Origin of the sequence: Aneurinibacillus sp. REN35, assembly GCF_041379945.2 — a bacterium.
GTDB lineage: Bacteria > Bacillota > Bacilli > Aneurinibacillales > Aneurinibacillaceae > Aneurinibacillus.
Genome location: NZ_JBFTXJ020000001.1, coordinates 57,184 through 287,869 on the forward strand (window position 1 = coordinate 57,184; position 230,686 = coordinate 287,869).

Annotated in this window: 218 protein-coding genes and 1 pseudogene (2 of these 219 running past the window's edge); 151 read left to right on the forward strand and 68 right to left on the reverse strand. The window is 45.8% G+C overall.

The features are described 5' to 3' along the window. From AB3351_RS00310 to AB3351_RS00320, 3 genes are all read right to left on the reverse strand, one after another. Positions 1 to 595 carry the 5' portion of an alpha/beta hydrolase gene (locus tag AB3351_RS00310; RefSeq protein ID WP_371145115.1) on the reverse strand. It extends 167 nt beyond the left edge of the window, so 595 of the gene's 762 nt are visible here — the first part of the coding sequence; its start codon is at positions 593 to 595; the stop codon falls past the left edge of the window. A gap of 107 nt (positions 596 to 702) precedes the next feature. After that, on the reverse strand, positions 703 to 1,269 hold the full coding sequence (locus AB3351_RS00315) for a YkoP family protein (protein WP_371145116.1): 567 nt from the start codon (positions 1,267 to 1,269) through the stop codon (positions 703 to 705). A gap of 183 nt (positions 1,270 to 1,452) precedes the next feature. Then, positions 1,453 to 2,292, reverse strand: coding sequence for a metallophosphoesterase (locus tag AB3351_RS00320; RefSeq protein WP_371145117.1), 840 nt, complete (start codon positions 2,290 to 2,292; stop codon positions 1,453 to 1,455). Positions 2,293 to 2,442: 150 nt separating this feature from the next. On the opposite strand from AB3351_RS00320, the gene AB3351_RS00325 reads away from it, so the two are divergent. After that, entirely contained in the window at positions 2,443 to 3,507 is a 1,065-nt protein-coding gene (locus AB3351_RS00325; RefSeq protein WP_371145118.1) for a DNA polymerase Y family protein, read from the forward strand. A 56-nt stretch (positions 3,508 to 3,563) separates the two neighbouring features. Here AB3351_RS00325 and AB3351_RS00330 read toward each other — a convergent pair whose 3' ends face one another. Next, positions 3,564 to 3,740, reverse strand: coding sequence for a YjfB family protein (locus tag AB3351_RS00330; RefSeq protein WP_371145119.1), 177 nt, complete (start codon positions 3,738 to 3,740; stop codon positions 3,564 to 3,566). A 491-nt stretch (positions 3,741 to 4,231) separates the two neighbouring features. On the opposite strand from AB3351_RS00330, the gene AB3351_RS00335 reads away from it, so the two are divergent. Beyond that, entirely contained in the window at positions 4,232 to 4,663 is a 432-nt protein-coding gene (locus tag AB3351_RS00335) for a hypothetical protein (RefSeq protein ID WP_371145120.1), read from the forward strand. A 36-nt stretch (positions 4,664 to 4,699) separates the two neighbouring features. Here the strand turns inward: AB3351_RS00335 and AB3351_RS00340 are convergent, their stop codons facing one another. Beyond that, positions 4,700 to 5,722, reverse strand: a complete 1,023-nt coding sequence (locus AB3351_RS00340) for an acyltransferase family protein (protein WP_371145121.1) — start codon at positions 5,720 to 5,722, stop codon at positions 4,700 to 4,702. Positions 5,723 to 5,874: 152 nt separating this feature from the next. Between AB3351_RS00340 and AB3351_RS00345 the strand changes: the two genes are divergently transcribed. The 4 genes from AB3351_RS00345 to phaZ all read left to right on the forward strand — a co-directional run bounded on the left by AB3351_RS00345 (position 5,875) and on the right by phaZ (position 10,998). Then, on the forward strand, positions 5,875 to 6,051 hold the full coding sequence (locus AB3351_RS00345; protein ID WP_371145122.1) for a hypothetical protein: 177 nt from the start codon (positions 5,875 to 5,877) through the stop codon (positions 6,049 to 6,051). 439 nt (positions 6,052 to 6,490) lie between these two features. Beyond that, positions 6,491 to 7,318, forward strand: coding sequence for an alpha/beta fold hydrolase (locus tag AB3351_RS00350; protein ID WP_371145123.1), 828 nt, complete (start codon positions 6,491 to 6,493; stop codon positions 7,316 to 7,318). Between the two features lie 83 nt (positions 7,319 to 7,401). Next, positions 7,402 to 9,237 (forward strand): glutamine--fructose-6-phosphate transaminase (isomerizing), encoded by a 1,836-nt coding sequence (gene glmS, locus AB3351_RS00355; RefSeq protein ID WP_371145124.1) that lies wholly within the window; start codon positions 7,402 to 7,404, stop codon positions 9,235 to 9,237. Between the two features lie 903 nt (positions 9,238 to 10,140). Continuing rightward, positions 10,141 to 10,998, forward strand: coding sequence for an intracellular short-chain-length polyhydroxyalkanoate depolymerase (gene phaZ, locus AB3351_RS00360; RefSeq protein WP_371145125.1), 858 nt, complete (start codon positions 10,141 to 10,143; stop codon positions 10,996 to 10,998). Between the two features lie 243 nt (positions 10,999 to 11,241). On the opposite strand, the gene AB3351_RS00365 is transcribed toward phaZ, so the two are convergent. Then, positions 11,242 to 11,634, reverse strand: a complete 393-nt coding sequence (locus tag AB3351_RS00365; RefSeq protein WP_371145126.1) for a RidA family protein — start codon at positions 11,632 to 11,634, stop codon at positions 11,242 to 11,244. Between the two features lie 392 nt (positions 11,635 to 12,026). Here AB3351_RS00365 and AB3351_RS00370 point away from each other — a divergent pair, with 392 nt between their 5' ends. Further along, positions 12,027 to 12,614, forward strand: a complete 588-nt coding sequence (locus tag AB3351_RS00370) for a PepSY domain-containing protein (protein ID WP_371145127.1) — start codon at positions 12,027 to 12,029, stop codon at positions 12,612 to 12,614. Between the two features lie 63 nt (positions 12,615 to 12,677). Here AB3351_RS00370 and AB3351_RS00375 read toward each other — a convergent pair whose 3' ends face one another. Next, the gene (locus AB3351_RS00375; protein WP_371145128.1) at positions 12,678 to 12,878 is read right to left on the reverse strand and encodes a hypothetical protein; all 201 of its coding nucleotides are present in this window, start codon (positions 12,876 to 12,878) and stop codon (positions 12,678 to 12,680) included. A gap of 237 nt (positions 12,879 to 13,115) precedes the next feature. Between AB3351_RS00375 and AB3351_RS00380 the strand changes: the two genes are divergently transcribed. Continuing rightward, positions 13,116 to 13,535, forward strand: a complete 420-nt coding sequence (locus AB3351_RS00380; RefSeq protein ID WP_371145129.1) for a MarR family winged helix-turn-helix transcriptional regulator — start codon at positions 13,116 to 13,118, stop codon at positions 13,533 to 13,535. 159 nt (positions 13,536 to 13,694) lie between these two features. After that, complete coding sequence (locus AB3351_RS00385; RefSeq protein ID WP_371145663.1) at positions 13,695 to 14,474, forward strand: DUF4097 family beta strand repeat-containing protein; 780 nt, start codon at positions 13,695 to 13,697, stop codon at positions 14,472 to 14,474. A 37-nt stretch (positions 14,475 to 14,511) separates the two neighbouring features. On the opposite strand, the gene AB3351_RS00390 is transcribed toward AB3351_RS00385, so the two are convergent. Beyond that, entirely contained in the window at positions 14,512 to 15,393 is an 882-nt protein-coding gene (locus tag AB3351_RS00390) for a LysR family transcriptional regulator (protein ID WP_371145130.1), read from the reverse strand. Positions 15,394 to 15,550: 157 nt separating this feature from the next. On the opposite strand from AB3351_RS00390, the gene AB3351_RS00395 reads away from it, so the two are divergent. Together AB3351_RS00395 and AB3351_RS00400 are read left to right on the forward strand one after the other, a co-directional pair. Continuing rightward, positions 15,551 to 16,465 carry an NADP-dependent oxidoreductase gene (locus AB3351_RS00395; RefSeq protein WP_371145131.1) on the forward strand — a complete coding sequence of 305 codons (915 nt, stop codon included), beginning with the start codon at positions 15,551 to 15,553 and terminating at the stop codon, positions 16,463 to 16,465. 323 nt (positions 16,466 to 16,788) lie between these two features. Beyond that, the gene (locus tag AB3351_RS00400; RefSeq protein ID WP_371145132.1) at positions 16,789 to 17,622 is read left to right on the forward strand and encodes a CbrC family protein; all 834 of its coding nucleotides are present in this window, start codon (positions 16,789 to 16,791) and stop codon (positions 17,620 to 17,622) included. A gap of 58 nt (positions 17,623 to 17,680) precedes the next feature. Here AB3351_RS00400 and AB3351_RS00405 read toward each other — a convergent pair whose 3' ends face one another. Next, on the reverse strand, positions 17,681 to 18,217 hold the full coding sequence (locus tag AB3351_RS00405) for a hypothetical protein (protein ID WP_371145133.1): 537 nt from the start codon (positions 18,215 to 18,217) through the stop codon (positions 17,681 to 17,683). A gap of 99 nt (positions 18,218 to 18,316) precedes the next feature. Here AB3351_RS00405 and AB3351_RS00410 point away from each other — a divergent pair, with 99 nt between their 5' ends. Genes AB3351_RS00410 through AB3351_RS00420 form a run of 3 tightly spaced genes read left to right on the forward strand, consistent with a single transcriptional unit; the run spans position 18,317 to position 20,537 of the window. Further along, positions 18,317 to 18,718 (forward strand): hypothetical protein, encoded by a 402-nt coding sequence (locus tag AB3351_RS00410; protein ID WP_371145134.1) that lies wholly within the window; start codon positions 18,317 to 18,319, stop codon positions 18,716 to 18,718. Between the two features lie 37 nt (positions 18,719 to 18,755). After that, positions 18,756 to 19,196 carry a hypothetical protein gene (locus AB3351_RS00415; protein ID WP_371145135.1) on the forward strand — a complete coding sequence of 147 codons (441 nt, stop codon included), beginning with the start codon at positions 18,756 to 18,758 and terminating at the stop codon, positions 19,194 to 19,196. Between the two features lie 9 nt (positions 19,197 to 19,205). Continuing rightward, entirely contained in the window at positions 19,206 to 20,537 is a 1,332-nt protein-coding gene (locus AB3351_RS00420; RefSeq protein WP_371145136.1) for an SMI1/KNR4 family protein, read from the forward strand. 92 nt (positions 20,538 to 20,629) lie between these two features. Here AB3351_RS00420 and AB3351_RS00425 read toward each other — a convergent pair whose 3' ends face one another. Genes AB3351_RS00425 through AB3351_RS00435 form a run of 3 tightly spaced genes read right to left on the reverse strand, consistent with a single transcriptional unit; the run spans position 20,630 to position 22,464 of the window. Beyond that, complete coding sequence (locus AB3351_RS00425; RefSeq protein WP_371145137.1) at positions 20,630 to 20,995, reverse strand: hypothetical protein; 366 nt, start codon at positions 20,993 to 20,995, stop codon at positions 20,630 to 20,632. 44 nt (positions 20,996 to 21,039) lie between these two features. Further along, positions 21,040 to 21,942, reverse strand: coding sequence for a pyridoxamine 5'-phosphate oxidase family protein (locus AB3351_RS00430; protein WP_371145138.1), 903 nt, complete (start codon positions 21,940 to 21,942; stop codon positions 21,040 to 21,042). A gap of 33 nt (positions 21,943 to 21,975) precedes the next feature. Further along, entirely contained in the window at positions 21,976 to 22,464 is a 489-nt protein-coding gene (locus AB3351_RS00435; RefSeq protein ID WP_371145664.1) for an HPP family protein, read from the reverse strand. A gap of 217 nt (positions 22,465 to 22,681) precedes the next feature. On the opposite strand from AB3351_RS00435, the gene AB3351_RS00440 reads away from it, so the two are divergent. The 5 genes from AB3351_RS00440 (at position 22,682) to AB3351_RS00460 (ending at position 34,156) form a co-directional block, all read left to right on the forward strand. After that, positions 22,682 to 23,653: a GntR family transcriptional regulator gene (locus AB3351_RS00440; RefSeq protein WP_371145139.1), complete on the forward strand. Its 972-nt coding sequence runs from the start codon at positions 22,682 to 22,684 to the stop codon at positions 23,651 to 23,653. Positions 23,654 to 23,941: 288 nt separating this feature from the next. Next, complete coding sequence (locus AB3351_RS00445; protein WP_371145140.1) at positions 23,942 to 25,090, forward strand: HNH endonuclease; 1,149 nt, start codon at positions 23,942 to 23,944, stop codon at positions 25,088 to 25,090. A 23-nt stretch (positions 25,091 to 25,113) separates the two neighbouring features. Further along, complete coding sequence (locus AB3351_RS00450) at positions 25,114 to 26,133, forward strand: HNH endonuclease (protein ID WP_371145141.1); 1,020 nt, start codon at positions 25,114 to 25,116, stop codon at positions 26,131 to 26,133. Between the two features lie 13 nt (positions 26,134 to 26,146). Continuing rightward, positions 26,147 to 32,983, forward strand: coding sequence for a hypothetical protein (locus AB3351_RS00455; protein ID WP_371145142.1), 6,837 nt, complete (start codon positions 26,147 to 26,149; stop codon positions 32,981 to 32,983). 27 nt (positions 32,984 to 33,010) lie between these two features. Then, positions 33,011 to 34,156 carry a Kelch repeat-containing protein gene (locus tag AB3351_RS00460; protein WP_371145143.1) on the forward strand — a complete coding sequence of 382 codons (1,146 nt, stop codon included), beginning with the start codon at positions 33,011 to 33,013 and terminating at the stop codon, positions 34,154 to 34,156. A gap of 157 nt (positions 34,157 to 34,313) precedes the next feature. Here the strand turns inward: AB3351_RS00460 and AB3351_RS00465 are convergent, their stop codons facing one another. Further along, positions 34,314 to 35,564 (reverse strand): MFS transporter, encoded by a 1,251-nt coding sequence (locus AB3351_RS00465; protein WP_371145144.1) that lies wholly within the window; start codon positions 35,562 to 35,564, stop codon positions 34,314 to 34,316. A gap of 382 nt (positions 35,565 to 35,946) precedes the next feature. Here AB3351_RS00465 and pdaA point away from each other — a divergent pair, with 382 nt between their 5' ends. After that, entirely contained in the window at positions 35,947 to 36,717 is a 771-nt protein-coding gene (pdaA, locus tag AB3351_RS00470) for a delta-lactam-biosynthetic de-N-acetylase (RefSeq protein WP_371145145.1), read from the forward strand. 302 nt (positions 36,718 to 37,019) lie between these two features. Beyond that, positions 37,020 to 37,358, forward strand: coding sequence for a hypothetical protein (locus AB3351_RS00475; protein WP_371145146.1), 339 nt, complete (start codon positions 37,020 to 37,022; stop codon positions 37,356 to 37,358). Between the two features lie 54 nt (positions 37,359 to 37,412). Here the strand turns inward: AB3351_RS00475 and AB3351_RS00480 are convergent, their stop codons facing one another. The 4 genes from AB3351_RS00480 to AB3351_RS00495 all read right to left on the reverse strand — a co-directional run bounded on the left by AB3351_RS00480 (position 37,413) and on the right by AB3351_RS00495 (position 40,969). Continuing rightward, positions 37,413 to 38,657: an NAD(P)/FAD-dependent oxidoreductase gene (locus tag AB3351_RS00480; RefSeq protein WP_371145147.1), complete on the reverse strand. Its 1,245-nt coding sequence runs from the start codon at positions 38,655 to 38,657 to the stop codon at positions 37,413 to 37,415. Further along, complete coding sequence (locus AB3351_RS00485; protein WP_371145148.1) at positions 38,654 to 38,986, reverse strand: (2Fe-2S)-binding protein; 333 nt, start codon at positions 38,984 to 38,986, stop codon at positions 38,654 to 38,656. Before AB3351_RS00485 ends, AB3351_RS00480 begins: the two co-directional genes overlap by 4 nt. Then, complete coding sequence (locus tag AB3351_RS00490) at positions 38,983 to 39,255, reverse strand: (2Fe-2S)-binding protein (protein ID WP_371145149.1); 273 nt, start codon at positions 39,253 to 39,255, stop codon at positions 38,983 to 38,985. The genes AB3351_RS00485 and AB3351_RS00490 overlap by 4 nt, the downstream gene beginning before the upstream one ends. 73 nt (positions 39,256 to 39,328) lie before the next feature. Then, positions 39,329 to 40,969 (reverse strand): sigma-54 interaction domain-containing protein, encoded by a 1,641-nt coding sequence (locus tag AB3351_RS00495; RefSeq protein ID WP_371145150.1) that lies wholly within the window; start codon positions 40,967 to 40,969, stop codon positions 39,329 to 39,331. A gap of 173 nt (positions 40,970 to 41,142) precedes the next feature. Here AB3351_RS00495 and AB3351_RS00500 point away from each other — a divergent pair, with 173 nt between their 5' ends. The 6 genes from AB3351_RS00500 to AB3351_RS00525 all read left to right on the forward strand — a co-directional run bounded on the left by AB3351_RS00500 (position 41,143) and on the right by AB3351_RS00525 (position 48,368). After that, a complete protein-coding gene (locus tag AB3351_RS00500) occupies positions 41,143 to 42,318 on the forward strand; it encodes an NAD(P)/FAD-dependent oxidoreductase (protein ID WP_371145151.1) in 1,176 nt (391 codons plus the stop codon). Next, positions 42,315 to 43,352, forward strand: a complete 1,038-nt coding sequence (locus tag AB3351_RS00505) for a proline racemase family protein (protein ID WP_371145152.1) — start codon at positions 42,315 to 42,317, stop codon at positions 43,350 to 43,352. Before AB3351_RS00500 ends, AB3351_RS00505 begins: the two co-directional genes overlap by 4 nt. Beyond that, entirely contained in the window at positions 43,349 to 44,302 is a 954-nt protein-coding gene (locus tag AB3351_RS00510; protein WP_371145153.1) for a proline racemase family protein, read from the forward strand. The genes AB3351_RS00505 and AB3351_RS00510 overlap by 4 nt, the downstream gene beginning before the upstream one ends. Before the next feature lie 30 nt (positions 44,303 to 44,332). After that, entirely contained in the window at positions 44,333 to 45,229 is an 897-nt protein-coding gene (dapA, locus tag AB3351_RS00515) for a 4-hydroxy-tetrahydrodipicolinate synthase (protein ID WP_371145154.1), read from the forward strand. A gap of 43 nt (positions 45,230 to 45,272) precedes the next feature. Next, a complete protein-coding gene (locus tag AB3351_RS00520) occupies positions 45,273 to 46,766 on the forward strand; it encodes an aldehyde dehydrogenase family protein (RefSeq protein ID WP_371145155.1) in 1,494 nt (497 codons plus the stop codon). Positions 46,767 to 46,880: 114 nt separating this feature from the next. Next, positions 46,881 to 48,368 carry an alanine/glycine:cation symporter family protein gene (locus AB3351_RS00525; protein WP_371145156.1) on the forward strand — a complete coding sequence of 496 codons (1,488 nt, stop codon included), beginning with the start codon at positions 46,881 to 46,883 and terminating at the stop codon, positions 48,366 to 48,368. Positions 48,369 to 48,575: 207 nt separating this feature from the next. Here the strand turns inward: AB3351_RS00525 and AB3351_RS00530 are convergent, their stop codons facing one another. Then, positions 48,576 to 49,643, reverse strand: coding sequence for an S-layer homology domain-containing protein (locus AB3351_RS00530; protein WP_371145157.1), 1,068 nt, complete (start codon positions 49,641 to 49,643; stop codon positions 48,576 to 48,578). Positions 49,644 to 50,253: 610 nt separating this feature from the next. Here AB3351_RS00530 and AB3351_RS00535 point away from each other — a divergent pair. The 11 genes from AB3351_RS00535 to AB3351_RS00585 all read left to right on the forward strand — a co-directional run bounded on the left by AB3351_RS00535 (position 50,254) and on the right by AB3351_RS00585 (position 61,294). Then, the gene (locus AB3351_RS00535) at positions 50,254 to 50,451 is read left to right on the forward strand and encodes a cold shock domain-containing protein (protein WP_371145158.1); all 198 of its coding nucleotides are present in this window, start codon (positions 50,254 to 50,256) and stop codon (positions 50,449 to 50,451) included. A gap of 193 nt (positions 50,452 to 50,644) precedes the next feature. Continuing rightward, the gene (locus AB3351_RS00540) at positions 50,645 to 52,024 is read left to right on the forward strand and encodes a DEAD/DEAH box helicase (protein ID WP_371145159.1); all 1,380 of its coding nucleotides are present in this window, start codon (positions 50,645 to 50,647) and stop codon (positions 52,022 to 52,024) included. Between the two features lie 216 nt (positions 52,025 to 52,240). Next, positions 52,241 to 53,509 (forward strand): ribulose-bisphosphate carboxylase large subunit family protein, encoded by a 1,269-nt coding sequence (locus AB3351_RS00545; protein WP_371145160.1) that lies wholly within the window; start codon positions 52,241 to 52,243, stop codon positions 53,507 to 53,509. Positions 53,510 to 53,528: 19 nt separating this feature from the next. Continuing rightward, positions 53,529 to 54,893 carry a four-carbon acid sugar kinase family protein gene (locus AB3351_RS00550; RefSeq protein ID WP_371145161.1) on the forward strand — a complete coding sequence of 455 codons (1,365 nt, stop codon included), beginning with the start codon at positions 53,529 to 53,531 and terminating at the stop codon, positions 54,891 to 54,893. Between the two features lie 44 nt (positions 54,894 to 54,937). Continuing rightward, positions 54,938 to 55,591: a GntR family transcriptional regulator gene (locus AB3351_RS00555; RefSeq protein ID WP_371145162.1), complete on the forward strand. Its 654-nt coding sequence runs from the start codon at positions 54,938 to 54,940 to the stop codon at positions 55,589 to 55,591. Between the two features lie 54 nt (positions 55,592 to 55,645). Beyond that, a complete protein-coding gene (locus AB3351_RS00560; RefSeq protein ID WP_371145163.1) occupies positions 55,646 to 56,668 on the forward strand; it encodes a zinc-dependent alcohol dehydrogenase in 1,023 nt (340 codons plus the stop codon). Positions 56,669 to 56,711: 43 nt separating this feature from the next. Next, a complete protein-coding gene (locus tag AB3351_RS00565; RefSeq protein WP_371145164.1) occupies positions 56,712 to 57,737 on the forward strand; it encodes a TRAP transporter substrate-binding protein in 1,026 nt (341 codons plus the stop codon). 91 nt (positions 57,738 to 57,828) lie between these two features. Then, positions 57,829 to 58,317, forward strand: coding sequence for a TRAP transporter small permease (locus tag AB3351_RS00570; RefSeq protein WP_371145165.1), 489 nt, complete (start codon positions 57,829 to 57,831; stop codon positions 58,315 to 58,317). Then, complete coding sequence (locus AB3351_RS00575) at positions 58,317 to 59,591, forward strand: TRAP transporter large permease (protein WP_371145166.1); 1,275 nt, start codon at positions 58,317 to 58,319, stop codon at positions 59,589 to 59,591. The genes AB3351_RS00570 and AB3351_RS00575 overlap by 1 nt, the downstream gene beginning before the upstream one ends. Positions 59,592 to 59,622: 31 nt before the next feature. Next, complete coding sequence (locus AB3351_RS00580; protein WP_371145167.1) at positions 59,623 to 60,294, forward strand: class II aldolase/adducin family protein; 672 nt, start codon at positions 59,623 to 59,625, stop codon at positions 60,292 to 60,294. A 238-nt stretch (positions 60,295 to 60,532) separates the two neighbouring features. Further along, positions 60,533 to 61,294, forward strand: a complete 762-nt coding sequence (locus AB3351_RS00585; RefSeq protein WP_371145168.1) for an SDR family oxidoreductase — start codon at positions 60,533 to 60,535, stop codon at positions 61,292 to 61,294. A gap of 56 nt (positions 61,295 to 61,350) precedes the next feature. On the opposite strand, the gene AB3351_RS00590 is transcribed toward AB3351_RS00585, so the two are convergent. From AB3351_RS00590 to ahlS, 3 genes are read right to left on the reverse strand one after another with little or no spacing between them, the layout of a single operon-like run. Then, a complete protein-coding gene (locus AB3351_RS00590) occupies positions 61,351 to 62,793 on the reverse strand; it encodes an aldehyde dehydrogenase family protein (RefSeq protein WP_371145169.1) in 1,443 nt (480 codons plus the stop codon). 31 nt (positions 62,794 to 62,824) lie between these two features. Continuing rightward, positions 62,825 to 63,910 (reverse strand): zinc-binding dehydrogenase, encoded by a 1,086-nt coding sequence (locus tag AB3351_RS00595; RefSeq protein ID WP_371145170.1) that lies wholly within the window; start codon positions 63,908 to 63,910, stop codon positions 62,825 to 62,827. Between the two features lie 31 nt (positions 63,911 to 63,941). Continuing rightward, on the reverse strand, positions 63,942 to 64,775 hold the full coding sequence (gene ahlS / locus AB3351_RS00600; protein ID WP_371145171.1) for an AhlS family quorum-quenching N-acyl homoserine lactonase: 834 nt from the start codon (positions 64,773 to 64,775) through the stop codon (positions 63,942 to 63,944). A 254-nt stretch (positions 64,776 to 65,029) separates the two neighbouring features. On the opposite strand from ahlS, the gene AB3351_RS00605 reads away from it, so the two are divergent. The 6 genes from AB3351_RS00605 to AB3351_RS00630 all read left to right on the forward strand — a co-directional run bounded on the left by AB3351_RS00605 (position 65,030) and on the right by AB3351_RS00630 (position 70,747). Then, positions 65,030 to 66,424: a sigma-54 interaction domain-containing protein gene (locus AB3351_RS00605; protein WP_371145172.1), complete on the forward strand. Its 1,395-nt coding sequence runs from the start codon at positions 65,030 to 65,032 to the stop codon at positions 66,422 to 66,424. 134 nt (positions 66,425 to 66,558) lie between these two features. Further along, entirely contained in the window at positions 66,559 to 68,091 is a 1,533-nt protein-coding gene (locus AB3351_RS00610; protein WP_371145173.1) for a multicopper oxidase domain-containing protein, read from the forward strand. Between the two features lie 409 nt (positions 68,092 to 68,500). After that, complete coding sequence (locus AB3351_RS00615; RefSeq protein ID WP_371145174.1) at positions 68,501 to 69,220, forward strand: MBL fold metallo-hydrolase; 720 nt, start codon at positions 68,501 to 68,503, stop codon at positions 69,218 to 69,220. Between the two features lie 55 nt (positions 69,221 to 69,275). Then, positions 69,276 to 69,491 carry an RNA chaperone Hfq gene (gene hfq, locus AB3351_RS00620; RefSeq protein ID WP_206246505.1) on the forward strand — a complete coding sequence of 72 codons (216 nt, stop codon included), beginning with the start codon at positions 69,276 to 69,278 and terminating at the stop codon, positions 69,489 to 69,491. A 48-nt stretch (positions 69,492 to 69,539) separates the two neighbouring features. Further along, entirely contained in the window at positions 69,540 to 70,127 is a 588-nt protein-coding gene (locus AB3351_RS00625) for an HD domain-containing protein (protein WP_371145175.1), read from the forward strand. Beyond that, positions 70,124 to 70,747, forward strand: coding sequence for a VanZ family protein (locus tag AB3351_RS00630; RefSeq protein WP_371145176.1), 624 nt, complete (start codon positions 70,124 to 70,126; stop codon positions 70,745 to 70,747). The genes AB3351_RS00625 and AB3351_RS00630 overlap by 4 nt, the downstream gene beginning before the upstream one ends. A 40-nt stretch (positions 70,748 to 70,787) precedes the next feature. Here the strand turns inward: AB3351_RS00630 and AB3351_RS00635 are convergent, their stop codons facing one another. The 3 genes from AB3351_RS00635 to AB3351_RS00645 form a co-directional block, all read right to left on the reverse strand. Beyond that, positions 70,788 to 72,215 carry an amidase gene (locus AB3351_RS00635; protein ID WP_371145177.1) on the reverse strand — a complete coding sequence of 476 codons (1,428 nt, stop codon included), beginning with the start codon at positions 72,213 to 72,215 and terminating at the stop codon, positions 70,788 to 70,790. Beyond that, positions 72,205 to 72,393, reverse strand: coding sequence for a hypothetical protein (locus AB3351_RS00640; protein ID WP_371145178.1), 189 nt, complete (start codon positions 72,391 to 72,393; stop codon positions 72,205 to 72,207). The genes AB3351_RS00635 and AB3351_RS00640 overlap by 11 nt, the downstream gene beginning before the upstream one ends. A 168-nt stretch (positions 72,394 to 72,561) precedes the next feature. Further along, complete coding sequence (locus AB3351_RS00645) at positions 72,562 to 73,560, reverse strand: LLM class flavin-dependent oxidoreductase (protein ID WP_371145179.1); 999 nt, start codon at positions 73,558 to 73,560, stop codon at positions 72,562 to 72,564. A gap of 174 nt (positions 73,561 to 73,734) precedes the next feature. Here AB3351_RS00645 and AB3351_RS00650 point away from each other — a divergent pair, with 174 nt between their 5' ends. The 3 genes from AB3351_RS00650 (at position 73,735) to AB3351_RS00660 (ending at position 75,851) form a co-directional block, all read left to right on the forward strand. After that, positions 73,735 to 74,361 (forward strand): TetR/AcrR family transcriptional regulator, encoded by a 627-nt coding sequence (locus AB3351_RS00650; RefSeq protein ID WP_371145180.1) that lies wholly within the window; start codon positions 73,735 to 73,737, stop codon positions 74,359 to 74,361. Between the two features lie 17 nt (positions 74,362 to 74,378). Continuing rightward, complete coding sequence (gene map / locus AB3351_RS00655) at positions 74,379 to 75,134, forward strand: type I methionyl aminopeptidase (protein WP_371145181.1); 756 nt, start codon at positions 74,379 to 74,381, stop codon at positions 75,132 to 75,134. Between the two features lie 153 nt (positions 75,135 to 75,287). Next, positions 75,288 to 75,851 carry a YhcN/YlaJ family sporulation lipoprotein gene (locus AB3351_RS00660; RefSeq protein ID WP_371145182.1) on the forward strand — a complete coding sequence of 188 codons (564 nt, stop codon included), beginning with the start codon at positions 75,288 to 75,290 and terminating at the stop codon, positions 75,849 to 75,851. A gap of 79 nt (positions 75,852 to 75,930) precedes the next feature. Here the strand turns inward: AB3351_RS00660 and AB3351_RS00665 are convergent, their stop codons facing one another. Together AB3351_RS00665 and AB3351_RS00670 are read right to left on the reverse strand one after the other, a co-directional pair. Further along, complete coding sequence (locus AB3351_RS00665; protein ID WP_371145183.1) at positions 75,931 to 76,677, reverse strand: polysaccharide deacetylase family protein; 747 nt, start codon at positions 76,675 to 76,677, stop codon at positions 75,931 to 75,933. A gap of 1 nt (position 76,678) precedes the next feature. Beyond that, positions 76,679 to 77,389, reverse strand: a complete 711-nt coding sequence (locus AB3351_RS00670) for an N-acetylmuramoyl-L-alanine amidase family protein (RefSeq protein WP_371145184.1) — start codon at positions 77,387 to 77,389, stop codon at positions 76,679 to 76,681. A 180-nt stretch (positions 77,390 to 77,569) separates the two neighbouring features. Between AB3351_RS00670 and AB3351_RS00675 the strand changes: the two genes are divergently transcribed. The 4 genes from AB3351_RS00675 (at position 77,570) to AB3351_RS00690 (ending at position 79,659) form a co-directional block, all read left to right on the forward strand. Further along, positions 77,570 to 77,812: a YkuS family protein gene (locus AB3351_RS00675; RefSeq protein ID WP_371145185.1), complete on the forward strand. Its 243-nt coding sequence runs from the start codon at positions 77,570 to 77,572 to the stop codon at positions 77,810 to 77,812. Between the two features lie 208 nt (positions 77,813 to 78,020). Beyond that, complete coding sequence (locus tag AB3351_RS00680) at positions 78,021 to 78,152, forward strand: hypothetical protein (RefSeq protein WP_371145186.1); 132 nt, start codon at positions 78,021 to 78,023, stop codon at positions 78,150 to 78,152. Between the two features lie 123 nt (positions 78,153 to 78,275). Continuing rightward, a complete protein-coding gene (locus tag AB3351_RS00685) occupies positions 78,276 to 78,938 on the forward strand; it encodes a hypothetical protein (RefSeq protein WP_371145187.1) in 663 nt (220 codons plus the stop codon). 142 nt (positions 78,939 to 79,080) lie between these two features. After that, the gene (locus AB3351_RS00690; RefSeq protein ID WP_371145188.1) at positions 79,081 to 79,659 is read left to right on the forward strand and encodes an SEC-C metal-binding domain-containing protein; all 579 of its coding nucleotides are present in this window, start codon (positions 79,081 to 79,083) and stop codon (positions 79,657 to 79,659) included. Positions 79,660 to 79,730: 71 nt separating this feature from the next. Here AB3351_RS00690 and AB3351_RS00695 read toward each other — a convergent pair whose 3' ends face one another. The 3 genes from AB3351_RS00695 to AB3351_RS00705 form a co-directional block, all read right to left on the reverse strand. Continuing rightward, complete coding sequence (locus tag AB3351_RS00695) at positions 79,731 to 80,654, reverse strand: ketopantoate reductase family protein (RefSeq protein ID WP_371145189.1); 924 nt, start codon at positions 80,652 to 80,654, stop codon at positions 79,731 to 79,733. 143 nt (positions 80,655 to 80,797) lie between these two features. Continuing rightward, on the reverse strand, positions 80,798 to 80,968 hold the full coding sequence (locus AB3351_RS00700) for a hypothetical protein (RefSeq protein WP_371145190.1): 171 nt from the start codon (positions 80,966 to 80,968) through the stop codon (positions 80,798 to 80,800). Positions 80,969 to 81,090: 122 nt separating this feature from the next. Continuing rightward, positions 81,091 to 81,282 (reverse strand): hypothetical protein, encoded by a 192-nt coding sequence (locus tag AB3351_RS00705; RefSeq protein ID WP_371145191.1) that lies wholly within the window; start codon positions 81,280 to 81,282, stop codon positions 81,091 to 81,093. A gap of 220 nt (positions 81,283 to 81,502) precedes the next feature. On the opposite strand from AB3351_RS00705, the gene AB3351_RS00710 reads away from it, so the two are divergent. From AB3351_RS00710 to AB3351_RS00725, 4 genes are all read left to right on the forward strand, one after another. Next, positions 81,503 to 83,908 carry a 3-hydroxyacyl-CoA dehydrogenase/enoyl-CoA hydratase family protein gene (locus tag AB3351_RS00710; RefSeq protein WP_371145192.1) on the forward strand — a complete coding sequence of 802 codons (2,406 nt, stop codon included), beginning with the start codon at positions 81,503 to 81,505 and terminating at the stop codon, positions 83,906 to 83,908. Positions 83,909 to 83,923: 15 nt separating this feature from the next. Next, entirely contained in the window at positions 83,924 to 85,105 is a 1,182-nt protein-coding gene (locus AB3351_RS00715) for an acetyl-CoA C-acetyltransferase (protein WP_371145193.1), read from the forward strand. Between the two features lie 25 nt (positions 85,106 to 85,130). Further along, entirely contained in the window at positions 85,131 to 86,927 is a 1,797-nt protein-coding gene (locus AB3351_RS00720; RefSeq protein ID WP_371145194.1) for an acyl-CoA dehydrogenase family protein, read from the forward strand. Positions 86,928 to 87,027: 100 nt separating this feature from the next. After that, entirely contained in the window at positions 87,028 to 88,542 is a 1,515-nt protein-coding gene (locus AB3351_RS00725; RefSeq protein WP_371145195.1) for a fatty acid--CoA ligase family protein, read from the forward strand. Between the two features lie 58 nt (positions 88,543 to 88,600). Here the strand turns inward: AB3351_RS00725 and AB3351_RS00730 are convergent, their stop codons facing one another. Next, positions 88,601 to 88,822, reverse strand: a complete 222-nt coding sequence (locus AB3351_RS00730) for a CBM20 domain-containing protein (RefSeq protein WP_371145196.1) — start codon at positions 88,820 to 88,822, stop codon at positions 88,601 to 88,603. Positions 88,823 to 88,939: 117 nt separating this feature from the next. Here AB3351_RS00730 and nth point away from each other — a divergent pair, with 117 nt between their 5' ends. From nth to AB3351_RS00755, 5 genes are all read left to right on the forward strand, one after another. Continuing rightward, positions 88,940 to 89,587, forward strand: a complete 648-nt coding sequence (gene nth / locus AB3351_RS00735) for an endonuclease III (RefSeq protein WP_371145197.1) — start codon at positions 88,940 to 88,942, stop codon at positions 89,585 to 89,587. A gap of 255 nt (positions 89,588 to 89,842) precedes the next feature. Then, the gene (locus tag AB3351_RS00740) at positions 89,843 to 89,989 is read left to right on the forward strand and encodes a hypothetical protein (protein ID WP_371145198.1); all 147 of its coding nucleotides are present in this window, start codon (positions 89,843 to 89,845) and stop codon (positions 89,987 to 89,989) included. A 205-nt stretch (positions 89,990 to 90,194) separates the two neighbouring features. Beyond that, positions 90,195 to 92,009 carry an oligoendopeptidase F gene (pepF, locus tag AB3351_RS00745; protein WP_371145199.1) on the forward strand — a complete coding sequence of 605 codons (1,815 nt, stop codon included), beginning with the start codon at positions 90,195 to 90,197 and terminating at the stop codon, positions 92,007 to 92,009. 297 nt (positions 92,010 to 92,306) lie between these two features. Beyond that, positions 92,307 to 93,941, forward strand: a complete 1,635-nt coding sequence (locus AB3351_RS00750; protein ID WP_371145200.1) for an N-acetylmuramoyl-L-alanine amidase — start codon at positions 92,307 to 92,309, stop codon at positions 93,939 to 93,941. A gap of 126 nt (positions 93,942 to 94,067) precedes the next feature. Beyond that, a complete protein-coding gene (locus AB3351_RS00755; RefSeq protein WP_371145201.1) occupies positions 94,068 to 94,940 on the forward strand; it encodes a YitT family protein in 873 nt (290 codons plus the stop codon). Positions 94,941 to 94,999: 59 nt separating this feature from the next. On the opposite strand, the gene AB3351_RS00760 is transcribed toward AB3351_RS00755, so the two are convergent. Beyond that, on the reverse strand, positions 95,000 to 95,656 hold the full coding sequence (locus AB3351_RS00760; RefSeq protein WP_371145202.1) for a phosphatase PAP2 family protein: 657 nt from the start codon (positions 95,654 to 95,656) through the stop codon (positions 95,000 to 95,002). Between the two features lie 208 nt (positions 95,657 to 95,864). Here AB3351_RS00760 and AB3351_RS00765 point away from each other — a divergent pair, with 208 nt between their 5' ends. The 7 genes from AB3351_RS00765 to AB3351_RS00795 all read left to right on the forward strand — a co-directional run bounded on the left by AB3351_RS00765 (position 95,865) and on the right by AB3351_RS00795 (position 104,050). Next, positions 95,865 to 97,022: a phosphodiester glycosidase family protein gene (locus AB3351_RS00765; protein WP_371145203.1), complete on the forward strand. Its 1,158-nt coding sequence runs from the start codon at positions 95,865 to 95,867 to the stop codon at positions 97,020 to 97,022. Between the two features lie 178 nt (positions 97,023 to 97,200). Further along, positions 97,201 to 97,989, forward strand: coding sequence for an STAS domain-containing protein (locus AB3351_RS00770; protein WP_371145204.1), 789 nt, complete (start codon positions 97,201 to 97,203; stop codon positions 97,987 to 97,989). Positions 97,990 to 97,992: 3 nt separating this feature from the next. Further along, positions 97,993 to 98,910, forward strand: a complete 918-nt coding sequence (rarD, locus tag AB3351_RS00775; RefSeq protein ID WP_371145205.1) for an EamA family transporter RarD — start codon at positions 97,993 to 97,995, stop codon at positions 98,908 to 98,910. Positions 98,911 to 99,019: 109 nt separating this feature from the next. After that, positions 99,020 to 99,802, forward strand: coding sequence for an alpha/beta hydrolase family protein (locus AB3351_RS00780; protein ID WP_371145206.1), 783 nt, complete (start codon positions 99,020 to 99,022; stop codon positions 99,800 to 99,802). A 15-nt stretch (positions 99,803 to 99,817) separates the two neighbouring features. Then, a complete protein-coding gene (locus AB3351_RS00785) occupies positions 99,818 to 101,608 on the forward strand; it encodes an ABC transporter ATP-binding protein (RefSeq protein ID WP_371145207.1) in 1,791 nt (596 codons plus the stop codon). Beyond that, the gene (locus AB3351_RS00790; protein ID WP_371145208.1) at positions 101,605 to 103,683 is read left to right on the forward strand and encodes an ABC transporter ATP-binding protein; all 2,079 of its coding nucleotides are present in this window, start codon (positions 101,605 to 101,607) and stop codon (positions 103,681 to 103,683) included. The genes AB3351_RS00785 and AB3351_RS00790 overlap by 4 nt, the downstream gene beginning before the upstream one ends. A 109-nt stretch (positions 103,684 to 103,792) precedes the next feature. Further along, positions 103,793 to 104,050, forward strand: coding sequence for a GlsB/YeaQ/YmgE family stress response membrane protein (locus tag AB3351_RS00795; RefSeq protein WP_371145209.1), 258 nt, complete (start codon positions 103,793 to 103,795; stop codon positions 104,048 to 104,050). Between the two features lie 72 nt (positions 104,051 to 104,122). Here AB3351_RS00795 and AB3351_RS00800 read toward each other — a convergent pair whose 3' ends face one another. Further along, positions 104,123 to 105,082, reverse strand: a complete 960-nt coding sequence (locus AB3351_RS00800) for an MBL fold metallo-hydrolase (RefSeq protein ID WP_371145210.1) — start codon at positions 105,080 to 105,082, stop codon at positions 104,123 to 104,125. A gap of 69 nt (positions 105,083 to 105,151) precedes the next feature. Between AB3351_RS00800 and AB3351_RS00805 the strand changes: the two genes are divergently transcribed. The 3 genes from AB3351_RS00805 (at position 105,152) to AB3351_RS00815 (ending at position 108,678) form a co-directional block, all read left to right on the forward strand. Beyond that, complete coding sequence (locus tag AB3351_RS00805; RefSeq protein ID WP_371145211.1) at positions 105,152 to 106,291, forward strand: THUMP domain-containing class I SAM-dependent RNA methyltransferase; 1,140 nt, start codon at positions 105,152 to 105,154, stop codon at positions 106,289 to 106,291. Positions 106,292 to 106,331: 40 nt separating this feature from the next. Continuing rightward, a complete protein-coding gene (locus tag AB3351_RS00810) occupies positions 106,332 to 108,164 on the forward strand; it encodes a UbiD family decarboxylase (protein ID WP_371145665.1) in 1,833 nt (610 codons plus the stop codon). An 88-nt stretch (positions 108,165 to 108,252) separates the two neighbouring features. Next, positions 108,253 to 108,678, forward strand: coding sequence for a hypothetical protein (locus AB3351_RS00815; RefSeq protein ID WP_371145212.1), 426 nt, complete (start codon positions 108,253 to 108,255; stop codon positions 108,676 to 108,678). Positions 108,679 to 108,751: 73 nt separating this feature from the next. Here the strand turns inward: AB3351_RS00815 and AB3351_RS00820 are convergent, their stop codons facing one another. The 3 genes from AB3351_RS00820 to AB3351_RS00830 all read right to left on the reverse strand — a co-directional run bounded on the left by AB3351_RS00820 (position 108,752) and on the right by AB3351_RS00830 (position 111,267). Further along, on the reverse strand, positions 108,752 to 110,344 hold the full coding sequence (locus tag AB3351_RS00820) for a sigma-54 interaction domain-containing protein (protein WP_371145213.1): 1,593 nt from the start codon (positions 110,342 to 110,344) through the stop codon (positions 108,752 to 108,754). Between the two features lie 196 nt (positions 110,345 to 110,540). Beyond that, positions 110,541 to 110,711 (reverse strand): hypothetical protein, encoded by a 171-nt coding sequence (locus tag AB3351_RS00825; RefSeq protein WP_371145214.1) that lies wholly within the window; start codon positions 110,709 to 110,711, stop codon positions 110,541 to 110,543. A 163-nt stretch (positions 110,712 to 110,874) separates the two neighbouring features. Continuing rightward, positions 110,875 to 111,267 (reverse strand): CBS domain-containing protein, encoded by a 393-nt coding sequence (locus AB3351_RS00830; RefSeq protein WP_371145666.1) that lies wholly within the window; start codon positions 111,265 to 111,267, stop codon positions 110,875 to 110,877. Positions 111,268 to 111,406: 139 nt separating this feature from the next. Between AB3351_RS00830 and AB3351_RS00835 the strand changes: the two genes are divergently transcribed. Beyond that, the gene (locus AB3351_RS00835; protein ID WP_371145215.1) at positions 111,407 to 111,718 is read left to right on the forward strand and encodes a hypothetical protein; all 312 of its coding nucleotides are present in this window, start codon (positions 111,407 to 111,409) and stop codon (positions 111,716 to 111,718) included. Positions 111,719 to 111,832: 114 nt separating this feature from the next. Next, positions 111,833 to 112,318: a hypothetical protein gene (locus AB3351_RS00840; RefSeq protein WP_371145216.1), complete on the forward strand. Its 486-nt coding sequence runs from the start codon at positions 111,833 to 111,835 to the stop codon at positions 112,316 to 112,318. Between the two features lie 73 nt (positions 112,319 to 112,391). Here the strand turns inward: AB3351_RS00840 and AB3351_RS00845 are convergent, their stop codons facing one another. Next, on the reverse strand, positions 112,392 to 112,700 hold the full coding sequence (locus AB3351_RS00845) for a HesB/IscA family protein (RefSeq protein WP_371145217.1): 309 nt from the start codon (positions 112,698 to 112,700) through the stop codon (positions 112,392 to 112,394). Positions 112,701 to 112,994: 294 nt separating this feature from the next. On the opposite strand from AB3351_RS00845, the gene thiM reads away from it, so the two are divergent. Together thiM and thiE are read left to right on the forward strand one after the other, a co-directional pair. Then, positions 112,995 to 113,795 (forward strand): hydroxyethylthiazole kinase, encoded by an 801-nt coding sequence (gene thiM / locus AB3351_RS00850; RefSeq protein ID WP_371145218.1) that lies wholly within the window; start codon positions 112,995 to 112,997, stop codon positions 113,793 to 113,795. A 20-nt stretch (positions 113,796 to 113,815) separates the two neighbouring features. Next, positions 113,816 to 114,463: a thiamine phosphate synthase gene (thiE, locus tag AB3351_RS00855; RefSeq protein WP_371145219.1), complete on the forward strand. Its 648-nt coding sequence runs from the start codon at positions 113,816 to 113,818 to the stop codon at positions 114,461 to 114,463. A gap of 55 nt (positions 114,464 to 114,518) precedes the next feature. Here the strand turns inward: thiE and AB3351_RS00860 are convergent, their stop codons facing one another. Beyond that, positions 114,519 to 115,568: an STAS domain-containing protein gene (locus AB3351_RS00860; RefSeq protein WP_371145220.1), complete on the reverse strand. Its 1,050-nt coding sequence runs from the start codon at positions 115,566 to 115,568 to the stop codon at positions 114,519 to 114,521. Between the two features lie 124 nt (positions 115,569 to 115,692). Beyond that, positions 115,693 to 116,724, reverse strand: coding sequence for a copper amine oxidase N-terminal domain-containing protein (locus AB3351_RS00865; RefSeq protein ID WP_371145221.1), 1,032 nt, complete (start codon positions 116,722 to 116,724; stop codon positions 115,693 to 115,695). 222 nt (positions 116,725 to 116,946) lie between these two features. Between AB3351_RS00865 and AB3351_RS00870 the strand changes: the two genes are divergently transcribed. From AB3351_RS00870 to AB3351_RS00895, 6 genes are all read left to right on the forward strand, one after another. Continuing rightward, the gene (locus AB3351_RS00870) at positions 116,947 to 118,929 is read left to right on the forward strand and encodes a DNA gyrase/topoisomerase IV subunit B (RefSeq protein ID WP_371145222.1); all 1,983 of its coding nucleotides are present in this window, start codon (positions 116,947 to 116,949) and stop codon (positions 118,927 to 118,929) included. A gap of 7 nt (positions 118,930 to 118,936) precedes the next feature. Then, positions 118,937 to 121,432 (forward strand): DNA topoisomerase IV subunit A, encoded by a 2,496-nt coding sequence (gene parC, locus AB3351_RS00875; RefSeq protein WP_371145223.1) that lies wholly within the window; start codon positions 118,937 to 118,939, stop codon positions 121,430 to 121,432. Positions 121,433 to 121,584: 152 nt separating this feature from the next. After that, positions 121,585 to 121,998 carry a S1 RNA-binding domain-containing protein gene (locus AB3351_RS00880; RefSeq protein WP_371145224.1) on the forward strand — a complete coding sequence of 138 codons (414 nt, stop codon included), beginning with the start codon at positions 121,585 to 121,587 and terminating at the stop codon, positions 121,996 to 121,998. Between the two features lie 108 nt (positions 121,999 to 122,106). Then, a complete protein-coding gene (pyrB, locus tag AB3351_RS00885; RefSeq protein WP_371145225.1) occupies positions 122,107 to 123,024 on the forward strand; it encodes an aspartate carbamoyltransferase in 918 nt (305 codons plus the stop codon). A 109-nt stretch (positions 123,025 to 123,133) separates the two neighbouring features. Continuing rightward, the gene (pepF, locus tag AB3351_RS00890) at positions 123,134 to 125,047 is read left to right on the forward strand and encodes an oligoendopeptidase F (protein ID WP_371145226.1); all 1,914 of its coding nucleotides are present in this window, start codon (positions 123,134 to 123,136) and stop codon (positions 125,045 to 125,047) included. A 110-nt stretch (positions 125,048 to 125,157) separates the two neighbouring features. Continuing rightward, positions 125,158 to 125,508, forward strand: a complete 351-nt coding sequence (locus tag AB3351_RS00895) for a hypothetical protein (protein WP_371145227.1) — start codon at positions 125,158 to 125,160, stop codon at positions 125,506 to 125,508. A gap of 67 nt (positions 125,509 to 125,575) precedes the next feature. Here the strand turns inward: AB3351_RS00895 and leuD are convergent, their stop codons facing one another. Both leuD and leuC read right to left on the reverse strand, forming a co-directional pair. Continuing rightward, positions 125,576 to 126,184 (reverse strand): 3-isopropylmalate dehydratase small subunit, encoded by a 609-nt coding sequence (gene leuD / locus AB3351_RS00900; RefSeq protein WP_371145228.1) that lies wholly within the window; start codon positions 126,182 to 126,184, stop codon positions 125,576 to 125,578. Further along, positions 126,171 to 127,610: a 3-isopropylmalate dehydratase large subunit gene (gene leuC / locus AB3351_RS00905; protein ID WP_371145229.1), complete on the reverse strand. Its 1,440-nt coding sequence runs from the start codon at positions 127,608 to 127,610 to the stop codon at positions 126,171 to 126,173. The genes leuD and leuC overlap by 14 nt, the downstream gene beginning before the upstream one ends. A 145-nt stretch (positions 127,611 to 127,755) precedes the next feature. Between leuC and AB3351_RS00910 the strand changes: the two genes are divergently transcribed. Next, a complete protein-coding gene (locus tag AB3351_RS00910; protein ID WP_371145230.1) occupies positions 127,756 to 128,667 on the forward strand; it encodes a LysR family transcriptional regulator in 912 nt (303 codons plus the stop codon). On the opposite strand, the gene AB3351_RS00915 is transcribed toward AB3351_RS00910, so the two are convergent. Then, positions 128,639 to 129,703: a CapA family protein gene (locus tag AB3351_RS00915; protein WP_371145231.1), complete on the reverse strand. Its 1,065-nt coding sequence runs from the start codon at positions 129,701 to 129,703 to the stop codon at positions 128,639 to 128,641. The two genes, AB3351_RS00910 and AB3351_RS00915, sit on opposite strands and share 29 nt — an antisense overlap. Positions 129,704 to 129,875: 172 nt before the next feature. On the opposite strand from AB3351_RS00915, the gene AB3351_RS00920 reads away from it, so the two are divergent. Then, positions 129,876 to 130,673 carry an alpha/beta fold hydrolase gene (locus tag AB3351_RS00920; RefSeq protein ID WP_371145232.1) on the forward strand — a complete coding sequence of 266 codons (798 nt, stop codon included), beginning with the start codon at positions 129,876 to 129,878 and terminating at the stop codon, positions 130,671 to 130,673. A gap of 106 nt (positions 130,674 to 130,779) precedes the next feature. Beyond that, positions 130,780 to 131,187: a hypothetical protein gene (locus AB3351_RS00925; protein ID WP_371145667.1), complete on the forward strand. Its 408-nt coding sequence runs from the start codon at positions 130,780 to 130,782 to the stop codon at positions 131,185 to 131,187. Between the two features lie 72 nt (positions 131,188 to 131,259). On the opposite strand, the gene AB3351_RS00930 is transcribed toward AB3351_RS00925, so the two are convergent. Beyond that, the gene (locus AB3351_RS00930) at positions 131,260 to 131,478 is read right to left on the reverse strand and encodes a hypothetical protein (RefSeq protein WP_371145233.1); all 219 of its coding nucleotides are present in this window, start codon (positions 131,476 to 131,478) and stop codon (positions 131,260 to 131,262) included. A gap of 344 nt (positions 131,479 to 131,822) precedes the next feature. Between AB3351_RS00930 and AB3351_RS00935 the strand changes: the two genes are divergently transcribed. After that, the gene (locus AB3351_RS00935; RefSeq protein WP_371145234.1) at positions 131,823 to 132,074 is read left to right on the forward strand and encodes an AbrB/MazE/SpoVT family DNA-binding domain-containing protein; all 252 of its coding nucleotides are present in this window, start codon (positions 131,823 to 131,825) and stop codon (positions 132,072 to 132,074) included. Positions 132,075 to 132,129: 55 nt separating this feature from the next. Here the strand turns inward: AB3351_RS00935 and AB3351_RS00940 are convergent, their stop codons facing one another. Both AB3351_RS00940 and AB3351_RS00945 read right to left on the reverse strand, forming a co-directional pair. Further along, positions 132,130 to 132,840 (reverse strand): glycosyltransferase family 2 protein, encoded by a 711-nt coding sequence (locus tag AB3351_RS00940; protein ID WP_371145235.1) that lies wholly within the window; start codon positions 132,838 to 132,840, stop codon positions 132,130 to 132,132. A 5-nt stretch (positions 132,841 to 132,845) separates the two neighbouring features. Continuing rightward, on the reverse strand, positions 132,846 to 133,871 hold the full coding sequence (locus AB3351_RS00945) for a glycosyltransferase family 4 protein (RefSeq protein ID WP_371145236.1): 1,026 nt from the start codon (positions 133,869 to 133,871) through the stop codon (positions 132,846 to 132,848). 216 nt (positions 133,872 to 134,087) lie between these two features. Here AB3351_RS00945 and wecB point away from each other — a divergent pair, with 216 nt between their 5' ends. The 3 genes from wecB to AB3351_RS00960 are packed head-to-tail and all read left to right on the forward strand — an operon-like array spanning position 134,088 to position 136,982. Continuing rightward, the gene (gene wecB / locus AB3351_RS00950) at positions 134,088 to 135,179 is read left to right on the forward strand and encodes a non-hydrolyzing UDP-N-acetylglucosamine 2-epimerase (protein ID WP_371145237.1); all 1,092 of its coding nucleotides are present in this window, start codon (positions 134,088 to 134,090) and stop codon (positions 135,177 to 135,179) included. Then, positions 135,172 to 136,161, forward strand: coding sequence for a polysaccharide biosynthesis protein (locus AB3351_RS00955; protein WP_371145238.1), 990 nt, complete (start codon positions 135,172 to 135,174; stop codon positions 136,159 to 136,161). The genes wecB and AB3351_RS00955 overlap by 8 nt, the downstream gene beginning before the upstream one ends. Then, entirely contained in the window at positions 136,158 to 136,982 is an 825-nt protein-coding gene (locus tag AB3351_RS00960; RefSeq protein WP_371145239.1) for a dTDP-4-dehydrorhamnose reductase family protein, read from the forward strand. Before AB3351_RS00955 ends, AB3351_RS00960 begins: the two co-directional genes overlap by 4 nt. Positions 136,983 to 137,168: 186 nt before the next feature. On the opposite strand, the gene AB3351_RS00965 is transcribed toward AB3351_RS00960, so the two are convergent. From AB3351_RS00965 to AB3351_RS00975, 3 genes are all read right to left on the reverse strand, one after another. Next, the gene (locus AB3351_RS00965) at positions 137,169 to 137,609 is read right to left on the reverse strand and encodes an ASCH domain-containing protein (RefSeq protein WP_371145240.1); all 441 of its coding nucleotides are present in this window, start codon (positions 137,607 to 137,609) and stop codon (positions 137,169 to 137,171) included. 251 nt (positions 137,610 to 137,860) lie between these two features. Beyond that, positions 137,861 to 138,421 (reverse strand): hypothetical protein, encoded by a 561-nt coding sequence (locus AB3351_RS00970; RefSeq protein WP_371145241.1) that lies wholly within the window; start codon positions 138,419 to 138,421, stop codon positions 137,861 to 137,863. A gap of 69 nt (positions 138,422 to 138,490) precedes the next feature. Beyond that, a complete protein-coding gene (locus AB3351_RS00975) occupies positions 138,491 to 139,270 on the reverse strand; it encodes a BMQ_0737 family morphogenetic spore coat protein (protein WP_371145242.1) in 780 nt (259 codons plus the stop codon). A 200-nt stretch (positions 139,271 to 139,470) separates the two neighbouring features. On the opposite strand from AB3351_RS00975, the gene AB3351_RS00980 reads away from it, so the two are divergent. From AB3351_RS00980 to AB3351_RS01005, 6 genes are all read left to right on the forward strand, one after another. Continuing rightward, a complete protein-coding gene (locus tag AB3351_RS00980; protein WP_371145243.1) occupies positions 139,471 to 142,059 on the forward strand; it encodes a coiled-coil domain-containing protein in 2,589 nt (862 codons plus the stop codon). A gap of 23 nt (positions 142,060 to 142,082) precedes the next feature. Next, positions 142,083 to 142,466: a M67 family metallopeptidase gene (locus AB3351_RS00985; RefSeq protein ID WP_371145244.1), complete on the forward strand. Its 384-nt coding sequence runs from the start codon at positions 142,083 to 142,085 to the stop codon at positions 142,464 to 142,466. A gap of 141 nt (positions 142,467 to 142,607) precedes the next feature. After that, positions 142,608 to 142,793, forward strand: coding sequence for a hypothetical protein (locus AB3351_RS00990; protein ID WP_371145245.1), 186 nt, complete (start codon positions 142,608 to 142,610; stop codon positions 142,791 to 142,793). Positions 142,794 to 143,115: 322 nt separating this feature from the next. Beyond that, positions 143,116 to 143,682, forward strand: a complete 567-nt coding sequence (locus AB3351_RS00995) for a hypothetical protein (RefSeq protein ID WP_371145246.1) — start codon at positions 143,116 to 143,118, stop codon at positions 143,680 to 143,682. Positions 143,683 to 143,803: 121 nt separating this feature from the next. After that, positions 143,804 to 144,478, forward strand: a complete 675-nt coding sequence (locus tag AB3351_RS01000; RefSeq protein WP_371145247.1) for a glycosyltransferase family 2 protein — start codon at positions 143,804 to 143,806, stop codon at positions 144,476 to 144,478. Between the two features lie 11 nt (positions 144,479 to 144,489). Next, the gene (locus tag AB3351_RS01005) at positions 144,490 to 145,509 is read left to right on the forward strand and encodes a glycosyltransferase family protein (protein WP_371145248.1); all 1,020 of its coding nucleotides are present in this window, start codon (positions 144,490 to 144,492) and stop codon (positions 145,507 to 145,509) included. A gap of 39 nt (positions 145,510 to 145,548) precedes the next feature. Here AB3351_RS01005 and AB3351_RS01010 read toward each other — a convergent pair whose 3' ends face one another. The 4 genes from AB3351_RS01010 to AB3351_RS01025 form a co-directional block, all read right to left on the reverse strand. Then, complete coding sequence (locus AB3351_RS01010; protein WP_371145249.1) at positions 145,549 to 145,830, reverse strand: hypothetical protein; 282 nt, start codon at positions 145,828 to 145,830, stop codon at positions 145,549 to 145,551. Positions 145,831 to 145,935: 105 nt separating this feature from the next. Beyond that, complete coding sequence (locus AB3351_RS01015) at positions 145,936 to 146,274, reverse strand: DUF1360 domain-containing protein (protein ID WP_371145250.1); 339 nt, start codon at positions 146,272 to 146,274, stop codon at positions 145,936 to 145,938. Between the two features lie 80 nt (positions 146,275 to 146,354). Beyond that, positions 146,355 to 146,633, reverse strand: a complete 279-nt coding sequence (locus tag AB3351_RS01020; RefSeq protein WP_371145251.1) for a hypothetical protein — start codon at positions 146,631 to 146,633, stop codon at positions 146,355 to 146,357. 131 nt (positions 146,634 to 146,764) lie between these two features. Next, entirely contained in the window at positions 146,765 to 148,819 is a 2,055-nt protein-coding gene (locus AB3351_RS01025) for an ATP-dependent DNA helicase (protein ID WP_371145252.1), read from the reverse strand. Positions 148,820 to 149,017: 198 nt separating this feature from the next. On the opposite strand from AB3351_RS01025, the gene AB3351_RS01030 reads away from it, so the two are divergent. After that, positions 149,018 to 149,998 carry a GGDEF domain-containing protein gene (locus AB3351_RS01030; RefSeq protein ID WP_371145253.1) on the forward strand — a complete coding sequence of 327 codons (981 nt, stop codon included), beginning with the start codon at positions 149,018 to 149,020 and terminating at the stop codon, positions 149,996 to 149,998. A 12-nt stretch (positions 149,999 to 150,010) separates the two neighbouring features. Here AB3351_RS01030 and AB3351_RS01035 read toward each other — a convergent pair whose 3' ends face one another. Together AB3351_RS01035 and AB3351_RS01040 are read right to left on the reverse strand one after the other, a co-directional pair. Next, complete coding sequence (locus AB3351_RS01035; protein WP_371145254.1) at positions 150,011 to 151,075, reverse strand: EAL domain-containing protein; 1,065 nt, start codon at positions 151,073 to 151,075, stop codon at positions 150,011 to 150,013. Further along, entirely contained in the window at positions 151,072 to 151,524 is a 453-nt protein-coding gene (locus AB3351_RS01040) for a DUF4304 domain-containing protein (RefSeq protein WP_371145255.1), read from the reverse strand. The genes AB3351_RS01035 and AB3351_RS01040 overlap by 4 nt, the downstream gene beginning before the upstream one ends. A 259-nt stretch (positions 151,525 to 151,783) precedes the next feature. Here AB3351_RS01040 and nadE point away from each other — a divergent pair, with 259 nt between their 5' ends. From nadE to AB3351_RS01135, 19 genes and pseudogenes are all read left to right on the forward strand, one after another. Next, entirely contained in the window at positions 151,784 to 152,614 is an 831-nt protein-coding gene (nadE, locus tag AB3351_RS01045) for an ammonia-dependent NAD(+) synthetase (protein WP_371145256.1), read from the forward strand. 87 nt (positions 152,615 to 152,701) lie between these two features. Next, positions 152,702 to 153,775: a M42 family metallopeptidase gene (locus AB3351_RS01050; RefSeq protein WP_371145257.1), complete on the forward strand. Its 1,074-nt coding sequence runs from the start codon at positions 152,702 to 152,704 to the stop codon at positions 153,773 to 153,775. A gap of 12 nt (positions 153,776 to 153,787) precedes the next feature. Then, positions 153,788 to 154,693 carry a TIGR01777 family oxidoreductase gene (locus tag AB3351_RS01055; protein WP_371145258.1) on the forward strand — a complete coding sequence of 302 codons (906 nt, stop codon included), beginning with the start codon at positions 153,788 to 153,790 and terminating at the stop codon, positions 154,691 to 154,693. Between the two features lie 31 nt (positions 154,694 to 154,724). After that, positions 154,725 to 155,192: a DinB family protein gene (locus tag AB3351_RS01060; protein WP_371145259.1), complete on the forward strand. Its 468-nt coding sequence runs from the start codon at positions 154,725 to 154,727 to the stop codon at positions 155,190 to 155,192. Between the two features lie 75 nt (positions 155,193 to 155,267). Beyond that, a complete protein-coding gene (locus AB3351_RS01065) occupies positions 155,268 to 155,711 on the forward strand; it encodes a MaoC family dehydratase N-terminal domain-containing protein (protein ID WP_371145260.1) in 444 nt (147 codons plus the stop codon). A gap of 16 nt (positions 155,712 to 155,727) precedes the next feature. Further along, complete coding sequence (locus AB3351_RS01070) at positions 155,728 to 156,159, forward strand: MaoC/PaaZ C-terminal domain-containing protein (protein WP_371145261.1); 432 nt, start codon at positions 155,728 to 155,730, stop codon at positions 156,157 to 156,159. 174 nt (positions 156,160 to 156,333) lie between these two features. Next, a complete protein-coding gene (locus AB3351_RS01075; RefSeq protein ID WP_371145262.1) occupies positions 156,334 to 157,923 on the forward strand; it encodes an S-layer homology domain-containing protein in 1,590 nt (529 codons plus the stop codon). 207 nt (positions 157,924 to 158,130) lie between these two features. Beyond that, the gene (locus tag AB3351_RS01080) at positions 158,131 to 159,174 is read left to right on the forward strand and encodes an S-layer homology domain-containing protein (RefSeq protein WP_371145263.1); all 1,044 of its coding nucleotides are present in this window, start codon (positions 158,131 to 158,133) and stop codon (positions 159,172 to 159,174) included. Between the two features lie 275 nt (positions 159,175 to 159,449). After that, positions 159,450 to 160,589 (forward strand): serine hydrolase domain-containing protein, encoded by a 1,140-nt coding sequence (locus AB3351_RS01085; RefSeq protein WP_371145264.1) that lies wholly within the window; start codon positions 159,450 to 159,452, stop codon positions 160,587 to 160,589. Positions 160,590 to 160,753: 164 nt separating this feature from the next. Further along, positions 160,754 to 161,669, forward strand: a pseudogene (locus AB3351_RS01090) (ABC transporter ATP-binding protein). Between the two features lie 212 nt (positions 161,670 to 161,881). Further along, positions 161,882 to 162,715: a protein-glutamine gamma-glutamyltransferase gene (locus AB3351_RS01095; RefSeq protein WP_371145265.1), complete on the forward strand. Its 834-nt coding sequence runs from the start codon at positions 161,882 to 161,884 to the stop codon at positions 162,713 to 162,715. Between the two features lie 135 nt (positions 162,716 to 162,850). Further along, positions 162,851 to 164,053, forward strand: a complete 1,203-nt coding sequence (locus AB3351_RS01100) for a S1C family serine protease (RefSeq protein WP_371145266.1) — start codon at positions 162,851 to 162,853, stop codon at positions 164,051 to 164,053. Positions 164,054 to 164,170: 117 nt separating this feature from the next. Beyond that, positions 164,171 to 165,109: a sugar-binding transcriptional regulator gene (locus AB3351_RS01105; protein WP_371145267.1), complete on the forward strand. Its 939-nt coding sequence runs from the start codon at positions 164,171 to 164,173 to the stop codon at positions 165,107 to 165,109. Between the two features lie 173 nt (positions 165,110 to 165,282). Then, positions 165,283 to 166,467: a NupC/NupG family nucleoside CNT transporter gene (locus AB3351_RS01110; RefSeq protein ID WP_371145268.1), complete on the forward strand. Its 1,185-nt coding sequence runs from the start codon at positions 165,283 to 165,285 to the stop codon at positions 166,465 to 166,467. 48 nt (positions 166,468 to 166,515) lie between these two features. Continuing rightward, positions 166,516 to 167,193 (forward strand): deoxyribose-phosphate aldolase, encoded by a 678-nt coding sequence (gene deoC / locus AB3351_RS01115; RefSeq protein WP_371145269.1) that lies wholly within the window; start codon positions 166,516 to 166,518, stop codon positions 167,191 to 167,193. Between the two features lie 83 nt (positions 167,194 to 167,276). Next, entirely contained in the window at positions 167,277 to 167,990 is a 714-nt protein-coding gene (gene deoD, locus AB3351_RS01120; RefSeq protein WP_371145270.1) for a purine-nucleoside phosphorylase, read from the forward strand. 156 nt (positions 167,991 to 168,146) lie between these two features. Next, positions 168,147 to 170,060: a DUF2334 domain-containing protein gene (locus AB3351_RS01125; protein ID WP_371145271.1), complete on the forward strand. Its 1,914-nt coding sequence runs from the start codon at positions 168,147 to 168,149 to the stop codon at positions 170,058 to 170,060. Between the two features lie 27 nt (positions 170,061 to 170,087). Further along, entirely contained in the window at positions 170,088 to 171,326 is a 1,239-nt protein-coding gene (locus tag AB3351_RS01130) for a glycosyltransferase family 2 protein (RefSeq protein WP_371145272.1), read from the forward strand. A 91-nt stretch (positions 171,327 to 171,417) separates the two neighbouring features. Beyond that, positions 171,418 to 172,023 (forward strand): SET domain-containing protein, encoded by a 606-nt coding sequence (locus tag AB3351_RS01135; protein ID WP_371145273.1) that lies wholly within the window; start codon positions 171,418 to 171,420, stop codon positions 172,021 to 172,023. Between the two features lie 19 nt (positions 172,024 to 172,042). Here AB3351_RS01135 and AB3351_RS01140 read toward each other — a convergent pair whose 3' ends face one another. Continuing rightward, positions 172,043 to 173,770: a YcdB/YcdC domain-containing protein gene (locus tag AB3351_RS01140; protein ID WP_371145274.1), complete on the reverse strand. Its 1,728-nt coding sequence runs from the start codon at positions 173,768 to 173,770 to the stop codon at positions 172,043 to 172,045. 179 nt (positions 173,771 to 173,949) lie between these two features. Here AB3351_RS01140 and AB3351_RS01145 point away from each other — a divergent pair, with 179 nt between their 5' ends. Continuing rightward, positions 173,950 to 174,831, forward strand: coding sequence for a DUF4349 domain-containing protein (locus tag AB3351_RS01145; protein WP_371145275.1), 882 nt, complete (start codon positions 173,950 to 173,952; stop codon positions 174,829 to 174,831). Positions 174,832 to 174,851: 20 nt separating this feature from the next. On the opposite strand, the gene proC is transcribed toward AB3351_RS01145, so the two are convergent. Beyond that, on the reverse strand, positions 174,852 to 175,664 hold the full coding sequence (gene proC / locus AB3351_RS01150) for a pyrroline-5-carboxylate reductase (RefSeq protein ID WP_371145276.1): 813 nt from the start codon (positions 175,662 to 175,664) through the stop codon (positions 174,852 to 174,854). Positions 175,665 to 175,738: 74 nt separating this feature from the next. After that, positions 175,739 to 176,104, reverse strand: a complete 366-nt coding sequence (locus AB3351_RS01155) for a general stress protein (RefSeq protein WP_371145277.1) — start codon at positions 176,102 to 176,104, stop codon at positions 175,739 to 175,741. A gap of 190 nt (positions 176,105 to 176,294) precedes the next feature. On the opposite strand from AB3351_RS01155, the gene AB3351_RS01160 reads away from it, so the two are divergent. Together AB3351_RS01160 and AB3351_RS01165 are read left to right on the forward strand one after the other, a co-directional pair. Continuing rightward, on the forward strand, positions 176,295 to 176,585 hold the full coding sequence (locus AB3351_RS01160) for a hypothetical protein (RefSeq protein ID WP_371145278.1): 291 nt from the start codon (positions 176,295 to 176,297) through the stop codon (positions 176,583 to 176,585). A 138-nt stretch (positions 176,586 to 176,723) separates the two neighbouring features. Further along, positions 176,724 to 177,224, forward strand: coding sequence for a superoxide dismutase family protein (locus AB3351_RS01165; protein WP_371145279.1), 501 nt, complete (start codon positions 176,724 to 176,726; stop codon positions 177,222 to 177,224). Between the two features lie 137 nt (positions 177,225 to 177,361). Here the strand turns inward: AB3351_RS01165 and AB3351_RS01170 are convergent, their stop codons facing one another. Next, on the reverse strand, positions 177,362 to 180,379 hold the full coding sequence (locus tag AB3351_RS01170) for a hypothetical protein (RefSeq protein ID WP_371145280.1): 3,018 nt from the start codon (positions 180,377 to 180,379) through the stop codon (positions 177,362 to 177,364). 224 nt (positions 180,380 to 180,603) lie between these two features. Between AB3351_RS01170 and AB3351_RS01175 the strand changes: the two genes are divergently transcribed. Further along, positions 180,604 to 181,869, forward strand: coding sequence for an MFS transporter (locus AB3351_RS01175; protein WP_371145281.1), 1,266 nt, complete (start codon positions 180,604 to 180,606; stop codon positions 181,867 to 181,869). A 124-nt stretch (positions 181,870 to 181,993) separates the two neighbouring features. Beyond that, positions 181,994 to 182,629 (forward strand): lysozyme family protein, encoded by a 636-nt coding sequence (locus AB3351_RS01180; protein WP_371145282.1) that lies wholly within the window; start codon positions 181,994 to 181,996, stop codon positions 182,627 to 182,629. Between the two features lie 48 nt (positions 182,630 to 182,677). On the opposite strand, the gene AB3351_RS01185 is transcribed toward AB3351_RS01180, so the two are convergent. After that, positions 182,678 to 184,003, reverse strand: coding sequence for a short-chain fatty acid transporter (locus AB3351_RS01185; protein WP_371145283.1), 1,326 nt, complete (start codon positions 184,001 to 184,003; stop codon positions 182,678 to 182,680). A 144-nt stretch (positions 184,004 to 184,147) separates the two neighbouring features. On the opposite strand from AB3351_RS01185, the gene AB3351_RS01190 reads away from it, so the two are divergent. From AB3351_RS01190 to AB3351_RS01275, 18 genes are all read left to right on the forward strand, one after another. Further along, complete coding sequence (locus AB3351_RS01190) at positions 184,148 to 184,345, forward strand: hypothetical protein (RefSeq protein ID WP_371145284.1); 198 nt, start codon at positions 184,148 to 184,150, stop codon at positions 184,343 to 184,345. An 89-nt stretch (positions 184,346 to 184,434) separates the two neighbouring features. After that, the gene (locus AB3351_RS01195) at positions 184,435 to 185,193 is read left to right on the forward strand and encodes an IclR family transcriptional regulator (RefSeq protein WP_371145285.1); all 759 of its coding nucleotides are present in this window, start codon (positions 184,435 to 184,437) and stop codon (positions 185,191 to 185,193) included. 175 nt (positions 185,194 to 185,368) lie between these two features. Continuing rightward, positions 185,369 to 185,986: a flavin reductase family protein gene (locus tag AB3351_RS01200; RefSeq protein ID WP_371145286.1), complete on the forward strand. Its 618-nt coding sequence runs from the start codon at positions 185,369 to 185,371 to the stop codon at positions 185,984 to 185,986. Positions 185,987 to 186,000: 14 nt separating this feature from the next. Further along, positions 186,001 to 187,407 carry an FAD-dependent oxidoreductase gene (locus AB3351_RS01205; protein ID WP_371145287.1) on the forward strand — a complete coding sequence of 469 codons (1,407 nt, stop codon included), beginning with the start codon at positions 186,001 to 186,003 and terminating at the stop codon, positions 187,405 to 187,407. Continuing rightward, positions 187,404 to 188,117, forward strand: coding sequence for an isochorismatase family protein (locus AB3351_RS01210; protein WP_371145288.1), 714 nt, complete (start codon positions 187,404 to 187,406; stop codon positions 188,115 to 188,117). Before AB3351_RS01205 ends, AB3351_RS01210 begins: the two co-directional genes overlap by 4 nt. Then, positions 188,114 to 189,493, forward strand: a complete 1,380-nt coding sequence (locus tag AB3351_RS01215; RefSeq protein WP_371145289.1) for a dihydroorotase — start codon at positions 188,114 to 188,116, stop codon at positions 189,491 to 189,493. The genes AB3351_RS01210 and AB3351_RS01215 overlap by 4 nt, the downstream gene beginning before the upstream one ends. A 13-nt stretch (positions 189,494 to 189,506) precedes the next feature. Continuing rightward, complete coding sequence (locus AB3351_RS01220) at positions 189,507 to 190,739, forward strand: ABC transporter substrate-binding protein (protein WP_371145290.1); 1,233 nt, start codon at positions 189,507 to 189,509, stop codon at positions 190,737 to 190,739. A gap of 65 nt (positions 190,740 to 190,804) precedes the next feature. Further along, on the forward strand, positions 190,805 to 191,677 hold the full coding sequence (locus AB3351_RS01225) for a branched-chain amino acid ABC transporter permease (protein WP_371145291.1): 873 nt from the start codon (positions 190,805 to 190,807) through the stop codon (positions 191,675 to 191,677). After that, positions 191,674 to 192,675: a branched-chain amino acid ABC transporter permease gene (locus AB3351_RS01230; RefSeq protein WP_371145292.1), complete on the forward strand. Its 1,002-nt coding sequence runs from the start codon at positions 191,674 to 191,676 to the stop codon at positions 192,673 to 192,675. Before AB3351_RS01225 ends, AB3351_RS01230 begins: the two co-directional genes overlap by 4 nt. A 34-nt stretch (positions 192,676 to 192,709) precedes the next feature. Beyond that, positions 192,710 to 193,426, forward strand: coding sequence for an ABC transporter ATP-binding protein (locus AB3351_RS01235; protein ID WP_371145293.1), 717 nt, complete (start codon positions 192,710 to 192,712; stop codon positions 193,424 to 193,426). After that, complete coding sequence (locus tag AB3351_RS01240; RefSeq protein WP_371145668.1) at positions 193,426 to 194,130, forward strand: ABC transporter ATP-binding protein; 705 nt, start codon at positions 193,426 to 193,428, stop codon at positions 194,128 to 194,130. Before AB3351_RS01235 ends, AB3351_RS01240 begins: the two co-directional genes overlap by 1 nt. A gap of 16 nt (positions 194,131 to 194,146) precedes the next feature. Next, positions 194,147 to 194,941 carry an IclR family transcriptional regulator gene (locus AB3351_RS01245; protein WP_371145294.1) on the forward strand — a complete coding sequence of 265 codons (795 nt, stop codon included), beginning with the start codon at positions 194,147 to 194,149 and terminating at the stop codon, positions 194,939 to 194,941. Further along, complete coding sequence (locus tag AB3351_RS01250; RefSeq protein ID WP_371145295.1) at positions 194,938 to 196,290, forward strand: MmgE/PrpD family protein; 1,353 nt, start codon at positions 194,938 to 194,940, stop codon at positions 196,288 to 196,290. The genes AB3351_RS01245 and AB3351_RS01250 overlap by 4 nt, the downstream gene beginning before the upstream one ends. 18 nt (positions 196,291 to 196,308) lie before the next feature. Continuing rightward, positions 196,309 to 197,649, forward strand: coding sequence for an MmgE/PrpD family protein (locus tag AB3351_RS01255; protein WP_371145296.1), 1,341 nt, complete (start codon positions 196,309 to 196,311; stop codon positions 197,647 to 197,649). A gap of 82 nt (positions 197,650 to 197,731) precedes the next feature. Continuing rightward, entirely contained in the window at positions 197,732 to 199,036 is a 1,305-nt protein-coding gene (locus AB3351_RS01260; protein ID WP_371145297.1) for a 3-isopropylmalate dehydratase large subunit, read from the forward strand. Further along, a complete protein-coding gene (locus AB3351_RS01265; RefSeq protein WP_371145298.1) occupies positions 199,026 to 199,529 on the forward strand; it encodes a 3-isopropylmalate dehydratase small subunit in 504 nt (167 codons plus the stop codon). Before AB3351_RS01260 ends, AB3351_RS01265 begins: the two co-directional genes overlap by 11 nt. A 12-nt stretch (positions 199,530 to 199,541) precedes the next feature. Continuing rightward, complete coding sequence (locus AB3351_RS01270; protein ID WP_371145299.1) at positions 199,542 to 200,402, forward strand: isocitrate lyase/PEP mutase family protein; 861 nt, start codon at positions 199,542 to 199,544, stop codon at positions 200,400 to 200,402. Positions 200,403 to 200,598: 196 nt separating this feature from the next. Beyond that, positions 200,599 to 201,567, forward strand: a complete 969-nt coding sequence (locus AB3351_RS01275) for a carbon-nitrogen hydrolase family protein (RefSeq protein WP_371145300.1) — start codon at positions 200,599 to 200,601, stop codon at positions 201,565 to 201,567. A gap of 53 nt (positions 201,568 to 201,620) precedes the next feature. Here AB3351_RS01275 and AB3351_RS01280 read toward each other — a convergent pair whose 3' ends face one another. Together AB3351_RS01280 and AB3351_RS01285 are read right to left on the reverse strand one after the other, a co-directional pair. Next, a complete protein-coding gene (locus tag AB3351_RS01280; protein ID WP_371145301.1) occupies positions 201,621 to 202,049 on the reverse strand; it encodes a disulfide oxidoreductase in 429 nt (142 codons plus the stop codon). Continuing rightward, positions 202,046 to 202,792 (reverse strand): DsbA family protein, encoded by a 747-nt coding sequence (locus AB3351_RS01285; protein ID WP_371145302.1) that lies wholly within the window; start codon positions 202,790 to 202,792, stop codon positions 202,046 to 202,048. Before AB3351_RS01285 ends, AB3351_RS01280 begins: the two co-directional genes overlap by 4 nt. Positions 202,793 to 202,982: 190 nt before the next feature. On the opposite strand from AB3351_RS01285, the gene AB3351_RS01290 reads away from it, so the two are divergent. The 8 genes from AB3351_RS01290 to AB3351_RS01325 all read left to right on the forward strand — a co-directional run bounded on the left by AB3351_RS01290 (position 202,983) and on the right by AB3351_RS01325 (position 211,068). Beyond that, a complete protein-coding gene (locus AB3351_RS01290) occupies positions 202,983 to 203,630 on the forward strand; it encodes a nitroreductase family protein (protein ID WP_371145303.1) in 648 nt (215 codons plus the stop codon). A gap of 624 nt (positions 203,631 to 204,254) precedes the next feature. Continuing rightward, on the forward strand, positions 204,255 to 204,449 hold the full coding sequence (locus AB3351_RS01295; protein ID WP_371145304.1) for a hypothetical protein: 195 nt from the start codon (positions 204,255 to 204,257) through the stop codon (positions 204,447 to 204,449). Positions 204,450 to 204,807: 358 nt separating this feature from the next. Then, positions 204,808 to 205,092 carry a (2Fe-2S)-binding protein gene (locus AB3351_RS01300; protein WP_371145305.1) on the forward strand — a complete coding sequence of 95 codons (285 nt, stop codon included), beginning with the start codon at positions 204,808 to 204,810 and terminating at the stop codon, positions 205,090 to 205,092. Continuing rightward, entirely contained in the window at positions 205,089 to 205,397 is a 309-nt protein-coding gene (locus AB3351_RS01305) for a (2Fe-2S)-binding protein (protein ID WP_371145306.1), read from the forward strand. The genes AB3351_RS01300 and AB3351_RS01305 overlap by 4 nt, the downstream gene beginning before the upstream one ends. Further along, positions 205,387 to 206,607 carry an NAD(P)/FAD-dependent oxidoreductase gene (locus tag AB3351_RS01310; RefSeq protein ID WP_371145307.1) on the forward strand — a complete coding sequence of 407 codons (1,221 nt, stop codon included), beginning with the start codon at positions 205,387 to 205,389 and terminating at the stop codon, positions 206,605 to 206,607. The genes AB3351_RS01305 and AB3351_RS01310 overlap by 11 nt, the downstream gene beginning before the upstream one ends. A gap of 95 nt (positions 206,608 to 206,702) precedes the next feature. After that, complete coding sequence (locus tag AB3351_RS01315) at positions 206,703 to 208,475, forward strand: sigma-54 interaction domain-containing protein (protein WP_371145308.1); 1,773 nt, start codon at positions 206,703 to 206,705, stop codon at positions 208,473 to 208,475. Further along, positions 208,462 to 209,649: an NAD(P)/FAD-dependent oxidoreductase gene (locus tag AB3351_RS01320; protein ID WP_371145309.1), complete on the forward strand. Its 1,188-nt coding sequence runs from the start codon at positions 208,462 to 208,464 to the stop codon at positions 209,647 to 209,649. Before AB3351_RS01315 ends, AB3351_RS01320 begins: the two co-directional genes overlap by 14 nt. A 30-nt stretch (positions 209,650 to 209,679) precedes the next feature. Further along, on the forward strand, positions 209,680 to 211,068 hold the full coding sequence (locus tag AB3351_RS01325; RefSeq protein WP_371145310.1) for a TRAP transporter large permease subunit: 1,389 nt from the start codon (positions 209,680 to 209,682) through the stop codon (positions 211,066 to 211,068). Positions 211,069 to 211,115: 47 nt separating this feature from the next. On the opposite strand, the gene AB3351_RS01330 is transcribed toward AB3351_RS01325, so the two are convergent. From AB3351_RS01330 to AB3351_RS01340, 3 genes are all read right to left on the reverse strand, one after another. Beyond that, the gene (locus AB3351_RS01330) at positions 211,116 to 212,315 is read right to left on the reverse strand and encodes a cytochrome P450 family protein (RefSeq protein WP_371145311.1); all 1,200 of its coding nucleotides are present in this window, start codon (positions 212,313 to 212,315) and stop codon (positions 211,116 to 211,118) included. Between the two features lie 90 nt (positions 212,316 to 212,405). Then, positions 212,406 to 213,329: a DMT family transporter gene (locus AB3351_RS01335; protein ID WP_371145312.1), complete on the reverse strand. Its 924-nt coding sequence runs from the start codon at positions 213,327 to 213,329 to the stop codon at positions 212,406 to 212,408. Between the two features lie 187 nt (positions 213,330 to 213,516). Continuing rightward, a complete protein-coding gene (locus tag AB3351_RS01340) occupies positions 213,517 to 215,487 on the reverse strand; it encodes a putative bifunctional diguanylate cyclase/phosphodiesterase (RefSeq protein ID WP_371145313.1) in 1,971 nt (656 codons plus the stop codon). Positions 215,488 to 215,860: 373 nt separating this feature from the next. On the opposite strand from AB3351_RS01340, the gene AB3351_RS01345 reads away from it, so the two are divergent. From AB3351_RS01345 to AB3351_RS01360, 4 genes are all read left to right on the forward strand, one after another. Next, a complete protein-coding gene (locus tag AB3351_RS01345; protein ID WP_371145314.1) occupies positions 215,861 to 217,492 on the forward strand; it encodes an SLC13 family permease in 1,632 nt (543 codons plus the stop codon). A 129-nt stretch (positions 217,493 to 217,621) separates the two neighbouring features. Next, positions 217,622 to 217,948 carry a PadR family transcriptional regulator gene (locus AB3351_RS01350; protein WP_371145315.1) on the forward strand — a complete coding sequence of 109 codons (327 nt, stop codon included), beginning with the start codon at positions 217,622 to 217,624 and terminating at the stop codon, positions 217,946 to 217,948. Further along, a complete protein-coding gene (locus AB3351_RS01355; RefSeq protein WP_371145316.1) occupies positions 217,945 to 218,811 on the forward strand; it encodes a permease prefix domain 1-containing protein in 867 nt (288 codons plus the stop codon). Before AB3351_RS01350 ends, AB3351_RS01355 begins: the two co-directional genes overlap by 4 nt. Positions 218,812 to 218,844: 33 nt before the next feature. Beyond that, positions 218,845 to 219,891 carry a TolB family protein gene (locus tag AB3351_RS01360; protein WP_371145317.1) on the forward strand — a complete coding sequence of 349 codons (1,047 nt, stop codon included), beginning with the start codon at positions 218,845 to 218,847 and terminating at the stop codon, positions 219,889 to 219,891. A 41-nt stretch (positions 219,892 to 219,932) separates the two neighbouring features. On the opposite strand, the gene AB3351_RS01365 is transcribed toward AB3351_RS01360, so the two are convergent. The 4 genes from AB3351_RS01365 to AB3351_RS01380 form a co-directional block, all read right to left on the reverse strand. Continuing rightward, positions 219,933 to 221,048, reverse strand: a complete 1,116-nt coding sequence (locus tag AB3351_RS01365; RefSeq protein ID WP_371145318.1) for a replication initiation protein — start codon at positions 221,046 to 221,048, stop codon at positions 219,933 to 219,935. Between the two features lie 512 nt (positions 221,049 to 221,560). Beyond that, positions 221,561 to 223,624: a peptidoglycan D,D-transpeptidase FtsI family protein gene (locus AB3351_RS01370; protein ID WP_371145319.1), complete on the reverse strand. Its 2,064-nt coding sequence runs from the start codon at positions 223,622 to 223,624 to the stop codon at positions 221,561 to 221,563. A gap of 986 nt (positions 223,625 to 224,610) precedes the next feature. Next, positions 224,611 to 225,813 (reverse strand): MFS transporter, encoded by a 1,203-nt coding sequence (locus tag AB3351_RS01375; RefSeq protein WP_371145320.1) that lies wholly within the window; start codon positions 225,811 to 225,813, stop codon positions 224,611 to 224,613. Between the two features lie 93 nt (positions 225,814 to 225,906). Further along, positions 225,907 to 226,470, reverse strand: a complete 564-nt coding sequence (locus AB3351_RS01380; RefSeq protein WP_371145321.1) for a TetR/AcrR family transcriptional regulator — start codon at positions 226,468 to 226,470, stop codon at positions 225,907 to 225,909. Between the two features lie 244 nt (positions 226,471 to 226,714). On the opposite strand from AB3351_RS01380, the gene AB3351_RS01385 reads away from it, so the two are divergent. From AB3351_RS01385 to AB3351_RS01395, 3 genes are all read left to right on the forward strand, one after another. After that, positions 226,715 to 228,193 (forward strand): alanine/glycine:cation symporter family protein, encoded by a 1,479-nt coding sequence (locus AB3351_RS01385; protein WP_371145322.1) that lies wholly within the window; start codon positions 226,715 to 226,717, stop codon positions 228,191 to 228,193. A 171-nt stretch (positions 228,194 to 228,364) separates the two neighbouring features. Then, entirely contained in the window at positions 228,365 to 229,330 is a 966-nt protein-coding gene (locus tag AB3351_RS01390) for an aldolase catalytic domain-containing protein (RefSeq protein ID WP_371145323.1), read from the forward strand. Between the two features lie 408 nt (positions 229,331 to 229,738). Next, positions 229,739 to 230,653: a C40 family peptidase gene (locus AB3351_RS01395; RefSeq protein WP_371145324.1), complete on the forward strand. Its 915-nt coding sequence runs from the start codon at positions 229,739 to 229,741 to the stop codon at positions 230,651 to 230,653. Here the strand turns inward: AB3351_RS01395 and AB3351_RS01400 are convergent. Continuing rightward, on the reverse strand, positions 230,629 to 230,686 hold the end of the coding sequence (locus AB3351_RS01400) for a DUF4097 family beta strand repeat-containing protein (protein WP_371145325.1). Its footprint extends 227 nt past the window's final position; 58 of the gene's 285 nt are visible here — the last part of the coding sequence; its start codon lies beyond the right edge, outside the window — the gene reads right to left on this strand; it ends in the stop codon at positions 230,629 to 230,631. The genes AB3351_RS01395 and AB3351_RS01400 overlap by 25 nt on opposite strands.

Consider the following 230,686-nt stretch of genomic DNA (forward strand, 5'->3'; position numbering starts at 1 on the left):
GTGGGACGATATGGTCTTCCCGGGAGACGAGTACGAGTGTCGGACAGGTAACGGAAGCGAGACGCTCGGCGACCCGGTCTTTAAATGTGAGCAGTTCTTTAATGGAGGCGACCGGTGTCTTCGCATAGGCAAGCTCTTGTATATCCGGGGCTTTAATATCAGAGCCGATTGCATCGAGATAGCGGGCGGTTTCACCGGCAAGTGCTTGGAAGTTCTCAATGCGAATCGCTGCATTAATCAGCATGATGCCGCGAATATCCGGATGTTCTTCTGCCAGATGGAGCGCAATTGTTCCGCCCATGGAGAGACCGACTACATAAATATCGCTGCAGGAGGCTTTTAATTTGTTCAGTCCTTCTTCTGCAGAGGCGATCCAATCCTGGTACGTCGTCATCTCCATATCTTCATAATGTGTACCATGACCGCGCAGTCGGGGTGCGTACACGGTATATCCGTTTTCCGCCAGGGATTCACCAAGAAAGCGCATGCTTTGCGTCGTTCCGGTAAAACCATGCTGTACAAGGACACCGATGTCGCCATTCCCTTCCATAAAGAACGGCTCAGCATCTGGAAGAACAGGGTATTTCTCTGCCATGTTTTATCCCTCCCATAAAAATAGAAAATCACATACTGAATTTTCCACCTTTATTGTATCAAACATAGAAGAGGTGAACAGCAAGTATTTTACGTATGATTCGTATTTTATGGAGGAGAAGTCTTAGGGAGGTATCTGCTTAGAATATGTTCTGTAGGCATCAGTAAGAACTTCGGAACTAGGTTTTCCTGCTTGGGTCGCACGTTTTTATCAGCATGGCATAACAGAAATAGCGGCTTCATATATAGCTGTCGCATGGCACGGTAATATGGATTCGGAATGTCTTTGACTTCAAACCCAAGGCGGGCAACGCCTCGAGAGAGCACGGTTACACCAATAATTCCTTTGATTTTGTCTTTTTGCGGATGTGTGGAAAGAAATTCGGCAAGACCGGGCATGGAAGACTCTACCCGCCGATAAACATACAATGCCCGTTTCGTATCAGACGCCAGACTGGCAAGCTCATACATAAGCAGGCAGTTATGCAGATGAATTTTAAGCATCATGTCATTTGTGTTCACACGAATACCACTTGAGAGAACGAGGCTTCTGCCACGGTACCGAAGAAGCTTTACTCGGAAAATGTTCTTCTCTTTGCGATTCACATATCGAAGCTTAGAACAGGTGAAATACATTGTATCAAGCCATGACCAAAGCCAGAACCATCCCTTCATCGTACGCCCCCCTTTCACGTTAGGAAGTAAAATGTGAAGCTGTATATTTCATATTTATTAATGTGTAAAGAACATTAGGAGTATGTGGGGTAGATTGTTTCCAAATAATCAGGTGTGCGCGTAGAGATGGAGTGCAGCATACAAAAAAAACCTCACCCGAATGTGCGGGTAGAGGTTGAAGTATCAGGCGCTGTGAGGGATGCGCTTGCTTTCTTCGGCCTTTAATGTATGAAGTGTAATTTCTGGGCGGCACCCTGTACGAATATTGACGCCAGTTTGTCCCAAGCCTTCACTAATGTAGTACGGCTTTTCATTTTTGTATTGCAATCCTTTGATGATGTTCATGCGTGCCAACTTTCCCATCTTAAAGAGATGGTAAGGTTTTGGCCAATGGATTTGTCCCCCGTGAAAGTGTCCTGACAGAAGATAATCAAAAGGGGTATTGTTCATATGCAGTATAATATTCGGATCGTGGGTGAGCACAAGATTAACGCCCCGCTGAATCCCTTGATATGATTTGGCAATATCGCTTCGCTTTGTGCTGAAATCGTCGATGCCGATAATATTGAGCATCGTATTGCCGATGGGGATGGATTTGTTTTCATTCTGCAAAACCGTGCACCCGCGACTCTCCAGCTTTTTGCGAAATAGCTCAAGGCTTTGCTTACGCATGAAATAATCATGGTTGCCAAAGACCACATAGATGCCAAGCGGCGCATGAAGTTTTTTTAGTACATCAATATATTGCATGAACGGTTCAATATTTTTCTTCCGTTCGATTTGGTCACCAGTTAAAGCGATGAGATCAATCGGTACGTCCTTTACTTTATCGTATAGAGCCTCCGGTGTGATGGAGAGATTCTCAAAGTGCATGTCCGAGAGGTGCAGGATATTGATGTCCTTCTCCTTCGGTACGGGTGCAGTAATCTCTACTTTTTGCACACATACATCAAACGTATTGCGGTATGCACGACGAACACCAACTATGAATGCAAGTGAAAGAATACATATTGTAATAAACATCCGACGCCTCCTCTCTTCATTTTGCTGCTGCTTATTCATCATAAACCGAAGAGGAAACAATGAAAACGATGAAATATTGGAAGAGAATACAGTTGCGAACGTATATTCTTGTTCTATAATGATAATAGAGCAGAAAAGGGGACGGATGGGATGGAGAAAAAAATCTTGCTATGCGATATGAATTCGTTTTTTGCTTCCGTTCACCAAAGCCACGATCCGAAACTTGCCCGTGTACCGGTTATTGTAGCCGGAAATCCGCAAAAGCGTAAGGGAATTGTAGTTGCGGCTAGCTATGATGCGAAGGCGAAGGGTGTGTATACAACGATGCGTTATTACGAAGCGCGCAAGCTTTGTCCTGAAGCGGTATTTGTTCAGCCGGATCATGCACTGTATCGTCGTTATTCAGAAGCCATCATGCGCTTTCTCCGCAGGATCGCTCCCTGTGAAGTGGCATCGGTGGATGAGGCGTATCTTGATATTACGGAGCTGATCTCACGCGGGCATACAGCGGCTGTAGTAGCAGCGTATATTCAAAGCAAGCTATACCGGGAATTATCCCTGCCGAGCAGCATCGGAGCTGGACCGACAAAACTCATTGCCAAGATGTGTGCAGACATTAAAAAACCGGGCGGATTCGTAGAGATGGGGGTACAGAAGTATCGAACGTATTTTTGGCCGCAGCCGGTAGGTACGCTGCATGGATGCGGACGGAGCACGGTGGAGCGTTTGCAGCGCAAAGGTATACATACAATCGGGGATTTGGCGGCACAGACGGAGGATGCACTGCGTGCGTGGTTTGGAAAGAAGGGAGAATACTTGTACCGAGCAGCGTACGGTACATATGAATCGCCTGTGAATCCAGAACGGAAAAAAGGAGAGAAAAGCATCGGCTCATCGCGTACGTTTGCTTTTGATACGATGGATCGGACTGTGATTGCTCAAGCGGCGCGTGAATTCAGTGAAAAACTGGCGGAGAAGCTAAGGCAGAAGGGAAAAAAGGCCAAAACTGTCGTGGTAGAAGTGAAATTTGATTATCGGCAGGCGGTTTCCCGCAGTGTGGCTCTCACGGTGGCAACGGATCAAGCTGAAGAAATTTATAGGGCAGCTATGCACATATACGAAGTGTATTTCTCTACCCGCCCACTTCGCCTGTTTGGCATCCGGCTGCATCAACTCACAGATGAGACATATGAGCAGCTGCGATTTCCTTTTTAGCGTAGAGAAATGCAGGAGGGAGCCTCGTGCTACAGCTCTTCTCCCCTGCCTTCTTGTTATGCTCTTACGTCGATGCGGCTGCCTAGATGCGGTTGTACGCTCTTCTCAAGCAGTTCGACCATTTGGGCGCCTGCTTCTTTCTGTGTGCTCATAACTTTTTTGGTAACGGCCAGACTCACAGCGGTGCTAAGCGAAGCGGCTTTCAGTGAGGTAGCAACTGCGGCGATATCCATATGCGGCACTCCTTTCTAGACAATGTCTTATGCCTACTGTATGTATCGGTGTTATCCTCCTTTATTATAAATGCGAGAAAGAAGAAGGGGAGCGGGAGACGAATTATATACTCACAGAACTCATATAGTTATATGATCTATAGCTGCATAAGAAGAAAAGGGGTAGGACAAAAATATGAACCAAAAGGAATATATCCAATCTCTATTCATCGAACCGGATGAGGTGACGGTTTATCCCTATTAAAGTACCAAAATACTACGTATAAATAAAAAAACAAAAAATACTATTCGTTAAAAAGTAAAGGTAGCTTCTGCTGCCGCTTGTTGGCATATCGTCGGCTTTATGGATATAGATAGGTTTATTAGTCACTCCTCCCTCCTTCCATGTTTTAAATTTACCTTTATTACTATAAAAATTGTTTCATCATCTCTTTCTTGTGGTAATAACGAAGCAGAGTATATCGAAATTACATAAAAAGAGGATGATGGACGTGAAGACACAAATGGTTTCAACTAGTGAGCAGACTCCATTCGCTTGGATGGAAGATTTCGAAGAATACCCGGCGATGCTTGGTAGTGAAGAGCGTCAGGAACTGGTTTCCTATTTGTTATATGAGAAATATCCGCTCATCAAACGCCTTAATTATGGATCTGGTGAGCCGATCCTTGAACTTATTTCTAACAAAGAAACGAAGAAAATTAAAAATGTGAAGTTCGGACACCGTACGCGGGCGAAGAAGTTAACATTTTTCTATAAAGGACAGGAGCAGCAAGCATGGTTTCCTCAGGTTGAAATTAATGGAATTTTCGTTTTTATCCGGCATGATGAATATCCGGCACAGGTTGTAGAATGCACAAGCCGCTATCTGGCTTTGAAATATGCTAGGCGTTTTCTTGCTCGTAAATATAAATACATCGTATGAGAAAACCCCTTCTGCATTGCAGAAGGGGTTTGTTGTTTACGCTGTCTGCTTCTGTTCGCTTGTCAGCCAACTGAAGCCTCGGTTTACCAGCATCACCAAGAAAAGGGAAGCGATAAATGTTGCGCCATAGATGCCAAACAGATAGAGCAGCGAGGCGAACTTGTTATGGAAAATCGACTCCAGTGAAAAGTTACTGCTCATAAATCGGTTGGCATAAACAATGAATGCCGGGTGCAGCAGATAAATATAGAATGTCAGCCCCTTTTGGAAGCGTAGGGACAGGGTATCCATAATATAGTTTAGAAATGCTGCACTAGAGACAAGCGTCACAAATGTTGCCAGTACGAATGTCAGATGGTTGGCTGTGTACAGTTTCGACGACAGAACGAAGAATACCATACTTAATCCGGACAGAGCCAATAATCCGACCAAAATCAGTTGATTTCGTTCAAGAAATTTGAAGATTGAAGCCCGATACCAATAAAGCATGTGTCCAAGATAAATCGTGAAGATCCAGGTAGGCAGGAAGTGGCGTACGCCTAAGCCCCCGATACCTTGTGCAACAATATTAATGTATCCATATTGTACGGCTAAGAAAAACAACCCGAAAAACGCAATGGTGCGCTTGGTAATGATTCGTCGACATAAATACACGAATACATAATACTGACACAGCATAAAGATAAAATATAAATGGCCCGCTGTTTGTCCGGTGAAGATGTCTTTCCAGTCATTTAACTGTACAGGTACGCTCTCCCGTAGGATCACAAAATACAGAAGGCTGGAAAGAAAAAAGGGAATATAAATATACTTCATTTTGCCTTTGAAGAAACGCTTGCCCGATACCTTCTTGCCGCTCAAGCTGTGAGCGGTAAAAAATCCGGTGATGATTGCCAGCAATACGGTGCCGTAGCGGCTAATCTGGTTCAACGCCGTCTCCCAGAATGTCCACTGAATGTAGTCATCTACATCGGCAGTGTAATGGCCAGCGAGGACAAGAAACGAAGACACGATCTGCACGAAAAATAAAGAAGCGAATAGTCTTTTATCTGAATACATGTCTCATCCTCCGTCTGTTTGTAAAGTTGCTCCTGTACCATCTATGCAAAGTGTATACAGATACAACTCGCTAAGTCAATGTTAGATGTTTTCTTCCCGATTACAGAATAGCATGACGTCAGTAGGATAAGCTATAGGTGGAGGTGGGCATCATGTCAAAACGTGTTAAATATACGGTAAATCTCGATCACAAACGTCAGCAAACCAATCAGGCTACTCCAGGCAAGCAAGACAGTGAATTTGCAAGTGCTACCGATACGCAGGCTGTGCGGATAGACAAGCTGCAGCCGGGTGGCGAATCACAAAGCAAGTATCCGCGTCATGAATAGAGATATCCCCGGATCTTCCGGGGCTTTTCTGCTTATTGATGATCATACATTGATCATACTTTTGTAACCAAAGATTAATGTACTTGTTTTACAATGAAAATACATACTTTTACATACTGTGATGTACTTGATATGCGGTAGCTTTCTGTAATGCGTATAGACTAATTTAAATGAAGGAGAGTGCTGCAATATGGACGATAATCTCATTGTTATGAGCGGAATGATTTTCCTCCTTATCTGTGCTTTGCTTGGGGCTATCCCAGCTCTGCTGTTGTATTTGGCAAAAGTAAACGTAAAAGCGTAACATTCATAAATTAGAAACCGTGCCGCCAAAGCGAACACGGTTTTTTCTATGCTGGCGTGCGTATCCTATTCATGCTCAAGCTATACCACTACATAATGATATACTACATAATAAATGAGTAGAAAGGATGAGATTATGGAAGCCGAACGCTTTCTTACGGTGGATGGCATTCGTCTATACTGCCAAATCCGTGGCAGTGGCCCCCCGGTTCTGCTGGTGCACGGTCTTGGTATGTCGTCGTATACATGGCGGCATAATATTGATGCGCTTGCCAAGCATTTTACCGTGTACGCGCCGGATCTCCGGGGATTCGGACACTCTGATCGGCCGAACAAAAGAGGCTACTCGCTTTATTACCACCAGCAAGCACTTTTGAAACTGCTCGATGCGCTTGAACTTGAGCAGGTTGATTATATTGGCAGCTCTATGGGCGGTGAGATCGGACTTCGGATTGCGATCAATCATCCGCAGAGGATCAATCGTCTTGTACTCATCGCAAGTGCTGCATACCGTGAAGAAATCCCGCGTACATTTCGCTGGCTGAGCTATCTTCCTTATCGTCCGCTGGTTGGTCCCTGGCTCCACCGTCATGTGCTGACAGAACCGGTGATACGGGCAGCGCTTCGTGAAGCGTATTATAGACCGGAGAGAATTGCGGAAGAAGAGATGCGGCTTATGATGGCCCCTATTCTCGCACAGGAGAGCGGCCCTGCTTTTCAACGTTTTATTCGCGAGTTTGACTTTGCTAAGGAAAAAGCCCGGTACCATGAAATTAATCATTCTACACTCATTCTTGCCGGTGTCCATGACCGCGTGATTCCGCTCGCTCACTTACAGCGCCTTCATCGTGAACTGCCGAATTCTACGCTTGTGGTTGTAGAGGATAGCGGACACTTGCTGCATGAGGAGAAACCAGAAGAGGTAAATCAGCACATTTTGAATTTCTTATGTAAGAAAAACTAACATAAAAAACGTCATGTTATAGATTCGTCTATCTGAATTCGTTATAATGGAAGAGTAAGGAACGAAAGAAAGGATGGACATACATGAGTGGTATTGTAGGTTTTTTGGGGAATCGTAGTGCGGTACCCATTCTGCTCGATTGTCTGGATACGCTGGATTATCGTGGATATGATTCAGCGGGAATTGCTGTATCGGATGCAAGCCAGATCGAGATCAGAAAGACAGTGGGGCGGATCAAAGACCTGCGCACGCACCTGCTGCGTGAGCCCGTCAAGCAAGGGACGCTTGGCATCGGGCATACTCGTTGGGCTACCCACGGTACGCCGTCGGTGGTGAACTCCCATCCTTTAACGGGTTGTGATCACCGCTTTATTGTTGTACATAATGGAATTATCGAGAACTATCCGCAACTGCGGCGGATGCTGGTAAAAGAGGGGCATACATTTAAAACAGAAACGGATACAGAAGTGATTCCGCACCTGCTTGAACAATATGATGAAGGTGACCTAGAGATGACCGTGCAGAAAGTGCTGCCGATGCTAAAAGGCTCCTTCGCGCTTGCCATCATGTCGGAGGCGCAGCCAGATACGATTGTAGCTGTATCACAGGATAATCCGCTTGTGCTTGGGCTTGGCAGAAGAGAAGCGTTTCTTGCTTCCGATATTCCGGCGTTGCTTCCGTATACCCGTGAGATCTATCCGATTAAGAATGGAGAGATCGCGACGCTAACACCAGGCAAAGTTACGATCAAGCACTTGGACGGAAGCGTGGTAGAACCTGCCTACTCGCTTGCGGATGAGTCGGTATATGATGTGCTGCTTCATGAATATGAGCACTATATGCTAAAAGAGATCTTCGATCAACCCAAAGCACTCGCCGACACGCTTGCCGACCGTCTTACGTCGCAAGGGGTAGAGCTTCCTGAACTTGATCAACTATGGGTCGCAGAGCAGCTACAGACACTGCGCAGAATTGACATCGTCGCAAGCGGTACATCCAATCATGCGGGAACAATCGGCAAGAAAGCATTGGAGCAGCTGCTTGGTCTGCCGGTAGAAGTCTCGTACTCGTCCGAGTTTATCCATGAGCACGCCACGCTTGACGAGCGGTCGCTGGTCGTGCTTGTAAGTCAATCCGGTGAGACCGCGGATACGCTCTCCGCGCTGCGGGAAGCGAAGAAATGGGGATGCCCTACGCTTGCCATTACAAATACGTCAGGAAGCTCGCTCGCCCGTAAAGCAGACAGCACCCTGCATGTAAAAGCGGGGCCGGAGCTTGCGGTTGCCTCAACCAAGGCGTATACCTCCCATATTGCAGCGCTTATGCTGCTTGCTCTGTGGATGGCACAAAAGCTTGATAGAGCGGAGGGTGAGGAGCATGCGAAGCTGCTTGCAGCACTCAAGCGGCTGCCGCAGGATACAGAATCTACGCTTGTTATGACTCATGATGCTGTGGATCAACTCGCTCAATTAATTGATGATCAAGATCACCTGTTTATGATCGGCAGAGGACTTGATTATGTATTGGCGCTTGAGGGCGCTTTAAAATTACAGGAAGTCGCCTATATTCATGCGGATGCCTATGCAGCAGGCGAGATGAAGCATGGAACGATGGCGCTGATTACTCCCGGTGTACCCGTTATTGCCCTGGCCACGCAGGAGCGTGTCTTCGATAAGACGATCAGCAATATTAAAGAAGTGAAGGCGCGCGATGCTTTTGTAGTAGGGATTACCCGCATCGGTGATGATTTGCTGGCGGAGGAAGTGGATGAAGTGATGTATATTCCGAATACACATCCGCTGCTGATGCCGATTTTAGCTGCAATTCCGCTGCAGCTTCTGGCGTATTATTCCGGCAAAGTGCGTGGTCATGATGTGGATCGCCCGCGAAATTTGGCGAAGAGCTTGACGGTGGAGTAGGAGAACGATTTTACAGTATATGTGTTGTATCTGTTAAATAAAAACGGTAAATAGGCAAAAATAATTGTTCCCAGCAAAATAAAGTCGTTTCCTAGAGCACGAGTGAAAATCGGGTCAAACATCTGATTTCATCCGTGCTTTTTCTTTTAGCAGGAGAAGTAGCAAGGAGAAGAAAACAGGGGAAAAGGAAAGGTCACAGAAAATCCACAAGGCTTGATATATAAGGGATGAGGGGGATAGAACTGGTCTGGTGCCTGCAAAATATACACCATATTTTGAAACCTTTTTATGAATAATTAGGAAAACAACATTTCCCCTTTTATTTCATACCAAATATTTTCCAATAGACTTATAAATAAAAAGGCTAAACTAAAGGATACTATCGAAAATGAAATCTTATTTCTTAATCGAATAGTATTAAAATGTCTATATAGCTTAAATATCAAGAATAAGATTAGTATATGGATAGGTAAAGATATACTCATTGCTATTAAATCAATGTAAGAAAAGGGTTTACTAATGTATTTATCCTGATACACATTCGAAACTATAATGATGACAAATAATATGAATTGAAAAGCAATAAATTTAAAGCAGTTCATATTTAAAATTTAACTCCATTCTATATTGCTCTTTAGATAAAAGTATAACTCTCTCCAAGAAAAAATATAATAGCATATTCTTTTCAAGGTATATGTTTGTTCTAACTATGTAAGCTCCCTCAGTTGTTTGAGTTGCTTTGTACTGAGGGAACTATTATTCCTGTATATCAAACTCATCTAACGTTTTGTAGTACGGAAATGCTATGCTGCTAACGGGGCAGGACAACTCAAGAAGAGAGTGGAATATGGTAAAGGGAAATAGAATAGTGAACAAGCTAATGCTTGATAAGGGGGGAACAGTATGGAGGTTTCATTAAGTAATGGCGAGACGCTTTTTTATCAAAAAAAGAATGGTGGAGAAGATATTCTTTTGCTGCTTCATGGTAATTTGGCATCTTCAGATCAATGGGATTTGTTAATTGAACAATTACCATCTAATTATACAATATATGCACCTGATTTGCGTGGTTACGGGAAATCTACTTACAACAAACCCATAAAAACATTTAATGATTTTGCTACAGATATCAAGTTGTTCTGTGATGAATTAAATCTTACTACTTTTCATTTAATGGGTTGGTCAAATGGTGGGGGAGTGGCCATGCAATTTGCAGCTAATTATCCTACCCGAGTAGATAAATTAATACTGCTTGCTTCTATGTCCACTCGTGGGTATCCAGCCTATAATCCTGATGGAGAAAGACTTCAATCCAGAGAGAAAATTGCTTCTGATCCTATGATTAATAGAATGTTACATGCACAAACTAAAGGAGAAAAAACTTTTTTTGAGGCAGCTATGAATCACTTAGTGTATCCAATCAATAAACCAGAGAAAGAAAGATTTGAGAAGTATGTAGAAGGGGCATTACAGCAGCAAAATGTAATTGATGTAGCAGATGCAGCCAATAGATTCAATATAAGCTCAGTTTCAAATGGGATTATTGAAGGTACCAGAAATCTAAAAAATATCGTTTCCCCAGTACTTGTTTTACGGGGGAAACATGATCTCATGGTTTCAGAAACTATGACATTAGAGATTGTTAATGACATGAAAGAGCACGATATTCATGTAATCTATAAAGTTTTAAATGCGGGGCATTCTCCTTTAGTAGATGATATTAATAACACAATAGTAGAAATCAATCAATTTCTGCTTTAATAAAATTTGCATGAGTCGTCTAACTGGGCTGTCATTTTTTTGAAATGTGAAGTATCCCTGTATTATCTGCTTACTACCTAGGATTAAACTTGAAACGAGTATTAGCAGGGTATAGTTCTCAGACTCATGTAGGATTCAAAAAGAAGCTCAAACGACAAGGGCAAAGCAAAATGCATTGCCCTCTTTCGTATCTTTATAACAACAATCTTTACGAAAAGAGACTAGCTAATCAATACTTGTAGATCATGTTATTTCTTTGCATGCCCAAGCATCAATCTCAACTTTAAAGATAGGTGCAGCTAATGCGACTACATACATCAGTGTCATGCAAGGAAGGTGATCACCAAGAAAGTCATGAATTATTTTCTTTCTTTGATTGAGGTCAATTTCTTCAACCAAATAAAAAACTAGCTTGGTTATGTCTTGAACATCCATGTCAGCAGATTCAAGATTTTTTCTGATATTGTCTAGTGCTATCTTCATTTGTTCTGCTGGATCTTCGGGTACACTCCCGTCTTTTTCCATGCCTAATTGTCCAGATAATGTTAACCATTTATTAGGTCCGGTTACTTCGATTTGGTGTACATAAGGAGCTACTGGTGCGTGAATTTCTTTTGGATTTCTAGAGACTTTCATATAATGCCTCCCTTTCTATAAGATTTTTCATGTATTATGATCCAAAACATAACCTCTATTGAATGAGATTTTATACTAAAGGGTGGTACCTATGCAATGATGGTTCCCAGCAAAATAAAACTGTTCCCTAGAGCATGAGTGAAAATCGAGTCAAACATCTGATTTCATCCGTGCTTTTTCTTTTAGCAGGGGGAAGGGATCGTTTATTTTTTACGGTTACACTTTTTCATTGGAGAAAGGAGCATGTGGAAGAATAACACTTAAGTTTCGCTTGCTTGGTTTTATCGTGGGAGTTTCTATTCATTTTAACAGTTGTAGCCCCTTTAGTTTATCTGAAAAAGATGTAGTATGTTATTCTGTGGTACGTACGGAATAAAGGAATGGTGAGTAGTATGAATAAAAGGCTATTGGTAAGTGCCTTATCAACAGGGCTTATTCTAAGCGGATTCGGTATTACATCAGCTTCAAACCAAGATAAAGACATAGAGAAAAAGCTGATGACGGAAAAGCAAGCTATTCAAATTGCTGAAAGGGCTGCAAAAGGCACAGTAACTAAAGTTAACTTGGAGGAAGATAATGACCAATATGTGTACGAGGTAGAGCTTGAAACGAAGACAGGGGAAGCCGAAGCTGATATTAACGCCATTACAGGAGATGTAATTGAATTGACAAAGGAATCGGCGACCACTGTAAAAAAAGATGACAGGTCATCATACCCTGAACTTGATGTCATTGCGAAGCAAATTGATAAGGTGCAGGGTTATAAGATCCAGACTGTCACAGATCATAAAGGAAAGCGTATTTTATTGTTTGTAGACCAGAACGGTAAAAAACAATATAAAACGATTTTTGTTAAAAATACTCATCGCTTGAAAATTATCGAATTAAATGGTGGCCTTTTTTTGCAAGTATTTTCATATATTCAGAGACATGTTCACATAATAAAAAATACTTTTATTAAGGGGTCCCTTCGCACGTGAAAAACAAGAAATCTTCATTTTGAATAAACCCACCGCCATTCCATCTATACGTCCATCCGTTATCTAACATATTTCCATGTACAGACGTGTCTTCTTCAGGCAGATATATATCAATAAGATCCCCCCAGGAAAATCATAAACTGGAGTGTACGTATTAACAAAACCGTGTCCATTACAGGCAGCAGAAGCCTGGTTTGGTGATATTCCTATTACAAGCAGTAAGCCAAGTACCAAAGCCATGATAACTTTTTTTGTCTTTCTCATTTTTACACCTCCTCTGAAAACATTCAACGCCTATGTTATCGTAATATTTCGTTAAATGTAGTGTTTCTTTTTTAATACCGATTTTTAGATGAAGGTAATCCTTTACCTATTCCTTCTCTCGTGTTGGAGGAGAGTCAACAATCTTGTACAATACAGGATTATTACTATTGTACGCTTGATTGATTAAAATATATAATTGCTATATATTTTAATCAATCAAGCGTAAAGGATGTTTTTATGGATAAGAATAAGGAAGATTCCATTCGAGCTTTAATGGAGGAAATGTTTAATATTCAAGTTAAGTCGAATCGTTTTATAAAATTGCTTACTCATAATCAAGGTATCTCTGACAATTTAGTGCTTTTACTATTGCATCTTAAATTGTTTAGGTTTTTAAAAATCACGGAAATTGCAGATACATTCTTCTTAACGCCAGGTGCTGCAACTAAAATGTGTGATAAGCTTGAACAACTGGGTTTTGTTGAAAGAATAAGATTAAAAGAAGATCGTAGAGTTGTAAGAGTTACCTTAACAAAAAAAGGAGGAGAAAAAGTGGATCAAATATTTTCTACATTCTCCCTTAAACAGCTACAGACTATAGCCAGTTCCTTATCAGAGATAAATCACTTGTTTAAAAATATCGAAGAGACCATTTGAAGCAGATCATACAATGATCTGTTTTTTATTGTTGACGTAATAATTGATTTTTTATATATTTTACTTAGTATTTATTTGAATAAGTAAAATATATTTTGATGAAGGAATGAGCTGTGAAAAATGCGGAAAAAGAAGTTTATATTAGGAGGGATCATTTTGATGACACTAGCAGTTCTAGGTTTATTGAACAGTTTTAAAAGTAACTTCGAATACCGATCAAACATAGAAAATGTCAATGGAATTGTGCTGCAATCCGATTTTTCAAACATTAAGGTAGTCAGTACTCAACCAGATTTATTTATTGATTTTCAAGGGCAAGAAACTGTATTTGGAAAGCCGAATATTGATATTACTTACAATAAGGACAAAGCTGTTATTACTGTACGTACATTTAATAATGGATGGAAGAAAATGCTGCCTGGTAAAAGACACAGAGGGGATATACATTTAAACATACCACCTAGTTCGTTAGATGAGATTCACTTAGAAACAAAAAATGGAAATGTTGATGTAGACCGTGTTGCGGGAGCTAGTCGGCTATTCCTTAGCTCAGATGTAGGAGGGATTAGCATGAATAGCTTCCAAGGAGAATTTCTACATGTTGAAGCGGGGAATGGTTCCATTACTTTAGGAGAAGTACATGGACAAATTACTATTAGAAATAAAGTAGGCTCGTTAAAGAGTCTAGTCCTCCAAAGTATGAAAGGAGAAAACAATATTAAAATTTCTAATGGCAATGTAAACGTTCAGTTACCTAAAGAGACAAAAACGGATGATATAGGATTAAATATTTCGACTAAAAATGGCAAGATTTTTTCTAAAGAGCGTACATTAAATATTACCAATAAAGGACCAGGGAAAGAAGTAATTAATAATACACCAAATAATGAAACAAAACTAAATATATCGGTCTTAGTAGGAAATATAGAAATTAATTAATACTATAACAAGGCATGCAGGGTAAAGGGTGTGGTTTTTACCGTAGCATGTCGGTAAAATCCCGGACAAGAAAGTCTCGGAAATTTCGTGCCGCCAAAGATAGATAGCGTCCCTTGAGCCAAGCGATTTGGTAGGTGCGTTGACAAACAGGCTGGTCGATATGCAATGTATGATAAAATGTCTCCCCTTTTTCTATTAAAGTTTCCGGTAAAAAACCAACCCCAATTCCCGCACGAATGAAATAAATAACTGCTGCATGTTCATCAACTTCGCACATTATATTTGGATTACACCCGGCCGTTCGAAAGAATTCATCCGTCATGTTGCGAAATGAATTCCCTTGTTTTATGCAGATAAAAGGATCATCGGAAAGTTCACGTAGGGTAATGCTCCTTCGATTTGCAAATCGATGTGTATGGGGAACAGCCAGTAAGATTTCTTCGCTGGGGAAGGCCAATCCCTCGATTCCCGCCTCTTCAATAGGAGGGAATGTAATACAAAAGTCGATGTCCCCGTTTCGCAGCTGCTGCACTTTTTCTTTCTCAGACGCTTGCGTAATTTGAAGTTTTACATGCGGGTTTGAAATAATAAATGAACCAATGATCTCAGAAAAGCATTTATGATTGGTTGTTGCTACAGAAATACGTCCTTGCTCCATTCCTGCGAGATCCTGAATCTCCATTCTGCCCTCTTCAAGAGTGGTTAATGCCGATTCTACTTTATGTAAAAATGTTTTTCCGTACTCGTTGAGAGAGATGTGCCTTCCTTTGCGATCAAATAACGGTACCCCTAATTCCTTCTCGAGCCGAGAGATTGTTTTGCTGAGAGCGGGCTGAGCGATATGAAGTTCTTGTGCAGCTTTCGTCATATGTTCTAATCTTGCGACCTTTCTAAAATACTGTAGCTGCAGCAGTTCCATCTTGTTCCTCCTCTATTCATATACTAAAGGTTATATATAGATATAAAAGGATATATTATCCATCATTAATAATTCATTATAAGATAACATATGCAAGCATACAATTCAGACTTTGGATGGAAAAGGTATGTAAATCTAATAAGGGAGAGTTGCATAGATGAAAGCCGCAGCAATGTCTACTTTTGGCCCTCCGAGCGTTTTGCAGGTAATGGAATTTGAAAACCCAAAGGTAAACACTGGCCAAGTACGTGTACGGATTAAAGCTGCCGGGGTACAGCCGTTCGATGCAGAGGTACGCAGCAGCGGCTGGACACCACCCGGTCTAGAAGTACGGTATCCACAAATTCTTGGCAACGAGTTTGCAGGGATTATTGATCAAGTCGGGGATGAAGGTACAGACTTTTCAGTTGGAGATGAAGTGATTGGATGGGCTTTACTGGCCTGCTATGCAGAATTTGTTGTAGTTAGTGTTGATCAGATTGTGCATAAGCCCACCAGCATGTCTTGGGAAGAGGCGGGGGCAATAGCCGCTTCTGGACAGACAGCTCATACTGCACTATCGGTAGTAAGGGTTGGCAAAGGCGATACTGTGCTGATACATGCCGCTGCTGGAGGTGTCGGTACGATTGCTGTTCAACTGGCGCGTGCCTGGGGAGCGACTGTCATTGGTACTGCAAGCGAACGCAATCATGAGTACCTCCGTTCGCTTGGCGTGCTGCCTGTTACGTATGGAGAGGGGCTTGTAGACAGAGTCCGTGCTTATGCACCAAAGGGAGTAGACGCTGCCTTCGATGCCGCTGGGGATGCAGCTCTGCTTGCATCGGTAGAACTTGTCCAGGACAGAGATCGCATTGGGACGATCGTTGCATTTGACCTGGGAGAAAAACTGGGGGTCCGCCTCATTCGCAGCAACCGATCTGTCGAGCGGCTCACTGAACTTGTCGACTTATATGCACAAGGAAAATTGCGCATCCACATCAGAAAGACATTTCCACTGGACCAAGCTGCGGACGCCCACCGGGAGATCGAAAGTGGTCACGGCCGGGGAAAAGTTGTCCTTACCATTGACTAAAAGTAATGATAAAGCCCTCTAGTAGACTAGGGGGCTTTTATGTATAGCTGCAATTGTTTGCGTCAGCATATCGAATCAGAAGAGTTGTAAGGACATGGTATACTGTGATAAAAAACGTTCTTTGAAAACAGGAAATCATTCAGAACGGAGGATAGGTTAACATATGCACAAAACGGCAGAAGCTTTATATAAGAACAGATTCTTGCATTCCATGGAAGAATTCGAGGCGTTCGAAGATACGCTCGCGCAAGTTAATTTATCGAATCCCGCGTTGGTGTATGATCTTTGTCTTGTGCGACTACATTAAATCGGGGGAAAATAACATGCTCTCATTTGTCATAGAAATAGATGTAACCATGCTGGAACAGAGCAAAAAAGGCTCATTTTTTGCTGGGGTCCGCAAGATTTTTACACAAGAGGAATTTGAGATTTTTAGATTGGCAGCGCAAACCAAAAAAGAAGTTCACACCGCAAAGATAAAGAATCTGGATGGCCTCTTGCGAATGGAGCAATTGGCTTGCATTGTCTCCTCGCATCATGGACGCTATACGATTTATAAAGTCGAAGGATTGACGCGAAGCATTGGGAGTATAGAAGAAGTCCGCGAGCACATTGAACATTTTATAGAGAATAATCAACTGCCGGTATTTACCTATCATCCAAACGTGTACAAGCAAAATATCATTATCTACCATCCGAATATATGTGAAGTGTGTGAAAAGGAGCAGGAGTACTTTTATGATTTGCATCCTTACAGCGAATACGATTTAGAACATGTATGCGTGTATTGTATTGCGAATGGAGAGGCCAATAAAAAATTCGGGGCAGAATTTAATAACGTCATTGCAAAAAACTTTGACGGGGTCGATCAAGAAAAAATCAAAGAGTTAGTGGAAAGAACCCCCTCCTATATTACTTGGCAAGGGGAATTTTGGTTTTCGCATTGTAATAACATCTGTGCGTTTATCGGGGATTTGCAGGCATCAGATATTGAAAATTTTAAAGAAGAGGTAGTAGAGGATCTAGAAGAACAAGCGGAATGGTTCGGGTTAACAGTTGACGAATATATCGATGAATTAGTAGACGGACATATGCAGGGCTATTTATTTCAATGCCTGCATTGCGGGAAACACAACGTATATTCTGATATGGATTGACTCATTATGCTCGGATAAAGAAAGGAACATAGAAATCCAAGTTTGGGAGCGGGAGGAGTTATTCCCCTCCAATACGCATAATAGGGTCTTGGTCATGGAAGGCAATACAGATAGGAATTTTGCTGTCCGCTTTTTTACAAGCATTAGCAAATGCGACAATTGTTCGTGCTAGTAAATACAATGTGATACCCATTGCTTTTTCCGAACTATCGAAGCCATTCTCAGAGTAAATCTCTGCAAATTTTATTAGAATGGGTCCATCAATACTATTGGACCAATCACAAGCCCAATCATCGTCTTGGTCTTCAGGAGGATTATAGTTATCACAGATAAAGAAATGACTATCCCAGTTATTATCCAAATCATACTCGAAATAAATGGCTTTGGCAGCGTTATTCTCAGCTAAAATTATGGATGCTACAAGCCCTTTTTCTAATTCTTTCTGATACTCATTCAGATTAATGGTATGAATTTCTTTCGCTGTTTTTTCATCTGCTAGTTGTGAGCATAGATTATGATATTTTTGCTCAATTTCTGTGGACGACCTAGTAAATAAGTGCTGCTGCATATCATCAAGATGTTCAAAAATATCCAAATTAATTCCTCCCCTTACTACTACGTAACAATCCAATTTGATTATAGTGGTTAAAAATGAATGTGTAAAATAGAACCAGTATAATAAGAGTTGAGCTGCATGATTCATAACATGATAGAAACAATTGATAGCGGAATATTTGAGGATGATGTATATGTAAGTGTAGTTGGATTCGAATTGAAGGAAAATGAGATTTTGCTTACATTTGAGTTTACATACATAGTGCATTGGGAAGTTACGGAAGGACTCATTCCTTTTGGTACGTATAGTAATGGAAAGGTCGACTGGCTGCTGGATTCAAGCATGGGCTTATTTGCTAAAGCACCAGCTAAACTTGGTACAGAATATGCAAAAATTCTAGAGAAGCATGGGGTAAAAACATCCCTTTTACCCTCTATAAGTGAAAAGCAATGGCAGGGGAAAGAGCAGGACTATAAAGTTTTTATATTTGGCGATTCGTATGTTGTTGCCAAGAGATTTAAAGCGACTCAACTCGTCTAAACGTCTAATTTTGTACAGGAATGAGTGGTGTATTCATTTGGACATTACGTATGCCCAGAATATTATTGTAGGCATTGTAAAAGAAAATATTTTTAGCTGGTATATTCTTGATAAGGATGACCTATACGATTTCTTGTCTGACCAATTAGATTATTCGACGTTAAGCAGCCATATTGAAGGATACAGGACAACGACTGAGTATATAAGGAACTGTGTAATTGAAGAGAATTATCGTTGTGCGGATGATACCTTAAAATTCAATCCATCCGTATATATGAACTTTGATACCAAATGTCTATTTTCTTTATATCCGGAGTATACAGCATTCGAAAAAGTAGCATATAAAGATTGGATAGGAAGATACGTTGATTTTACTAATGAAGTACCGGATGAAAATAGATATTGGATGATTGATGGAAAGAATTATATTGAAGATACATTTAATTATTTTGTTGAAAGAGGAATGAGGACGGAGTGAGATGTCGTTTTGAACAATAACTATACAATTTTTGTAGAGCAATGGAATGATATGTTATCTAAAATATGTGACATTGGCGGAGACGTACTACCTCTTTCTATTGATCGCCCCGCAACGGTAGAGGAAATTCATGCTGTTGAATGTAAACTTGGCTTTTCACTTCCCGAGGATTTTAAAGATGTAGTGTTACATTTTTCGAAGGCGGTATATTTTCGCTGGTCTTTTCCAGATGAAGTGAATGTACCGGATGAATGGAGTGAGGTTTTTTCCGGGGAATTAGGGTGGAACATAGAATGGCTTGAAGATGCAACGCCTAGTGCCATTGAAATGGAAGAGGAGGGATATGGACAGGGGCTGAAAAATAAACTTCAGTTTTTTTATGTAGGTAACGGTGATATGGTAGCGTTCGATATGAGTTCCGAGGGGAATAACAAAAATATTGTCTATTGGAGCCATGAAGAAGATGAAGTGGTTCTTGTAGCGGATAGCTTTTTATCCTTTATCGAGAAGCTGACGGAACTGTATTGTGTTGGTGCGGAAATATGGCAGTATGAAACCTTTATGGATGCAAATGGACTGAATCCTGCTATGGAATCATCGAGCAGGTGGAAAAGCTGGTTCAAGTTATTAACAGAGGTGAAGCGAGAAGATGTTGCGCATGATTTGGAGTGCGTGATTGAGTATGTATTGAACCACGGCAGTGTAGAGAAAGAAATGTTTGAGCTGTACAGTCGGAAAGAGATATTTGAAAAAGCAAAAGGACATCTGCAACAAGAAGATAGGCAGCGTAAGAGAACCGCTTGCAAAATCATTGGAGAGGTAGTAGGTGAATGTGCATCTGACTGGGTTCTTGAACTTTGGAAGGACAATTATCTTGTAGATGAGGAGCTTCGTTCTTATCTTACCGCATGCTGTGTAGCGGAAGATAAGGGACTAGCGCTCGTATATTCGTATTTGGAAAGTCAGACAAACGCACACGCTGCGCGGCATCTCTGTCATTTTCAATCCAATAAAGTCATTTCATGGATGGAGGAGCATGTGCGTTTCCCTGTAACGGACGGTTGGGATGAGCTTTTTGCTGTATCGAAGCCGACCTGGGATGATATCGTAAGGTGGATTCATTTAGAGGATAGACACAGAACGACAATTATTCATGCTTTGGAAAGAATGGTAGAGACAAATCCGTACTTCCCTTATGGAGAGGAGCAGAAAAAAATTGTCCATGCACCTTCAAAAAATGAGGTTGTTCAGCTGCTGTATAAGTTGAAGGAGATGCAGGTATTGAACAATAAGAAACGAATCCTTGATGAGGTTATAGAACAAATCGATGTACTTTTGTAGAATGGGCCATGTTCATTTTTGTGTACAAGCATAACTAAAGGCTGGTCATCAATAAAGGGATGACCAGCCCTTTTTACGGCTTTCTTTGTATCTTACAGGATGATGGGCTGGAATCCGTTCTTAATATAACCAGCAAAATCTATATGCTTACCGCTTGTTGACTCATCTGTAGCCGCAAATCCCACTCCGCTGCCTACAGCGTCTTCTACATCAAAGAACCCGGAGCACGCCTGACAGCCGCCTTTAATGATGCCAAGCTTCATTACTTGTTTATATACCGGGTTAAAGATATGATCTGGCTTTTCTAGCTCGCTTACCCAGGTAGTCCCTGCACCATCAAAAAGAATCTCTACTTCATATCCAGCCTCATGTAATTCTTGACCGTACAATAACCCGTGCAAAGCCTTGCCTCCGTCATGTGCTCCAGCTTGAATAATGACAACAAATTTGTTTTCCATTTTACATTCCTCCAATTGGATTAAAATAAGTAAGTTGCTGTACTTTATTTCGGATTAAACGGTGATCGCTCTAACAGTTCCGATGTGAAGCTTAATGCGTTCCGAGTTTCTATCACTTTTTCAATCTCTACATCAAGCAGCCTTTCTGCTCCAGGGAATTTGTCTGAAGCCCCTTCATTCCACCGTATGTTAGCTCTTCCTGAAATCTGTAAGGTTTTACAATTCTCGAAGTTGATGAAAATCAAACCTACATTGGGGTTAACCTCAATATTGCCCAGTGTATTAAACATGTTATTACCAAAGTAGTCAGGAAAGAGTAGATGAGTATCATCAATAATCTTTACAAACCCAGGATTTCCACCGCGATGTGACGCATCCACTTCTCTTTGGTTGTTCGTGCTTGCGATAAAAAAGGTATCCGAGTCTTCAATCCATTTTGCCTGGCTTGGCAATAGGCTTGTATTTTGTAAGGTTGAAACAGCTAACGGTTCCTTCTTTTTACTGGTTTCGATTCTCCGGGTCGTTATATATTTTGGACAATTCCCATAAACTTGTTCAGTATGAATAATCAGTCTCTTCTTGTCGTAACTAGCTGTACCATTCACTCTAAGACGTCGTCTATCCAAAAAGTCCATAAATAAAGTACCGATATGCCCGTTTTCATGAATATTTGCAACTAAAGGGTCTTCAGGATTATGGATACCAGAAATGACAATCGTTTTTTCTTCAACTACATCGATAAAACCGGGTTCTCCCTGGATGATCGATGCCCAGACTCTTCCGCTGCTATCAATAGAGCTTACAAAAACAAAGTTCTGTTTTTGTAAAAAACCTAAGGCAGCTTTAGGAATATGGTTCCTATACATTTTAGCAGTAAAATCATCAGGCATTCTGACGCCAGCAAGCTTATGTGCTCTTCTCTCGCCACTATGAAACCCCATCTCCATGCATTCTCTCACCTCCCTTCAGGAAATCGGCTTTTAATACCAAAACTTAGGATAGCTTCTGTTGTTATGCAGATTATTAATAAGCAAAGCAATAAATACGATGGCTATAGCACCAAATAAAGAAGGGAAAAGAAGAAAGCTCCACTTGCTTTTTGCGAACATGACAACTAACGGATCGGCACCTGCAGGGGGATGGACGGTCTTTGTTAACACCATCATAGCTATCGCTATCCCAACAGCTAAAGAGATCGACCATATGGAAGTTCCTATAGAGTGTAGAATTGCTAATCCAACCAGTGTAGAAATGAAATGACCTCCGACAATGTTTCTTGGTTGAGAAAAAGGAGCATCCCAGGCGCTGTAGGCCAAGACACAGCTTGCCCCGAATGGAGCCATTACCCAAGAATCACCGGAAATTTGCGTTATTAACATAAGGGCTAAAATAGTAAGAAATCCACCGAAAAATCCCATTATTGCATTCTCAGGCAATGCTTTTTGTGTTGTTCTTTCTGCTGTTTTCATTTTTGCGAAATATCGATGGAGAAAAGATTTTTCTGGTTTCCTCCTTTTTACGACCGTTGCTTTCAAACCACTCTGCCCCCCTTATAAACATAGTTACATATTAATATATGTTAATTTATAGCATTGGGATGAGCCTTGTGTCAATAAAAATATCAATGTCTTTCTTATTGAGATGTAAATATACATAGTTTATTATTAATATAAGGTGGTGTAGAAAATGAGCATGTATAAAACCTTAAGTTTGGTTATCAATGCAAAGCTTCCGATTCCAATAAACATACAGCTTAAAGAGCAAATCAAGTTTTTGATAAAAATGGAGTTTTTATTGCCGGGAGATTATCTCCCAACTGTAAATCAGCTTGCAGATCAACTTGCTATTAATCGAAATACAATCAATTGGGTCTATACACAACTCAAAGAAGAAGATTTGCTGTTGATGCAAAAAGGACGGAGAACGCAAATAAAGGACTCCCCTCATGTGAAATCCTTAGTAGCGAAAAAAGAATTAGATGAAATTGTGAAAACATCAATCGAAAGAGCGATTGAAAAAGGATATACATTTGATGAGTTTATCGCTTCTACATTTATGCATCATCACTTTTTTATCGAGGATAGGGGTACGGGACAATTCTTATTTATAGAATGCAGAGAGCATGACCGCAACTTTTATTTAGAAGAAATCAAAAAGCATACGGGAGCTAAGATCACAGAATTGTTTATTGAGGATATGAAGGGTAACATTGAGGACAAAATTACGAATATGGACGAGATACACGGAGTCATCACAACGCTAAATCATTCAGAGGAAGTAAAGGATTACTTTAAGAAGCACAAAAAGCCTGTTTATACAATCGGTGCGACTCTTTCTGTAATAGATCTGATGAACATTGCGAAGTTAAAAGAAGGAACAAAGGTTGCCTTTGTCTGTCTTGGAGACAGCGGTGGACAGTGGATGGCAAAAAGAGTTGAGGAAGCAGGCATCAATCACATCGTGAGTGTTGTCGGTGGGATAAATAAAAGAGAAAAACTTGAGGAGATTATCTCTTCTGTTGATTATATATATGCCTCTGAAGCAGCTTATGAGGAGCTAAACAGTCGAGCCCCTGAGAAAACATGTTTACTTCCACTGAAACTTGAAAGAACCAGTGAAGAAATACTAGATAATTTGAGCCTTGCAAAGAAATCTTGATAAAATAAGGAAGAAGATCACCTGCTGAGTATTGAACTGTAACCCGAATATATCATTCGAATTACAGTTCATTTTATACCTAGCAGGCTTTTTTTATCTTTTGAAAAATTTGTCATTCATAGGTCTAAATATTCATATGTTTAACAGAAAACATGACTTATATTGTGACCTACTACATCTATATTTGAATCTATAATAAATATAGTAGGTAAAAAATTCTAAATAAAACAAATTAATATCAGAATGCTTTTTTCTAAAAATGAAAGTAAAGGGCAGGGGGGAAGAGTCGTGCGACCATTATTCATTCCAGATAATCCGATTAATTATAATGAAAAAGTACAACTAGAAACCCTTGTTTATCAAGGATATGACCTAGATAAACTGAAGCGGTGGAAATCCGTCGACAAAAAGAAAATGTTGGATACTTTAAACAATCTAATTAATCAGTGGATTGAGGAAGGGGGAAAAGTTAGTAAACAAGGAACCGTTCTGTTTAAAAATAAAAGTGATCAAGCAAACTATGAGCAAATTTTTGGGATGCTAGAGAATGGAAATCATACCTGGGGAGAGGCACGAAAGGATTTGATTAATACAATTGGTCAGTATTGTTCATACTGTGACTCACCTATCTATTCCAATTTGCATATTGAACACCAATTACCTAAAAGCTTTTTTGCAAATAAAGTTTTTTCCTGGGGAAATTTCTTGTTGTCTTGTCCTACCTGTAACTCCGCCAAAGGGAATAATCCTAATCAGGCTACGGTAGATAAGCCAAAAATCTTACGTACTGAAGAAGCGATTAAACATATTATGAATGAAGAAGACCTGCACTTCTATTGGCCCAAAATAAGTAATAATAGTGATAGAACTGGCAGCATTTATCCATTCGTTTATGCATTAAAAAAAATAGGCACCTATCGCAAAAAACCACGATTTGAGGAGCAACTAACGGAGCAAGAAATAAACGAGTTATTTTCTAAGTTTAAAAGTGGAGAGTTGTACATTGATAACGGCAGATACTATTATCTAAAACCGGATGATCGTACTAAGTACTTCTTTGGCATTGAAACGATCCCCAACCCAGCTTGTTCAGAAAGTATACGACAGGCTGCTGCCAAAACAATTGAAATGGCTTCGCTTAACAAGTTTGTAAAAGTAAAAGATTCCAGTAAGTCGGTAGATCGCCGCATGGAAATGAGAACCAGAGCTTTTTTTGTAGCTAGGTGGATCAGAGAGCAGTTGATTGATGCTATGCTGCATGATGATAGCGACATCCTTTATCCTAAGATTATGAAATTCTCAAAACGGACGATTGCTGCTACTGGTTTTTGGGGAATCTGGTTTCAAGAACTGGGGGGGTGGACAGGCGAAGAAAAGCAACAATTGCTTCAGAGTTGTCTGCCGGGTACAAATCCAAAATATTGGTTGGATAACTAAACCCATATTATAAGGAGGATAATATGAGACCCGTCATTAAAAGACACATTCCTAAATATAACGACAACGATGAATATGATGTATTGAGAACCTACCTATTTAAACAGATCGGTTCTTATTGTTCGTATTGCGAAACTCCCATCTCGATGGACAGTGCAGTAGAGCACAAAGTTCCTAAATCGAATAAAAGAGGTTTTCAGCAATATCAGACTCGGTGGAGTAATTTGTTGGTTGCCTGCCAGTCTTGTAACTCAGCGAAAGGCACTACCCCTGATAAGAATGAAGTAAAAGGTGTAAAAGGGGATGAAAACTTATTCTTGGCTACCATGAAGCTATGGGTATGGCCAGACAGAACTTTTTCAAGTGATTCTATAGATATTGCAACGAATGATAATACATACCAGTTATTTCAATTGGTTTACGAAGAAAAATCACAAAAAGAGTTGATTGAAGCAGGAATGGTGAAACCGATCAATACAAAGACGTGGCCAAGCTGGACAACAGACAAACATAAGATGGTATGGATTCTACCAAATGAAGCCTACTTATCGAGTTTCGAAGATAGTGAGGCAAGTCAATTGCGGAAACGGGCACTAAATACGTTAAAGGGGCTTCAACTGAATTATTATAACGACAGTGACATGAAATTCAGCGATAGAAGGGTTATCAATCGCACTAAAGCATATCTTCTGGCACAAGAGAGTATAGATGATTTCGTTGAGATATTAAGCAAAACATTTAAAAAACGGGACATAGAAGGTTATATAAAGCTATATATGAACGATACGTTGTTGATGATGCTTCAATCCATGAGATTGATGATAAAGACAACAGGTTTCTGGAGCGTATGGTTTACTGTATTTCGTAAGGTTTTAGAAAATCCGACCAATTCCTATCTACGATGGCTAAGGAGAGACGATCGACTTTTTCTATTGCGGTCATTACTTATTGCATATATAGAGGGCGAGAGAAGAGGAAATGTCGATTCGCTAATTTTTCCAGGATTGGACGAGGAAAGACTTGCGCTGAACTCATTTCAATAGGAGAGGGAGAAAAATGGAAGAGAACGGAAAAGAAGTGTTTGTAGAAAATGTATACTCTCGCTACGAAAATGGACAAGTAATCATTTCGTGGAACCCCTATTCTTACCCAATAGGATATGTGGTGCAGATAGAATTCGTTGATACGCAGGGAAAACCGTTAGCGAACCAGCCGCAGCTTCGATACAGTGAGGGAGAAGCTGTGGTACTAGGAGAGATTAATAAAGGGGATGAATTCCTGATACATGCACGGGCTGTTTCTCCCTGGTCGCAAACAGAACATGTTGTTATTCATGAGATTGGACCTGTTGGCCCTATTCAAGTAGATTGGTACAATGGTTCATTACATGCGAACTGGATTCCGCTAGAAGATGGGATATACCAGTATGAAACCGTTGTGTTGGATAAGAATGAACAATTGCTTCATCCACAGCCTGTGCAGCTTTCAGAAGGTGAAGCAGGTATTAAGATCAACGGGGAACCCCTGATTGATGGGGAAACATATTATATAAGCGTTCGGGCCAAAAAAGAAGGCTCTTGTGGAGAATGGAGTCGTTCCGACGCTTTCATATTGGACAAACGATTGCCAGACAGTCCGATTCTTCGTGATTTGCTCGCACGAGTCAAAGTAGCAATTTTTGAGGGACAGGGAAGTTTTGCTCTTAATCACGAAGTCCTCGCATCTGATAAGCTCATCCAGTTGCTCGAATCTCTTATTGGAGTGAGCGAACATGGATTATCTCTTGCTCAAGTGGAAGTCTCCTATGGACCGGATCGAGTAGAACTTACAGCCAATGCTACGTATCCATTTGCGAACAATAAAGAAACGACTCTATTATTTACAGATTCATATAGTACTCTCGAGATGCATGTAGTATCTACAAGCATAGGGAATAAAACTGTGCGAGAACTTCAAGCGAATAAACTGCTCCCTAAAAGTGTGTATGACAGTTCGCACTGGTTCGAAGCCCTTGCACCCATCCCGGACTTGAAGTTAGAGCTAGATTCACAAAAGGAACAAGTAATACTTACTGGAGCAGAAGTATCTTGGCCCGTAGCAGTAGGGTTGAGTGGAATCGGATTTTCTTCTATGCTGCCTTTTTTCGAAATCAAACAAGATGAAAAAACAGGGAAGAAAACATATAAGTCGCAAGTGAAGTCAAAGTTATGTCTCGGAAAGGAAGTGGAAATTCCTATTTTCCTACAATTACCTAGTGGATTAAATGGATGGATTGTAGGCTTGGATGCACCATCCGAGGGAATTTTCCTTGGAGATCTTAAGCTATTTGAGCCTTTGATGGGCGGTGCACATTCTAATCTTCCAGAGGCGGTGATTGGACTTGGGAATTTTAGAATAAATACACTGAATTTTTCGTTTTCTCCCGAACAACCTCATGTATGGAAGGTAGAAGTTTCCTTCGGTATCGGGCGGGAGGGAGAAGGGTGGAAAGCAGTTCCAGGTCTGATTGAAGTAAATGAACTGAATGCCACTTTGGGAATCACCATCTATCAAACAATAGACGGTCTTTCTACCGCTTCGTATGGATCATTACAGGGTGTGTTTACACTGGCAGATGAGTTAACTGTAATGGCAGCTATAGATATTCCAGTAGCGGATGGAAAGTGGCGTCTGTGCGCTAGTGCTATGGCAGAAACGTTTAATATAGAGAAATTAGCTAAGTATGTAGGAGGGAATGCTTCACCTCTTCAACATACGCTCAGCTCCTTTGGAACCATTGAGAGTATAGGCATCCGAAATGTGGAGTTTCTTTTTTCTTCCGGAAGAGAAGGAGCAACGATTCACTCGTTTTCAATAGAGTTGGCCGCGCAAAACTGGACGATACCCTCTCAGTCCTGGTTTACAGTAAAGGAGCTTGCGCTTGTATTGGACGTTACATCACCACTGAACCAGGAGAAACGCATTATAACAAGCACAATTTCAGGCTGGATGACCCTTCGCTCCGTTCAGTTTGCTGTAGAAGCTGCTTATGATGCTACAGATATATGGACACTTCGATTGACCTCATATACGACAATGATACCGGGATGGGAAACACTTAGTGATATATTGCCTACTAAGGATATCATTGCGTTCTTACCAGGTGAAATGCCAACAAGTACGGCGTACAGTATCGGCGGATTAGAACTCGATGTCTGGACAAATCGTTTTACAGTCAAGCGAGTGCGCTTTCTTCTCGGCAGCAATAAGGAATGGAGAATGATAGAGAATCTGTTAACGTTATGGGAAATCGATATCGACTTGACAGCAGAGAGGCAAGAGGCGGAAGAGTCATTGGAGTTTAGTGGGCATTTAGGTGGGGAGGTAGAACTGGCAGGAGCATTGATTGCAATGAGAGCTGTAAAAGAGATAGCTGGGGAGCCTTGGTGTTTTATAGGGCAGTTAAAGGATACCTTTACTATAGATTTTGCTGCTGTGCTAGAACAGTTGAATACAGGATTAAAGCTACCGTCCGGTTATGGTTTTCCCACAGCTATCGAGCTGATAATGGCTGAGCTTTCGGTAATACCTGCTACACGTAAGATCGATTTTGCAGCACAAGCAGAACTTGACTGGAGCTTGTCATTTGCTAATACTACGTTCGCTTTGACTAAGCTCGGCGGAGAAGTTCACATGGAGAAGGGAACGGAGACGACAGGGCTTATTTCTGCTGAATTTTTGTTTGGACCACTTAGTGGCTGGGCAAGTGTTCAAATGGGAGAAGCGGAGAACGATTTCATTATCGATGTAGCGCTGACAACCGCTCAGGCACAAGCCAGACAAGTAGTAGATAAGGCAATAGGGGAAAATGTTTTTGACTCAGTGATGGTTCCAGATACATTTGTTAAGCCTACTTCTTTCGCCGAGATGGCTCTTACGATTGATGTCAAACAGAGCTTATTCCTGCTACGTGGAAAGTATACTTCCCAACAAGTAGATAAATCTCGTTATGCTGAATTGTCACTATTAATTGGGAAAAAACAACCAAAGGATGACACGCAAGCGATAGAGATGGGCGTGCAGGACAAAGAAAAAGTGAAAGTCGAAACGAAAGAGCAGGAATGGGGATATCTTTTAGCGGCAGCACTGGATCAATGGACGTTGGCAGATATTTCTCCTGTGTTGGCCACAGTGGATGAATGGATTGGACTGAAGCGTGCAGGAGCGGCAGTCGTCCTCTCTTCATTGGATGAGACGACGGGCGCGTTTTTGCAAGAGAGATTTCCTATTATCGGTAAGGATATGTCTATCCGACCAGGAGTAAATTTTTACGCTGTGCTTGATTTTGATGGTGGCGCTTTATTGAAAAATGTAAAGTCGATTTTAGAAATAAAAGGACCCTATATACTATACGGTAGCATTCCAGCAGAGAAAGACGCATCCATCACTTTACAAGCAGAACTTTATTCGTTAACACTACTTTCATCTCTAACATTCCGTAATAGTAAACTCCAGTATACAGCGGTAAGAGAAAACCAAGATCAAGATGAGCAAGCGGCCAACTCTGAATTAACATTGCACGGCGAGATCATTGCCAAGTTGGATAAGGAGTATGCATTTATCGGTGATATGAAGGTGAACAGCCATCAAGCGGAATTCTCTACAGTTACTTCCAACACGGTAAAAAATCCATTAGGAATACCTGCATTTAGCTTAGAGCAACTAGGTCTACTGGTTACGTGTGCCTTTGCTGATGGACATGTATCGAATGTAACTACAGAATTTTTCGGAGAAGTTGCCTTTAGCGATGCGATTTGTTTACGAGGAGCAGCCGTTTTACTTAATGGCAGTGCGAAAATGGTGATGATCCAGCTGATAACACCAGAGGGAGAACAGACAGCCATCAGTATAAGCTCTTTATTCTATAAAGTAACGGGGCTGGAGTGGCCGGATGTATTGGACGTGCAATTGTACAATGGAATGTTGTGGTATGTTCCGGGAACAGAACCGGTGACGTACAAAGATAACGTGTATCATCAAGGTTTTCATGCCTCAGTACGTACCAAAATCTTTTTCTTACCTGAAGTGATTCTAGAGGTTGCTCTCTATGATAAAGATACGAAAAACCAAAACAGGGGATTAGTAGCCTCTGCAAGTTTATCCAATCCGATTGATTGGGGCTTTATCAAGTTTAGCGGTACAAAAGAACATGGCAGCAAACAAGCAGGTCCTTATGTATCTATAGATACAGTCAATCAGGCATTGCCATTTGCGATTGGAGCAGGAATAGAACTTTTCTCGACAGAGATTGGTGATGTGGATGTCCGCGTTGGAAAAGAGCAGATGAGCGGCAGTCTTACTTTGCCAGATCATATCGGTCCTTTTTCAAGAACACGCTTCTCTTTTACATGGGACAAAAATGGTTTTCACGTCAAAGATTGGCCGCTAGATAATATCAAACTGCCGAAATTCGATCTGGAAAATTTACAGGGGAGCGGTACATGCTCGCAGGTCATCGTTAAGCAGCTTCCATTAGATACGAAATTTAAGTTGAAAGTGGATTTTTCCATCATACCGCCTACAGAACATGAAACGGCAAAGCTCGAAATAAAGTTAAACGGAAGTTTTGGCTTGGTCATAAAGAGTGCGGCATATCAACGTGAGCCATTGCTAGAAGCCAACATCGTGAATGCTGTATGGGCTATACCGCTTCCAGGTTCAGGAACATATAGTTGGGATGACCTGTTACAATCTTTTGTAGACTGTATACAATATTCAGCGCAAAGTGTCTTTGATAATCTAATCAAAGATCCTGTCAATCTGGCAAAATTGGCTGGTGTTGCAGGGATCAAGTGGGGAATAGCTGAAGCGATTGACTATCTAGTCTGCCGCGGTATGTCTAGAAGTGCTGCGGAGGCAGCGGTCGGGGGTTCTGCTTCGGCAGCAGTAGGCTCAGTTTCAGGTGGTGCGTGTGGTGCTGGAGCCATCGCTGTCGGAGGAGTCGTAGCCACGATTATCGGAGGCGTTGTGGTTATCAGTACAGGAGGTGGAGGAGAGGACAAACCTCCTGCACCAAAAATACCTGGTACGCCATCACTTCGCTATGATACGGATTGGCTTATCGTCACATGGGAAGAAACAGATCGTGAACATACGACAGAGTATGGTGTGGCCTTGACTGTCGGAGGAAGTATAGTGCCTCTATCAGCTACATCCAGTAATCAGATGAGGATTCATAAAGATAGAGTAATACTCGGAGCCGAAGCGGTTGTACAGGTTATTGCCTCCGGCCCGGGTGGCATAAGCGACCACAGCAAAGCAGCTAGCATTTTCTTAGTGACAGCACCAAAAGTACCTTCTCTTTCTTTTGAAGAAGATATATTACTCGCGCGGTGGGAGATTGTTTCCGGTGCTGCTAGCTATGAATTATTTATAACAGATATGGAAGGAAAAACTATTGTACCTACTTTATGCGATATACAGGGAACAGAAGCCAGAATAAAAGCAGAGGAGTTCTGTACAGGCGGTTTGTTCCGTCTGCAAGTGAGAGCTTTGGCACCAAACGTTATAGGGCCGTGGGGAGTGGCAGCCGAGATTACGATTACTATTCTCGCGCCGCCACAGGGACTTACTCTTAAGATGAAAGGGGAAGAGCTGATTGCAAATTGGCTGCCTGTTGAGGGAGCTGTTAGCTATGCCGGACAGATCAGAGATCTCGCAGGGCAATTATTCGACCCAATGCCGCAGATCGCAGTTCATGAAACAAGCGCGGTCATTACTGGTGAAGTTATTGTAAACGGTCAAGAAATGAGTGTCTCTTTTAAAGCCATAAAAGAAAATGCAATTGGATCATTCTGTGAGCCTGTCGTATTTACTATTCACCCATTGGCAGCGCCACAAGCACTTTATCTGTCTTATACAGGAGTAACGCGTACAGTCAAAATGTCATGGTTGGCTGTAGCCACAGCGGAACAATATATCATCGAAGTGCGTGACCAAGCAAACCAACCGCTTAACCCGCAACCAAATATACAGATTAATGGTACAACAGCAGAAATTTCCTCCAACTCACTAGCTGAGCTGCCTACTAATAAAATCCAGGTGGTTGTCAAAGCAGAGAGAGCTGACGCTGAGAGTGCGTGGAGCAGTCCGGATTCTCTAGAAATTATTGATTTACCAGCACCATCTGGCCTCACTTTAGAGAATAAAGATGAATATATACATGCCGAATGGCACGTGGTAGAGAAGGCGAGTTCGTATCGTCTACAGGTTCTAAATGAACAAAGGCAGCCACTAGAAGTACAGCCATTCATTACGTATAGAGAAACGAATGCACAAATAGACGCATCTGGTTTGGAAGATCGTACAGATTATTTCATTAGAGCTCAAGCATATACAGAGCGTGTAGAGTCTGCATTCAGTGATCCGGTCCTGCTACATTACATCAGAGAGGCGCCGGAAGTATTCGCCAAGCGACTTAAAGAAGAAGGACGTGACGAAAGGGAAGTGGCGGTCGCTTTGGTAAATCATTATCCTGAATTATCTGCTGTCCAGATAGGTAAAGCGATGGCGTTTGCCGGATTTAACCCATCTCAGACTGCAGCCGGTCTGCATCAGACCAAGCCTGAGCTTGGGGCAACCGAACTGGTTGGCATATTGATCGCCTCCTATAAAAAAGCTACAGAACAAGAGAGAGCTAGAGCGTGGATTGCAGATGGCGTGGGAGTAGTAGAGACAGGCCGTCAACTGTCTGTCCATTTCCCTACATTGACTGTAAGTGATATGGTAGAAGCTTTGGCTTTTGCAGAATGTAAGCCACAAGATACAGCGAATGCCGTTGTAGCAGCGTATCCGCAGACAGGGGTTGTGCAGAGAGTGCATGCAATGAAGAAGGGGTATGGGATCAAATTATAGGATAGTTAAAAGAGGAGGAGAGTTCGGATGACAATGGAGATGACACTTACCCCTTTAGAAATGACATGGATCATCAAGCAGTGGGGATATCTCCCGCAAGAAGCGGTAAAGGGAATGCGTGAATTTGACAGCACGTTTTCTGCTGCAGAAATAGGAAAATTATTATTGAATGAGCAAGCCTATCCCTTACTCAATAAGGCGGAAATGAAATCTGCGCTTAGCGGGGGAGGCTTTTCACAAGCAGAAGCGGAAACTGCCGTAAATCTCTTATATCCAGAGTGGAAGCGGATCGCTTCCATGCCAGTACCGCGAAGAGGAGCAGCTACTGGAGTAAAAGATGGGATAATATATGTTTTGGGCGGCGGATACATGAACGGTTATGAAGATGACCGCTCCAACACAGTTCAACAGTATAATCCCGAAACAAACGAGTGGAGTCTATTACCCACTATGCCTTTTCACAAAGTTTCTCTTCTCAATGCTGCAGTTGTTGATACATCCCTTTATCTTATAGGGAGTGGTGTCGGTAAGTATCAATATTTCACTGGGGAAAACTGGAAATATACACCGAATCAATCGTGGGAGCGCATGGCGGATATGTCTACTTCCCGTGTAAAAGCGGGATTGGCTGCTGTCAAAGGTAAAATTCACGTGATCGGTGGTTCAAGCCGATTTGGTCAAGGAGCAGGCCCATGTGTTTATCATGAAGTCTATGATGTAGCTACAAATAGTTGGAAAGAATACCCCCCTCTTCCGCTCGCTTGCCTAGATCATACAGTAGCGGTGGTGGATAGTAACATCTACGTGTTGGGTGGAAACAAACAAAACAAACAGTTTGTCTTCGATACTATTTCCAATGTATGGTCAGAGATTGCGCAAAGCCCACTATGCGTATTTGGGGCAGCATCTGTAGTAGCAAGAGGAAAAATATACTTAATTGGAGGCTGTAGTGAGGGGGGGCCATTTGCTGGTACGTTTTATGATGCCGTGCAGGTGTATGATCCAGCGACAAACACCTGGAGCATTTCGCCTGCTAAATTAAGCTGCGCCAGAGCCCAGTTAATGGCTGCAGTAGTTGGTGATACGATCTATGCCATTGGAGGAAGTGAGTGCGGGCGTGCAATGAACGCAGGAGCATGTGATATAGTGGAAGCGCTCTTAGTGTATGAATAAGAGTAGATCAATTAAATACGTTCGCATGTAATATGATGCCATTAAGCTAAAAAATAAAAATACCAGGCAATTGAGTTGACAATAACCAGTATTTTTTGCAGATAAGAGGCCACTTCCATGAAAAGTGGCCTTATTGCATAGAAAAGCTCTCGTTCAATCAATCCACTGCCTCGGGCTGTTCCGTATAGATTCTGAATAACTGAATGTACAGCAGGATACTAACGAGGGAAAACAACAAAATGATACTGAATATTCCCATAGGCGGCACCCAACTAGACAGAAAGACTGTCAATGGAGCCAAAAATTTTCCGATTGTAAACTGCAAGCTGTCAGCTCCCATATATTGTCCCCTTGCATGCGGAGGGGCATAGCGGCTAATAAAGCTCTGTGTTACAGGAGAGCGTACAATCTCGCCAAAGGTAAAAAGTATTGTAACAAAAAACAGAAACCATATATTTGTGTTCAGTCCAAGGGAAAATGTGCCTACCCCGGACAGCAGCGATGACAGAATGAATACATTACGCTCCTTCCAATTGCGGAACCATCTCGTAATCGGAATGATAAATAGGACAAACAAAAGGCCGTTTAATCCCAGTACCCAGCCAAATATTTCTGTGCTCGATAGCATGAGGGCAGCACTGTTCCATGGGAATAGAGTCTGAGCGGGGACGTTATTGATCACGTATACTGCCAAATATAGATCAAGCTGCATAATGGGTACCAGAGCAAAGATGCCAGCCAGCGTATACACCAGGAACACTTTATCGCGAAAAATAATGCCATACCCTATCCATTGTTCCTTGAATGCATCAGGAATAGAGGTGAAACCGCTTGTTTTTTTTGCTGAATGCGGCAATGTTTCCTGAACCATGATAGAAATGGCGATAAAATACAGCAGTAAAACCGATGCACAGGTCCATAACAGCGCTTGCCGGTAATGGAAGAAGAAAATAGCTCCAAGTACAGGACCAAGCACTGCACCAATGTTGTTAGCTGTCGTAAATGTTGCGAATACTTGGCGTAAGCTTTGTGTAGGGACAAGGTCAGCAACCATAGCCGAACTTGCAGGCCGATAGATGGCTCCCCCCAGTCCAATGCCAATAAAGGCGATATAATCAATCCAGGGGGATGGCGACATTGCAAACAATGCAAACATCACCGTCTGAAGTGCAGCGCCCAGCAGCATCACAGGGCGCCGGCCGATCCGATCCGCTAAAGTACCTCCGAGCAAACTTCCGAGCAGGCTGAATATCGGAGGGATTGTCATTAGGATACCGGCAATATGATTGCCTAATGCCGCACCAAAATATACGATGATAAAGGGAAAGTACATCCAAAACAGCATATTAAACAGCGCTTCTCCAATTAACCGTACCTTCAAATTAGTATTCCATACACGTATGGGCACAAGGTCCTCTCCTTTTTATAGCATTACGTGTCACGTGTAAAAACACCTACTACGCGCGTTTCCCGGCCGGGTATACATACTGTAAAACATTACGCTAAAGAAATATAGACTTATAATCATGTGTGGTTTATACTAATAATATGAAAGTCAAAAATAGTCCGATTTAATTTAGCTGATTTAAAAAACGAACATTTGTTCTTGATAAATAAAGACGCTTCCGTTGGGAGCGTCTTTTTTTGTGCGGATCATTTATGGAAAGCGCGCTTTTCATACCCATGCTTTTTTTGCACAAGCAAAGGTACATAACTTTCTTCCCTTTTTGGAAAAATACCTGTATTGGATTTGAACAAAAAGCTGCATGTATCAGGGAGTGAAATCAATCATGAAGCGTTTATCCATTCTTATTGCTGTTATTTTGCTTAGCTTCTTATTGCCACTGCACACGGTGGAAGGATACCGGGATGATCCATATCACTTCGGTTTTAAAAAGAGCAAAAACGGCCAACTTCCCTCCATTGACGAAGAGGGCTTTAAGGATATTTTAACCAAGCATGGAGCCATCTTCTTGGGAGATACAACGAAGAAGGAGCTTTACCTTACTTTTGACAATGGGTATGAGAATGGCTATACGGCACAAATTTTGGATACGTTGAAGGAGAAAAAAGTTCCGGCGATTTTTTTTGTTACCGGACACTATGCTAAAGATCAGCCTGAATTATTAAAGCGAATGGTGAAGGAAGGGCATCTCGTTGGCAATCATTCTTGGAGCCATCCGGATATGACCAGAGTATCGGACAGTAAAATAAAAGAAGAGTTGGAAAAAGTGAGAGAAGAGGTAACCAAGGTTACCGGACAAAAGGAGCTCACCTTTTTGCGGCCGCCGCGTGGGATTTTTAGTGAGCGGACACTCGCAACAAGCAAGCAGTTGGGATATACAAACGTCTTTTGGTCCATTGCCTACAAAGACTGGGACACCAAGGCCCAAAGAGGCTGGAAATACGCATATGACAGTTTTATAGCTCAGCTTCATCCAGGTGCGGTAATTTTGCTGCATTCGGTTTCTAAGGATAATGCAGAGGCGATGGGCAAAATGATCGACGCTGCACGGAAACAGGGGTATGAATTTAAGAGCCTAAAACAAATGAAACTGTAATGTAAATAACCGATGATGCAGTACAGTGGTTTAGCCTCCAAAATTTTTTGGAGGCTTTTGTAATGGAGAGAGCGCCAGCATTTTCTTTGTTTCGTTATGATGAATTTGATAAAGAATGTAGAGAGGTTCAAATTTTATTAAACACAACGTAAGTGAAGCGGTGAGATGGAAAAAAGCACACATTTTATTATATGGTTGGAAACAATTGGGCTGTTGGTGCTGCTGACGAAAGGGATTGTCATGCTTGTTAGCTAACGTTGTGCAGATGTTTTACTCATGATGTAAAAAGGATGTGTTAAAAGATGAATGGCATACGGAGAGCAACATGGCAGCAAATGCTACCAGGGTTTCGAAAAAGACGGAGGAATAGAAACGCGATGGCTCTTTCCCTGTTAGCTTTGGGTATTGGTGCAACGATGTATGGAATGACTAGAGGTCGTAACAGCCGTGGCGTTTGGCAGCAAGCGACAGAAAATTTTATGGATGATTCATCTCAAGCGGCACAAGCTGGCATGGAGACTGCAGCCAATAGCACTAATGATATGCTGGATACGATTACACAAGTAACAGAAGAGATGATGGATGCTGCTGCAAATACAGGTAGAGATGCAGCGCAAGCAAGGATGGATGCACCGTATTGATGAAATGATATGAGTGCAAAGTGCATGGCCTTTACCGCCATGCACTTTTATGCGTTACACGATTTTCTTTTTTGCTTTATCCATTCCATTGTTTGCATAGAGTCGTTCCCAAAGCGTATTCATTTTATCTCTGCCGCTTACAATATCTGGATTAAATTGTATGGCGGCTTGCTTGCGAACTGTGCGGACCATCTGCATTGCATGCCGCAGTTCCCGATCCACGATGTCCACTCCTTTTCCAGCATGGCTGGCGATGGATAGACCTGCGACGGTACCCTGAGCCATAGCGATTTTTCCGCTCTCAATACCGGTAATATTCCCGGCTACAAATAGCCCGGCGAGAGGAGTTTCCATCGACTCTGTGTGATGAGGCACATGACCGCCAAGCTCGGGAAGATAGTGAAAGGAACACCCGGCAACAGCAGCAAGTTCCGCGAGCGGATACAAGCCGCCCGCTATACAGACAAAATCCGCTTCATAGACCGTATCAGATCCGGCAATGAGATCTCCATTTGCATCAATGCTGGCGATACGCACGCCCTCCACCTGCTCCGTACCGATGATTTCGAGAGCCGCTTGGCGAAGCTGAAGAGGCGTGCCGTTTACGTTTACACCGTTTTTCGGATAGAATTTCAAGCCGATTTGTCTGATCCAGTCGCTGCCCATAAGACGGCCGCCGATACGCAGGAGCCGCGATGGAGCAAGATGGGCGGCGTTTACGAGCGATTTTATGACTTCTGCGGGTTCCCCTGCTTTTTGGCTGAGGGGACTTTTTTCCGGGAGTACAATCCGATCAACGGTAATACCGGCTAATTGCAATTCATTTACGATCGCAAAGGCTAAAATATTAGCTCCGATAACGATTCCTTTTCTACCGACCTGGACGCGATGCACGTTCGTCATTACCTGAGCAGCACCGATCGACATAACACCCGGAAGGGTCCAGCCGGGCAATGGGATCGAATATTCGGCGGCTCCAGTAGCCAGCAATACAAAGGGGGCTTCTAGTGTACCGATGGTCGTATGCACATTCCATAGGCGGTCTTCTTTTTCCAGGTTGTATACGGATACACCGCACCGGATATCAACCCCTAGTTCTTTCGCTTCCTGCTGCAGACGCTCTGCTTCTCTTATCCCGTTCCACCATTCACCCGAAGGTTCCTGATGAAGTTGACCGAGCAATCTGCCGCCAGGCTTTATAAATTCATCAATAACGGTCACGTTAAGACCATAGCTTGCACAGGCAATGGCTCCTGCTAGTCCAGCCGGTCCGGCTCCGATCACAATGACATCCATCATCGCCCTTCCACCATCCCCCGTACAATATTTGGATACTGCTTGCCGCTTTCAATGACCATATTTTTTTCTACCATCGTTACGCAGGCCCTTACGTTTGCCTGCTTGTTTATCGTTACACGGCATTCCAAGCAATGACCGATATTGCAGTAGATTCCGCGGGGTGTTCCGGTATCTTCGTGAACACGTAATTTGCGGATGCCATTTGCCAAAAGAGCGGCAGCGACCGTTTCATTTTCATATGCTTCATATTTGACTCCATCAAATTGAAAGGAGATGCGTTCCCTGTCTTCTATATTTCCCAAAATAGGGTGCCTCATGATTCTCTTCATTGCTGCTCACCTACTGTCCCGAAGGTCACCGGCCGAATTGGCGGCTGGTGTTTGAGTGGGATATCACCAGGTGCTGTATGAGGAATTACGCTTTCGATAATTCGATCTAATGTTGGCCTGCATGTGCGGCCTCCGCAAAAACCCATTCCAGCTCGTGTGCGTAATTTTAATTCTCTTGCTGTGCATGTATGTTCATGTGCCGTCGCTTGAAGCTGTCCATATGTCACTTCCTCACAGCGGCAAATAACCATGCTTTCTTTGTTCGTCATCTGCATGTTCCCTCCATTCGGTTTTGTAGAAGGGATAATGCAAAAAGTGCGCCAAAATAAGAGGGAGGGGAGATTAATGCAGGCCGAGCCGCTTCAACCGGTTGTATAGCGTGGCCCTTGTGATCCCCAGCTTTTTTGCGCATTCTAATTTATTTCCGTCCAAAATCTCTAACGCTCTCTCGATTACTTTTTTCTCATGCTGCTCCATTTCTTCCTGCAGCGGCAAAATAGTAGAGTCGCTCTCAATCAATGCGTCTGCTGCGATGGGTGGTGTGTTTTCGATGCTGCTGTAGTTTGTAGAAAAGGGCAGATACTCTCTTTTAATGACGCCATCTGTGGCAAATACAATAAGCCGTTCAACGACATTGCGAAGCTCACGGATATTACCGGGCCAATCATAACGAAGTAATTCATGTATGATCTCTGGTGAAAGATCACGAATCGGCCGCTGATAGCTTAACGAGAAGTCATTGAGAAAATAATGAGTTAATTCGATAATATCTTCCTTCCGCTCTCGTAGGGAGGGGATGTGTAAGCTGACTACGTTCAAGCGGTAATATAAATCTTCGCGGAATTGTCCTTCCTTCATTAATTCACGTAAATCACGATTGGTTGCAGCGATGATACGAAAGTCAACATCGATTTCTTTTTCTCCGCCGACACGGTAATACTTTCGCTCCTGAAGTACGCGGAGGAGCTTCACTTGCATTTCAAGCGGCATTTCTCCTACTTCATCAAGGAATAATGTGCCTCCTTTTGCCATTTCTATTTTTCCTTTTTTTCCTTTGTTGTCAGCACCGGAGAAGGCGCCGCGCTCGTAGCCGAACAATTCACTTTCAAATAAAGACGCGGGGATCGCCCCGCAGTTAATGGAAATAAAAGGTGCGTGTGCTTTCTCGCTTGCTTCATGAATCGCTTTGGCAAACACTTCTTTTCCGACACCGCTTTCGCCTAGGATGAGCACCGTTGATTTAACAGAGCATACTTTTCTTGCAAGCTGCACAGTGCGCTGTAAGGCAGCGCTCTTTCCCTTAATGGAAATAAAGGGATCAGAGAAGTCCTTATACTTTGCGACTTCTTGCTCTAGACGGTGTACTTCGTTGGACATATTAAACAGCTTTTCATTGAGCACGACTTGACTTGTAATGTCTGTCTCTGAAACGACGGCACCGATAATTTTGTCGTTAAGATAAACCGGATTGGAGTTAATTAAGACAAATAAATCAGAACGAGGCTGATGGTGCTGGCCTACAATCCCTTTCCCTTCATGGAGCGATTGCAGAATCTCTAGTTTGGTGTGGTCAAAAAAATCGGTAATAGGCCGACCGATGATCTCTTGTTGTTTGACTGAAAAAATTTTTTCTGCCCCTCCCGTCCAGGTACACACCCGCTCGTGATGATCAATGACCGTAATCGAGGCATCGGTTGTTTGGATAACGGTTTCATAGAATGCTTGTAATTGATTGTACGTGTTATGAAGGAAATCGATGATTTGTGCGGCTGTTATACAGCCTATCGGCTGCTTGTTTGTATCGAGAATGATAGCTGTGGAATGGTGAGTGAACGCCTGAGTCAAAGTAGAAAACGAATCATCCTCATATACGACACTGCATAAAAGCTCGCCGTTTTTCTTTTCTATGCAATGCGTATCAATGGCTGTATCTAGTAGAAGAGAGTGCAGTAGGTCTTTCACTGACGGTAATGGAAATGCCATAACGTCCTCCCAGCCTGTAAAAATTTATTAACACTGTAAAGAAAATTATACACTTATTTATCCAATGTTAAAAATATTTTTACAATGGATGTGGCAAGGCGCCTCTCTTTCCTTGGCATATGAATTGCGTGATAAGGAAAATGAAGCGATTTCATCGAGAGGGGGGACGTTATGTGAAACACTGTGATGTAGTAGTCATCGGCGGAGGAATCATCGGCTGCTCGATTGCCTACTATGCTTCTGCATTTGGCAGAGACGTAACAATTATTGAAAAAGGAGAATTTGTAAGCGGTACGTCTTCGCGGTGTGACGGCAATATTTTAGCCATTGATAAAGATCCGGGCTTCGATAGTCAGATGTCGCTGCTGAGTCAGAATTTAGTGGATGAACTAAGCAGAGAATTAGAGCATCCCTTTGAATACCGAGCTCCGGGCAGCATTCTTGTCTGTGAGTCGGATGAAGAGATGGAGGCAGCGCAGAAATGGGTTGATCGTCAAAAGGTTGCCGGCCTGCCATTTCGGATGCTTGATAGGGAGGATATTCGCCAAGAGTCTCCTTTTTTTGCGGATGATCTAGCAGGCGGGTTGGAATGTGCCACAGATTCTACGGTTAATCCGTATCTGCTAGCATTTTCCCTGCTTGAAGGAGCAAAGAAGCGGGGGGCCACGGCTTTAAAACATACGGAAGTAAAGCGAATAAAAAAAGAGGAAGGCAGATCATTTACGATAGAGACGACAAACGGGGTATTTACGGCTGATCATGTCGTCAATGCCGCTGGAGTATGGGCGCCTCGAATAGGAGAGATGCTGGGTCTTTCCATACCGATCCAACCAAGAAAAGGTCATATCATCGTTGCCTCAAGGCAGCAGCATGTAGGATCGAGAAAGGTGATGGAATTTGGCTACTTGATATCCAAATTTGGTGGAGAACGCCGCGTTGATCCGCTAACTGAAAAATATGGCGTGGCGCTTGTCTTTGAACCGACGGAGAGCCAGAACTTTTTAATCGGGAGCAGTAGAGAATTCGCCGGTTTTCATACGAAAGTAAACAATGAAGTGATAAAGTGCATTGCTAACCGTGCCATCCGCTTCTATCCAAAAATGGCCGATATGATGGTGATTCGTTCCTATGCCGGGCTACGGCCATGGACAGAAGACCATTTACCGATCATTTCACCGGTCGATATCATTCCGAACTATTATATTGCAGCTGGTCATGAAGGAGACGGCATTAGTCTTGCCGCAATCACAGGAAAAGTAATAGAGGAACTAATTAATAGAAAAGAAACATCGATTCCCATTGAACCGCTTCGTCTTAATCGGTTTAGAGAAAGGGTGTTGAGCAGTTGAGAGCACAAAGAGTTTTTACAACAGTTGACACGCATACAGGCGGGAATCCGACACGCACACTGATTAGTGGTCTTCCAAAATTAGTTGGGGCCACCATGTCAGAAAAAATGCTTCATATGAAGAAGGAATATGACTGGATTCGCAAGCTGTTAATGAATGAACCGCGTGGACATGATGTGATGTCGGGTGCGCTGATAACCGATCCGTGTCATCCAGAAGCCGATATTGGCGTGATTTACATAGAGACAGGCGGATATCTGCCCATGTGCGGACACGATACGATTGGGGTGTGTACGGCGCTCGTTGAATCGGGATTGATTCCTGTTCGGGAGCCGGTTACGTCATTAAAATTGGATACGCCTGCCGGACTTGTTGAAGTGACCATTTCTGTAGAGGGTGGGAAGGCCAAGGAAGTCTCTTTTTGCAATATCCCGGCCTTTTTGCTAAAAAGCGTTTCCGTAGACGTCGAAGGAATTGGGTGTGTCGATGCAGACATTGCGTATGGCGGCAATTTTTACGCCATTATTGACGCGAAGTCGGTGGGATTAGACTTAGTTCCGGAGAATGCGTCGAGCATAATCGAAAAAGCGATCAATATCAGAAATACCATTAACGAAAAAACTGAAATTGTTCATCCGCAATATCCATTTATTCAAGGGCTAACCCATGTTGAATTTTTTACTGAACCAACGCATAAGGGCGCAGATGTGAAAAACACGGTCGTTGTTCCTCCGGGAGGGATTGATCGTTCTCCCTGCGGAACAGGCACGTCTGCCAAATTAGCTGTACTGTATGCGCATCAAGAGATTTCGATGGGTGAAGCGTTCGTTCATGAAAGTATTGTCGGTTCCTTATTTAAGGGCCGCGTAGTGGGGGTAACGGATGTGCAGGGCATCGAGGCTGTGATAACCAAGATTACGGGATCGGCGTGGCTGATGGGAATGCATCGCTTCTTCCATCATGAAGACGACCCGCTCAAAGAAGGCTTTCTGCTCATTCCGCCAATGGAGCATGAAATGGAGGATGTGAAATGAAGCTGCAAAAGGTGCATACAACAACGGATGTACATGTAGCCGGCGAGGCATTTCGTATTATCAAAGAAGCGCCATTCATGCATTATCAAAGTCTGAAGCAACTGCATGAACAGCTTGGGGATAGGTTTATAGAGAAAATTCGCCTGTTATTGAATGAGCCGCGTGGTTTTGCGGGTCTACAGGGATGTTGGCTTGTCCCGCCGCTCAACCAAGAAGCGGATGCTGCCGTGTTGTTTTTTAACCATGAAGGTTTAGCCTCTCTTCATTACGGCGGCATCGTTGCTGTAATGACGGTGCTGCTAGAATGCGGTCATCTGCAGCCGAGGGAGTCAAATGAATACAAAATCGAAACCATCAATGGTGTGATTCCGGTTATCGCGACGATGGAGAGAGATGACGTGGTATCCGTGCGAGTAGAAAGTGGGATGTGTCAAGTGATCGAAGCCAATATTCCACTGTCTTATCCGCATATCGATACACCGTTTTCTCTCGTACAGGCAGACCAATTATATGCAGTATTTGAAAAGCGTACGATGACCACAGAGATTCGTATCGAAGAACTGTCTGAGTTGAAGCAGTGGGGAAGAGGGATTCTTCAGGCTCTCGCGTTAAAAGCGCCTGTACAAAGTGTCATTTTAATGGATGATACGCATCTAGCACAGGGGCGGGTGAAAACAATCACTTTTCGTGAGGATCAGTATATCGTTCGTTCTCCCGGCTTTGGGTCGACGATGGCATGCTATACAAGCGTCCTTTCAAAAGGAAGAGGAGACATAAAAGAATCATTTGTAAACGAAAGTATTTTTGGGAGTGTTTTAACTGCACAGGCAGCTACGAAAACAAAGGACGCATATACGTTTCATCTCACAAGCCGCGGCTTCATTACAGGAATGCAGCAATTTGTATTGGATCCGACAGATCCTCTGCCCGCTGGATTTTTGTTGAAATAACCAAAATATAACACGAAGGAGGACATGAACATGACGACAATTAGAGGAGCGTATCCCGTATTAATTACCCCGATGAATGAGGCACAGGAGATTGATTGGGGTGGTGTGCGAAGCAATGTGAACTACTTTATGGATCAAGGGGTGGCAGGGATTGTCATCAATGGGAGCACAGGAGAATTTGTGAGTCTATCGAAAGAAGAGAGATTTCAAATGGTTAAAACCGTCCTACAAGAAGTAAACGGTCGCCTGCCTGTTATTGTAGGAACATCTGCTGAGACAACGAAGGAAACCATTGAATATACAAAGCAGGCAGAGGCGCATGGTGCGCATGGTGCGCTGATCATCAACTCATACTACTGCAAACCAAAAGAGGAGGAAATCTACTTTCACTTCAAAGAAGTATCAAATGCAGGGACGATCCCTATTATGCTGTACAACAATCCCTTTACATCCGGTGTCGACATGAGCACAGAGCTTATGCTTCGCATTGGAAAAGAGTGTGAAAGCGTGACACATATTAAAGAATCAAGTGGCGATATTCGCAAAGTCCGCGACCTTGCTAGACAGGGCAGGGGGGATATTGAGGTATTTTGCGGTGCGGAAGAGTTGGTGATGGAATCGTATTTGGTCGGAGCAACCGGCTGGATCTCTGTTGCGGGAAATATTGTGCCAAAGCTTGTTACGCAAATGTTCGATCATTTTGAGCGGGGTGAGCTGACGGAAGCTTGGGCGATCAACGACCGCATATTGCCGCTTTGCGCATTTCTTGAAGGATCAGGAAAGTATGTGCAAATTGTTAAGCGGGCGATGGAGCTGAACGGTCAGGCGGGTGGTCCTTCTCGCTATCCGCGCCTGGGATTGACAGCGGAAGAGGAGCAAACGCTTACAGAAATTATGGCCAATATCACAGCTGTTTCACACGCGTAATCAGGCGGGAGGATCAAGCAAAGAAAGGCAGGGAGGATAAAAGATGCTAATAGCACAAGTAGAAGTAAAACCAAAGGTAAAGGAATTTTTAGCCGGGAATATTGCGCTTTTTATCGACGGGAAATTTGTGCCGTCAGTAAGCGGCAAGACGTTTGAGACGTATAATCCGGCGACAGAAGAAGTTCTTGCTGTGGTAAGCGAAGCGCAGGAAGAGGATGTTACGATAGCGGTGCAGGCCGCTCGGCGGGCATTTGAGGAGGGACCTTGGCCTAAGCTGAGTGCGGCGGAGCGAGCGCATCTCATTTACAAGTTGGCTGATTTAATTGATGAGCATAAAGAAGAGCTGGCCCAATTGGAAGCTTTGGATAACGGGAAACCTTATCAAGTTGCCGTAGAAGATGATATACCGGCAACAGTGGAGCATTATCGGTATTATGCTGGCTGGGCAACAAAAATTCTTGGTCAGACGACCCCGATTTCAAAAGACTACTTGAATTATACGCGCCATGAACCCATCGGTGTTGTCGGCCAGATTATTCCCTGGAATTATCCGTTGGTAATGTCAGCATGGAAAATGGGAGCTGCTCTTGCGACAGGATGTACCATCGTATTAAAGCCTGCGGAACAGACACCGCTATCGTTGTTATATACGGCTCAATTGTTTAAAGAAGCCGGCTTTCCAGATGGGGTCGTAAACTTTGTTCCTGGGTTTGGCCAAACAGCAGGGTCGGCAATTGTAAATCATCCCGATATCGACAAGGTAGCGTTCACCGGTTCAACAGACACAGGCAAATACATTATGCGCCAAGCGGCTGAGACAATTAAGCATGTGACGCTGGAGCTTGGCGGAAAATCTCCCAATATTATTTTAGAAGATGCCGATTTATCAGAGGCCATCCCTGGTGCGTTTAATGGTATTATGTACAACCATGGGCAAAACTGCAGTGCTGGCTCCCGTATTTTCGTCCATAGAAAGCACTACGATAAAGTGGTGGACGAACTTGCGAGACTAGCAAACAATGTAAAGCTTGGTGCGGGGATGGAGATCGGCACAGAGATGGGACCGCTTGTTTCTAAGAAGCAGCAGGAACGTGTGCTGTACTATATTGCAAAAGGGAAGGAGGAAGGCGCAAGAGTTGCAGCAGGTGGTGAGAAAGCATTAGAAAAGGGATATTACATTCAGCCAACTGTTTTTGCGGATGTGACGGATGAGATGATCATCGCAAAAGAAGAAATATTCGGCCCTGTAGTGGTCGTTCTTCCGTTTGATACAGTGGAAGAGGTCATTGAGAGAGCGAATAACACACCATTTGGTCTTGCGGCGGGCGTATGGACGGAAAACATTAAGACAGCACACAACGTAGCGAACCGTCTGAAAGCGGGTACGGTCTGGATTAACGATTACAACTTAGAAGATGCTGCCGCTCCATTCGGCGGCTATAAGCAGTCCGGCATCGGACGCGAAATGGGCTCGTATGCGCTCGACAACTATACAGAAGTAAAAAGCGTGTGGGTAAACTTGAAGCAAAAACAATAGACGAAGAGCGAATGGACAGCTCTTATAGGTTGGAGAGCTGTCCTTGTACATGCCATGTATGCTGCTGCCCTATTATTTATCTGAATATTTTAATTATTATAAAGGAGGGGCATGATGGAAGCGATCGTAGAGTGGTTAGTTGGACAGGTATGGAGTATCGGACTGGTTATCTTTGCACTGGGAGCAGGGATCTTCTTCTCGATTGCTACTCGCTTTCTGCAAATACGGTATATTAAAGAGATGGTCATGCTGCTCTTTGAAGGGAAAAGCTCCGATACAGGAATATCTTCTTTTCAGGCTTTTTGTTTAGCTCTATCAGGACGTGTAGGTATCGGTAATATTGCTGGGGTAGCTACGGCCATTGCCTTTGGAGGTCCTGGAGCTGTCTTCTGGATGTGGGTCATGGCGATAGTAGGAGGGGCGAGCGCTTTTGTAGAATCCACTCTTGCCCAGCTATATAAAAGCAAGGTTGACAATGAATATCGCGGCGGCACCCCCTACTATATTGAAAAAGGGCTAAAAGTAAAATGGTTTGCCGTGCTGGTGGCGAGTGTTGTTACGCTTTCCTATGGGATGTTATTGCCTGGTATTCAATCAAGCAATATCGCCATCGGATTTGAAAGTGTATCCGGTCTGGATAAAAGCATCACAGGTGTTCTGCTGGTCGCCCTGCTTGCTACGATTATTTTTGGTGGAGTGAAGCGAATCGCCAGCGCCTCCCAGACCATCGTTCCTTTTATGGCAATAGGGTATGTGGTGGTTACATTCATCGTCCTGTTTTTTAATATCACGAAGATTCCTGAAATGTTTGCCTTGATTTTCTCTAGCGCATTTGGCACGAATCAAGCTTTTGGAGGGATCGTTGGTGCTGCGATTGCCTGGGGCGTGAAGCGAGCCGTCTTTTCGAATGTAGCCGGTGTTGGTGAAGGCACATACAGTTCTGCGGCGGCGGAGGTTTCTCATCCTGCCAAGCAGGGGTTGGTTCAAGCTTTTTCCGTCTATATTGATACGATTGTTGTATGTACGGCGACCGCGCTCATGATTTTGGTAACAGGTATGTATAACGTTACACCAGAAGGAAAAGAGCCCATTGTTACAACGATGGGTGCTATCGAGGCGGGACCGATCTATACGCAGCAAGCGGTTGAAACGGTATTGCCGGGATTTGGTCCGTTATTTGTTTCCATCGCCATTTTCTTTTTCGCATTTACCACATTGCTGGCCTATTATTATATAGCTGAGACGACTCTTGTTTACCTTGATAAAAAACGGACGATGCCGTGGCTGAAAATCGCGCTAAAAGTTGTGTTTTTGATTATGGTATATGTCGGAAGTGTTGAATCGGCCTCCTTTTTATGGGCGCTTGGCGATTTGGGAATCGGAAGTATGGCTTGGCTTAACCTTATTGCCATTCTACTTCTAACAAAACCGGCCTTAAAAGTATTACAAGATTATGAGATGCAAAGAAAGGCGGGGAGAGAGCCGATATTTGATCCGAGAAAGCTAGGAATCAGCGGCGCTGATTTCTGGGAAGAGAAATGTAGAGAAGCAGAGGGAGATGTTCCTGATAAGGGGGGGAAGTTAAAGCAGGGAGCTTTATAGTCCTGTCTCTCCTTTGGTCATATAGTGTACTCTTGCTTGAAACACGGATGAAAGCAGACATAAGCATCTGCCTTCATCCGTGTTTTTAATCCTGATTTACCTAAATGACCTATAGCATCATTATCAGGTGGATAAAGAGGATTTTCAAAGTGCTGGTTTTGTTATATATACCCTAAATCCATTTATCGCTCAAAGTTTTCTGCCTATTTACTTCACCCCTATTGAAATACCAAAACCATTTGGATTATTTCCTTTAAAAGCTCGGAAGCTTCTTCCATCATATTTTGTTTCGATATAACTTTTATCTGGCACAAAAGTCATCTTACTCACCTTCAAAGCAGGGGCAAAAGCCTTTTCATATGAATTAGGGTAGAAAACTTTTAGAATCTCTTTTAGAAGCTTTTGCTCATTTGCAGTAAACTGGTGAAATGCTATACCTACCTGTTTTCCATATTGTTCATCGTAGTACATATTAATTGCACTTCCGTATACTGGATGCTTTCCAAAATCAACATCATTATATCTTCCTGCTACCAATGTCTTTTTATATGGTGAAAAGCTATTCAATGATTCAAGAAATTTGATTAACTCTCCTACATTACCTAGAATTGCCGGGTTCTTAGCTACCTTGTCCTCAATGCTGCTACCAGGCTTCGGCTGTGTAACAGGTAATTTTGGGAGATTACTAGGATTAGAAGGTGTTTCTGGCCGCGGCATGAGCGTACTTGTTCCCTTTTCCTTTATTGTCTTTATAAACTGGACTGCTTCGGCCCGCGTTAATGTATCGCTTCCTTTATATCCCTCGATACTTAAGGTTGTCTTCCCTTTTGCCAGTCCCCTCCCTAAGAGATATTGAATACTGTTGTTACCTGTATAATGAAGACCCTGACTAGCCACAATAAAGTCCGCTACCTGCTGACGTGTCATTGGTACATTTCGAAGTTCTCGTACCGGGTAGTTCATTCTTGCAGAGTATTCGTACTCATTATCAGCCCAGTGTGCTTGCCCTACTTTTTTAGTGAAAAATGAAGGCGGCTGGTATGCTCGAAGGAGCATAGAAATAAACTCAGCCTCGGTGACTTTCTTTTCAGGTTTAAATGTTCCATCTGGATAACCAACAACAATTTTTTTCTCCGATGCCCATTGAATGGATGCTTTAGCCCAGTGTGTTTTTGTGTCCTTAAAAAGTGTAGTAGCTGCTGATGCAATAAGAGAAGTTGAGAGGAACACACTTGTTGTAATCATGCCGATTGAAAATAGTTTTTTGCTTTTCATAGTAATTCCCTCTTCCTGTGTTCTTGTTTCTTCAAATATAATCTATTTTCATTTGGTTTTCAGGAAAATAGCAACTACATTTTAAGATTAACCCACAGATGTGAACACGCTCTAGAAAGTCATGAAGTTCATGTCCTTTCATGTCATCCTCTTTGTATTTTGTCTGGTTTTGAGAAGCAAATAACTCAGCTCATCCAACGCTTGAAGCGAGCCGTGTCTTCGATACTCCTTTGGCCGCATCAGGATACGATTGTAGCTTCTGTAGAAAAAACCGGACGTCTGCTGATTGTGCACGAGGCGGTAAAAACTCTCCGCCTGAATTTTGAAGATGGTCTTCGGAGTCAAAAAATATTGAACAGTATCGGAATATCTGTGCGTCTTATCTCTACACGTAATTTTAATTGCTTTGCTGATAAAAAATCGGATGTTGTTATTTGGAAATGAGTGTGCTATACTCAATATACACTTAATAAGATGTTTGATATTTATTATTCACATGTTATCAGGGGTTATGTTTTGTGTATATGTGTCCCGTGATAATATGTGAATTTTTATTTTCTACGGTAAATATCAACAACATATTATAGTAAAATTTTTTGGGGGTTTTTATATGACAGGTACAGTGAAATGGTTTAATGCAGACAAAGGATTTGGCTTTATCGAAAGAGAAGACGGCGACGATGTATTCGTACATTTCTCTGCGATTACAGGAGATGGATTTAAATCTCTAGAAGAAGGTCAACGAGTAAGCTTTGATATTACTCAAGGTAACCGCGGAGATCAAGCTGCAAACGTTGTTAAGCTGTAAAAAATGGTACGAGGCTTATACGCTACGGGTATAAGTCATAAGGCTGCTGACAAAATTATGTTAGCAGCCTTTTTTATTGTTAAAATCCAGGAATTTACCCTATATTGTCTACCCCATTATTGAATGCATGCATTGTGCCAAACAGTTTGGTTAATTATAAAAAATATGAATGACAGAGAAGGGAGTTTACGATATGGCAACATTTTATGACTTAGGTATAAGCGAGCCTATTCAACGGGCGATTACTGATATGGGATTTGAAGAGGCATCTCCCATCCAAGAGAAAGCAATTCCCCTCGCCTTATCGGGTAAGGATATTATTGGACAAGCACAAACCGGAACAGGTAAAACAGCAGCATTTGGCATCCCTATTCTAGAGAAAATTGATACCAGCAAAAACTATGTTCAGGCTATTGCCATTGCACCTACAAGGGAACTAGCTATTCAGGTTTCAGAGGAGATTAACCGTTTGGCGAAATATAAAGGAGTACGTTCTCTGCCTATTTATGGGGGACAGTCAATTGATCGTCAAATTAAGGCATTAAAAAAACACCCGCATATTATAACAGGAACACCAGGCAGACTGTTGGATCATATCAAACGAAAGACACTGCGCCTAGATCGTATCTCCATAGCTGTGCTAGATGAAGCCGATGAAATGTTGGATATGGGATTTCTTGAAGATATCGAACGAATCCTTAAAGAAACACCCAAAGATAAGCAAACCTTATTATTTTCTGCGACAATGCCGCGTCCGATTCAGACTCTTGCTGAGAAATTCCTGACCCATCCAGAATTAATTAAGATTCAAGCAAAGGAAGTCACATCCCCAACAGTGGAACAAGTATACTATGAAGTGAATGAACGGAAAAAGTTTGATGTTCTTTCCCGCTTATTAGATGTTGAAAATCCAGAATTGGCAATTATATTTGGACGCACCAAAAGGCGAGTAGATGAATTAAATGATGCTTTAAATAAAAGAGGGTATATGGCTGATGGTTTACACGGGGATTTGAACCAGCGGCAGCGAGATATTGTGATGAATAAATTCCGTGAGGGAAACATTGATATTTTGGTGGCAACAGACGTAGCTGCTCGAGGAATTGATGTTTCAGGGGTAACGCACGTCTATAATTTTGATATTCCACAAGATCCGGAAAGCTATGTTCATCGTATCGGTAGAACAGGACGAGCAGGTAAAACAGGGATAGCAGCTACATTTGTTACGCCTAGAGAAATAGGCCAGCTTCGAACGATTGAAAAAGCTTCAAAAGGAAAAATTCATCGTAAGTTGATTCCGACAGTTGAGGAAGCGATGGAGTCTAAACAGAAAATGGCGTCAGAGAAGATGATTGAATTACTCAAAGAGGGGAATTATGGACCGTTTAAGCAAACGGCAAGCGAATTACTGGATGAATACGACTCTATTACGCTGGTTTCGGTTGCTTTAAAGCTGTTGACAAAAGAGCAAAAGGATGTGGCTGTTGAGCTTACGGCCGAAGCCCCGCGCTATTCTAAAAAGCCCAAAATAAAAGTACAGGGAAGGGCAAGAAGGAAAAGAAACACAAAGTAAGAAAAGAATTATCATTTAACTATAAATAAAACAGAGAAGAAAATGACTCCAATTTCGATTTGGAGTCATTTTTAGTTTGGAATCAAAAATAACAAATTTTTCAGAAATCGCTTGACAATGAAAGCGGTTCAATCTAATATTTCAGATAAATCCAACATAGATCTAAGATAGATCTTAGTGAATGTAAATAAAGTTCGCAAAAGGAGGAATAGATTTTTGGAATGTAAGCAAATTGTGGCTACATATTTAATCGAGACGGCCTTCCCGCTTGAATACGCCGCAGAAGTAATGGCTGGAGAACAATCGACAGGAACGTTTGTCTCGGTACCCGGAGAAACACCTGAGTTAAAGCTGCGGCATGGTGCGAAGGTGCTGCGTATCAAAGAATTGGAGACAGTGCATCAACCTACCTTACCAGGTGCCAGGCTTCCCAAAGGAGCAGATACTTCGAAGCCTTCATTTCAGCGCGCGATTGTCGTATTATCCTTTCCGTTAGATAATATTGGACCTTCGTTATCGACTCTTTTATCGACCGTGGCTGGAAACTTGTATGAACTCGGAGAATTTTCCGGTTTGAAATTAATAGACTTGGAGTTGCCTGAGGCATTCGCATACAAATATCCAGGTCCGCAGTTTGGTATTGAGGGGACGCGAAGATTATGCAATGTGTATGATCGACCGCTGATTGGTACGATCATAAAACCTAGCATTGGTCTTCATACGGAAGACTATCCTCCTCTTATACGACAGCTTGCCGAGGCTGGCATCGACTTTATTAAAGATGATGAATTATGCGCAAATCCAGTCTTTGCTCCGTTGGAACAGAGGATTAAGGTTATTACAGAAGAAATTGAACGAATCGCAGACAAAACCGGAAAGAAAGTGATGTACGCCTTTAATATTACAGGGGATATCGATGAAATGCACAGAAGCCATGATCTCGTTGTGCAGGCAGGTGGAACGTGTGTTATGGCATGTATCAACAGCATTGGATTAAACGGTGTTGCTTATTTACGGCAATACGCAGAGCTTCCCATTCATGGACACCGCACGCAATGGGGAGCGATGTCTCGCAGTCCGCTTTTGGGTATGAGTTTTACCGTATATCAAAAATTGTGTCGACTTGCAGGGGTTGACCACCTTCATACAAACGGATTACATAATAAATTTTCTGAAAGCAACGAGGAAGTAGCACAAGCGATTAAGAGTTGCCTGACCCCATTTTTGGGGGGATATCCAGTTATGCCCGTGCTTTCTTCCGCTCAGTGGGCAGCTACTGCAGTTCCTACGTATGATGCAATTCATTCTACTGATGTTATTCATTTGGCGGGGGGAGGTATTCTCGCTCATCCTGACGGTATTGCAGCGGGGGTATTAAGTATGAGGCAGGGATGGGAGGCGGCTGTTCAGGGAGTTCCTTTGCATGTGTATGCGGAGCAACGCCCAGAGCTATTACACGCGATACAAAAATTCTCTAAAACATAAAGATAAAGGAGTATACATTATGCAAGAAAGTGGACTGCTACTCGCTTTTTACGGTGATGACTTCACTGGATCTACGGATGCGATGGAAGCTCTCGCCATTAGTGGGTACCGGACGATTCTCTTTCTAGAGCCGCCAACTCTTGAGTTAATCAACCAATTTGAAGGCGTCCGCTGTGTTGGTGTAGCGGGAACAAGTCGGGCCAAAAGACCGGCAGATATGGAGGCAGAGCTGCGGCCGGTATTTAAGCAGTTTTCAAACATTCAAGCACCATTTGTACAATATAAAACATGCTCAACTTTTGACTCTGGAACTAAAGTCGGCAGTATAGGCAAAGCGATTGAGGTAGCTAGAGACTACTTTACGGATCAACCCGTCGTTCCGCTTCTTGTCGGCGCACCGCCATTAGGACGCTATACGTTGTTTGGTCAGCACTTTGCCAAGATGAATGATACTGTATATCGTCTGGATCGTCATCCAGTTATGTCAAAACACCCCATTACACCGATGCGGGAAGCTGACCTTCGTCTTCATCTCGCTGAACAAACTTCCGAAGCCATAAACGTAATGAATATACTCGAACTAGAGGGCAGCATGGAAACCGTAAGAGAGCGGTACGAAAAGAAATTGGATCAACCGGGTATCCTTCTCTTTGATGTTTTAGATGAAGAGAGAATGCGCTTGAGTGGACAATTGATCTGGGAATCATTATCTGGCCGTTCTACTTTTATCGTCGGCTCTTCAGGTATGAACTACGCATTTACATCGTATTGGGAATCAGCGGGGTTCAAAAAGAGCGAGAATAAGAGGAACGTAGAGTCTATTAAGCCTGCTGAGCAGGTACTTGCTGTATCAGGAAGCGCTTCAATGATAACAAAGCAGCAGATTGAAAATGCAATCGAAGCTGGGTTTCATGGAGTGAAGATCGCAGTCGATCAAATGATGGACAATGAATCCGTTCCCTATGGGTTGCTTGATGAAGTGATAAAGCTTATTCGTGAAGGAAAAAGTATCATTCTTTATACAGCGTTGGGTCCAGAAGATGAAGCGATTGGTACGACCCGGGAACATTTTGTACGTCTAGGCATTCCAGAATTACAATCAGGAGAATGGATCGGGAGGCAGCTTGGAAGATGGACACGCGAAATTATGCTAGAAACCGGAGTGCGCAGAGTCATCGTTGCCGGAGGGGATACATCAGGATTTGTTACGCGCGAACTAGGAATCTATGGGCTAGAGATGCTGCTTCCAGTCTCCCCAGGTGCACCATTGTGTAAAGCATATTCGCTTGATGAAAAAATGGATGGTATCGAGTTAGCCTTAAAGGGAGGGCAACTAGGAGGTCCTCATTATTTTGCAAATGTAAAGCAAGCTTCAAACGAATAAAAATGAACGTTTTATACGGTAAGACAATGAAAGGACACAAGTGAATGGAAATAAAAAATAACAAAAAAACGATGGCCCCTCTTCTTAAGGATGTTGCTTACCAGTTTATTAAAGAAAACATCCTAGATGAAAATTTTGCTCCAGGGCAATTTTTGTCGGAGCGAGAGCTTATTGAGATGCTTCAGATGAGTAAGACACCGATAAAATCAGCATTGGTTCGACTAGAGACAGAAGGCTTTGTAACCGTATCTTCTAAGCAGGGTATCATTATTAATGACCTGTCAATCAATCGTATTGCAGACATATATGATCTGAGAATTGCGCTTGAGACATATATTTGCAGTCAAATAGTTGGAAGGATGAGCGAGGAGCAGTGTCAGCTTATCGAGAAGAATCTTCAGGATACTGAGGAGAAAGCAAATCAACTGGAGATTAAAGCGTTTGCCAAGGCAGATCATGCCTTTCATCTTCTACTTTGCGAGTTTTCCGGAAATCAAGAAATCTATCGGGTGCTGCTTAATTACCAGGATCATTTACTGAGGATTACACTACGGCATTTAAAAAAGGACCCTCACCGAATGAAGCTGTTTTGGCAAGAACATGTGGAAATTTACAATCATCTGAAAAAAGGGGATCGTAAAAGTATTGAATTAATCAGAGAGCATTTCCAGCAATCCAAACAAAAACTGCTTCTGTAGAATTATCTAAATAATTAAACTAAACAAAAAACAACAAGGTGATGGGGGAAATAAATGAAAGCTGTATTTGTAGAAGATGCATATAAGGTTGTTGTAAAAGATGTAGAAATGCCTACATTAGCCGACAATGAAGTGTTAATCAAAGTAAAAGTGACGGGCATCTGTGGTTCTGATATTCACACATACAAAGGACTTCATCTGTTTCGTAAACCGCCCGTGATTATTGGTCATGAGATCGCAGGAGAAGTTGTTAAGGTTGGAGATGCCGTTACAAAGTTTCAAATAGGTGATCGGGTAACAGTAGAACCGCAAATGGGCTGTACTACTTGTGAAAACTGCTTAACAGGCAATGTTAATTATTGTGAGTATCGGGAAGCCCCCGGGGTTAAAGGCTGGTATGGGACGATGGCTGAGTATTTCGCCGCACCAGAACTCTGTGTATTCAAAATCCCAGACAGCATGAGCTATGATCAAGCAGTCCTTGTAGAGCCTTTTGCTGTAGGTGTACATGCCGTTCGCAAAGCGGATATTCAACTCGGTGATAAGGTAGCAATTCTCGGAGCGGGTCCGATTGGCTTGTTTACGCTAACAGCAGCCAAAGCTGCTGGGGCAACAACAACTCTTGTGACGGACGTTATGGAGTATGCATTGGAAGGCGCAAAGAAAATGGGCGCCTCCCATACAATGAATATTAAAGAAAAGCAGGAGTGGACGACCGAAGCAAAAGAGCTGATCGGTGGAGAATTTGATAAAGTGCTTATCGCTGTTGGAGTCCCAGGTATTATTGATCATGCCATTTCATTGCTTAGAAAAGGCGGACGCTGTATAACAATTGCCATGTTTCATGGAGCACAATCATTTGATATTGTCAATTTGCAGCAAGGTGAGAAAGAGATTGTCGGCTGCATGACATATACACGTGAAGATACGATTACGGCTATTGATCTTATTGCCGCAGGTCATGTTCGCGATGATGTCATCATTACGCATAAGCTGCCGTACGAACAGGCGGCAGTGGGTTTTCGAATGGTTGATAAGAAAGAGGATGCTTCTTTAAAAGTGCTCGTTGAATTTTAAAAGTCGGGGCAATAACAGAATGATTTTATATAGGGGGGAAAAAATGATGGTCTTCAAAAAAATATTTTTAGTTGCAATGGCGTTGCTTGTTAGTATCAGTGTTGTAGCATGCGGAAATAAGGAAGCGGGCAAGACTTCAGGTGCAGCAGGCAGTGCCGAACAACCTGTAAAGCTTAAATTAGGTCATATTGCAGCCGAATCTGATCCATGGAACCTCGGAGCAAAGAAATTTGCTGAGCTTGTTAAGCAAAAAACAAACGGAAGTGTTGAAATTGATCTTTATCCTAGTTCGGCTCTTGGGAATGATCGAGATCTAATAGAGGGTATGCAGCTTGGTTCAGTCGACTTTGCACTCGTTGCTGGCGTTTTGTCCAATTTTTACGAGCCATATTCAATTTTAGAGCTTCCTTATCTGTTCCGTGATCAGGCTCATATGGAAAAGGTATTATATGGTCCTGTAGGCGAAAAGTTGAAAGCGGATTTGCTTACAAACACTAAAATTCGAGGTCTTGAATTCTGGCAGCGCACACCACGTGAATTGACCGCAAACAAAAAAGTAACAACGCCTGCTGATCTAAACGGGTTGAAGGTACGTGTGCCAGAAATTCCAGCTTCGATCGCTGCTTGGAAGGCGATGGGTGCAACACCAACACCGATGGCATTCAGCGAGGTATATTCTTCTCTGCAAACAGGCGTTATTGATGCACAAGAAAATCCAATTGCTCTTATTGAAAGTTCCAAACTACAGGAAGTTCAAAAGTACTTGATTAATACAAACCATGTATATGGATACGTTATGTTGACAATGAGCGATGCTACCTACCAGAAGCTTTCTCCAGAGCAGCAAAAAGCAGTGGATGAGGCTGCAAAAGAGGCTACAGACTATGAGAACAAAATTGTTTATGAACAAGAAAAAGAGCTTATCAATAAATTGAAAGAAAAAGGTATGGAGATCGTTGATATTGATACCGCACCATTTATGGAAAAAGCAAAAACTGTGCATAAGGATTTCGCAGATAAATCCCAAGCCGATAAAGAACTCTATGACAGCATTGTAAATACGAAGTAATATGTTACTTCTGCTAGGTACCCGTGTCCATCCGTGGTCCGGGTACCATTTTACTTTCTGAATCCAGTTCTATAGTTAAAGGAGATGTTCTATGCACCAGGTAGTAAAAATGATTGATGCCTTGAACAAAGTTGTTGGAGTGATTCTAGCTTTGATGCTAGGTGTGATGTCTATACTCATTATTGTTCAGGTTATGAGTCGTTTTGTTATTCACTTTCCATTAACTTGGTCAGAAGAAGTGTCGCGCTACTTAATGGTTTATATTGTTTTTGTAGGAGCTAGCTTAGCTATGCGCCATAATAAGTTGATTTCGATTGAATTACTGCCGGAATTGCTGAGTGAAAGTAAACGAAAAATAGTTACGATTATCGTTATGCTCATCTCTATTATCTTTTTCATTATTTTATTTAAGCAGGGGATCGATATACTAGATCATGCTAAAACACAATCATCTGCTGGACTAGGAATTTCAATGGCCATTCCGTATGCAGCTATTCCGATCGGCTCATTTTTGTTAGCGCTTAATTCAGTAGCCGCCATTTTTGACGAGTTTACCCCAAAAGAAGGGGGAGAAAAGTAATGTCCGTTGTTTTAATGGTTTTTATGCTGCTGTTTTTTGCTTTAAGTATTCCGATTGCTGTTTCTATGGGGCTTGCCTCGGCAATTGCCTTATGGTGGGAGGGAGGAACGCCCCTCATGGTTCTTGTACAGCGTTCATTCACTTCCATTGACTCATTTCCTTTAATGGCTATTCCGTTTTTTATTCTTGCCGGAACATTAATGGAGTATGGGGGAATATCCAAAAGGTTAATTAATTTAGCGAATGCCCTAACCGGTCATCTGCCAGGAGGGCTTGCTATTGTTACGATTGTAACGGCGATGTTCTTCTCGGCGATATCCGGTTCTAGTGCAGCCACCACAGCTGCGCTTGGGAGTTTATTGATCCCAGCCATGATTAAGCGAGGGTATCAACCTAACTTTGCGGGAGCAACACAAGCCGTATCAGGTGAACTTGGTATTATCATACCGCCCAGTATTCCGATGATTTTGTATGGTGTATCAGCTTCCGTGTCTATTGGTGACATGTTTATGGCAGGTTTCGTACCAGGTATTTTGATAGGTTTTGCTCTTATTTTAACGGTAATGGTTATCGCAAAAAGGCGGGATTATAAGCGTGAACCGCGAAAATCAATTGGTGAAGTGCTGCAGGCGTTCAAAGAGGCATTCTGGGCTTTATTAATGCCTGTCATTATTTTAGGTGGTATTTATGGCGGGATTTTTACTCCGACAGAAGCTGCTGGTATTGCTGTAGGTTATGCTTTTATTGTTGGTGTGCTAATTTATAGAGAGATTAAGGGGAAGCATGTCCTGCAAATTTTAACGCAATCTACCGTAACTACAGCTACAATTATGTTTATTATTGCTAGTGCAGGGTTATTCGGCTGGATCATTACACGTGAGAATGTTCCGCAAATGGTTGCTGAATTCTTCATGAACATTTCTGATAACCCGATCGTTTTTTTGCTGTTGGTTAACATTTTTCTACTTATCGTAGGGATGTTTATGGAAACCAATGCATCGATCATTATTTTAGCGCCTTTACTCTTGCCGGTCGCAGTCCAGCTCGGCATTGATCCTGTTCATTTTGGCATTATTATGATCGTAAACTTAGCTTTAGGCATGTGTACGCCGCCGCTTGGCGTCAATCTATTCATTTCTGCGCAATTAGCAAAGATTAGATTGGATCAAATCACAAGAGGGATGCTTCCGTATTATGCTGTGCTACTGTTTACGTTATTGCTGCTTACGTTTATTCCGCAGTTATCAATTGGTTTTGTTACTCTCTTTAAATGATTCTATAATATGGTGCAGGAGGTAAGCGGTAATGAAAAATATTGAATCAGTTAGAGAGGAATTGAAGAAAACCGGAAAATATATGATGGAATATCAACTGGCATGGGGAAATGCAGGAAATATTAGTGCACGTATTGATCAAGACTGCTATATGATTACAGCAAGCGGCACATTTCTTGGTGAATTAGAAGACGAAGACCTTGTTACGTGCTCGTTTGCTGGACAGGATTCAAAGACGAGCGTGAAGAAGCCTTCTAAGGAAACGCCAATGCACCGTGCCATTTATGAAAACCGTCCAGATATTGGCGCTGTGCTGCATGCTTCTCCTTTTTATAGCACATTGTTTGCTTGCTCTTCCCTTGATATTCCATCAAATTTATTTGTAGAAACGATGTATTATCTAGAGCGGGTAGAGCGAGTGGCTTATCATCATCCAGGAAGTGAAAATTTAGGCGAAGCTGTCGCAGCGAAAGCAAGAGAAGCAAATATACTGCTTCTTGAAAATCACGGAGTATTGGTTTACGACACGAGCATTCGAGAAGCAAGGATGGCATTACAAACCTTAGAAATGGCCTGTAAAATGCTGATTATTTCTCAAGCCGCCAAAGCTGAAATGAATATCGTATCCTCTGAGATAGAAAAAGATTTTTTAGAGAAGGCAGGCTATAAGCCTAGGAGACAATGGGAGACGTATAAAAAATAAACTGTAAAAACACGCAGGAGTATACATAAAACTGCGTGTTTTTTATGCGTTTTGCACAGACTACATATACATGACACAACAGCACGCATAGGAGATTTCACAGTAAAAATACCCCACCCCCTTTATTGTTGTGTGTTTTATGATAAGGTAGTATATGAGATCAAATGATTACTATTGATCAAGTTTTATTCCTCCTTTCCAGTAAAGGCAGGAGGGTACATAACAGGAGGCAGAGAACATGGGACGTCTAGACAATCAGGTAGCGGTCATCACCGGAGCAGGGGCAGGCTTGGGAAAAGCCATCACGGTTTTGTATGCGAAAGAAGGCGCGAAAGTGGTCATTGCAGATATGAACATGGAAGCAGCCGAGGAAACAGCCAAAGAAATCGTAGATAATGGCGGACAGGCGATTGCGGTCAAAACAAATGTAACGGTAGAAGAAGATATTCAGAATATGATTAACACCGCGATCAAAACATATGGAACGGTAGACATTCTTGTGAACAATGCGGGCATTGTCGATAATATGTATGCGGCAGGCAACATTACGGATGAAGTATGGGATCGGGTGTTGGCCATTAACACGACAGGAATTATGCGTGCGATGAGAAAGGTGCTGCCGATATTTGAAGAGAAGAAGGCCGGCGTCATCGTGAATATGGCGTCTATCTCAGGCGTTACCGGCGGCCGTGGCGGATTGGCGTATACAGCTTCGAAGCATGCGGTAGTAGGGATGACGAAAAACGTTGCGTCACAATATGCGCATCTCGGCATTCGCTGCAACGCAATTGCGCCAAGCGCTGTTCCAACAAATATTACGAAATCACTAAACAACCCTGATCCGTTCGGGATGGAACGGGCGACCTTGGGATTGAACCTGGTTCATCGTGCCGGAACGACAGAAGAGATTGCTAATATTGCCCTGTTCTTAGGGTCAAATGAATCCTCCTATGTCAACGGCGCCGTGATTAAGGCTGATGCTGGCTGGTCTGCTTATTAATATACGACATAATGATACCCCACCGCTCGAAGTCGCGTACGGTGGGGTATGTGTTTTTATACTTGGAATTTGATGGCTACGTTTTTCACCTGCGTATAATATTTCAGCGCTTCCAGCCCTTTTTCCCGGCCAAATCCGCTCTTGCGGTAGCCTCCGAATGTCATCTCCACGCCGCCTCCAGCTCCATAGTTATTCACAAATACCTGACCGGAACGTACGCGCGAACTTACCCAGTGTGCTTTGTTGATGTCGGAAGTCCATACGCCTGTCACCAGACCGTACTCCGTGTCATTGGCAAGCGCTACGGCTTCCGCAGGTGAGTCGAACGAAAGCACGCTCAGCACAGGGCCGAATACTTCCTCCCGGGCAAGCCGGCTGTCTTTTGTGATTCCGTCAATGATCGTCGGTTCGAAAAAGAACCCGTCGCCTGCAGCGGTATGCCGCTGGCCACCAAGCAGAATGGATGCGCCTTCGCTGCGGGCGATGTCTACGTATGATTGGATGGTGGCAAGCTGCTTCTCTGAGATAATCGGGCCAATGTCTGGATTATCCCTTCCTGCTCCAATGCGGAGTTTTTCCATGATTGCTCTTACCATTTCGACAAAGGATGCATGAATAGAGCGCTCGACAAGCAGGCGAGAGCCTGCGGAGCATGTCTGCCCTGCATTTTGAATAATGGAGCGTACCACCCATTGGGCCGCTTCCTCTAGATTCGCATCCGCGAATACAATATTCGGCGATTTCCCGCCTAGTTCTAGCGTGACGGGGGTGATTGTTGCGGCTGCTGCGCGCATCACTTCAGTTCCCGTAGCGACGGAGCCGGTGAACGTAATGTGGTCGATGTCCGGGTGTGCGGCGAGAGCAGCTCCGGCTTCGCTTCCATAACCTGTCACCACATTCACAATACCATTAGGCATTCCTGCCTCCTCACAAATCGCGGCCAATCGCAACGCCGTAAGCGGCGTATCTTCTGCTGGCTTAATCACTGCGGCATTCCCTGTAGCAAATGCCGGGGCCAGACTGCGGGCGGCAATTTGTATCGGATAATTCCATGGTACGATGTGTGCTGTCACGCCCAGCGGCTCGCGAAGGGTAAAGTCCAGAATATCAGCACGGACGGGAATCGTCTCACCTAAGATTTTGTCAGCGACACCCGCATAGTATTCAAAGTAGCGAGCGGCTACCTCCACATCGGCTGTCGCCTGTGCCAGAGGCTTGCCCGTATCGCTTGTTTCTAAGTTAGCGAGCGCCTCTTTTTGTTCGCGAATGAGCCGTGCTACTTCGAGCATAATTCTGCCCCGGTCAGCGGGGAGGAATGTCTTCCACTCTTCCAATTCAAAAGCGTTCCGGGCGGCTTGCACAGCGCGGTGGATATCCTCCTGATTGCCACGGGGGATGTGTGCCAGTTCTTCTTTCGTTGCCGGGTTGATCGTTGCAAAGGTTTCCTGTGAACTGCTGTCAATCCAGCTTCCATTAACAAACATCTGTAAGGATTCCATTATTTCCTCCTGGAGCGTATAGGGTAGCGGATTACTCAATTACAATCGAAGCGCGAGTAATTTCTCTGTTGGCTGATTTATCGAGCGCTTCCCCGATCTCGTTCAATGAAAAATCGCAATCCAGCATATCATTAAAAGGATATGTATTCCCTTTTTCTGATAGGAAGCGTAACGCCTTCTGGAGATACCACGGATCGTAACGAATTAGCGAGATAATCTGAATTGCTTTTCTTGTCATCAGGCCGGGGTCAAATGACATCATCTTTCCTGGAGAAATATTGCCGATGCTGACATACGTACCGCCTGGTTTTAAAAGGTGAATGCCTTCATTAAATGCGGCAGGCACCCCGGTTAATTCCATAGCCACATCGCCGCCTCTGCCATTTGTCACATCCAAAATGGCTTGCACGCGTTTCTCTACGGTGTCCAGCTCACTCATGTTAATGACATGGTCTGCACCAAACAGGCGCGCTTTCGTAAGTCTGGCAGCCACCGCATCAATGACAACCACCTGTGCACCGAATTCTTTGGCGACTGCGGCCGCGTTTAGCCCCAGTCCGCCTGCGCCCTGGATGATTACGGTATCTCCGTAGTGTACATTCGCTTTCTCGATGCCGAAATACACTTGTGACAGCGCACAATTTGCGCTGGCAGCCGCAGAATCGGAGACATTGTCAGGCACTTTATAGAAATATTGGTCCGGATGAATGTAATAATGGGTGGCAAAGGAGCCGTGGAAGTGCGGCGCTTCCTCAGGGTCTTTTGACCAATACTTGTATGCGTTCGCACATAGATGGAATTTTCCTTCCTGGCACGGAAGGCATTTTCGGCAGGTTAAGAAGTAGGTGGATGCAATCCGATCTCCCACCTGCACCGGATTACCGGCATAATCCGTTTCTACTCCATCGCCTAGCTTCTCGATTACGCCCACCATCTCATGTCCCATTACGCCGGATTTTTTAGTCGGGTGCAGGCCTTTCCATATGTGTAGCTCAGAGCCGCATACGTTGGTGCGGACCACTTTAACTAACACTGCTCCCGGCCCTACATCCGGCAGCTCGTATTCTGCAAATGTTAATTTTTCCGGTTCCGTCATGACAGCTACTTTCCCTTTCATTGCGCGTCACTCCCTTTGTTTATTTGTTTATTTATTCGTAGTATCCTTCCGTCGATTTGATGAAGGAATTGAACTGGTCGGCATCATGACCAAACCATACCTGTGAACGGGTACGAACTGCGTATTCCCGAATACGTTCCACCGTGTTGGTGAATCCGACAGAATCATAAATAATGCCCGGTGTCTTTACTGGAGGCCCGTAATTCTCTGCTGAATACACGGCATCGGAGGCGAGCAGGATGCCTCCGGTTCCCGGCAGCTCTACATGCAGGCCAAGCATGCCCCATGCGTGACCTGGACCGAAGTTCAATATTTTTATGCCCTCTACGAGCGGAACTTCTTTATCTGTCGGACGAATGGTTTTCCAATGAAGCCCCGTCCGCACCCAAGCGTCAATATCAGCCCAAATGTATGCGCCTAAATCTTTACTCATTGCATACGATTTCATGGTGTTGGACAGCTCGGTGTCGTGTACGATAATGGTCGCATTCGTAAAAAGTTCGAGGCAGCCGGCGTGATCGAGATGCAGATGCGAGGCTACGACATATTTGATGTCTTCCGGCCGCACCTTTAATTGGGCTAAGCGATTGATCAGATAGCATTCTTCATTCGCCAGGTACGGAAAGAGATTCTGCACACCTTCAGGCCAGCGTCCGGCTTTTCCCATTCCTTCCGGATTGCAGCCTGTGTCAAATAAAATTTTGCCTTCCGGGTGATCAATCAGCACCGCATATACTGGAAATTCGATAAAGTCTGCCGGCGGATTCGGATGTTGTACGGATGCTGGATTATGCATTGCAACCATATATCCTTTGTCCATTTTCATCGTTCCTGTGTCTAACACATACAGCTTTGGCTTGATCATGCAAATCACCCTCCATAATAAAGATCATTTCTTTATATTTTGATGTAATCGCTTTCTTCCATAGTTACTTTGCAAATGGCATGCCAATTAAAAAGCTTGTTGCATTGCACCATAAAAAATAGAATAATTGCAAAAATGCAATACGAATACATGTATCTTCTTAAAATCAGACAAGTTTGATAATTGCATTTATTCAATTCGATTGCTACTATTCTTGGTAATGATGCCGAATAAGCAGGAAAGGATGATAGAGATTGGAAGAGACGATGCAAAATTCTTTGTCGTTGGATATGGATCATTTAATTAACGCCTGTCGAGAAGGTATCTTTATATGTGATGAGAATCTAGTCGGAATCAAGATGAATGTAGCATATGACCGTATTACCGGCATGACCAAAAATGACCTATTAGGAAAAAAGGTAACGTTTTTGGCGGAGGAGGGTATCATCTCCGAATCCGTATGCGAACAAGTGAAAAATCTGGGCAAGCCTGTGTCGATCATGCAGAAATTTAAAAGTGGAAAGGTGTGTCTGGTAACGGGAACGCCGGTATTTGATAAGTCTCGTAAGCTGGTCTATGTTGTTGTTACGGCCAGGGATGTCACAGAGATTAACCAGCTGAAGGTTGAGTTAGAGGAAGCGCATTTTCAATCGGAGGTGTATCTTCAAGAACTCAGCCATTTGAAAGCTCAATTTCTCTATACGAATCAAATCGTCGCCAAAAGTGTAGCGATGAGAAATTTGCTAGATACCGCAGCAAGAATTGCCGTGGTTGAATCCCCTGTCATTCTGCTTGGAGAGTCCGGGGTAGGGAAAGAAGTTCTCGCAAAATATATTCATGAGTCTGGAAATCGTTCCAGCAAGCCGTTTATCAAAGTGAATTGCGGAGCCATTCCGGCAGAGCTATTGGAGTCAGAGCTATTCGGCTACAAGACGGGCGCATTTACCGGAGCGAGCCGCACAGGTAAAGCCGGCATGTTTGAAGTGGCTAATGGAGGCACCATCTTTCTTGATGAAATTGGCGAGCTGCCGTTGCACCTGCAAGTTAAGCTTCTGCGAGTGCTGCAGGACTATGAGGTTACAAGAGTGGGGGATACGACACCCATTCCATTGGACATACGGATTATTACTGCAACAAACCGTTCCTTAGAGATGATGATGAAAGAAAAAACATTTCGCGAAGATTTGTATTACCGCATCCATGTTATTCCGCTGCACATTCCGCCGCTTCGTGACCGCAAAGAAGATATCGCACCGCTCATTCACTATACATTAATGAATCTATCAAAAAGGTATAATCAGAAAAAAAGTCTAACCTTAGAAGCGCTTGAATGTCTGGAGAAATATGATTGGCCCGGAAACGTAAGAGAACTGCAAAATACGATCGAGCGCCTTTTTGTCATGGTAGACGCGCTCGTTATAGAAGCTTCACATCTGCCCTTTACTCGGGCGGCTGCGCCCATGCCGGAGGATGCTTCTCCGCTTCCCTTGAAGCAATATATGGAGCAAATCGAGAAGAAGTTTATTCGCAAGACACTGGAGAAGTATCCGGTCATGAAGGACGCAGCTAAAGTGCTGGAAATTGATCCTGCGACATTAACTAGAAAATGCCAGAAATATCAAATTAAAATAGGAAAGCACATTCTTTAATAAAACTCTCTTCCCTTCCGCTTTTCCATGAATATATGAAGAAACAATGGAGAGAAAAGGATGGATTCTCCACTGTTTCTTCACAGCTGTTTGATATAAAAAGAGAAGGAACTGCCAGAGGGGAAGGGAAAAGGATGAATAAAAAAGTGCTTATAGCTGGTGCCATGGTAAGTATGTTATTGCTTGCTGCCTGTGGACAAACCGAAAAGGATGAGGCTCTAACACAGACGAGTGGACAGTCGACTGCGCCCATAGCAAATAAAAAAGAGCAGCAAATGATTATGGATATCATAGCGAAGGAGTCACGCCTGGAAATGAAACCGGGTCTTATGTTGCCAGTTTGGACATACGGAGGGAGTGTGCCGGGCCAGGAGATCCGGGTGAAACAAGGACAAGAGGTTATTGTAAAGTTAAAAAATGAACTTACAGAAAATGTAACCATACACTGGCATGGCTATCCTGTTCCTTCTGAAATGGATGGAGTACCTGGCATGTCACAAAACTCGATAAAACCAGGAGAATCGTTTACATACCGATTCAAAGCAACCGTTCCGGGTACGTATTGGTATCATTCCCATAAGGATAGTGCCGCCCAGGTTGATAAAGGATTATATGGAGCACTTATTGTCGAGGGGGAAGACGAGGAAAAAACAGCAAGAGATTATACACTCGTATTAGACGAATGGGAGACGAATACAGCCAATCAGGGCCATTCCATGAATGGAATGGATCATGCCAACATGGAGAATATGAATAAGCATGCAGCAGATAATCACACTTCACCTATGAACAAGATGAGTATGGATCACATGTCCTCCTATGATTTATTTACAGTGAACGGGAAATCGGGGGCGCTAATTGAACCTCTAGCAGCTCAGACAGGGGAAACGGTTCGGTTGCGCTTGATTAATGCCGGTTACCAGCTTCGTCTCTTCGATTTTGGAGATGTGCCGTATAGAGTTGTATCGACAGATGGACAGAAAATTCAACAGCCAAGTGAAGTAAAGGGAAAGGCACTTCCGATCGGTCCAGGGGAGCGCTATGATGTGATCTTTACAACACCGTCGTCCAGCTTTGAAATTCTGGATCGAACCCAAAGGGAAGCGGCAAAAGACGTGAAGGTGGTTGTGCAAAACCAAGAAAATAAGAAAGTGACACCGAGCGGCAAGGCCGCTGCAGAGTTATTTGATATCGCCAATTATGGGAAAGCCACAGCGCCGACGCAGTCTGGGGGTCCAAAATACGACAGGCAATTTCATATGGTATTCGAAGACATAATGGATCCGAGATCAGATATGGGAATGAAGTATACGATTAACGGAAAGTCCTTTCCTGATACTGAAAAACTAACAGTCAAAAAGGGAGAGTATGTAAAAGTAACCTATGAGAATAAAGGAGATGCCAATCATCCTATGCATCTTCATGGACACTTTGTAAAAGTGTTGTCTAAAAACGGAAAACCAGTATCCGGTTCGCCAATTAGTAAAGATACGCTAAATGTAAAGCCAGGTGAGAAATATGAAATCGAATTTGTTGCTGATAATCCTGGTAATTGGATGTTTCACTGCCATGACTTACATCATGCAAGCACAGGAATGGCGACCACAGTAGAATACGAAGGGTACAAAAACCCTGTAAAATTAAATGGCAATGAGCAAGGTGAATAAATACCATTCATCAAAGGTGTAGAGATTTTTCTACACCTTTTTCATGTGCGCATGAAGGAAATGAGCAGCAATGCAAGAAAAAAGGTGACAAGAAATATACCAATATGTACGACCCAGCTTTTTTTCCACTTATACCAAATAAAAGTTGCTAGTAGAACGGAAAAAGTAAAAAGAATAACGTTTTGCAATAGAGTAATCACATATTTTTTGGTCGAGTTTTCCGTAGAGATGGTGGAGCCGACCGATATGTATTCAACAGTCTCATACGGAGTAAATAAACATTGACAAAAAATTATTTTTGTGTTATAATTAAAAATTTTACATTGATTTAATGTTTTGGGCTGTGTTACATATAATATGTACCATTTTACGATAGCGTACAGCAAATTTTATAAAAGGGGAGAAGGCGATGAGGATTGCGGGTGGAGTAGAAATGATTGAGTTAAGCATTCAGGGGTATGTATTACACCCTACATTCGTTTGGAATGAAAAAGAGGCCGTTCTTATTGATGTCGGGATGCCCGGCCAATGGGAAGCAATACGGATGGCTATGTGTAAAGTCGGCGTATCGCTTGATAAGGTAAAAGCGATTATTCTGACCCATCAAGATATTGACCATATCGGCAGTCTGCCCGAAATTCTTCAAGCCTTTTCTCATCAAATCGATGTATATGCACATGAACTGGATAAGCCATATATTGAAGGGGATCTCCCGTTAATTAAAACAGATGTAAGCCGCATGAGTAAAGAGGAAAAAGAGGCCCTTCCGGAATCGATGCGTACTCTATACGAAAATCCGCCAAAAGCAAAGGTGAACAAGATACTAACAGATGGAGAAGAGCTTCCATTTTGTGGAGGTATTCAGGTGATTGCGAGTCCAGGGCATACACCCGGACACTGCAGCTTATATATAAAACAGAGCAAAACGCTTGTGGCTGGAGATGCGATGGTGTGTGCAGGCGGTACCTTACGTGGGCCTGTTGAGCAGACGACATTGGATATGGATATGGCTTTTCAGTCAGTAAAGAAATTTTTGCTTTTTGATATTGAGTCAGTCATTTGTTATCACGGTGGGCTATGTAACACGAATATCCAAGAGCAGCTAGTGAAGCTTACGGCGTTTGCCTAATGCAACGAGTACAGATGTGGTACAATGAGGGAAAAGAAGAGAGAGGGTGTTATCATTGGAAAAAGCAAAACTACAAGATTACTTTTTAAACCAACTGCGCAGCAATAAAATCCCAGTCACCGTGTTTACGACAAAAGGGGTACAAATCCGTGGATTGATTACGTCGTTTGATCAATATACGGTTGCACTGCAGGTGGAGAATAAGCAAAACATCCTCTATAAAGCAGCCATTTCTACCATTGCACCACTGAAGCCGGTTTCACTATCGTAGGCAAGGTAGCTTGCTCGCTTGTTTGCCAGTAAAGGGTGGTGTCCAGCAATGGATGAACACGGTATTCTGTCTTTTGTTAAGGAACTGGAGCGTCTGAAGGATATTACGAGAACGGCATGGACAAAGGAGGGCAGACGAGAGAGTGTGGCTGAGCACTCCTGGCGTCTTGCTGTATTTGTCCTTGCGCTTGAAAAGGATTTTCCAGATGTAGATTGCAGTAAAGCGATTCGTATGTGTCTGATTCATGACCTTGGTGAAGCATATGAAGGAGATGTATCTGCCAAAGAACAAGTAGACCAAAAGAAAAAATTAGCAACAGAAGCAAAGGCATTGCAGACCTTGCTGTCGCCACTTTCGGAAGCGGTACGCAATGAGTTTATTAACCTTTGGCAAGAGTACAATCAAGGGGAGACGAAGGAAGCGAAGCTTGTTAAGGCCGTTGATAAAATGGAGACCATTATTCAGCATAATCAAGGCCGTAACCCTTCTGATTTTGATTATGTATTTAACCTTGATTATGGCAAAGAGTATGCTCGTGACAATGATGTATTGAAATCAATGCGAGAGATTCTTGATCAAGAGACGAAAGAGAAAATCAACCAGAACACGAACACATCAGAGAAGAAGCTGTTTTGATACGTACACTTCCACAAACGTGGCTCTTCATTTCTCTCTGTATTTCGCAAGTGTTATTTTTATGTCTGTTGCCATTTGTGCTTCGTTTGATTATTTATGTACATCCGCTTGCCGCAGGGATGATGTGGATGCTTGTTACTTTTGGCGTCATATTCGCTACGATTGTTTTATATGCTGCATTACATAGGCAGCGAATTTTTATATCCTATCGCATCTTTTTGGTTTTATTGACTTTGTATGGGGCATGCTTACTCATCTTATTATTTTTTCGCCCGTCGAATCAAGTATACAATGAGTATAATCTCTTTCCGATGCGGACAATTTTTTTCTATAGTAAGGAAGAGATAGAACTCTCTGTTGCTGTCTACAATCTGGCAGGAAATATCGGCTTGTTTGTGCCGTTTGGCTTCTTTCTTGCTCTGCATTATGCCTATTATAGAAAAGAAAAAAGACACAGCAAATATTTCATTCCTGCAGCCGCTATCGTAACTATTGAAGTACTACAGTATGTGACGCATCGCGGCCTGCTCGATATTGATGATTTTCTGTTCAATATGGCGGGGATTGTCATTGGTGTATGGGTGTATCGAATGAGTAAACCGCTCTTTACAGTCAGGTAATTCGTAGAAGGCCGTTCCAAATCTGGAACGGCCTTTTTCACTACCCTGTTACGTGAAATTTGGATACATCAGGTTTTTTGACGCTCATGATATTGGCCTGCTCTAGCGCATAAGCGACATGGAGCACAAGGTCTTCTCGGAAGGCTGGCCCCATGATCTGCAGTCCGACAGGCAGTCCATCACTTTGGCCGCACGGCAAGCTGAGAGCAGGGAGACCTGTGAGGTTACCAACACCGGTAAAGCGAATGATATGGTCAAGGAAACTAACGTCTTTGCCATTTAGATGTACGATATCCTGTCCAATGAAGGAAGGGAGAATAGGAAGTGTAGGTGTAAGTAAAACATCTACTTGTTCGAAGGCTTGTTTATATTCAAGGTCAAGCCGTCTGCGAATCTGCTGTGCTTGCAGGTAATCGACAGCAGACGGGATTTCCCCAAGTTCAAGTAGAAGGCGAACATCATCTCCGAAGTCCTGGGGCCGTTGGCGAAGATTTTCGTGATGAATCGCACTTGCTTCCGAAGTAATCGTGATCATCTCCGCGAATTCCGCATACTGCATGGTAGGAAGTTCAATCGAAATGATCTCGGCACCCATCTGTTCTAATAATCTGATTCCGTTGCGGATAAGCAGCTCCACTTCCGGGTCGACATTATGGAAGAAATAGGCCTCATTGATACCGATTTTCATACGGCTTACATCAGTTGAGAGTAGAGTCGTATAAGGAGCGGTTGGTGTATTAACGCAAGTAGGGTCTTTGCTGTCATAACCCGCCATTACTTCAAGCATCGCAGCAGCATCCCACACGGTTTTGGTCATAGGGCCAATATGATCGAGCGACCAGGCGAGAGGGAAACACCCGTATTTGCTTACGCGTCCATGCGTAGGCTTGAGGCCGACGATGCCGCAAGCAGAGGCGGGAATGCGTATTGAACCTCCCGTATCCGTACCAACTGATGCAATCGTCATATCGGCTGCTACAGCAGCACCCGAGCCTCCGCTTGAACCGCCGGGGATTTTCTCGATATCCCACGGATTACGGCAGGGACCGAAATGCGGATTATTCGTTGTTGCACCCCAGGCATATTCATGCATGTTAAGCGTACCTGTGAAAATAACGCCTGCTTCCTTCAGCTTGGATACGACGGTTGCGTCATAGGAAGGGGTGAAGTCTTGATGGATTTTAGATCCGATGGTGGCAACCTCGTCCTTAAAATATAAAATATCCTTTAACGCCATAGGAATACCATGAAGCGGTCCACGGTATTGACCTGCCATGATTTCTTTTTCGGCCTGCTTAGAAGCGGCCAGGGCTTTATCCCTTGTGATATGAATATAAGCATTAATCTGTGGATTGTATGTCTCTGCCTGCTCAAGCACCGCCTCGGTCACGTCTACAGGGGATACTTCTTTGTTTTGTAGAAGCGGTGCTAATTCTTCAATTGACTTGGCAGCAAGTTTATTGTTCATTCTTTCCACCTCCACCTGGCATATGATAGAGGGCAATATCCGCTTCTTCTAACGGTATCTGAGATGCATCTCCTTTTAATGTAACGATTGACTGCCAAAGGGCTGCAAGAATAGGGTAGTCTTGCTCGGGTGCTTCAATTCCTTTGCCTTGTAAAAGGACGCGAATGGTTTGCTCCAACACACTTCATCTCCTTTTATGATTAAATAGTAAGAATCAAGATTAATCATACTAAACAAATTTTTTATTGTAAATATTCAGATATTTATATCGTTTTTAAGTCATTTTTAAAAAACCCCTAATCATAGGGATCAGGGGTGAATACATGGAAGAGCACCGATGAGATGACTATGTTAATAAAGCGTCCGCTACTAGCTCATACGATCGCAAGCGTGCCTCATAGTCATGAGTAATAGTGACAATCATCCATTCATCGGCCTCGTATTCTGCTTGAAGTGCGTGAAGCTGTGCCGTAACCTGCTCCTTTGTGCCAATCAGCATGCGCTGCCGTTTTGTTTGAATCATCTCTCGTTCTTCATCCGTATAGGCATAAGCCAACGCTTCTTCTACACTTGGAATTCCTCCGGATATCTTTCCCTTCTCTGTCTGTATCGCCCATAGGTCGAGACTTGTGGCCAGGCGGTTCGCTTCCTCTTCTGTGTCCGCACAGATCGCGGAGAGTGCAACCATGACATACGGATGCTGCTTCACATAAGAAGATTGAAAGTTTTTGCGGTAGTTTCGTACGATATCAGGTCCAAAGCTTTCGCTCATAAAGTGTCCAAAGGCAAAGGATATGCCTAACTCTGCAGCATATGCAGCGCTTTTTTCGCTTGTACCAAGCAGCCATGCTTCAGGCGGGACAGGTGGGATGGGACGCGCATGAATGCCGGAGAAGGCATGGTCGCTAGCAAGATTCTGGTGCAAATATCCAAGCGTGTCGGATACAAGGGAAGGAAAGTTATAGACATTCTGCAAATAATTTTCCCGTAGCGCCAGCGTTTCGTGGGCAGAGCCTCCGGGAGCCCGGCCTATTCCTAAATCAATTCTGTCTGGATATAGAGAGGAGAGAAGATTGAAGTTCTCGGCTACTTTATACGGACTGTAGTGCGGGAGAAGAACGGCCCCCGAACCAATGCGAATCGTAGACGTAATCGCGCCTAATTGTCCGAGAAGTATCTCAGGGGAAGGATTTGCAAGGTATTCCATGCCATGATGCTCGGCTACCCAATAACGTGTATAGCCGAGCTTCTCCGCCCGTTGCACGAGGCGTGCTGTTTGCGCGAGCGCTTCACCTGCACTGCTGCCGCTTGAGACCGGGGATTGATCAAGGATGCTTAGCTTCATATATATCTCCGTCCTGTCTGTATTTTTTGTTTTCATGGTAGCAAGGAGGGGCATAGAATGCAAACAAACCCGTATAGTATATATCGGGCGGGTTGATTTTTGCACGTAAGAGGCGTACCATACATATATATTTTATATCGACATACAAGAATGTCAAAAAAAGAGGTGAGATTTGTGTGTCCACGTACCAAGGAGCAAAATGAACAGATCCGTAAGAAGCGTATGTTTCAAATACGCAGGGTGGCAGCCGAAGTGTATTTACAAAAAGGACTTCGTATGGAAATTGGTGATATTGCCCAAAAAGCCGGCATCGGCCGAGGCACCATATATCATTATTATAATAATAAAATCGCCCTGCTTGAGGATCTGCTGCTGGATGCTTTACAGGAGGCTAAGCAATTGACAGAGGAGACGCTTAAGGGTAACGGATGCCCGGCGAAGCGATTGGAGGCGTATGCGCGAGCACAGCTAAGCACATGGATGGAGCAACCGTTTATTTTTATTCTGTATAAGAATTTTTTTCAGGATCATGAGCCGCTGCCCATCAACAATAGCCAAGAATTAGAGCGGCAGGTTCGGGTGGAATTGTATACACCGGTGATGAATACCATACGTGAAGGCACCGCCTCTGACAAGCTGGCTGATGTAGGAGAAGAAACAGCCGTGGAATGGTTTTTCGGTACATTAATCGGGACAGCGGCTATCCATCTCAGCAAAAAGGAGAGCGGATTAAAAAATCATGACCATATAAAATGGGTAGATGATGTGATGTCAATTCTGTGGAACGGATTACAACGATAAATAAGGAGCGGTAATGAATGATTACACTAAAAACAGAAAAAGAAATTGAGCGAATGCACGAAGCCGGGAAGCTGTTGGCTTCATGTCATAAAGAAATTGCCAAACGAATGCGCCCTGGCATCACCACATTCGAAATTGAGCGCTTTGTGGCGGACTATCTGGCTAAGCATGGAGCAACCCCGGAACAGAAGGGGTACCAAGGATATCAATACGCGACGTGCGCGTCCGTTAATGATGAGATCTGCCATGGATTTCCTACGAAGAAGCCGGTGAAAGATGGGGATATTGTCACTATTGATATGGTAGTCAACCTCAATGGTGCACTTGCTGATTCGGCGTGGACACATACAGTTGGCAGTATCTCTGAAGAGGCGAGCCATTTGCTGCGCGTAGCCAAGACGGCATTATATAAAGGCATTGAGCAGGCGCTTCCCGGCAATCGGATTGGAGATATCGGACACGCGATTCAGACATACGCTGAATCAGAAGGTTTCTCGGTTGTCCGTGATTTTACGGGTCATGGCATTGGAGCGGTTATTCATGAAGATCCGTTCGTCCCGCATTATGGAAAACCGGGCAAGGGGCAGCGACTAAAGGAAGGAATGGTTATCACCATTGAGCCGATGATCAATGCGGGTACGTGGCACTCTAAAATGGATGCGAACGGGTGGACAGCAAGAACAAGAGATGGTAAGCTGTCGGCCCAGTATGAGCATACGATTGCGATTACAAAAGATGGCCCGCTCATTCTTACGGAACAGAGTGGAATATAACTTGTTACTTTTTCGTAAAAAGTTGACCCGAACTGGTCAGCTTTTTTATGTTTGCTGAACGAGTAGGCTGATGAAATCCGTATTTTACTTTCCTAAAATCACCACGAGAGAGGAAGAGGAAGCTACACATACTACTTCGTAGGAGGTGTAGAAATGAAACAATGGATTAAACGCTGTACCGTGTTATCGGTTGCTGTTATAATGGCAGGCTCCCTTGCGGCTTGCGGTCAAAAGGCAGCTCCGAATCCATCGACCACTCGTACGCAAAATTATCAGATGCATGCCACTCCGAATTATACAAACGGAATGCAGCCGTATGGAAATTATACACCGTATGCTGCACCTGGTGGCGTTCACCCGTACACTACGGGTAACACAAAACAACACGCAACCGCGGATCGTGCGGCTTCCGTTGCCGCTAAAGTACCGGGAGTTACCCATGCGACAGCGGTCGTACATGGCAAAGACGTTGTAGTCGGACTTGACATCAACAACGTTACCAAGGGCAGAGCGAAGATTGAGCGCGATGTTCAGCGCGCCGTAAAATCAGCAGAGCCTGGATATAATGTGCATGTAACGGCAGATCGCGGCATCCATCAGCGGGTACGTACGCTTAATGATCGCGTTCGCGCAGGCCATCCGGTCCATACGCTAACACAAGATGTGGGTGTGCTCATTCGTGACATCGGTCGTGCGGTTACGACTCCTTTCCGCTAAGTGATACTTGCTTGTAAGTGAAAGAGGAGAGGTTCCATCATGGAACTTCTCCTCTTTATCTATGCAGAAACACGGTGTATTATTTTGGCTTCTTAGTGGATACTTTTTTGTCTTTATAGGATAGCAGCTGCGATACGGTAATGAAGCGGTAACCTTCTTTAGCTAATTGATCTAATATGATTTCTAAGGCTTTTACGGTCTGCTCCCGGTTGCCGCCAGAATCATGAAATAATACGATATTGCCTGGTTTGGCACTCGCACATACTTTGTGGACAATCTTTTTTACGCCAGGATTGGTCCAATCCTTTGTATCTTGGGTCCATGACCACATAACGACGAGATGTTTTTCACTTTTAGCAGCATTTACGACTTTATCATCATAGACGCCGCCAGGTGGACGGAATAGGGCAGGGTATGTGCCTGTAATCGAATGAATGATGTCGTCCGTATCTTTGATTTCTTTTTTTAAGTTGGCAAGCGAAATTGTGCGCAGCTGCGGATGACGGTATGTGTGATTGGCAATTTCATGTCCTTTTTTCTGCATGTCTCGAAGAAGGGAAGGATTTTTTTCTGCTTTATGCCCCATCACAAAAAAAGTTCCTTTGGCTTTGTGCTTATCCAATAATTCTAGGATTTGTTTGGTGTAGTGTGGGTCCGGTCCATCATCAAAGGTTAAAGCGATTACTTTTTCCTTCGTATGTATATCCCATACAATATCCCCTTTTGCTTCCCAGTACGCTCTATTTTTTGTTTCCGCTGTTATGTGTGTAGGATCAACACAAAACGTAAGCAGCAAAACAATACTGAGGATAAGGCGACTTTTCATTTTAGTCCACTCCTTTCAGATCCTTTTCGGTAAGTGATGTGTGATTAAGCAATAAAAAGTACGTATCAATACCGGTATGAATCGCATTTGCGATTTGTGCTTGATAGGCTGCTGTCGTCATTAATCTGCGTTCTTGGTGGTTGCTGATAAATCCCATTTCAACAAGAATGGTAGGGCAAATCGAATGATTGAGCATATAAAGTCTTTTTCCGGGCTGAGGAAGTTCGGTAACCTTGAATAAATTATTCAAAGAATGCTGGACCGTATCAGCAAGCATAAAGCTTTGATTGTTTTTTTGATACAGTACAATCGGGCCGTGTGACGAGGTATCACTTGACGTATTGACGTGCAGGCTCACCATGATTTTCGGTGAGAGTTCTTTAGCCAGATGTTTACGCTGTGCTAAGTCTTTGCGATGGCGAGAATGGGTAAGCAGCCAATTGTTATCATCGCTCAATGCATAGTCTTCCGTCCGGTTAATGACGACATTGTATCCCTTCATAGAAAGCTGCCTGTAGAGTAGCTTGGCAACCTCTAATGTGATTGTTTTTTCCATTACATTGCCATGTACAGCCCCTCCGTCAATGCCTCCGTGTCCTACATCAATCAGAACATCCACAGGGGTATTCACTTGGTGTAGGGCATAGACCGGTGTAAAAAGAAAAGTGAAGAGGAGTGTCCATACAGCAATGAACATTGTTTTTGGTCTCATAAATAATCATCTTCTCTTTCATGACAGAGTACGTTGCATTGTTAGTGTGAGCCACCTAGCTTGTTTTTAAGATGGTTATTTTTGGAGAAGGGGCAATCATATTTTTGCTGCGGCGTCTGCGAATAGTTTTCATGAGATCAACACAAAATAAGGTTGTACATACCAGAAAGGAGTGAGAGTATGGCACGAATCGGAGTTGAAAATTCGTTGGGTGATATTAAACAGTATCTAGAGAGCCAAGGTCATCAAGTGATGGAGATGAACGAGGCCAACCTAAAGAGTTGTGATTGCTGTGTGATATCCGGACAAGATCAAAATATGATGGGTATGGCAAGCGCGGTGACAAAAGCGCCTGTCATTAATGCGGATGGCATGACAGCAGAAGAAGTGCTGCAGGAAGTACAGCGTACGTATCAACAATAAGGGAAAACAACACAAGGAGAGGGTGCGTTCGCATTCTTTCCTTTTTTTATGAAATTAGCACGGTAAATACGACTTTATTACCTAGCTAGAGGTGGATTCATCACGTAAAATCCTGGTATACACTTTTAAAAGTACGCCGAAAGCATGTGTGTTTTGATAATAATGAGGCCTATAGACGTGGATGAAAAGTAGGGAAGGAAGAGGCGGGATGAAAGAGAAACTGGTGAGAGCTTGGCGTCAGTTTTGGTACAACTATTATATGCAGCTTTACTCAAGCTGCGAGCAGGGGAAACAAAAAGAGAGGCTGCTTAAAAAAGCACGTCTGTACAAATTTTCTTAATAGGGGAGCCGACGTGGCTCTTTTTTTGTTAAGGCTGGTATTGGTTGCTGTTTTTCTTCAACCTTTTTGGAGTCTATTGCGTCTATAATTAAAGAAGGGGAAGCATAGTAAGGAGGAATCACGATGAAACGATACAAAAGTACATGGTTAAGGAGCGGGGCTGTTCTAGCTGTGATCCTGATGCTAGGAGCATGTTCATCTGGTGAGCCACAGCCGCCAGCATCGCAAAACCAAGTAAAACCCCAGCAGCAGCCACCAGAAAAGCCTGCCGATGCTCCGGCCGAATCGCCATCCGCACCTGCGCAGAAGCCGCAGAGTCCAGCAAAAAATAAAGAGATCGAAGTTGAGATTGAAGGAATGAAAGAAGAAAAGCAGGGAACACTGTTCAACAGTGAGCAAGGATACTATTTGTACACACTTCCACGTTTTGCGGCAAGCGCCGAAGAGCCAGGACGCGATATCATTATGGCAGACTATGATGACCGTCATATGATGCGCATTCAGCTGCTGCCGCAAGACGCGGACATAAACAAAGAAGTCGAGCAGGCCAAAAAAGAACTGGGAACGCTTGGGGCGGTCAATGAGAAAACGGATGCAGTTGATCCATTCTTCCAAAAAGCCAAAGCGTACCTTTTCGCATCAGATGCACAGTACACACGTGAGATTATCATTCAAAAGGTGGACGGGAAATGGTTTCGTTTCACATTAAACATCGCCAAGACCGAATCAGCAGAGGGAGTCGTACCAAGTTTTCGTGCGATGATTAAGACGATACGGATTGGCTAATCCATAGAGAGGGACAGCGTTTTTTAACGTTTTACCCGTTTGTTTAATAATTCTAAATTATTTTTCTTTGTTCATTTCCTTTCCCTTTGGGACAAGAGTTTGTACAATAAAAAGATATGGTCAATAATGCATAGGAGTAGGGGTGATTCTTATTCGTACATACAAAGATATGACCAGTGGAGAAAAGCGCAGCCTCACGCTCTCAATGAAGAAGTATGCCGACGCGTTTGCGGAAAAGCATAAGGGCGATTTGTCCAGCTTTGCCAGCGAAGCGGATGTTATCGATACATTTTATGCCGAATGGCTGAAAGACTCGTTAGATTCGCATTATGCCTGGTGTTCTGAGAAGAACGAAGATGCAGCGGGCTATACGGCGAAGGGCTACCATGAACAAGCTGGTTTTGCAGAGGAAACAAAAGCAAAGGCTCTAGCTATTCTGACAGAGAAATTGGATATGGCAGGCGTGCAGCAAAAAGCACCACAGACATCCGTTTCTAAACAGCCGAAAGCAAAAGAGCCTAAGAAGGTAGAAGCCGTTACGCAGACGGCTGCACCAAAGAAGACAGATGCAGAAAAGCGTAAAGCAAAACGCAAGAATGCATCCAAGCTTGGCCGCAACGATGTATGCCCGTGCGGCAGCGGCAAGAAGTACAAGAAATGCTGCCTTGAAGCAGGCGTGGAGTATACCCAAGTTCGCGGGAAATTCGTAGCCACTTCCTAATTTGGAAAGTACAGCAGGGGCAGTAAGAAAAGAAGCTCGCCTGAGAGATCAGGCGAGCTTTTTGCGTATCTTTATGGTAGTTCAAGCGATGCTTCATATACTTTTAATTTTCCGTATACTGCTTCAAGCACCGGGTAAAAACCCTGTTCCGGGGCTGCAAGCGCAAGCAGTGCTCCGTGCAGATGGTCAGTCTCAACAGGATCTCCTTTTTCCATATCCCGCTGCATTGAGGATTTCATTTCTGGATGCAAAGACTCCATTGTTTTGATTGTGCGCTCCTCCGTGTCTTTATCAATAGGTGCTCCTGCATTGCGGGCGATGGCAACGACCTCATGCACCAAGCGCTCAAATACGGTGCGCGCAGCGGTGGTAGAAAGGATGGGGCCTATCGGAGCGTTAATGAGCGTCGTAATTCCGCTCATGCTTGCAATGAAAATATATTTCTGCCAAATATCGCGCTGAATATTCTCGCTGTGCTTCACTGCGAATTGTGCGCCTTCTAGGTGATGAAGCAATCTTTCTGTGCGCTTCGAGGTACCGCCCCCCCATTCGCCGAATACGATATCATGGCGCGGGCTTGTCTGGATAATGGTTCCTTCATGATCAAGCGTAGTCTCAATAAAGCATAGTCCACCTAGAATATGCGCCTCTCCAAAAGCATCTGTGAGCTGTGCATAATGATCATAACCGTTGAGAAGCGGCAGAATGATCGTATTTTCTCCCACATAAGGCGCAATATCGTGCAATGCCTGCGCAAGGTGATACGCTTTGATCGATAAGATAATGCAATCAAACGGCTCCGCGCGCTCTCCGCTGACAATCGTCTGTACGGGAGTATGGAAGTCGCCGTGCACACTCGTTATAGTCAGTCCTGCTTTTTCTAATTGCTTCTGTTTTGGTGGACGGACAAGAAACACTACTTCTTCGCCTTTTTGGATGAGGCGTCCGCCAAAGTAGCCGCCGATTGCTCCTGCTCCGACAAGTAAGAATCGCATATATACTCCTCTCCTGCTCTAACGCAAGTAAGCAGACAACCTGCTTCTGCATCAACATAGTCAATAAATCAGTGCTCTATATACTATGTTCGGAGGAGAGTTGCGTATTTCCTTTTTATGATCATGGTTTGGCGGCTGTGAAGTTATGTTCCGCTCTTTTGCCGCTGTTTCCATAGGGCCTGAGCGACGATGAGCACCACTGCCCATACAAGGGTAGCAAGAAGCGAGGTCGCAATCCAGGCTGGTGTGCCAAGTGCGTAATACATAAGTAGATGTGCGGCAAAGATCAGAAAAATCCAAATGAATAGATGCATTAAACGTAAACCTCCTTTATATACGATGTCCTTACTATTGTTTCCATGTTATCCTATAAAAAATCAAACGCCTGATTCACATAAGGAATCAGGCGTTATCTGCTGTATATTCTAGATGAGAATTATGCCGGAAATAAAACAGGCTCAAGATAATACAACACAACCGTAGCCACCCCGAGCAGAAGCCCCCAGATGGTCAAGCTAAATTGGCGTTGGTTGCCTTTTTCAGGCTGTGGAAGCAGCCCTAAAATAATCAAAATGAAAGACATCAGCGCAGTAATTGTTAAAAATAGCATTAAAACGTGTCCGGTCATGCTTGTACTCCTTTCACGCAAAATATTTTTACTATTTTCACTATACCGACCTTGTAGCTTGTCTGTCAAAAAAAGAATATATATTTATGAAAATTGGGGTAGAAATTCTGGCAATTGTGTACTACAATAATACTCAGAACATTTGATATTCATTATATTCTTTTATCCATATATGAATGAGCATTCACTCATTAATTTTAGAAGACGAGGAGGCTGCACGATGGAGAGAAGCATTAAGAAAGCCGCAGTGCTGGGCTCAGGTGTTATGGGAGCCGCAATTGCTGCACATCTGGCGAATGCAGGCATTCAGACGTATCTATTAGATATTGTGCCAAGCACACTGACAGAACAGGAAGAGAAAAAAGGATGGACGCTAGAGCATCCTGTTGTGCGTAATCGGATTGCGACAGAAGCAAAGGCGCGGCTCTTTAAAACAAAGCCGGCTCCGCTATTCTCCCAAAAAAATGCTGAGTGGATTATTCCCGGTAATCTAGACGATGATCTGGCACGCTTGCGTGAGGTAGACTGGATTGTCGAGGCGATTGTCGAAAACCTTGAAATAAAACAAAAGCTCTGGGAGAAGGTGGAGCAAAACTGGACGGAAGGCACCATCGTCAGCTCCAATACATCCGGTGTTTCGATCAATAAAATGATAGAAGGAAGAGGAGAGGCATTCCGCCGTCATTTTCTCGGTACGCACTTTTTTAACCCGCCGCGCTATATGAAGCTGCTTGAACTGATTCCAGGCAAGGATACAGATGAAAATGTAATCGCTTTTATGAAGCGTTTCGGAGAGCGGACACTTGGCAAGGGAGTCGTACTCGCTAAGGATACGCCGAATTTTATTGCCAATCGAATCGGAACGTACGGACTTTTGGTTACATTCGACGAGATGCAGAAGGCGGGCTTTGGTGCAGAGGAAGTGGATGCGATGACAGGAACTGTTATCGGTCGCCCCAAAAGCGCAACATTCCGCACGCTCGATATGGTGGGGCTCGATACGTTCGTTCATGTAGCCGCGAATGTGTATAGGAACGTTACCGATCAAGCTGAACAGTCCGCTTTTACTGTACCTGAGCTTCTGAATAAAATGGTTGAAAACGGCTGGCTAGGCGATAAATCCGGTCAAGGATTCTATCAGAAGAAGAAAACGGCAGCTGGCAGAGAGATACTTGTGCTCGATTTTCAGGAATGTACGTACACTCCAATCAAGAAGGTTAAAATCCCAGCGGTAGAGCAGGCGAAAGCGGCTGGTGGATTGAAAAAACGCCTGAAGGCGCTTGCCTACAGTCCGTCTAAAGAAGGGCAGTTTACCTGGAATGTATTGAAGAAAACCATGCTGTATTCGGCAGCGAAGCTTCCAGAAATCGCAGACGACATTGTAAGTGTGGATCAGGCGATGAAATGGGGATTCAACTGGGAGCTTGGACCGTTTGAGACATGGGATGCGCTCGGTGTAAGAGAAGCGGCAGAGAGGATGAAGAAGGAAGGCGAGACGATCCCGCAGTGGGTAGAGGATATGCTTGCGGCAGGCAAGACCTCCTTCTATGAGAAAGAAGGAAGTGGAACATACTACCACACCTTAACAGGGGAACGCGCACAGGAAGAACGCGCGCGTGAGTGGCTTACGCTTGCTGAATATAAGTCGAAGTCTGCACCGATTCTCTCTAATTCAGGTGCAAGCTTGATTGATATCGGTGATGGAGTAGCCTGCTTAGAATTTCATTCGCCAAATAATGCGATCGGCTTCGATATAGTCGATATGCTGTTCAAATCACTTGATGAAGTGGAGAAGAATTATCGCGGGCTTGTCATCGGCAATGAAGCAAAAAACTTCTGCGTTGGCGCTAACTTGATGATGATATTGATGGAGGCCCAGGATGACAATTGGGATGACATTAACTATCTCGTACACCGCTTCCAACAGGCTTCGCTTGCGCTCAAATATGCAAAAAAACCAGTTGTGGCAGCTCCGTTCGGTATGACGCTGGGCGGCGGTGCGGAAGTATGCTTGCCTACAGCGCGTATTCAGGCTTCGGCAGAGACATTCATGGGACTTGTTGAGGTGGGCGTTGGCGTCATTCCTGGCGGTGGCGGTACGAAAGAAGTGCTGTGGCGCGCAACAAAAGGCGCTGATGCCGTCGATTCGAAGGCAGACTTGGTACCTTTTGTTACGAAGGCGTTTGAAATGATTGCCATGGCAAAGGTATCGACCAGTGCAGAAGAGGCCAGAGATCTTGGTTTCCTGCGTCGGGGCGATGCGATTTCGATGAATCGCGACCATCTGCTCTATGATGCTAAGCAGGCGGTGCTCGGACTTGATATGGCAGGGTATGAACCGCCGCGGCCGGAGAAGATTCGCGTGGTAGGCGCTGACGGCAAAGCAGTATTGAAGCTTGGTGTCTATTCCATGCGCCAGGGCGGTTATATTAGCGACCATGATGTGAAAATCGCGAACAAGCTTGCTCATGTGCTCTCGGGCGGCGATGTAAACCGCAATACGTATGTGAGTGAGCAGTACTTGCTTGATCTCGAGCGTGAAGCGTTTCTAAGCCTGTGCGGCGAGCCGAAAAGCCAGGAGAGAATGCATCACATGCTAACGAAAGGAAAACCACTGCGCAATTAGAGAGGAGCGGAAGAGATGAGAGAAGCGGTCATTGTATCAGCTGTGCGAACAGCTGTAGGAAAAGCACCTAAAGGAACTTTGAAAAATACCCGTCCGGAAGATCTGGGCGCGGCGGTCATCAAAGAAGCGGTTCGCCGGGCTCCTGGACTAGAGCCGGAGATGATTGAAGATGTAGTTATTGGCTGCGCGATGCCGGAAGGTGAGCAGGGTCTTAATATGGCACGGATTATTTCGGTGTATGCTGGACTTCCGAATACGGTTCCGGCATTTACGATTAACCGTTTTTGTTCTTCCGGACTGCAATCCATTGCCATAGCAGCGGAGAAAATAATGTGCGGCTATGCCGATGTCGTGATTGCTGGCGGCGTAGAAAGCATGAGTTATGTGCCAATGACCGGCTATAAACCGGCACCCCATCCAGAAATCGTAGAGAAGTATCCGGAAATCTATATCGGGATGGGACACACAGCTGAAAACGTGGCTGAGCGTTTCAACGTGAGTCGGGAAGACCAGGATCAATTTGCGGTAGAGAGTCATCGAAAAGCGGCTGCAGCCATTCAGGAAGGCAAATTTAAAGACGAAATTGTCCCTCTTACAATAAAAGAAAGTTATCTGGACAGCAACGACAAGCTAAAGGTCCGAGAGTTTACGTTTGATACAGATGAAGGTGTTCGCCCGGATACGAGTATAGAAGGACTCGCCCGCCTAAAATCTCCGTTTCGCATCGGCGGCAGTGTAACGGCAGGCAATGCTTCGCAGACGAGCGATGGTGCGGCTGCGGTGGTTGTTATGTCGCGTGAGAAGGCGGAGGAGCTTGGATTAAAGCCGCTGGCGATTTTCCGTTCGTTTACCGTAGGCGGCGTAGACCCTGATATTATGGGAGTCGGGCCGATTGCAGCTATTCCGAAGGCATTGAAGCTTGCCGGGATTACGCAGGACCAAGTCGACTTGTTTGAGATTAACGAAGCCTTTGCATCCCAGGCACTTCACGTTGTTCGTCATCTAGGAATTGACCAGACCAAGGTCAATGTGAACGGCGGTGCCATTGCTCTTGGGCATCCACTCGGATGCTCAGGCACGAAGCTGACCGTATCACTTGTGCACGAAGCAGCCCGTCGCAAAGCCAAATACGGCGTTGTCTCTATGTGTATTGGCGGCGGCATGGGTGCTGCTGGTGTATTCGAATTCATAAATTAAACGTACACGATAAGGAGGAATTAACATGAGCGTACAAGATACAATGCCAAAAGGTGGCCAGTTTATTCTTGAGGAAGCTGATTTTAATTCTGTATTGACCCCGGAAGATTTTAATGAAGAACAACAAATGATTGCCCGTATGACCCGTGATTTTGTAGAGGGCGAAGTCGCCCCGAAGCGGGAAGAGATTGAGAAGCTTGACTATGAACTTACTGTGAAGTTACTTCGTCAGGCAGGTGAGCTTGGACTTTTGGGTGCAGATATCCCAGAAGCATACGGCGGTGCGGCACTCGATAAGATCAGTTCAAGTTTGATTGGAGAAAATATGATTCGCGGCGGATCATTCTCCTTAAGCCATGGTGCGCATGTTGGGATTGGAACGCTGCCGATTGCGATTTTTGGCAATCCGGAGCAAAAAGCTAAGTATCTGCCGGCCCTTGCCACAGGTGAAAAGATTGCAGCATATTGCTTGACGGAACCGTCTTCCGGTTCCGACGCGCTTGGTGCGAAGACGACGGCTGTGCTTAATGAAGCCGGTACACATTATGTGTTGAACGGAACGAAGCAATTCATTACAAATGCGGGTTTTGCAGACGTCTTTGTTGTCTATGCGAAGATTGACGGCGAGAAATTCTCCGCATTCATTGTAGAAAAAGAATTCCCGGGTGTCAGCACCGGGGCAGAAGAGAAAAAGATGGGTATCAAAGGTTCATCGACACGCCCGCTTATCTTAGACAATGCAGAAGTGCCGGTGGATAACCTGCTTGGTGAAATCGGGCAAGGACATAAAATTGCATTTAACATCCTAAATATTGGTCGCTACAAGCTTGGTGTCGGTGCGATTGGCGCTTCCAAATGGGCGCTTGAGCTGGCAGTAAAGTATGCCAAGGAGCGCAAGCAATTCAATACCCCGATTGCGAGCTTCCCGCTCATGCAAAACAAAATTGCGGATATGGCGATTCGCACATATGTTAATGAGACATTGACATATCGCACAGGTGGCTATTTAGAAGCAGCGACACAGCACTTGAATCTAGAAAACAATGTATTCAACGAGGCGGCCAAAGCAATTGAAGAGCATGCGATTGAATATTCGATTGTTAAAGTATTTGGTTCAGAAGCGCTGGATTTCGTTGCGGATGAAGGCGTGCAAATTCACGGCGGATATGGTTATATTTCCGAATATCCGATTGAGCAAATCTACCGTGATTCTCGTATCAATCGTATTTTTGAAGGGACAAATGAAGTAAACCGGTTGTTGATTCCAGGTACGCTCCTAAAGCGTGCGATGCAAGGGCGTCTGCCGCTGATGGCGAAGCTGCAAACGCTGCAAAAAGAGCTGGCCGGCTATATGCCGCCGATGGATCTCTCAGAGTCTGAAGGGTTACTTGAAGCGGAAAGCAAGATGCTTGCAGCAGCGAAAAAGCTATTCCTCATGGTAGGTGGAACAGCGGTGCAGAAGCATATGCAGAAGATCGAGCAGGAACAAGAACTTCTTGAAAACCTGTCCAATATGATGATTACGATATACGCTCTGGAATCAGCGCTGCTTCGCGCTAAGAAGACAGCGGACCGCAAAGGTGCAGCCGCAGCGAAGCTGCAGGTGGATATGACGCGTGCTTACTTCCAAGAAGTATGGTCTGATCTTGAGAAATGGGCAAAAGAAGTATTGGTGGCGACAAGCGAGGGTGATATGCTTCGTACACAGCTATCAATCGTGAAAAAGCTTGTGCGCATGCAGCCGATTAATACGATTGCCCTGAAGCGTGAGATTGCACAGCGTATTTTTGAAGCTGAACAGTATACAGTAGCTGCAAAGTAATAAAGAAGGGCGGGACGGCGAGGGAAGCGCCCGCCCGCCTCTCCTCTTTTTCTGCTAGACGATAATGGCAAGGGATGAAAAAAAGAGAGGTGATGAGCACATGACATTAATTGAAAATATTAAGCGGGGAGCACGTGAGTATCCGGAGCGAATTGCATATATTTTTCAGGATATGCAGGTGACATACGGCGAGTTATATCAGCAGGCCAAAAGTACGGCGGCCTATCTATCCGCCAAAGGAATTGGAAAGGGAGACTATGTCGCGCTGCTGTTGGGCAATTCGCCGCATTTTGTTATCTCCTATTATGGTGTGCTGTTGAGCGGAGCTGCAGTCGTGCCGATCAATCCGATTTACACGCCTAAGGAGATCATGTACATCCTCCACAACAGCCGCGCACAGTTGGCTATTGCAGCTGCCCCTCTTCTGCCTGTATTCGAAGGCATAAAGCAGCAGCTGGCGGATCTGCGCGAAGTTGTGCTGGTGGGCGGAGATGGTGAGCATACGTGGGTGACGCCATTTGATAAATTGATAGCGCATTCAAGCCAAGGCTGGCAGGGACCTAAATTACAGGGGGATGATCTGGCCGTTATCTTGTATACGTCAGGTACAACCGGACAGCCGAAAGGCGCTATGCTTACTCAGCGCAATATGGCTTCAAATGCGGATGCTATTGCTGAGTATTTGTGCGTAGCAGGCGAGGATATATTTGTAACCGTGCTGCCTATGTTTCACGTCTTCTGCATGACAGTATGTATGAATGCGCCCATCGCGATCGGAGCGACCATGCTCATCCTGCCGAAGTTTAGTCCAACTGATGTTGTAGAAGCAATCAAAACGCACCAGGCAACCGTATTTGCCGGAGTGCCAACGATGTACAACTTCATTATGCAGACACCTGACGTCTCAGTAGAGGCATTGGCCTCTCTGCGCATTTGCATATCTGGTGGAGCTTCATTGCCAGTGGCACTGCTGCATAATTTCGAGAAAAAATTCGGAAAGGTAATTTCCGAAGGATATGGACTATCAGAAGCGGCTCCGGTGACCGCCTTCAACCCGGTTCAGGGCGTTCGTAAGCCAGGCTCTATTGGTGTAAATATCCCAGGTGTGGAAAATAAGATCGTGGATGCAGAGGGTGAGGAACTTGCGCGTGGACAAGTTGGCGAGCTGATTGTACGAGGTCCCAACGTAATGAAAGGATACTTAAATATGCCTGAGGAGACGTCCCGTACTCTGCAGGATGGTTGGCTGTATACTGGCGATATGGGATATATGGATGAGGATGGCTATATTTTTATTGTGGACCGGAAAAAGGATATGATTATCGTCGGAGGCTACAATGTATATCCGCGCGAAGTGGAGGAAGTGCTGTACGAGCACCCGCAAATCATCGAAGCAGCCGTAATCGGCGTGCCGGATGAGAATGTTGGTGAAGCGGTACAGGCCTATGTAGTAAGCCGCGATCCATCATTGACAGCGGAAGAGCTAATCGCTTATTGTCAAAGCGGGCTGGCTAAATATAAGGTGCCGAGCAAGATTATTTTCATCGAGGAGTTGCCCAAAAACACAACAGGAAAGATTCTGCGGCGGGCATTACGCGATATAGTCTTGAAATAAATAAGGGGCGGCCTCCGTATCAGAACGGAGCCGCCTCTTATTTATTTAGTATGATGCCTTAAAGTTTCCCGAAATTCTCGATGATCTCTGCTGCATGTTCGTATTTATCCTGCGTGAAGTGCTTCTTAGCCCAGTCCATAAGCTCATGGCGTCCGTTCAGTACGTACGTATCTTCGCCCCACTCTGTGGAAATCTCGCGTACGATAATACGAACGCCTTCCATTTCAGCCGTAATCATATTCCATTTGTCTTCTTTGTAGATAGTGTGTATTTTTGCCATAATATTGTCATCCTTCCTCCGGCGACCTTTTTTGCTTCTTTAGTGTAGCGATTGACGAGCCAAATTGCAACTGCTACGCTATTGTCATACAAAATCTGCAGATAAAGGTGAAGAAACTTGGTAACTAAAGTACAGATGCGCCGCATTCTTGATACATTCGAAGATATGTTTCCGGATGCCCATTGCGAATTGACGCATGCGAATCCTTTTGAGCTGACGATTGCTGTATTGCTATCAGCTCAATGTACGGATGCGCTCGTTAATAAAGTGACGCCCAAATTATTTGAGAAGTACAAGACACCCGAGGACTATATAGCCGTCCCGCTTGAAGAACTTGAACAGGATATCCGCAGCATTGGCCTGTACCGAAACAAAGCGAAAAATATACAAAAGTTAGCCCGTATGCTGATTGAAGAGTATGGGGGAGAAGTACCGAGGGAGCACAGCGAGCTTGTCAAACTGCCCGGCGTCGGACGTAAAACGGCCAATGTGGTTGTCTCCACGGCGTTCGGTGCGCCTGCCATTGCGGTGGATACCCATGTGGAGCGCGTGTCTAAGCGCTTGGGTATTGCGCGGTGGAAAGACAATCCGCTCCAAGTAGAAGAAGCTCTAATGAAGAAAGTGCCGCGTGAGGAGTGGGCGATTACACACCATCGGATGATTTTCTTTGGGCGGTATCATTGTAAAGCTGTCAATCCGCAGTGTGAAGTGTGTCCATTGCTTGATATGTGCCGTGAAGGTAAGAAAAGAATGAAAGCGAAATAGTAAAAAAATATTGTCAATTATACGATAGTATTGTATGATAATACTATCACTCGGTAGAAGCTTACCCTTCTGCTTTCAGTGATATGAACTATAAGACTCTGTAAAACAACTGAGGCATCGACTGCACTCCAGGATAGCCAACTGGAGAAGAGAAAGCGATACCGGCCAGTTATATCTTAGCTTACATTTGTTTGCTGACGATATATCTGGCCTTTTTATATTTTATCGAATACAACAAGAAGGGAGAGGTGACAAATGGAATGGACAGATGTATGTATTTCCTGCGGTAGAGACTTGGCATCTTGGGAGAAGAATCGGGCAGAGTGCTTGGATTGTCGAGATGTAGCTTGTGAGACATATAGTGACGATAGCAGCGATACGGTGGAGGATTATGCATCATAATCGGTGTAGGAAGAAAGCGGACGGCAAATAGGCTGTCCGCTTTCTTTGTGTGAAGAATCATGTTTAACTTCGTAGCACATTGGATAAGTATGATAAAGTGAAAGGGAGGAATTCTTTTCCCTGAATGCGAAATGATAGGAAAAGAATTATGCATACAGCTTCATCCCATTTTGAAAGGAGGAAGCGGTATTAGACCGCGCCGCTTATGGAGAACACTTCGCAAAAGACACTTCCGAAACGCTCGGAGGTTAAACCAGAATTCAAATGGAAATTGGAAAGTATCTTCCCATCCGATGCTGCTTGGGAGGAAGAATATAAAAAAGTGCAGGAACTGATCAACAAAATAGGAACCTATAAAGGCAAGTTGAGTGAGTCTCCTGCTGTACTCGCAGAATGCATGAAGACGTATGAAGAATTGGGGCTTGCTATGGAACGGGTGTATGTATATGCCCGCATGCGCCGGGATGAAGATAATACGAATACGACCTATCAAGCGCTGACAGATCGTGCAGGATCACTTAATATTCGCGTTGCAAGCGCGCTCGCTTATATGGTGCCTGAGATTCTTGCCATGCCGAACGAGCAGCTTGATCAATATATTGCCGCAGAAACGCTGGCACCTTACCGTTTCTATCTCACTGAGATCAAACGCCAAAAGGAGCATGTGCTTAGTGAGCGTGAGGAGCAGATCATTGCACAGGCCGGAGAGCTTGCTCAGGCACCGCAAACGATTTTTGGAATGTTGAATAATGCTGATATGGTCTTTCCAACTATTACAAATGAAGACGGGGAAGACGTGCAGCTTACGCATGGACGATATATTCAATTTATGGAGAGTCCGGACCGCCGTGTGCGCAAGGAAGCGTTCAAGGCGATGTACGATGCGTATGGCAAACAAAAAAATACCATCGCCGCTACGCTGAATGCCAGCGTCAAGAAGGACGTATTCTATGCTCGTATCCGCAAGTACTCGTCTGCTTTGGCCGCTGCACTTGATAATGATAACATCTCCTTAGATGTCTATACGAATCTTATTCAAGCGGTACGTGACAACCTTCCGGCGATGCATCGATATGTATCACTGCGCAAAAAGCTATTAGGCGTGGATGAATTGCATATGTATGATCTGTATGTACCAATGGTCAAGGAAGTGAAGATGGACATTCCGTATGACAAAGCAGTAGAGCTTGTACAAAAAGGGCTTGCTCCTCTTGGTGGAGAGTACGGTGATGTGCTCAAGGAATCCTTTACATCGAACTGGATTGATGTGTATGAGAACGAAGGGAAAACGAGCGGCGCGTATTCGTGGGGCGCATACGGTACCCATCCATTCGTGCTGATGAACTACCAGAATAACGTTAATAATTTATTTACGCTTGCACACGAGATGGGACACGCGCTGCACAGCTACTACAGCGATAAACACCAGCCATATCTTGATGCCCAATACAAAATTTTTGTAGCTGAAGTGGCATCCACACTCAATGAGTCGCTGCTGATGGATTATATGCTTAAAACCACAGAGGACCCGCGGCAGAAGATGTATTTGCTTAACCATTACTTAGAGCAATTTCGCGGTACAATATATCGTCAGACGATGTTTGCTGAGTTCGAGAAGCTCATCCATGAAAAGGTAGAGGCGGGTGAGCCGCTGACGCCGGAGGCTCTGTGCAGTCTCTATTACGAGCTGAATATAGATTATTATGGACAGGATATGGTTATTGATGAGGATATCAAAATGGAATGGGCGCGTATTCCTCATTTCTATAATGAGTTCTATGTCTATCAGTATGCGACCGGATTCTCAGCCGCTACAGCGCTTTCCCAGCAGATTCTGACAGAAGGAGAGGTGGCTGTCGAGCGGTACCTGACGTTTCTTAAGAGCGGCGGTTCGGATTATCCGATTGACCTGTTGCGCAAAGCAGGTGTGGATATGGCGTCTCCTGCTCCTGTGGTTGAAGCGCTGCAGGTATTTTCCCGTCTGCTTGATGAGCTTGAAGAGCTTGCAAAACAAGTATAAGCAGCCCGGTAGAAGAATGGTTGCGTGATAAAACATCCCCTAGCATGGGGATGTTTTTTTTATATGGCATACGTATGAAAAGCACAACAGCTCACTTACTTTTGCGCAAAGAGTCAGAGCGTTGTTTTGCTAGGAATATGTAACGGAGAAAAATAGTGCTATTGTCGGAAAACAATTTGGCGTATTTTGCGTCTATACTAGAGATTGGGTTGTCCAAAGCTTTATGCGCAATAGGTTCAGATCGGAGAGGAGATGTGTCACTGGCAACTTAGAGAAAGCAAGGGAGCGAGGAAGACAATGAGAAAAAGAGGATTACTGCTTTGGGCATTCATATTCATGCTAGCTTGGGTGGTGCCTACAGCAGTGCAGGCGGCGCCAGCCATGTCCATCGCGGTCAATGGCAAGGTGGTCAAGCCTGATGTTCCACCGCAGTTGATTAACAACCGTACGATGGTTCCAATTTCTTTTGTTGGAGAAGCGTACGGCGCTGAGGTGAAGTGGGAGAATGCAACACGAACGGTGATGATCAATGATCGTGCCGGAAAAGTAATCACCATGAAGCCAGGCAATAAAACCGCTCAGGTAAACGGAAAAGCAATAACAATGGACGTGGCACCAAAGATTATCAAAGATCGGACGTTCGTACCGCTACGCTACGTGGGAGAATGGTTACATGCTACGGTTGGCTGGGACGCTGCAGCCAACATTGTTACCGTCAACAAGAAGAAAAGCATCACGGTAAACGGAAGAGCGCTTACACAAGCACAGGTATATCAACTGCCGTATGGTCAATTCGTTAGAATAAACGATGTAGCAAAGCCGCTTGGCTATACTGTTAAGACATGGGCAGGGAAAGTGATTCTCGAGCAAGGAGCAGAGAAATATACCATCGCTCAAGCCGCTGCTAATCAAGCGAACGGCTACCGTACATTTGATGGACACTTTGCTGTTACTCCAGAGTTTCTTTCACAAGTTATTGGAGCTAAAGCCGATTGGAACCAGGACAAAACTGCATGCGCATTGGACAAGCTGCAGTACATTACAGGCATTTCCCAAACGGATGACAATAGTATCAGCATCGCATCGCAAGGCAAAATGTCGTACAGTCATTTCACATTGAGCAATCCGTCACGTATCGTGATTGATTTCAACCATGCACGTGTGCAAGAAGGATTGAAGGAATTGACTGGCGCTGCTGATGTGAAAAGTGTTCGCTATAGTCAATACAGCACATCACCTGACCGGGTACGTGTGGTAATTGAGCTTACCGCTGCACGTGCATACAGCGTTACAGCAAGCGAAGGTGTAACGAAGATTGTGCTAAAAGAAGCGCCGCCGACACCGGCGCCAACTCCGATACCACCGCCTGCTCCGGCACCAAATCCAGGCACCAAGCCGTTTGTGATTGTGCTTGACCCTGGTCATGGCGGCAGTGACTCAGGTGCGGTTGGCACAGCAGGAAATTATGAGAAGAATCTCGTTCTCTCCATTGCGAAGACGACGGAATCGATCCTGAAGCAGAATAAGAATTTCAAAGTCATCATGACGCGCTCGGGCGATACATATCCGACGCTTCCTGGTCGTACGACGCTGGCGAACAATGCAAAAGCGGACGTATTCTTATCCTTCCATGCCAATGCGGCTTCAGCGAGCGCGAACGGAACGGAGACGTATTACAATACCGCGCAGAGTAAGGCTTTTGCATCCATTGTGCATAAACATCTTATCGAAGCGACGGGGTTTAAGAACCGTGGTCTGCGTACAGCTAACTTCTACGTAGTTAAGAATACGAAGATGCCATCTGCACTCATAGAGGTAGGCTTCTTAACGAATGCAGCCGAGAATAAGAAAATGCTTGACCGTGCCTTTCAGAAGCGGGTCGGTGAGGCGATGGCAGCTGCCATCATCGAGTATTACAACAAGCAAAAATAAGTACTATACAAAAAGAAGGGTTCATCCGAAAATATCTGCAAAAGATATAGAGGAAGGACCTTTCTTTTTTTCCTGTAATTATCTAATATGAAAAAGACAACAAGGTGGAAGGAGAAATGTGAAGAAATGGTGTGGCAGAAAATTCGCCCTTTTTTATTTATTACAGCTGGCAGCTTTCTTTACTCGATCGCGGTGAACCTGTTTTTTGTGACGAATCAGCTCGCACAGGGTGGTATTACCGGGATTTCTTTATTGCTGCATTACATATTTGACACGCCCGTTGGTCTGTTGATCATTCTGATGAACATTCCCATTTTCATTTTGGGGTATTATGTGCTCGGGCGGGGCTTTCTTATGCGCAGCGCTTACGGAATGCTGGCCGCCTCGATCTTTATTGATCTGACGTCCGCGCTGCAGGTTCCGAAGCTTGAGAATATCATTCTCGCGCCCCTGTATGGCGGAATCGTTGCCGGGGTGGGACTTGGTTTGATCTTTCGGGTAGGTGGCACGTCAGGTGGAGGAGACATTATTGCCCGTGTGCTGCAGCAGAAGTTCCGGCGCATCGATTTAGGGAAGTTCCTATTTGGGATTGACTTTACGATTATTGCCATTTCAGGACTTGTCGTTGGTGTTGAGAAAGCTATGCTGACAGTGGTAGCGGTCTATGTAAGCGCCCGAGTGGTTGATCTGCTGCTCTCAGGTCTTCAGAAGCAGCGGAGTGTCATCATTATCTCCAGCAAGCCGGATGAGTTAACAAAGGTCATCCACCAACGCCTTGTACGTGGCGTAACCCTGCTGCATTCAATGGGCGGATATTCGCGCAAGGAAGGGGAAGTCCTTCTTGTGGTAGTACAGTTGTATGAGATGGATAAACTGCGCCGGCTAGTCGAAGAAACGGACCCCCGTGCCTTCATTCTTGCGCTTGAAGCAAAAGAGGTGCAGGGAGAGGGATTCAGCTTCCCATCTCCGGCACGCAGCCATCTGGAATCAGACAAATAATCAGCAGTAGAAAGTAAAACGGAGCCCAATAAATCAGGCTCCGTTTTATTTTATGCTGGCTATAATGGCTTGTCCGTCGGCTGCTTCGAAATGGGCTGTGTTTCAATTGGAGGATTATTGGGTATTATTTCCGCAGTTGGTAACGTGAGTCGGCGCACAAACGGAATGTGCGGCAGTACCTTGTAAGCTATTGCCATGACCGGAATTCGCATCGTAATTTTGCCTGCAATAATGCCGATGATTGCTCCAACCACCACATCCAGCGGGTAGTGAACTCCCACATAAATCCTTGAATATGACATGATAATGGCACAAGGCAGCGCCCAGCGAATCGATTTAGGGAATAATCGATACAGTATATACATAGAAACAAAAGAGGACACCGCGTGCCCCGATGGGAACGAGGACGAAATCGGCATGTGTGTCAGATGAATGACATGCTCTTCTACAGCCGCAGGTCTCGGTCTCATAATGGTGAATTTTAGTGCATATTCAATCACTCCGCCAATGCCAATCGCCGTAAATAGCGTGGCGGCAGGTCGAAGTCCGCCCACACGACGCCGAGCCATAAGGAGGACAAAAACGACAAAAAACCAAAAAAATCCTTTATCGCTAATGGCAGAGGCGAAAATCATAAACCAATCGAGAGAGGGGGTGTTTAACCGCACGTTCAACCAGTAGAAGAGTTGTTGGTCAAAGGAAAGGATTGTTTCCATACGCACCACCTATATTTATATATTAAATGTGAAACAAAATAAGGGCTTGAGCCGTATTTATGATGGTAGCTATTTTATATGATGTGCAATATAGATGCAAGTGATAGAATAACTTTCTTGTATTTACTTTAAAATGAGTTAAGATATAGAATGGTAGACCATTCATACACATAAACATAGAAACGTATGAGAGAAAGGGAGACGAATCGTGTTATTTCCTACCTCAAAACGGATGGAGCAATTAAACCGAAGTAAAATGTCTACAACCACGGTAGCCTCTTCTTTACTTTTGCCGCGTAATCAATCGAAACGATGGGCGCGCGGTATGGTGTGGGGATTATGGATTGCGTGTCTAATTATTGTGCTTGCGTTAGGCTGGTTTTATTTCACTTCACAAGGAACGAAGCTGCGCTGGGTTGTTGCAGAAGCGGTATATACATCGAAACAAACAAAATATACCTGGCTATTTGTCGGAACAGACGGCGTAGAAACAATTAAAGAGAACTTCCGCAAGCAAGGGGAAGCAAATCATCTGACAAAACAAAACATGAGTCTGGTAAAAGTGCCTCCGCCAAGTCCAGAGTACGCCTCGCCATCCTCGCTCATCCATGTAGAAGATATTCGGGGTGAAACGTATGTGGGTAAAATTATGTATGTAAAAGACCCGCGGCTTGTCCGCGTGGTGGCAAGCCACAGCCCGGGGGGCGAGAAAGTAAGTAACATGGCTGCGCGTACAAATGCGCTGGCGGCTATTAATGGCGGCGGCTTCTTTCTCACCGATCCGACAGAACAGATGACAGGACCGGAATTTGAAGGTGTAGAGCGAATTATGCACCCGCTGGGTATTATTATTAGTGAAGGCAAGCTGGTAAGCGGCGATGCCAAAGTCCAGCATGACATTGTTGGACTGACAAAGGACGGGTTGCTGGTGAGCGGCCGATATACGTACGAACAAATGCAGAAGCTGGGCATCCAAGAAGCCGTTAGCTTTCTCCCGCGGCTTGTCGTCAATGGCAAGCCTATGATTACAGAAGGCGACGGGGGATGGGGTGTTGCACCCCGCACGGCCATTGCGCAGCAGAAGGATGGCACGCTCATGTTCCTTGTTATCGACGGTCGGGCAATACGCAGCTTTGGCGCGACGCTTAAAGATGTACAGAATGAACTGCTGAAGCGTGGGGCTGTAAATGCAGTAAATCTGGATGGTGGTTCTTCGTCAAGCATGTACTACCGCGGCAAAATTATTACAACACCATCTGGCATGGTTGGTGAGAAGCCGATGCCGAATGCGTTTGTTGTATATAATCCGACCAATGCGCAGGGTGGATATGTATACGAACAGAGTCAAAAAGCACCACGTTCATAAAAGGCGAAGAGGATAAGGCTCCTCTTCGTTTTTTTGCATGCGCACAAAATACGACCAGGTTAAGTTCTCTCTGTTATACTGACAAAAGGAGAGGGTCTATGCTAACTCTTTGTTTTTATTTGGAATTTTTTGTTTTATAATAAAATATCAAATGTTTATGGCAGGAGGTTTTGGCACGTTGAGAATTGCGAACGTTTTTGAACACCAAGAAACACTAGCTGTGTTGAATGCAGTGGGAGAAAATCTTTTAGTGGCAGATAAAACGTTTACGATTGTCTGGATGAATGAGGCGGCTAAGGGACTGATGAAGGTAGTTGGAGAGCATGTAGGCATTAGCGATCCGGATGGCTTCATCGGACAGAACGTTACCCGCTTTCATAGCGAGCGGGTACAGGAAATTCTTAAGAAGGGGCCATTTCCACATCGCGCTGATATTATGCTGTTTGAGCGGTACGCAGCCAGCATTGTTGTCGATGTTCACAGAAGTAATAAAGGTGAGATAAAGGGCTATATCCTGACGTGGAAAGACGTAACGAGTTACGAAGAAGAACGAAAGGCCGAACAGAGAAGGATGGAGGAGTTGTATACGCCAGTTATTGAGACAGCCAATCGGGTGTCGCTTCTGATTCCGCTGACAGGCTCGCTGGATCGCTATCGTGTGGAGAAGATGACGGAAAAGGTGCTCAGAGAGGCAGGCAAGCGAAACAGCCGCTTCGTCATTCTTGATTTTACCGGTATTAGCCATGTTGCAGGTGATAATCTGGATATTCAACTTGATAAGCTAACCCGGGCATTGCGCCTGATGGGCGTAGAGACGCTGTATGTCGGTTTTCCAATTGCAATCGTACAGAGCTTTGTACGCAACGGTCTTGAGATTACGGCACGTTCATTTCCATCTTTTAAAGAAGGCATCCAATATGTGTGGAAGAAATGCGGCTATCAACTACAAAAAATAACGAAGGTGTAGCAAATGAAAATAGGGGAAGAAGACAGAGAGAAGACAGCGGGCATTGCGTATACGGTACTCGCTTATGCGGTATGGGGGCTGCTCCCGCTCTATTGGAAGTATCTTGATCGTGTGTCTGCATTTGAAATTTTGGCGCATCGCATTTTTTGGTCCTTTATATTTGTTATGATGCTGCTTCTGCTGTACCGTCGCTGGCAGCCGTTTAAGGAAGCGCTATGCAACATAAAAATTGCGCTGCCTGCCTTTTTGGCTTCGCTCTTGATTAGTGCCAACTGGTTTATTTACATATGGGCGGTAAACAATGGGCATGTAATTGAATCAAGTCTTGGGTATTACATTAATCCACTTCTGAGCGTAGCGTTAGGCGTACTTGTGCTTAAGGAGAGGCTCACAAGATGGCAGGCGCTGGCATTGGGGCTGGCCAGCATCGGTGTGGTTATACTAATAGTACAATACGGCAAAGTGCCATGGATCGCCTTTTCCCTGGCTGTAACATTTGGGTTGTATGGCTTGGTTAAGAAACGGGCGCAGACCGAAGCGATGGTTGGGCTGGCTCTAGAAACGTTTTTTGTGGCTCCGCTCGCTTGTAGTTATATTGTGTTTATGGAATCAAAAGGGGTCGGAGCGATCAGCTCTGTATCTGCGCTTGAGATCACATTGCTTATGGGTGCGGGCATTGTAACGGCATTCCCGCTGCTCTGGTTTGCCAAAGGAGCACGAACTGTACCGCTTTCGACCATTGGCTTTATTCAATACCTCTCTCCCACCATTACGCTGGTGATCGGTGTATTTATCTTTAAAGAAACATTTACCTCCGTTCATACGATTAGCTTCGCATTCATTTGGTGTGCGCTTCTGCTATATTCACTATCGTATACAAATATAGGCCACCAATTATCTCAGCAGCAGGACAAAGTATAAGGATGAGTCAAAATAAAACAACAAGGCGTTTTTGTCCATAATCATGACAAAACGCTTTTTTCGTCTATGGATAGTATGTTTATGGAATAGAGTAAAGGAGGAATATGACATGCTGTGTAATCCGCTTGTGTCTCGTATCAGACTTCCATCGTCCATTCCAGATATAAGCATATACCATATCATGTATCGATCCGGTGATGAAATAGTAGCTGGATATTTGGCGCGGCCCATCGCACAAGGAAAGCATCCCGGACTCGTCTATTGCAGGGGAGGCATTCACCGTGTCGGCATGGTACAGCTCTCCTGGATTGAACACATGGCGGCATGCGGGTTTGTTGTGTGCGCCCCGTCCTACCGCGGAAACGAAGGGGGAGAGGGACAGGATGAGTTTGGCGGGGTGGACCGGCAGGATGTATATGATGCACTGCAGGTTCTATCTGTGCTGCCTTATGTTGAAGCGGAGCGGATGGGTGCAGTCGGATTTTCACGCGGTGCGGTTGGTGCTTTTCTGGCCGCTGCTGAGACCAAGCGTATCCGTGCACTCGTTTCGTGGGGAGGCGTTGTGGATTTGCATCTTACGTATGAGGAGCGGGAGGATTTGCGGCGTATGCTTAAGCGGGTAATTGGACATCCGGTCAAAGATGCTCATGCCTACATGGAGCGCTCCGCACTGTATCGCGCTGAAGAAATTACGTGTCCTGTATTGTTCATTCAAGGGGGAGAAGACGATCAAGTAAGCCCGCGCCATGCGGCCTATATGGGTGCACGGCTGGAGCAGCTTGGCAGGCCCTATGCTGCTTGGCACTATCATGAATACGGGCATCACTTCCCTGAAGCCGCCCATTACAGCACGCTAAGTGACGCGTGCGCGTGGCTGAAAGACAGAATGTAGGAGAGGGGAGACGTCGTGCGGATTTTTCAGCGATTATGGTGGTTTTTTGCGGCACATAAAAAGAAGTATATTGTAGGCATTTTTTTGCTTATCGTATGTGATGTGCTCGTCCTTGTTCCGCCTTGGCTTGTAGGGGAGTTGATTAACAGGATGCGCGTTGGAGAAGTAAGCGTCGGTGGACTTGGCTTACGTGTCGGATTGATTGCTATATTAGCTTTTGTACTGTATGGTCTGCGCTATGCATGGCGGTATTATTTATTCGGCGCCTCTCTTCTGTTAGAACAAACGCTGCGCAGACGTTTATTCGGCCATTTGACCCGAATGAACCCGACTTTTTATGATCGGCGGAGGACAGGTGATTTGATGGCGCTTGCCACCAATGACATTGTAGCTATTGAGGCAACATCAAGCATGGGTATTCTTACGCTGGTCGACTCCCTTGCGATGACGCTGATTGCACTTACTGCGATGATTACGCTCATCAGTTGGAAGCTTACGCTGGCCGCACTGCTGCCGCTGCCGCTGCTCGCTTGGGCGACGGGGTATTATGGGGAGCTTTTGCACAAGCGCTTCTTCGCTGCACAGACGTCCTTTGGCAGGCTTAATGACCATGTACAGGAATCCGTATCCGGTATTCGCATACTGCGGGCATATGTCCAGGAACAGGCGGACATCGCTTCCTTTGCAGCGGCCGCCGATGATGTAATGGACAAAAACATTCGTGTGGCGCGGATTGATGCGCTGTTTGAGCCAACGATTGTATTTTTGATCGGCGTAAGCTTTCTAATCGGTATTGGATATGGAACGACTCTGGTTTTTGATAGTGAAGTAACGCTTGGTGAGCTTGTTGCATTTAATTTATATCTTGGCTTGCTTATTTGGCCGATGTTGGCGCTTGGGTGGCTCATGAACATCGTACAGCGGGGCAGCGCATCTTGGGATCGATTGAGCGATGTGCTAGAAGAGCAGCCTGTTATTGTCGACGGCGTGGAGGTGGAGCAGCAAGCCCATGTCTCATCTGCCCTGGCGATAGAGGACTTGACCTTTTGCTACCCCTGTGCGGAGCAGCCCGTTCTGCGCCATGTCTCGCTTGTCGTACAGCCGGGTTGGACGATTGGTATTGTAGGGCGGACAGGGAGCGGGAAGACGACACTGATGAAGCTGTGGATGCATTTCTATTCTGTCCCGGAACATGCTGTATATGTAGGTGGGCGTCCGGTAGAAGAGTGGAATACGGCAGCCCTCCGCTCGCAGTTCGGGTATGTTCCGCAGGATCACTTTTTATTTTCGCGCACGATCCGTGAGAATATCGCTTTCGGACAAAATGATGCCTCGGATGAACGCATCGCAGCGGCGATTTTGCATGCGGGGCTTGCTCCTGACGTCCATCGTCTGCCGCAGGGGCTTGCTCCTGACGTCCATCGTCTGCCGCAGGGGCTTGCGACAATCGTTGGAGAACGAGGCATTACACTATCAGGGGGACAGAAGCAGCGTATTGGCATTGCACGGGCGCTGCTTACAGAACCCGAGATTCTGCTGCTTGATGATTCGCTTTCGGCTGTGGATGCACGTACCGAAGAGATGATTCTTACACATTTGCGCAGAGAGCGGGGGGGCAGGACGACTGTTATCGCTGCACACCGCATGTCGGCAGTTATGCATGCGGACCGAATTTATGTGTTAGATGCAGGACATGTGATTGAACAGGGGACGCATGATGAACTGCTAACACGGGATGGATGGTATGCCGAGCAGTTTTACCGCCAGCAGGCGCAGGCAGCACTCGATGAGGAGGAGAAGAGATGAGAGGGCCTAAGACGACGCTTGGCAGACTGCTTGCCTATACGATTCCGCATCGTCTATCCATTACTCTTGCGCTGCTTGTGCTAATCATTGCTACGGCGGCTGAGCTTGCAGGGCCATTCATAGCAAAGCAAGCGATTGATGCCCATATTCTTGGTATCGAAAAGCCATGGTGTGTCTATGCGCCACAGGCAGCTCCAAAGGAAGTGCCGCATGTGATGCATCGGGGCAGTATATGGATTCGAGAAGAGTGGCTTACACAGGCAGGGCAGGCGTCCTTTATTCCGCAGGGCGCACGAGGACGAATTCTTGAAGTGGATCGTGCATATTACATGCTATCCGATGTGAGTTTGCTTGATGGAGAGCGGAGTATAGAGAAGCAGGGAGAGCGGTTCGTGCTTACTATAACGCTTGGTTTGAAAAAAGCCTCCTATCCTGTCGAACGCCTGACACGCGAAGAGGTAAAGGCTTTTTATGCTCCTGAGATCCCTCCGCTGCTCCGATTGGTTTTGTTATATATTGGTCTTTTACTGCTTGCAGGAGCATTTCAGTACATTCAGGCGCTTTCCTTGCAAAGCACGGCACATAGGATGATACGGCAGCTGCGTGTCGATGTATTCTCTCGGCTGCAAAGCCTCCCTATTTCTTATTTTGATCGAACACCGACCGGGCAGATCATTTCCCGGGTAACGAACGATACAGAGGCGGTACGGGAACTGTTTGTTAGCGTCATGGCAATCTTTGTCCAGAATATCGTTTATATGATAGGAATTCTTATCGCTTTATTTATTCTACAGCCTAAGCTTGCCCTGCTTTGTATTTGTCTGCTGCCGCTGCTGGCGCTGATTATTGCCGTATTTCGACGGTACAGCTCACTTGCATACAGTGAGATTCGTCTGCGGTTAAGTGAAATGAACGGCATGATTAATGAGATGATTCAAGGGATGAGCATTGTGCAGGCATTTCGGCGTGAGCGAGCAGTGCAGGAAGAGTTCGAGGTCGTGAACCAAAAATATTTTACGGCTCGTTTTCGTCAGGTAAAGCTCGATGGTTTGCTGCTGCGGCCAGCCGTAGATGTGATCAGCAACCTAATGCTGGCTCTGGTCATTTGGTACTTTGGCAGCCAGTCCATGCGAAGTGCCATCTCGTTTGGTGTGCTGTATGCATATGTGGACTACTTGAGTCGGTTTTTTGAGCCAATTAATACAATTATGCAGCGTCTGTCGACAATGCAGCAGTCACTTACGTCGGCAGGGCGGGTGTTTGAAGTCGTAGACGAACCACAAGCGGCACACCATAGACATACGGAACAAGAAGCGCTGCCTCGCCTTCGTGGAGAGGTTCGGTTTGATGATGTATCGTTCGCTTATCAGAAAGGGCATACGGTGCTTCACCACATTTCATTTTGTATTCGACCCGGACAGACCGTGGGCATTGTGGGCCATACTGGCTCAGGCAAAAGTTCCTTAATGAATTTGCTGCTGGCCTTCTATGCACCAAGCGAGGGTACGATTTATATTGACGGCCATCGTATGGAAGACTATCCAGTACAGGATTTGCGCAGACAGATGGCGCTTGTCATGCAAGATCCTTTTCTTTTTACGGGAGATGTTGCATTTAATATCCGTCTGCATGAATCAGCAACCATTGCCGATGAGAGTATGCGGGCTGCTGCCGCATCGGTTCAGGCGGCTCCGTTTATTTCGCGTTTGGCACATGGATACGAGGAGCAGGTACTAGAGCGCGGCGGGAATTTCTCAAGCGGCGAGCGTCAGCTTCTTTCCTTTGCCCGTGCGATGGCATTTGATCCCGCTATTCTTATTCTCGATGAAGCGACAGCGAATATTGATAGCGAGACAGAAGCGAGGATTCAGCAGGGGCTACGTGCGCTCTCTCACGGACGCACAACCTTCATTATTGCTCACCGGCTATCTACCATTCAAGAAGCGGACGTCATCCTTGTGCTGCATCAGGGAAGGATTGTAGAGCGGGGGACGCATGGAGAGCTGCTGGAGCGAAGGGGACGCTATTATGTCATGCACCAACTGCAGCAGGGGAAAAAAGTGAAAAATGGATAAAGTAGAAAAAATAAGATTATATACTGCTATGTGTAATAATCTATAAATCTGGGTAAATACTAATCATACCACGATAGAATTTACAACAGTTGAAAAGGAGGACAAACACATGGCATTTATTTGGTCACTTATCGTAGGTGGGGTTATCGGATGGTTGGCAGGTGCCCTCATGGGTCGCGACATTCCAGGAGGAATTATTGGTAATATTATTGCTGGTTTTATCGGCGCTTGGATTGGTACTGCGCTGCTTGGTAACTGGGGTCCGGTTATCGGAGGTTTTGCGATCGTTCCAGCCATTATTGGTGCGGTCGTCCTCGTATTCATCGTGAGCCTGGTTATGCGCAGCATGCGTCGCGGCCGTCACTAAAAACCTGCACAACAAGTATAGAAAAAGTGTAAAAAGGCACCTGTTTCCACTTAGAAAACAGGTGCCTTTTTTCTATGCTTGCGAACGCGCTTTCATCTGCATGTAATGAAATAAGCCCTTAGCATTCATCTCGATATCAAAATCAAATGCGTCAAGAACAGGGTGATTCTCAGGTACGCCTAGCTTGGCTAATTCTTGGTGAAAATATGTACGCAATTCCTTAGTGATATACTCCCACGTAGCCTCTTGTTGGTACGCTTCTTCTGCAATGCGGGCATACGCCTCCGTACGTTCGATATTCTCCGCAATAACGCGTTCGGCATTACCGTGGCGCCCGTAATGAGTAATGTATACCTGCTCTGCACCCAGTTGATTAAGGCGCTGTAGAGTAGCGATCATCGCATCGGGATCAAATTGGGTGGGAGAAGAGCTTGGCGCGTAGAATTCAACCCCAAATGCTTCTTGAAGAAGCGGTGTACTCATTCCAATGGAATCACCGCTGAAAATCCCTTTGCTTGCTGGATCATAGACAGCAAAATGATGATATGCATGGCCAGGGCTATCATAGAAAAATAGCGTCCGTTGTTTGCCGATGGACAGCTCCATACCATCCTCAGCGATGATCATGCGCTCGCTAGGAACAGGGAGAATGGGAGCGAACAAGCGGTCGAATTCGTCACCGTACACCTGCTTGGCCCCTGCGATAAGCTTGCTTGGGTCTGCCATATGCTTCGCGCCGCGCGGATGGACAATAAGCTTGGCATTCGGCAGCTTCTCAAGCAGCAGGCCAGCTCCTCCTGCATGATCGAGGTGAATATGTGTTACAATGACGTATGTAATTTCTTCTCGAGATAGTTGCAGTTCTTCTAGCGCTGCTAATACGCGGGGAACAGATACGCTTGCGCCCATTTCAACAATCGTTTTTTGCTCGCTGTTAATCACGTATCCGGTAGAGCGCCCACCCTCGCCTTTGTCAATAAGTTCAATCTGGTAAATATCATGGCCAAGATTTACAATATGGGTTGATGTCACACCATCATCTCCTAACCTTTTGATTTTTCAAAATTTATGATTTTAATTATAGCATAAGGAGCATATATCATGAGCAAAGTTGACATTATCGCCACTTCTACGTTTGGATTAGAGGCGGTTGTAGCACGCGAGGTCAAGCAGCTCGGCTACACGAATGCCCAAGTGGAAAATGGCAAAGTGACCTTCAGCGCGGACAAGCTGGCAATTTGCCGTGCCAATCTATGGTTAAGGACGGCGGAGCGCATTCGCCTGAAAATAGGCGAATTCAAAGCTACAACATTTGATGAACTATTTGAGAAAACAAAGGCGCTGCCCTGGGCGGAGTGGATTCCGGAAGACGCGCAGTTTCCGGTGGAAGGCAAATCCGTAAAGTCCCAGCTGTTCAGCGTACCCGATTGTCAAGCCATTGTAAAAAAGGCGGTTGTAGAAAGCTTGAAAAAAAGCTATCGAAAAACATGGTTTGAAGAAACGGGTGCAATGTTCAAAATTGAGGTGGCCCTGCATAAGGATATGGCTACGCTGACGATTGACACGTCCGGTGTCGGCCTGCATAAACGAGGCTACCGTCGATTGATCAGCGGTGCTCCGCTAAAAGAGACGATGGCGGCTGCCATGATTCAACTTTCGTTCTGGAATCCGGATCGTCCGCTGCATGATCCGTTCTGCGGCTCCGGCACAATCCCAATTGAAGCTGCGCTCATCGGACGCAACATTGCCCCTGGTATGAATCGCGAATTCGTGTCCGAAGCTTGGCCCTCGATTCCAAAGAAGCTGTGGCAGGAAGCGCGTCGTGAAACCCATGACCTGGCGCAATATGACCGTCCTCTTGAAATCACCGGAACCGATCTTGATAGCGAGATCATTATCGTGGCCAATGAGAATGCAGAAGAAGCAATGATGGAGGATGCAGTCCGCTTTAAGCGTCTGCCGGTCGGATCGTACACGACGGATGCGAAGTATGGCTGTATCATCTGTAATCCACCGTATGGTGAGCGGCTTGGTGAGAAGCAGGAAGTGGAGCAAATCTATAAAACAATGGGTCGAACCTTCAGCAAGCTGGATACGTGGTCGTACTACATCCTAACATCTTATCCGGAATTTGAGAAATTCTTCGGCAAAGAGGCAGACCGCAACCGCAAGCTTTACAACGGTAACATTAAGACGTACTACTATCAATACTACGGTCCGCGTCCGCCGCGTGGGGAATGAGCATACACAGTAAATTTCTAGAGAATGGAGCAGTTCAATGATGTATCGCAATTTAGAGGAATGCATAATTGATTTAGAGAAGCACGGGCATTTGGTGCGTATTCGAGAAGAGGTGGACCCCTACCTTGAAATGGCTGCGATTCATATGAAAGTTTACGAGGCTGGCGGTCCCGCTCTGTTATTCGAAAACGTAAAGGGTTCAAAATTTCGTGCGGTATCCAACCTGTTTGGTACAGTAGAACGGAGCAAATTTATGTTCCGCAGTACGTGGGATGCAGTCCAAAACATTGTCGCCCTACGTGATGACCCGATGAAGGCATTGAAGAGTCCATTTAAAAATATCGGAAACGGGTTAGCGGCTTTAAAAGCGCTGCCTTTAAAAAAATCCGGCAGCCTGCCGGTAACTGCACAGGAAATCAAAATCTCTGACCTGCCGCTTATTCAGCACTGGCCGATGGATGGGGGAGCTTTTGTGACCCTGCCTCAAGTGTATACGGAAGATCCGGATAAGCCGGGGATTATGAATTCCAATTTAGGCATGTATCGTGTTCAGCTTAGCGGCAATGAATATGAAATAAATAACGAAGTTGGCTTGCATTATCAGATTCATCGCGGCATCGGTGTTCATCAAGAGAAGGCGAATAAGCAGGGAGCGCCTTTAAAGGTAAGTATTTTCATAGGCGGACCCCCAGCGCATACATTGTCAGCCGTCATGCCGTTGCCAGAAGGATTGAGTGAGATGACATTCGCCGGTTTACTTGCAGGCCAGCGCTTTCGCTACAGTTATGTTGATGGCTTTTGTATTAGCAATGATGCTGATTTTGTAATTACGGGAGAAATTCACCCTGGTGAAACCAAGCCGGAGGGGCCTTTTGGTGATCACTTGGGTTATTACAGTCTTACCCATCCCTTTCCAGTAATGAAAGTACATAAGGTGTATGCCAAGCCGAATGCCATATGGCCGTTTACAGTTGTGGGGCGTCCGCCGCAGGAAGACACGGCGTTCGGTGCGCTTATTCATGAATTAACAGGGGATGCGGTCAAGCAGGAAGTCCCTGGTGTAAAGGAAGTTCATGCAGTTGATGCGGCGGGTGTGCACCCACTTCTTTTTGCGATTGGCAGTGAGCGCTATACGCCGTACCAGCAAGTGAAGCAACCGACTGAACTGCTTACGATTGCCAATCGAATTTTGGGAACCGGGCAGTTGAGTTTAGCTAAGTTTTTATTTATAACAGCCGAGGAGAATCAGCCCATAGATACGCATCATGAAGTAGACTTTTTGGCATATATTCTAGAGCGTATTGATTTGCGCCGGGATCTTCACTTCTATACAAATACGACCATTGATACTCTTGATTATTCGGGTACCGGATTAAATAGCGGCAGCAAGGTTGTCTTTGCGGCTTACGGAGATAAAAAACGGGAGTTGTGTAGGGAAGTGCCGGCTGTTTTGCATGAGTTGCGGGGGCTTGAAAATGCGCGATTGGTCATGCCGGGCATTGTGGCGGTGCAGGGGTCGGCATTTGTGGACTATACTAGAGCACAGCAGGAATTGCAAGGTATGAGTGATGCGATTCAAGCGAAGGGACCGCTTCCGTCCTGTCCGATGATTATCCTGTGTGATGATAGTCAGTTTATGAGCGATACGATCGAGAATTTTCTTTGGGCTACGTTTACACGCAGCAACCCTTCTCATGATATCTATGGGGTGAACAGTTATTATGAGAACAAGCATTGGGCTTGCGATAATGTAATGATTGATGCGCGTATCAAGCCGCATCATGCGCCACCGTTAGTGCCTGATCCATCGGTTGAGAAGAACATTGAGCGGCTATTTGTGAAGGGAGCCAGTTTGGAGAAGGTACGCATATAGCGAATCAGGATTTTCAGCACAGGCATAAAATCTATTGCCTTCCTTACCTCCTTACATTATTATCCAGTGTATAGAGGAGGGAAGCGCATTGAATGTGAGACGCTTTGTCTATTACTTGGTCTATGTGGTGGTTATGATATGGCTCATAGCAGAGGGGATTACATATCTGCACATTATGTATACCGCTGCACAGGAGACGCAGGTGTTATATCCGTATTTCTTCTACTCGATTGCATTTCCGATCGTGCTGGGGTTATTGCTTGGTATAGAAGTGTACATCACAAGAAGAAAAAAGGAAGGTCAATGGAAAATAGACTGGATCAAGCTGCTGACGTTTGGCATTCCGCTGCTCTATGTAACGCTTCTTCCGACGCTGTCTTTTTTGCTTCAGTCTGTCGCCTTCCCCTTTACAGGTTATCTTATCTTCTCTGCTCAAGATAAGCTTCCCCTGCTTACCGGGCTGATTTTTGGCTACATTGTAGTAGACAGCGTGCAGAAAGAATTGGAAAAATGACAGGAATAATCATGATAGATGAGACGAAAAAAGCGGAAAGGACGCCATGTTCTTTCCGCTTTGCTGCATAAGGCTAGTCTGTATGTACATTGTACTTTTTCATTCGGTTATACAATGTGACCCGCGAGATGCCCAGTAGCTGTGCGGCGGCCGATTTATTGCCGTAGGTTGTGCGCAGCGCTTCGATAAGTTCTTCATATTCGTTTCGCGCTGTTAGCGGTCTTGGGCTTGGAATCTGGGCGGCAAATGCTAGTTGGCTTGGCTGAAAGCCCTCAGGCAGCTGCTCCGGTTCGATTCGTTCCTGATCGGTTAAGATGACCAATCGTTCCATTAGATTTCGCAGTTGCCGGATATTTCCTGGCCACGCATAATCAAGCAATAAAACCATCGTTTTGGGTGCCAGCTCGGGTAGTGGTTTACCGTATTTGACAGCAAATTCTCTAAGAAATAGCTGAGCTAGCTCGGGAATATCTTCCTTGCGCTCACGCAGCGGCGGAATTGAAACGGCTACGACGTTAAGCCGATAGAAGAGGTCCTGCCTGAACTGTCCGGCTGTAACCATGGCTTCCAAGTCGCGGTTTGTAGCTGCCACAATACGTACATTTGTGGCAATCGGCTTGTGGCCACCGACCCGGTAAAACTGCTTTTCCTGCAGCAGGCGCAGCAGCTTTACCTGTTGGTCAAGCGGAAGCTCCCCGATCTCGTCAAGGAAAAGGGTGCCTCCTTCTGCCGCATCGATTTTTCCCTTTTTGCCTTCATGCAGAGCACCTGTAAAAGCCCCCTTTTCATATCCGAACAGCTCGCTTTCGAATAAGGCAGCGGGAATAGCCCCGCAGTTTAGCGCAATGAACGGGCCTGTGGTACGCAGGCTAGCTCGGTGTACAGCTTCGGCGAACAATTCTTTGCCTACGCCAGATTCGCCTGTAAACAGCAGGATGGCATCGGTGCGGGCCACCTTCCATGTTAATTGTACCGCATGTGTAACTGCAGCACTTTTTCCTTTGATCTTATGGAAGGGGTCTTCCTGCTGCTCGGTATATAATTCGGTTTCAAGATCGTGGAGATGCGCGGTTGTGCTTGAGAGCTGATCGTGTAAGCGCACGACGTCGCTAATATCTTTCTCTGCGGAAAGAGCGCCGATAATCTGCCCGTCAAGCAAGACAGGTGATGTATTGACTAATACGTGAGCACCGGCACGCGGCTGATTATAGCGGCGTACGACGGATGAGCCGTCTTGAATGCTCTTGAGCAGCATCAGAGCATCTTTTTTGAAGTGGCGCGTAATATGATGGTGCACAATATCTTTCGCCGGGATATGATACATTGCTTCCGCCTGTTGGTTCCAGTTGATGACCGTCCCCTGTGCATTAACGATCGTTAAGGAATCATCTACCGTCTTAAGTACACTGGTATAAAAAGCGAAGCATTCGCGCAGCGCTCGTGAAGTCGCAAGAGCGATTGACTCTGCGGATACGTAGCCAACGGCAGTATCAGAGGAGTCGGAAAGTACTTCAATATCAGTCACACCTGGCGTAGCTGATATGACGTCGAATAAGCGTGATGACTCTCTAGCCTGTGCGGCGCAGGGAAGGTCTGGAAGTAAAGAAAGCGATTGCATGATTTCATGCAAAAAGGGGTTATAGAAAGAAAAGAGCTGATGTACCATGTATTCTCACCCGATCAATAGAAATTAACATATATGTACAGTTAAGAAGCTGGTATTTACAAACTTGTAAGGAACTTGCCCTGCTATTATATCGTCTGGCCTATAAAAGCGCAATTTTTAATCTTGTAAGCTTTTGCTGGCAACCAAATCAAAAAACGGAGCGGTTCTTCCGCTCCGTTACATCCGAGTACAATGTTTAGCTGTTTTTTGCTGAGAATAATGCTTCAAGCCGTTGGATCTGCCGGCGCGTCAAATGAAGGGCATGATGTGTATCGGCTGTCTCAGGCTGTTGACATTCTAATTGTTCATGGACAGCTTGATATCTTCTGACCATCTGCCGAATGATTTTGCGTGTCTCTTCTTTCATATGCGGAGCCCCCCTTGCTTGTCCATATGCCATGCGGGATCAATCGCTCCAGCTACTAGGAAAATACTGATACAAATAATAAGCACTCTCACTTTTCTGCTTTGGCTTACGCCCATTATATCATACATTGTCTACCCATGTAATTTTTTGCTACAATAATTTTTTATGTAATGGGATCGGCTTCTAGACGACGTGTGAGCTCATGGAGCAGATCTACGACAGTAATGATACCCACCAACTGCTCTTTTTCGATGACGGGAAGTGAATTGATTTTATGCTTGCGCAGCGTATGAACCGCTTCGGTAATGGAAGCGTCCGGCGAGACGGTAATTAAATTTTTGGTCATGATCCATTCCACGGGCGTCTCTTTGAGAATCGTCGGGGATTGAAGGGAGATAATCATTTCACGGTGCACGATGATGCCTACCGCTTTGCCCTGGTCAACGACAATAAGGCGGCGGATATTTTTGTCTTTCATAATGCGCTCCGCTTCCTGGATTGTCGTAGATGGGGTGATGGTAATCACCACAGGCGTCATTAAGTCTTTTACTCTCATCACGAGCGTCTCCACCTACTTCTTAATATTTTGAGTCTATATACACGGGAATTATATCATATGAATAGGAAGGTCAACCAGAGGCGTTTCTGACAAATCTGGGGGAAAACACTATCAGCTAGAGAGAGGAGTCGTTAGAATGGAAGAGGTACAGCAATTGTTTACTGTATTGTTAAAGAATTGGGAACGTATGCAAAAAAGCCAAGGAGAGGAAGAAGCTGAGGAGGATGCAAACCGTTTTGAAGAATCCTTCTACACATTTATTGACAGCTTTAAAAGATGGCTTAACACCCAAAAGCCTCGTCCGACGGATGTGGATGAGGTACTGGCCATTCCTGAGGTGGAGAAGATGGTGGAACGCCTCCCGGTTCCGCTTTATTTAAACTTCGAGACAGAGGTGGAGTATATTCTTGAAGGAAGAGAGCGAATTGAAGAAGATAAGTATGACTAAGTATTCATTTTTTGCACATTTACCGTTCTAAATGATCATTTCCATGTGCTGAAATAGCTGTTTTTATGTACTTTTTCATAGTATTATAATAACAGGGAAATGAGGTGAACGAACATGGGTACAGGAAATAAATATAAAGCAAAAATAATAAAGAGGAAGCAGATCAGTGACTCAGTGTTCAACCTCCTCTTTAAAGACTTGGTCGAATCAGAAAAAATAAAAATACATATGGATGAATGGCAGCATCGCATTTATGCCGGGCAGATGGGATTAGATGAGTATAGTAGGTGTTTGTCTGAATTAACCGATCAATATATAAAAAAAGAAATGCATACGGCAGATCAGGCGAGCATTATTCGCTATATTAGTGCATTCGCAAAAATAGAGAGCAATGTAAAGGCAAATCTATGCGTAATGGGGATTCGGGCGCAGAATGATGACAGCGAGCAACATGTAGAAGATGCGAGTATCGCTTCGATTGTGCGTATATACGAGGAAACGCAGAAGTGGGTCAATTGGTGGGCAGAAGCATATGCGCTCACTCATAAACTGCAACCGGAATGGGTACATACGCCGAATCTGGAATGGATAGAGAAATAGTAAAGAGAACGGGGCTTCCCGCATCGTTTATGCGATGCGAGAAGCCCCGTTTGCCTGCATACTCTAGCTGTAATTAATGGTCTCCATGATTTCCCTTGCTAGGGTTTGTAATTACGAAGCCCTCTTCTGGAAAGTACAGATAATCAATTTTTACACCGTCAAGCAAATCCTGTGTTTTGTCGAGCAGTACATCAATTTCTTTGTCGGTATGCACAACTTCGTCATTTTCACCCGGTGTATCAAGGTCTAGACCGTAATGTGCATGTGTGTCGTGCGTATGAGTGATTACGACACGCAGCATTTTATCTTGTTCCTGTGTCTCTTCCTGCGCCATAATCTCTTTGATTTTTTTGGCTGCATTTCTGGTGATTTTGCATTTCATCCGTTCATTCCTCGCTTTCATCTCGATAATTAAGCTTGTACCGTGGCTTATTATACGCTATTTTTGCATAGAAAGGAAAGCAAGCAGGGAAGAGCAGAGGGGTCGATATTCATAAAAAGAAGGCCCCGGCTAACATGTCAGGGCCAATAAGAATGAAGCTACCACACGCTGTGGTATGATTGTGGAGATCAATCCATTACTTATCCTACTATAGATGTGTAAGCGTTCTGTTTTTTCTGCATTAAGATTGTATTAAGATTATAGTATTGAAGACAGAAGGAGGCCGGGATCGGCATGCTAGAACAACAGCTAGGGGCTTTGCTAAGTGCACTGCGCAGGAGAAGCCCGCTTGTACATAATATAACGAATGAAGTGGTGACTAATTTTACAGCCAACGGTCTGCTTGCCATCGGTGCTTCTCCGATTATGGCATATGCGCCGGAAGAGGTCGCGGATATGGCTAAGATTGCCGGAGCGCTCGTTTTAAATATGGGTACATTGACAAAAGAAGCGGTGGATTCTATGATTCTTGCCGGAAAATCGGCTAATGCCCATAACGTTCCGATTATCTTCGATCCGGTGGGTGCCGGAGCGACTCCGTTCAGGACGAAGATGGCGCGTCGGATTGTGGAAGAAGTAGATATCGCTGTTGTGCGCGGCAATGCGGCAGAAGTGGCGAATGTCGTAGGAGAAGCGTGGGAGATTAAAGGCGTAGATGCCGGACAGACAGGAGGAGATGTGGAGGCGTTGGCGCGAAAAGCGGCGGAGAGTCTTAAGACGATCGTTGTTATTACCGGAGCTGTAGATGTGGTTGCAGGACACGACGTCCTGTACACGGTGCATAATGGCGATGAAATGCTAACACGTATTACAGGTACCGGCTGCCTTCTGACCTCGGTGATCGGCGCTTTTGCTGCTGTGGAGAAGGACTATGCCAAGGCGGCCACCGCTGCTCTTGCGGCATACGGAGTAGCAGCAGAGCTAGCGCGTAAGAGTGTCTCGGCTCCTGGATCTTATCAGATCGCTCTGCTTGATATGCTGTATGACATTACTGAAGAGCAGGTGGCGTCTGGAGTGCGCGTTGAAAAAAAATAAAGCAAAGAGAGGGACAAGGAATGGGCGAGCAAGCCTGGAAAGAAAAGCTTGGGGTCTATTTGGTACTTGGTATTGAGGATGCTGGCGGATTCAGCGCTCTCGAGATCGTACGTTTAGCGATTGCTGGTGGTGTGCAGGCCGTACAACTGCGTGAGAAACGTGCCTCGCTGCGGCGCGTGCTTGAGATCGGCAAGGAGATGCGTCAGGTATGCCGGGAGCATGGTGTCTTGTTTATCGTTAATGACCGGATTGATGTGGCGCTTCTTCTCGAAGCGGATGGCGTGCATGTGGGACAAGATGACCTGCCTGCGAGTGCGGCGCGTCAATTGGTAGGAGAAAAGATGTTTATCGGTGTTTCCGCTTCCTCCATGGAAGAAGCGCGTTGGGCGCTTGCTGAGGGAGCGGACTATCTTGGCGTAGGAGCGATTTATGCCACAGGCAGTAAATCTGATGCGGGAGATCCGGTTACCCCGGCACTGCTGAGCGAGATCCGCGCACATACGGATGTGCCGCTCGTAGCAATTGGCGGCATTACATATGAGAACTGCCCAGAAGTAATGCAGCATGGAGCTAACGGTGTAGCGGTAATTTCAGCGATTGTAGGACAGGCTGATCCTAAAGCGGCGACCGCACGATTGCGTGAGATTATCGCTGCATATACTGCATAGGGCCGAAGGGTATGAGAAAAGGGAGCAGGTATGTTTGCTCCCTTTTCTTATATTCTTATGACTTTGCTTCTTTTTTTGCCAGATACATTCCTTCCATCGACAGTGCATGAAATACGCCGTGACGCAGGTCAGAAAAGCATTTGATTTCTTCTATATTAAAATTAGATTCAACCAATTGTATACCCAGTTCAGGTGATACACCTACCAATATGGAGGTTGAGCCGGTAAGGCGCACGGCATGCGTTAGTTTATCGAGCATCGCAAGAGTATACGCATCGATTTCCGTAAGGCCTGTTACGTCGAGCAGAAGAAACTTTGCGGCGTGCAATGTAACTCCATTGAGCGCTTTGAACATCAGTTCTTGTGCTCTGCGGTCATCAAATGCCCCGATCAATGGAATGACCAGAATATGATCCATAACAGGGATGATAGGAGAAGATAGCTCGCCAATTAAGCGGGTTAATTTTTTGGTTCGCTCTTGCACAAGTCCTTCGAGTTTGCGAATCTCGATTTGTTCCTTCTGTCGGGTGAGTTCGTGAATGTTTGTAGCCGGAGTAATATCGGAAGAGGAGAATTCGATTTCAATCTCATCCGCCTCCTTTGTTGGGGAGTTGGTCACTTTATACCACATTGACTCACCGAACAACCCCGTAAATACTCCTGCCCAATGTCCAGGGATAAACGAACCAGCGCCGTCTTTTTGTTGAGCTTGAAGAATTTTTCGCTCCCAACTGTTTTGGATGCGAATTCGAGCTCGTTTCTCCTCGAATGAATAGTCATCAATATACGTCCTGCCCCAGCCTGCATTTGAGTAGATATGCGGTAGAGTAGCAAGAATAGTATCGGCACCGCCTTTGCTTAAGTAGAAGTCGCTCACGATTTTTCCTGTACGATATCCTGCCGTCTCAAGCACGACTTCATACGCCTCCGTGCCGGATACTTCTTCAATGGCTTCGAAAAAAGTACGAAACGCTGAAGTTACCCAGAAAAGAACAACATCATCTCCTTCGAATTGAAAACGTCCCTGCTCACGATCCCAGATGAATTCTGAGCCATTAACCATAGTGGTAATGGGCAGGTGCGGTGTAGAACTGTTTTCGTCCATGCCACGAACCCCCTAATTCTTCTATAGCAGTATTTTACACCGTTAGTTTCCTGTTCAATCTATAACAGCGGAAATAAAAAACGCCCCAAAAAATATCCTTGAGACGTTTCTTGCGATATGCTTGTTATTCGCCTTCAACAACGATAGTCTGAGCCGTGCTCATCGGCGGTAAGCTCATTGTCATAATCGGTCCGTAGTAGGCAGTTAGTTTTTTGCCGTTTTGCAAGGCTTCCTTTGTCAGTTTTTCACCTGAAGTGGATAGAATATTGGTTTCTTTAGCAATGCCGACGATGACATCATTCTCAAATTTTTGATCTGAGCCGCCGTCTACATATACTTGTATATGATCGTTAGTTGTGCGAATCTCTTTGATGCTGCCCGATACTTTACCCAATGTATGTGTTACGACAAGACGCTTTGCATATCCTTGAGGCGGTAAGCTTTTTGTTAGTGTATCATCGTAGAATGCCTGCACCTGCATATTAGCAACGACATCCTGTAATTTTACTGGTTTGGAAGTAAGGCCGTCTATGATTTCCGTTTTTTCGTCAATATGTAGTGTGATATAGTTCTGACCGTTTTTGGATGCGGCTGCTCCCATGATCGTCAGTGACTTTTTGCCGTCTTCACGCTCAGCTATCTGTGTGATTACGCCGGTAGTTTCCTGCAAGTCGGCGGCATCCTCCTTTGCTTCCTTAACGGTAATGACACCTGATTCATCTACTGCTACATCCATTTTTAACACTTGTTCGATGAATGGAAGCGGGATATATGTTCTTCCGTTTTGTAATTCGGGCGCCTTGCCAAGCTCAATGAGCATCTTAGCAAAATTATAACGATCCTCTCCGATGGTCATCGTAAACCAATGCGGTCCTTGTAATAATTCGACTTGCTTGGTTTGCTGATTCCATTTTACTTCATATCCAAGCGCTTCTGCTAATGAGCGCAGCGGGATCATCAGATGCTTCTGAGAGGTATACATGGAGCGGTCCTGTAGGGTTTGTCCATTGACGACGAGCGTGTATTTTTTGTTCATAGACTCTTGCGCTGTGTTTATAACAGGTTTGGCTTCCGGCTGCCCGGCTTGCGCCGCGGCTGCTCCCGCGCCTGCTAAAAGTAGACAACTGCTTAGGCATATACTTAACGTTTTCTTCATGTTGTTCCTCCTCTGTTTTCTGTTAGCGTTTTGCCTTCATAATACAAAGACGATACGAAACGAAAAAAGTATGCAGAGAAAGGCAAGATGAAAGAAAAAAGCGAACGAACATTCTTATTTTGTGTATAATAGAGAAGGGTAGAACCGGAAGGGTGAGGGGCCAATATTGCTTTTCACCATAAAAACCAGTACATTGAATGAAAGAAACAGGAGGGGAAGGACTTGAGTCGCCAAAACGTATCACCAACCATACCAGCATATAGCGATGACGATATTCGCGTCCTCAAGGGTTTGACTGCCGTGCGCGTCAGACCGGGGATGTATATTGGCTCAACAGGCAGTCGGGGTCTGCACCACCTTATCTGGGAAATTATTGATAACTCCAAAGATGAGGTACTGGCCGGATATTGCGATACAATCAAAATTACGATTCACCCGAACGGAAGCATTAGCATTGAAGACAATGGACGCGGTATTCCGACGGGGCTTAATAAGGATGAAGGTATTCCAACGCCGACGGTCGTATTTACCGTACTGCACGCCGGAGGTAAATTTGGCGGCGGAGACGGCTATAAGAAATCAGGCGGTCTGCATGGCGTAGGAGCCAGCGTAGTAAATGCGCTGTCCGAATGGCTTGAAGTTGAGATCTATCGTGACGGAAATATATACCGCCAGCGTTTTGAATACGTTGAGGAAGCGGATGGACAGTTCAAAGCCGGACATCCGGTTACAGATCTTGAGATTGTAGGCGGGACACGCAAGACAGGTACGAAGGTGACCTTTATGCCTGATCGCCGCGTTTTCAGCGATACGAACGTACAGTACGGTATTCTGCGCGAGAGACTGCGCGACAATGCCTTTTTGTTGAAAGGTGTCACAATTCAGCTTCATGATATGCGTTCGGGTGCACCCGAGAAGGAAGCGTTTCATTTTGCTGAGGGAATTAAAGCATTCATCGAGTTTTTGAATGATGGCAAGAATACATTGCATCATACAGTGTATTTTGAAGGGGAGAAGGAAGACATTGAGATCGAACTGGCGTTTCAGTACAATGACAACACGTCAGAGAATCTGCTGTCTTATGTCAATACGATTCCTACAATCGATGAAGGTACGCATGTCTCAGGCTTTCGCAATGCGTTTACCAAGGTGTGCAATGAGTATGCCCGCAAGAATTCGATGCTGAAGAAGAACGACAAGAACTTAAGCGGTAATGACTACAGGGAAGGACTCATGGCAGTACTCAGCATTCGGATGGATGATCCGCAGTTTGAGAGCCAGACGAAGGACAAGCTTGGCAGTGAAGACGCACGTTCTGCGGTCGAAGCATTTATTAGTGAGAAGATGAGCTTCTTCCTTGAAGAAAACCCGGATATCGCCAAGCTGATTATTGAGCGGGCGATTGAGTCGCGCCGCATCAAGGAAGAGATTAAAAAGGCGGCGGAAGCGCTGCGCAATCCAGGTAAAAAAGGGAAAAAGAAAGGGAAGCGCACGATTAGCGACAAATATACGCCGCCAAGCAAGAAGGACGCAGATCGCAATGAATTGTTTATCGTTGAGGGTGACTCGGCAGGGGGATCTGCAATTAACGGACGTGACCGTAATTTCCAAGCGGTGCTCAGCCTGCGCGGGAAGCCGATCAACGTGGAGAAGAAGAAGATTTATGAAATCATCGGGCCTAATGGCAACGAAGAAATCAATACCATCGTCGAAGTGCTTGGCACAGGGATCGGGGATGATTTTAATGCCAATCAATGTGCATTTGATAAAATTATCATCATGACGGATGCCGATTATGATGGAGCCCATATTCAGATTTTGCTGCTGACGCTATTCTATCGCTACTTTCCGGAATTAATCAAGCGCGGAAAAGTATTCATCGCTCAACCACCGTTGTACAAGGTGTATAAGCAGAGCAAAAAGGGCCAGGAGATGGTATATGCTTGGACGGATGAAGAGCGGATTGCCGCGCAGAAGAAATTCGGCAGTCAGGCAGAAATCCAGCGCTACAAAGGACTAGGCGAGATGAATGCCGAACAGCTTTGGGATACGACAATGAATCCGGCGTCACGCAAGCTTATTCAAGTTGATTTGGAGGAGGCGGCCGAGGCGGAACGCATCGTGACCATCCTGATGGGGGACAAAGTACCGCCGCGCCGTGAATGGATTGAGAGCAACGTAAAGTTTGTCATGGAGGAGGAATAAACAGCCGATGTCACTGCCGCATGAAGAATACTTGCAAATGAGCGTGCGGGACGTGTATCGTTCGCGGTTCAGCGATTACGCCCGCTATATCATTCTTTCAAGAGCCATCCCGGATGTCCGGGATGGCTTAAAACCCGTACAACGTCGAGTGCTGTATTCGATGTATAAAGAAAAGAACACGCCGGATCGTCCATACCGTAAGTCAGCGAAAACGGTTGGGGATGTAATGGGTAATTATCACCCACATGGTGATTCATCCATCTATGAGACGATGGTGAATCTCGTTCAGGCGCATAAGATGCGTGAGCCGTTAATTGATGGTCATGGTCACTGGGGTACGGTTGACGGTGATACCGCAGCCGCAATGCGTTATACAGAAGCGCGTCTTATGCCGATCGCTATGGAAATGGCTCGTGATATGGATAAGAATACAGTGGAATTCATTCCTAATTACGATAACACGGCAAAGGAACCTGTAGTGCTGCCCGCCCGTTTTCCGAACCTCCTTGTCAACGGAGTTACAGGTATCTCGATTGGTTTTGCGACCGAGATTCCTACGCATAACCTGCGCGAAGTCATTGACGGTACTGTTGCCCTACTCAATCATCCGGAGATATCTCTTGATGAGCTGATGACGTACATTCCGGGGCCGGATCTGCCCGGCGGTGGAATCATTCAGGGGAAAGAGGGAATTCGTAAAGCGTATGAAACAGGGGCGGGGCGCATCATTATCCGTGCCAAGACGCATATCGAAAATGGAAAGCAGGGCCGCCAGCTTATCGTTGTCGATGAGATTCCCTATACGGTAAAGAAGAAAGCGTTGGTTACACAAATCGAGGAAGAAATTCTTGAAAAAAATGTGGACGGTCTTACAGAAGTGCGGGATGAGACTGATCGGCAAGGGATGCGCGTAGTGCTTGAAGTGCGTAAAGATGCCGATATTGACGGGATTCTTAATTACTTGTTCAAGAAAACCGACCTACAGATTTCATACAGCTTTAATATGCTGGTGATTGCCGATGAACGCCCGCAGCAGCTTGGGCTAAAGGGCATTTTGGATGCATATATCGCGCATCAAAAAGATATCATCACAAAGCGTACCACGTATGATCTAGAGCGGGCGCAGAAGCGCCTGCATATTGTCGAAGGGATTATAAAGGCGATTTCCATTCTGCGTCAGGTTATTGACACCATTATGGATTCGGACGGGCGCGAAGATGCACGGACGCGGCTGATGGAGCGTTTTGCCTTCACATATGAACAGGCGGAAGCCATTCTTGATATTCGCCTGCATCAGCTCACGCGCCTTGACATTAAAAAATATGAAAAAGAGGAAAAAGAGCTGCAAAAGAAGATCAAGACATTTGAAGGTATCCTAAAGAGTGAAAAGAAGCTGAACAATGTTCTTGAGAAAGAGCTGCTTGAAATTCGAGATACGTATGGCAATGACCGTCGAACCGAGTTGGAGGACGAGATTGAGAATATCGAGGTCGACATCTCGATTACGGTTCCGGCCGAAGAAGTAATTGTAACAATTACGGAAGATCAATATATTAAGCGCAGCTCGATTCGTTCGTTTAACAGTTCGGGCGCCTCAGTTGAGACGGCGGGGCTAAAAGAAGGTGATATGGTTCGCCATTTCTTTAGAACAAATACAATTCATCACCTGCTGCTGTTCACAAATACCGGCCAGTTCTATCAACTGCCTATACATGAGATTCCAGATGGACGGTGGAAGGATATTGGTACAAGTCTTGTGAATGTCATATCGCTTAGCAAGGAAGAAAAAATCATAGCCGCTTATCCGGTAGAATCACTAGAAGCGCTAGGAGACGTTTCCTTTGCCTTTGTGACAGAGAACGGTATGGTGAAGCGTACCAAATCAGAGGAATATGGAAAAACACAGAAACGACGTGGCATTGTCGCAATCAAAGTAAAAGAGGATGACCGCATTGAAAGCGTCCATATATGCCCGGACTACGGGGATTTTCTGCTTGTCTCGACAGGGGGCATGGCGATTCGCTTTCCGGCCTCCGACGTGCCGCTTACAGGGCGAAATACAGCAGGGGTGCGCGGCATGAAGCTTGAAGAAGGCGAGCGGATCACCGGTGCCTTCATACTTACTCCCGAGCGAGAAGATGTGCTGCAGATCATTACAAAGGAAGGTGTCGTAAAGCGTACGTTTGCGGCTCAGTTCCCAGTACAAGGGCGTGGAGGAAAGGGGCTGCTTATTATACGCCGCCGCAAAGTGCAGCCGCATGAGATTAGGACAGCTTTCCTTGAAGAAGAGATGGGGCATGGTCTCGTTGCACGAACAAGCGCCGGACGCCTGCTTCCGCTAGAATGGGAGACATATCGTACAGGTCTGTCTGTGAATGATCAGGGCTCAATCGGACGTTCCATGTTGGCGATGAATGCCGGAGAAGAGCTGACGTATGTGTACAGAGTAGCCTATACAGAAGAAGAACGGGATACGGAAGATAACGAGAATTCTTTAGAATAAGCAGGAAAGAGTACCTTTTTGTCGAATTGGGAATACTGTAATAAAGAAGCAGTGCGTGCTTTGTCGGCAATCGCGAGACGCAAAGTCCTTTATTATTCTTTTTGTTTCATGTATAGTAAACGTATAGTAAATTCTTTTAGGGGGAACATTTTTTGAGTAACATCGCTGTCGGCAATATTTTAGAAGGTACCGTGGTAGGAGTTCAATCTTTTGGCGCTTTCGTTAATATCGGAGAAAACAAGCAGGGGCTCGTTCATATCTCGCAAATTGCCTCTTCTTATGTGGAAGATATTAACCAGTTCGTTAAAGTTGGCGACAAAGTACAGGTTAAAGTGCTGGAGATTAAGAGCGACGGTAAGATTTCTTTAACGATGAGAATTCATGAGGAAAAGAAAGAAGACCGCCGTCCGTTTAAGAAGCGTGACGACCACCGGGGTTCGGGCGGACGTTCTAATAGCCCACGCGTTAATAACGCAAAGGAAGATTTCGAAGGCATGATGAAGCGCTGGTTGAAAACAAGCGAAGACAAGATGGGCGATCTGGGCAAGCGCGAGAAAAGACGCTAAACACAAGCCTTCTCTTTACCATGGTAAATCAACCACTCTGACGTATGTTAGGGTGGTTTTCTGTGTGCTTCATAACCAAACTGTACATACGCGAAAGGGGAGTCTATCATGTCGTTATATCATGTACTAGGGGCTAAACAATTTACCCGCCCAATGCTCGATGAAATTTTTGAGAATACCCGCCGAATGGAAGCGGTCGTAGAACAGGGCGGAAGTGATTGCTATAGCAATAAAGTCATGACCACATTATTCTTTGAACCAAGCACCCGTACTCGTCTCTCCTTCGAATCAGCCATGTCGCGCCTTGGCGGCAAGGTAATTGGAACTGAGAATGCGGCACAGTTCTCTTCTACGATTAAAGGTGAAACGCTTGAAGATACGATTCGTGTCGTATCCGGATACAGCGATATAATTGTCATCCGTCACACCGATATTGGCGCTGCACAACGCGCTTCTGAAGTAGCAACGGTTCCGATTCTTAATGCCGGAGATGGAGCAGGAGAGCATCCGACGCAATCTTTGCTGGATTTGTATACGATCGAGAAAGAGCTGGGGCGTCTTGATAATCTGCATATTGTCATGATTGGTGATTTGGCGAATGGACGGACTGTGCACTCCTTATCCTATCTACTAGCAAATTACAAAGATATTCATATTTCATTTACAGCTCCGGAAAATGCACAAATTCCTACGTATGTAAAGAAGTATCTAGATGAAAAAGGGATCTCCTATGAGGAAGAGCATGACCTGACCAAAGTAGCCAAAACAGCAGATGTGCTGTATCAGACCCGCATCCAGAAGGAGCGATTTACCTCGCTTGATGAATATGAAAAAGCGCGTGGCCAATACGTCATTGATCAGGAATTGCTCTCTGTTATGAAGCAGGAGAGTATTATTTTACACCCGCTGCCGCGTGCGGGAGAAATTGCGGTCGAGGTAGATGAAGACCCGCGTGCCGCATACTTTCGTCAGGCGCAGAACGGATTGTATGTCCGCATGGCGCTCATTGATAAGTGCTTCGCATAACCAATACGTAAGAAAAGGGCTTGCTGCGTAATTGCAGTAAGCTTTTTTCTTACATAAATAAAATTCCCCACTCCTGCTAAACATAGGAACAAGAGAAAGGGGAATGACGATGCGAAGACGAATACTTCTGCCGCTTGCAGGAATTCTCTGCGGCGTATTGCTGTTAAGTGATGAGGGTGTATGGCAGAGACGCATTCATCCAAGCACTGGCGTTACCGCAAAAACAGTGCAGGAAAGCGAAGCCGATCGGTGGGATCTCTCTCGTCTCTATCCAACTACAGAAGACTGGCAGAAAGAAATCGAGCAGTTAAAAAAGGAGATTCCGCTGCTTTCCACCTATAAAGGTAAGCTAGGAGATGCCAGCAAACTGCATGCGATGTTGCGCAAGGAGGAAGAGGTAGCTCGGATGCTTGAAAAAGCCTACATCTACGCCCAGCTCGGATTCGATACGGATTCGACAGACCCTGCTGCCCAGCGGCGGGTCGATGAAGCAAGGCAGACAGCACAAAAGCTTTCCTTGACTGTCTCCTATGCGGCACCGGAGCTTATGTCTCTCAGCGATCAGGAACTGGATAGGATGTACGGGAGAGAGAAGGGGCTTCTGCGCTACAAACGCTATATTACTGAGCTGCGCAAGGATAAGAAGCATGTGCTAACAGAGAAGGAAGAGCGGCTTCTTGCGCTGACGGGTGAGGCGATGGGGACGTCTTCTCAAACCTATCGATATTTATTAGATACGGATATGATTTTTCCATCAATTCAAGATAGAGCAGGCAGAACCATTGCTGTCGATCGCACAAGCTATCCGACCCTGTTTACTTCACCTGACCGCGAATTGCGTCGTCGGGCATATGAGTCCGTGTACGGAACCTACAACCAGTACCGTAATACGTTCGCCTCCCTTCTGCAAGGAGAGGTCCGCAAACATGTTGTCTATGCCAAAGCACGCAACTATCCATCAGCTCGTTACGCAGCGCTGCATGGCACAGAGATTCCAGAGCGTGTGTATGATAATCTCATCGCTACAGTGCGCCGACGCCTGCATCTACTGCATCGTTATACGGAAGTAAAGAAGCGCACGCTCAGGCTTTCGACTGTACATAAATACGATCTTTATATGCCGCTGTTCTCTGCGAAGAAGGAGGAATATCCCCTTACCCGCGCCAAAGCCATGGTACGAGAAGGGTTAACTCCGCTTGGTCCGGCATATCAGAAGCGGCTTGATGAGGCATTTGCAAACCGTTCGATGGATGTATACAGCCGCAAGGGAAAGGCAGGGGGAGCATATCAGACCGCCGTCTACGGATATCCGCCATATGTATTGTTGAATTATCGTGGAAGATTGGACGATGTGCTAACGATGGCACATGAGCTGGGACATGCGATGCATTCTGTTTATGCGAACGAAGCGCAGGATTATTTGAATGCCGATTACAGCGTGTTCGCAGCTGAAGTAGCTTCTACTGTTAATGAATCGCTGCTGCTTCGCAGTTGGATTGCGCAGTCAAAACAACCTCAGGAGAAGGCAGCGCTTTTGAACCGTTATTTGGACACCTTTCAAGGCACATTGTTTACCCAGACGTTATTTGCCGAATTTGAGCGGGACATTCATCAAGCCCAGGAGCGAGGGGAGACGTTGAACGCAGACAATCTTTCCCGAAGATATCGCAAGCTGGTCTCGGATTATTACGGACCGCTTCTTACGGTAGATAAGCATGTTGGGATGGAGTGGGCGCGTATTCCGCATTTTTATAAAAATTTCTATGTGTATCAATATGCGACGGGTTTCTCGGCGGCGACGGCACTCGCGGATGCGATGCTTACGGGAGGGGTGAAGGAGCGGGAGCGCTATCTCTCCTTTTTAAAGATCGGAGGAGCAGAACCGCCGCTTCCGGCACTTGCCAAAGCTGGGGTTGATCTTCGTGATCCGCGTGTGATTGAACGAGCGCTTGATGTATTTGAAGCAAATCTAAATGAATTGGAGCAGCTTTCAAAGCAGGTGCAGCGCACAACAGTGGAATAAAGGAATAAAACATAGGCAGGCGCCCATTTTGGGCGGGATGAGGGACATCCGCCTGGAATTCTCATAGTGTAGTAGCATGAAAAACTACTTTGAGAATGTGAGGGAGTCACATGGAAAGCATCGAAAATACTCAGCACTTCGCTATTGCGGAGGAGGCGCAGGGAGCGGATATGTCTGCATATCCCTATCAAGTGCCAACGTATTTTACACAACCGGTTTCCTATCATCCATACCAACACGGATATAATCATGATGAACGCGGCGGGCTCTGGCCCATTATTCCCTTTCTCTTTTTGACACCGTTTCTCTACGGTATTGGCAACCGGCCCAAGTACATTCCGTATCCCCAGCCATATCCGGCGCCGTACCCGTATCCAGCACCCTATCCGTATCCACCGGGACAATATCCATATCCCGGACAGTATCCGCAGCAATATTATGGAGCGAATCGGGAGGAGTAATCTGCCTTATAAAGCAAAGGGACAGAAGCGTATGCTTTTGTCCCTTTGTTGATTCTCTATTCTGTACTTATTGAGTAATTTTGTAATAACTTGGGTAGGTCTTTTCGTATTCGCTAATCTTGTCTTCCTGCATGAGTGTCACGCCAATATCGTCAAGTCCCTGTAGTAAGCATTCGCGGCGGTATGGATTGACGCTAAAGGAAATGTCGAGCCCCTCATCGTCGCTAATCTTGTTGTTCTCTAAATCTACAGTTAGTTGATAGCCTTCCTTCTCTGCTACGTTTTTGAAGAGCTGATCAACCGTTTCCTCTGGAAGAACGATTGGCAAAATGCCGTTCTTGAAGCAATTATTATGGAAAATATCTGCAAAGGACGGCGCGATTACTACGTTGAAGCCGTAATCTAACAGCGCCCACGGAGCATGCTCACGGGAAGAGCCGCAGCCGAAATTATTGCGGGCAATCAGAATGTGTGCATCCGCGTAGCGGGGCTTGTTTAACTCGAAATCGGGATTGATATTTTCCTGCTCATCGAAACGCCATTCATAGAAGAGAAATTGACCGAACCCGGTGCGCTCAATGCGCTTTAAGAATTGTTTTGGAATGATGGCATCTGTATCAACATTTACACGATCAAGCGGTGCGACCACACTCGTGATTTTTTTAAACGGTTCCATGTGTTTTCTCCTCTCTTTCTTTGACTTCCCAATTGCGTACGTCAACAAAGTGACCGGCGATGGCAGCGGCTGCGGCCATTTCAGGGCTGACTAAGTGCGTACGTCCGCCGCGTCCTTGACGGCCTTCGAAGTTGCGGTTCGACGTGGAAGCGCAGCGTTCGCCCGGTGAGAGTACATCCGGATTCATCGCAAGGCACATACTACATCCTGGCTCACGCCACTCAAAGCCTGCTGCGGTAAAGATATGGTGCAGCCCTTCTTTCTCGGCCTGTTCTTTCACCATGCCGGAGCCAGGGACGACCATCGCATTGACATGCGGGGCTACCGTGTAGCCGTTGGCAATCTTGGCTGCTGCACGCAGATCCTCGATCCGCCCGTTTGTACAGGAGCCGATAAAGACGCGATCAATCTCAATCTCCGTCATTGGAGTATGCGCATTAAGTCCCATATAGCTCAACGCGTTTTGGGTTGCTTTTCGTTCATTTTCTGTTGCGAAGTCTTCCGGTGCAGGGACGACGCCGTTGATGCCAATCCCCATGCCAGGGCTTGTGCCCCACGTTACCTGTGGCTCCAGTTCTGCGGCAGAGAGAACGACACGGCGATCATACTCGGCCCCTTCATCCGTAACAAGCTCTTTCCAGGCAGCAAGTGCTTTATCCCATTCTTCACCTTTTGGTGCGAAGCGACGGCCTTCAAGATAAGCAAATGTCGTCTCATCTGGCGCAATGAGTCCTGCGCGAGCGCCGGCCTCGATTGACATATTGCACACTGTCATTCTCTCTTCCATAGAAAGCTTCTTGATGGCATCACCCGTATATTCAATTACATAGCCGGTGGCAAAATCAGTACCCCACTTGGCGATAATGGCTAAGATCAAGTCTTTGGCCGAGACACCGAGCGGAAGATCACCGTCTATGTGTACTTCGAGCGTTTTTGGTTTTTGCTGCTGAAGGCATTGTGTCGCCATTACGTGCTCAACTTCGCTCGTACCAATCCCGAAAGCAAGAGCGCCAAAAGCGCCGTGTGTGGACGTATGGCTGTCACCGCAGACGATCGTCTTACCCGGATGTGTTAAGCCAATCTCCGGTCCCATGACGTGGACAACCCCTTGTTCTGGGCTATCAAGGTCATAGAGTGTAACCCCAAACTCTTTACAGTTTGCCTGCAACGTCTCGATCTGCTGACGGGAGATCGGATCTTCGATCGGCAGGCTGCGATCGGTTGTCGGTACGTTATGATCGATGGTAGCAAACGTTAAATCAGGGCGGCGTACCTTACGTCCTGCAAGCCGAAGCCCCTCAAATGCTTGTGGTGAGGTAACTTCATGGACGAGCTGCAGGTCAATATATAACAGGCTGGGCTTGTTCTCCTCTGCATGAATCACATGATTGTCCCAGATCTTCTCAAACATGGTCCGTGGTTTCATGAATCTCTCCCCTTTTCGTTGCGTGTTGTCTTCGCAAATTTTTAAAATCTTTATATAAGTTTTAACATAGAAAAAACAAATGTTCAAAGATATAATATTTATAAAATAGATAGGCTATACCTATAAAGAAAAAGGATGGATGGAAATGGAGATACGACAGCTTTTATATGCGGTCACAATTGCTGAGGAAAAAAGCTTCTCGCGGGCTGCGGACAAGCTTCATCTAGCCCAGCCTTCACTTAGCCAACAGATTGCCAAACTCGAAAAAGAGATTGGCGTAATTTTGTTTGAACGCTCAACAAGCGCTCTACGCTTAACTGATGCAGGGGAGAGATTTTATGAATCGGCAGTAAAAATCCTTGATTCAGTAGAACAAATCAAAAAAGAAATGCAGGATATGGCTGAATTGGAGAAGGGGGAACTAACTGTAGGGAGCTTGCCAATTACCGGTGCTCATATTCTTCCGTTGGTTCTTCCTGTATTTAAAGAGAAGTATCCGGGCATCCAAGTTCGGCTTGTGGAGGAAGCGACTCAGGTGCTGGAGCTTTTGACAGCGCGTGGAAAAGCGGAGATGAGTCTCTTATCTCTTCCGCTTGCCGATGATACGCTGGAATGGGAAGAAATCCTTGAAGAAGAAATCTGTCTTGCTGTTCCGCCACAGCATCCGCTTAGCAGGAAAGAGAGGATCGAGATTCGGGAATTAAAAGATGAGACATTTATTATGTTAAAGAAGGGCCAGGGTTTTCGAAACCTGGCCCAACGATGGTGTGAAGATGCGGGGTTTTCGCCGCGTGTCGTATTTGAGAGCAGCAATATTGAGACGGTCCAGTCCCTTGTAGCAGCAGGAATGGGCATTGCCTTCGTGCCAAAGATGGTAACGAGATGGTCGCGTGAAACACTGACTCCGGTCTATATCGCCCTGCATAATCCGATTCCGCGTCGTACGCTTGTCATGGCGTATCGAAGGGGGCGGTATCGTTCACGGGCCAGTCAGGCGTTTCTTGCTACCGTAAAAGAGGTACTAGCTGCTATGGAGCAATCGTCCCGTCGCTTTTAATGGTAGCTTTTTGTGAAATCTGATCCATGAAGCGCAGGAACTCACCTTTCTCTTTTCCCTGGAGCAGACGGGGCTGGCCGTTTGTGATCCGTGCCGGAATCAGTGTAGCCTGGATGCGGCTGCCATTCATGACCACTTCAAGAAGAGCGGTCTGATTACAGCGATCCAGTCGGCTGTTAGTGAAGATGAAGTTGCCTAGTGAATATGCAATCAGCTTTCCTTTGTACCATTCTACAGGCTGCATAATATGGGAGTGGTGGCCGACAATGAGATCTGCCCCCGCATCAACCAACCGATGTCCAAGCTCAGTTTGGTACGCTTCCGGCGTCGTCACACGTTCTTTGCCCCAGTGGATAAAGACGACAACAACATCTGCCTTTTTGCGTGCTTCTTTTACTTTTGCATACATTATCTTCGGATCATACGCACTGGCAAGACCTGGTTTGCTCTTGCCCGCCATCCAGGAGGTTGAAGGAAGGACGCGGCTGTAGTTAAGTAAAGCAATCGTCTTTCCTTTTTTCTTTATGTAATGAATCTTCGTGGCTTCGTCTGCGTTTTTACCTGCACCAAGCGGTAGGAGTCCGGCTGCTTTTACAGAGTTGATCGTATCGAACAGTGCGTCTTGACCATAATCAAGGGTATGATTATTAGCAAGCCCGACCGCATCGAAGCCGCTTGTGGCGATCGCCTTTGCCATGCGCGGATCGGAGCGGAAGGTGAACTGCTTGTCCTGTGCACTGCCCCGTGTCGTCAATGTCGTCTCCAGATTGCCCAGCGCAAAATCAGCCTTTGTCAAAATGGGTTTTACTTCGGCGAACGGGTAATTGGTTCCGTTCTTCTTAATATAGCTTTCAACGTTTCCGGTAAATTGCATGTCGCCTGCAAAGGCGAGTGTCAATTTGTCAAAGCTCGTTAGTGTCACATCATTATTTTTGACTTTCGCGTTGGCCATTAGTGTAAGACTGCCAAACAAGAGACCAAGACAAAGTAAGCTCATACTGAGCACAGCCACAATGCGTTTTTGTTTTCCTCTCACGGTTTCTATTCTCCCTGTACTATATTCCTTAAATTTCCTCTCTGCATTTCTGCATCATACCACATTTGCAGGCGCGAAATAAGTACAAATTGTCAAATTTATCGAATTGAAAATATGCAATCGTTCAGTACAATGGAAGTTGTCAGCATGTTGCAGGGGGAATGAAAACACAATGCTTCATTATAAAGCGATCGAAACGAATAAAAATAATGCGTGGGTAGTGTTCATTCACGGTGCCGGGGGCAGCAGCGCGATATTTTATCGCCAGGTCAAGGCGTTTAAGCGTGAGTTTAATCTGCTGCTAATTGATCTGCATGGGCATGGCAAGTCAAAAGGGAAATTGGAGAAGGAAGAATATACGTATGAAGAGATTGCGCATGATGTGCTGTTGGTATTAGATCATCTGCGCATCGAATCGGCTCATTTCATCGGGGTATCGCTTGGAACGATTGTCATTCATGCGATTTATGAACGAGCACCTGAGAAAGTAGCCTCAATGGTGATGGGAGGAGCCGTACTGAAGTTCAATCGCCGCTCCCGTCTCCTGCTTGGACTCGGCCATGCTTGTAAACACATCATTCCGTACATGTGGCTCTATAAGTTATTTGCCTGGGTGCTTATGCCGAAGTCGAATCACAGTCATTCTCGCCGGGTCTTTGTCCGTGAAGCCAAAGTGCTTGGACACCGCGAGTTTATTAAGTGGTTTCGAACATCCACACAGGTTGAGGCGATGCATGAGAGGTTAAGGCGAGCCATCTACCATGTGCCGCGCCTATATGTGATGGGAAAAGAAGACCATATGTTTCTGCCAATTCTAAAAAGAACAGTGCGAAACAGCGCATCAACGATTGTGCATATTATCGATAACTGCGGCCATGTCTGCAATATTGACCGAGCGGAGGAGTTCAACCAGATTGTGCTCGCTTTCCTACGCAACTCATGCGCTCTATCTGTCAATGAAACGCCGTAGCACATAAGCGTTACAATTTCCAGAAATATGCCTAGCCGCTCTGTGTCACACATAGTACAATGTAGACAAACAACAAGAACAGAAAGGGGGAGAGCCGTTGTTTTATGTGGTGCTCACCTTACATTTACTTGCAGTGACAGCCAAGCTTGCGGTTCTGTTTCTTATTCCACGCTTGAAGGATGTAGAGCAGACGAAGCGGTTTCTTGTCTTTTACCGTAAGTTGGATTGGACTGCAGACATTGCGCTGTGGGTAACGGGGCTGGCCTTCTTCTTTGTCACATCGTTCCAGTATCTGATGCAGATGTGGCTGATTGTATCGATGCTTCTTTACATGTTCGTATTCTATATGTTGAAGCGATTCTTGATGCGGGGGCTCAAAGAGGTAGCGAATAGTCGTAAAGTTCATGCGGAGAAGGAATTAAAATCACTTCGATTCCAAAACGTATGTGTAGGACTGTTTTCGCTCTTTTTAATGGGATGTATTGCTTTTATGATGATGAACAAACCATTCTAGGCTTGCAGTATGATATAGAACATAAAGACGGGGCGGAATCATCCGCCCCGTCTTTTCGTGCGCAGGTAGCTGCTAGTTAACCCACTCATCTACTGTTTGCTTCGCTTCTTCCAATTCGCTCTCATGCACATAAAGAGCTCTTTGCTTCTCAAGGAAGGAACGAATGCCCTTTTCCTCTAATCTCCGCTGCATGGCCATAAGCCGGAAGTCATTTCGGTCCAAAAATACAACGACCCAGCCGTCATCTGACTTCGGCGTGCTGTTAATCATCTCACGCAATTTCTTGAACATGTCGATTGTCACCACCCTATGATGTAGAAGTTCGATTTATGTTACATTCGGAGTGTGTGCCCATCTTCTGACCAAGAGAAACGAGCAAATGCGTGCCTGTTAGTATGCCTGTAGGTATCGACATCATAAAGAAAGCATTATAGTTATCATGCCATGCCACCTTAGGAAGGGCAATACGTGAAAAGTCCCGAACAAGTGAGTGTATAGTAAGAACCAGGGATTGAAGTAAAAGGTTCAATTACCAATTACATGCAATATTTGCACTGTTAATTACTAAGAGACTTGATAGAATTTAAGTAAGAGAACGAGTCAGTAATCAAATGGAAATATAGGAGGGCTTACAAATGGCTATGAAGGCAACGGGTGTCGTGAGAAAAGTGGACGAATTGGGCAGAGTGGTCATTCCGATTGAACTGCGCCGTAACCTCGGTATTGCAGAGAAAGACGGACTTGAAATCTTCGTGGACGACGAGAAGATTATTCTGAAGCGATATGCTCCAGCGTGTATTTTTTGTGATTCAGCAGAGGATATTACCAATTATCGCGGACGCAACATCTGCAGCAGCTGTCTTACGAATTTGAAAACAATCGACTAGCATCATACATGCCATACTATAATAAGAGAGGTCGGCGTCCAATTGGATGCCGACCTTATTTGCGTGATTCGGATCGCATCAGCTCAATGAGCACCGGATAATACTGTGCACGTACGCGATTCGTTTCTGCAGGGATCACAGACTGAAATTTTTTGGTTCCCATGTTGTCATGTACCCGGTAGCGTACCAGCGGATCGTCCAAAAAGTAGAAGTCATAATGAGGAAGTACGCGCAGCCAGAAGTCATAATCCTGGGCATACCGCAGCCCTTCATTGAATTCCCCGATCTTTTTGAATACCTCCATCTTCATCATGACTGTACATCCATTGATATGACATCCTCGCATCATCGATTGGTAGAAGTCAATCTTGCGGGGGAAGTGTACACTATATTGTCTGATAATCTGGTGATTTGCATCAATGTGGAAATATCCGGTATAACTAATTGCCGCATCATGCTTTTGCATAAAGGCAAGCTGCTTCTCAACTTTGTATGGATCGTATTCATCATCTGAGCTGAGCCAGGCAAAGTATGTGCCGGTTGCGTTGCGTACACCAAGGTTGAGGGCGCTTGCTGTTCCGTTGTTTTCTTTTTTAAAGTAGCGGATGCGGGATAGGTACGGCTTTAATTTCTCCGTGTATTGGGTAGAGCCGTCATCGACAACAATGATTTCGATGTGCGGATAAGTCTGATTAAGCGCACTTTCGATGGCGTGAGAGATATAAGGACAGTTATAAAAAGGGATAATAATCGATACTTTTTCCATAGGGTTCACGAGCCTCTTTTTCTTTTCCGTTCTTCATAGATGCTTTCAAGAGCCTCTACAATTGCCGCTTCGAAGTTCTGCTGCGTACGTTTGGCGGCGGATTGTAAACCGCCTTCACGTAACGTTTGGGCTAAAGCCGGATCAGAGAGTACTGAGAGGATGCCATTTGCAATGGAAATCGGATTTTTGGGCTCTACGATATAGGCGCTTTTCATATGTTCACTAAAATCAAGCACACCTCCTGAATTGGTCGTAACAACAGGTGTGCCGCAGGCCATCGCTTCTAATGGCGGAATGCCAAATCCTTCAAACCAGGAAGTGGAGATGAATAGGTCTGCCGTTTGATAATGTTCGGCCATTTCTGTGGCTGTTTTGGCACTGTATACATGATGGGGAATCGATGGGGGGAGCATGAGTTTTCGTTCGGGACAGATCATGTGAACGGCAAAGTTTTTATTATGATGCCAAGCGTAATTGATCGCACGCACAAAATCATAAAACCCCTTGAGCATATAACCAGCCTGTGGATCGCGTGCAATATACAAAAGAATCGCCGGTTTATGCTTCGGCCATTCGTTTTGTGTAGTAGGTTTGAAGATCGTAGGCTCAATTCCAAGAGTTACAACCTGGCTTTTTCGTTTGGTATGGCTTTCGATCTGCTCTGCAAGCCAATTCGAGACGCTAATGATCGGAACATCTTGTTCATACGTCCAGGTGGCAAATTCTTTATCAGGTACCCAATACGGCTCGAAGCCTTGGCTAAAGCGTACGCACTGATCGGGCCAAGCCTGATAGGAGGGTAAGAATGTCGTATAGAAATTCGTAAGGACAATATCCCCGTATGGAATGTATTCCTTCTTAAGTGCCGGAACCCATGTCAGTTTGCAATCGATTTTATACTCTACAGGCATGCCGCGCGGGATCACGATCTCGGTATCGTGTCCTCTAGACCAGAGTGCATTTGCTGTCTCTGCAAGCACTTTACATCCTCCACCGACATGCAAGGCGCCTACGGGAATGACTACTTTCATTACCCGTCCTCCATTCTTATAATGTTTTCCTTTCAAAATATGTGAAATTTGTCCATTGTGAAACTTGGACGACCAAAATGGATGGTAACCAATTGTTAAAATAGGTAGAGGACATCCTTCCTCACTTCCTCGCTATGCATATAGTAGTAGCATCACCCGCGTTTTTTAGAAGAATAAATAGCGGCTTATGCGTAAAGAGAGGAGTGTACGAACACGGTGAAAGTAATGACCATTCTAGGCACAAGGCCGGAGATTATCCGGTTAAGCCTGCTGATTCAAAAGCTAGATACGCTTGCTGGGCGTCATATTCTGGTGCATACGGGGCAGAATTATGACCGCTCGCTGAGCGATCTTTTTTTTGATGAGATGAAAATTCGCAAGCCCGATCATCATATCCAGCTTGCCGGCCATTCTTTTGGCACGCAGGTAGCAGGGATGTTTGGTGAAGTCGAGCGTTTGCTTCAGCAGGAGAAGCCGGATCGTCTGCTTGTCCTAGGGGATACAAACAGTGCGCTATGCGCTGTTATTGGGGAGCGGATGGGGATTCCCGTATATCATATGGAGGCCGGAAATCGCTGCTATGATACGACAGTGCCGGAAGAAATTAACCGAAAGATTATCGATTCAGTTGCTTCATATAACCTTCCCTATACGAAGCTAAGCCGCGAGAACCTGCTGCGTGAAGGCGCTGTTCCTACGCGTATTTGGGTGTCGGGTAATCCTATTTATGAAGTGATGGAGCATTATAAAAGCGAAATTGATGGACGCGATGTTCTAACGCGTCTGGGCCTTTCAAAAGGTGATTATGTCGTGGTGACGGCCCACAGAGCAGAGAATGTAGATAGGGAGGAGCGTTTGCGCAGTATTATGGACGGCCTGCGTCGCACTGCAGAGCAGTTATCGCTGCCTGTGCTCTGCAGTGTACACCCACGAACGCGCAGTCGTCTGGCTTCTTTTGGCATGAATGCGATTCATCCCAGTGTTCGACTGTGTGAGCCGTTTGGCTTTTTTGACTTTGTTCATCTGCAAAAGCATGCACGCTGTGTAATTACGGATAGCGGAACCGTACAGGAAGAGAGCTGTCTGCTTGGTGTTCCGGCAGTAACGATCCGCCGCAGTACCGAGCGGCCGGAAACAATTCTATGCGGCAGCAACATTCTATCAGGGCTTGATGCCGCAAATATCGCTCATTGTGTGGAGACGATGATTCACTCGCGCCACACATGGGAAGCACCGGAAGGATATCGTGATCCGCATGTGTCTACGAAGGTGGCACAGTTTGTATTGGGAGGATTACATTATGTTTAAGGGCCAGACCGTACTTGTAACCGGAGGAACCGGATCATGGGGACAGGAGCTGACACGCCGCTTGCTTGCGGCAGGCGCAGAAGAGATTCGTATTTTTTCCCGTAATGAAGGCGCGCAGGTAAGCATGCAGCGGAGCCTTGACTATCATCCAAAGCTTACATTCATTATCGGTGATGTACGTGATAAGGCTGCGGTGCGCGCGGTTTGCCGTAATGTGGATTATGTATTTCATTTAGCGGCGCTTAAGCATGTGCCTGTCTGCGAATTCCAGCCGGATGAAGCGTTAAAGACGAATGTGATGGGTACGGAAAATATAATTGAAGCAAGCATAGAGGCTGGGGTCAAAAAGGTCATTGATGTCTCTACAGATAAAGCGGTGGACCCCGTTAACTTCTATGGGATGACCAAGGCTTTTGGGGAGAAACTGATGATTCGCGCCAATCGGTTCGAGGAAAAAACCAAGTTCGTTTGCATACGCGGCGGCAATGTACTTGGCACGACAGGTAGCGTCGTTCCGTTTTTTCGCAACAAAATTCTTCAGAATGAAGAAATACCACTTACATCACAGGATATGACAAGGTTCTTCCTAACGGTCGGAGATGCGATTGGGCTGTTGCTGCAGGCTGCACAAGCTGCGATAGGCGGAGAAACCTTTGTTATGAAAATGAATGCATGCCGAATTGAGGATTTGGCGCAGGTTATGATTACAAAACTTGCCAATCATCCGCTTGCTGTGCGTGAAGTCGGCATTCGACCTGGCGAGAAGCTGCATGAAGTGCTTGTTTCTAGCTACGAAGCGCCGCATACGTATGTATATAATGATAAGTATTTTGTTATTTTACCTACCCATCCTACTGAGGAGTTGTTGCAGCGTTACGGACATCTGACGAAGGCATCGTTTACCCACTATGCATCCAATATGAATCTGATGACACCGCAGGAGATTGAACAGATGCTGCATCAAGGGGGCTTTCTTACATGAGGGTGCTTGTTATCGGTGGCAATGGTATGGCCGGACATATGATTGTGCAGTATTTGCGTGCGCGATCTTATGAAGTATGGCAGACAACGCGAGAAGAGCTGACAGATAAGCAGCATGTCCAACTGGATGTTCGTGATGAAGAAAAGCTTACGTATGCGCTTGAAAGTGTAAAGCCTGCTGTTGTGATTAATGCGGCAGGTATTTTGAATGAAGAGGCGGAGAAGCATCTTGTGGATGCGATCTGTGTAAACAGTGTGCTTCCGCACCGATTGGCATCCATGAGCCGCACATACGGATACCGGTTGATTCATATCAGTACGGATTGCGTATTCTCCGGTGCGCGCGGCGGCTATACGGAAGCGGATATACCTGATGGAACGAGCGTGTATGCGCGGACAAAGACACTGGGGGAGGTAACGGAAACGCCGCACGTAACGCTGCGTACCTCTATCATCGGCCCGGATGCAAAAGAAGACGCAATCGGTCTGTTTGCATGGTTTATGCGGCAGCGTGGATGCATACGCGGATTTCGGCGCGTGTTCTGGAATGGGGTAACCACGCTTGAGCTTGCAAAGGTAATTGAATGGACGCTTACTTATCCGCTTACCGGGCTTGTCCAGATAGCAGCCCCCGCAAAAATCTCCAAATATGAACTGTTGTGTTTGATGAAGGAGACATTCGGGCATGATCGGGTATTGATTGAGCCGGATGATGCAATGGTATCCGACAAGAGCCTATGCAGTACACGGACGGATTTCACCTATCCGGTGCCTCCATATCCTAATATGCTTCTTGATTTGAAGCGGTGGATGGAGCAATAAAACGTTATATATAAAAGGCAGAAACCTTAGTTTATCAAGACCTAAACTAAAAAAAGATTTACAAAATAAAGGACATAACATAGTAGTCATATATAGTATGTTACGTCCTTTATTATTCAACTAAGCACCCGTTAGTTGAATAGCAAAACTAATCTTACCTATAGCGTTTAAAGTTATTTAACCACTTTATTTGGAATATACGTTTTTAAAACGTTCACATACGACTAACATATGTGGTGAAAATTCTACACTGTATTCTTTTAATAATTTGGTAAAAAACTTTTCGTGTGCATCCCACCAAAAACGATAATCCCCTTCACCTTCTGCTAAAGCAAATTCCTCTGTTACTTCATTCATTGGAACAACTTCAACAGATTGAATTTGAATGACTGCAACGGGCTTTACCTGCCCATCTAAAACAATATTATATTCACCAGCTTGCGGTATAGGCTCCTTTTCCAACTCGTAAAATACAAAACCTGAAGTGGTGGCTGTCTTCTTCCCTTCAACCACTAAATCAGCTAACCAATCAGCGGAAGCTCCAAATTGAAAAGCATTTTTATATTCAATCCCGTCCATTTGATTTGCTACACAAAAATCATTCCAAAATTGTTGTACCTTATTCATACATTATCATCCTTTGCATCATCTTTATTAAACATTCTTAAAGAAACTTCACCCTCCACTCAAAATAAACACACGTTCTTTTCATTTTATACATAGTAAACTATAATTCCAGTCTCTAATTAACAAATCTAATATAGATAAGAAAAGAGGATATATGCTCATATATTGAACATAATATCCTCTTATTAATTTAGTCTATTTAAACTAAGACTTCTGCCTTTTTCTCCTTTTGGCGGCCGCAAAAAAGAGAGTTAGAAATTGATGATAATACTGTTAGCAGCTGCTACACCTGATGGAAATTCATCACAAAATACAAAGCCATCCACAATGACAGATCGACTCTCACGCGGCATAAAGAAGCAAAGATCGAAGCTTGAGAAAACCAGCATATCCCCTGGCGGAATTGTGCTGCAGTGCAGCGGTCGGAGCCAATGCTCTCCCTTGTCCTTGATTCGATCCTTCCAGTCGGTGTGTACGTATTCCCATTCTTCTAGGGGGGAGGCGTTTATGAACTGTTCTTGTTTTTTTAGCGTACCGATTTTTCCGCCTAATCGGCTTCCTTCCACCGGCTTGATCCGTATGCAGATAATCGGATGATGCAAATCTTTTATTCCCTGATTCTTCATAGCGAAGCTGCCCATGATCAGTATTTCCTCGCTAGGCTCATCTTTTTCCGGGAGAACCAGCGAGTAATTAAAAAACGCGTCGCAGCAGATATCGGCTCTTTCATATACCTGTGCGCTCTGCGCTTTATTCGTCTCTCTTTTTTCTGTAAAGTATGCTTTTATTTTCTGATACATCCCTGTGCTCATGTGTTCCTCCTTATGCAACAAAAAGAGGGGCTATGCCCTCTTCTTGTCTGAAGCTTATAGATCGTCTGACTACATTGTCGGGAAAATATCCATGCATTGCTGCGGTACGCTGAATGGCGGGCATTCAAATGGAATTTCCGGACGAGGCATACAGAAGTTCGCATCGATCTCAAGCTTCACGATCGCTTCCATCTGTACATCCTGGCACATTGTAATATTGACATCGAGCTGCCTGAATGTGTCAGCCGCTGGAGTTGGCGCACCAAGAATCGGTCCGCAGAACAGATGAGCATCACACTGGAAGTCTGTAATGTGGACGTTCAGGCGCGTACCCCGTGGAGCACAGAGGAAGAATTTCTCTGTTACAACCCATTGCTGCGGCAAAGAGACGCAAGTCACAGGTGCGCCGGTTGCCGGGTTGGTTCCAGTAACGCGAATACGTACGAATCCCTTTTTCAGAACTTTGACACGTTGGAGTGTGATCGTGCGCGGTGTCGGTCCTGGGAGTGTTACTGTGACATCCTCGCGGTTGTTTGGATCCGTTAATTCACGAACCTCGATTAATCCGAGTGCAATCACATCGGGATCGAGCGGATCGATTTGATTGCCATTGGCATCAGTTGGCACGCATTCAACGGAAAGAGGACCGGTGAGAAATGCGCATGGGTCGGCGCCAAGCACGCCATCACAGTTAAATCCAAGCGCTCCAAGTCCTGAAGCACCATTGAAACTCAGTGTAGGGATGTCAACCTGGCGAGTAACCCAGTCATACACTTTCGGAACCCTGATGCACAATGTTTCTTGACCGCCTTGAATGAGTGTGGGTCTGTTAACATTGTTTTCCTGCATGTAATAATCATCCTTTCCAAAATAATTGATGGGGGATTCGAACTAATTTATCATATACAACTACGGCCTATACAGTTCTAGGTATTCGCGGAATTTTATTCTTTGCTTCCTCATTTCACCCATCTCTCCCTTAGCGCATACAGATAAAGATAGATGGTAGGCATAGGCGCATTGCAATATATGGCGAAGGAGTGAAAAAGGTGAAGGATGGTTTAGCACGGTTTGATCCGAACGATGCCACCAACGTGCAGCTCCGGCAAAGATTAATCAACCTCCAGTCGGAACTATCAAAGAATAAGACGCTGCTCTCACGCTATAAGATGGAACTCTCGCGCTACAAAACGAGGGTGAAATATTACAAAGAAAACTTCGGCAATTACCGTATGGAGGAGATGCAGGAGCAGATCCTCTCATTAGAAGAAGAAACCGCGCAGCAGCAGGCCGAAATAGCACGTTTAAGCGAGGAAAAACGACAGGCGGAAGAAGCGCGGCAAGAGCTGCTTGCACAACTTGCTGCTAGCGAAGCAAACAATAATGAACTAGATAAGGTGGAGAGCTCCGGCGAGCTAGAGAGCGACCTGTATGAGCATATTCAGACGCTTGAGACTGCGCTTGAACAGAGCAGAGAAGAGCTTGCGCAGCTCACCTGTACCCAAGAGAGGGAGAGACAGCAGGCTGAAGCAGAGCGGCAGGCATTGCTGATGCGGATCTCCGCACTTGAGTCTGGTGAATCCTATCCGCTTGCTGCAATTGAGACGGCAGAAGCCGAGCATATGCTCCAGGCTACACTCTGCTCGCTTGAGGAAGAACTCGCAGAGGCCAGGGAGCAGATTGCTGATTTGGTGGATCAACTAGAAGCTAAGGAAAAGAACTTGGCAGAGCTAACAGGTATACACGAGCAGCAGCAGGCAGAGAGTCAGCAGGAGAGAGAAGAAGCTCTTACAAGGATGGCGCTTGAGCATAGAACACAGGAAGAAGCGTATAGGGAAGAGAAAGAACGGTTGAGTGCTGAGCTTGATGATGCCAAACGCTGCATTATGGAAACGAATGAGCAAATTGAGGAGGTCAGAGCGGAGTTGAAGCGACGAATTGAAGAATACGACGACGAGCAGGACCGTCTCCAGCAGGAAATGAAGCGTTTGGAAGAAGAGGTGCAGGGAGCGCGCAGGGATGCCCGCGAAAAAAATGCGGCGGTCGAAGAACTGCGGCGCCAGTTGAAAGATCGTCTTACTGAATACGATGCAGAACGAAAGGAGATCGAGCACTATATTTATCAGCTTGAAGAGCAGGTGAACGAAGTACAGAACTTATCAGAATATGAAGAAGAGAAAAAACAAATTCAACGGCACATCGAGTATCTAGAGGCGGAAGTAAAGAAAGCGGAAGAGCGTCTGCTTGAGAAGGACCAAATAATTGATGAGCAGATTCAGCAGCACATTACAGAACTTGAAGAACAACTAATCGAAGCGCAGGAATACTTAGAAGAAAAAGATCAATTAATTGAGGAGTTAAAACTGCGGTTTGAGCAAAAAGAGGAGAAGTATACACAGGAGAAGACCAGACTTGAAGAACGACTAGCAGAAGTGAGCCGCCGCTTTCAGATGCAGGAGGAGCAGATGGATACGCTGAATGCAGAGTTGAGACAAAAAAATAAATCCCTTCTCGCCGAGAAAAAGCAGTTGCAAAAACGCCTCGATCTTTTAGAGGAAGAAATGGTAGAAGCGCGAGCTGGTGTGAATGCGAAGGATACAACGATTCGAGAGCTAAAGCTGCAGCTAGAAGAGAAGAGCGGTACTCTGGAGCAGGAAAAAGGGAAATGGCAGCGACGTATCATTGAACTTGAATATGAAATCGAAAAAGCCCAACGCCTCCACAAATTAAATGAGCTTGAGGAAGAGATACAAAGTAAGCATCTGCAAAAGCAGTTGGCCCATTTCGCTGAGAAGCTGCAGGAAGCAGAAGAACAGTTAGCTGAGAAAGCACAGCGTATCGAAGAGCTGCGCGGCAGGACGGAAGTAGAGCTAACCAAAAAAACACAGGAAATTGTCTCTTTGCGCCAACAAATAGACGAAGAAGGGCGGATAGCTGCGCAAAGAATTGAAGAGGCGCGGCAGCAGGCAGAGGCGGAAGTGAATGTGAAAAATAAACAGATTGAAGAGTTAAAGCAGCGCTTGGAGCGGCCGAAGAAGAGATATGTGCAACAGGATGAAGGGAGCGCAGCAGGTGAGAGAACCTGGAACCGGGATTATAAATATGAGGTAGAAGAATGGAAGCGCGAAGAGCAGTCTCGAACAGCAGCGCCAGTCCAGCGAAGCGTAGATAACTGGTTTACACGTAATCTGGTCAGCCAGCAGACATTGCGCGAACGAAAGATACAGGAGCAAAGAGAGGCAGCCATGACAATGAACCCACGCATGTACACAACAGCGAATGCAGATCGAAGACCGTGGTTTACCCAATTTGCCGCGCAGGAAGCAGGTAAGCAGTATCAGCACCCATCGCCTTATCAATTATCCTTCGAGCATGCCTATCGCGGGGCAGCTCAGCCCTCTCCCTATCAGGCGATGAACGCTTCGGCTTCACACTCGGCGATAGGCGGTACAGCTCAGGGAGTGCAGGATAGCGAGTTTTTAAACTCGTTCCAGCCGCAGAGAAGCAACTCCGCTTCCACGACTCCCGCTGCTTCGCCTCCGGAAATAGCGCTGCGAACAAAATCATCCCAGGAGCCCGATTTATTTCTCGGATTAAAAAAAACACTATCGACCTTCACACCACCGCAGACGGAATGAAGATATTTACGATAGAGAGCGCGGTGTATAAGGCATTACTAGAGCATTGCCTCAAAGAGATACCGATAGAGGCGTGCGGATTCCTCTCAAGTACACAGGCGTGGCATGGTAGCACACTGTGGCCGGTAAAAAATGAAGCACACAGTCCCACCCGTTTTTTAATTTCGGAAGCAACGGTAGCTGAGGTATTGAGCGCAATGGCGGAAGAGGGAGAGAGGCTAACGGGTCTTTATCATTCCCACCCGACTGCACGCCCTGTGCCATCGGCGCGAGATATTGCTTATAATCCCTATCCTGATCTGCCCTATCTTATTCTCTCGCTTGCAAATAAGGAAGGCGAATTGTGCGGATATAGTATGAATGAAGGACGTATGGAAGAGCTGGAAATTAAAATTATAGAACAATAAGACGAAGAGAGGCGACTCCTCTATCTGGGGTATTGCCTCTTTTTCCTTTGGCAAAGCCCGGACTTGCCCAGGAGGCGACACGATTGCAATAAGACACGCATACAATTACAATATGCACGTTATAAGGATGGAGGAGAAAGCATGACAGGACATTATTATCACGGCTCTTCTTCCCGAAGAATATACACAGGGACGGGCATGCCTAAAATGCCCAGCGCAAGTAATCCGATCAAGAGTTATCACTCGTCGGACCCAACGATTAAGAATCTGTACAATGGAAAAATGGGCGGTGGCTGCGCCTGCGGCAAAGGACGGCCGAAGAAATAGGACGGAACGTTTAGCACACTTATTGAAAACAATACGTGTGCTTTTCTTTATTTGGGCTGCCCGTGCCGTTTATTTTGCTAGAAGGATTGCACCATATAGTAGATTCATAGCATACAATATAGTAAATCTGACTCGATAATCTAATTGGTGGGGGCCAAACAGAGAAACGGTCGGATGCTGATAAAGCCCGTGCTGTAGCAAGCGGGCTTTTTTTATTCTCTCTGATTTTTATTTAAAAGCAGTGCAAGAGCGGAGGCAGGTTGAGAGTCTAGTAAATATAATGAACTATACATGATTTTACTAGTGAGGGGTGATGAGAGAAATGTCTTCTTCGAACTGGTGGTGGCATTCGGATTGCTTCACAAAAAAGGGATGCGGCTGCTCGGATACATGCACCTGCCGGATTCAATGCGAATGTGTCGTATGCAAACCATGTCCGCCAAAACCGTGTCCACCAAAGCCATGCCCGCCACCTAATCCATGTCCGCCAGCATCAACAGCTATAACGCTATCAACCGGACCGCTCTTTATTCCAGAGAATATTGCGCCACAATCAGTAGTGGCTCATGCAGACGTATTGAATCTGAATGCTTCGTTCGCCCAATTTGTTACATTTCGTGTGTATGACTGGGGAAGTGGGGCGAGTGCGACGACTGTGCTGCCCATTTTTGAGACAGGGGCATTGATCGGGCCGAATAGCAGGCAGGAATTTACGTATGCGGGGCTTCCTTCTAGGCACTATGAACTGCGCTTCATTATTCAGAGTCCTGGCCGCAATCTAATCATCAATACATGGGCTTCGGAGGGAGGAGTGGGACCTACGCCGGTAACATTCTTTAATATTGAAGGTCTCACGGTATTGAATAAAGACTTAACACCGCTTGTGTAATAGAGAGAAGGAGGCTGTGCGTAAGCTTAAACAGGCCTCCTCTTTCTTTTTTATAAAATGGCGAATGCGTAACGCAGACAAGCTTCCCTGAATTTATTGTGAAGGAAAGGGGAGATGAGCGATGAGCAAAGCAAGCGGAAGCAAAGTGATGATTGCCGCACCGGTGCGCGATCGGGGCTGGATTTTGCCCCGGCATCTCGAAGCGCTTCTTGCCCAGACAGAGGTAGAAAAACAATTCTATTACATAGTCAACGATTGTACAGACGATACGGAAGCGATTCTTACGCGCTATGGCATGCGATATGACGTGCATAATCTGGGGCGGACGCATGGGCATATCAGAGGACAATATTCAATTCGCAATCTGGCGTGCTTGCGCAATCTAGTGCTCGAAGAGTTCTTGCGCAGCGATTGTACGCATTTGTTTTCAATCGATACGGATGTGATTATTCCGCCCGGCAGCCTTCGCACCTTGCTTGATCATGACAAAGATATTATTTCCATGATTATCCGCAACAGTGTACAGATTTTTGCTCATAATATTATGATTCGGGGCATGCACCTGCAGCGAATTCCAAGCGGCGTAATTCCTGTAGACGTAACAGGTGCCGTCTATGCGATTAAACGATCGGTAGTCGAGGCAGGTGTGAGGTATGCGGAGAATTATTATGGTGAGGATATTCCGTTCTGTCAGGCTGCCAAACAGCTTGGCTTTAGTATTTACTGCGATACGACGCTGCGCCCCATCCATGCGTATGCAAAAGGAGTGGAATTGATCGCAGACGTACGCGGATAAGGAGGGATAGGATGAGTGAGGACATTACGATTGTGTATCCGGCTACAGTGGACTGGTATTTGCTGTATAATCGACCGCAGCAGCTTCTTACGGCCTTTGCCAAGCGGCCCGGTGTACGTTCCATCTTCGTGACGACAGAATCTTTTCGCATGCTCACAGCACCGATTGTCGAATTGGCGGAGGATTTATATATTGTCCGGCAGTATACAGACTATAGCCATCTCCTGCGTGGAAAAAAGGTATTCTGGTTCACCTTCCCACCTCATTATCGTTATCTACAGCGCAAAGGATTGTTTGATTTGGTTGTGTTCGATGCCATCGATAACCCGGAAGGAGAGTTTGCGTTTTGGAAGCGAGATCTGCCTGCTGCTATTAAATATACCGATGTTATCGTATCTACAGCACAGGAGATGTATAACTATCATGCATCATCTGGCAAGCCGCTGTATATGAACCGCAATGCCGCTGACTATGAACATTTTAGTCAGGCAGCGAATCCACAGGCACCTCCCCCTGATTTTCCTGTACGTGCACCCGATGAAAAAATCGTGGGATTCTATGGAGCCTTGTCCACCTGGATTGATTACGGATTGATCCGTCGCATCGCAGAAAGGTATAAAGTTGTATTGATTGGTGATAACAAATTCTTTCGCAATAAACTTGTCCATCCGCGCGTCATTAGCCTACCGCACAAAGATTATGAGGAACTTCCGCGCTATTTGGCCCAATTTGATGCGGCATGCATTCCGTTTGTGCTAACAAATATGATTAAAGGATGCGACCCGCCCAAATTCTATGAATACATTGCTGCTGGCAAGCCGGTTTTGGCTACACGTATGAATGAGCTTACGAGATTTGGGGAGGAAGCGGTATACTTTATAGACGCTCATACATGTCACCAGACAATTGAGCGGGCGCTTGCAGAGAATACGCCCGCACGCATCGCACGGCGGATGGAGATTGCTCGTGAGAATACGTGGGAGAAGCGGGCCGACGAGGCGCTTGCGATTATTCACCAGCATCTTTTTTGACAGCACAGATAAAAAGTGAACGCGGGAATGTGTCCCGCGTTACTCCCTTTGTCTGCGCCGGTATGTTTTTTCGCGTTCTTGCTGCAGCTTCTCGTATATATCCATATATCGTTTACGGTATTCAATCACCAATAGCCTTGATTTCACACAAAGCTCAAACAATTCACCACACTGTTTTCGATATTCGAACACGAGCTGGAGCAATTGCTCTTTATCGGAGATAGGACGGGGCGGGATACCTGCCTGCTTCTCTCTCCTTTCCCGCTGCCGTCTTTCTTCCCTTGTCGGAAATGGAATCACGTTGTCCCTATCATCCACCATGTTCACCCCATTTACCATTATTGTATTACGGGAATAAACATGCTGCTTCCGCAGATGTACGCATGCATGTAAGAAAAGGCGGTCTAGGGACTATCTGCTCAAAAATTAAACCTTGGTCTCAATAATTGCGGCAGCACCAGCAATTGCTAATACGAGCAACAGCAGGAACGAGGCAGGGATGAGGACATATAAGGCCACGATGAATGCCGCTATCCATATCCCTACACACCAGTAACAGCTTAGAAGTGAACCGATCCAGGCGCGAAGCCCCTGACCTTTGATTTCCACATGGCGAATGACCTGCCCGTCCGGCGTCTCTTCAAACGTAATCGTAAGGAAGGGATTACGCAAAAATGCGGTGATTTCGTCAAACACGATCAAATGGGTCAAACGAAATGATGCTAGAATCAAAACGACAAGGTGGAGCCAGGATAATTCCGGCAAATAAACACCCCCTTTCTTTCTATGTTGTATTGTATGCCTGTCACCCTCGTAAGTGCGCAAAAAAAAGAATAGAGAGATCCCTATTCTTCTTGCTTGTCGGTATCTTTTTTTCGTTTTTTCATATTCTCGTATTCTTCCATGAGCCGTTGAAGTACATCGTCCGATACTTCAACGAAGTGGTCGAGCTCGCGCATTGTGAGTAGACACTGGCTTCTACCATCAATGGTTGTAAAGCGAAACAGTATATGCCCGCCTGAGAGCACATCCGCCACTTCCCAGATGAACCGCGTACCTGCTTTGAAGCGTTTTCCCCGTCCATAAATGGGGTGGAAGGGACGATAATTTTCTACAACCCACATAAGGCCCCTCCTGTCCTCTTGCCCGCCCGTTCCCCGAGCAGCTACCGCGCATTGTAAAAGAGAGTGTGTATATACAGTATATGCAGGGGATGTCGGGAGGGAACCGAAAGTGTCCGGTGGTTTTGTATTTGCTACCCCGTGAAGAAACGATGCAGCTCATCCATATGCTTCGCAAGCTTAGCAGGCGGGAGACTCTTTATGACCTGATGACCGTAGCGTTTTGTATGCAGACGGGAATCAAGAATAACGACGACACCCCGATCGCGTCGTGTACGAATCAGCCGCCCGAATCCTTGTTTGAGGCGCAAAATAGAGAAGGGAAGCATATATTCCATAAAGCTGTCGCGCCCCCGCTTGCGCAGTCTTTCGGTCCGGGCTTGGGTCAGCGGGTCGCTCGGCACAGGAAAAGGCAGCTTGGCGATCACCACGCAAACGAGATCGTCACCAGGCACGTCCACGCCCTCCCAGAATGATTCACAGCCGAATAACACATGATTGGTGTCGGTACGGAATTGCTGAAGAAGCTGATCGCGTGAAAGCTGCGGGCCATGCAAGAGACCCTTAAGTTGATAGCGTTCTAACCATGGCTCCATGGCTTCATAGATCCGGTTCATCTGACTGTATGAGGTGAATAGGAGAAATGTCCGGCCGCGTGTGGCAGCCACAATCTCTTTCATGGAAGCGATGAGGAAATCCTCATACTCTCGCTCGGTCGGTGCCGGAGCGTCTTCCGGCACAAGCAGCACCGCCTGCTCCTCATATTTAAAGGGACTTGGTGTCTCCATCGTCTCATACTCATCAATCCCCATCCGTCCAGCAACAAAGGAGAAGTCTCCCTGTGTTGTCAGCGTTGCAGAGGTGAGAATTACGGCTTTTTGCTCAAAAAGCTCTTCTCTAAGAATTCCGCTTACATCGATGGGCGCTGAATATAGGTGCAGCATAGCAGCCCAGGCGAATTCATCCCGAATCAGCGGCATATGCTCTTTATGAGGAGGTTCTTCATATGCGACCCATGTCGCCCATTCGTCCGGCGATTGATTTGCAAGCACATGGCATACCATCCGCTCCATTTGCTCGATCTGTCCGATATACCGACTGAGCCCGATCACGGTTTCTCCTTCACCCTCCTTTGATTCCAACTCCTTTCGCTTGTCAATGAAAGCCATTTTCCACTCGTTGAAATAGGGCTTACAGATATCGGCTTGCGCAATGTTTTTCTTAAGTAAGTATTCATTCTGTGGCCTCTCGGCTAGCGCGCGGGAAAGCGGGGCGAACAGCTCGATAAGCTGTGTTGTCAGCCGGACGCGAATTCCCTCTACCTGACGCTCGAGATCCGGTGCATCAAGCTCGCGCGCCCAGTGCGCCCGTTTTCGTAAGAAGCGGTTGAATAGCGTATTCACCTCTTCAATACTGACATGGTACGTATACTGTTTGGTAACCTGATCTTCCACACGGTGGGCTTCATCCATAATTACCGCATCATACTCGGGAAGAATGCTGGCACCTTGCCGCCTAAGGATCAGATCGGTGAAGAATAGGGCGTGGTTAACGACAATGATTTGCGCATTCTGCAATTTTTTACGTGCCTGTTGGATGAAGCATTCTTTATAGAAGGGACTGTTTTTGCCCATACAATCTTCACCATCACCCTGTATGGCTGAAAAAAGTCCCGGAGGCATGGGCAGTGCCACCTCATCGCGGTCCCCTATTTTCAAGGAGGGCAGTTTTTTCTTTACATGCTGCAGAATAGGTTGATCCTTTACCTCCTTTGTCAGACTATCTTTTAATAGTTCATCAAATCGCCGTTTGCAGATATAATTGCCGCGCCCTTTTGCCAGCTCATAATGAAAATCTTCGGCAAGTTCCGGATCAAGTGCATGAAGAACCTTGCGTACCATTGGCAGTTCCTTTTCTAGAAGCTGCTGCTGGAGCGTAATTGTATTGGTCGAGATGATGACGCGCTTTTCATTTTTTAACGCCCACCATGCAGCAGGCAGAGTATAACCAAATGATTTACCTGTTCCGGTACCAGCCTCAATCAGACCATGCTTCTCCTGCTTTAAGCAGCGCAGGACGAGATTAGCCATCTCAAATTGCGCGCGTCGCGGCTGGTATTGCGGCAGGAAACCAGACAGAATTCCATTTCGTTTAAATATGCGATGCAGTGTTTTTGAGTACGTTGCCATACGTTCGATCCTTACATTTTTCTTTCATCATAGCAAAACGAATGTTCTGATTCTACCATTATGAAGTTGTTTCCTGTATCTGTTCGAAACTTTCCTGATAAAGGACAGAGGATATTGGAATAATATAGTAGAAGTATGTACGTTATAGAATGATACGTTGTAAAAGAAAAAAGAGAAATACTAGGGTTCGGGGTGAGGATGATGCTGGGGAAAGAATATGGCGATGATGGGTGTGGAAAAGTAGAAAGGGCCTGGCATGAGAGTGAAGAGCGCTACCGTCTATTGGTGGAGCATTCGCCGGATACGATTGCGGTGCATGCAGAAGGCAGGTTTGTATTTATCAATCGGGCTGGGGTTGATTTATTTGGCGCAGCCTATCCAGAAGATTTGATTGGCAGGCCGCTGCTTGATTTTATTCATCCAGATACGATCGATGTGGCGGAGAGGCGGATTGCCAGATCATATCAAAACCAAGGGCGTGCCGGTCGGATTGAGGAGAAGCTGATCCATCTAAATGGAAGGATCATCGATGCTGAGATTTCTACCATTCCGGTCATGTATGAGGGAAGACCTGCGACTCAGGTTATCATCCGTGACGTGACAGCACGTAAAGAGATGGAACGCATGCTTTATGAAGCGAATGAGAAGCTGCGCAAGCTGTCGATGATGGACGGCCTGACAGGCATTTCCAATCGCCGCTGTTTTGACGAGAGTCTAACAGACGAATGGCAGACGGCGCTTTCCCTTTTGCTCATCGATATTGACTGTTTTAAGGCATATAACGATACGTATGGACATCTGCAGGGGGATGAGTGCTTGCGGCAGGTTGCCAAGGCGCTTGAGGATGCGCTGCCGGATTGTTTGGTTGCCCGGTATGGGGGCGAAGAATTCGCCGTGCTGCTGCCGGATACGAAGCGGATAGAAGCGTTCTCCTGTGCGCAGCAGTTATGCTGTCGCATCGCATCGCTTCGTATCGAGCATATCTCCTCTACCGTAGATGCCTGCATCACAGCGAGCATTGGGGCAGCGACGATGTATCCTGTGCGCGCCGATGACAAGGTTCTGCTTATCGATGGAGCGGATCAAGCCCTGTACAAGGCCAAACAGCAGGGACGCAATCAAGCCATCAGCACAGAGGGAGCGACGTCCCTTTTGTCAAAAATGGAGCGGGAAGGTTAACTTTCCGCTCCATTACCCTGTCGGATGAATGAACGTGGGAGGAAGCGCTAAGAGAGGTTTTGCTGCTGGTTTCCCGAAATAATAGCCTTGAAATAATTCATAGCCCATTTCGCATAAAAAGTGAAAATCGGTTGCTGATTCCACTCCTTCCGCCAAAGGCTTGGCGTTCAACTCGCGGGAGAGTTCCAAAATCGCCTTCGCCGTGCGCTGTTTAGCGGGATCGCTGCTGATGCCGTTTGCGAATTCCATTGCCAGCTTCACTACATCCGGCTCCAATTCTGACAGAAGGCGAAGACTATTATAACCGGTTCCTACATCATCTAACGCATATTTGAAGCCTTGACGCTGGTAATAGCGAAGAATGGACTTGAGATGCTCCACGTTTTTGATTTCATCACTTTCCACAATTTCAAATACAATCTGCTCCGGCCGCAGTCCCGCTTGTTCTATCATGCGGCACGTTGACGCAAGACAGTGCTCTGGATTGTAGATGGCGGTCGGTAAAAAATTAATAAAGACCATCTGATCCGTACCAATACATGTACTATTCTTAACAGCTTCAAGGCGGCAGGCTCGGTCCAATGCAAATAGGCGATTTCGCAGGCGTGCTGCTTCAAAAAGGTGAAAAGGTGAAATAATATGGCCATCCGGATCGATGCCCCGCGTTAACAACTCATAGCCGATAATTTCCATGCGGTTGTTCTTCCGCGCTAAAATAGGTTGATAGTACGTGAGAAGAGAGCGAGTACGAATGACATCATCAACCCAGCTTGCCTCCCGTTCTCCTCGAAATGCCTGAATGGGGCGCATAGATGAAGGGTCAAAAGGCGAATCCAGCGGCCCTGCAGGCATGGCACGTACGTCATCTTCTTCGTAGTGGGCAAGCAAATAATCCATCATGTCGTAGAAAAGAGATTCAGTCATCCAGTACATGCCCTCATCCACCTGTCGCCATTCGTGCGCAGCGGCCGCTGCTGCATATGTATCCAGAAAGGATATGTCCAACGTTTTGCAAAAGTAAAGCATATACCCTCTATCGGCAAGCTGACAAGCCTCACATTCGTGCTGTTGTCTCATTGTTTTTCCTCCCCAGTCTTGTTATGTGCCATCGCCATCTTGCGCCACCAGGCTTCAGCCTGGTTCAAAAGAGAAAGAACCTGAGATGCGACAAGAAAGTAATTGTCCGCATTCCCCTCGCGTTCTTCGTATACAAAATAAAAAAAATCACAATCCCCATTACGTGTACCTAGAACTGTGCGTTTGGAAACATCAAGAATATCAACAGCACGTACGTCATTGGGCGCAACTTTTTCTCCCCACAGCATGTATGCACCATCCGGCGAACATACAGCCGCTTCCAAATAAAAGTAATAGCCCCACTTGCTAAATTGAAAGGAAAGCAGATCGATTTGTTTATCAGACAGGCGGCGAAAATGAGGAAAGTGGCCGGTGAAATTACGCTCATGTAAAAGAGGAACAATTCTCTCGCGCAGTACCTGCTGCATATGCAAGGTAGCTTGATTCATACTCTTCTCCCTTACTCCTAGTATGCGGTGCATAGTTTTGCATATTTTATATATTTATTTTACAATTATTATACATTAAAAGAAAGAGCGAGTATGAAAAGAACAGGCAAATGGTCGGACCTCGTAAATATAATGTTCAACTGAGAGAATTTGGGGAATAAGATAAGAGAAATAATTGTACAAACTTTTAGTAGTGTGCGAAATAGAACAGGTATAATAGAAAATTATAACTATGTAAAGAAAGGTGCGAGATATATCTATGGCTCATCAGCTGCAGCAGCAAATCATTGAAGAATTATGTGCAAAACCAAAAATCAAACCGGCTGAGGAAGAAAGAAGACGCATTGATTTTCTAAAAGAATATTTAACGCAATCCACCATGCAGGGATATGTGCTTGGCATCTCTGGCGGACAAGATTCCACACTGGCAGGTCGATTGGCGCAGCGCGCCGTCGAAGAACTGCGTACAGAAACGAAAAAAGACTATATATTTGTCGCGGTGCGGCTTCCATACGGCGTACAAAAGGACGAAGATGACGCACAGCGGGCATTGGCATTTATCCAACCGGATAAGACGTTTACCGTGAATGTGAAGCCAGCAGTGGATGCCGCCTATCAATCATTTACAGAGGCTACGGGCGAGAAGCTATCCGACTACTTGAAGGGTAACGTGAAAGCGCGGGAGCGTATGAAGGTGCAGTATGATCTTGGAGCACATTATAAGCTGCTCGTGATTGGAACGGATCATGCAGCAGAAGCGGTCACAGGCTTTTTCACAAAATACGGAGACGGGGCCTGTGACGTGGCACCGTTGTATGGGCTTACCAAGCGGCAGGGCCGCGAGATGTTGAAGCAAATGGGCGCAGAAGAGCGCTTGTATATGAAAGTGCCAACAGCAGACCTTGAAGAAGACAAGCCACTGCTGCCGGATGAGACGGCGCTTGGCGTATCGTATGAAGAGCTTGATGATTATCTAGAAGGTAAAGAGGTAAGTGAAAAAGCCGCCGAGACGATTGAAGGACATTATATGAAAACACGCCACAAACGTCACGAACCGGTAACACCACAGGATAGATGGTGGAAGGAATAACAACGATAAGAATGAGTCCTCCAGCTTCGGCTGTGAGGGCTTTTTTCGAACCGGACACAAAGAATTAGGAGAGGAGTGCACCATTGTATGGATGCTCATAAAATTATTGAACGTTTCAAGACGCTGGTCGATGTACCGAGTCCCGCTGGCTATACGGATATGATTATACCGGTTCTAGAGAGCTATTTGGAGGAGATCGGTATTACGGCGAGCCGTACCCGCAAAGGCGGCTTGTTCTTCAGCATAAAGGGACAGGAGCAGAAACACCCGCGCATGATTACAGCGCACATCGACACATTGGGAGCGATGGTCAAGGAAGTGAAAAGCAACGGTCGTCTGCGCATCATGAAAGTAGGAGGATTTTCCTGGAATGTTGTCGAAGGCGAATACTGTACTATACTGACGCGTGACGGAAAAAAGATCACAGGAACGCTTCTTCCGGTGTATGCCTCTGCCCACTTGTCAGAAGAGTACGAGAAGATGCCGCGTACCGAGGAGCTGATGGAGATTCGGCTTGATATTCCGGTGCATACGGCTGAAGATGTACGCGCCCATGGGATTGAGGTAGGTGATTTTGTTGTCTTTTATCACCGGATGGTTGCAAGTGACAGCGGATTTATCAAGTCGCGCTATCTCGATAACAAAATCAATGTAGCTATTCTGCTTGAAACATTGGCTGAGATTAAGAGGAGTGGTACTGAGCTTCCGGTAACAACGTATTTTTATATTAATACGCATGAGGAGATCGGATATGGCGGCAATTCCAATATATCACCCGAGGTAAACGAATATTTAGCACTAGACATTGGAATTGTCGGGCCTGGGCAGCGTTCAAGTGAGTATGAGGTCTCTTTTTGTGCGATGGATTCCTCCGGACCATATGACCGGGAGTTTATCCGTTTCTTTGTAGAATTGGCGGAGCGGCATAGGGTTCCGCATAAAATTGATATTTTCCCTTACTATAAATCAAATGCAAGCGCGGCGCTGGCATCCGGGCATGATTTGATTCGCGGACTTATCGGACCGGGAGTCGATGCCTCACATTCGCTTGAGCGCACGCATACGGAGAGCGTAGAGCATACGGCACGCTTGCTGCACTTGTATCTAACAACCCCATCCCCCGTATACCTCACACAGTATGGCAAGCTTGAGCGCAAATAAGGAGGAATTCATATGAAAGTTGCAATTGCTGGTGGAAGTGGTTTTATCGGTACGCATCTACTAAAAGATTGGCGTAAAAAAAAGCATGAGATCATTGTCATTTCGAGAAGCTGCATGAAAGTCAAGGAATCGTTTCCCTTTGCTGCGTGCATAACATGGGATGAGCTGAAAAGCCATCCCGAGCGGCTTGAGGGCATCGATGTACTCGTTAATTTGGCAGGCGAATCAATTAACAGCGGACGCTGGACCGAGGCGCGCAAGCAGCGGATTCTACTCTCAAGGGTAGATACGACACAGAAGATTGCAGCCGCGGTATCCCAGTTGCAGCAAAAGCCTGATGTTGTTATCAATGGATCAGCCATCGGAATTTACGGCCAGTCTGATACGGCTAGATTTGATGAAGACAGCAAAGCAATTGCAGATGATTTCCTTGCACAGGTAAGTCGTCAGTGGGAGGCCGAAGCAGACCGTATTCGCGGCGTAAGGCTGGTGAAGATTCGTACCGGACTGGTGCTTGGTGTAGACGGAGGAGCCTTTTCTAAAATGGCGCTTCCGTATCGGATGTTTGCGGGGGGGAGAGTCGGCAGCGGGCGTCAATGGCATTCGTGGATTCATATTGCCGATTATGTTCGACTCATTAATTTTTGTATTGAAAATGAAAGAATGGAAGGGCCGGTCAATGCAACGGCTCCTAATCCGGTAACGAATGAAGAGTTTGGACATGCTCTTGCACGCAAGCTGCATCGACCGCATTGGCTGCCGGTTCCAGGCTTTGTCATGGCGCTGGCATTGGGGGAGATGTCGGAGCTTTTATTGCAGGGGCAGCATGTTGCACCGAAGAAGGCTGTAGCGCATGGGTTTGATTTTCATTATGCTGTAATTGACCGTGCGATTCAGGATTTGGTAAGCAAAATGTAGCCGCAGGCAAATTAAAAAAGGGAGAGTTCAAATGGATTTGGTAGAAAAATATGCAAAGGGAAGCACGATTATCAAAGAAGCGATCAGCGGAATAACAGCTGATCAATTAAAAGCTGTACCTGAAGCGGGAGGGTGGAGTATTCATCAGATTGTCATTCATGTAGTGGATGCGGAGATTGTCTACACAGGACGAATAAAGCAGGCCGTAGCAGAAGAAGCTCCTAAGATTTTACCGTATGACCAGGATCGTTGGACAGCGCGCTTGGACTATCATAAGCTGGATATGATGTTGTATATACAGCTATTTAATCTGCTTCGTCAGGTCAATGCACAATTTTTACGCAATATATCTGATACGGATTGGCAGCGGAGAGGATACCATGCAGAAGACGGTGCGTTAACGGTGCAGGAAATGGTTGAACGACTGGTCGAGCACGTGGATGTTCATACTGCAAAAATTAAAAAGCTGCACCGCCTCATCTTGGAGGGGCAGGAATAAGCTTTTGTTGTATAATGGGGGAGAAAACAACGATACATAGGAAATGGATACATAAAGAGAAAGGGGACAGATACTGTGGCAAGCCCAGAGGATAAAAAAGGTTACATATTCGAGCCTTACAGCGGTAAGGTCGAAGCTGGAAAGATTCGAGAGCTGGCGCTGGCGATCGGCGATGACAATCCGATCTATACCGACGCAGCAAAGGCGAAGGAGGAAGGATTCGACGCGCTTCCCATCCTGCCGACATTTCCGGAAGTCATTGATATGTGGGCGGGTCCAAGCTTTGAGGACTTAATGGAGCAGCTTGAGATCGATATGAAGAAGCTGCTGCACGGTGAGCAGGAGTATGAGTACTTTGCTCCGATCTGTGCAGGCGACACGATTCATGCAGAAACGAAGGTAACAGATGTTAAGTCAAAGCGGAACGGCATGGCGATTTATACGCTTGAAACGATTTATCGTAACCAGAATGAAGAGAAGGTAATGGCCGCACGCATGATGCTGGTCAAAACACCGTAAACAAAGGAGAGAGAACATGAAACCGTATCTGCTTACTTATCGCGAATTCGAGGCGGGAGCAGAGCTGCCGGCCCTTGAAAAACCGCCTGTAACCCGGATGCAGCTGATTAAGTTTGCCGGGGCATCAGGTGATTTTAACCCGATTCATACGATTGAGAGCGTGGGAGAGGAAGCCGGACTTGGCGGTGTCATTGCCCACGGCATGCTGATTATGGGCTTTGTGGGACAGGCGCTTACTACATGGGTACCGCGTTCTTCCATCACAAAGTTCGGCGTTCGCTTCTCGGCGATCACCCGTCCAGGTGATACAATTACTGTCCGTGGACAAATCACGGCCAAAGAAGAGACGGACGAAGGCATCTTCGTTAAAATTAAAGTACAGGCCGTCGATCAAAAAGGTGAAGTAAAGGTGAAGGGTACCTGCGAGGCGCTTTTGCCGCGTACGTAGCCGTGTAGCATAATCAATCCCCTGCAAAAGACCGCATGTTATGTATGCGTGTTCCCCAGCAGGGGATTTTTTATTCTTCTGTGAGCCTCTTTCCAGCTATTTCTTCTATATTGTCCAGAAAACTTGCGCTAGAGTAAGCAAGAGAGACAGTATGGAAAGGTTCGAGGCAAACGTATGAAAATCAAAGCAATGATCGTACTTATTATTACTTCCGTTGTCTTTAGCAGCGGATGCATGCATCAGGACCCGATCCGGGCGGATATGTACCGCCCCTTCGATGATATTGATGACAGCTATGCCCGTACACACATTCTTGATCTGCACAGCCGTGGCATTGTCTACGGTGAAGGGGAGAGACGATATGGACCACGCAAGCCGGTTACACGTGAAGCGATGGCGGCCATGCTCGGCCGTACGCTGCAGCTTTCTCCGATTGATGCTGCCATTCCTGCATTTACCGACGTTCCTCGCACAAGCTGGTCATATGGAATGATATCAGCGGGTGTCATCCGCGGCTTGATCAGCGGCACAAGTGCAAGCACCTATGAGCCGCGCCGTTCCATTACCAGACAGGAGGCGGCTGGACTTTTGTATCGCGCTCTGCCCACTAAGCAGAGTTCCGGCAGCAGTGCGCTGCCGTTTCATGATGCAGCTCGTATTGCAGATTGGGCTAAGCCTGCCGTGAGTGAGTTGTATGCGCGGGGTTTAATTGTTGGCGACCAAGGGCGCTTCCGCCCAAACGATCCATTAACGAGAGAAGAGATGGCTGTGTTGTTGTATGAGTGGATCAGACAGGAGGATGTCGTGCAGAGCGAAAAAGAAGAGAAGGCGGTTCCCGTTAATCTTGGCTGGCAATACAGCATTTCTACACAGGAATTTACCAGCCGGGTAGCGCGTGCGCCGGGAATGAATATTGTATCGCCGCGTTGGTATTTTATTCATCCGACAGAAATGGCAAGCGATGCAACTGAGACGCAGCTTTTGACATGGGCAAAGAAGAATGGCCGTGAGGTATGGCCGCTGGTGGGGAATCGGTTCAACAAGGAATTGACTCATCAACTGCTCGCCAATCCTGATAAGCGGGCGGCACTCGTTCAGAAGCTTGCAGGTTATACACAGAAGTATGCAATCGATGGGCTGAATATTGACTTTGAAAATATTGATCCTGCCGATCGCTTAGCTTTCACCGCTTTTGTGCGAGAGTTGTCTACGGCTCTGCATGCACATGGAAAGAAGCTATCCGTCGATGTGCCGCCGGATTTAGATAGTGATTGGAGTAATCCATACGACTTTGCCACATTGGCTCGCCATGCAGATTATGTCATCATGATGGCCTATAACGAAACATGGGAAGGATTGGGGAAGGCCGGATCAAATGCATCGCTTCCGTGGGTGCGAAGACATGTAGAGCATATGCTGACCATGGTGCCTAAGGAGCGGTTAATTGTCGCGCTGCCTCTTTATACGATGCGTTGGCAGGAGAGTGCAGGCAAAGCAGTGCCTAAGGACATGAGTGTTCAGGATAGTATAAAAGATGTCGAAGCAGCCGGTATAAAACCGGTCTGGGACGCTCGGCTTGGACAGTATTATGCCATATACAACAGCAAAGGTATACGCTATAAAATGTGGCTGGAGGAAAGTCGCTCCCTAGCCCTTAAGTATCGGATGGTGCAGGAGATGGACGCTGCGGGTGTTGCCTTTTGGTATGTAGGATCAGAAACGAATGAAATCTGGTCTGCCCTTGCTAATGAGCGACGTCCTTAACTCCGTATAACCTCATAAATCAAAAGAAGCAGAGGATGTAACTTTTTGCGATCCTCTGCCTCTTTTATTTTGGACGATAAGGAATCGAATGCCCGGAAGTAAATAATCTTTCCTGGTTCGTTTGCTTGATGAATACAAGAAATATTTTTGATAGGATTAACAAGGTCGATATGACAATTATCAAAAAAATCAAGAAGGAACGAGGATATGAAAAAGAAAATTACTAAATATATGACGGCAGGTATGCTTTCGGTATCGTTGTTGGCAGGTTCTTTTCCGCTTATGGAGAACAAAGCGGAAGCGGCTGTGTTTTCTGATACATATAAAACAGCATGGGCTGTACCAAGTATTGAAAACCTTTACAAAAAGGGCATTCTCAAAGGGACAGGGGAAGGGACATTCTCGCCAAGTTCCTCAGTCACGCGCGCGGAGTTTGCGGCGATGCTTGGGCGAGTGGTTAATAAAAAAGCAGCAACAAGTACATTTTCCTTTACGGATGTCTCCAAAAAGAAGTGGTATTACGGCGCTGTAAAGGAAGCGTACCAGATGGGAATCGTTAAAGGTGTGTCGGCCACACGCTTTGCTCCGGATCGTCCGATTACCCGGGAAGAAGCAGCCGCGATTATTGCCCATACGTTTAACTATTCTCATACCAGCAGCGCTCTTTCATACAAGGATAAGGGGAAGGTGAGCAGCTGGGCTGTGAACGGTGTAAAAGCTGTGACACAGAAAAAAATATTTGGTGGAGACAACGGCTATTTCCACCCACAAAAATCGCTGACGCGAGCGGAAGTAGCGGTAGTTCTGCATACGATTGTATACGGCCCTGCTCCAAAGCCCGTGACCGCACCTGTGAAAAAAGTCGCCTCCCGTGCAAGTGACCGGATGGATGAGCTACTCGCGCGTAAAGTACAGCCGCTTCTCGGCACACCGTACCGGTTTGGCGGTACAACAACAGCTGGCTTTGATTGCAGTGGTTTTACTCAGTATGTATACAAATCAATGGGAGTGAATCTGCCGCGTACAACTGGGCAGCAATTCACCAAAGGCACGGCTGTATCGCTGAAATCCATGAAGCCGGGAGATATTTTGTTCTTTGATACGGGTAGCGGCAGTATTTCACATAATGGAATTTATATGGGTAATGGAAAAATGGCTCATGCAGCTACAGGTCAGGGATCGGTGAAGATTAACGATCTGGATTGGTACATAGAGCATTATCGTGTAGTCGGTGTGAAACGGTATTTATAAGCTGATTCTCTCAGAAGAAAGCGCCTGGACTGATGAAGAGCCCAGTGCGCTTTTTCTTTTTAATGACATGTATAAAAGCATGAAAACTCCATCATCATAAGCATACAATTTCAATCAAAAGAAGGTTGAAAGGCAGCCAAAACGAAAGTAGTGCAACTATTCATATTTAACTACTATTCTGTAATAAATTATGGCTAAAAATTAACTTTACAACCATATGCTTTCAGTATTACAATTTTCTCGTTCATCATTTGAGGAGAAGGGGAAAGAGGTAATTGAAAAAGAAGTTTCTTACGGTTGTCTGTTTTTTTCTAACGTTTTCGTTTTTGCCCGTATCGTTTACACAGCATGAGCACAAAAGCACCATTCATCTTGGCCAAACGAAAGCGGAAAGCCTCGCTCCCATTACTACAGGCATAAAGAATGCTGCTACAGCTGAGAATAAGCAATTGACTGCAAGGCTTGACCGTTATATAGAAAAGCAGCTGGCGCTTGATACTTTCCATGGTACGGTGCTGATTGCTAAAGGAGATACGATCCTGCTTAAGAAAGGATATGGCTATGCGTATCAAAAGACAAAGGAGCCTAACCGTCCTGAACATAAATTCGCCATGGGTTCACTGACTAAATCCTTTACCGCCATGGCTATTCTACAGCTGCACGAGAAGGGTGCGCTGAACATTTATGAACCGATTAACCGTTTCTTTCCGACATATCCATTTGCCAAACGTGTGACGATTCATCACCTGCTCACGCATTCTTCCGGGCTGCCTATGAATAAGGGAGATAAGAAGTATGAAGAGCTGACACTGATGTATCCGCCGGGTACAAAGCAGAATTACAGCAATGAAGGATACATTCTTATGGGTCGGATCATTGAGCAGGCATCGGGGCTAGCCTATGATGCATACATCACCTCCCATATTTTTGGGCCGCTGCATATGGATGCTTCTGGTTTTAACTTAAGTCAGCGTTCCGTACTCGACAGAGCCCGCGGCCATAAAAAAGTTCACGGAAACTGGGTTGCACTCGGCATGAACTATGGAACTCGCTTTTCTTCCGGTGGTCTGTATTCGACAGTGGAAGACTTATATAAATGGGATCGTGCGCTCTATACCGATACTCTTTTAGCGCGTTCGCTGCGCGATAAGATGCTGACTCAGCAGATGAAGCAGTACGGATATGGATGGCATATTGAAGAGAGACATGGGCGCAAGCTGGCTGGACACGGTGGTTATGTCCTTGGCTTTTCCGCAGAAATCGTACGTGATACCACATCAAAGAATGTTGTTATTCTGCTAAGCAATCACAGCGATATAGGTCTGAAGGACATGGGGCTGACGCTGCTTGATATGCTTGAGGAGCCTACCAACCCGAACGGGAAGTCCAACGCAAAGAAAAAACCGCTCGTATAGCATCATAACCATACACAAAATCAAGCGTGCCGCAAAAGCTATACAGCGGCACGCTTTTTTTATCATGAACATATCATCAAATAGGCATAGAAATCGAGACAGAGCTCGAGTATAAAGAAGAAAACAAGCGTGGCTTGTACAACAAAAAATAGAAAGGATACATAATGGAGGATCAAAAAATTGTGGACGTGCGCGGTATCTCAAAGAAAGTATACGGAGAAGAAATCATCCATGATGTCTCCTTTTCCGTGCGCCGCGGAGAAATTTACGGATTGCTTGGGCCGAACGGTTCGGGTAAAACCTTTACGATTCGGCTAATGGTGGGCCTGCTCTCATTAACGGCAGGTGATGTGTTGATTGCAGGTCATAGTATAAAAACCGATCGCATCAACGCGCTTGCCCACATTGGTGCCATTGTCGAGAATCCGGATTTGTACGGATATATGACGGGCATGCAAAATTTAAAGCATTTTGCCCGCATGTATGGGCATACTCGTGTAGATTCGGCGCGTATGATAGAAATAGCCAAACTTGTAGAATTGTCCGATGTGCTTGAGCGGAAAGTAAAAACATATTCACTTGGCATGCGGCAGTGGCTTGGCATTGCCCAAGCATTGCTGCATCGTCCAAGCGTACTTATTCTTGACGAGCCGACCAATGGGCTTGATCCCGCAGGAATTCGTAAACTGCGTGATTATTTACGCAGATTGGCAAAGGAAGAACATATCGCTGTTATCTTATCAAGTCATTTGCTTGCCGAAATTGAAAGAGTTGTGATTATCCAAAACGGAAGGACGATTGATGAGCGCAATGTCCGAAGTCAAGAGGCAGCCGTCATGCGTATTGAGCTGGAGGTAACGGAACCTGCACAGGCTGCTTTCTTGCTTGCAGAGTATCACGCCGTCCAGGTAAACGATGCCGTTCTTGTCATTGAAGCAAAGAAGCAGCAAGTACCGTCTGTTGTTGCCTTGCTTACCGAGCACAACAACCGAGCACAACATCGGTGTTTTTCAGGTGCAGATAAAAGAGACGTCGCTTGAGGATATGTTCCTGTCGCTAACGGGAGGGACGCAGTCATGAAAATACTTTGGTCCTTAATACAGAACGAATGTATGAAAATAAACAGCAGAAAACAAAGTCTCTTGTTTGTTTATTTTTGTATGCTGTTTATTATAGCGATGGGGATTACGAATTATTGCCGTTTTGCTTGCTGTTGTGACGTGGGTGTTTCATAAGAGAGATGTGTATTAAATTATAAACGTTATGATGCATGGCAGAAGGGACGGGATAGCATGATCAAAATTCTCGGTGATCCAATCGATATTCATGCCATGGACCTGCAGAACGGGTTTACTGACATGGAGCAAGACATCCTGCAGCGCATGGCAGTAAGTTCAATCTTGTACACATACCCTTCGATAGAACAGCTGAAGTTTGAGCTTACGCTTAGAAGTCATATTGTATCCGCCGCTAAAGCCCTTGACCAAAGTGGAGTGGATTTTGCGGGATTCAGCACATCGCGCTGCAATCCCCGCTACTGGATACGAACGGAGGAAGGTGGGTGTCAACTAAAGGAAGGGGTGCAGCCAGCGGAAGCAATTCGGGATATTTTTAAAGAAGGCCGCCTGTATGCATTTGAGTGTGCTACAGCAATCGTCGTTGTTTATTATAAGGCGATTCTTGATTCGATCGGTGAGATGAATTTTAATCGTTTGTTTTCCCCGCTTCTCTTGTTTGATGGCACATATGACAAAGACCTTGGGCTGACCTGGAGAGAGAAGACCCACTATATTCCAGGGGATGTGCGGTATTTTAAGAACCCGGAGTACAACCCAAAGACTCCGGAATGGCAGGGCGAAAATGTTGTGCTGCTAGAAGATGGCCGTTATTTTGCCCACGGGATCGGCATCAAAACCGACGAGGAAATCATTGCTTCCCTCAACAAAGAACGAAAACCTCATGCGACACGTTCCGCCTATCTGCTCGAGGGTGCAGCGGAGCCTGCGTTTTCTCATCTTTCTCAATACGCTATCAGAAGTGAAAACAGAAGGCGGATTCTTCATGCATCCCCTGAAAAGCGATATATTGTTGCGCAAATAGGGCAGACAGCATACCTTGCACTCTAAACCTGTCTGCGTGGGTTTCTATACCATCCCTTTTTTACAATTTCCCATACTTTCTCCATACTTCTGCTGTTTTTCCTCTGTACGATAAGACGTAGCTTATACATGGATGCGATCGTAGGCAGAAGGAGGAATACGATGGGATACTATCGAGATGAAAACACGCAAAAAGAGAAGGGTAGAGGAGGGTGCGCCCGCAGCTTTTTCTCAGCGATTGCTGGCGCGATGATGGGTGGCTTGCTCGTACTTCTGCTGCTGCCTTCCTTGGTTAAGACAGGCTACGTATCTCTTAGCAGTCAAGGCGTACAGAATCAACCGGCAGCAAGCACTCCTGCTTCTCAGATTGTTAGTTCTAAGGAATCACCTATTACAACCACAGTAAATCAGGTAGCCGATGCTGTTGTCGGAGTCATAGCTGTGCAGGATGGGCAGGCCATGCAAGGAATATCTAATGAATCAGTAGAACAGGGAACCGGATCAGGTGTAATCTTCCGGAAGACAAACGGCAAAGCGTATATTGTTACAAACAATCACGTAATTGATGGAGCCGATACGGTTGAAATCTCGCTATCGGATAAGGATACGAAGCGCATCAAGGTCAATATTGTAGGTACAGATCCGATTACTGACCTTGCCGTGCTTGAAATTGACGGTACACAGGTGAAGCAGGTAGCGGAATTTGGTGATTCTTCTAAGCTTCAGGTCGGCGAGCGTGCGATTGCAATCGGCAATCCGCTTGGTATGGAATTCTCTCGGACGGTAACTCAGGGAATCATTAGCTCAACGGAGCGTACGATGCCGATTGATCTGAATAAAGATGGTCAGAGCGACTATGATATGAAGGTGATACAGACAGATGCCGCCATTAATCCGGGTAACAGCGGGGGACCGCTTATGAATGCTCAGGGACAGGTAATCGGGATCAACAGCCTCAAAATCGCTAAGGCAGGAGTAGAAGGACTCGGCTTCGCTATTCCAAGTACGGAAGTAAAGCGAATTAGTGATGAATTGATTCAGCATGGTAAAGTGCGCCGTCCTTATATTGGCATTGAGCCGGTCGATCTTGCGCAGATTCCTTCCTATGAATGGAAGAACACGCTCAATCTGCCCGATGAAGTACAGAACGGTGTAATTGTTAGAGAAGCTGTAGAAGAGGGTCCGGCGGCCCAGGCCGGGCTTGCAAAATACGATATCATTGTGCGGATGGACAATCAAACGATTGAAAATTCAGCTCAACTGCGGAAATATCTTTTTGAAAAGCAGGCAGGCGATACGGTTCAAGTCGCTTATTATCGTAACGGCCAGTTGAAAAAAGCTTCGATAAAGCTTGATAACTACTAAGGTCTACCTTTCATCGTCATCCGAAAGTCTCTTTCCTTGCTTGCAGCCAAGCATACAATGTTACAAAAGTTAATGGTATGATAAGCATAAGTAAAATAAAAAGACATAGGTGAAGCGATGGAGCAGGATAAATTACGCAAAATCATTGAGGCCGCCAGATTGTATTATGAATTAGATTACAATCAGCAGGAGATTGCGCAGAAATTGGGCGTATCACGTCCAACCGTATCGCGGTTTTTACAGCAGGCAAAGGAAGAGGGTATTGTTCGCATTGAGATTATTGATCCGTCCGATAGCCTAGAGCAGCTGGCAAGCACGCTTGAGCAGAAATTTAATTTGAAAAAAGTCGTGCTTGTCGCAGTTCCTCACGATGAGAATGCGCTTGTAGCTGAGTATATAGGAAAAGCAGGAGCCGAATACCTGCATGAGGTCGTGAAAGACGAAGACATTATTGGAGTGACGTGGGGTACGACGCTGTATCATCTTGCCCAAGCTCTGAAGCCTAAACCGGTACACGGGGTACAAATCGTCCAATTAAAAGGAGGCATCAGCCACGCTGCAATCAATACGCATGCTTCAGAAATCGTTACGCTTTTTGGTCAAGCTTACGGTACCACGCCTCATCATCTGCCGCTTCCGGCAATTGTAGATCATGTGGTTGTAAAGCAGGCCATCGAAGCCGATCGCCATATCCATAAGGTGCTGGAGATGGGCAAAGAGGCTAACATTGCCGTCTTTACGGTAGGGGGAGTCGGTGCAGATTCACTCCTGCTGCGGTTAGGCTACTTCACCGAAGAAGATCTTCGCCTCATCAAAGCGAGTGCAGCAGGAGATATTTGCTCCCGATTTTTTGATAAAACAGGGAAGATCTGCAGCGAAAGCTTGAACAACCGTACGATTGGACTCGGTCTTGATTATCTTAAGGAAAAAGAACAGGCCATTCTTGTTGCGGGCGGTGCCAAGAAAGTAGAGGGCATTCGAGGTGCGTTAATGGGAGGGTATGCCAATGTATTGGTGACTGATTCGTTTACGGCTCGAACATTGGTGGAAACATAAAAGAAGTGTGCTGAGCGCATTCTATACCGGATGCGCTTTTTTATGACATATATTGAACAAAATTTCTTATTGAACGAAACATATGTTCAAAAGTCATCTGCTTATGGTATAGTAAAGGTGTCATAAAAAACAACTTGAAAGCGTTACCGCGCGACAACATGGAGGAATGAGACATGAATATCGTGTTCATGGCAACTGGGCTGCTGTTGGTGTTTGGGCTGGGGTATTTGGTGAGTTACAATCGTAAAGGAATTCGTATTCGTCCGATTGCTACGATGCTTGTGACGCAGCTTGTGCTTGCATTCTTGTTGCTGAATACGCAGATTGGAGTCAAGTTAATTGCGTTTGTCTCCAACATGTTTGATAAGTTGATGAAGCTTGGGATAGACGGTGTGAATTTCGTGTTTGGCGGGTTGCAGAATGAAGGGGCTTCGAACTTCTTCCTAAATGTTTTAATGCCGATTATTTTTATTTCAGTACTCATCGGTGTGTTGAATCATTTTAAAATTTTGCCGTTTATTATTAAATATGTCGGATTGGCATTAAGCAAGTTGAATGGAATGGGCAAGCTAGAAAATTATATTGCCGTCTCTTCCGCTATTCTCGGCCAATCTGAAGTTTTTCTGACGACGAAGAAACAACTAGGACTTGTCTCAAAAAGAAGACTCTATACGCTGTGTACTTCAGCTATGAGCGCAGTGAGCGTAGCGATTGTCGGCTCCTATATGACCATGCTTGAGCCGCGCTATGTTGTAATCGCGATTATGCTGAATATCTTATCTGCGTTAATCGTTGCAAATATTATTAATCCGTATCGTGTTGAAGAAGAAGGCGACCTGCTTATGGTTGAGGAAGATGAGAAGAAGTTGACGTTCTTCCAGATGGTAAGTGAGAGCATTATGGACGGGCTTAAAATCGCAATTATCGTCGCTGCGATGCTGATCGGTTTTATCGCGCTGATGAATTTGATTAACTACATTTTTACCCTTGTCTTCCATATGTCGTTCCAGACCGTACTTGGCTACTTGTTCGCTCCGATTGCTTTCCTAATGGGTGTGCCGATGCATGAGACCGTACAGGCGGGCAGCATTATGGCAACGAAGCTTGTTACGAATGAATTTGTTGCAATGATGAGCTTTAAGGAGATTGCAAGCGGATTATCGGATAAGACGATCGGGATTGTTTCTGTCTTCTTAGTGAGCTTTGCAAACTTCAGTTCCGTGGGAATTATTACGGGTTCTGTAAAAGCCCTGCAGGAGAAGCAAGGAGATGAGGTTGCCAAGTTTGGTATGAAATTGCTGTACGGCTCTACGCTAGCATCAATTTTGTCTGCGACCATGATGGGTGTATTCTTATAGGATAGACGTAAGTCTGAAGCACATGAATCATTGAAAGGAGCAACACATATGACAAACGAACAAATTGCTCGGATGATTGACCACACACTATTAAAGGCTGACGCAAAAAAAGCGGATATTGTCAAGTTGGCAGAAGAAGCGAAGCAGCATCGCTTTGCTTCTGTATGCGTCAACCCCGCTTGGGTACGGACGGCGGCGGAAGTATTGAAGGATGCGCCGGATGTAAAGGTTTGTACTGTAATCGGCTTCCCGCTCGGAGCCTCCACGCCAGAAGTGAAGGCGTATGAGACAAAGGATGCGATTGAGAACGGGGCGGATGAAGTTGATATGGTTATTAACATCGGTGCGCTAAAAGGCGGGCAGGATGAACTGGTGGCGCGCGATATTCAAGCTGTTGTAGACGCGGCAAAAGGCAAGGCGCTTACAAAGGTCATTATCGAAACATGCCTGTTAACGGAAGAAGAAAAAGTGCGGGCATGCGAATTGTCAGCAAAGGCAGGCGCAGATTTCGTAAAAACATCAACCGGATTCTCTACAGGCGGTGCAACAGCGGAGGATGTAGCATTAATGCGTAAAACAGTCGGAGCGGATATGGGTGTGAAAGCATCCGGCGGTGTCCGGAGCCGCGAAGATGTACTGGCTATGGTACAGGCAGGAGCGACACGGATTGGCGCAAGCTCAGGGGTTGCTATTATGCAAGGTGAAACATCGCAAGATAAATACTAATGATGTCCTGTAGATGAAGGGCGTCCCTATCACATTAAGGAGGTGAGCGCCGTCATCGCACATATAGCGGTAACGGCCTAGACATGAGCGTTCATATTGGAGCGAAACAAGGAGAGATTGCAGAAAGCATTTTATTGCCCGGTGACCCGCTTCGCGCAAAATACATTGCCGAGACATTTCTTGAAGGGGTAACCTGCTACAATGAAGTGCGCGGAATGCTTGGATTTACCGGCACTTATAAGGGAAAACGCATCTCTGTCCAAGGAACAGGTATGGGCGTCCCTTCTATTTCCATCTATACGAATGAGCTGATTCGTGAGTATGGCGTGAAAAATTTGATTCGTGTAGGTACATGCGGCGGAATTCAGAAAGACATTCGTGTGCGCGATGTGATTCTAGCGATGACATCCTGCACGGACTCAAATATAAATCGGCTTGCATTTCCTGGTTTTGATTTTGCTCCATGCGCCGATTTTGACCTGTTAAAAACAGCATATGAAGTGGGCGTAGAAAAGGGGCTGCACGTTCGTGTAGGCAATATCCTGACAGCTGATGTATTTTATCGTGATAGCATGGATATGGTGAAGAAGCTTGCCGAACACGGAGTATTGGCCGTCGAGATGGAGTCAACAGCACTGTATACGATTGCAGCCAAATATGGCGTCCATGCCTTATCCATCTTAACGGTAAGCGATCATATCTTTACCGGAGAGGAGACAACGTCAGAAGAGCGTCAGACGACATTTAACGATATGATTGTAATGGCGCTTGAGACAGCCGCTGCACAAACAGCATAAAGATAAATCAGCACAGCATGAGGATGTACTTCTAGAGAGGTATATCCTCTTTTTTTGTAAAAGCAGAGCTGACAGCGGCGGACTTGTAACCATCTTTTCCCAAACATATAATAGAGTACGAAGAAAGGCATGCTCTATATGTAATGAGGTTAGATAATGACAAAGAAGCGATTCAAAATAAGGCATATATGGGTATTGGCAGTTATACTGGGCTTGATGTGTGTAGTGCTTATCCATCTGCCCATCTATGTATTCTCTAATTGGGAGAAGCGCCATGCGATGCTGCGTCTAGAAGATATAACACCAGGAGGAATATATGCGTCGCGTGATGATATAGGCAAGCTGCGTGCAGTTTTTTCTTATTTGCATACACAGCGTGTTCCCTTTGCTGTGGCGGTTATTCCACGCGCTATGTATCTGCTTCCCGATGGTACCCGTTATGAAAAGGGGATTGATGATGCCGTCCCCGATGAAGAGACGCAGCACCTGATTCGCCTGCTGCAGACGGCACAGAAGAAGGGCGCTGTTCTTGGCATGCACGGCTATACGCATCAATTTGGAGCGCACAAACGTCCGGATGGCGGACAGGATACAGGCATCGGCAATGAATTTGCGGTGAGTGGAGCGCCGCAAACATATACGGCTGATTATGCCGCACATAGGATGGAAGCGAGTCTGTCCGCGTTTAAAAAAGCAGGACTTACCCCCGCTTTCTGGGAGTCGCCTCACTATCATGATACCTGGGTACAGGAGGAAGTATTTCGTTCTTACATGGGGATTTTATATCAACCTGATTATCGTTCACTGCATTCCTTTTGGGATCTGCATATGTACGAGACAATTAATACATACGGCCGTCATAGTCTTGGCTCCGTCTATGTCCCGGCCCCGCTTCGTTATATCTCAGAAGGACGTACAGCGGATGATATTGTAGAAAAGATGAAAACATATAAGGGGTTGGGTTCACTCTTTTACCACCCGTTTTTAGAGTTTCCCTATCTTGAGCCGGTGATTGGTGTGGACGGTAAGCCGTCTATCCAAGATGGTCTTCCGCTTTATCAGTATAAATCCGGTGTGTACACGCATTTGCATCGTATTGTGAAGGGGGCAAGAGAGCAGGGCTTTACTTGGGTGTCTCTTCATGATGTGCTTCCATTTACACCGGCTCAGCAAATTCAACTACAGGAGATGAGCGGCACCATCCGCCCGCGCATTGTGATGGGAGATATTAAGGGGACTGGGCGCACTCAAATTCTGACATGGTCATCTGGCTCAATTACAATCTATGCCGATGCATTTGATTGGCCGCGAAATCGGCCGCAGGAGCTGCCGGAGACATGGCACGTGTCGAGGCTATCCACAGAAGATCATGTGATTGCAGCTCGATGGAATCAAGATGAACGGATGGATATTTTAGGCTATACACCCGCCACCGGAATCGTTCAGGTATGGTACTCGAATGGACGTGGAGTACAGCCGCCTCATATTACTCAATTACCAACAGGTGCTGAACAACTACAAGCGGGTGATGGGGATGGAGACGGGCAGATGGATTTGTTTTTCAGTAAGGCGGATGCGGTGTGGTGGACACGTCGGGCATCCGATCAGTTCATAGAACCAATCAAAGTATGTGATTTGCCGTCAGGAGCGCGGTGGGCGCTAGGAGATTGGAATGGAGATCGTCGGGTGGATATGCTGGTATATGGTATTGGTGAACACACAGCCCTCCTGTATCAGAACGCAGGTGCGACTCAGATGCGAAAGCTGCCTGCCCGCTTGTCCCTGCCTATTGGTAAGGAAACGCAGGTGCTGATTGGTGATGGCAACGCTGACGGATATGATGATATAACCATATATGAACCGCTGCAGGGGATATGGCGTGTTTGGGAGAGCGACGGGGATGTTAATATGCGTCCGCTGCAGGCTTACTACGGACCGTGGGCAAGGGGAAAGCGTCTTGCTTGGAGCGCTGATTTTGATGGAAATGGTACAGCAGATATTGCTTCATTTGATAGACTGCAGCACGTAGTTGATGTTAGTCTATCGTTTCGCAAATCGAAAACGCAGTAAGATTGACTGAACAGGAGGAACTCGTCTATGCCCAACGGATGGGAAATCACGAATGGCCTTTTCATCGTTTTGCAAGTGATCACAGCATGTATTGCTCTGTATCAAGTTATCATCGGATTAGCCGGCTTATGGAAACGACGGGAGACATGCACCGCTCCTCCTGATTCCTCATTCGCCATTTTTGTCGCCGCTCATAATGAAGAGCAGGTGATTGCACCATTATTAGAGAATATAAAATCGCTCGATTATCCGAAAGAGAAGTACGATATTTTTGTGATTTGCGATAATTGTACCGACCGGACAGCAGACATCGTCCGTGCGCATGGTCTGCTTCCAATGGAGCGGTTTAACCAGGAAAAGCGCGGGAAGGGTCATGCGATCGAATGGATGCTGGATAGGCTGTGGAAGATGGACCGAAGCTATGATGCTGTAGTTATCTTTGATGCGGATAATTTAGCAAGCCGCAACTTTCTTACGGAGATGAACGAGAAGCTAATGAGCGGGCATCAGGTAATTCAGGGATATCTGGAAACAAAAAACCCATATGATTCATGGATTAGTATCTCCTATGCGATTACGTATTGGTTTATGAACCGGATGTGGCAGTTGGCCCGCTACAATCTCGGCATGGCTAATGCGCTTGGAGGAACGGGGCTTTGTATTAAGACAGACCTTCTAAAGGAGATGGGGTGGGGAGTAACGTCCTTGACAGAGGATGTGGAGTTTACTGCTCGCTGCGTATACCGCGGGATTTATCCGACATGGGCTCACTATGCGATCGTATACGATGAAAAGCCGCTGACATTGCTCAGCTCCATGCGTCAGAGGCTCCGCTGGATGCGCGGACACTTTTACTGTGCCAGACAGTATTTTTGGCCGATCCTATGGAAGGCACTTCGTACCCGTAATCTATCGCAGTTCGATGCAGCACTGTATTTGTTTCAGCCGATGCGTCTTCTTATGGTAGCGGTGACATCCATGATGCTTTATTTGCAGGTTGCAACCTCCATCTATGAATCCTTCCATTTATTTAAATTGATGCCGGACTGGTTCTGGTGGCTTGTCAATACGGCGCTCTATCTACAGACACCGTTTGTCATGTTACTGGAGAAAAAACCACTGAAAGCGTATCTTGGGATTTTCGTATACCCGATATTCCTGCTTACATGGTTTCCGATCACGCTTGTCGCTCTTTTTACAAGCAACAGCCAGACCTGGAGCCATACGGTTCATACCCGCTCGATTAAGATTGAAGAACTCTCATAAACAAAGAGGGAGTGGTAAGAACCTTGATCGTACCCCCGACATAATGTAAGGAAAGCCTTATTTTTATAATGGCGAGGGGGGATCAACAGGCATGATGCATCCGAATACAGAACTGCGCTATATCGATGATCAGATCGGCTATGGTGTATTCGCTACTACATTCATCCCAAAAGGGACGATTGTCTGGGCGCTTGATCCATTGGATCAGATTATTAGCGAAGAACAGGTTCTCCAGATGATTGAACCGATGCAAGAGATGGTGATAAAGTATTCATACCGCAATCAGCACGGTCAATATATCTTATGCTGGGATCTTGGGCGCTACATCAACCATAGCTTTCATGCCAATTGCGTCGGCACAGCATACGAACTGGAGTTGACGGCCCGCGATATTTATCCCGGCGAGCAGATCACAGATGATTATGGCACGTTGAATGTAGATGCTCCTTTCTACTGCATCCCGGAAGCCAATGCCCCGCGCCGGATTGTTATGCCAGATGATTTGCTTACGTATTACCGGCAGTGGGATGAGCTTGCTTGTGCAGCATTTAAGCAGTTCAACCATGTGCCACAGCCGCTGGCCTCATTGGTTAAACCGGAATTTATGGAGAAAATCAAACGGGTAGCGGCAGGCGCTGCCCGAATGGATTCCATTAAAACAATATATTTTGACAGAGAAAAAGGACGATCGAAATGATTGTCCTTTTTCTTGTTCGTTATTCTTCATCCCATTGGATTGGTACGGCTACATACGCGCCGGTTTTGGCATCGACATAGCCAAATGATTCGGCAGAATTGGCAGGTCCATATACAAGAATCGGACCTGGTGCCTGCTGTTCAAAGTACTGTGGCCAGATATACTGCAACCGTAGCGATTTATGAGCAAGGAGCGTATGCAGCGCTTCTTCCTTGGAGACACGCAAGGCCGAATCCGGCAGCTCAAGCTTTATTTTTGGTACAGCCAGAGAGAAACTTGTCACCTTGCCGGTATGTTTATCAATACCCACTTGATAGGAACGATCCTGGACGGGAATGCCCTGGTACATTTCAGTAAAAAAGAAGGTGTATTCGTTAGGCTCACTACTTGTTCTTTGCGGAAGCTTACTTCTATCTACCCAGCTCGGCGGCTCGGGTTCGCTCCATGTGTAATCTGTCCATTCCACTTGTGCGGCTGTTTTGCTTGCATACGTAGTCAAAAATCCCAACGCTGATTGCAGTGCCTGTTCTTTTGCTACTATAGTAGTTGGCTTAGACGCCTGCTCTTGTTGCGTTTGCAGATTAGCATGTTCAATGCGATGTGTCTTCTTATCCACGCTGACGGTTAGAGCGACATCATGCTGTTCTGTGCTGAAATGATACATCGTACTTGGTTGATTTTTTTCTTGTTCCGAGAGGAAGGCCGTATCTTGGCGGAGTTTTCCTGCCAGATTCTCTGCACCAAACAATGCCAGAGCCTTACGCTTTGCCTCTGCTTCAGACTGAGCTAGAAGCGGCTGGGCTTTAGGTTGTAAGGTAAACTGTTTTTTCGATACAGAAGGCGTAAGATCTACGTTTTCCTGCCCGCTCATCATATCCACGGGACGCCCAGTAACCGGATGAAGATACGGATAGACGGACAGATCGTATTTTAATACGGCCTTTGTGCTTGTATTGGCAGGGCGAGATCCATATCTTTCAGGCTGCTCTGCCGCATAACTCAGATATACCTGTCCGCTGTCAGCGAGCTTTTGTTTAATTTCATCAGCGGAAAGAACGTTTTCTGGTGATGGAATGCTGCTATTTTTTATGTCGATCGGTTTGTATGTATAGCTTACGATATGTCCGGCTGCATCCACGCTGAGTCGCAGGCTTTGTCCATGCGTAACCGGGATTCCATTTAATAGTATAGGAAATTCTACATGCCGCTCTCTCCAGGTCATTGCAGCTCCATTCTCCTGGTAGACGGTAGAGGAGCCGTTGCCATTGGACACCGGCGTTCCGAATTGCTTGCGTCCTGCCTCACCAAACCATTGCACGAGAAATTTCTCTGCTGTATCCATCGAAGTCTGCCGTGAAGGTAGCTTATCAGAAGCCCACTCCTTAATATTCAAATTGAATGCAAGCAAAGCTCCGGTATTGCTATCAAAGGTGAGATAGGCACTGGATATTTGCTGCATATTTGGTGTTTCGGCTCCTGGCTTTTCGCTATTGAGATGGATAATAAATGTATTTTCTTTCTCTGAAGGAAAGCTCATGGTAACATGCATCCTGGCGAGAACAGGTTGTATAGCAATCAGTTTGTTCAGTGTATTCTGTATAGAAGAAGGAATGGGCGCAAGATTTTTTTCAATCGCGCTTTCTGCTGGTAACTGAATAGATGTTTCGCTTGCTGCCGCTGCAGCAGCCGTTCCCGAAACGATAGGGGAAGCTAGAAGCAGAAGGGCAAGAGGTAGGTAGTATTTCATCGCAAAGCTCCTTTCTTGATATATGATCAAAGTATGATGTGATATATATGCGATATTGTTGAAAGCAACCGTTGTTGATAGCATAACAAAATTCTATCCTTTTTCATATTCCCTACTGTAAAATTATAGATAGATACGCTCATTTATGCAGAAAAATAATAGATCGAAAGGAGGCCACCATGAAGCATAGACAGATGCAGAGGAGATCCTGTTTAGTTTTTGGCCTGGTTGTTCTTCTTTTTCTTTTTGGATGCGGAGCAAGCAACGGGGGAGGAGAGGGTGCTTCGGTAACCTCCGAGCAAAAAGCTCAGGTGGATACCGCGCCAGCTAATGAGGCGGATAAAGAGTCGCCATCAGAGCCGCAAAAGAAAAGTCCGGCAGCCATGATGGTATACACCGCGGAAGTATCGTTGCTAGTGAAAGATTTTACCGCAGCACAACAGCAGATCACTGCATTGGCAGAAAAAAAGGACGGGTATGTGGTGGAAGCGCGATCGTATACACAAGGGACTGGACTCGATCTTTTGCAGGGAGATTTTCGTGTTCGTATTCCTTCTGCTCAATTCAATGCTTTTCTCGCAGATGTTGAAAAGTTGGCGGTAAAAGTAACGGACCGTACGATTCAGGGGCGGGATGTGACGGAAGAGTATGTTGATTTGGAAGCGAGACTTTCATCAAAACAGGTCATGGAAGCACAGCTCCTTGGTTTTATGAAGAAAGCACAGCGAACAGAGGATGTGCTGAAGATTGCTCATGATCTCAATCAAGTGCAGACAGAGATTGAGCAGCTCAAAGGAAAGATTAAATATTTGAAGAACCAAAGCGATTTTTCGACTGTCACTCTTCGGGTTACAGAGAGTAAGGCCGTAGTTCCGTCATTGTCCGGTGATTCAGTAAGCGTGTGGGATAAGACAAAGCAGCGGTTTATGCAGAGCATTGCATTCATGCTGAATACTGCATCCGCACTTTTCGTCTTCGTTGTCGGATTTTCACCACTGTTATTCCTAATTGCTGTTATTGCAGCGGTAGTGATCTATATTCGAAAAAGAAAGAGGGATTGATAGGAAAAAAGCCGTCCTATTTACAGGTCGGCTTTTGTTCCAAGCGCAAAGGCACGGCGGTTGGTTTCTTCGATAGCCTGCATAAGCAATGCCGCATACCCTCCTTGTTCCAATGCCCGCAGACCGGCTGCGGTAGCTCCGCCCGGTGTGGTCACAGCGTCCCTCAATTCAGAAGGGGAGCTACCAGACGCAAGCATCTGCACGGAGCCATACATCATTTGTGTAACCAATCTGCGTGCCTGCTCTTGTGAAATACCATAGCGCACGGCTGCTTTCTCTATTGCCAGCGCAAATTCATATACGAAAGCGGGGGCGCTGCCCGTTACGGCCGTCAGCGTATGAATCTGCTCTTCTGAACAAAATTCCGCTGTTCCAATAGCATCAAGCAATTGCTCAAGCAAAGCTTGATGATGAGCGGTAAGCGCCTCAGTGTATGTATACAGCGACATGGATTGGCCGATTTCTGCTGCGGTATTCGGCATGACCCAGGCAGCTGAAGTACCGGGCGGCAGCGCTTCTTGTAATCTGCTAACTCCGATGCCGGCTGCAATGGTAATGATCAGTTGACCTGTGACGAGAGGAGCAAGCTGTGTTAGTATTTCTTCGTGCGCTTCCGGCGGCATGGCGAGGACGATCACATCACTTTCTGCGACGTATATTTTCCAATCGGTTGTTACTTTGATACCATATTGGGCATGCAGCTTTTTACGCCGCTGTGTATCGGTACGATTAGCTGCGATGAGTGTGAGTGTACCGTCTGCGGAACGAAGCAGTCCTTTAATGATTGCTTCTGCCATACGGCCCGCTCCGATGAATAGATAAGTAGATGTCATGAGAAGTACTCCATTTCTATAAAGATTGTACCAGTCTATCGAACCATACAAAAAGCTAGCCGTAAAGACGTCGGCTAGCTTTTATCGGTTATCATAACAAGGATTTTTCCGCTGTCAAATTGATTTGTAAAAGTTTGAACGTCTGATTCAGCAACACCCACCTGCAGCAGACGGCTTTCCACTTCATCTCGGGCATAATAGCCCACCTGGTTGCCGCGTAGCGCGGTAATCGTATCATCAATCATACCCCCGCTTTCTCTCCTGCGGGTGAAGTTTGCCTTTGCATCTACATCAGTGGCTTTTTCAATGGATGAAGCTTCCTGCTTTTCATGTGCCATAACCAAAATGTCATCATCCGTATAGCCCTGCTGCTTCCAATTGGTAATAATCTCGATAGCTTGCTCATCTGTATCACAGACGTGTACCTGTTGGTTTCTCATCGTTGCTCCCTCCTGCTATGCGTGCTATATATTGTATTTACCCGAAGAACTAGAACTAAAACGCTGCGATTGGTAAGCAGTAGCATCAACTATAACTTTTAAACGTTCACAAAAAATTCCTCGTTGTCAAAAAAGTGCCACAGAATTATTCGCTTTTATCGGTACAATAAAGATATAGGGAGGGATCATTATGGGCAAACAAATTCGAGTGTTTGATAGGTATATGGATGAGACGCATGTCATCATTACAGAAGAGGAAGTTTTGTTCCATTCAGATCAGTTAGGTACGGTGGACTGGTCTCGCGATCTCGTCCGGACAGATAAAGGCTATTTTGTCAGAGAACAGCGCCATGTGGAAGGTGCATCGGTCAATTATCACCGGATTGATGCAGCCACAGCGGAGAATATTCTGCAGAAGGCGGATAATCGAGAAATCTATGAAGCATTAAAGGAAAGTACTTCGTATCAGACTCTATCATAAAATCATAGGAAAACCGGTGTGCTTTGTAAAAGGCATGCCGGTTTTTCATTTTTTTGCGGCAAAGAATAGAACGATGCAGGGACGATAACCCAGCCGCATGCATACGCTGTAAAAGTCAAGAAAAGGAGGGGATGAGAGATGGATGCGAGAGCATGGGAAATGCCCGTCATGCCGATGCCGACACAGGCACGAGCCGTTATTCGCGGAGGTCCGCTGGCTCCTGGCATCCGAGGGGTCGTGCAGTTTACGCCAGTGCCTGGAGGAACGTGGGTGTTCGTCTACGTGGAAGGGCTTCCGCCGTATCAGCCGGCCCAGGGAAACAAAGCGCCCATCGGCCCGTTTGGCTTTCACCTGCATCAATTCGGAAACTGCCAGGTAGGCGATCCCGCTAAGCCCTTTACAGCAGCGGGCGAGCACTGGAACCCCACCAATCAGCCGCACGGGAATCATGCGGGCGACTTCCCCGTATTGTTTTCTAATCACGGAAAAGCGATGATGGGCTTCTTTACAGATAAATTCACCGTACCCCAGGTTATCGGCAAGTCAGTTATCATTCATGAGAACCCTGACGACTATCGCTCACAGCCTGCCGGCAATGCCGGTCGCCGTCTTGCATGCGGCGTAATCGGTTGGGGATAGAAAGAAAGCGATTGTTGATCCAGTTCATATATAGAGACGGAAGAGTATAAGCGTATGAACTCCCAATATAACCAAGCAATTGAGAAGAAGCCGTTGACCCAGTAATGGATCAACGGCTTTTTGGTGTCAATTATAGGCTATGGATAGCCGGGAATCGTATCATATTTCGTCTTCTCATTCACCACATCAACCAAAGCGCGGTATGCAGCATAGATCTCTTCCTCTGTTGCGTTTTCCTTTGCCACGACCGCCTCGGCCTGTGCAATGGCAGCGGCAAATGCTTCGGACAACGTATACGGATATTTATAAGGATTCGCTTTTATATCGGCCCATTCCGCCTGTGCGATTCGGAGCTGCATAATCAGGTTCCACTTGTCAGCAGGCGGACGATGCTGGCTGGCATAGAACTGGTTCTGTGCCGTCTGCAAAGAATGAATGGCCGTCTCGATCGCCCCCCGCATGGCCGGTATCTTCACTGCTGTACGCTTTGCTTCGGCAGTGGCCTGTCGAAAGGCCTGGATCGCTTCCGATGGAAACTCTCCTGCCGCTCCCCCGGCGCGTGCAGCGGAAAGCTCGGATTCAGCCTGTCTGATGGCGGTGGCAAGCCACATGCGATCCGCTAGGGAAGCCTCTTTCCTGGCATAGCGCGCGGCCACCTCGTCGATGATCGTGTCCGGCGTACCTGAACGTACATAAGGAAGCTTTCCCCATTTGTTGATGGCTTCACCTGTTTCAGTTTTTACCTGCACATTAAAGCTGACTCCCTGTACCGATTCGGCAGCACTGTTTTGCGTGCTGAACGTGTCTTTCGGCAGGAGAAAGGTAACGCGTGTACCCACCCGGTCCTCGTCTGAGATGCTTCCGTCATTCGTGCTGTCAAATCGAGTGGAGCGCAGCAGCACTTTGGCTTTGGACGAAAGAGGCTGACCGGCAATGAAATAATTCCCCGTCTTGCGGGCATCGGCCGAGAGAATGGTATTGAATTGGAGCACGACAACATCCTCCGCCTCAGGTGCTTCTTTGGCAATGGTATGATCCACTGCCGCGCCAAAGACAAGCGCCGGAGTCTCCAGCGGCTTATGCGGCAGAAGCCGCAGTGAGCGTATGTTGACTGGATGTGTAAGAGCCGATGCCGTATTGCCCACATCATCAGAAAGGTTTTGCACAGCCAACTGCCATTTTCCCGCCTCTTTTGCCGCTTCTTGCGGAATGGGGAAAATGTACGTTTTATCATCTTTGGTTGTTAAATAGCCGATCGGAGACAGAGCGATGCGTGCTTTGCTTTGCAGTGAGACGAGCTCGAATACAGGCTTAGGCACAGCTCCTGTTTCGCGCGCCGGCGTGAGATGCCGGGTGGCGTTCGAAATCTGCACGGGTTCATTGAATGTAACGTTCAATGTCTCCTGCCCTGGGACGGAAGCGTAAGAAGGAGTAACCGTCTGGATTTTTGGCGGCAGCGCATCAGCAGGCAGCACAATCTCGTATGTATGATCGCTTTGGTTGACGGTGCCGCTTCCCGCATCCTTCGCCCGTCCTTTTAAAAGCGTAATCCGAACGCGGTTATAGCCTGCTGTACTGTATGAAGGGTTTCCCTCCTCTGTTTGTAAAATGTGCGACCAATCGCGTCGCAGTTGCAGATAATAGGCGGCGTTTCCATCATATTCAAGCGCCCAGTCTTCATACGGCCGTATTCCTGCGGTTGTCCATCGCGGGTTTCCCGCCTCATCCCAACCGCTCTGCCGTTCCAAACGAATGTCCTCAGGACCAAGCAAAGGGTCGTGGCCGTACATGGATACCGTTTTAGACGGGAAGCGCAGCATGAACTGTTCCGGAGATTGGGCTGAAACGGTCGGGATCGGTTCGATGGCGGGCGGAGAGACAAAGTCTATCACGACATTGTGCAGGCGTTTTCCGCTTCGATGGCCCGAATAGTCAGCAATGCCCGACCCCTGTAGGACATTCTTCTTGCCCGGCGGCTGATAATGTGGACGCATCCAATGACTCAGCTCAAGCACAGCAAAGCGGCGAAAGTCTCCAGAGAGGCGGCTGTCTGCAGTCTGGGGCTTTTTCCCATTCAGTTGGCCATGAACCTCGTGTCCGTTTAGCTTCCACAGCTCGTACCCGCTGTTGCGTATGCCTGTATAGATCGGTTCATCGAATTCAAGCTCAAGCGCGCCGCTTTCTGTCTGCCGCGTATTCAGCAGCGCAGGCAGCTTTTTATCGGTTAAGACAAAAGAGGAAGCACTGTCTGCAAATGTCGGCTTTTTACGGAGGTCATGCAGCGCTACACTGATCAGCGCCGTTTCCTCTAAGGGTTGCTCCTGACTAAAGCCAATGCGCAGCACACGCGGATTTTCCTGGGCGATATGCCGTACGGGTACGCTGACGCCCCGCATGGTCACCTGTAGCACAACGTCTTTATCCAGCCAGGCGCTGCGAAAAGTCTCGAAGTTGAACGGGCGGGCAAAGGTCACATACACATCGCTGGCCCGGTCAGAAGACGCTTTCACGATTGCATTTGCGGCGGATGTTTTGAGCGCTTCCTGTACGAGACGCTCTACTGCCTGCTGCAGCCGTGCTCGCCATGTATGTTCAGGATCAAGTACTGCTTCCCACTGCTTTAGGAGGGTGGTAAGCGCAGCGGGTGTGATTCCGCTCTGCTTCAGATCGGCGATGAGCTGCTTATGCTGTGGTTTGCCTGCCGTTTCTGTAAGCGCTTCCTGCAGCGCTTTTTCTACCGGAAGCGGCTGGCCAGAAAGCGCGGCAGCGACTAGCTTTTCCTTTGTCAACCGGACGGCATCCTCAGCAAACGCCTGCAGTTCTCCCGCTATTTCCTTACGGCCAAATAGTTTGTCCAGGATACGGGCCTGCTTGCGCTCGAAGGCGGAAATCGCTCCGGGCTTGTCTATGCCCTCTAGCAGATGCACGGCATCATAGAGAAAAACGGAAGTCTCCATTCGCGTAATGCCTTTTTTTTCGGCTTCCGCAAAAAAGGGAGCCATCTCACGCAGAGAAAGAAAAGGGCGAGACGAAATGTCCGGTGCAGAAGCAGTGGCGTCCGAAGTGGCCAGGCTCTGCTGCGGTGTGAGTAAGAGCAGGCACACAAGAAGGAGGGGAACAATGAAACGATGCGGGACAGGACATGGGTGGCGCATATAATCCTCCTTGGCATAAATGTCATTGTCTTCATTGTAAAAAGAAAAGGGAGAATGAAAATGATTCCTTTTCACTCTCTTACAAAAATAGGTGGTTCGGTATGCGTGCTGCTTTTGGAGGATAATCATTGGTTATGCTTTCGATAAAAATAATGTATTTCCATTCGTTTCCTTCGCGTGCTACGATAAAATATGAATATTTTTACAACGAGAGAAGGAATAGGATGAAACAAGGGGGAATAGGAAAATTTTATTTTGGCTGGAACATTGTGCTCATCTGTTCTATGATTACACTGCTCACCGTCGGAACGCGCATGGGCATCGGGCCGTTTTTCAAGCCGATCCTGGATGATATGGAGATGAGCCGGACTTCTCTTTCCTTCGTCGTAGCCATCAGCATGCTCGCCTATGGACTGGGCATGCCGCTGGCAGGAAAGCTGGTCGACCGTCATGGTACCCGCTTTGTTCTGCTCGCTGGCATTGCCATTGTGCTGTTTTCGATTGTTTGGACGGTTTTTACGCGCAATGTGCTAGCTTTTACTCTGGCTTATGGCATTTTGCTCTCCGTCGGTCTTTCGTTTACCAGTCCGGTGGCGATGACGCCGCTTGTGAGCCGGTGGTTTACCCGCCAGAGAGGGAAGGCGCTCTTCTATTTGTCTACGGGTTCAATGGGCGGGATCGCCATTATGACGCCCGTATTCTCATATTCGATTCATATGATCGGCTGGCGCAGTACCCTGCTGCTGCTTGCCGCTGTTTTTGTGCTGCTTCTCGTGCCGGCCGTGCTCTATGTTATTCGCGACGATGCACCTGAGGGAACAGACCAACTCCCGGATCAAAGCGTGAAAGCACGGAAGAGCCAAGAGGCTTTGATAACACCGATACAGACATGGACGCAAGCGCTTAGCACGCGAACGTTTTGGCAGATTTCCTTCGGGCTTTTTGTCTGCGGATTCAGTATGAATTTGCTGGGATCACATGGAGTTCCGATGCTGACCGATCACGGATTTTCCAATGCGACCGCCTCATTTGGCATCGGGTTAATCGGGGTGGTTGCGATGTTGAGTACAGTATTGCTTGGGGAGCTATCGGATCATTTATCCCGCAAACATATGCTGGCGCTAATCTATGCTGTTCGCGGGCTGGGCTTTCTCTCTCTCGTACTAATTATGACGCCCGGGCAGTTGTACATCGTTTCCATGATTGGGGGACTTGTCTGGGCGGGAAGCACAGCGCTTTCTTCCGCTATTCTTGGTGATGTATATGGGGTGCGCTGGGTAGGTGTGTTATATGGATGGGGCTATTTCATTCACCAAATCGGCGGAGCCGTGGGCTCGTTTCTTGCCGGATGGGGATATGAGTCATTTGGTACGCATATCATTTCCTTTGGAATGGCGGCGATTTTATTGGGGCTTGCAAGTATAGTTTCGCTTCAATTACCCTCAAAATGGCATGTAAAAACATTGATTTCCCAGCAAAAAAATGCTTGAATTATGTTTTCAAAAGTCAATCATCCCTAAGACGGAGATACGATCCATCTCCTGCCCCTTTGCTGGTTTACGCAAAACCTACTATGATACATAGAACAGATGATATACATAGCAGGTGAGAATAATGCGGCGAATTAAAAAATGGATAGGGATTCTATTTATAGGCACAGGCCTCGTTATCATGGGCTTGACGTTACTGATCCTAGCGTCGGTGTTCATGAATAGAGAGGGTGATGAAGCGAGGCCGCCTTCGCAACCGTATGATCGGTATGAGAAGGTGAAGCGCTATGAGCCTATGCTTCGCAGCGAGCTTGAAAAATATAATTTAGAAGAGTACACGGAAGTAATGGTCGCACTGATGTATCAGGAAAGCAGGGGAGAAGGCGGCGATCCGATGCAGGCATCGGAATCGGCGGGACTGCCTCCAGGAACGATTGACGATCCGAAACGGAGCATTCGACAGGGAGTCAAGCATTTTCAGCAGGTTTTACGATATGGTCAAAAAAGAAAAGTTGATTTTCCAACAATCATTCAGGCATATAACATGGGAAGAGGATATATTGACTTTGTAGCAGCCAATGGAAAAAAACATAATGAGAATCTAGCAAAACAGTTCTCATCGATTCAGGTAAAGAAAGAGCCGCATGTTTATAATTGCGGCGGTGATCGTGAGAATTTTCGCTATCCGTACTGCTATGGCGACTTTTCCTACACAACGAAAGTATTAGAAATCAAGCCGAAAATTCAATATATGAACTAGGCGTTCCCCCCTCCATATAACGAGGTAAGGGAACGCCATGAGGCTGTTCTAGTAAAGGAAGAACATCAGAGCTGTTGTCACAACGCCGACCCATATGCCTAAGACGATGCAATAGCCCATAATGTCCCGAATTCCAAGGCCGACGACACTTAGAATGGGGAGCGTCCAGAACGGCTGAATGAGGTTCGTCCAAGCATCTCCCCAAGCGACGGCCATAGCAATATCTCCTGGATCGACCCCAAGCTGCATGCCAGCAGGGACTTGAATCGGACCCTGCAGTGCCCATTGTCCGCCTCCGGATGGTGCCAATATGTTCACGATACCGGCTGCCCAATACGTGAATACAACAAAAGTATCTTTTGACGCGATGGCTGTCATCCAATCAATAATAGCCTGACCCATGCCGGAGCTTCCGAGCACAGCAATGATTCCAGCATAAAACGGGAACTGGAGAATGATCGGCGAAATGGAGGTGGCCGCATCATGAAACGCGCGGGCAAACTGTGCTAGGGAACGATGGAAAAATAATCCGGCACTTAAAAAGGTAATATTAATAAGATCGAGATTAATATCTGTACCTTGCAAAAGTGTATAGATAACATAAATAAGACCTATGCTTCCCATGAGTATACCCAGCCACGGTGTATGCTCTAGCCTTTCGGCGGGCGTTTTTGATTCCATAAGCGCGGCTGCGGATTCATCTCTCGCTTTTTCGTCAGGACGATGTGGACGATAGCTTACAATATGGTCTTTTGGAGCCATGAAGGCGATGATGATCGGCATCGTTATAACCAGAACAAGCAGGATACTGATGGTGGGCAGGCTGAAAATCGTCTCTGAGGTTGGAACGACACCCATTACTTTTTCCATAAAGTGATCTGGTGTCGCTATTGTTAGACCAATCGAGCTTGATAGTCCAGCAGAATATAGGGCCGTTGGTGCATAAGCGGCTGCCACCAAAAGCGGAAAGTGTGCTTTTGTGTTTCTTTTTCCCACTTCTCTGGCGAAAATCGCTCCAACGACAACAGCCAATCCCCAGTTAATATAGTAAGCGGCCGCAGAAATTAGAAATGTCAAGATGTACGCTTGACGCGGTGTCTTGGCCCAGTCTGCCATCGACTCCAGCCCTTTTTTGATGAAAGGAACGGCGGCAAGCACCATACCAGTCATAAGTACAAGCACCATCTGCATCGTAAAGGCAAGATATTTCCAGAACCCGTCTCCCCAGGAAGCAAAGATTTTCATGGGGGAGGAAGCATTCATCATAAGCGCGATGACGAGTACGAAAAGCGTCATCAATACAGCGATAACGAGTGAGTCCGGGAGATAGCGGCGTACGCCGCGAGAAAATGCATTCGCAATTTGAGTTAACATAGATGTCCTCCTTTACTTCTTTTTTTGTTAAATTTTAATAAAAATAAAATTATTTTGAATCATGATTTACGTATATAAATGAATGAGTATATTTATACATTGTGAATAGTGTAAATGAGAGCGAAATATGCTGGGAGGATAGATATGATCGAAGATAAGGAGTTAGCACGCCAGGTAAGGCGGGCATTTGAAGAGTTTGCGGGACGGAAGGTAAGAGAAAAAGTAATTGAGGTGACGGTACGGCATGCGCAGCGCATTCGTCAGGCGCATCCTGCCCTATCTATCGAAGAAGTAATTGATCAAGCAATTTTACAAACGGTAAAAGACGGAATCGCCTTCTAGAATGGTACAAGCTTTCCGTAAAGCAAGCGATTTATGGTACAATGTGTGGTAATCATGGGATGCTATCCCATCCCGTAGTGAGGTGTTTCATGAGCGATACGGTAAAATCCATTGAAAAGGTTCTGTCTGTCGTCGAGTGCTTTTCCTTTGACCAGATGGAGCTATCCATCAGCGACATCCAACGAAAAACCGGATATCCGAAGAGCACAATTTTTCGTTTGTTGGCAACGCTTGAAAAAAGACATTATATTGAACAAGATAAAGAATCGCAGAAATATCGATTGGGCCATATGTTTTTCCGGCTTGGCGCCATCGTTCAAGAACAGTTTGATCTCCGTAAAATTGCGTTATCTGTTATGCGTGAATTAGCGGTCACAACGAACGAAACGGTTACACTTAATACGTTTGATGATACGAAACGGATATGTATTGAGCGGGTGGATAGCCCAGAGCGGGTACGGAATTTTGTTCGGATCGGTGAGCGGAATTCACTGTGCCGAGGGGCGACCGGCAAGACGATGCTAGCGTTTCTTAATGAACGTGAGCAGATGCGGATTATGGATGCAGAGGCAGAATACATCGATGACCGCGGTCGACTTGAACAGGAGCTGCATGAAATTCGGCAACATGGATATGGCATTACACGGGGCGATCGTATTCAGGGGAGCTTCGCGGTCTCAGCTCCTATCTTCGACCATAGCGCACAGCTATTAGGCACGCTTAGCATTGCAGGTCCGGTTCAGCGTCTCAATGAAGAGCATGAGCGGTTTTTGATTACTACAGTACTCGAAGCAAGCCGTAATATATCTGAGAAGTTAGGATATATTGCGACGCCGTCTGCCTTTTAGATCTGGTTACTACCAGGTCTTTTTTTTTATGTCATTTTTCAAGTGATGTAAGCGCAATACAAATCGAAGATAATAAATTTTCTAAATTATTATTGAAATCGGAAAAGGTATAGTGTTACAATGTATTCAAATATAGAACGCGTTCCATAATACGGAACGAAATGAGGGATGGACTATGTATTGGAATTTGGCAACGTTATCAGCCAAAGACAAGTACCGTATGCTGACAAGCTGTATTGTGCCGCGTCCCATCGCCTGGGTAACAACCATGAGTGCTTGTGGTGTAGGAAATGCGGCTCCATTCAGCTATTTTACCGGTGTATCCATTGAACCTCCATTAGTCTTATTCGCTATCGAGCGAAGAGACGGCAAGAAGAAGGATACGCTGCTTAATATTGAAGACACCAAGGAATTTGTGATTAATCTTGTCACCGCCCACAATGTAGTAGCGATGAACGAGACATCAAAAGATTATCAGCCAGACGAAGATGAGCTGAAGTTAGCCGGGCTTGATACGGTACCTTCTGTGTGCGTCAAGCCTCCGCGTATTCAGCAGTCACCTGTTCATATGGAGTGTCGGCTGCATGACATTCTTGAGATCGGATCTTCCCCACATGCCTTGGTGATTGGAGAAGTCGTAGCTATTCATGCGGCAGATCACCTCATTAAGGAAGACCGCATTCAGATGGAGCGGTTGGAAGCAGTCGGACGCATGGGAGGCAAATGGTATGTGCAGGCAGGTGACTTGTTTGAGCTACCGCGGCTCGATTGGAGAAAAAACGAAATGATATAAAAGGGGGCGTGACAATGGCACAGCATCCTGAATGGGATATTGAAGCTGATGTTGTCGTTATAGGAGCCGGTGGTGGCGGATTAACAGCGGCACTCGCTGCCAGCCGAACGGGAGCCGAGGTTATTATTTTTGAGAAGACAGAATTCGTGCTGGGTAATACGGCTGCCAGCGCAGGCATGATTCCAGCGGCAGGCACGGCGCAGCAGCGTGAGCTTGGAATTGACGATTCGGCTGAGACGATGATGCATGACATTCTGCGTAAGAATAATAAAGAAAGTGATCTGGAAGTAACACGAGCACTTTGTGAAGCGTCAGGTCCGCTCATCGATTGGATGACAGAAGAGCTTGCGTTTGATTTAAGCGTAGTTACCGAATTTCGTTATCCGGGACATAGCCGCCTGCGGATGCATGCCCCACCGTCGCGGGCTGGTGAAGATCTCGTGAAGATGCTGAAGCGAGCCCTGCAAAAGCAGGAGAATGCATACCTGATGCTTCGTTCTCCGGTCGTACGCCTGTATACGGATGAGCGGGGCGCGATCATCGGTGTGGAAGCGGATACACCACAGGGCGCCCAGTATGTGCGGGCTAAAAAAGTAATCCTTGCTTCCAATGGTTTTGGCGGGAACATGGAGTTGGTTAAGAAATACATTCCTGAGATTGCAGAGGCGCTGTATTTCGGCTATGAAGCGAACACGGGTGATGCGATCATGTGGGGAGAAGAACTTGGTGCCGCATTGTCCTGTATGAGCGGATTCCAGGGACACTCTTCTGTGGCACCCTCTCACGGTATTTTAATGACGTGGGGCGGTGTTATGAGTGGAGGATTTCTCACAAACAAAGAAGGGCGGCGTTTCGGAAATGAGGCGCAGGGATATTCTGAATTTGCCCTTGAAGTCATGAAGCAGCCGGAAGGATATGCCAATTACATTTTTGATGCTGCTATTTATAATCAGTTAGGCGGTATCGAAGATTTTCGGCGGTTAGATGAGATGAATGCGTTTAAGAAAGCAGAGACGCCAGCCGAACTTGCTCAAAAGCTGGGAATGAATCCTCACGTATTTGAAGAGGAGGTGCTGGCGTTTAACCAAGCTGTTGCTTCTGGTGTGGATGCGTTCGGTCGCACACACCTGCCCAAAAAGCTAGAAGCTCCATTATATGGACTCAAGGTTGTGCCAGCGCTGTTCCATACGCAGGGCGGATTGAAGATTAACCGCCATGCCCAGGTGCTGAAAAAAGACGGCAATCCCATCCCGAATCTATATGCGGTGGGGGGCGCTGCGGCTGGCGTATCGGGCAGACATCCTAAAGGATACATGTCAGGCAATGGATTGCTCGCGGCACTTGGTTTCGGCAAAATCGCTGGGGACCATGCTGCTGCACAACTATCTGAAAACATGAAGGCAGGGGGAATCATATTATGAAACGAGCATGGGAAGACGCATTAACAGAAGTGGACCGGCTGGTCATCGAGAAAGGCGGATATGGTAAACCGCGCGGATTCGGAAAAAACCCGGCACTCGTCATTATTGATGCGCAGCCTAATTATGTCGGCGTAGATCTGCCGATTGAAGCACAGTTGGATGAATGGCCAAGCGGTGGCGGCGCGGAAGCATGGAAAGCGCTTCGCGTAATTCAGCAGCTTCGCTCAGCTGCAAAAGCAAACGGTATTCCTGTTATTTACACTCGTAACGTACAGAAGAAGACCATTCAATTTGACTCTTTCGCTATCAAAGCGTCCCGTGATAATACCAAATATATTGATGGAAGACCGGAAGCAGATATCGTTCCAGAACTGGCTCCTGATGTGGCAGATCTGATTGTTGACAAGAGCTATGCGAGTGCTTTTTTTGGTACACCGTTCATAAGTTACCTCATTAAAATGGGGATTGATACGCTCATTCTGGTCGGTGGGTCATCAAGCGGGTGTGTACGAGCAACAGCCGTAGACGCGGTAACACATAATTTCAATGTGGGAGTTGTAGAGGATGCGGTATATGACCGGATTACGCTTTCACATAAAGCAGCGTTGCTTGATTTATGGATGAAATATTGTGATGTACCGTATGCCCAAGATGTAGAAGCGTACTTCCAGCAGATCGGAGAAACAAATCTATCGGAGGTGGAATCATGAGATTCGATCTATTCATTAAAAACGGAGAAGTCGTTTTCCCCGGTGTCGGAGTAAAACGAGCAGAGATTGGCGTGAAAAACGGCAAGATCGCCGCGATATTTGAACCGGGTACACAGGAAGACGCTGCAAAAACAATTGATGCACAGGGAATGCATATCTTCCCTGGCGTAGTCGATGCCCATGAACATCTAGGTATCTACAATTCATTGGAAGAAGATTTTAGAGATACAAAGCAAAATGCCATTGGCGGTGTTACCACGCTCGTAAACTTTTACCGTCAACCGCAAAGCTACCATGAATTAATGCCTTCTCTCATCGAGACAGGAGAGGAGAATAGCTATATTGATTTTGCATACAGTTTAGGGATTTTAACAGAACAGCACATTGATGAGCTTGAAGCCTATGTAGACCAGTACAAGATGACATCCTTTAAATTCTTCCGCAATTATGAGCGTAAGCTGAACCAAGTATTTAATGTAACAAACGGTATTGATCTATCTTCAGCGGATTTAATGCGCTTGCTTACACAGTTCAAACAAATCTCACCGAAGATGCTGCTTTGTATTCATTCTGAAAACATGGACATCAATCGCTACCTAACCGCACAGTTGAAGGAGCAATCGGTCGAGGATACGCTTCGCACATGGTCGAAGACAAGTCCGGGCTATGCGGAAGCCGAATCGATGCTGAGTACATTGTATTTGAACAGCATTGCAGAAGGAAACGTCTTTATCGTGCACTTAAGCTCAGGAGCGAGCGTGGATGTACTGGATAAAGTTCCTTGGCTAACCCAAAAAGGCACAAAAGTAGAAACGTGTATTCATTACTTAACCTTAACCGAGGAATCACCAACATTGAATGCGAAGGTTGGGCCGCCGATTCATACGGATTGGGACCGTGAACGTCTCTGGGAAGGAATTGCTTCCGGTGTCATCAACGCCATCGGTACCGATCATGTACCGAATTCACTCGCCAAAAAATATGCGAAAGGCGATGGGGTATGGGACGCATTGTTCGGATTCCCAGGTGTTGGCGCATTATTGCCCATCATGATTACGGAGGGGCATCTAAAGCGTGGACTGCCGCTGGAGCGCATTGCTGATATTACTTCCTACCAAGTGGCTGAGTCATTTAATTTGCCGGAGAAGGGAAGAATTGAGGTCGGAGCGGATGCGGACTTTGCCATTGTGGATATCGGGAAGGAAGAGACGATTCACCACAGCCGTTTTTATTCCTCTGCGGACTATTCTGTCTATGATGGCATGAAGGCAAGCGGTTGGCCTGTGTATACGATCAGCCGGGGGGATATCATTGTTGAAGACGGACAGCCGGTTGCGGAAGTAGGACGAGGTAAGTACATTAAACGTTTTGTATAAAAGGAGGAGGGCCATGAAGCGTCTTCTCAGTATCGTACTGATTACTGCACTGGGAGCCATGGGACTGGCCGGCTGTTCGAGCGAGGAAGCAAAAACAGTCGGCGCAAGCGGCAAAGTTAATGAAGTAAAGATTGGACAGCTTCACCCGCTCAGCGGTGCGCTGGCGATTGAAGGACAGGAAATGCGCGATGCCATTAAGATGGCAGTTGATGAAAAAAATGAAGCGGGCGGCATTAAGTCGCTCGGCGGCGCCAAAGTAACGCTTCTTGATAGCGATCACGAAGGAAAGCCAGAGAAGGGGATTACGGAGACACAACGTCTCATCCGCAAAGGAGCACTTGGCGTGCTCGGTACGTATACGAGTGGGGTAGCGATGGCAGCCAGCCAGGAGGCGGAGCGGAGAAAGACTCCATTCCTCATCACGATTGCGACAGCGGACGAAGTGACGGAACGCGGGTTTGCGTATACGTTTCGGATTCAGCCGAATGCAACGATGATGTCGGAGAACTTTTTGAAATATTTTAAACAGTTAAATGAGAAAGAAAACGCTGGATTAAAAACAGCGGTATTGGTTCACGAGGATTCCGTATTCGGAACGAGTATCGCCAATCACATCCGAAAAAATGCAGACAAGGCAGGATTGAAAATACTAGCTGATATGCCGCACTCAGCCAAAACATCTGATTTAACTTCGGACGTACGAAAAATCGCCTCATTAAAGCCGGATGTGGTCATCGTTACTACCTATTTAAATGATGGGAATTTATTGTTCCAGGGAATGAAGCAGTCCGGCGTGAAGCCAAAAGCGGTTATTGGTGTGGCTAACGGCGCGCTCAGCAACGCAAACTTCATCGCTGAGGAGACGGGTGTCAACCAATATATGATGGATGTCAACTATACGATTAATTCTAAGGAAGAACGAGCGCAGGCTCTGAAGAAAAAGTTTAAAGAGAAATACAATAAAAATCTCGGACCGAACGCAGCGTATTCGTATGAATCAGCTCGCATTCTCATCGAGGCGATCGAGCGGGCTGGCACAACCGATAAGACAAAGATTCGGGATGAAATCGCTAAAATGCAGGACAAAAACCACATTCTGCCGCAAGATGCCATCATGTTCGACAAAACGGGCCAGAATATCAACGCACAGGCTACGCTCAACCAGATTGTTGATGGAAAATCACTTATTGTGTATCCGGAAACATACAAGGAGGCAAACCTGCATCTGCCTGTACAGGGCAAGTAAGAATACGAATTGGCGGCGGGCCGCTTGATCGGGTCCGCCATCCTGTATAAGAAGGAGGGCATGACATGGATGGAAACTTGTTTGTTCAATCCATCATTGATGGATTGTTAATGGGCGGAATCTACGGACTGATCGGTATCGGTCTTACCTTAATCTTTGGTGTAATGAAGATTATCAATTTTGCCCAAGGCGCATTCTTAATGCTTGGAATGTATGTATCATACTGGTGTTTTGCTCTATTGGGATTAAATCCCTACCTTTCTCTGCCTCTGAGTGCACTGACGCTGTTCCTGCTCGGGATGGCGGTGCAGCGCGGTGTAATGGAGAAAGCGATGGACGCGCCGGAACACAATCAATTGCTTATCACATTCGGTTTGATGTTGGTCATTGAGAATGTGGCAATGGTCGCATTCAGTCCGGATTTTCGCAGCGTAAAGGTTCCATGGCTGGAAAGTTCGCTGATGTTAGGCGATATTATCATCAATAAGCCGCGTCTGATTGCTTTTGCCTTTACGATTGCACTCACGGTTTGTCTGTATTGGTTCTTACACAAGACATATTTCGGCAAGGCTATTCGTGCATCCGCAATTAGCAAGCACGGAGCATCACTTGTCGGTATTAAAGTGAAAACGGTTAACTATGTCACCTTTGGTCTTGGTGCCGCACTGGCAGCAATAGCGGGATCGCTGATTACACCATTCTTCTATACAAGTCCGCATGCGGGCAGTGTGTTTGTCCTCAAAGCATTTGTTGTAGTTGTGCTCGGAGGATTGGGTAACTTCGGTGGTGCGCTGGCAGCCGGATTGATTATTGGAGTGGCCGAAGCGCTTGGAGGCGTACTGTTCACAGGGGATTGGAAGGAACTTGTGGCGTATGTGCTCTTTATCTTTATTCTTCTGTTCCGTCCGACAGGCTTATTTGGAGGTGCTGCACGATGAAATACAAAGGGCTTCTTGGGTCGCTTGCTCTGCTTGTTATCATGGCGCTTGTTCCGCTCTTCGTATCCGATGACTCGCTGCATGTACTCATTCTCATTCTGTTTTTTGCCTTTTTAAGCCAGGCGTGGAACATTATGAGCGGATACTCCGGGCAGTTCTCTTTTGGACATGCTGCTTTCTTCGGCACAGGTGCTTACATGTCGACGATGCTATTTGTAAAATATCAGGTCACACCCTGGGTCGGCTTGTTTATCGGCGCCGCAGTGGCCATGCTGATCGGCTTGTTCATCGGATTTCTATCGTTTCGCTACAAGCTAAAGGGAGCCTATTTTGCGCTTGCTACGCTGGCATTCGCAGAGATTCTGCGTATTGTAGTGCAGAATACGGAGCTGTTAAACAAGACAATGGGCTTTCTTATCCCGTTAAATATGGAACCAAAATGGTTTCAGTTCGAGTATCGCTTTGGTTACTACTATATCGCCTTGCTCATGGTTGCATTGATTACGATGCTTGTATATATGATTAGCCGCTCGCGTCTGGGATATAGCCTGATCGCCATTAGGGAAAACGAAGACGCCGCTCAATCGCTTGGCGTGAATACGTACCGCAACAAAATGATTGCTGTAGCGATCAGCTCGGCGCTTACGGCGGTCGGAGGTACTTTTTATGCACAGTACATTATGTTTATCGAGCCGCCGATGGTATTTTCTTCTGATATGTCCGTCAGCATTCTCCTCCCGGCGATTATTGGCGGGGTAGGAACCGTATTCGGTCCGATTGTCGGTGCATTCCTGATCATTCCACTGGGCGAGCTTACGACGATGTATTTAGGAAACTTTGCTGGGGCGAATCTTATCGCATACGGAATTATTATGCTACTGATTATCCTGTATCTACCGGAAGGGCTGGTCGGCTGGTATCAGAACCGGAGAAATAAGAAGCGGCAGGCGCTTAAGCAGGAGCCTTCGCAAAAGCCTGGTGTGAAAAACATCGCCTAGCCGACTGGGCGGCAGATGAGAGGGGGAACTATAGATGAGCTTACTTCAGGTAAAAAATGTAACAAAACGTTTTAAAGGGCTTGTGGCGGTCTCAAATGTAAGTCTGACATTGGAGCGTGGAGAGATTCTTGGACTGATCGGACCGAACGGAGCCGGTAAGACTACGCTGTTCAGCTCCATCTGCGGCTATCATGTGCCGGAAGAAGGCGAAGTATGGCTGAACGGAAAGGAAATCAGGGGCAAGAAACCGGAGTTCATCTGCAAAGAAGGAGTGGCTCGTACCTTCCAAATCGTACAGCCATTCGGAAACCTTACTTTGCTAGAGAATACGATGGTTGGCGCATTTAACCGGGTACGCAAGCGTGAGGAAGCTCAGGCGCTTGCACTCGAGAAGCTGGCCTTTGTCGGATTGGAGAAGAAAAAGGACATCCGGATGAAAGACTTGACGTTTGTTGAACAGAAAAAAGTAGAGATGGCGCGTGCGCTGGCATCCCAGCCTGCCCTGCTCTTTTTAGATGAAGTGATGTCTGGATTAAACCCGACAGAAGTGGAAGAGGTAATCGGATTGATCCGTAAAATCCGAGATGGCGGCACGTCCATTTTCTTTATCGAACATTTGATGGCGGCGGTAATGGCGCTGTCCGATCGTGTCCTCGTCATGCATCATGGTGAGAAGATTGCCGAAGGAAAGCCGGAGGAAGTCACCAAGGATGCCTTTGTTATCGAAGCTTACCTAGGAGGGGCGCTATGATGCTTGAAGTATCGAATGTTCAGGCCGGATACGGAAATCTACAAGTACTGCGCGGCATTGACTTTCATGTGCAAAAAGGAGAACTGGTCTCGGTTCTTGGCACGAATGGCGCAGGTAAGACGACTTTATTGCAAGCGATCTCCGGTCTTCACCAGCTCTCAGGCGGTACCATTACTTTTGAAGGGGAGCGGATTGACCACCTGCAGCCGCATCAGATTGTAGAGCGTGGTCTGATCCAGGTACCGGAAGGACGCAAACTTTTTACGGAGATGAATGTCTTAGAGAACCTGGAGTTGGGTGCTTTCACGAAGGAAGCGCGCAAAAAGTTCCAAGAAAATCTCGAATGGGTATATGAGTTGTTTCCGATTTTACTGGAGCGAAAAGGGCAACTTGTCGGCAGCATGAGCGGCGGACAGCAACAGATGGTTGCTATTGCCCGTGGACTGATGTCATGCCCTAAGCTATTGATTCTTGATGAGCCATCCATTGGGCTGTCTCCTCTACTGACAAAACAAGTGTTTGAAATTATTAAGAAGATCAAGGATCATGACGTAACCGTGCTGCTGGTAGAACAGAACGCATATGCCGCTATGGAATTATCTGATCGCGGCTATGTCATTGAAAATGGAAGAATCGTTATGAGCGGGGCGGCGGATGAGCTGTTAAATAACGATGAACTGAAGGCGGCTTATCTCGGCATGTAGCAGGAGGAGAGAGACGATGGGAGAGTCCGTAAAATCGTTAGAGAAGACACTGGATATTCTGGAGAGTTTTTCGCTAGATGAGCCGGTACTGACACTAACATCTATTCAGAGGAAGACAGGGCTGCCAAAGAGTACGGTGTTTCGACTTTTGCACACGCTTGAGAAGCGGAAGTATATACAGCAAAATGACACAACACAAAAGTATGAGCTGGGATTTAAATTTTTCACCTTGGGCAGTATTGTCCAAAATGCTTTTAATCTGCGTGAGATCGCTCTTTCTGTTATGCGCGAGCTAATGGAGAAGACCGATGAGACGATTGAGCTCAATATTCTTGAGGGAGGCCAGCGCGTGTGCATCGAGAAGGTCGATAGTCCACACACCGTCCGTAACTTTGTGCGGATCGGAGAGCAGCATGAGATTCATCAAGGCGCCTCTGGAAAGGTATTGTTTGCCCATGTATCTGAAGCAGAGCGTATTCGCCTCCTTGATCGTCTTCCCCTTGTCGGTGACGCTAAAGCAAAACTAGCGGAAGAATTGATGCGGATTAAGAAAGAGGGCGTCTGCGTAACACGTGAGGAGCGGATGAAAGGAAGCTTTGCGATTGCGGCGCCGATTTTTGACTATACCGGAGCTGCAATAGCAGGCTTAACACTGGCAGGGCCAATACAGCGTCTGACAGAAAACAACAGCGGACCGATGATTGCTGAGACGATACATGCGGCACGTCTTATATCTGAGAGAATGGGATATTATCGTGTTCCGCTTACCGTCGGAGCTGCTGCTATATCCGGGGAAGGAGGCGCTAGATGAATGCATATCAAACTGCTGGCGCATTCCTATCCGACTTTTCTTATGATCATCTCTCAAACGAAGCCAGGCAGGCGGTAAAACGGATTGTACTGGATTCGTTCGGCTGCATGGTGGCAGGAAGTCAGCTTCTGCAAGGTGCCGATGTCCTGGATGCACAGGATGGGATATATACGGTCGCAGGAATTGGCAGAAGCAGTCAGCGGGACATGGCTGTGGCACTGAATGGCAGTACAATGGTAGCAACAGAGATGGATGAAGGGCATGCAGCGGCAAAAGGACATCCTGCAGCCCACTTCTTTCCCGCTCTGCTGGCTGAAGCGGAAGAAAAAAAGTGTGATGGCAGGACGTTTATGACTGCTTTTGCCGCTTCTTATGAAATCACAGCTCGATTTGGCAGCGCTGTTACACTGCATCCGACGGTACACCCTCATGGCAATTGGGGGACAATCGGTAGTGCGGCGGCCGTAGCCAAATTAAATGATTTAGGTGTAGAGAAGCTGACACAGGCGCTGCTGCTTGGCGCATCCATGCCGCTTGGTTCTGCATGGACCTCCGCCTTTCTCGGGGCGACGGTACGCAATGGATATATCGGTGCAAGCAATGTCATCGGCGCGCTGGCCGCCCGTATGGCACAAGCAGGAATGGAGAGCCATCCTGCTGTAGTCGCTTCCTTGTATGAAACCATGCTCGGCTCTGCATTGGATATCAAGCGTCTGGGCAGCGAGTATGGCAACCGTCTTCTTTTGGAACATAATTATATGAAACTATATGCCTGCTGCCGCTTCGTTCATGGCGCAATTGATTGTATGCTTACAATCCAGAAGCGCTTTGAGAATGCTGCTGGTCGTCCGCTGCAGCCAGAAGATGTCATGCAGATTCAAGTGGAAACATATAAGTCAGCGTCCGCGCTCCGTGATTTGCGTCCGCCAAATGGGCTAGCAGCGAAGTTTTCGATTCCATTTTCACTTGCCATTCTGCTTGGTCTGGGCGGAGTAGAGCAAGAGCAATTTCGTGATGAAAATATGCAGGATGCGAGACTTCAGGCATTAGCCGATCGGGTATCCGTAACGGAAGCAGAAGAGCTTACCCGCTTGCTGCCGGATATTCGTGCCACTCGCATCATGCTTACGACGATAGATGGAGAGCGATGGAGTGAAGAAGTACACATCGTTACAGGTGACCCGGGTAGACCATTGACAGATCAGCAGCTGATAGCGAAGTTTCTCGCGCTTACCTCTCCTGTGCTGGGAGATGTGAGAGCAAAGGAAATCGTGCGTCGTGTCCAGGGACTAGAAGAGATAAAGAGTATGAGGGAGATTACAACGCTTTTGCTCCCTACTTCCGTATAAAGAATGGAGAGATAGAAGATGGAAGTGTTAGGCGCATTTGTAAATCAGGCCCGATGGGAAGATATAGAGCCATCCGCTGTACGTGCAGCAAAATATACACTGCTGGATTCATTAGCGGCCCAGTTGTTTGGCAACCGAGAGGAGGAGGTGCAGCGTCTTGCGCAGATGGCATCAAGTATCTCGCCAGGGGTATACCGTATTCTTGGTACCGAATGGACGGCCGGGTTATACGAGGCTGCATTTATAAACGGCTGCGGTTCGGTAGCAACGGAGATGGATGAGGGCAACCAATGGAGCAAAGGACACCCTGCTGCTCATGTCATTCCGACGCTGTTGACATATGCACAGAGCATGGATGCCTGCACAGGACAGCATTTTCTCCTCTCTTTAATTACCGGATATGAAGCGTGTTCGCGTTTTGGTCGGGCGGTAACGCTTCACCCCGACGCGCATGCCCATGGGACATGGGGAGTGATGGGAGCCGCCTCTGCCATTCTGCTTTTAGCCGGGGCAGAAGAAGAGGAATGGGTGGAAGGTGTGAAGCTGAGCGCATCGTTTGCCATGCCAACAATGTGGAACGCAGCGCTTGAGGGGGCTTTAATCCGCAATGTATATGCCGGTCAGGCCAGTGAATCCGGCATCCGCAGCCTGCAGCTTGTGCGCAGCGGATACCTGGCGCCAACGCAATCACTAGACTACATCTTCGGGTCTGTGCTCGGCAGTGCGTTTGATCGAGAAGCCATGCTTGCTGGTATGGGAGAGGGTTGGGAGATTGAACGTAATTATTTCAAACCGTATGCATTTTGCCGGTATGCCCATGCACCGCTCGATGCTTTTGCTTCTCTTTTAGCAGAGCATTCCCTTAACCAAGAGGAAATTGAACAGGTAGAGGTACGCACCTACAGCCGTGCAGCCACCCTTTCTAATCAAGCTCCGCATAATGTGTTGGCGGCGAAGTTCTCCATTCCGTACGCGCTAGCTGTACGATTATGGTCCGGCATAGCCGATCATACGGTATTTGCGGACCGATGGCTTGGGAATGAGGAAGTCCGAGCGTTTGCTAGAAAAGTAACGGTGCGAAATGATAGTGAACTAGAAAAGGAATATCCTTCCATTATGCCAGCCGTTGTGACGATAACCTGTACAGATGGCCGGGTATATGAAGCGCGCTGTGACATTGCAGAAGGCGGACCGGGCAAAGCGTTCACTCCAGAAGCACTCATTGCGAAGTTTCGCGCGTTGACAGCAGGCATTCTATCACCTGCTAGACAAGATGAGCTTATCGCATTCGTTGAGAATATGGAACAGGAAGTAGACATCACCCCATTATTTGCTTTGTGTGTACCAGATGCCTTATAGGTATAAATTTTTTGTTTGATTTTCGGAACTAGTTCCGTATCGTGAAACTTACAATCGTCAGATCAACAGGAGGAATGGTAGGATGGGAAAGACATTGGTACAGAAAGTCATCGAACGTGCAAGCGGTACACCTGATGTCCGTCCGAACCAAATCGTAAATGTCAACATTGATTTGGCCATGATGCATGACTCGGGCGGTCCACGCCGTATCCATAAAAACTTAGCGCGGCTTGGACGGAAGGTATGGAATCCAGACCACGTTGTCGTCATTGGGGATCACTTCGTGCCGGCGAGCGGACCGGCGGAGGCCGAGATCTTAAAGCTAACGCGGGAATGGGTAAAGGAGCAAGGGATTTCACGTTACCATGAAGGAGAAGGGATCTGTCATATCGTACCTGTGGAGAGAGGATATATTAAGCCGGGGATGATGTATGTCGGGGGGGACTCCCATTCGACTACAGCCGGGGCTGTAGGGGCCTTTGCGATTGCCTTGGGATCTACTGACATGCTCGGTGTAATGGCTACGGGACAGACATGGATTAAGGTGCCGGAGACAATTCTGATTGAATGGGCAGGGCAGCTTGCTCCGTATACGATGGCCAAAGACATGATGCTTGCAGCCATTGGACGTCTCGGCGGAGACGGAGCCACGTATCGAGCGGTGGAGTATGCAGGTGAGGCGGTAGATGCACTGAACATGGATGAGCGGCTTGTTCTATCCAACATGGCTATCGAGCTTGGTGCAAAGGCGGGCGTGATTGCACCGAATGATATTGTATTTGATTATCTGGATGAACGTCATGTAACAGGGTATGAACCCGTATACTCGGATGAGGATGCTGCATATATGGAACATCACACATTTGATGCTAGCGCCCTTGAGCCATTGGTAGCGCGTCCGCATGCACCGGAGAATGTAAGCTTGGCGCGAGAGATCGAGGCAGAGAGGCTGCCCATTAACCAGGCGTATATCGGGGCGTGTACGGGAGCGAAGTATACAGATTTGAAAGCGGCAGCCGATGTGCTGAAGGGACAACGCGTGGCACCGAATGTACGGCTTATGGTAGCTCCATCATCCACACGTGTAATGGAACGAGCTATGCAGGATGGTATCTTGGCAACACTGCTGGCGGCAGGCGCTACTCTGCTTCCATCTGCTTGCGGTGCTTGTGCAGGGCTTGGATTGGGCGTGTTAGCATCGAAGGAGCGGTGCATCTCGACAACAAATCGGAATTTCCAGGGGCGCATGGGCGCAAGGGATGCGGAAGTATTTCTTGCTTCACCATATACGGTCGCAGCTTCCGCAGTGACCGGATACATCAGTGATCCGCGTACAGTTCTCGACCGGATTCGCATGCAGAAAGGGGAGAGTGTCCATGAAGGTTAGGGGGCGCGTATGGATATTTGGCGATGATATTAATACGGATGTTATCGCGCCGGGCCAGTATTTAAAGCTAACGAGCCAGGAGTTGGCGGCCCATGTAATGGAAGGGATCGATCCGTCATTTGCTTCCAAGGTTCAGCCAGGTGATATTATCATCGCTGGCAAGAACTTTGGCTGCGGCTCCAGCAGGGAATCAGCACCGGACGCACTCAAGCATGCGGGTATAGGTGCAATTGTCTGCAAGTTTTCCGCTCGTATTTTCTACCGCAATGCAATCAATCTCGGTCTTCCGGTATTGGAGTACGATGGTGAATTCCCTGTCGAAGAAGGCGACATGGTAGAGATTGAACTTGAAAGCGGTACGGTAACGAATGAGACACAGGGAGTTACTGTACAGGCTGAAGCATTTCCGGAGCATATTATTACGATTCTGCAAAAAGGCGGCCTCGTGCCGTATCTTGAAGATACATTCCGCAATCAATCTACAAATAGGTAAGGAGAGAGCAGCATGGCAAATCCAGCATTGAAGCAGGCATTACAAAAAGAAAGCATCGTGATTGCTCCCGGCGCTTATGATGCATTAACAGCAAAACTGGTAGAATGTGCAGGCTTTCCTGCCGTCTATATGTCGGGAGCCGGTGTTTCCTACAGTCAGTTGGCATCCCCGGATATCGGTTTGCTTACACAGACAGAGATGGCTCAGCAGGCAGCTCGCCTTGCAGATGCGGTACAGATCCCGGTTATAGCCGATGGTGATACGGGCTTTGGCAACGCGTTGAATGTACGGCGAACGATTCAACTGTATGAGCGTGCAGGCGTGTCTGCTATTCAGATGGAAGATCAGACATTTCCAAAGAAATGCGGACATATGCAGAAGAAGTCGCTTGTATCTACCGAAGAGATGGTAGCTAAAATTAAAGCGGCGGTGGATGCGCGTACTGACGAGGATTTTCTTATCATTGCACGGACGGATGCGCGCGGTGTATCCGGAATGACCGAGGCGCTAGAGCGAGCACATCGTTACCAAGAGGCAGGCGCGGATATATTATTTGTAGAAGCGCCTCAATCTGAAGAAGAACTGCGTGATGTTGCGGGACAATTTGAGATTCCGTTGATGGCTAATATGGTAGAAGGCGGGAAAACTCCAATTATTCCGGCCGATCGTCTGCAAGAGATGGGCTATCAACTCGTGATTTATCCAAATACGATTACACGCTTCTATATGAAACAAGCGCTCAGGATTCTGCATACACTAAAAGAGGATGGCACAAGTCACGGCTATCAGCATGAGATGATGCTGTTTGATGAAATTAACGAACTGCTTGGCCTTGCCAAAGTGAAGGAACTTGAAGAAAAATATACATTTTAATAGAACGCCAAAAAATAGATGATGATCTCGCTTTTGGGATTGTCATCTATTTTTTTATGGTATTCGTGCTGCGCATTTGCCCGTTTTCTATACCGTACTTGATAGAGGCATACGAAAGGGTTATAAATAAATAGAACGTTGTATTTTGTAATTTCTGAATTTTTAGTTGAAATGTAATCAGGAAGGAGCGGGGTTTATGAAGAAGGAACATACTCATGTTCGGGTCGCTGTTGTGCAGGCGGCGCCTGTAGTGATGGACCGGGAAGCAACGACTGAGAAAACGGTTGATTTGATTGAAAAGGCAGCTCGGCAGGGAGCTAAGCTTGTTTTATTTCCAGAAGCATTTATTCCTGCGTACCCTCGCGGCTTAACATTTGGAGCACGTGTAGGCAGTCGTTCTCCGGAAGGGCGAGCTGACTTTCTCCGTTATTGGGAAAATGCCGTTCCGGTGCCTGGTGAAGTAACGGAGCGTGTGGGCGAGGCTGCGCGCAAAGCCGGTGTGTATGTAGTGGTCGGTGTAATTGAGCGGGATACGGAGAATAGCGGGGGCACACTGTATTGTACGGCATTATTCTTCGGACCTGATGGCACCCTGTTAGGAAAGCACCGTAAGCTAAAACCGACAGGGTCAGAGCGGTTAATATGGGGAGAAGGCGATGGCAGTACCCTGCCTGTATTTGATACACCATTCGGCAAAATCGGAACACTCATCTGCTGGGAGAATTATATGCCGTTAGCCCGTGCGGCTATGTATGCTAAAGGCGTACAGATTTATCTGGCTCCTACGGCTGATTTCAGGGATACATGGCAGGCTACCATTCGCCATATTGCAGTGGAGGGTCGCTGCTTTGTCCTCTCCTGCAACCAATATGTTACCAAAGATATGTATCCAACAGACTTGGCGGGCTATCATGAGTTGGAGTCCATGCCGCATGAGATCAGTCCGGGCGGCAGTGCTGTTGTAGGGCCGCTTGGGGAATATATTGTAGAGCCGGTATCGGGGCGTGAGGATATCCTGTTTGCTGATTTGGATATGGGCTTGATTCCTTACAGCCGTTTTGATTTCGATGCGGTTGGACATTATGCGAGGCCGGATGTTTTTCAGTTGCTTGTAAATGAAGAAAAGCAGGAAAGTGTCAGGTGGAAAAGTCTAAAAGAAGAATAAACAACGAAGAACGCTCCTGGGTTAAGCAGGAGCGTTCTTGCTTATAAAGTGGCTCACGTTTCTTCTCGAATCGTCAGCAGCAGCGTGATAAGAGAAAAGCTGATAAAGGCAAGGAGCGGGATGGTAATAAATCCAAGCCAATTGATATATTGGCCGCTGCATGGTACACCTGTTGTGCATGGAAGTACATTTTGCATTCCCGGCACCTTTTGTTGCAAATAATGAAACAGTGAAATGCACATTCCAATTATGCTCAGTACCCGGGCATACATGACGATCCCCTGATCATCCCGATAGGCGCCCATGCCGAGCAGAATAGCAAGCGGATACATGAAAATACGCTGAAACCAGCACAGCTTGCACGGCTCAAACCGCATGACTTCACTAAAATATAAACTTCCACATAGTGCAATCATCGAGATGACCCAGGCCAGATAGAGACGATATGCTTGCAAGAAGTGAAGCGTCCGGGTGCGTATCATTTGCCGGTACTCTCTTTCGCTTTCAAGATAATATCTTTAATGGCAGCATAATCGAATGTAGCGTCAACAGGAAGTGCCTGCCCATTAATATAAAGGGTTGGCGTACCACCAATTCCAAGCTTTCTGACGATCGCTTCATCATCTTGTACCGCTTTGGCAAATGCTTCACTCTCAATGTCTGTTTTCAACTTAGTATAATCAACATCAACATGAGCCTCTTTCGCGATCTGCACCAAAGCATCTGCGGTCGCCCATGTATCACGTTCGTCACCCTGCTTGGCATAGACGGCTTGATAGAAAGGCCAGAAAGCTTGCGGATTCTGACTGTATACCGCTTCCCCCGCCATTGCCGCTGTGCGTGAATCCGCTTCAGGGCTAACGATTGGGTAATTAATAAAGTGAAATTGAGCGATTCCGCTATCAATGAAATCTTTTTGCAATTGCGGCAGAATCGTTTGCTTGAAATGCTGACAAGCCGGACATTTGAAGTCAGCAAATTCTACGATTTTAACCGGAGCATCCTTTGCGCCCAAGGCAGGCTGTGTTTCATAGCGGAATTCCTTGGCATCTACAGGTTCTGCCGTCTGTGAACCTGATAATGCACCATACGCGATAAGGGCGATACAGACCAGTAGAATGATGGCAAGTGTGTAGCCCATGAGACGTTGCATTTTCTTTTTCTGTACTGTTTCCTTTTGCTGCTGTTGCTTTTTGACTTGCTGGCGTGTATTTTTCTTCCCCATGATTTCCTCCCAGCTTCGATTGTATCATTCGTTCTTTATAATCTTCCAATACTATGATAGAGAAATCAACCATAAAGAAAATCATGGAAAAAATGTTGACATGTTATTTTGCATTGCATAATATCTTATTAAAAGTAATTAGGTTATTTTTTGTTTGTTTTGATATTTACATACGCAGGAGGGATAAACCATGGAAAATCACACGATGACAGGACAACTGCTCGAAGAAGTGGTGAAGGCGAGAAGATCGGCAAATAATTTTGATCCTACCATACAAATATCAAGGGAAGAGTTAGAAGAGATGTTTGCGCTGGCAAAGCTCGCTCCGTCAGCATATAACCTGCAGCACACCCATTATGTAGTTGTGGATGATAACGAACGTAAACTGGAAGTAAAAGAGGCTGCATACCGTCAGCACAAAGTAGAAACCGCATCTGCAGCTATCGTTGTACTAGGTGATACACAGGCGTACACTGATGCTGCTCGAATTTATGAAGGCATGGTACGGCTTGGCATGATGGATGAGCAGGGATATAAGCAATTGGTCGATTCCATTTATACAGCATATGAGAACAAAGAATTTCAAAAAGAAGAAGCCATCCGCAATGCATCTCTTTCTGCCATGCAGTTTATGCTGATCGCAAAAAGCAAAGGCTGGGATACATGCCCGATGATTGGCTTTGATGTACAGAAGATTAAACAAGTACTGCACATTCCAGAACGGTTCATTCCTGTGATGATGATTACAATTGGCAAGGAAAAAACGAATCATCCACGGCCAAGAGGATACAGAAAGCCAATTGGAGAGTTTGTTCATTATGGGGCGTTTTCTTCCTAAGCATACAACTGCAAGCGTAGAGGAAACGATAGATTATGCAAAAAGCCGTCTGCTGATAGACGGCTTTTTGATATAGGTCTATCCTATGAAATTCTTTAAAAAAGAAGGGGAGGCGAAGGAGATGTGAGCTAGGCAGGTATAATTGCGGATAGTGGCTTATTTTAAGGTTTTATCTATTTAGAATTTTCGGTATAATAAAAGAACATTAAGAAAAACCTTCTTAAACCAACGACATACAGAATGGATGTGATGTCTATGATTGCAGAGGGTAAAATTCAATGGATGCTTGCTCCGGGTAAGTAGTGAAGGCGACGTACACAGCAGGCGAATAACGGTAGGAGGAAGCGGTGAAACTTCCAAATAGCGTTAGGGGTGTACCGGTACTTAAACTAAAAAAGAAAGGAACTTGTAAATTGAATAGCGAGGAACTACCGACGTAGCCCTGTGTTCTCTGTTTTATGAAGAGCACAGGGCTACGTCTTTATATTGTATACATATATTATTTCTTATCTTGGCGCTGTAAATGTAACAAAGAAAAAGGTTTGAAAAGTATGGATTAGTGGTCTTGAAAAGAAAGGGCAGTAGAATATATTCGTCTGCTGCTAAGGAGAGGAGATCACACATATGAATAGAGACGAATTAAACAGTAAGATTGTAGAGCTTAAAAAAAGGGTCGACTCTGGCGATGTTAAGCTGAGTGATTCCGTTGCGAAAGATTTGGAACGTATTACTAATCATACTGACGACGTTACCCGGCTTGATGACCTCACACCGGAAATTAGGGCAGCGGTAAAGACATTGGATGTAAATAAAAAATAGAGCAGTGAGCATAAAAGGGCTGTCTAAAAAGTCCTTTTACGAGTAAAATGCACACAAAATTAAAAGCCAAGAATGTTGATGTAACAGCATTCTTGGCTTTTCCTTTTATCAAGGTTTCGACTGAAATATGGCTTTTCGAGATTCTACTTTTTATAAATTTATAAAAAATAGAATTGAAGTACTTCTGCAAGCATTATGATCATGTAGAACAAAAAGATTAGTTGTTTATTCGATGGAAACAAGACCGTAATTCTAAAAAATAGAATAGATAAAGAAACGTTAATTGCAGCGGCTGTCCATCTATTTCATTCGGCATGAAATTTGCTTGTATTATCGATAAGGAAAGGGGTGAGAGGCGATGGACACGATGATTATTTGCAGATGCGAGGAGGTTATGCTGCATACCATTCAACAATGCATCGAAAATACCGGGGCTTCCACATCCAAAGAAGTGAAACTGTGTACAAGAGCGGGAATGGGGATCTGTCAGGGACGAACATGCGGTCTGCTTATCGAACGGCTTCTTGCACAGAGTGGGGCGCTTGATGTTCCGCCGCTCGCAAGTAAACATAATGTTCCTGTACGTCCTTTATTGCTTGGCGAGCTTAGTGGCCGATGTACAGAGAGAGGAGGAGGGAGATGAGAGTATGGCATCATCCTGTGCTTGGCTCACTGACTGAGCAGAAGGAAGTCGAAATTTTATTTGATGGAAGCACGTATCATGCTTTTGCAGGTGAGTCGATTGCAGCGGCTCTGCTTGCCAATGGTGTGCGAACACTGCGCTATACAGAGAGTAAGGGGGAACCTCGCGGGATCTACTGCGGCATTGGTCATTGCTATGAATGTCGAGTAGAAGTAAACGGTATACGAAGCATCCGTGCTTGTATCACTCCGGTGACTGACGGCATGGTGATCTCTTCACAGGGAGGAGAGAGAGATGGATGCTGATCTGGTAGTAGTTGGTGCGGGAGCAGCGGGATTAAGCGCAGCAGCAAGGACGGCTGCCTACGGTGCCCAGGTTGTTGTGGTGGATGAGAATCCGTATGCGGGCGGAAAGCTTCCGGGACAGCTTCACGAATCACCGGGTCATGGCTGGTGGAAAGGCGGTGAGATTGCCAATCGTCTCCGGGAGGAGGTGGAATCGGCGGGTGGCCGAATTATTCAAGAACGGGAGGTATGGGGCATCTCTCCAGGATTTCATGTTCTGCTTAATTACCAAGAGGAGCTTCGAGCCCCCTATATTTTATTGGCTACCGGAGCTTTGGAACGTCCGATACCGATGCCGGGCTGGACGCTTCCTGGGGTTATGGCTGTAGGGGCAGCGCAAGTGATGACGAATATACACAGGGTACTTCCAGGGAAGAAGGTGCTAATTGTCGGGATCGACGTGCTATCCATGACAATTGCAAGACAGCTAAAAATGGCTGGTGCAGAAGTGGTGGGTCTTGTTCTTCCGCCTTCTGGAATTTTTAGTGGGGAAAAAGCAAACCCTGTTTCCCAAATTTCATTGCTTGCTGGCATGGCTGACCTGGCTCCTACGACATTGCTGCGCTTGGCGGGGCGGGCTGCAAGCACACCGGTGATGCATCGTCTGGGTGCCGCGCTCTATCCTGCAAAGGGCATGCGAGTATGGGAGATTCCACTTATGCTTCGTAAAGCAGCGCTTGAGATTCGTGGCCGTCAGGCAGTAGAGTCAGTTGTTCTTGCGGATGTGACTTCAAAGGGAGAGATCATTGAAAACAGCAGGCATGAGGTTGCTGTCGATTGTGTCTGTATATCAGGAGGATTGGCACCGCTTGGCGAGTTGGCGTCTTCTATAGGCTGCACCTTTACCCATATCCCAGAGCTTGGCGGGCATGTACCGCTTCATAGTCCTCTTCTTGAGACGGATCGAGAAAATGTATTTGTAGCTGGGAACATTACGGGGATTGAAGGAGCCAACGTAGCTATGGCCCAAGGTGAGCTGGCAGGAACAGCGATTGCGGCTAAACTTGGCTTACTTGGACAGAAAAAAGAGGCAAAGCTTATGGAGGCCCAACATAATGTCAACATTACGCGTGAAAGAGCGGATATTCAGTTCATGCCCAATATTCTAAAGGGAAGAGAAGCGATGGAAGCCGCATGGAACGAAATGTTCCTGCATTCTTCTATGACATAAACCGAGTAGCAGACAAGGATTTTTTGCAAAACATGTCGAACTATACGTACTATTATCCGAATAATCATTCTTTTTATATAAGGAGGATATTGTACGTGACAATCCACCATATACCACAATTGATCTTATTAGCGCCACAGCTTTCGTTATTTGAAAAAGTATGGAGCATGCAGCAAAAACAGCAGCTTAGCATTGCAGGCATTTGGTATGGTAATCAGCCCTGTCATGGTATAGAAGAAAGCATCAGACATACAATTCCTATATTGCCTGAGAAACCATCAGAATTAGAGCAGGCGATACAGAGGAAGTCCTGCGACTTTTTAGTACTTGGAGAAGCATCTGAAGACATGTATCCACTGATACAGAAGATGCGAATGGAAGGTATAACCCTGCTTGATTCTTCATCATTTTGGCTGCTTGAACACCTGATTGCAAAAGATTGGCAGCTCTCACAGCATCACCGAATCAATCAGGAGCTGCAGACGATTTTGACGTATGCGCACGAAGGTATTCAACTTGTCAATCAAGAAGGAACCGTACAATATGTTAATCCTGCATTCACGACGATTACAGGTATTCAACCAGCAGAGCGAATCGGCAAAAATATTTTTGAAGTTTCGCCGGATGGGTCCCTTTCCTTAGCTTTGCAGACGAAGCAGCCTGTGCTGAATTGGAAGAATAAGGTGCTCGACTCCGGCGTGGAAGTCATCTCGAATGCGGCTCCTATCTATGTAGACGGGGAGATGACAGGGGCTGTCGTAACGTTTCAGGATATGACGCAGATTATGGCGCTTAGCCAGCAGTTGCAGGAACAGGCCCAGAAGATTCATCAGCTTCACGAGCGGCTGCAGCATGCACACGGTGCGTACTATTCGTTTGCAGATATTATCGGGGAGAGCGAAGCGGTTCGGCAGGCGGTCGAGCTGGCCAAGAAGGCCGCAGACACGAATTCTACGGTGCTTTTGACAGGAGAGAGCGGTACAGGCAAGGAGCTGTTTGCCCATGCCATACACCAAGAGAGCAGACGAAGCAGGGCGCCGTTTGTTGCAGTGAACTGTGCGGCGATTCCAGAGACACTGCTTGAAAGCGAGTTGTTTGGCTATGAAAAAGGAGCGTTTACCGGCGCTGTACAAGCTAAGATAGGAAAAGTAGAGATTGCAAGCGGTGGCACGCTTTTTCTTGATGAGATTGGGGATATGAGTCCATATCTTCAAGCCAAACTGCTGCGCGTATTGCAATCCAAACAGATTGAGCGCATTGGAGGGCTTCATCCCTTGGATGTGGATGTACGCATTATTGCTGCTACCAACCGTAACTTGCTGCAATTGATCAAAGAGGGAACGTTTCGGGAGGATTTATATTATCGCCTTAATATCGTACGCATTGAAGTGCCGCCGCTGCGCCATCGATTAGAGGACATTCCTTTGCTTGTAGACAATCTGATGCAAAAAATCAGCCGCCGCACAGGACGTACAGCATGGATCTCCAATAAGGCGGTTGCATTACTTGCGGAACATCATTGGCGTGGAAATGTACGAGAATTAGAAGGATTTCTTGAACGAATTATCAATGAAAATGGAGCGGGGAGGCTTGCGGACTCCCTTGTACTGCGCCATATCCATCAGATTTCATGCACCGATGCAGAGCGCTCGCATGATCTGAGTATAGATGCTGTGCAGGAAGAGGCCGGGGAAATTCCGCCGCTACGCATCATAGAACGAAGCATTATCGAGAAGGCGCTGAAGCGATTTGGCACCACAGTCGAAGGAAAGAAAAGAGCCGCTCGTTCCTTAGGGATTTCGCTTGCAACGCTGTATAACAAGCTTAGAGAATATCAGAAAAAGGGGGGATTAGATGCAAATAGCTGATGCTGTCGTCATCGGCGGAGGGATCATTGGTACATCCATCGCTTTTCGTCTGGCACGGCAGGGAAGAAGTGTCGTACTCATCGAAAAGGGCATACTGGCATCGGGAACATCCGGCGCCTGTGATAAAGCCATCTTCCTGCAATCAAAAAAAGTCGGCCTGCATCTGGAGCTGGCCAAGGCAAGCGCCGCTCTCTATCAGTCATTGGAAGAAGAGCTGGACACGTCGCTTGAGTATGAAAGAACCGGCGGCATGATTGTGATTGAGACGGAAGAGCAGCTAGAGATTATGAAGGGATTTGTGGAAAAGCAGCAGCATTCCGGCATCCGAGTCGATCTATTGAGTCAAGCGGAAACGCATGCGATGCAGCCGACACTCTCACCGCATGTGGTGGGTGCTACTTGGAGTGGTGAAGATGCAGATGTAAATCCATTGCTTGTTACACACGGTTTTGCCAGCGCCGCAAAAAGAGCCGGAGCCGTCATTATGACACATACAGAAGTGATGGGGATCATGAAGGAGAAGAATAGAGTAACAGGTGTGATGACAAGCCGGGGAGCCATTGCCACAGAGCTTATCATCAATGCCGCAGGCCCATACGCTCCAACAATCGGACGGCTGGCCGGTGTAGAGATCCCGATTATACCTCGCCGTGGGATGATTCTTATTACCGAGCGGATGCCTCCGATGCTTAAAGGCAATATGCTATGCGCACAGTACATTACAGCAAAGCATATGGCAGGTGCAGAGCCTGCGAAGCAGCAGGAGGATAGATGCGGGATCGGCCTCTCTTTTGGTCAAACAAAGTCAGGCAATTTCCTGCTTGGAGGCAGTAGGGAATTTACTGGATTTGATCGGCATGTACCACCGGAAACGCTGCGAAAGATTGCATCGCACGCATGCCGCATCATTCCTTTTCTATGCAATACGCGAATCATTCGTACAATGGTAGGCTTTAGGCCATTTACAGGAGATGGCTTACCAATTATCGGAGAAGCGCCGGAATTGAAAGGGTTTATTATCGCGGCAGGTCATGAAGGAGATGGGATCGCACTGTCGCCGATTACCGGCATGATCGTTGCCAATATAGCTGAAAAAAGAGGGCCGTATCTAGCTTTGGCGGAAAGTCTTGGGCTTGAAAGGTTTCAGGATCGTCCTCTTACCCGTTCGCTGTAACCAACGATAAAAAAGGAGGCGGCTGTTTATATGATTTCGGTGCTGGTCCCTATTTTGCTGCTGTTTGTTATTGTACTTGTTCCTGCCATTCCAAAAATCGGGGGAAACATTAAGATAGGACTGCTTGCTGCAGGTGGCAGTGCTGCTCTATTTGGCGGGCTTAACTTCATGGAACTGGTGTCTGCCGCCATTACCGGTATTGATAAGCTTGCCTGGGTCATCATGCTTTCTGTATTCGGGAGTATTTATGCGGAAACACAATCCCGCCTGGGAACGGTAGACGCTACGTTAAATGGTCTGCGAAGAATATTCGGCAACTCCCCCCTCGGCCTGATCGCGGCGATCATTCTTACACTTGTCTTAGCCGGTTCCCTGCTTGGGGATGCCATCGCTGCCGCAACGGTAATCGGCTTCTTGGTGATCCACTCTCTGCATGAACTCAAGCTAAAGCCGGAGCAGATCGGAATGATCATTCTGCTGGGAGCCTCGCTCGGTTCTCTTATGCCCCCGATCAGTCAGGGCGTATTTTTATCCGCTTCCCTGGTAGGCATTGATCCGGGACCGGTTGTATCCATTGCATACTTAACCGTTGGAGGCGGAATTATCTTTGCTATTGCAGAGACCGCACGCTTTGTAAGAGGGAGGCGTATAGCAGAAGACAGTATATCTGCTAAGGAGCTGGCAGTAGCACAGGACATCCCTTCCAATCATTTGGCAGGCGATACAACGAAATCCCAAAGGTATGTATTTGTGCCGCTTGCCGTATTAATTGGTATCGTGCTTGCGAATTCCGCATTCGGATATGACATTTTTAAGGAATGGGGCGTATTTGCTGCGCTTACAGAGAAATTAAATGCCATCCCCATTGTAAAAGGAATTGTATTTCCGATTGTTTTATCTATTATTATTGCAACACTGGTCAGCTTTCTCTTCTCCAACGTACGTAAAGAGGGAAAGGCGGTCATCAAGAATGGCCTGGAAAAAGTGAGCCAGACCGCGCAAATCCAGCTATGTGCGGGGTTTATGATCGGCGTCTTCTATCAAGCCGGAATGATTGATACAGTCAAGGCGTTTGCCGAACAACTCCCAGGCTCCGCTGTTAGCGTGGGCGGGGCGGTAGCTACTGTTTTAGTAGGGATGCTGACAGGCTCTCAGACAGCGGCACAGACGATCATTATTACGTTTCTCGGTCCAGCACTTACTCATCTTGGTGTCGATCCGATAAAGGTTGCGCTAGGTGCCTCACACATTGCAGCAGCCGGACAGAACATGCCGCCTGTTGGGTTGACGGCATTCGTTGTGTGCGGATTAATCGGAGGCATCATTAATCAAAAGGTCGATCCGGTAAAGGTTATGCTGCTTGCGCTGCCAAACTCTCTTTACTTTTTAATTGTAGGCTTAATTGCCTGGATGATGTAAAGCTAGAAAAGCCTTTAGGCCGTTATGGCTTAAAGGCTTTTCTAATTCTATAGACGAACAGGCAGCGTAGTAAGACCTCGCAGCAGCAGACCTGGCTGCCAGGAAAGTGTATCAAGAGGAACCGCGGGTTTACTGTTTGGCAGGCGGCGCAATAATGCAGAAAAGGCAATACGACCTTCAAGCCGAGCCAGTGGAGCACCGAGGCAGAAGTGAATACCAAGACCAAAAGCAAGGTGCCGATTTTCTTTACGGGTGATATCGAATTGGTCAGGGTTTTCGAATTGTGCAGGATCGCGATTGGCAGACGCGATGATAATCAGTACCATATCTCCTTTGGCAATGGTTTTGCCTCGCAGTGATACGTCCTCAAGCGCCCAGCGGTTTGTGGTAACTTCAATCGGACTATAATACCGCAGCATTTCCTCGATGGCTGACTCCATCAGCTGTGGATTGGCTTTTAACTTCTCGAACTGATCCGGATGCTCAAGCAGTGCATACATCCCGTTGCCGATGAGATTTACTGTTGTTTCGTGACCTGCAATAATCAATAGAATAACCATAGAATACAATTCCTGCTCTGAAAGCTTGTCACCTTCAGCTTCTGCATGCACAAGGCCGCTGATTAGATCTTCCTTCGGATTGGCCCGTCGTTCTTCGAATAAATCGCGGAGATATGAGGTGAATTCTGTAAACTGAGGAATGATCCGCCGCAGGTGTTCCGGATCGTTTGCAGCAGAGATCAAAGCATGAGACCAACGGCGAAAACGGTCCCGATCTTCAACCGGAATGCCCAGCATTTCGGAGATGACGATGATGGGAAGAGGAAAAGCAAATTCGCTAATCAGGTCCATCTCCTCTTTGCCTGTAGCCTCATCTAGTAATTCCTCCGTGATTTCTTCGATTCTCCCCTGTAGTCCATCAATCATTCGGGGCGTGAATACACCCTGTACAAGCGCGCGAAGCCTGGTATGATCCGGTGGGTCTGCGTTCAGCATCATTTTTGAGATCAATTCAAATCCTTCATACGTAAGCGGACGGGGATTATCGACATCAAATACGCGGGTAGGGTCTTTGCCGAATCGTACATCCCGCAGTACCGCAAGACTATCATCATAACGAAGAATCAGCCAGGCAGTCTGACCGTCGGGCATTGAGAGCGGATAGACGGGATCTGTTTCTCGTAATGTCGCATACATTGGATAGGCATGTTCTTTAAACTCAGGCGAAAACAAGTTGATTGACTGCATATGCAACCTCCTTTTTGAGCTGAGACGGAAATATTCTTCCTTACCACGTATGAGAACGTACTAGCCTTTTTTCTAACAAAACATGCGTTGTTATTTTGATAGTGGCAACTCGCGCTTTTGCTTACTCATCGATAACCATTCTTCAAATGCGCCGGAGCCGAGCAGTACACCGCACAAAATAAAAAGAAAACCGAGGACTTGTGCCGTGCCTATTTTCTCGCCGAGAAATAGGGCGGCTCCAACGAGCGAGAAAAATGGACTTAAGTTCATAAAAATCGCGGATTCGGCGGCTCCTACTCTACCGATCGCATAGTTATAGATCATGTGACCTAATGCTGTTGCCACGATAGCGGATGCGAAGAAGATAAGCCACAAGCCAGCGGATGCCTCCATCATACTTTGCACTCCACCCGGCTCAAGAAATACACCGAGAAGCAGTAAAAGAGCTGCGCCGATCACAAGCATATACCCGGTCATTAAGCGGGGATCGAGCGTGCGTGACGCTTTTTTGATCAGCACGAAGCTTGCTGTCTGGGCGAGAATGGAGATAAAAATATCGAGATCACCAATAGAAATACTGCTGATGCCTCCACCCCGGAGCACAATAAATGAAACACCGGCAAACCCTAACAGAACTCCGATCACGCGGAGAATGGAGAGGGACGTTCCAAGAAACAGCACGGCCAGGATGGAAGTGAGAAGCGGTCCGAGACCTAAGATTAATCCGCCATTAGAAGCTGACGTATGAGTAAGTCCGACCGATAAAAAATAATGATGAACCACTACATTTAAAAGGGCGCCGAAAAAAACATACCGAAATTCTACCCGTGTCAACAAGCGAACTTGCTTAAACAAGAAAAGAATGAGGAATACAGTAATACCTGCTGTGAAGATACGAAAGGCTGTCATGGTTACCGGCATGAAGTTCGTAACCAGAATTTTCGTTGCTGTCACATTAAATCCCCACATGATCATAATACAAAATAATATAAAATAAATTTTATATTTCCCCATATTTCCACCCCGTTTTATACCAGTTTAGCACATCTCTTAGCTTATGTTGTGCTTATAGCACACATCCTCCAACAGAAGTGTTGGAGGATGCGGCATCTTAATATGATTATGCGTAGCAGGTGCGGGCCTGAAGCATTTCTTCAAATACTGCAGGTGGAACCGGTTTACTAAAGAGATAGCCCTGAACCTAGTTGCAGCCATGTTCTTCCAAAAAGGTAAATTGTTCTTCTGTTTCGACTCCTTCCGCCACAATCGTTAAATTCATATGCTTGGCCAATGAAATGATCGAAGCAACGATCGCTTCATTGTGAGAGTTATCGGCTAAGTCCCGTACGAAGGACTGATCAACTTTTAAGGTATGAATGGGAAATGTTTTTAAATAGCCAAGCGAGCTGTATCCGGTGCCGAAGTCATCAATTCCGATCTTCACGCCAAGCGTTTTTAGCCTCTGCAATGTAATCTCTGCCCGATCCACGTTGTTCATTGTGGTCGTTTCTGTCACTTCTAGCTCCACATAGTGAGGATCGAGGTCGTATTCTTTAAGGATAGCTGCTACCATATCGACAAAGTTCTCCTCATGAAACTGGCGAGTCGATACATTGACCGCAATCTGTAAAGAGGGAAACAGTGCCTCTTGCCATATTTTTGTCTGTTTGCAGGCGATTTTGAAAATCTTTTCTCCAATCCGGACAATTAGCCCTGTTTCTTCAGCAAGTGGAATGAACTGGTTGGGCGGAATCAATCCAAGGGTCGGATGCTCCCAACGGGTTAGTGCTTCCATTCCAATAATCTCCCTTGTAGCAATATCGACTTTCGGCTGGTAATGGACGATGAATTGATCGAGTTCAATGGCTTTACGTAAATCTTGTTCTAACTGTATTTTGTTCAATTCGTTGTCCACAAGTGAAGTGGTATAGAGATTATAGGTTGATTTTCCTTTTCCTTTGGCCCAGTACATCGCAATATCCGCATGCCGCATCAACGTATCCGCATCTTCCCCATCCCTTGGATAAAGAGCGATGCCGATACTAGTAGAAACAAAAACCTCGTGTCCTTTTAATGTAATAGGCTGCTGCAGCGCCTGCATGATTTGCATAGCCATTTCTTCCGCTTCTTCCTGTCCGCTAAGATTTCGCATGAGTAGGGTAAACTCATCACCACCCATCCGTGCTACCATATGATCGGCTCCCATGCATGCCGAGTAACGAGCAGCAACTTCATGAAGCAGTGCATCCCCGAATGTATGACCGAGTGTATCATTAATAATCTTAAAGCGATCCAGATCAAAAAACATAACAGCTAGCAGTGTCCCATTTTCCTTTGCCTCTTCAATGGAGGCTGTGAGATGACGCTCAAAGAACCTGCGATTAGGCAATGCAGTCAGCTCATCATAAAAAGCCATGTAATGAATTTTCTCTTCTACTCTCTTTTGATAGAACGTGCTGAATAATACAAAGCTCTGAATAATAAGAATTGCGATACCGATACTGACGGCAAGAAGGGATGTGTTAAGTGAGAAGGGAGAAGCAGTCTCTTCATATCGTACCCCTTCTTTGTGAAAGTGAGTGGCAGCCATTCCTACATAATGCATACCTGATATAGCAATTCCCATAATCATCGCACTTGAAATTTTAATCAAAACAAGTTTGGAAGACCGGGAACTTTTTAGCTGAAAGGCAAGTTTAAGCGCTGCGATAGAAGCGCCGAATGCGATAATGATAGAGAGGACGACAAGCATTACGTCGTATTGCATGGTAGCGGCCATTTTCATTGCTATCATACCGATATAATGCATGGCAACAATCGCACCTGCCATACATATACCGCCAACCAGCAGATGAATAGGTGTCATCGTAGTACGACTAGCGACAAGCAGTGCCACAAAAGATGCAAAAATCGCAACCAAGACAGAAAGCAGCATGATCGGTAAATCATAGGCAACGGAAATAGGAAGCATAAAGGCCAGCATAGCGATAAAATGCATGGACCAAATTCCCAAACCGATCACGACAGCACCACCGAACAACCAGACTTTTCGTATAGCTCCAACAGAAAAGGCAACTCTACCGACCAGGCCAAGCGCAGCATAGGAAGCCGAGATCGCGATGAATACAGATAATACTACAAGGTAAAAATTATACGTTCCTGTTACTTCCATACTCTGCTCTCCTTTATAGATACATACCAAATGTAAAAAGAATTCTATTTAATAATATTAACATTGTGTTTATTGTGTTAAAGATGCGAGAGAACAATTCTTTTCACCATGTGATAGGGCCGATCAGCGGGACTTCTCACTACATCCCCTACAGAGGCGGCAAAAAATGCCGATCCGGCAAAATGCTTTCTTTATATGCGGCATTTTCTGCCGCTATATCTTTATAAGAGTCGACTTTAAATTGAAAACGATTGCAGTTTTACCGTACAAAGAAGTTGGCATAAGTTTTGCAAGTTTGAAATGTTAGAAAAATAATAAAAATAGGAATGTTGGGGATGTTATACGGCAGCATGATGGTGAAAGGAGACTATATATGGACAAAACGTTACGTTTAATGTGGGGAAGAATGTGGGAGATGCATCAGCAAGCAAAAAACATCTTGTTCTTTTCCTCACACTCTACAGCAAATACGCAGGTGAAGAAAAAGCAGGAAAATATCATACAGCATAAGGAACCGAACCGGGCTCCTAAATCGAGCCCGGCGCAAAAGATTGGATTACTTCTTGGCCCGCTCTTATTTTTAGTGATTTTATTGTTTGTATCTCCCGACGGGATGTCTAAGGAAGCCGTAGCTGTACTGGCAAGCACAGTATGGATTGCGACATGGTGGGTAACAGAGGCTGTGCCGATTCCTGTCGCATCGCTGCTGCCGATTATTCTCTTTCCGTTAACAGGAGCTGTCGAGGGTGATGCGGTTATGACGCCGTATGCCGACAGTATTATCTTTTTATTTATTGGCGGTTTTATGATTGCGATTGCAATCGAAAAATGGAATCTGCATCGAAGAATTGCATTAAGTATCATTTTAATGATGGGAACCAATACAGAGAGGCTCGTATTGGGCTTCATTGCAGCAACAGGGTTTCTGTCCATGTGGATATCCAATACGGCAACAGCGATGATGATGGTTCCGATCGCTCTTGCGGTTACGTCTCAGGCGAAGGAATCAATGCGGCAGGATCAAGAGAAGATGAACAATTTCGTAAAGGCTACGATGTTAGGGGTTATGTATGCGGCCTCTATCGGAGGATTGGGAACGCTCATCGGAACACCGGCAAATATGGTTCTAGCCTCTACGATCAAAAACTTGTATGGTATCGATCTTTCATTTTTTACTTGGATGATGTTTGCTATTCCACTGGTTGTTGTTATCTTGAGCGTTGCTTGGCTGTTTTTGGTTAAAGTGGCATTTCCGCAGGAAGTGAAGCATCTCCCCTCCGGTAAGGCGGTAATGGAGAAGGAGAAAAAGCTGTTAGGCAAGCCAAGCTTTGAAGAGAAGTTAATTCTTGCTGTATTTTTATTTACCGCTTTTTGCTGGGTGACACGGACATTCTTGTTAACCAAGTGGTTCCCGACGTTAAACGATACAATAATTGCTATTATGGCTGGCCTTCTTCTCTTTTTATTACCGGCTAAAAGCGGACAATCAGCACGTTTATTGGTGTGGGAAGATGCAAAAAAAATACCGTGGGGCATTCTATTGTTGTTTGGAGGCGGATCTTCCATCGGAGATGCTTTTCAGAGCACAGGATTATCCAAATGGATCGGTCAGCAGATGACCATATTGGACGGCATGAATTTTGCGATTGTAATTGTTGCAGTGATAGTGCTTGTTATTGTACTATCCGAGTTTACATCAAATGTTGCCACATCGATTATGCTTCTTCCCGTTATGGCTTCATTGGCCGTCGCATTGGAAGTACATCCATACAGCTTATTATTCGCAGCAGGGGTTGCGACATCATGTGCCTTCATTCTTCCGACAGCCGCTACACCGAATACCATTACATTTGCTACGGGCAAGATCAAGTTGTGGGATATGATGCGTTCCGGTGTTTGGATGAATCTATTCTGTATTGTAATCGTTACATTGATGGTTCTTTATTTCATGCCAATCGTTTGGGATATTGATATGACATCATTGCCAGAATCAATGAGAAAATAAAAGCGCATGACCGTATTGCAATCCACCTTTGCATAAAAGCAAGGTGGATTTTTATTCCTTTATACCTTGTATTACTATATACATCGTATTACAATGATGGTGAGAAGATATAAGAGAAGGTGATCAAGGTTGGATAAGGAGATTATGAAGGGCAGCATTGACATTCTGCTGTTATCGCTGCTGGCCCAGCAGGAAATGTATGGCTATGAGATGGTAAAGACATTGAAGGAAACAAGCGGAGATTTGTACAACATGAGCGAGGGTACACTTTACCCGGCACTGAAACGAATGGAAAAAAAGGAATGGATCGAATCTTACTGGCAGGAGAGTGGGGGAGGGAACCGTCGCAAATATTACCGTTTGACCGAAGACGGCCGAAAGGAGCTGGCGCGGAAATTAGATGATTGGCAATCTGTTCATCAATTAATTTTCAAATGTGCAGGGAATTTGCCATGAAAGTATTTGACAACTATATTGAAAAGATCCTTGATCGCATTGATTGCAGCAGGGAAGAGAGAGACGATATGCGAGAAGAAATACGCTCACACTTGGAGGCGGCAAGAGATGCGTATCAGGAGCAGGGATACGCGGAAGAGGAAGCGATTCGGAAGGCTGTGGCTGATTTTGGTGTGGAAGAGGAGATTGGAGAAGGACTTCAGCAGACGCTCTTTCCTTATCGAAATCAACTGCTGACAGGGATGGGAGCGGGCATGCTCCTATATGGCACATCAGGTTATCTGCATGCATTATTTTCATACGGTCAGGCACATGTAATCTGGGTTACACTGAGCGCTTTAATAGGCACTGGACTGATTCTTGCAGCGATGTATCCCGCTTATGCGGCGAATAGAAAAGTATGGATGGGAAGTGCATTTGCAGGAATGATCGTGTGTGTACTCTTCGGTTTTGCTGTATTGGAGCAAGCGGAGACTTGGTATGCAAAGCCGCTGTATGTGTTGGGCAGCTTCCTTGGGATAGGTGCGCTGGTCATGATCTTTCTGATTGCATTAAAAGGATGGGAGAGTGGGTTGGAAAGTAAGCGGGAGCGAAAAAAACGAATTGCCATCCACCTATTTAATCTGATGAGTGGCATTCCCGTATGCGGTTTGTCGTTGCTGATGGCTTATGGCGGACTTCTGTTTGGCGGTGTGAGTCCATTCGTTCTTATCCCACTTGGCATGATTGCTTTCTGGGCTTTCTCGTATTGGGCGCAATATCGTATGCGAATCAGATATGCAGGGCTAAGCTATCTATTTGGGAGTCTTTCTCTTCTTTTGACATGCGGCGTGATTTATATGATAGCAACAAAGATGTTATGAGGGCTTACTTATAGAAAAGAGAGGAATGCTTGTATGCCGAGAAAAGTAAAAGCGCTATCGATTGTGGCAGCAGTATTGGTTGGACTGACCCTTCTATGGGGAATTGGACTTGGTATGGGAGGAAAAACAAGGGCAAATGAACAAACAGGACTGCTGCAAGATTTTGACTTGCGAGGTACACAGGCTGTCTTTGCATACTCGTCCAACGGTAGAATCGGAATCTATACATCAGATACCGCAGGGAAAAATGTCACGCGTCTTATGAAAGCAGAGGGGGAAGAAGTCCTGCATCACCCGGTATTCTCCCCTGATGGAGAGAGAATCATCTATATCTCTACGCCAAAGGATCGGGAGCAGCAGAAGAGTGCGTTGTATAGTATGAATGCGGACGGAAGTGGAAACCGGCAGTTATATGCTGTCGACGCATTGATTACAGAAGTGGTTTTTGCCCCGGATGGTCAATCCATATACTATCTTTGCGCAGATACTTTCACCAATTATTCACCAATTGCACGAAAGGATGCGCATGACTTCGATGTATATTCACTTTCACTTGCAGGAGGAGAGCCGAAGCGTCTCACCAACATGAAGGATTATATGCTTGAGGCACTCAGCATCTCTCCTGACGGTAAGGAATTGTATGTGACCAGAGGAGATGATCAGCATGTAACGAAGCCAGAGGATACATTTACTGTAAAAAACAAAGTGTTTCGTATTCCGCTTTCCAATCCCAATGATAGAAAGGCCATCACATTGCCAGGAATTACAGAAGATGTATACGATGCGGCTTTTTCAAAGGATGGCCGCTGGATGGTTTTTAACTCGATTGCAAATACAGGAGCGGATGGAAACTTCCAATATGAACTCTATATTCAGGATAGAAAGAGCGGACAGATTCGACAGCTCACTCATTTGGGCAGGCATGCGGGTGCAGCGGTTGTTGATGATAAAAACGAGTGGATATACTTTATGTGGGATGGTAATTTTGCCAAGGGGGACCCAATTTATGAATGGTACCGTGTATCACTGCACAAAAATAAGGTAGAGCCTATTCCCCTAACGATCGAAGCCGACCAGTAGATAGGATATGAAAAAGCCGTCTGGATTTTCTCCAGAACGGCTTATTCGTTCTTCTCACCAAGCGCAACCAATAAATGGTGGATGCGTTCGCGCTGCTCTTCGATGGTCTCTTCCTGTTCGAGCTCTTTATCCGTTTCTTGTAATTTCTGGCGCTCGAGCTGATCGATGATATGCTGTGGAACGCCTTTATAGTATGGTTGTTGCACAATATCCTTTCGCTTAGGCTGATTTTCTGTGCTGCTCTTTCCCCGGCGGTAATCCTGTTCTAACGCTTTATATGTATACCCTACCACATTTTTTACTTTACCGGCTTTATAGTCTTGCTCGACGATTTGCAGATTTTCTATTATGTATGATTCCTCATATGTTTTAATCGCGCGATCGATCTGAATATCCGTCAGTCCAAACTCGCGCAAGCGGGCGATTAATCCCAGTTCATTCTTCAGCATCGTCGACTCTTCCTGCTTATGTGTTTTTTTCTTATGAATAATAAAGCAGATCTTTGCGACCTTTCGTCCGGCCTTTATTTCTTCCATATCAAAGAAAATATCTGTTTTTTCATCTAATTCCTTTTGAGCTACCTTGAGCACACGGCTTTTAAAATGACCGTATTTCTCGTATTCATTTCGTTCAATACCTAAAGTAAATTTCAAATCTTCTACGTCGAATGTTCGGGTGCCGATTTGTGCATATTGCTTAAGCAGCTCATAAATTCGAATCGAATAGACGCTTCGTAGCTGCATGACATCATGCAGACGATAGGTAGTAAAGCGTTCCTTGAGCTGGAGCAGGTACGGCTTGAGCTTAGGCGAGAATTCAAGCTCCATATACCCTTGCCCGATGAAATACTCTGCCGATGCCAGCCACGGCATGTAGAGAATAGATTTTTCCTTTTTTATGCCAAACGATTTTTTCATCAAGTTTTTGAGGATATCCTGGATATCGTTATGGGCGCCGGTCCGTTTAAGACCCAATAGCTCTACGAATTCAGCCACTTCAATGCGGTACCGCTTGAATTCTTCGTCATCGGGCTGTACTTTGGCTGCAAGCATAAGAATGATGCGCTGTTCATTCGTAGTGAGCCGGTAAGAAGCTTCGATGAGTTCGTTTGACTTTGTTACGACTAATCTGTCGTTTGCTTTTGATAGATGTGCCATGAACGGAAGCCTCCTGCCTAATCTATCAATTATTATACCGTTTCCCTTTTTTAAAATCACGAAAAAATAAAGCTGTGATGGTTACTCCGTTTTTGTGATCGTTTACGCCGGAATCGTGATACTTCACTCCGTTTTTGTGATCGTTTACGCCGGAATTGTGATACTTCACTCCGTTTTTGTGATCGTTTACGCCGGAATTGTGATACCTTCCACTCCGTTTTTGTGATCGTTTACGCCGGAACTGTGATACTTTACTCCGTTTTTGTGATATCTCACGCCGGAGTTGTGATCTTTTCTACTCCGCTTTTGTGATAGCTTACGCCGAAGTTGTGATTCTTTACTCCGCTTCTGTGATAGCTCACGCCGGAATTGTGATACTTAGACTCTTTGAACCCAGAGATATCAAGGTTTAAAGAGTAAGGAAAACATATAAAACAAAGAAAACAGGTAAAACAAAAGATTGTAAAACAAAGAAAACAGCCGTTCTATAAAAAAACGGCTGCTGGCTGTATTTATGATTTAGTAGGTATGGCTGTTTCTGGATCATACGGTTTATCCGTCGGCCCTAATCCAACATATTTATCGTAGATATCATAAATCGATCGGGCAATGATCCCGGCAGAAGGGCCGCCGTATCCGCCCTGTGGTACGATTACCGCTACCGCAAGCTTCGGATTGTTTGCCGGCGCAAATGAAACAAACACGCCATTGTTGATTTCTTTGTATTTACGCCAGTTCACTTTTTTAGAGAAATCGACTGAATCCGGTACATAAATATCCTGCTGGGAGGTACCTGTTTTTGCGGCTACACGATAAGGAAAACCAGCAAACGCACTGCGTGCTGTTCCGGTTGGTCCGGTAACTCGAGCCATTCCGTCATGAACTGTATTCCAGTACGAATCGGGCTCTTGTAATACGCTTAAGATTTCCGGCTTGAACGATCGAACAACTTTTCCATTGTTATCGGTAATGCGGTCAACAATTTGCGGTTTCATTCGCACACCGCGATTGGCCATGGTTGCCATATACTGTGCAAGCTGCATGGCTGTATAGCGACCCTGCTGACCAAAGGAAGCCTGAACCATAGCTGCAACAGGCCCGTACCGTTTGTTCATAACAAGAAAATCTTCACCGCCTGGTGATTCATTAGGCAGATCGATTCCTGTTTTTATGCCCAGACCGAATGCATGCATATATTTCTGGAAAATAGGGGTAGCGTTTTTCTTGTATTTCTTGGCCAGCGTATGACCGATATAGGCCATATACGTATTCGATGATTTCTCGATTGCCTTCTGCGGTGTTAATGAGCCATAATTATGTCCGCTGTCATTACGAATCACATCTCCGGCCCCACCGTATTGGTATGCTCCTGGGTCGGACCAGTAATATGGAGCAATTTGTTCTGATAACCCCATAAGCACGGTAGCTGGTTTTATGACGGAGCCAGCAGGCACGATGGAGGCGGGGTGCTTATAGCTTTCGAGCTGGGCTGCGGTTCCTTTCTTCGGACGAACATCATAGGGAGCGCTTCGGATCGTACCGTTTGTAAAGGAATATTGATTGGCTTCATACGTTCCCTGATCCGGATTGGACGTCCAAATATTAGGGTCATATTCCGGATAGCTAATCATAGCCACTACTTTTCCAGTTTTTACCTCTATAGCAACCGCATAGGCCGTTTTAGCGTACGATGCATTGCGGCCTGTCGCCCGGAGCTTTGGCAGAAAGCCCTTAATAAACTCTGTTGCTTCTAATTGAACGCGTTGGTCAATCGTTAGATAGAGGTTCTTTCCGCTTTTTGGAGCGACTTCCTCCATTTGCTTTAAGATGGATTGCTTTGAATTTACTTGATAGGTTCGATATCCATTTTCACCACGAAGCTCGTCTTCATAGCTTCGCTCCACTCCATCGAAGCCGACCATCTGATTGGGTAGATAGCTGGCTTTGCGCTGCCGATAGAATTCTATATTCTGGTTATCTGCAACGTTAAATGGACGAACGTATCCGACTGCTTGTACCGCGACTTGTTTTAGGTCATATTTTCGTATGGGTTTCGTTACAACCGATATTCCACGCAGTTCGGTTCGATGTTCCGCTAAGTAGGCGATCTCTTCTTTTGACAAATCGTATTTTAGATCTTTTTCAAGAAACTTTGACGTCTGCCTGGGAACCTCAACAATTTGTCCGTTTTTATATTGATATTCGGCATCCATTTTTTTTAATAAGTCTTCTTTGGTTGTACCTTTTAGGATCGTAGACATCCGATGGGCGAGAGAAACCAGCTCGTCTTTGGTCATGCCGTTCTCTTCTTGGAATACTGCCGCAAACGAAGCGCGGCTATAGACGAGAAGATTGCCGTTTTTGTCATAGATACTTCCACGCAGGGCAGGAATGGGTACTTTTTTATCCGACTTGGCAGAGGCTTGCTGGATGTATTCGTCCCCTTTGACCACCTGAATGTAGGCAAGTCTAAAGATCATAACCGCAAATACGGAAAACACGAGCATAAGAAGGAAGGTGAGACGGGCAAAAATTTGCTGGCGTCGTGACTGTTCTTTTTTTTCGTTTTCTAGCATTTATATAATCACGTCCTGAGTTATTAAAATAGTAGGTATAAAGCATGGAATAAGCATATGGTCTATTTTACAATAAAATATACAAAATTAGGTACGATTTAGTAAAATATAGCACAGACAAGATCAGGACTATGTAAACGAAGCGGGAGGATTGTATGAGCAGGGACGTTACTCTATTTGGAATCATGCTGCTTCTTTTCTGGATTGGCACCTTTGTTTTTGCCGTGCGGTTATTGCTTCATGAACATCGGGGTTGCTAATACCGTGGATTACGCTTCTATATTCTATTATTATATTGATATTTGCAAAGCATGTATGGCTTAGTAAAAGATAAATCCTTCGTTCAACTTCGATCTGTGTTAAAACAGTAAAGGTGTACGAGCATTTTGTAAAACATGCTTATTATAAGTTTAGGATAGTGAAGTGTTTTTGTGATTTATAAAGAAGGCCGTTGATAAAACAAAGTGCATAACACCCATTACAAGCCCAACTGTAGTCATTATAAAATTAAGGTTTGAGGAAAAATCTAATAGTGATAACGAGGAAAAGAAAGAAACTGTAGCAGTTGTTAAAACAAAAAGTACTTTTAAAATTTTTTTAGATATAAATAGATTTATGAGGTGGGAAAACACACCTATGATCAAAATAAAATATGCTGGTATAAATAAAAGTGTAGTAGCTATATCGGTGAATAAAGGAAATTCATTCTGGTTGTAATTGGGCCAAAAAAACCAGACTAGAAAAATGGACAAGATAAAAGAAGAAAATAATCACAGCTTATACCACAAAGCCTGATGCCCTCTTTCTAATAAAATATAACATCTTTTATTTTATATTAAATGAAAAGGAAAACACTAGGCGAGACATTACTTGCTATAAGTTAAATCAAATACACAGTAAAAACCAGCCGTCCTATATTTTCAGGATGGCTGGTTTTACTATCTCAGTCCCTTCTGCTGGTGTTAGATTCTTTAGCTAAGAGGCATCTAGGCCTTTCTGTACTGCTTTTTATGCTGTTCCGCTTTCAATAATGTAAATAGCATGGCACCGCAGATAAGAATCATGGCGCTTGTGGTGATGATTGCCATTGGAATATCCAGCCAATCCGTGAGTACACCGCCAAGTACGGGTCCGATAATCATACCGACGGCATGAAACATATTGAACAGCGCATAGGCAGCGCCGTATGCTCCGTTATTTTCCCCTGTATCAACAATAGAGCCAAGCGTAGATAAAGTGGGTGATAGCGTAAATCCGACACTTGCTCCCACTAGAATCATCGCTCCGGTTTGCTGCCACATCGTATGAGAGAGGGCGATTAAGGGAGTAGAAGCGGCCAGGCATCCAATGCCGATCAACATCAAATATTTCGGGTTATAACGGTCTGATAATGCTCCAGATAAGGGAGCGACTGCTCCATAAGCCAATGTCATAACAGCAAACAGTAGCCCGATTGTTGTTGGCGTAGCCTGTAATTGCTCTGTCAGGAATACGGGAAGAATCGGCTCTAGCAGCGTGAGCACGGATTCAGCCAGCAAAACGATTCCGGCAATGAACAAGACGGAGCGGTTGCGGAGAAGACTGAATGTGCCGCTGCTTTTCTCCTGCAGCCGAACGGGTTCCGAAAGCAGGAGGGCCACTGCTATAATGCAGAGTACAGTAAGTGCGGCAGCGAATAGGAACGGCGCCATATATCCGCCTAAGTCAAGCAGCCAGCCGCCAAGAGGCGCTCCTAATAACGATCCCATCGATATGCCTGTTAATGCCATGCCCATAACGGTTCCGCGCATCGTAGATGGAAACAGATCGGCAAGCAGGGCGAGTGCCGCTGTCCATGTTGCTGCAGCAGCAATTCCCTGTACGAAACGGGCAGCAATGAGCATCCACATCGTCTCCGCGTAAGCAAACAGCACTGTTGACAGTGCCACTCCGGCTAAGCCGATGACAAGCGGCAGTTTTCGCCCGACCCGGTCAGACAGCGGGCCTAAGAATGGCGTGGCGACCAATAGTGCGATCGCATAGCTGCTGAATAAAATTCCCATTAGCGTGGAGGATGGCTGCAGCTTAGACATAAGAAAGGGCGTGACAGGAATGATCAGACTATATAGCAGCATATCAATAAAGAGAATAGAGATAACCAGACACAAGCCGATCAGTTGGTTTTTACTCATTTGATAACGCAAAAACATGATAGCACCTCGATCCTGAATAAAATATAACCATAGAAACTCGTTTTGTTTTTTTAGTTTTCTCACAGAAAAAAGAAAAATAAAAGGAAGGAGTTATCTTTTATTCTCTGGAATAAGTCCATACAATAGCAGGTCTACAATGGATGAAAGGGCTTCTGATACAGTGATTTGATTATCTAGATAAAATCGCTGATCAAGTGTAGAGTTTGTCGCATCGATAATCAGCTTCATAATGAGAGATACATTCATATCGACGATTTCGCCCTCTTCGATTCCCTGCTCAATGAGTGTGCGCAGCATGGCCCAATCATCCTTCAACAAGGAATCAACCTTCTCCCACTGCTTTGGATAATAGCGTTTCATTTGATCTAAAATTCTAAGATCATAGAATTCCCAATAATTTGGCAGAACGGTAATAACCCTGCGAATCTTCTCGATAAGAGAATAGCTCTCATTTTGAATGATGCGCTCAGTCATCTCGTTCATGTCAGCGAATGTTTGTTCAATAATCGCATCGAGAATATCTACTTTTGCTGAAAAATGCTCATAAAGTGTTCGTTTGCTAATTCCAAGTCGTTTTGCTAAATCATCCATTGTGAATTTCATACCATTATGTTGAATCTCTTCAATAAAAGCAGCCATAATTCGATTTTTCATTCGTATAATTCTCCCTTGGTTTACAAGACAAGCGAAACTAATAAAACCAAAATAGTTTTATGTTGAACATTGTATCGCACCTTTTTTTTCTTTTCAAGTAGAAAAAAGTAAGAAGTAGATATGATTTCTTTAATATGGAAAAAATATAATTCAAATAAACAGAAAATAAATATTCATAAAATAAAAACAATGATTTATAATAATATCCACACACGTTTTTAAATACTATAAGGGGGACAATCTATTGGAGGCTTTCGTTAACTGGCTAAACGGCATTATTTGGAGTCAAGGACTTATTTATCTTTGTTTAGGTACCGGTTTGTTTTACTCCATCGCCACACGTTTTCTTCAAGTACGTCACTTCAAGGACATGATTAAGCTCATGTTTGAAGGCAAAAGCTCTGCAAGTGGGGTTTCATCCTTTCAGGCATTGTCTCTCGCATTAGCCGGACGGGTAGGAACAGGAAATATTGCCGGGGTAGCTACAGCCATTGCTTACGGAGGACCGGGCTCTGTATTCTGGATGTGGTTGATTGCTTTTTTGGGATCAGGCTCCGCTTTTGTCGAGGCGACGCTTGGGCAGGTGTATAAGACAAAGCAGGACGGACAATTCCGTGGTGGCCCTGCCTACTACATTGAAAAAGGTTTAAAGATCAAGTGGTATGCTGTATTGTTTGCGATTGTAACGGTTATTGCTACAGGCATGCTGCTGCCGGGCGTACAGGCGAACAGTATCGCTGCGGGAGTTGAGACTGCATTCGGCATCAGCCCGACAATTACAGGAGCGATTCTGGTTGTGTTTCTTGCTGCGATTATTTTTGGCGGTGTAAAACGGATCGCTGCGGTAGCACAAGTTGTCGTACCATTTATGGCAATCGGATATATCCTGGTCGCCTTAATCATTATGGCGCTTAACATTTCACAAGTTCCTGCGATACTTTCCCTTATTTTTTCCAGTGCTTTTGGAGCGGATGCCGCTTTTGGCGGTATTCTTGGAGCTGCGATTGCATGGGGAGTAAAACGCGGAATTTACTCGAACGAAGCCGGACAAGGAACAGCTCCGCATGCGGCTGCAGCAGCAGAGGTTTCCCATCCTGCGAAGCAAGGGTTGGTGCAGGCATTTTCTGTTTACGTTGATACGCTTTTCGTCTGCTCGGCTACAGCCTTTATGATTCTTATTACAGGCATGTACAACGTAAAGCCGGATGGTGTAGCTCCTATTGTTAATAATTTAGGGGATATTGAACCAGGTCCTGTTTATACGCAGCAAGCTGTTGAGACGGTGTTCCCAGGCTTTGGCGCTCCTTTTGTAGCGATTGCCCTCTTTTTCTTTGCATTTACTACGATTATGGCCTACTACTATATGGCGGAGACGAATTTGGCCTATATTAATCAGAAAGTAAGGCGTGTGTGGTCAGAGTATTTACTGAAGTTTGTTATTTTGGGTATGGTGTTCTACGGCAGTGTAAAGACAGCCGGACTCGCCTGGACATTGGGTGATATCGGTGTGGGCAGTATGGCGTGGCTCAATCTTATTGCTATTCTATTGCTCACCAAGCCAGCGCTGAAAGTGCTGAAGGATTATGAAGCGCAGAAAAAAGCAGGAAAAGATCCGGTATTTGATCCGGTAAAGCTTGGTATTGCCGATGCGGATTTCTGGGAGAAGGAATACGAACATCATGTGAATGAACAGTCAACGCAAAGTAAATCCATTCCTTCATAAGATTCCTTTTATACAATACGTAAAAAGACGGCCCCCAAGCCGTCTTTTTGTATGCGGTTACGAGATGCCAGTATGTTGTTGACATGCAGGTTTTGCTGTAGTATAAATACATAATATAATTTAACACATAAAAGCACAAACGCATAACAGTTCGAAAGTGGAGGGGAGATTATGAGAGCAGAGAAACGCAGGATTGTAGATTGTACCATTCGTGACGGGGGACTGGTCAACAACTGGGATTTTAGTGTGGATTTTGTTCGTGACATGTATGATGGATTAAGCGCAGCCGGTGTAGAATACATGGAAGTAGGCTATAAAAACTCACCCAAGCTATTGAATGCTACGGAGCCGAATCCATGGCGTTTTTTAGAAGATCGTTTCCTGCAAGAGATTTTCCCGCAAAAAACAGCGACCAAAATGTCCGCGCTTTGTGATATTGGCCGTGTGGATGAGAATGACATTCTGCCGCGTGAGCAGAGCGTGCTGGATATGATTCGGGTGGCTTGCTATAGTAAGGATGTAAATAAGGGGTTAGACCTTGTACAGAAATTCCATGACATGGGATATGAAACCTCGCTGAACATCATGGCATTATCACACGTCCATGAGCAGGAATTGCTTGAAGCGTTCGAAGAAATAAACCGGAGTGCGGTTGATGTGGTCTATGTTGTCGACTCATACGGCAGCCTTGACCCGAAGAATACAGAGTACCTTGTACAAAAGTTCCGCACGCTTCTTCCGAATAAGCAGATCGGTATTCATATGCATAACAATAGGCAATTGGCATTTGCCAATACGCTTGTTGGAATAGAAAATGGCGCCACATTCTTAGATGCATCCGTCTATGGTATGGGTCGGGCAGCAGGAAATTGCCCGACAGAACTTCTCGTCAGTCAAATGAAAAGTGCTCGATATGAATTAAAGCCGGTGCTTGGAATTATCGAGAAGCATATGATTGCTATGCGTGAAAAATGGGAATGGGGCTATATCATTCCGTATATGATCTCCGGAGTGTTGAATGAGCATCCGCGTGTTGCTATGGCATTACGTGGTAGTGAAGAACGGGACGAATATACAACATTCTATGACAAGCTTACTTCTCCTGAAACGATTGATGCGTTAGCGAAAAAAATATAAGGAAATAAAGGGGCTGTCTAAAAAGTCCCTTTACGCGTAAAATGCGCACCAAATAAAAAGCCAAGTATGTTGATGTAACAGCATGCTTGGCTTTTCCTTTTATCAAGGTTTCGGTTGCAATATGACTTCCCGGACAGCCTTTTTTTGTTTGGAGTGGTCGCATCGCCTGCATACAATTCTGTGAAGGTCGACCGGGAAGAACGATGACAGGGTACGTGTCGAGGGTCACGACTGTCACATGCTTTTTTCGTAGAGTGCTCTGCTGGTGTCCAACTTGTGACGCGACATCTGACTCAAATTTCTTGCACTAAAGTACGAACATGTCTTCCTAATATGGACTCTTCCACAGGATCAACTACAATATTCTATGTTACATAAAACATGGAAGGTTGTGAGGTTGTGCAGAAGATGGCAGCTAAGACGCTATTATTAGCGAGCACCTTGGTTATATCGCTGCAGGGGATTGCGGAAGCGTCGACACTGTCCCTCGGAGATAAGGGAGCAGAAGTAACTACATTACAAAAATCATTGAAGAATAAAGGATATTTTACATACAAAAATATTACGGGATATTATGGCAGCGTAACAAGAGATTCAGTACGGAAATTCCAACGGGCAGCTCATCTGCAGGCAGATGGCATTGCCGGTCCAAAAACGCAGGCAGCATTGTATGGTTCTGCATCAAGTAAAAGCAAAAGCATGGCTACACTGCGGTACGGAGCACGGGGTTCGGCCGTATCATCAGTTCAATCCCGCTTAAAACAGCTAGGCTATTATTCTGGAAATATTGATGGAATTTATAAGGGAGGCACGCAATCCGCGGTTAAGAAGTTCCAGCGAGCAGCCCGCTTATCCGCAGACGGAGTGGTAGGAGCGAAAACAAGAGCCGCCTTATTCAGTTCAAAGGCAGTCAAGGCGTCCCCAACAAAAGTGGGTACCATCCAATCTTCAACGAAACCAGTAAGCCGGGACGGACGCAGTATTGTTGATACAGCATATCGGTTTACCGGTGTTCCCTACAGATGGGGCGGGACGTCATCGTCAGGATTCGATTGCTCAGGCTATGTTCAATATGTTTATCGGGCGCATGGCATCACACTTCCCCGTACATCGAGTCAGATGTATAATCTAGGAACAAAAGTTTCATCTCCGCGTATAGGTGACCTTGTGTTCTTTACCACCTATGCACCGGGTCCTTCACATGTAGGAATCTATGTAGGGGGAAATAAGTTTATCAGCGCTACGACAAGCAGTGGTGTAGTTGTGGCTGATATGAACAATTCATATTGGGAAAATCGCTATTTAGGTACACGGCGTCTATAGAAAAAGGGGAAGCGTGCAGTATGGTGTATCGTC

What these genes read in the sequence shown, in the direction of transcription:
- AB3351_RS00315 (WP_371145116.1), bottom strand. Translation starts at nt 1,269, where the DNA reads ATGAAGGGATGGTTCTGGCTTTGGTCATGGCTTGATACAATGTATTTC.
- AB3351_RS00320 (WP_371145117.1), bottom strand. Translation starts at nt 2,292, where the DNA reads ATGTTTATTACAATATGTATTCTTTCACTTGCATTCATAGTTGGTGTT.
- AB3351_RS00325 (WP_371145118.1), top strand. Translation starts at nt 2,443, where the DNA reads ATGGAGAAAAAAATCTTGCTATGCGATATGAATTCGTTTTTTGCTTCC.
- AB3351_RS00330 (WP_371145119.1), bottom strand. Translation starts at nt 3,740, where the DNA reads ATGGATATCGCCGCAGTTGCTACCTCACTGAAAGCCGCTTCGCTTAGC.
- AB3351_RS00340 (WP_371145121.1), bottom strand. Translation starts at nt 5,722, where the DNA reads ATGTATTCAGATAAAAGACTATTCGCTTCTTTATTTTTCGTGCAGATC.
- AB3351_RS00345 (WP_371145122.1), top strand. Translation starts at nt 5,875, where the DNA reads ATGTCAAAACGTGTTAAATATACGGTAAATCTCGATCACAAACGTCAG.
- AB3351_RS00350 (WP_371145123.1), top strand. Translation starts at nt 6,491, where the DNA reads ATGGAAGCCGAACGCTTTCTTACGGTGGATGGCATTCGTCTATACTGC.
- glmS (WP_371145124.1), top strand. Translation starts at nt 7,402, where the DNA reads ATGAGTGGTATTGTAGGTTTTTTGGGGAATCGTAGTGCGGTACCCATT.
- phaZ (WP_371145125.1), top strand. Translation starts at nt 10,141, where the DNA reads ATGGAGGTTTCATTAAGTAATGGCGAGACGCTTTTTTATCAAAAAAAG.
- AB3351_RS00365 (WP_371145126.1), bottom strand. Translation starts at nt 11,634, where the DNA reads ATGAAAGTCTCTAGAAATCCAAAAGAAATTCACGCACCAGTAGCTCCT.
- AB3351_RS00370 (WP_371145127.1), top strand. Translation starts at nt 12,027, where the DNA reads ATGAATAAAAGGCTATTGGTAAGTGCCTTATCAACAGGGCTTATTCTA.
- AB3351_RS00375 (WP_371145128.1), bottom strand. Translation starts at nt 12,878, where the DNA reads ATGAGAAAGACAAAAAAAGTTATCATGGCTTTGGTACTTGGCTTACTG.
- AB3351_RS00380 (WP_371145129.1), top strand. Translation starts at nt 13,116, where the DNA reads ATGGATAAGAATAAGGAAGATTCCATTCGAGCTTTAATGGAGGAAATG.
- AB3351_RS00385 (WP_371145663.1), top strand. Translation starts at nt 13,695, where the DNA reads ATGACACTAGCAGTTCTAGGTTTATTGAACAGTTTTAAAAGTAACTTC.
- AB3351_RS00390 (WP_371145130.1), bottom strand. Translation starts at nt 15,393, where the DNA reads ATGGAACTGCTGCAGCTACAGTATTTTAGAAAGGTCGCAAGATTAGAA.
- AB3351_RS00395 (WP_371145131.1), top strand. Translation starts at nt 15,551, where the DNA reads ATGAAAGCCGCAGCAATGTCTACTTTTGGCCCTCCGAGCGTTTTGCAG.
- AB3351_RS00400 (WP_371145132.1), top strand. Translation starts at nt 16,789, where the DNA reads ATGCTCTCATTTGTCATAGAAATAGATGTAACCATGCTGGAACAGAGC.
- AB3351_RS00410 (WP_371145134.1), top strand. Translation starts at nt 18,317, where the DNA reads ATGATTCATAACATGATAGAAACAATTGATAGCGGAATATTTGAGGAT.
- AB3351_RS00425 (WP_371145137.1), bottom strand. Translation starts at nt 20,995, where the DNA reads ATGGAAAACAAATTTGTTGTCATTATTCAAGCTGGAGCACATGACGGA.
- AB3351_RS00430 (WP_371145138.1), bottom strand. Translation starts at nt 21,942, where the DNA reads ATGGAGATGGGGTTTCATAGTGGCGAGAGAAGAGCACATAAGCTTGCT.
- AB3351_RS00435 (WP_371145664.1), bottom strand. Translation starts at nt 22,464, where the DNA reads ATGAAAACAGCAGAAAGAACAACACAAAAAGCATTGCCTGAGAATGCA.
- AB3351_RS00440 (WP_371145139.1), top strand. Translation starts at nt 22,682, where the DNA reads ATGAGCATGTATAAAACCTTAAGTTTGGTTATCAATGCAAAGCTTCCG.
- AB3351_RS00450 (WP_371145141.1), top strand. Translation starts at nt 25,114, where the DNA reads ATGAGACCCGTCATTAAAAGACACATTCCTAAATATAACGACAACGAT.
- AB3351_RS00455 (WP_371145142.1), top strand. Translation starts at nt 26,147, where the DNA reads ATGGAAGAGAACGGAAAAGAAGTGTTTGTAGAAAATGTATACTCTCGC.
- AB3351_RS00460 (WP_371145143.1), top strand. Translation starts at nt 33,011, where the DNA reads ATGACAATGGAGATGACACTTACCCCTTTAGAAATGACATGGATCATC.
- pdaA (WP_371145145.1), top strand. Translation starts at nt 35,947, where the DNA reads ATGAAGCGTTTATCCATTCTTATTGCTGTTATTTTGCTTAGCTTCTTA.
- AB3351_RS00475 (WP_371145146.1), top strand. Translation starts at nt 37,020, where the DNA reads ATGAATGGCATACGGAGAGCAACATGGCAGCAAATGCTACCAGGGTTT.
- AB3351_RS00480 (WP_371145147.1), bottom strand. Translation starts at nt 38,657, where the DNA reads ATGATGGATGTCATTGTGATCGGAGCCGGACCGGCTGGACTAGCAGGA.
- AB3351_RS00485 (WP_371145148.1), bottom strand. Translation starts at nt 38,986, where the DNA reads ATGAAGAGAATCATGAGGCACCCTATTTTGGGAAATATAGAAGACAGG.
- AB3351_RS00490 (WP_371145149.1), bottom strand. Translation starts at nt 39,255, where the DNA reads ATGACGAACAAAGAAAGCATGGTTATTTGCCGCTGTGAGGAAGTGACA.
- AB3351_RS00495 (WP_371145150.1), bottom strand. Translation starts at nt 40,969, where the DNA reads ATGGCATTTCCATTACCGTCAGTGAAAGACCTACTGCACTCTCTTCTA.
- AB3351_RS00510 (WP_371145153.1), top strand. Translation starts at nt 43,349, where the DNA reads ATGAAGCTGCAAAAGGTGCATACAACAACGGATGTACATGTAGCCGGC.
- dapA (WP_371145154.1), top strand. Translation starts at nt 44,333, where the DNA reads ATGACGACAATTAGAGGAGCGTATCCCGTATTAATTACCCCGATGAAT.
- AB3351_RS00520 (WP_371145155.1), top strand. Translation starts at nt 45,273, where the DNA reads ATGCTAATAGCACAAGTAGAAGTAAAACCAAAGGTAAAGGAATTTTTA.
- AB3351_RS00525 (WP_371145156.1), top strand. Translation starts at nt 46,881, where the DNA reads ATGGAAGCGATCGTAGAGTGGTTAGTTGGACAGGTATGGAGTATCGGA.
- AB3351_RS00530 (WP_371145157.1), bottom strand. Translation starts at nt 49,643, where the DNA reads ATGAAAAGCAAAAAACTATTTTCAATCGGCATGATTACAACAAGTGTG.
- AB3351_RS00535 (WP_371145158.1), top strand. Translation starts at nt 50,254, where the DNA reads ATGACAGGTACAGTGAAATGGTTTAATGCAGACAAAGGATTTGGCTTT.
- AB3351_RS00540 (WP_371145159.1), top strand. Translation starts at nt 50,645, where the DNA reads ATGGCAACATTTTATGACTTAGGTATAAGCGAGCCTATTCAACGGGCG.
- AB3351_RS00550 (WP_371145161.1), top strand. Translation starts at nt 53,529, where the DNA reads ATGCAAGAAAGTGGACTGCTACTCGCTTTTTACGGTGATGACTTCACT.
- AB3351_RS00555 (WP_371145162.1), top strand. Translation starts at nt 54,938, where the DNA reads ATGGAAATAAAAAATAACAAAAAAACGATGGCCCCTCTTCTTAAGGAT.
- AB3351_RS00560 (WP_371145163.1), top strand. Translation starts at nt 55,646, where the DNA reads ATGAAAGCTGTATTTGTAGAAGATGCATATAAGGTTGTTGTAAAAGAT.
- AB3351_RS00565 (WP_371145164.1), top strand. Translation starts at nt 56,712, where the DNA reads ATGATGGTCTTCAAAAAAATATTTTTAGTTGCAATGGCGTTGCTTGTT.
- AB3351_RS00570 (WP_371145165.1), top strand. Translation starts at nt 57,829, where the DNA reads ATGCACCAGGTAGTAAAAATGATTGATGCCTTGAACAAAGTTGTTGGA.
- AB3351_RS00575 (WP_371145166.1), top strand. Translation starts at nt 58,317, where the DNA reads ATGTCCGTTGTTTTAATGGTTTTTATGCTGCTGTTTTTTGCTTTAAGT.
- AB3351_RS00580 (WP_371145167.1), top strand. Translation starts at nt 59,623, where the DNA reads ATGAAAAATATTGAATCAGTTAGAGAGGAATTGAAGAAAACCGGAAAA.
- AB3351_RS00585 (WP_371145168.1), top strand. Translation starts at nt 60,533, where the DNA reads ATGGGACGTCTAGACAATCAGGTAGCGGTCATCACCGGAGCAGGGGCA.
- AB3351_RS00590 (WP_371145169.1), bottom strand. Translation starts at nt 62,793, where the DNA reads ATGGAATCCTTACAGATGTTTGTTAATGGAAGCTGGATTGACAGCAGT.
- AB3351_RS00595 (WP_371145170.1), bottom strand. Translation starts at nt 63,910, where the DNA reads ATGAAAGGGAAAGTAGCTGTCATGACGGAACCGGAAAAATTAACATTT.
- ahlS (WP_371145171.1), bottom strand. Translation starts at nt 64,775, where the DNA reads ATGATCAAGCCAAAGCTGTATGTGTTAGACACAGGAACGATGAAAATG.
- AB3351_RS00610 (WP_371145173.1), top strand. Translation starts at nt 66,559, where the DNA reads ATGAATAAAAAAGTGCTTATAGCTGGTGCCATGGTAAGTATGTTATTG.
- AB3351_RS00615 (WP_371145174.1), top strand. Translation starts at nt 68,501, where the DNA reads ATGAGGATTGCGGGTGGAGTAGAAATGATTGAGTTAAGCATTCAGGGG.
- AB3351_RS00625 (WP_371145175.1), top strand. Translation starts at nt 69,540, where the DNA reads ATGGATGAACACGGTATTCTGTCTTTTGTTAAGGAACTGGAGCGTCTG.
- AB3351_RS00635 (WP_371145177.1), bottom strand. Translation starts at nt 72,215, where the DNA reads ATGAACAATAAACTTGCTGCCAAGTCAATTGAAGAATTAGCACCGCTT.
- AB3351_RS00645 (WP_371145179.1), bottom strand. Translation starts at nt 73,560, where the DNA reads ATGAAGCTAAGCATCCTTGATCAATCCCCGGTCTCAAGCGGCAGCAGT.
- map (WP_371145181.1), top strand. Translation starts at nt 74,379, where the DNA reads ATGATTACACTAAAAACAGAAAAAGAAATTGAGCGAATGCACGAAGCC.
- AB3351_RS00660 (WP_371145182.1), top strand. Translation starts at nt 75,288, where the DNA reads ATGAAACAATGGATTAAACGCTGTACCGTGTTATCGGTTGCTGTTATA.
- AB3351_RS00665 (WP_371145183.1), bottom strand. Translation starts at nt 76,677, where the DNA reads ATGAAAAGTCGCCTTATCCTCAGTATTGTTTTGCTGCTTACGTTTTGT.
- AB3351_RS00670 (WP_371145184.1), bottom strand. Translation starts at nt 77,389, where the DNA reads ATGAGACCAAAAACAATGTTCATTGCTGTATGGACACTCCTCTTCACT.
- AB3351_RS00675 (WP_371145185.1), top strand. Translation starts at nt 77,570, where the DNA reads ATGGCACGAATCGGAGTTGAAAATTCGTTGGGTGATATTAAACAGTAT.
- AB3351_RS00680 (WP_371145186.1), top strand. Translation starts at nt 78,021, where the DNA reads ATGAAAGAGAAACTGGTGAGAGCTTGGCGTCAGTTTTGGTACAACTAT.
- AB3351_RS00685 (WP_371145187.1), top strand. Translation starts at nt 78,276, where the DNA reads ATGAAACGATACAAAAGTACATGGTTAAGGAGCGGGGCTGTTCTAGCT.
- AB3351_RS00695 (WP_371145189.1), bottom strand. Translation starts at nt 80,654, where the DNA reads ATGCGATTCTTACTTGTCGGAGCAGGAGCAATCGGCGGCTACTTTGGC.
- AB3351_RS00700 (WP_371145190.1), bottom strand. Translation starts at nt 80,968, where the DNA reads ATGCATCTATTCATTTGGATTTTTCTGATCTTTGCCGCACATCTACTT.
- AB3351_RS00705 (WP_371145191.1), bottom strand. Translation starts at nt 81,282, where the DNA reads ATGACCGGACACGTTTTAATGCTATTTTTAACAATTACTGCGCTGATG.
- AB3351_RS00710 (WP_371145192.1), top strand. Translation starts at nt 81,503, where the DNA reads ATGGAGAGAAGCATTAAGAAAGCCGCAGTGCTGGGCTCAGGTGTTATG.
- AB3351_RS00715 (WP_371145193.1), top strand. Translation starts at nt 83,924, where the DNA reads ATGAGAGAAGCGGTCATTGTATCAGCTGTGCGAACAGCTGTAGGAAAA.
- AB3351_RS00720 (WP_371145194.1), top strand. Translation starts at nt 85,131, where the DNA reads ATGAGCGTACAAGATACAATGCCAAAAGGTGGCCAGTTTATTCTTGAG.
- AB3351_RS00725 (WP_371145195.1), top strand. Translation starts at nt 87,028, where the DNA reads ATGACATTAATTGAAAATATTAAGCGGGGAGCACGTGAGTATCCGGAG.
- AB3351_RS00730 (WP_371145196.1), bottom strand. Translation starts at nt 88,822, where the DNA reads ATGGCAAAAATACACACTATCTACAAAGAAGACAAATGGAATATGATT.
- AB3351_RS00740 (WP_371145198.1), top strand. Translation starts at nt 89,843, where the DNA reads ATGGAATGGACAGATGTATGTATTTCCTGCGGTAGAGACTTGGCATCT.
- pepF (WP_371145199.1), top strand. Translation starts at nt 90,195, where the DNA reads ATGGAGAACACTTCGCAAAAGACACTTCCGAAACGCTCGGAGGTTAAA.
- AB3351_RS00750 (WP_371145200.1), top strand. Translation starts at nt 92,307, where the DNA reads ATGAGAAAAAGAGGATTACTGCTTTGGGCATTCATATTCATGCTAGCT.
- AB3351_RS00755 (WP_371145201.1), top strand. Translation starts at nt 94,068, where the DNA reads ATGGTGTGGCAGAAAATTCGCCCTTTTTTATTTATTACAGCTGGCAGC.
- AB3351_RS00760 (WP_371145202.1), bottom strand. Translation starts at nt 95,656, where the DNA reads ATGGAAACAATCCTTTCCTTTGACCAACAACTCTTCTACTGGTTGAAC.
- rarD (WP_371145205.1), top strand. Translation starts at nt 97,993, where the DNA reads ATGAAAATAGGGGAAGAAGACAGAGAGAAGACAGCGGGCATTGCGTAT.
- AB3351_RS00780 (WP_371145206.1), top strand. Translation starts at nt 99,020, where the DNA reads ATGCTGTGTAATCCGCTTGTGTCTCGTATCAGACTTCCATCGTCCATT.
- AB3351_RS00790 (WP_371145208.1), top strand. Translation starts at nt 101,605, where the DNA reads ATGAGAGGGCCTAAGACGACGCTTGGCAGACTGCTTGCCTATACGATT.
- AB3351_RS00795 (WP_371145209.1), top strand. Translation starts at nt 103,793, where the DNA reads ATGGCATTTATTTGGTCACTTATCGTAGGTGGGGTTATCGGATGGTTG.
- AB3351_RS00805 (WP_371145211.1), top strand. Translation starts at nt 105,152, where the DNA reads ATGAGCAAAGTTGACATTATCGCCACTTCTACGTTTGGATTAGAGGCG.
- AB3351_RS00810 (WP_371145665.1), top strand. Translation starts at nt 106,332, where the DNA reads ATGTATCGCAATTTAGAGGAATGCATAATTGATTTAGAGAAGCACGGG.
- AB3351_RS00820 (WP_371145213.1), bottom strand. Translation starts at nt 110,344, where the DNA reads ATGGTACATCAGCTCTTTTCTTTCTATAACCCCTTTTTGCATGAAATC.
- AB3351_RS00825 (WP_371145214.1), bottom strand. Translation starts at nt 110,711, where the DNA reads ATGAAAGAAGAGACACGCAAAATCATTCGGCAGATGGTCAGAAGATAT.
- AB3351_RS00830 (WP_371145666.1), bottom strand. Translation starts at nt 111,267, where the DNA reads ATGAGAGTAAAAGACTTAATGACGCCTGTGGTGATTACCATCACCCCA.
- AB3351_RS00835 (WP_371145215.1), top strand. Translation starts at nt 111,407, where the DNA reads ATGGAAGAGGTACAGCAATTGTTTACTGTATTGTTAAAGAATTGGGAA.
- AB3351_RS00840 (WP_371145216.1), top strand. Translation starts at nt 111,833, where the DNA reads ATGGGTACAGGAAATAAATATAAAGCAAAAATAATAAAGAGGAAGCAG.
- AB3351_RS00845 (WP_371145217.1), bottom strand. Translation starts at nt 112,700, where the DNA reads ATGAAATGCAAAATCACCAGAAATGCAGCCAAAAAAATCAAAGAGATT.
- thiM (WP_371145218.1), top strand. Translation starts at nt 112,995, where the DNA reads ATGCTAGAACAACAGCTAGGGGCTTTGCTAAGTGCACTGCGCAGGAGA.
- thiE (WP_371145219.1), top strand. Translation starts at nt 113,816, where the DNA reads ATGGGCGAGCAAGCCTGGAAAGAAAAGCTTGGGGTCTATTTGGTACTT.
- AB3351_RS00860 (WP_371145220.1), bottom strand. Translation starts at nt 115,568, where the DNA reads ATGGACGAAAACAGTTCTACACCGCACCTGCCCATTACCACTATGGTT.
- AB3351_RS00865 (WP_371145221.1), bottom strand. Translation starts at nt 116,724, where the DNA reads ATGAAGAAAACGTTAAGTATATGCCTAAGCAGTTGTCTACTTTTAGCA.
- parC (WP_371145223.1), top strand. Translation starts at nt 118,937, where the DNA reads ATGTCACTGCCGCATGAAGAATACTTGCAAATGAGCGTGCGGGACGTG.
- pyrB (WP_371145225.1), top strand. Translation starts at nt 122,107, where the DNA reads ATGTCGTTATATCATGTACTAGGGGCTAAACAATTTACCCGCCCAATG.
- pepF (WP_371145226.1), top strand. Translation starts at nt 123,134, where the DNA reads ATGCGAAGACGAATACTTCTGCCGCTTGCAGGAATTCTCTGCGGCGTA.
- AB3351_RS00895 (WP_371145227.1), top strand. Translation starts at nt 125,158, where the DNA reads ATGGAAAGCATCGAAAATACTCAGCACTTCGCTATTGCGGAGGAGGCG.
- leuD (WP_371145228.1), bottom strand. Translation starts at nt 126,184, where the DNA reads ATGGAACCGTTTAAAAAAATCACGAGTGTGGTCGCACCGCTTGATCGT.
- leuC (WP_371145229.1), bottom strand. Translation starts at nt 127,610, where the DNA reads ATGAAACCACGGACCATGTTTGAGAAGATCTGGGACAATCATGTGATT.
- AB3351_RS00910 (WP_371145230.1), top strand. Translation starts at nt 127,756, where the DNA reads ATGGAGATACGACAGCTTTTATATGCGGTCACAATTGCTGAGGAAAAA.
- AB3351_RS00920 (WP_371145232.1), top strand. Translation starts at nt 129,876, where the DNA reads ATGCTTCATTATAAAGCGATCGAAACGAATAAAAATAATGCGTGGGTA.
- AB3351_RS00930 (WP_371145233.1), bottom strand. Translation starts at nt 131,478, where the DNA reads ATGTTCAAGAAATTGCGTGAGATGATTAACAGCACGCCGAAGTCAGAT.
- AB3351_RS00935 (WP_371145234.1), top strand. Translation starts at nt 131,823, where the DNA reads ATGGCTATGAAGGCAACGGGTGTCGTGAGAAAAGTGGACGAATTGGGC.
- AB3351_RS00940 (WP_371145235.1), bottom strand. Translation starts at nt 132,840, where the DNA reads ATGGAAAAAGTATCGATTATTATCCCTTTTTATAACTGTCCTTATATC.
- AB3351_RS00945 (WP_371145236.1), bottom strand. Translation starts at nt 133,871, where the DNA reads ATGAAAGTAGTCATTCCCGTAGGCGCCTTGCATGTCGGTGGAGGATGT.
- AB3351_RS00955 (WP_371145238.1), top strand. Translation starts at nt 135,172, where the DNA reads ATGTTTAAGGGCCAGACCGTACTTGTAACCGGAGGAACCGGATCATGG.
- AB3351_RS00960 (WP_371145239.1), top strand. Translation starts at nt 136,158, where the DNA reads ATGAGGGTGCTTGTTATCGGTGGCAATGGTATGGCCGGACATATGATT.
- AB3351_RS00965 (WP_371145240.1), bottom strand. Translation starts at nt 137,609, where the DNA reads ATGAATAAGGTACAACAATTTTGGAATGATTTTTGTGTAGCAAATCAA.
- AB3351_RS00970 (WP_371145241.1), bottom strand. Translation starts at nt 138,421, where the DNA reads ATGAGCACAGGGATGTATCAGAAAATAAAAGCATACTTTACAGAAAAA.
- AB3351_RS00975 (WP_371145242.1), bottom strand. Translation starts at nt 139,270, where the DNA reads ATGCAGGAAAACAATGTTAACAGACCCACACTCATTCAAGGCGGTCAA.
- AB3351_RS00990 (WP_371145245.1), top strand. Translation starts at nt 142,608, where the DNA reads ATGACAGGACATTATTATCACGGCTCTTCTTCCCGAAGAATATACACA.
- AB3351_RS00995 (WP_371145246.1), top strand. Translation starts at nt 143,116, where the DNA reads ATGTCTTCTTCGAACTGGTGGTGGCATTCGGATTGCTTCACAAAAAAG.
- AB3351_RS01000 (WP_371145247.1), top strand. Translation starts at nt 143,804, where the DNA reads ATGAGCAAAGCAAGCGGAAGCAAAGTGATGATTGCCGCACCGGTGCGC.
- AB3351_RS01005 (WP_371145248.1), top strand. Translation starts at nt 144,490, where the DNA reads ATGAGTGAGGACATTACGATTGTGTATCCGGCTACAGTGGACTGGTAT.
- AB3351_RS01010 (WP_371145249.1), bottom strand. Translation starts at nt 145,830, where the DNA reads ATGGTGGATGATAGGGACAACGTGATTCCATTTCCGACAAGGGAAGAA.
- AB3351_RS01020 (WP_371145251.1), bottom strand. Translation starts at nt 146,633, where the DNA reads ATGTGGGTTGTAGAAAATTATCGTCCCTTCCACCCCATTTATGGACGG.
- AB3351_RS01025 (WP_371145252.1), bottom strand. Translation starts at nt 148,819, where the DNA reads ATGGCAACGTACTCAAAAACACTGCATCGCATATTTAAACGAAATGGA.
- AB3351_RS01030 (WP_371145253.1), top strand. Translation starts at nt 149,018, where the DNA reads ATGATGCTGGGGAAAGAATATGGCGATGATGGGTGTGGAAAAGTAGAA.
- AB3351_RS01035 (WP_371145254.1), bottom strand. Translation starts at nt 151,075, where the DNA reads ATGAGACAACAGCACGAATGTGAGGCTTGTCAGCTTGCCGATAGAGGG.
- AB3351_RS01040 (WP_371145255.1), bottom strand. Translation starts at nt 151,524, where the DNA reads ATGAATCAAGCTACCTTGCATATGCAGCAGGTACTGCGCGAGAGAATT.
- nadE (WP_371145256.1), top strand. Translation starts at nt 151,784, where the DNA reads ATGGCTCATCAGCTGCAGCAGCAAATCATTGAAGAATTATGTGCAAAA.
- AB3351_RS01050 (WP_371145257.1), top strand. Translation starts at nt 152,702, where the DNA reads ATGGATGCTCATAAAATTATTGAACGTTTCAAGACGCTGGTCGATGTA.
- AB3351_RS01055 (WP_371145258.1), top strand. Translation starts at nt 153,788, where the DNA reads ATGAAAGTTGCAATTGCTGGTGGAAGTGGTTTTATCGGTACGCATCTA.
- AB3351_RS01060 (WP_371145259.1), top strand. Translation starts at nt 154,725, where the DNA reads ATGGATTTGGTAGAAAAATATGCAAAGGGAAGCACGATTATCAAAGAA.
- AB3351_RS01070 (WP_371145261.1), top strand. Translation starts at nt 155,728, where the DNA reads ATGAAACCGTATCTGCTTACTTATCGCGAATTCGAGGCGGGAGCAGAG.
- AB3351_RS01075 (WP_371145262.1), top strand. Translation starts at nt 156,334, where the DNA reads ATGAAAATCAAAGCAATGATCGTACTTATTATTACTTCCGTTGTCTTT.
- AB3351_RS01080 (WP_371145263.1), top strand. Translation starts at nt 158,131, where the DNA reads ATGAAAAAGAAAATTACTAAATATATGACGGCAGGTATGCTTTCGGTA.
- AB3351_RS01095 (WP_371145265.1), top strand. Translation starts at nt 161,882, where the DNA reads ATGATCAAAATTCTCGGTGATCCAATCGATATTCATGCCATGGACCTG.
- AB3351_RS01100 (WP_371145266.1), top strand. Translation starts at nt 162,851, where the DNA reads ATGGGATACTATCGAGATGAAAACACGCAAAAAGAGAAGGGTAGAGGA.
- AB3351_RS01105 (WP_371145267.1), top strand. Translation starts at nt 164,171, where the DNA reads ATGGAGCAGGATAAATTACGCAAAATCATTGAGGCCGCCAGATTGTAT.
- AB3351_RS01110 (WP_371145268.1), top strand. Translation starts at nt 165,283, where the DNA reads ATGAATATCGTGTTCATGGCAACTGGGCTGCTGTTGGTGTTTGGGCTG.
- deoC (WP_371145269.1), top strand. Translation starts at nt 166,516, where the DNA reads ATGACAAACGAACAAATTGCTCGGATGATTGACCACACACTATTAAAG.
- deoD (WP_371145270.1), top strand. Translation starts at nt 167,277, where the DNA reads ATGAGCGTTCATATTGGAGCGAAACAAGGAGAGATTGCAGAAAGCATT.
- AB3351_RS01125 (WP_371145271.1), top strand. Translation starts at nt 168,147, where the DNA reads ATGACAAAGAAGCGATTCAAAATAAGGCATATATGGGTATTGGCAGTT.
- AB3351_RS01130 (WP_371145272.1), top strand. Translation starts at nt 170,088, where the DNA reads ATGCCCAACGGATGGGAAATCACGAATGGCCTTTTCATCGTTTTGCAA.
- AB3351_RS01135 (WP_371145273.1), top strand. Translation starts at nt 171,418, where the DNA reads ATGATGCATCCGAATACAGAACTGCGCTATATCGATGATCAGATCGGC.
- AB3351_RS01140 (WP_371145274.1), bottom strand. Translation starts at nt 173,770, where the DNA reads ATGAAATACTACCTACCTCTTGCCCTTCTGCTTCTAGCTTCCCCTATC.
- AB3351_RS01145 (WP_371145275.1), top strand. Translation starts at nt 173,950, where the DNA reads ATGAAGCATAGACAGATGCAGAGGAGATCCTGTTTAGTTTTTGGCCTG.
- proC (WP_371145276.1), bottom strand. Translation starts at nt 175,664, where the DNA reads ATGACATCTACTTATCTATTCATCGGAGCGGGCCGTATGGCAGAAGCA.
- AB3351_RS01155 (WP_371145277.1), bottom strand. Translation starts at nt 176,104, where the DNA reads ATGAGAAACCAACAGGTACACGTCTGTGATACAGATGAGCAAGCTATC.
- AB3351_RS01160 (WP_371145278.1), top strand. Translation starts at nt 176,295, where the DNA reads ATGGGCAAACAAATTCGAGTGTTTGATAGGTATATGGATGAGACGCAT.
- AB3351_RS01165 (WP_371145279.1), top strand. Translation starts at nt 176,724, where the DNA reads ATGGATGCGAGAGCATGGGAAATGCCCGTCATGCCGATGCCGACACAG.
- AB3351_RS01170 (WP_371145280.1), bottom strand. Translation starts at nt 180,379, where the DNA reads ATGCGCCACCCATGTCCTGTCCCGCATCGTTTCATTGTTCCCCTCCTT.
- AB3351_RS01175 (WP_371145281.1), top strand. Translation starts at nt 180,604, where the DNA reads ATGAAACAAGGGGGAATAGGAAAATTTTATTTTGGCTGGAACATTGTG.
- AB3351_RS01180 (WP_371145282.1), top strand. Translation starts at nt 181,994, where the DNA reads ATGCGGCGAATTAAAAAATGGATAGGGATTCTATTTATAGGCACAGGC.
- AB3351_RS01185 (WP_371145283.1), bottom strand. Translation starts at nt 184,003, where the DNA reads ATGTTAACTCAAATTGCGAATGCATTTTCTCGCGGCGTACGCCGCTAT.
- AB3351_RS01190 (WP_371145284.1), top strand. Translation starts at nt 184,148, where the DNA reads ATGATCGAAGATAAGGAGTTAGCACGCCAGGTAAGGCGGGCATTTGAA.
- AB3351_RS01195 (WP_371145285.1), top strand. Translation starts at nt 184,435, where the DNA reads ATGAGCGATACGGTAAAATCCATTGAAAAGGTTCTGTCTGTCGTCGAG.
- AB3351_RS01200 (WP_371145286.1), top strand. Translation starts at nt 185,369, where the DNA reads ATGTATTGGAATTTGGCAACGTTATCAGCCAAAGACAAGTACCGTATG.
- AB3351_RS01205 (WP_371145287.1), top strand. Translation starts at nt 186,001, where the DNA reads ATGGCACAGCATCCTGAATGGGATATTGAAGCTGATGTTGTCGTTATA.
- AB3351_RS01210 (WP_371145288.1), top strand. Translation starts at nt 187,404, where the DNA reads ATGAAACGAGCATGGGAAGACGCATTAACAGAAGTGGACCGGCTGGTC.
- AB3351_RS01215 (WP_371145289.1), top strand. Translation starts at nt 188,114, where the DNA reads ATGAGATTCGATCTATTCATTAAAAACGGAGAAGTCGTTTTCCCCGGT.
- AB3351_RS01220 (WP_371145290.1), top strand. Translation starts at nt 189,507, where the DNA reads ATGAAGCGTCTTCTCAGTATCGTACTGATTACTGCACTGGGAGCCATG.
- AB3351_RS01225 (WP_371145291.1), top strand. Translation starts at nt 190,805, where the DNA reads ATGGATGGAAACTTGTTTGTTCAATCCATCATTGATGGATTGTTAATG.
- AB3351_RS01230 (WP_371145292.1), top strand. Translation starts at nt 191,674, where the DNA reads ATGAAATACAAAGGGCTTCTTGGGTCGCTTGCTCTGCTTGTTATCATG.
- AB3351_RS01235 (WP_371145293.1), top strand. Translation starts at nt 192,710, where the DNA reads ATGAGCTTACTTCAGGTAAAAAATGTAACAAAACGTTTTAAAGGGCTT.
- AB3351_RS01240 (WP_371145668.1), top strand. Translation starts at nt 193,426, where the DNA reads ATGCTTGAAGTATCGAATGTTCAGGCCGGATACGGAAATCTACAAGTA.
- AB3351_RS01245 (WP_371145294.1), top strand. Translation starts at nt 194,147, where the DNA reads ATGGGAGAGTCCGTAAAATCGTTAGAGAAGACACTGGATATTCTGGAG.
- AB3351_RS01250 (WP_371145295.1), top strand. Translation starts at nt 194,938, where the DNA reads ATGAATGCATATCAAACTGCTGGCGCATTCCTATCCGACTTTTCTTAT.
- AB3351_RS01255 (WP_371145296.1), top strand. Translation starts at nt 196,309, where the DNA reads ATGGAAGTGTTAGGCGCATTTGTAAATCAGGCCCGATGGGAAGATATA.
- AB3351_RS01260 (WP_371145297.1), top strand. Translation starts at nt 197,732, where the DNA reads ATGGGAAAGACATTGGTACAGAAAGTCATCGAACGTGCAAGCGGTACA.
- AB3351_RS01265 (WP_371145298.1), top strand. Translation starts at nt 199,026, where the DNA reads ATGAAGGTTAGGGGGCGCGTATGGATATTTGGCGATGATATTAATACG.
- AB3351_RS01270 (WP_371145299.1), top strand. Translation starts at nt 199,542, where the DNA reads ATGGCAAATCCAGCATTGAAGCAGGCATTACAAAAAGAAAGCATCGTG.
- AB3351_RS01275 (WP_371145300.1), top strand. Translation starts at nt 200,599, where the DNA reads ATGAAGAAGGAACATACTCATGTTCGGGTCGCTGTTGTGCAGGCGGCG.
- AB3351_RS01280 (WP_371145301.1), bottom strand. Translation starts at nt 202,049, where the DNA reads ATGATACGCACCCGGACGCTTCACTTCTTGCAAGCATATCGTCTCTAT.
- AB3351_RS01285 (WP_371145302.1), bottom strand. Translation starts at nt 202,792, where the DNA reads ATGGGGAAGAAAAATACACGCCAGCAAGTCAAAAAGCAACAGCAGCAA.
- AB3351_RS01290 (WP_371145303.1), top strand. Translation starts at nt 202,983, where the DNA reads ATGGAAAATCACACGATGACAGGACAACTGCTCGAAGAAGTGGTGAAG.
- AB3351_RS01295 (WP_371145304.1), top strand. Translation starts at nt 204,255, where the DNA reads ATGAATAGAGACGAATTAAACAGTAAGATTGTAGAGCTTAAAAAAAGG.
- AB3351_RS01300 (WP_371145305.1), top strand. Translation starts at nt 204,808, where the DNA reads ATGGACACGATGATTATTTGCAGATGCGAGGAGGTTATGCTGCATACC.
- AB3351_RS01305 (WP_371145306.1), top strand. Translation starts at nt 205,089, where the DNA reads ATGAGAGTATGGCATCATCCTGTGCTTGGCTCACTGACTGAGCAGAAG.
- AB3351_RS01310 (WP_371145307.1), top strand. Translation starts at nt 205,387, where the DNA reads ATGGATGCTGATCTGGTAGTAGTTGGTGCGGGAGCAGCGGGATTAAGC.
- AB3351_RS01320 (WP_371145309.1), top strand. Translation starts at nt 208,462, where the DNA reads ATGCAAATAGCTGATGCTGTCGTCATCGGCGGAGGGATCATTGGTACA.
- AB3351_RS01325 (WP_371145310.1), top strand. Translation starts at nt 209,680, where the DNA reads ATGATTTCGGTGCTGGTCCCTATTTTGCTGCTGTTTGTTATTGTACTT.
- AB3351_RS01330 (WP_371145311.1), bottom strand. Translation starts at nt 212,315, where the DNA reads ATGCAGTCAATCAACTTGTTTTCGCCTGAGTTTAAAGAACATGCCTAT.
- AB3351_RS01335 (WP_371145312.1), bottom strand. Translation starts at nt 213,329, where the DNA reads ATGGGGAAATATAAAATTTATTTTATATTATTTTGTATTATGATCATG.
- AB3351_RS01340 (WP_371145313.1), bottom strand. Translation starts at nt 215,487, where the DNA reads ATGGAAGTAACAGGAACGTATAATTTTTACCTTGTAGTATTATCTGTA.
- AB3351_RS01345 (WP_371145314.1), top strand. Translation starts at nt 215,861, where the DNA reads ATGGACAAAACGTTACGTTTAATGTGGGGAAGAATGTGGGAGATGCAT.
- AB3351_RS01355 (WP_371145316.1), top strand. Translation starts at nt 217,945, where the DNA reads ATGAAAGTATTTGACAACTATATTGAAAAGATCCTTGATCGCATTGAT.
- AB3351_RS01360 (WP_371145317.1), top strand. Translation starts at nt 218,845, where the DNA reads ATGCCGAGAAAAGTAAAAGCGCTATCGATTGTGGCAGCAGTATTGGTT.
- AB3351_RS01365 (WP_371145318.1), bottom strand. Translation starts at nt 221,048, where the DNA reads ATGGCACATCTATCAAAAGCAAACGACAGATTAGTCGTAACAAAGTCA.
- AB3351_RS01370 (WP_371145319.1), bottom strand. Translation starts at nt 223,624, where the DNA reads ATGCTAGAAAACGAAAAAAAAGAACAGTCACGACGCCAGCAAATTTTT.
- AB3351_RS01375 (WP_371145320.1), bottom strand. Translation starts at nt 225,813, where the DNA reads ATGTTTTTGCGTTATCAAATGAGTAAAAACCAACTGATCGGCTTGTGT.
- AB3351_RS01380 (WP_371145321.1), bottom strand. Translation starts at nt 226,470, where the DNA reads ATGAAAAATCGAATTATGGCTGCTTTTATTGAAGAGATTCAACATAAT.
- AB3351_RS01390 (WP_371145323.1), top strand. Translation starts at nt 228,365, where the DNA reads ATGAGAGCAGAGAAACGCAGGATTGTAGATTGTACCATTCGTGACGGG.
- AB3351_RS01395 (WP_371145324.1), top strand. Translation starts at nt 229,739, where the DNA reads ATGGCAGCTAAGACGCTATTATTAGCGAGCACCTTGGTTATATCGCTG.